Here is a 193781-nt window from a genome sequence, read left to right as displayed (position 1 = left end):
CGAAGAGCTCGACGGCCCGCCTCCTGGACTCCAGGTCGTGCTTCACCCTGAGGTCTATACTCATGGAAAACCTCCCATTTCCCGATGTCCAAGAAATGGGAGGCAGTTCACTGTCCCCTTTGTGGTGGTTTGGGGACGCGCTACTGACCGAGCATCTCTTGGAGCTTGGCTGCCACGGCGTGGCCCAGGCTCTCGTGGCTTTCGGGCATCATGTGCAGATAATCGATATCGCCCAGGTCGCGCTGGGCCACGCCGCACCAGCGCACATCGTGCGCATAGCGTACCGCGGTGCCATCGCGCATGCCCGCCGGATCGTAGCCATAGGTATTGCTGTCACCAAAGCACAGGACGTTTTTCATCGCAAACCCCTCCTTCAGCAAAAAGCCGACGGGAGCAGCCCCTCCCGCCGGCTCGACCTATCTGTCAGCGCGCACCGATTACAGATACTTGCGCCAGTCGTCATCATCCTCGTCGTCCTCGGCAGCGGCATGAGCCTGCTCGGCGGCACGGGCGGCCGCGGCACGGGCGGCAACCTGGGCATAGGACTCCTCGTTGCGCTCGGGGAAGCTTGCCAGCACGTGCTCGAACTTGGCAAAATCCTCGTCCCAGCGCGTAGAGGGCACGGCAAAGAAGACCTGCTTGACCTTAAAGTCGCCCGATGCGAGCTCCTTGCGGAAGAGCTCGGCCACGGCCTCGGCGTCAAAGCCGTTGTTGTCACAGCCCCAGGCGCCCAGCACGAGCTTCTCGCGACCAAGCTCGTCGCAGATGGCCAGCACAAAGCGGATACGATCGCGCAGGGCGTCCAGCAGGGCATCGTCACCCACGCGATACTCCTGGCGAGCGCGCTTGGCGTTGGGCGCAGCGGCAACGATCACGTCGGCGTACGCATGCACGTGGTTGCGGTCGAAGCGCACCGCAGGCACCACCAGCGCACGGTTGCGGTACAGCTCACAGTTGATGTTGCGGCGACGGTTCTCGCCGTACCATTTGCGCTGCTTATCGAGCACATTGTACAGATACGAATCGGCACAGAGCGTGGCCTCCTGACCCAGATAGCCCTGGATGTAGCCACCGCCCGGGTTGGTGAACGAGGCAAAGGCGAGCACGGCCATGTCGCAGAACTGCGCGTAGCCTCGGCCGTTATCCAGAATGGCCTGCGTGGCAGAGGCGTCGAGCACGGTGACCTCGGGCAGGACCGGAGCGGGCTCCTCGGCAGCAGGCGCGGGCTCGGTCTCCGTGGCTTCCTCTGCGGGCACAGGCTCGGCCACGACCTCGGTCTCGGCAGGCGCAACCTCGGCGGCCTCAGACTCATCGGCAACCTGCTCTTCGGCAGCAGCCACCTGGGCCTTAGCCTTCATCGCCGCGACAAATCCGGCAGGCATGCCCTCGAACTCGCGCACGCCGGCAAGCGAGCGCTCGATATCCTTTGCGCACGCTTCGGACACAGTCGCCACGTGACGCTCGGCGGCCTTGGCACGGGCCTCGCGCTTGGGATTGGGCTGTCCCGCGCGGTTGGGCCTACGGTTACGGTTCCTGTTGTCGACGTCTGCCATAAGTGGTCACCTTTCTCGGTCGCTGCCGCTATCGGCTTTTCCCATCCATGATACCCCGCCGCGTACAAAAAAGGCGGCCCCGAAGGACCGCCTTTCGCATCGATTTGCGCGCGGCAAGCACCGCTGCAATCTGGCACTAGTCGCGACGACCAAGGATGTTCAGGATGCGCAGGAACACGTTGATAATGTCCACGAACAGGTTGGACGCCATGAGCACGGCGTTGGGCAGCGTGGGCGGCACCGTCGTGGCCACATAGGTGTCGTAGCCAATAAAGCCGGCGAACACCACAATCACGATCAGGTCGGTGATGGTCTGCGAGACGCCCATGAACATCAGCACGATCTCGACCAGAATCGTGGCAAGCAGAATGCCAAAACCAATGCCGTACACACGCTGGAAGAATTTGGGGAAGGTCACGCCCAGTGCGCCAAAGACAAAGGTGATGGCGGCAGTGGCGATAAAGGCGGTGTTGATGGTGGGCAGGTCGTAGTTGGCAAGGCCAAACGACGCGGTCAGACCAAAGGTGCTCGCAAAGATCGCGTAACCCGCGAGCGACAGGCCCACGGACTGCTTGCTGGCGGCGGCCGACATCATGACGATGCCGACAATGGTCAGGATAAACGAGCCAAAGACCAGCGGCAGGGCGGCGCCACTCATCATCATGCGCGCAAACGACATGGTGCCCGTAAAGTAGGCACCAGCGCCCATAGCGCAAAAACCCAAAAAGATCAGGGCAGACATGGCAAGGTTGTACGCGCGCGGCGACATCTCCTTGGCACGGCTTGCGCCGGTCTCGATGGGGCCGTTCTGATAGCCCTGGATATCGTTCATAATTTCGTCCTTTCAAAAAGCGCCGCGACAGCGCCGTAGGCGACAAGATTCCCGCCATTGTACCCGAATGGCGCGCGCTCTTACCCGCGGCGCTCACTCTCGAGTGTGCGGTCGAACGCCCACACCCACCACCGCATCAGATGAGCCTGCGAGCCATCCGGTCGCTCACGCGCCTGGTCTTCCAGATACAGCTCGGTCGTATGTCCGCCAAAACGAACCTTATAGGTTGCCGTACGAATGCCGTGAACCGTCAGGCCAAAACCGGTAGACGAGACAATCTCGTCAATCGTAAAGCAGCGACCGTCGACCCAGCAGACGGTAACCGGCACAACTTGTCCGCCCGCGAGGATGCGGGCCACGACGTCCACATACTGCTTGTGCACGCGCCGAGTTTTGCCATCTGTCTGTCGATATTCCATGCCCCTATTATCGAACGCATGTTTGCATATTGTAAAGCGAACAGACTGTGGTTTTGGGGTGTCGGAGCGAGCGCACGTGTCCTCACGGCGTGTTAGCAAAAAGAACACCCGCGGTCAACAGGGCTAATATTCAATTTTAGTGCCAAAAAATTCACTTCTCCCGTCAGAACTCGGTAAAGAAACCCGCAGGAGGTGATACGATTTATCATGTTTTTGTAACGTTTCTGCAAACTTCGAGAAAGCTCATATATGGACGTAACGTTCTCAGCCTTCCTCGGCCAACTTGTTTCGAACCCAGTCCTTGCCGTCACCGTGTTCCTCGCGCTCGGCGCCATCTTCGTCAACGGATGGACCGACGCGCCCAACGCCATCGCGACCTGTGTCACCACGCGTTGCATGCCCGCCCGCGCCGCCATTCTCATGAGTGCCGCGTTCAACTTTTTGGGCGTGCTCATCATGACGCACTTTAATGCCAGCGTTGCCAACACCATCTCCCATATCGTCGACTTTGGCGGAAACAGCACCATGGCGCTCGCGTGCCTCTGCGCGGCCCTGTTCTCCATCGTCGTCTACGGCGCCACGGCATCGCGTTTTGGCATCCCCACCTCGCAGAGCCACAGCCTCATCGCCGGCCTGACCGGCGCTGCCATCGCCCTCGGCGGCGCCAGCAGCGTCAATGTCCACGAGTGGATGAAGGTCATCTACGGCCTGGCGCTCTCCATCGGTCTGGGCTTTGTCATGGGCTGGGTCCTGTGCAAGCTCGTCTCGATTCTTTTCGCTGCCGCCAACAGGCGACGTGCCAACGTCTTCTTTAAATATGCTCAGATCGCGAGCGCCGCGGCCATGAGCTTTATGCACGGCGCGCAGGATGGACAAAAGTTCATCGGCGTGCTCTTTTTAGGTGTCGCCTTTGCCAACGGACAGACCGGCGTCGGCGACGCCGGCATCCCCATCTGGATCATGCTGCTGTGCTCGGCCACCATGGGCATCGGCACCAGCGTGGGCGGTGAGCGTATCATCAAGTCCGTCGGCCAGAGCATGGTTAAGCTCGAGAAGTATCAGGGCTTCTCTGCCGACCTGGCAGGAGCCGCAAACCTGCTGCTTGCCACGCTCACCGGTATCCCCGTGTCCTCCACGCACATCAAGACCTGCGCCATCATGGGCGTTGGCGCCGTCAAGCGCCTCTCGGCCATCAACTTCGGCGTGGTCAAGGACATGATGTTCACGTGGTTCTTCACCTTCCCCGCCTGTGGACTCATCAGCTTTGTCATGGCCAGGCTGTTCATGATGTTCCTCTAGTCAAACCGAACGTCCATCCGGACCGCATTACCTCGCCCACCCGTCTTCGCCCCGAAAGGATCACTCATGGCAAAGAAACCCGATTCGTTCTACTTTGACAACTACGTCGCCTGCGCCGACTTCGCCGTTCAGGCAGCCGAGCTGCTCACCAAGATTTTTGAGAACTTTGACCCCGCGCAGATCCACGACATGCTCGAGAAGATGCATGCGATTGAGCATGCAGCAGACAAGAAGCACCATGAGCTCGAAGACGCCCTGCTCACGGCCTTTATCACCCCGCTTGAGCGCGAGGACCTTAACCTCATGAGCTGCTCGCTCGATACCGTGCTCGACCGTATTGAGGGCGTCGTGCAGCGCCTCTACTTCACCAACATCCAGAGCATCCACCCCGATGCCATCGTGATCGCCCACAAGGTGACCGACGCCTGCCGCGCCATGAAGGACCTGATGGTCGAGTTGCCCAACTACCGCAAGTCCAAAACGCTGCGCGAGCTCGTCATCCAGATCAACACCATCGAGTCCGAGGCCGACGAACTCTACATCAACGCCATGCGTAACCTGCACGTCAACGGCAAGGACCCGCTCGAGGTCATCGCCTGGCGTGACGTGTACGCCTTCTTGGAGTACTGCGCCGACTGCTGCGAGAATGTGGCCGATGTCGTGGATTCGATTGTCATGAAGAACAGTTAATTGGGGGTACGTATCCCACCGGCGAAGGGCCGGCACCTGTTTGCTTTCTCACTCCGGCTGCGTAGCAGAGTCGTTCGAAAGTAAACAGGTGCCGGCCCTTCGCCTTACGTATCACCATTGGAACTTTGGCTGATAGTTTTAGCGCAATGGGGGTTTGGCTGAAGGGACCTTTGGTACCCGCTCGGACACTTTGGCCCTTGGTGAGCGTTTGACTGATTGCTGCTTTGGGTACTCTTTAGGTTACTTTGGGTTTGTTTGATTTTTAATTGTTGGAGGGCTTGTATGTCGTATATGGATCTGGCTCGGTCTCGGTATTCTTGTCGTTTGTTTGAGGATCGTTCTGTTGAGCAGGCTGTGGTGGATACCATTGTTGAGGCTGGGCGCATTGCTCCTTCTGCTTGCAATAATCATCCAACCCGTGTGATGGTGTTGGATACGCCTGAGCTTCTGGAAAAGGCAGCTGCTTGTCAGCCTCGGTTTGCTCGTGATGGGTCCATCTTTGGCGCTCCGCTCATCTTCCTCGTTTGCAGCGTTACCAACGATGCTTGGGTGCGTCCCTATGACCAGATGAACTCCAGCGCTATCGACACCTCGATTGTTTGCGATCAGATGATGATGGAGGCCGAGGAACAGGGCCTGGGAACGTGCTGGGTATGCCATTTTAAGCCCGAGCTAGCCCGCGAGCAGTTCAACCTGCCCGAGGGCGTTTATCCCTACCACATGCTCGTCTGCGGCTATCCCGCCGACCATATCGCCGACCCCGAGCATCGCGAGGCCCGCACCATTCCCCTATCCAATTTCCTCCTCAAGTAGTTTTTGGCCCATGCCCTAAAATCTACCTTTTACCGCTCAAACGTTCGCCGAGTTCTGCCCTATCGCACGCAGAGCTCGGCGTTTTGTTTCCCAACCCGTATACAGCTACAAAAAAGGAGCTCGCAAGCGCGAGCTCCTTTTAAGGGGCTAGATTGTAGTTTTAGCGCTAGTCCAGGTCGTCCGCGGCAAAGTTGTCAATCGGGGCGAAGGGGTCGGCCACGGGGACAACCGGATCAGCGACAGGCAGCGGCTCGGCGGCAGGCATGGTCACGGCAGGAGAAGCCGCGGAACCGACCGGCGTAGAAGCCAGCAGATCGGCCGGGAAGGAATTCTGAGCATCGTCCATAAAGTGCTGAATGAGCTTGAGATACTCGGCCTTGAACTCCTCGCGGGAAGCCTTCAGACGGTCAATCTCCTCGAGCTCGGCCTGCTTCTCGGTCAGGGCCTGACGGATGACCTCGCGGGCCTTGGCGTCGGCCTCGTTGCGGATGCGGTCAGCATTCTCGTTAGCGTCGTTGACAATCGCCTCGGCGGTCTGCTGAGCCGCAATGAGAGCGGCGGAAATCTGACGCTCCTGAGCGGAGAAATCGGGAGCGGGAGTGGCGACAGGGGCAGCCTGAGCGGCAGAATCCTGGGCCTGCGCAAGCTGAGCCTGCGTATCGGCAAGCTGCTGCTCGGTGGCGGTCAGGCGACCCTTAAGATCAACGATCTTGGCAAGCATAGCGTCGACCTCGGAGGACAGGGTCTCCAGGAAGACGTCGACCTCGGCGGGATCGTAGCCGCGCTTGGCCTCAGAGAAGGTCTGAGCCTGGATGTCAGCAGGGGTAATAGCCATAACAAGTTCTCCTTTATCATCGCCTTGGCGCTAAGCGCCCGACATAGGTTACTGAGCCAGTCCTATACGAGTATACCTATAAGTAGCTGCAGAATGAGCTTCTGCACCAACTGCAACGCAATAATCGCAACGACCGGTGAAAAATCGATACCGCCCATCGGCGGCATAAACCGGCGAAACAGGTTGAGCCAAGGGCCGCAAACGCTGTCGAGCACCGCCGCGATATCCTGTAGCAAACCACCCTGCTTCATGGGAATCCACGTCATAAAGCAGTAGACCACAATCAACGTGGAATAAAAATTAAACAGCGTGTTGACAAGCTGAACGATGGTGTAGATGTTGATGGGAATCTCCTCGCCTTGTCTTTACTTGAGATAGCCGTCGGCGCGAAGCTTCTTAAGATCCGAATCCTTGACCTCGCAGCCGGCGGGCAGCACCATAAACACGCGATCGCCCACTTCTTTGACCGAAGCGCCCAGGCCGCAGGCAAAGCCATAGCTAAAGTCCAGGACGCGTTTGGCGACCTCGGTGCGAACGCCCACAAAGATCAGCGCGACAGGCTGCTTGGTACGCACGCGGCGCACGACCGTCTCCACGTCGTCATAACTCTCCGGACGAAGAACGTAGGCCGGCAACTGAGGCGTGGCGTTGATGATATTGCTCGCATAGGCAGAGGCATCGCTCGGCGTTGAAGCAGGAGCGGGCACAGCGGCAGCGCGGACCCGAGCGTTCTCGGCGTAGCTTGACGGCGTGTCATAGGCGCCGGGACGATAACCGCCCGCAGCGGCATCCTGAGAGCGCGAAGGCGGATTGTACGTCGTAGCGTGACGGGAGTCGTCGCCGATCAGTTGACCGGAACGCGTGTACACAGCAACCGACTCAGCCTCTCCGCGGCGTGTCTGCCCCAGCAGTCCATTGCTCGGTTCATCTTGCGTGTAGAAGCCCTCGCCCGAAGCACCGCTGTAGCCGTTGTTCTGATAGCCGTCGTCATAGCCGTCATCGTAACCGTAGTCATCATCCTGGCCATAACCCTGGTCATAACCCTGCTGGCCGCCTAGGTGCATTTTATTTTTAATTTCGTCAAGGAAACCCATGGTTGTGTCCTCTCACGGTCTAATGCAGGCGCTCTGACAATCAGCGCGCACTTCAGGCTCTTATTTTACTTCAAACTCCGGGCTGAATACTACCCTGCCCAGGCGAACAAGCGTCGAGCCTTCCTCAAGGGCAGGCTCAAAGTCCTCGCTCATGCCGCAAGAAAGCTCAGGCAGACACAGATCGGGGTGTGCCGTCTCCAGCTCATCCCTCAACTCACGCAGCCCGGCAAAGGTGCGGCGCGCCACATCCTTATTCCCCCGGGGTGCCATGGTCATAAGCCCCTGCACACAAATTCCCTCAAGTTCCGCAAGCTCGCCAGCCGCGGCACGAACCTCATCGGGCGAAAAGCCGCCCTTGGACTCCTCCCCGCTTACATTAACCTCTATCAGCACCCGCTGGGGAGCAGAAAGCTCGCCCGCCTCAATCTTGCGGACGGCACGGCTCGAGATAGCCTGCGCCAAATGAAGCGACCCCACCGAATGAATCAGCTCGGCCGCACCCAGCACCGCATTGATCTTGTTGGTCTGAAGATTACCGATCATATCGAAGCGCACCTCGGGCAGCTCCGGATGCTCCGCCAGCCCCGCAAGCTTGCGAACAAGCTCCTGCGGACGGTTCTCGGCAAAATGACGATACCCTGCCTGGATGGCGGCAACGGTCTCATCGACGCCAACGGTCTTGGAGACGGCAATCAGACGTGCGGCATCGTGAGAACGGCCCGCGCGATCGAGTGCGGCATAAAAGCGTTCGAGAATCTGCTCGCGGCGAGCGCGCATCACGTTCAAATAATTATCCATTGCCAATCGCCTCCGCAGACAGACGTACAAGTAGTCCCATGCTAACGCAAGAGCGCGGCCCTGCATGTGCAAGGCCGCGCCCACTTAGGTATTTACAATCTTTCGACGAACGGAGCTACCCTACTCCTCGTCATCCTCGGTATCGTCCTCGTCCTCGAGGTGCTCGAGCAGGTAGCGAAGACCCTCGCTCACCTCGTTAGCGGGCACCTTGGCAACAAAGCGCGCATCGACAGCGGGCCTCATGATGACGCCCTCGCCCGAAGGCACGCGCATGCTCTCGAGCTCATCCTCGTCCGTACGGGCGATATCGCCGGCGTTCATGCGCTGGCCGGTCAAAAGGAAGGTCAGACGGCAGGCGGCATCGATGGAAATCGAGGCGATGCGATCGAGGTAGCGCGAAACCATGATGGCGCGGCGCAGATCGTCATAGTTGCTGTCGTCGTCCATAAACTCGCCCGCGTCCATGCGGTTGAAGGTACGGAAGAACTTCTCATAGGCCGCATGCACCGGCTCGTCCTCGACGGCCAGGTTGCAGATGATGGACATATCGTTGGTGACGAGCGCGGAAAGCGACGAGCCCAGCACCTGGTATACGGCTTCGGCCTCGGCCTCAACCGTACCGACGAGCTCCTGGGGCAGCGAGATATCGGCCTTGACCATATGACGCGTGGCGCGGCAGATCTGGCGAACCTTATCGGTCATGCGCTGCAGGTTAAAGTCGACGTAGATGATTGTCTGCAGCAAGCGGAAGTCGGAGGCGACCGGCGACTGCGTAGCGATCAGGTTGTAGCACACGGCCTCCAGGTTGGCGCAGCGCGCGTCAATCGAAAGCGTGCGCTTCTTGGTCTTGGTGGCGAGCTTGCGGTCGTCGGTCACATAGGCCTTCACGGCGTCGTGAAGAGCCAGGTCTACAGCCTCGTAGATGCTCAACATCTCGTGACGAGCCTCGACGAGCTGACGGGAAAACAGTTTGCGCATGGTTCACTCCAATCAGTTGGGTGCGGTCATGCCGCCCGCACAGTGAATACGCACCGGACCAGGTCCGATCGGCTCGGGACTAGTCGCACCGATCAGCCAAAGCGGCCGGTGATATAGTCTTCCGTCCGCGAATCCACCGGGCTGGTGAAGATCGCGTCGGTTTGACCATACTCGATGAGCGTGGCGGGCTCGCCGGCAACCTCCTGCAAGAAGAAGGCGGTGTAGTCGCTAATGCGAGCTGCCTGCTGCATTGAATGTGTGACGATGATGATCGTCATCTCGGGCGCCAGCTCGGCCATCAGATCCTCGACCTTGGAGACGGACGTGGGGTCGATGGCGGAGCAGGGCTCGTCCATCAGAAGGACATCGGGCTGCACCGCGAGCACACGCGCGATGCACAGACGCTGCTGCTGACCGCCCGAAAGCGCCAAACCATCCTTGTTGAGCTGATTGGATACCTCTTTCCAGAGGTTGGCGCGCTTGAGCGATTCTTCCACGATGTCATCGAGGTCGCTTTTGCTAGTCACGCCCTGCAGACGAGGGCCAAAAGCAACATTCTCGTAGATGGATTTAGGGAACGGGTTGGGCTGCTGAAAAATCATGCCCACGCGGCGGCGAAGGTCGACCGGGTCGACGCCCTCGGCATAGATATCGTTGCCGTCGAGCGTCATGGTGCCCTCGACGCGCGTGCCCTCGATAAGGTCGTTCATACGGTTGATACAGCGCAAAAACGTCGATTTGCCGCAGCCCGAAGGGCCGATAAACGAGGTAATGGCGTTTTTGGCGATGTTGAGGTCGAGCCCCGTCAGCGCATGAAAGTCACCGTACCAAAAGTTGAAATCCTTGGCCGTGATGGCCGCTTGCTCCAGCGTGGGAGCGGACTGATAGACGGACATGGGACTCCTTAACTAGCGGCGTTTGCGCGACAGATAACGCGCAAACAGGTTGAAGGCCAGAATAATCGCCATCAGCAAAAGCGCGGTGCCGTAGGCTGCGTTCATGTTGATGCCGTCATTGGCAAGCAGATAAAGGTGAACGGTCATGGGACGGCCGGAATCGAGCGGCGAAATAGGCAGGTTGATGGCCTGGCCCATGGTGTAGAGCACCACGGCGGTCTCGCCGATGGCGCGGCCGATGGCAAGTACGATGCCGGTGGCGATGCGACCAAAAGCCGAAGGAAGCACGATCTTGGAGACGACCTGCCACTTGGTGGCACCCAGGCCATATGCGCCCCAACGGATATAGCGCGGAACGGCGCGGATTGCCTCCTCGGTGGTACGCATGACAATGGGCAGCATCAGAAGTGCGAGCGCCAGGGCGGCCGAAACCATCGAAAGACCCAGGCCCATGGCCTCGACAAACAAGGCGTAGCCAAAAAGGCCCATAACAATGGAGGGCACCGAGGCCAGGGCATCGGCAGCATAGCGAATGATGTCGACAACCTTGCCCTGCTTGGCATACTCGGCCAGATAGACCGCAGCCAAGACGGCAACCGGCGTGCAGATGAGCATGGCGAGCGCCGTCACGTAGACGGTCGAGACGATAGTGGGCCAAATGCCGCCCTCGGCGTTTACGCCCTGCGGCCAGCCAAAGATAAAGTCGAGCGAGATGTGCGGCAGACCGTTGATAACTACGTAGGCGATGATGGCGACCAGCACCAGCGTGGTGATATAGGCCGCGGCGCGAAACACGCCGAGCATAATCTTGTTGGACAGATCCTTGTTGATGCGGCCCTTCTTACCATGGGAAAGGGCACGCTTGATGCGTTCGCGCGACGAGGTCGTATCGACCGTCGTGTCAACGGAATCGGACATAGCCTACCCCCTCTTCTTCTTGGAAATCAGACGGACGATGCCCACCAATGCGGCGGAAATGATAAACAGGACCACGCCCATGCCAAACAGAGCCGAGCGGTGCAGGCCCGAGGAATAGCTCATGTCGAGCGCGATCTGGCTCGTGAGCGTCGAGATGGGGCTCGAGATGCTGTCCGGGATGACCGGAGCGTTGCCAACGACCATGAGCACGGCCATGGTCTCACCGATGGCACGACCCATGCCCAAGACAATCGCATCGACGATGCCCAACTTGGCTGCAGGCAGCACGACCTTGTAGATGGTCTGCCACTTGGTGGCACCCATGGCATAGGATGCCTCGCGAATGCCCATGGGAATGGAATTGAGGGCATCGATGGTGAGCGTGGTGATGGTGGGAACGATCATGATGGCGAGCACGAGCCACGCTGTCAGCGCACCAAAGCCAAGACCACCGGTCAGCTGCGCGATAAACGGACGGATGATGACCATGCCAAAGAAACCGTAGATGATGGAGGGGATACCCGCCAGCAGGTCGACGGCGGGGCTGATGAGACTGCGCACGCGCTTGCCGGCGATCTCGACCAGATACACGGCCGTGCCCACACCCAGGGGCACACCCATGGCGAGCGCACCGACCGTCACCAGACCAGAGCCCGCCAGCAGCGACATGATGCCGTAATGGCCCTCGGAGGGCGCCCACGTAAAGCTAAAGAAGTCCGCCAGACCGATGTCGGTAAAGACGGGCAACGCCGAGTACGTGGTAAAGACAAAAATCAGGATGACGGTGACGACCGCCAAGAACGCGCAAGCAAAGAAGATCCACTGCAGCGCCTTCTCTTTGAGATAGGTGCTGCGCGACACCAACGCCAACTCACGCTTTTTGGGCGCCTGAGCCTCTCGCTCAATCTGGGGGGTTTCCTGTGCTTCCATGCTACTCACTCCCCTTTCCGTCGTTGGTGACGGGAATAAAGCCCGCCTCGCGAATCTGCTTGTCCATCTTCTCGGACGTCACATAGTCAATGTAGTCCTGTGCACGCTGCGAAGGCGTACCCTTCACAAAGAAGTAAAGGTCGCGCGAGATGGGGTAGCCGCCACTTGCGACCGTCTTCTCGGATGCCTCGACATGGTTGACCGAAACAGCCTTAACCGAAGTCTTAGCGTTGAGGCTCTCGACAAAACCCAGCGAGATGTAGCCAATGGCACCACGCGAACGGGACACGACATCGCGTACCTGGCCCGTGCCCGAAAGAACGGCAGAGCGACGATCGAACGGCGTGCCGTCCATCACGATGGTACGGAAGGCCTCGCGCGTACCGGACGCCTCATCGCGGTTAATAACCTGAATCTTCAGGTCCTCTCCGCCGACTTCCTTCCAGTTGGTAATCTTACCGGCGTATATGTCGCGAAGCTGCTCGGTCGAGAGGTTGTCGACCGGATTACCGTCGTTCACGATGACTGCGATGCCGTCGTGCGCGATTACAATCGGGGTCAGGCCCAGATTCTGCTCGTCGGCATTGAGGCCACGAGACGAGCTGGCGATGTCAGCCGTGCCGTTGCTGACGGCCTCGATACCGGCAGAAGAGCCAAGGCCAGAGACGAGCACGTCGGTGCCGGTCTCCTCCTTAAAGCCCTCGGCCGCAATCTCGGCAATGGGAAGGCAGGTGGTCGAGCCGGCCACGGTGATAGAAGACGTGGAAGATCCCGAGGAGCAGGCACACAGCGTAAGCGTGAGCACTGCCGCGCTTAGGACCGATGCGATCTTTCTCATAGCATCACGCCGATCGCAGCATGGCGCCCACAGGTGCCGCCCTCGTTGCGGTAGGAATAAAAGCGGTCGTTCTGACGAACGGTGGAGAGCTTGGTGTCCACAATGCCGTTCGCTTCGACGCCGGCGTCCATCAGCGCCTCGCGAATGGCGGCGGAAAGATCGAGCATACGAGAAGCGGCAGCATCGATGCACGCGAACTCGGAGGCAAAGCGGTCCATAAGTTCTTGGGACACCTCGTACTCGTCACCCAGGATATGGGGCCCAATATAGGCAGAGATGTCGTCTGGCTTGCAGCCAGCCGCCTCGCAGAGCGCTTGGCACGCCTTGGCGGAAATGCGCGCAATCGTGCCCTTCCAGCCAGAATGCACCACGGCAAAGCCGCCGGGAGCCACCAGCACAACGGGAACACAATCGGCAAAGCAAAGCATCACGGGCACCTCATGCGCCGTGCAGACGAGGGCATCGCAGCCCTCGGCAATCTGCTCGCGAATGTTCTCGAGATCATCGGCGCCGTTCGAGGTCACCGTCACGACATTGTCACCGTGTACCTGATTGGGGACAAGCAGGTTGTGCTCGCACTCGGCAATACCCATGGCCTCGAGTACGCGGCGACGATTTTCTTGAACGGCAAAGGGGTCATCGCCAACATGCGAGCCCAGATTGAGTGAGGAGTACGCATCTTCGGAAACACCGCCAGTGCGTTCGGTGAAGGCAAAGCGGACATCGTGCGTCGCGCCCTCTACCAACGTAACTCCATCATGGTCGACACGCGAAACGTTGTCCGCACGTGCTGCCATACTAAAGCCTCCTAATAACACAAGTATCGCGGCCAAGCCGCAGCAGTCCGTGCCATACGGCTGCCATACTTCTACAAAAGGATACCCGCAGCGGTAGGGACCAAACGTAAGGGGAACGTAAAGAGATTGGAGGCTTTCGTTTACAAACGAGAAACAAAACGGGGTGCATCCAAATGGATACACCCCGTGCAGGTCGTTGAGAAAAACGAACTAGAAGCTACCACGCTTAAGGAAGTCGGGAAGCTCGAACTGGTCGTTACCAAAATTGGGAAGTTCCGTACCGCCGACGTTGCGGGTCGGGGCAGACTGAGCAGAGTTTGCAGCGGGAGCGGTACGCTGAGGCTCGGCAACGGAAGCCTTGCTCTGGGACTGCTGGGCAGCGAAGAGCTCATCCTGACGGTTGACATTAGAGTCGGAGAAGCCCGTAGCGATAACGGTGATGCGCACCTGATCGCCCAGGGACTCGTCGACAACGGTACCGAAGATGATGTTGGCCTCGGGATCGACGGCGTTGGCGACAACGTCGGCAGCGTCGCTGATCTCTTGGATGCCCAGATCCTTGGAGCCGGCGATGGAGAGCAGGACGCGCGTAGCACCATCGATAGAGCTCTCGAGCAGCGGGCTGGAAATAGCCTGCTGGGCGGCGTCGACGGCACGGGTGTCCCCAGAAGAAGTACCGATACCCATCATGGCGGTGCCGGCCTGCTTCATGATGGTCTTAACATCAGCGAAGTCCAGGTTGATGATGCCCGGGACGGTGATGAGGTCGGTGATGCCCTGGGTGCCCTGGGAAAGGACGCCATCGGCAATCGCGAAGGCCTCGAGCATGGTGGTCTTCTTCTCGGCGATGTCGAGCAGCTTGTCGTTAGGGATAACGATCATGGTGTCGACGCAATCGGAAAGGGTCTTAATGCCCTCTTCGGCGCTCTTCTTACGCTTGCGGCCCTCGAAGGTGAAGGGCTTGGTCACGACGGCGACGGTCAGCGCACCGACCTCGTTCATCGCGATATCGGCAACGATGGGAGCGGCGCCGGTGCCGGTGCCACCGCCCTCACCGCAGGTGATGAACACCATGTCGGCGCCAGCGAGTGCCTCGGCGATGTCATCGCGGGACTCATCGGCAGCCTTGCGACCAACCTCGGGGTTGGCGCCAGCGCCCAGGCCGCGGGTAAGGTCGGTGCCGATGTGGACCTTGATATCGGCATCAGAGATCGCGAGCGCCTGAGCATCGGTGTTGATGGCAACAAACTCGACGCCACGAATGCCCTCTTCGATCATTCGATTGACCGCGTTGGTACCGCCGCCGCCGACGCCGACCACCTTAATGACGGCAAGGTAGTTGTTGATCTCTGTCTCGTGCATGTCGGTCCTCCGAACAAAGGTTATAGCCATAGCATGGGTTGACCCCTGCGCACATTAACCTTCAGGTTGAAAGTAAATGCAAAGGTAAACCGTATTATGTTTGCACATTATGAACGTATCAGTCAAATAATTGACCGTGAAAACCAAACAAACCAGATAAACGGCGTGGTATGGCCCCTCAACAAAGCCACGCACCGACGCTAAGCGGTCGGTGCGTTTCTAAACGTATAGTTGCCGGGAGACCGAACGTTAATGTAGGTTACGCCCTCTACCTGCGACAGAAGCTTGGTCACGACGCGTTCCTTCTTGGCGATATCATCAGAATCGCCCAGCGAGACCTCAACGCCATTATCAAGATTCGCCGAGATGGCCTCGACCGAAGGTATAGAAATATCCTTGATCTGCGCCAAGAATTCGCCGGAAAAACCACGCACGTAATCCAGGCCCGCTTTAACGGCCTTGGAAGAAACAGCCCGCCCCGAGACCGGCTCGACATCAGCCGAGACATCGGTAAGCAGCACGGCCCCGTAGTGCTTGGCCAGCGCCAACGCAGCATCGATACCGCTCAACGTGTTGGCGCCCTCACCCGAAGTGACGACATTTCCCTGGTCGTCCACCTCCACAGAGGTCGAAAGCGGTGCGATCCAGGTGTCATCGTCGCCGATGGCCCAGGCAAGATCGTCGGAACTTATATAAGCGATCGCGGTGACCTTGCGCTCCGTCGGCGTAATGACGAGCGTGTGGGGAAACTGCCGTTGAACGTCCACGCCCGAAACCCACGGGTTCTGCTTGAGATCTTCGGTAATCTGGTCGGGATTTACGTTGAAGAGCGATGTGTTCTCGGGCAGACTGATCAGCTGCATGGCATCGTGCTTGGTCACATGCTCGCTGCCCTCGATCTGAATATCGGTAGCGGCAAACAGGCCGGAATTGATAACGACGATGGCAACGACGGCAAGCACGGCCACAGCCGCCAAGATTCCGCCCACGATTTTGCCCTTGCCCTTAACGGCAGAGGCGGCCTCGGACGTCTTACTCGCCATGGCGCCAAGCGACGACAGCGGATTGATACCCTTATTGGTCGCAGGTGCCTTAGTGGCGGGCACCGACGTCAACGAGCGCGGCTTGGCAGCGCCCAACGTACGACCGGGATGCGTCGCTTTAGCCCCCAGCGAGGGCTTGGGCGTCACTATGGGGCGAGAGGGCTTGGCACCCATCGCCGACTTAGACGTCACCGAGGGGCGCGGAGCCGGGTGAACCGTCTTTTTTGCGGCAGGGCGTCCACCAAGTTGCGAGCCGACGACCGGACGTTTGGCGGACCGTACGGATTCAGCGGGCTTGGAGGACACAGGGGGCTTGCGTTGAGGCTGGACGGGTGCGCCGGAACGCCCTCCGGCGCGGCGGAAGGTAGGTTTCGATGCTCTAGAAGCCGAGGAATTTGACTTCCGGTCTGAGCTCGATGCCATACGCCTCCCTCACCTTTCCGTGCACATGCCTGATAACCGCGGCCACGTCATCGGCCGAGGCGGTACCGTTATTAACGATAAAATTAGCGTGTACGGGCGAAACTTCCGCACCGCCAACCGAAAAACCCTTTAATCCACAATCCTCAATCAGCTTGCCAACGCTCGCGTCGGGTGGATTGCGAAAGACCGACCCGCAAGAAGCGCGACCCATGGGCTGCGTGCGTTTGCGCCTCGTCAGGTACCGCTCCATACGCTCGCGAATGTCGGCCTTAGGCGCAGGCTTGAGCTTAAGCACGCACTCGAGAATAATCTCGTTACGCGGCAGGCTGCACTCACGGTAGCCCCAGGCAATCTCGGACCCCGCATAATGCTTAATGCCGGATGCCGGGTCAAACGTGACCACATCCTCGACAAGCGAACCTATCCACTCGGTACGCGTACCGGCGTTCATAGATACGGCGCCGCCGACCGAGCCGGGGATGCCAACCGCAAACTCAAGGCCCGAAAGCCCGCGCGACAGGGCATCGTTGACCAAACGTGCGAACATAACGCCCGCGCCAACGGTCAGCGTGCAACCGTCCTCGGCAACAACGGTGCGCTGAAACTCACGCCCCAGCGAAATGACGGCGCCGCGATAGCCCGCATCGGCAACGAGCAGATTAGATCCCTTGCCGATAATGACCCACGGCACCTGCTCACGGTCGAGTACTGCCACGGCACGACGAAGGGCATGATAGCTATGGCACGTCACGAAGAGGTCGGCCTTGCCGCCGATACGATAACTCGTATGACGCGCAAGGCGTTCATCCTCGACTACATCCGTGTCAATCATGCCCGAAAGCGCCATGACGGCGTTAAACAGACCCATAGGGGCTAAGCGTCTTTCTTGGCAGTCAGATACTCGATGAACTCAGGGCCAACGGTCGTAACGTCGCCGGCGCCCATAGTAAGCAGCAGATCGCCCTTACCTACCATCTTCTCGAGCTCACGATTGAGTTCGAGACGGCTGGAGCAGTACACGACCTCCTTGCCAGGGTGCTTGGCGCGCACAGTATCAGCGAGCATCTTGGAGGTTACGCCCGGAATCGGCATCTCGCCGGCAGAGAACACATCGATGAGCAGCAGCTTATCGGCATTGGCGAAGGCATCGGCAAAGTCATCGCACAGCGCCTGCAAACGCGAATAGCGGTGCGGCTGGAACACGACGTCAACATGCTTATAGCCCAGCGACGAGGCGGCGGCAAGCGTCGCCTTGATCTCGGTGGGGTGATGGCCGTAGTCATCGACCACGGTGATGCCGTCAATATCGCCCACATGGGTAAAGCGGCGGCGGACGCCCTCAAAGCTCGAAAGCGCCTCGGCTGCGGCATCGACGTCGAGACCCAGGACATGGGCAACGGTTAGCACTGCCGTGGCGTTGAGCATGTTGTGGCGACCGGGGTTGCTCTTGATCTCGACAGCATGCTCGGTCCCATCCTCAAAGCGAACGATAAAGTCGCTCTGAATGCCCTTGACATCCGGATGCACGCAGACGACGTCGTTGGTTTCGGCAAAGCCATAGGAAAGCACGTGGCGACCCGTCGACTTGGCAAGTTCGACCAGATGCGGGTCCTCACCGCAAACGATGACGGTACCGCTCTCTCCAACCAGGCCCATAAACTTGGCAAAGGTGGCCTCGATCTCCTCGATGCCCGAGTAGTGGTCGAGATGGTCGGCCTCGACGTTGGTCACGATGACCACGTTGGGGTTCAGGAACAGGAACGAGCTGTCGGACTCATCGGCCTCGGCGACAAAGTAGTCACCCGAGCCGTTCTTTCCGTTGGTATCGTAACCCTCGACGATACCGCCGATCAAAAAGCTGGGATCCAGACCCATGCGGTCGAGCATGGTGGCACACATCGAGGACGTCGTGGTCTTGCCGTGTGTGCCGGCAACAGCGATGGTGGTGTAGCCGTGGCCCAGAGCCGAGAGCATCTTGGCGCGGGGCCACACAGGAATACCGAGCTCGCGAGCACGCACAAGCTCGGGGTTGGACTCGGGAATAGCGGTAGAGACCACGACCACGTCGGGCTTGACCTCATCGATCGTGGCGGCCTCGTGGCCCACATGAACCTTCACGCCAGCACGGGTAAGCTGACGAATGTAGCGCGAGGTCTTAAGGTCGGAACCGGTAACGGCATAGCCACGCTCGTGCAAAACGAGAGCGATACCGCTCATGCCGGCGCCACCGATACCGATAAAGTGGGCGCTCTTGAACTCGGGCGCGGAGGTTGCAGTCTGGGAATCAGCCATGTGCTCGTGTACTCCTTGCGTAAACACTGCCTGTAACCCGTTAACTGTACCGCACCTACCGCATCCGCGCGAGCGCAAGCTCGATATCCCGTCTAACTAACGCAAACCCTCTACCGCATCGGCCAAAAGTGCGGCGGCGCGGTCCTGAGCCAACCCGCGCGCCGCCTGACGCATGGCATCGCGCGCTGCGGCGTCATCGACCAGATGCAGCAGCTCCTCGGCAAACGCCGGAGCATCGATATCGGCATCGGCACAAAGCACGCCGGCACCGGCATCGACCAGATAACGCGCATTGGTCGTCTGGTGGTCGGCCGTGGCATGCGGATACGGCACGAGCACCGAAGGCACGGCGAGGGCGGCAATCTCGGCCACGCTCGAGGCGCCGGAGCGCGAGAGCACCAGGTCAGCTGCAGCTAGCATGTCGCCCATGTTGTCAATGTAGGGCTGGACGCGATAGCGCTTCGTCTCATCGGACGTCAGCGCCAAAGCACGCTCGGTGTCCTCAAAGCCGTCGGCTCCCGTCGAATGCAAAATGTAGAGATTCTCGCGGGTCAGCAGCTCACTCTTGAGCGAGGCTACGCGCTCGTTGAGATGCTGGGCACCGAGCGAACCGCCAAAGACGAGCAGAAGCGTCGCATCCTCGGGCACGCCAAGTGCCTCGCGGCCGCGGGCGCGATCGCCCTCAATGACCGAGCGGCGCACCGGATTACCGGTCATGAGCACATGCTCGGGGTCGCCCTCGCGCTCAAAGACAGAGCGCGCAGCCGGCACCGAGATACACACGCGGGCGGCATGGGAACTCATCATCTTATTGGCCAGGCCCGGAACAGAGTTCTGCTCGTGCAGCAGATACGGAACGCCCGCATCCTTGCACCAGCCCAGCAGCGGGACCTCGACGTAGGCACCAAAACCGATGGCAGCATCGGGCTTGCCAACCTTTGAGAAATGGCTGGCGAGCGAGCGCTTGGCCTTATTGACGCGCCACAGCGAGCTCAACGCGGTCCAAGGACGGGAACGGTCGAAGCCCGTGACCGTGATAGGTACAAAATCGAACCCGGCCTCGGGAACCAAACGACCCTCGAGCTTGTGCGACTGGCCCACGAACACAACATGATGTCCGCGGTCGCGCAACTCCTCAGCCAAGGCAAGCGCAGGGTTGATATGTCCCGCCGTGCCGCCGGCTGCGATAGCAACGGTCATCTTATCGGTCATGAAAATCCCTTCGTACGCGCGGTCCCTGATCGTCGGTGCGCAGACGCGCCGACGGGTCCGAATTCAAATTGATTCGATTATATCCGCCGCCCGAGCTTCGGGGGTTCGGGCGTTGGGGACGCCCCTGCGGAGCCGTTCGCGGGCGCGGACGAGCCGCCGGCTCGGACGCAGAGCCATCCAAGACGGTAAAACCGTTGCGCGAAGGGCGATCGCCGCGCACATGGGGCACGCCGGCGGTGCTCTCGTCCATAACGGCAAAGCTCTCGCGGCGACGGTCGTACTCATCACGACGGGCGCTCTCGTGCGAGACGCGCAAGATCAGCCCCGCAAGCATAAGCGATACGATAATCGACGAACCGCCGTAGCTGATAAATGGCAGCGGCTTACCCGTCATGGGAAACACGTTGAGGATGCCCAGCGCATTGATCAAAAACTGTACCGCGAGAATGACTGCGGAACCCGATGCCATGAGCGCTCCGCGACGGTCCGCAGCCTGTTCGGCAATGCGAAACGCTGAGTAAATCAGCATCGCAAAGACCAGGAAGAGCAGCGCGGTCCCGAAAAAACCGACCTCCTCGCCGATAATGGCCAGAATATAGTCGTTGTGTGCCTCGGGCAGATACGAATACTTCATGGTGGAGTTACCGATGCCGCGGCCGAACAAGCCGCCCGAAGCAAACGCCATGATGGCAAGCGTTGCCTGATAGCCATCGCCATACTCGTCGGCCCAAGGGTTCAGGGCAACCTGAACACGCACCATGCGGTACGGCTCTGCAACAAGCGCAAACACACTCATGACAATGACGAGAATGATCACGCCGATGATAAACTTGGGGTCTAGGCCCGCAAATAACGCCATACACATGAGGGTCAGCGAGATGATCAAGACGGTGCCATAATCGGGCTGGATAAAGATCAAAAAGAGCGAAATGCCCAAGTAGACGACCATCTTACGAAGGAACTCGTTGATGTTGCCACCGGGCGAAAAGAAACGGTCGAGTATGATGGCCGAATACGCGATGGCAAACGGCTTTAAAAACTCAGACGGCTGGAACTGAATACCGGCGATGTTGAGCCAGCGCGTGGCGCCACGGCTGCCACTGCCGACAAGAAATACCGCAAACAGCAAGAGAATCATGCCGATAAGGAAGATCCTAAGTACATTTTCCCCAAACCAGCTGTCCGGCAAGACGCGAACGATCGCAACCATGGCAAGCACGCCAACCCCGGCAAAGGTAGCCTGTCGAACCAGGAAAAACGTCGCCGAGCCGTTCTCGTGCAATGCCTCGACCGATGACGCCGAGTACACCATCAGCAGACCAAAGCACACTAAAGTAAACAGGCACGCCATGAATATCAAACGAGGGCGCATGATGCGGGCGGGGACGCCGGCAATATAGCGTTCGCTGAGCGTCTGCCCGCCGCGACCGGAACGCGGCGTACTGCGCTGCGAGGAAGCACGGTCCGAGTCGGGCCTCCTCATACCTTGTCGGGGGCTCTCCTCTCTCACCGGCGGCCCCTATTCCATTTGCGATTTCGCTGCGGCGGCAAGCTGGGCCACGTAGTCCTTAAACACGCGGCCGCGCTCCTCGTAGCCCGAGAACTCATCGAACGAAGAACAGGCGGGAGAAAGCAGGATCACGTCGCCTCGGCTCGACAGCGAACGGGCAACGTCGACGGCGTCGCGCAGGTCGTCAGCCTGAGCGATATCAACGTCACCATCGACATCGGCCTCGTCCATAGCGGCGGTAAAGCGCTCGCGCGCATCGCCAAAGCAGACGACCGATCGCACGTTGTCCATGACAACGCGGGCGAAGGACTCGAGTGGCGTGCCCTTATCGTGACCACCGAGCAGCAAGATCACGTCGTCGTCGGGAAACGCCGTCAGGGCCTTTTCGACCGCATCGGTGTTCGTTGCCTTGGAATCGTTGACGTAGCGCACGCCATCGATCTCGCCACAGGGCTCAACGCGGTGCTCCAGCGGCTGGAATGAGGCCAGGCCGCGACACACACCGTCGACATCGGCACCGACGGCCAGGGCAGCCGTGGCAGCGCACAGGGCATTGATGACATTGTGATGTCCGGAGATTTTGAGCTCGGACGTGGCGATGAGCGGGGTCTCGACGCCCTTCAGGCGAATGACCATCTTGCCATCGCGCACAAATGCGGCGTCCTCGCCCGCAGGCTCGTCAAAGGCGACCTTGCAGATGCGACGACCCGGCGTGTAGACATACTCATCGAATTCATGGATACCGGCATCCTCGACGTCGATAACCACAAGGTCATCATCGACCATATTCTCGAAGAGCTTAATCTTGGCGAGCGCATAGTTCTTATGGCTCTTGTGCCAGCCCAGATGGTCGGGGGTGATGTTGAGCAGCACCGCCACACGGGGGTGAAGCTCGGTCGTCGTTGCGATCTGATAACTCGAAAGCTCAGCTACAAACCACTCGTTATGCGCGCGGTCGTCGATTTCGTTCACCGGAGGCTCACCGATATTACCGACAGCAACGCTCGCCTCGCCCGCTGCCTTAAGCAGGTAGTCGGTCAGCGACGTGGTGGTCGTCTTGCCATTGGTGCCCGTAATGGCGATCCAATTTTGGGGAGACAGGCGGTAGGCAAACTCGGGCTCACCCATGATCTGGACAGCGTGATCGCGGCCAGCCTTAAAGAATGACGAGAACTCCGAGATGCCCGGACACGTCACACATACATCAAACGCGCCCTCGACCTGCTCGGTTCCATAGACAAACGATACCCCGCGCGCCTCGAGCGAGCGCGTGGCATCATTGGGCTCGGACGTGCCGCCACCGTACACGGTAACGGTACTCACGCGCTCGGGGTGCGCAAGCGCCCAGCGAGCGACATCAAGACCGGACTTACCCTGGCCCAAGACGAGCAGGCTAAAGGAATCTGCAAGAGGCATGAAAAACCACTATCCCAACTGGAAAAACAGGGCAAGGCCCAGAGCGCCAAAAGCGGCAGCGACAATCCAAAAACGGATGACGACCTTAGTCTCGGCCCATCCCTTCTTCTCGAAATGATGATGAATGGGCGCCATAAGGAAGACGCGCTTATGCGTAAAGTGGAAGTAGACGACCTGAATCATGACCGACAGGGTCTCGACGATAAACAGGCCGCCGATGATGAGCGAGACGACCTCGGTGTTGGTCATAATGGACGTGCAGGCAAAGGCCGCACCCAAGGCAAGAGAGCCGGTATCACCCATAAAGATGCTCGCCGGATAGCAGTTGAACCAAAGGAAGCCCAGGCAAGCACCAGCACATGCGGTACAGAAGATAGACAGGTTTACGTCACCGTGCAAAAACGCCATGGCAGCCATGGCAAGCATGGCAATCATGGAGGTGCCACCGGCAAGGCCGTCCAGGCCATCGGTCAGGTTCACGGCATTAGAAAGACCGGCGATCATCAGCCAGCAAAAGACGATGTAGAGCCACGGAAAGGTAAGGCCACCAATGGTGGTCGAGAAGATACCGAGGTCAATCGTCAGACCGCCGGGAAAACGAATCTCGGGGGCAACGCCGCACCAGCTGACGGCAAGCACGGTAAACGTGACGCAGATGATGGTGAGACCGATCATCTTGGCGTGGGGCGTCAGGCCGAGCGAACGACCGTGCGTGACAGAGGTCAAATCATCGATAAGGCCCAGAACGCCGGTTGCAAGCGTGGCAAGCAGCACGAGCACAAGCTCGGTGGTGAGCTTGCCCATCAAAAGGCACGTCAGCGAAACGGCTACGAGAATGACAACGCCGCCCATGGTGGGCGTGCCCTGCTTAATCAGGTGGCGTTTGGGTCCATCGGCGCGGACCTGCTGGCCGATACCCTCGACCTTAAGAAGCTTGATCCACCACGGCATGAGCAGCAGCGCAATGGCGGCGGCGATGCCAAGTCCCAAAAAGGCCTGGTATGTAGGATACGCGGGGTTCCCGAACATGGGCTAGCACACACCTTCCACAAAGCGGTCGAGCTCGACAAAGCGAGAGCCCTTGACCAGCACAACGTCATGTTTCTCAAGTGCACCGGCCATACGGTCGAGCAACTGCTGATAATCGGAGAACACCTGGATGCGGTCCTCGTCCATGCCCATCATGCGCGCGGCTTCGGCCATACGAGCGGCCAGCTCACCGCCCACGCACGCCAGTATATCGAGCTTTTTAGCCGCGGCATAGGCGCCAACCAGCTCATGCATGCGGGGGGCCTCGTCGCCCATTTCGCCCATCTCGCCCAGAATCGCCATTCGAGAGCCAGAACACGAAAGCGAGCACAGCAGGTCAAGGCCAGCAGCCATGGATTCGGCGCTGGCGTTATACGAGTCGTCGATAATGCGGGCACCGCTCTTGGCGTGTTTGATCTCCTGACGATGACCGGTAATCGCGATACCCCTAAAGGCAGCATCGATCTGCTCGGGGGTCACACCCAAACGATAGGCAACTGCGGCGGCCTTAACGGCATTGGGAACGGACTGGACGCCGGGAATGGCGAGCATGGTGTCAACGGACTCACCCATACCAAAGTCAAGCGTAAAGACCGGGCGGCCCTCATCATCAATGTGAATGCCGCGGGCGCAAACCTCATCAACATCCGAAACACCCGCCAGCATCACGTCGATACCCGCGGGCTCGGCAAACGTCTCACGAATGAACAGGGTGAAGTCGTCTTCGCCGCCCAAAACCAGCAACGGGAGAAGGTCGTCGGCGGCACACATGCCCCCAACAATCTCGGACTTAGCGCGGGCGATATTCTCGCGACTTCCCAGGATTCCAATATGAGAGGTGCCGATCTTGGTCACGATGGCAAGGTTGGGATTGGCGGACCGAGAAAGGCGCTCGATCTCGTGAAAATGGTTCATACCCATCTCGAGAACCAGCACCTCGGTGTCGGCAGGAGCGGCCAAAACCGTGAGCGGCATACCGATCAGATTGTTGAAATTACCCTTGGTGGCCCAAACGCGATAGCGCTTGGCAAGCACTGCCGCAAGGACATCCTTGGTCGTCGTCTTACCGATAGAGCCGGTAATGCCAACCACGAGGCAGCCAAGCTGCGTGCGATAGGCATGTGCCAGGCGCAGCAAAAATTCCTCGGGATCATCGGTGTGTAGGATGGCGCAGCCCTTACGCTGAGCCAGCGATACAAGCTCGGCATTGGGCTCGCGCGTCATCACAACAGCGCCGGCGCCCGATTCGATGGCGCGGGAAGCAAAATCGTTGCCGTCGACTTTTTCACCCGGAAAGGCAACAAAAATCGTGCCTTCCTCAACCTGGCGCGAGTCGATAACGCACCCACGGCATACCCGATCGGCTTCTCCCGTCACGGTCCGGGCCCCTGTTGCGGCCGCGAGATTGTTGACGGCGATCTCTATCATTGCAGCTCCCCTGTAAACCTAATAATGCTATCGGCGTATTGTATCCCAGCGCCGCGCATGCGTGGTGCAGGGCATGTGAACACCCTCCAGATTAATCGACAGCCCTTTTCAGGATTGTAACCCCCTACTTGGTGCGTGGGATACCCAACACATCGAGCGCGTTAGCCATAATGATCTGGAACGGCACGGCGGCGGCATCCGAACCGCTCGGCGTTCCGTCGAGCGTGATATAACACAAAACCTTGGGTGCTTGCGCCGGGGCAAACCCCATAAAGGACGACATATAGCTCGCTTTGAGGTAGCCGCCTTTTTCATCGGCGCGCTCGGCCGTACCGGTCTTACCCGCCACGTCGTAACCGTCGACGGCGCCCCCGACACCCGTGCCCTCGGAAACGACCGTCTGCATGCACGATATCACCTGGGCGGCGGCGTCCTCAGAAATCGCCTGCTCGCCCTCGCCCCAGTCCTTCTCCTCGCCTTTGCTGGATTTATAAAAGTGCGGCGTCATCATCACGCCGTCGTTGGCAATGCCACCCACGGCGCGCGCAATCTCAATCGGCGAGACAGACAGCGCTTGGCCAAAACTCATCGAGCCCAACGTGGCGCCGTCATACTGGTCACGCTCCTTGACAATGCCAAGGCTCTCGCCGGGAAAATCGATGCCCGAACTGTGTCCAACGCCCCATTTGTCCACGTACGCGGCAAAATCGTCCGCGCCGATCTTATGCCCGACCAATACAAAGCCAACATTGGATGAGCGGCGCATCATCTCGCGCACATCCATGGTCATGGCGTAGTCACGCTTATCGACATCGGTAACGGTATCGTCGCCGACCTTAATGCTCGCCGGTACCTCAAACGACGTACTCGAGCGCACGACGCCCAAGTCGAAACCCGCACCTGCAACGAGCGTCTTAAAGACCGAACCGGGTTCATACGCATCGGTGACCAAGCGCAAGTTCATATCCTCGGTCTTGGCGTTCTCCAGATTGGTCGGGTCGTAGGTCGGATACGAACAGGCGGCCAGAATCTCGCCGGTAGTAGGGTCTGTCACCAAAGCCGAACCGTTCTTGGCTTTGGTCTTCTCGACCGCCTCCGCCAGAGCGTCCTCTGCTGCACGCTGGATATTGACATCCAGCGTCGTCACGATGTCAACGCCATCGATGGCGGCAACCTTTTTATAGGCGCCACCCGCAATATAGCTATCGTCCCTCGCGCGCTCTCGTACCAGCGTACCGTTTGTTCCGGTCAGCAATTTGTCATATTGCTTTTCAAGGCCCGTTAGGCCCACGTTGTCAACGTTCACCACGCCTAGAACCTGCGAAGCCAGATTGCCGTATGGATACACCCGCTTCATCGCCTGCTCAAAGAGCACGCCGGGCAGATTTTTCTTCTTCAATGCCGCGGCATCGTCCTCGTCCACCTGGCGCTTGATATACACCCAAGTGCCATCGGACTGAACCAGCTTGCGGCAAGTCTTCTTATCGATTCCAGTCGCCTTAACCAAGGCCGATACCGTTTTATCGACATCCTCGATCAGCTGTGGATTCACGGCGACATTGCTGCACTCGACCGATGACGTCAGCACGTTGCCGTTTCGGTCGTAGATCGTGCCGCGTTTGGCGTAAAGCGTCTCCGCAAGCAGGCGTCGAGCATCGGCGCGCCCGCGTAACTCATCGGCATTTACGATCTGGTAGTCGGTAAGGCGGATGGCGCCCGCAGCCAGGCCCAAACCGATACAACCCATGACGACATTACGGCGAGGCAATGGCGTCCCCGTAAGCCATTCGGTCGAAGATCGTCTATTCGATCTGCTATTGCGTACTTGAGGGTCATCCGAGCCGCGAAGGCGCGACGTTGGATCGTTGCCACGATTCGACCCCAAGTTGTAAGATGACCGACCCGATCCTTGATAACCAGAACGTCCCCGCGAAGAGGGACGTCCCTGCCCGCGACTCCCGTCTGGACCGCGGCGATAATCATTTGTCATACTCAGCTACCGTCTTATTACTGGACAGCCGCAGCCGAGCTAGCGCCCGCGGCTGCATCCTGCGAAAAATCAAGTGTAACGCTCTCGCTGGGCTCCACCATGCCATAAGCGCCCGCAAGATCGCGAATGCGCGTATCGGCACCATAAACAGAGTGCATGACCTCAAGGTCAGAGCTCTCATCGGTCGCCTTCTCGAGCGTGTTGGTAAGCTCGGCGTTGCTGTTGAGCACCTGGGCCGTAACGCTTGCAAGCGCCACGCGGGCGACGCCAATCGTCATGAAGATAGCCGCAATGATGCAAAACGTTTTAAGAACGCTCATGAAAACCGGGCTTACCGCCTGGTTTGCCTGACGGCCCGCGCCCGTGTAGACATCAAAGCGCGGTGTGCGCTGCTCACGGGGAGCAGCGGGCGCCTGCGGTGCCTCGCGGTAGGCGGGCATGGCGTTCATATCATAGGCGAGTGCTGCGTTTGAGGTGTTGTAGCCCATGATATGCCGCCTCCCATCCCGAGTACGTTGGTAGTGTGTTTAAGCTTCGTTTATGGTGCGAGCGGGAGGTCCAATATCGCGCGCGTAACGCTACAAGCGCTCCGCCACGCGGATTTTGGCTGATCTCGCCCGAGGGTTGCGCGCAACCTCATCGGGTTGGGCAACCAAGGGTTTGCGGGTGATGACCTTGAGTATCGGCACGTTGCCGCACACGCACACCGGAATCTCCGGCGGACACGTGCACCCCTGGCTCATCTCCTTAAAGTGGTTCTTTACGATACGGTCCTCGAGCGAGTGATACGAGATGACGCAGATGCGTCCGCCCGGGTTGAGCCACCTGGCGGCGGCGTCAAGTCCTCTCTCGAGCACATCGAGTTCATGATTGACCTCGATGCGAATGGCCTGGAAACTTTTCTTGGCCGGGTGTCCGCCATGCCGACGAGCGGCAGCCGGAATGCCAGCCTTGATGATCTCGACAAACTGACCGGTGGTTTCAATCGGTTCGGACTCGCGGCGACGCACGATCTCGCGTGCGATCTGCGAGGCGAACTTCTCTTCGCCATAGACGCGTAGAATCCGGGCGAGGTCGTGTTCGTTATAGGTGTTGATGACCTCAGCTGCGTTTAGGGTGTTGTTACCCGGATCCATCCGCATGTCCAATGGGGCATCTTCGTTATACGAAAAGCCCCTGCCAGGGATATCGAGTTGCGGTGACGAAACGCCTAAGTCGAACAGGAAGCCATCGACCCCGGGCACCTCGGCCGAGCAAAGCAGCTCGTCCAAGTCGCCAAAGTTGCCCTTCAGCAGCTGATGCGGGACGCCGGGGACCTCGCGATCCAGACGGGCACCAGCGGCCTCGAGGGCCATGTCGTCCTGATCGACGCCGAGCAAAAGACCCGTCTCCCCCACCTGCGCGGCCATCTTTACCGAATGACCGGCACCGCCGAGGGTGCAATCGCAGACGACAGATCCGCTCTTTAGCTGCAGCGACTCAAGCACTTCGCCGAGCATGACAGGTTCATGCCGATATTCTTGTGTCAAGATCCCACGCTCCATCCGTTACTCATGCCTTGCCCTTACGAGAAGAAGAGGTCCAGCAGAGCCTCATCGTCATCGTCCTCATCGGCCGTAGCACGGTCCCAAACCTCGAGGTGGTCGTAGTTGCCCACAACCGTGACCTCGCGGTCGAGGTTCGCCTGCTTGCGGAGAGACTCAGAAAGACCGATACGACCGGCGCTGTCCACATCCATCGAGGTGGTGCGCTTGTTGATCGCCCTCATGAGTTTCTGGTCGTTGATGTCACGCGGGTTAAAACCCTCGTGGCCCTCACGACCCGCGAAGAGTCCTTCGACCCACTTATCGAAGGCCTCGGCAGAGAACACGTACAGAGCATCGACATCCAGGGCTTTGAACACGCGAACATGCTCTCCAAGCTCCTCGCGAAGGGGTGCAGGCAGGGACAGACGACCTTTTGCATCGAGATTGCGCTCGTATGCACCCGTCATTCCCATGTGCGCCCTCCCCTCGGTTACTCAGATGGCACGTACGCGGGGAACCACCCCGCCTGTCGACGTCATTAATAATATGGGGAACTGCCCCATTTTTCAACATCTTTCCCCACACCTTCCCCCCCAACACCCCACCACTCCACCCTTTATGTGCTGTAAAACACCCTCGTTCATATGTTCGAAAACACAACATGTTGTGTTTACAGCAAAGCCGGGATGCCATCTGTAGCAGCCCGGCTTTCAACCTCAACCTTCAAGTTGACCTTGAGGCGAATTTTGTGTCCCTTTACGCGCCGTTCACATCGCCCCCCAAACTTCCCCACCAACGTCACGCGCGACCCACCGGCGCATCGGCGCAAGACAAAAGATGGGGCGGACCCCAGATTGCCGATACGCGCACAAAACCGCGTCACGACAACCTGGGGTCCGTCCCCCATTAGTTGTAAATATGCAGGTCAAAGAGTCGCTAGCGATGCGCCAACGGATGAGCCGCCAGGTAGACCTCGGTCAGCTGCGTGCGGTCGACATGCGTGTAGACCTGTGTGGTCGAAATGTCGGCATGTCCCAAAATCTCCTGTAGCACGCGCAGGTCGGCACCGCCCGCAAGCATATGGGTCGCAAAGGAGTGACGCAAGGTATGAGGATGAAGCCCCACCAGTCCCACCTGACGCCCGTATCGCTCGCATATGACGTGAACACTCTGACGCGACAGGCGACCACCGTTCTTATTTAAAAAGACTGCCGGCGTCTTTGACCCGCGGGCATGAGCGGCCAGGCGCCGACGCCCATCAGCAATATATTGAGCCATAGCCCGTGCGGCACTTCCCACGAGTGGGGCAAGCCGCTCCTTCGAGCCCTTGCCGCGCACCAGCACAAAGCCGTCGTCAAAATGGACGTCGCCCACATCGAGCCCCACCAACTCGCTCACGCGCAGGCCACATCCATAGAGCACTTCCAAAATGGCATGGTCCCGCAAACCCATCTCCCCTTCCGGGAAATCTTGGTCGAGGAGCGCCGAGACATCCCCTACCGAGAGACACTCCGGAAGGCGCTCCGCCTTTTTGGGCAGGCGCAGTGCAGCCGTCGGGTTTTGGGCGACGATTCCATCGCGAACCAAAAAGGCATGCAAACCTTTCACGGCCGCAACTGCACGCTCCACCGAGGCATCGGAGTAGCCCCCGTCGCGCCGATCACCGACAAAACCCTCTATTATCTGACGGTTCACGCCTTCAAAGGACTCAACACCGGCCCGCTCCAGGTAGGAACAGTAAGTCGTCAAGTCACGACGATATGCCGCGATCGTATTGCGCGCCAGGCCTCGCTCGACCGCAAGGTAATCAAGATACTCCCCCGTCACCGTATCGAGCAACGAGGGAGTATCTTCGGTATGTCTTTCGTTCGCTGGCACCCTTAGTCCGTCGCGAGGTTCATGGGCGTCACCTGCAGGCGATCGACACCCTCGTGCTGGCCAATCGAGGCGCGCACGAACTCGCGGAACAGAGGCTGCGGCTTGGTCGGACGGCTCTTAAACTCGGGGTGGGCCTGGGTGGCCACATACCACGGATGCACGTCACGCGGCAGCTCGACCATCTCGACCAGACGCTCGTCAGGCGAAAGACCCGAGATAACCAAACCCGCGTCCTCGAGCTGGTCGCGGAAGGCATTGTTGAACTCAAAGCGATGACGGTGGCGCTCATAGACAAGCTCCTCGCCATAGGCCTCGCGCGCAAGGGTATCGGCGGCGAGCTTGCACGGATAGGCGCCTAGGCGCATGGTGCCGCCCTTCTCGGTCACGTCCTCCTGCGAGCTCATCAGGTCAATTACGCTAAACGGACCGTCCGGATCGAACTCGGAGGAGCTAGCGCCGGCAAGGCCGACCACGTTGCGGGCAAACTCGCACACGGCGACCTGCATGCCCAGACAAATGCCCAGATACGGAATCTTATGCTCGCGAGCAAACTCGGCAGCAAGAATCTTGCCCTCCAAGGCACGCTTGCCAAAGCCGCCGGGCACCAAAATGCCCGATGCGTCGCCCAGCACCTCGGAGACGTTCTGCTCGTCGAGGCTCTCGCCGTCGACCAGCTGCACGTCCACATGACGATCATAGAAAACGCCTGCATGATGCAGGGCCTCGATAACCGACAGGTAGGCATCGGGGAGCTGGGTGTACTTGCCCACAACGGCGATCTTGACCTTGTCGGCATGGTGGTTGGCATGATTCTGTTTGCGCAGGAACTCGTTCCACTCGCTCATGTCGCGCTCGCGCGGGTCCAAGCCCAGGCGCTCGCAAATGCGCAGGTCAAAGTCCTGCTCGGCGAGCAGCTGCGGCACGTCGTAAATACTCGCGCAATCTTCATTGGTAAAGACGCAGTCGGTATCGACGTCGCAGAAGCTTGCGATCTTGCCACGGATGGCATCGTCGATGTGGTGATCAGAACGCAGCACAATGATGTCGGGCTGAATGCCAAAGCTGCGAAGCTCCTTGACCGAATGCTGCGTGGGCTTGGTCTTGACCTCATGCGCGGCGGCGATATAGGGGACGAGCGACACGTGGATGTAGCAGACGTTCTCGGGACCGGCCTCTTTACGGTACTGGCGGATGGCCTCCACGAACGGCTGCGACTCGATATCGCCAATCGTGCCGCCCAGCTCGGTGATGACCACGTCGGAACCGGTCTGCTCCTCGATGCGGCGGAACTTATCCTTAATGGCGTTGGTGACGTGCGGAATCACCTGAACGGTGCCGCCTAAAAAGTCACCGCGACGCTCACGGGCAATCAGGCTCTTGTAGATAGCGCCGGTCGTAAAGTTGGAATCACGGGTAAGATTCTCGTCAATAAAGCGCTCATAATGGCCCAGGTCCAGGTCGGACTCGTAGCCATCCTCGGTCACGAAGACCTCACCATGCTGAAACGGGCTCATGGTGCCGGGGTCGACGTTCAGATACGGGTCGGCCTTCTGCATCGTCACCTTGTAGCCGCGTGACTTGAGCAGACGGCCCAACGAGGCCGCGGTGATGCCCTTACCCAAGGACGAAACTACGCCGCCGGTTACAAACACATGCTTGGTCATATTGAATTACCTGCGCTTCCCGTAGAAGTTTTCCATTCACATCTTACGGGTCTTCATTGTAATACTCGAAAAGCAAGCCGCTCGCTATTTTTCACCCGCATGCCCGCATTTCTCCATCTCGAAACAAAACACCGCCCAAGTAGCTTTGGGCGGTGCAGGCTCGTCGAAGCTGCCGTGTTGTTACCGATCGGCAGTCTCATCCTTCAACATATCTTGAACAAGCATGCCGGCACGAACACCCTTAAGGTACCACTCGCCTCGCCCGGTCAGGCATATGCCGTTTGCAAGCTGGCCGCCATCATCGTTATAACGAGAAACGACCTCGATAAGGCCATCAGAATCCAAACGGTCGATTGCAGCGCGGGCACGATACGGCGAAACCCCTACGCACTCGGAGAGTGTCTTGCGCGAGAAACCGTACGGCACACCGTTTCCCTTAGATTGCCGAGCGATCTCCATCAGCACCAGCACCTCGACACGCTTCATATCGTTGACACTCGCACGACCCTTGCCCGCCATGGCAGCCTCCTCAAACCGAGCACGAGCATCAAAAGCACCGCGCATGACCGGCGCATCCCTCGATGGCCGGCAACATCCATCATGGGTAGCCCCGCAAAGGATGTATCCACTGAGGTAATTGTATACCGCGCAAATCGCTTTTGGGCAGGTAAACGGCCTAAATTTCGGCAAATATAGCCCTAAAACCCCCTAAGCGCCGCATCGGGTGCGTACTCCGATACGGCGTCTCATCTCAATCTTAGCGATGGAAGAAGCCGCGGCGCTCAAACTTGGGCTCACAGCACACGTTAATGCCCAGCTTGCGCAGCACCGTCTCGTCCGTAGGCGAGATAATCACGCTAAAGAAGGCGTCGCAGCCGCGCAGCTGCTCAAGACCCGAAAGAACACGAGTAGCCGTCTCGCTCGTGGCCGAGGTGATAGAGAGCGCCATGAGCGTCTCGTCGGTGTGGAGACGCGGGTTTTTGCTGCCAAGGAAATGCGTCTTGAGCTTGCTGATAGGCTCAATCGCCTCATCGCTGATGACCTCGAGCTCAAGATCGACGCCCGAAACATGCTTAAGCGCGTTCATGATGAGCGAGCTCGCGGCACCCAGACGCGTTGAGGTCTTTCCGGTCACTACCGAACCGTCCGGCATCACCATGGCACCCACGGGACCGCCCGTCAGTTGCTCCCTGGTGAGAGCAGCCGAGCGTGCCGGCGAATAGTTCTTGTCGATGCCGGCTTTTTTCATAATGAGTTTGAGACGGTCGACCTGCTCATCGCCCACGCCAGTACGGCGCACGCTTTCAACCGCGGCAAAATAGCGGCGCACGATCTCCATCTTGGAGGCATCTCGGCATGCATCGTCATCGGTAATGGCAAAACCGACCATATTGACGCCCATGTCCGTAGGGCTCTGATAGGGGCTCTCGCCCAAGATCTTTTCCATCAGGGCGCGAACAACCGGGAACGCCTCAACGTCTCGGTTGTAGTTGACCGTGGTCTTGTTATATGCCTCAAGGTGGAACGAGTCGATGATGTTGGCGTCATCGAGGTCTGCCGTGGCAGCCTCATAGGCAATGTTCACCGGATGCGTGAGGGGGAGATTCCAGACCGGGAAGGTCTCGAACTTGGCATAGCCGGCAGCGGTGCCATGCTTGTGCTCGTGATACAGCTGCGACAGGCAGGTGGCGAGCTTACCCGAGCCAGGGCCGGGCGCCGTCACGACAACGAGCGGACGCGTGGTCTCGACAAACTCGTTCTTGCCGTAGCCTTCATCAGAAACGATCAGGTCGACATCGTGCGGATAGCCCTCGATGGGATGGTGCAGCTTGGCGGGAATGCCGAGCGCGTTTAGACGATTGCGGAAGACGTCGGCAGCGGGCTGACCGGCATACTGCGTGATGACCACGGCGGCAACGGCAAATCCGTTCCCGCGGAACAGATCGACCAGACGCAGGACGTCCTCGTCATAGGTAATGCCCAAGTCGCCACGGGCCTTGTTCTTCTCGATATGGTTCGCATTGATTGCGATGATGACCTCGACGTCGTCGGCAATGCTCTTGAGCATGCGGAACTTGCTGTCCGGTTCAAAACCCGGCAGCACGCGGCTCGCATGATAGTCATCGAACAGCTTGCCGCCAAACTCCAAATACAGCTTGCCGCCAAACTGCGAGATGCGCTCCTTAATGTGAGCAGCCTGCAGCTCGATATACTTCGCGTTGTCGAAACCCTGGCGCATGTATGGCTCCCGTCCCGTTTCCATTTAATGTCCTAGGCGATTATAGCGGAGCAGACCCTCCCCCACCGACGAGGCCGGGGCAGCTAATTTGGGACGGGGCTTTTTTGACTACCCTTTATGTGGGGGTAGTCAAAAAAGCCCCGTCCCAAATTAGCTGCCCCAAACGCACTTCCCCTGCACCAACAATGGCAACATCGCAGGTTGAGCATAAGTCAGCGAGCGCCGTCCAGAACGTACGAGTTGGCATGAAAAAGGCAAGGCATAGACCTTTTGGTCATGCCTTGCCTTTTGAATGACAAATTGTCGTTCTGGGCGGCGCGCAACATAAGAGCGCCCCCTCCCGCGCACGGAACGGGAGGGGGCTAAAGGTAGGAGTCTACCGGTGGGTTGACCCCACCGGACAGACGATGACCAAGTGATCCTCTACAGGATCGTCAAGGTTTCCGTGGGGCACCCGTTGGGTACTTAGATCAACACGCAGGCGACGGTCAGGATGATGGCGCAGACGACGGAGAGAACGACGATGAGCTTAAGGGCAAACTTGAGCCAGGTCGTCCACTCGATCTTGGCCAGGGCGAGACCGCCCATGATGGCACCGGAGGTCGGGGTGAACAGGTTCACGACACCGATGGCGGCGGAGAAGATCATGACCATGACCTCGGGCGAGAAGCCGAGCTTAACAGCCAGCGGTCCCATGATGGGCATGGAGACGGTAGCCATACCAGAGGTCGAGGGGATCAGGAAGGACAGGCCGAAGTAGACCAGGAAGCTCATGGGAGCGAAGATCACGCCGGACAGACCAGCCAGGGCACTGGCGGCAGCGTCGAGGACGTAGACGTCGAGACCGGTGTTGGCCATGAGGACGGAGATGCCACGGGCGAGGGCGATGACGAGAACAACGGACATCATGTCGGCAGCGCCGGTGATGAAGGTGTTAACGATCTGCTTCTCGGACAGGCCACCGATGATACCGATCAGGATAGCCATGAGGAAGAACCAGGTGGAAGCCTCGTCGAAGTACCACTGGCCAATGGGCAGGCCGGTGATCAGGGCAGACCAGCCCTGGACGACGGTGTTACCGTCGGCATCGTAGACAGCGCCAGCGTCAAAGAAGTTGGCAACGCCCTCGTTGAGGTCGGCCAGCGGAATGAAGCCGACGATCATGACGACGAAGGTGAAGGCAAAGGCGATCAGAACGCCCTTCTGACGACCGGTGAGCTTGACCTCCTTGTTAACCTCGGAAGCAGCCTTGCCGTGAGCCTCTTCGGCGTCCTTGAGCTCCTGCATCGACAGGATGGTGGAACCCTTGTCAGCCTTGACCTTCTTGGCATAGCCCATGACGAAGAAGATGGAAATGGCCGTGGTAACAATCCACAGGACGGCACCGAGGCCGATGATGATGGACTGGTTGACCTCAATGCCAACGCCGGTCAGAGCGTCGACGGCAGCGCCGACGGCGAACGGGTTAACCGTGGAGCCCAGGCAGCCGCAGCCAGCGCCGAGCAGGACGGTAGCGGCGCCGACCATGGGGTCGAAGCCGGCAGCCATCATGGTAGCGGCGAGCAGGGCGTAGAAGGGAACGGTCTCCTCGCACATACCATAGGTGGTACCACCGAGGGAGAAGATGAGCATAAGGACAGGAACGAGCATGATCTCGTTGCCCTTAAGCTTCTGCACCAGAACGGCGATGCCGTTGTCCAGGGCGCCGGTCTCGGTCATCATACCGAGGAAGCCGCCCAGGATCATAACGAAGAGGCAGACGGGCAGAGCGTCAGCGAAGCCCAGGATCGGGGCGGTGCAGAAATCGCTCAGACGGGCTGCAGTAACAGCGCCGCCGGACGTGCCGGAGACGATAACGGTAATCACTGCAACAATTGCCAGCAGAGCTAGAAGAATGGTGAACGATGAAGGCATACCGCGCTTTTTCTTAGCGGTCTCAGTCATAGTTCTCATCCCCCCTTCATAAATCATTTAACTTTCTCGCGCGAAGCGGATCTTCCGTGCCGTGCCCACCGCCCGACGCAAGATATTTACCAGACAAACCGCTCGGGGTGTGCAGCAATACACCCCGAGCGAAATGCTTAAAGGCTCTTACCTGAGCGTTGCGTACATGACAGCCTTGATGGTGTGCATGCGGTTCTCGGCCTCGTCGAAAACCTTGGAAGCGGGGCTCTCGAAGACCTCGTCGGTGACCTCCTGCTCGGTAATGCCGAACTGCTCGCACTTCTCGGCGCCAATCGTGGTGTTGGTGTCGTGGAAGCTGGGCAGGCAGTGCAGGAAGATGGCACCCGGGTTGGCCATAGCCATGACCTCGGAGGTGACACGATACGGGGTGAGCTGAGCGATGCGCTCGGCCCAGACCTCGTCAGGCTCGCCCATGGAGACCCACACGTCGGTGTAGATAACGTCGGCACCGGTGACGCCGTCCTTGACGTCGGTGGTCAGCTTGATGGTGCAGTCGTTAGCCTCGGCGATGGGCTTGCAGGCCTCGATGACGTCGTCAGCGGGCATGCACTCCTCGGGGCCACAGGCCACGAAATTCATGCCGAGCTTGGAGCAGACAACCATGAGGGAGCGAGCAACGTTGTTCTTGCAGTCGCCCATGAAGACGAGGGTCTTGCCCTTGATGTCGTAGTTGAAGTTCTCCTGGACGGTCAGGATGTCGGCGAGCATCTGGGTGGGATGCCACTCAGTGGTCAGGCCGTTCCACACGGGCACGCCGGACTTAGCGGCGAGCTCCTCGACGTCGTCCTGGGCAAAACCACGGAACTCGATGCCGTCATACATGCGGCCGAGAACGCGGGCGGTGTCCTCGATGGACTCCTTCTTGCCCATCTGCGACGAACCCGGATCGAGGTAGGTGACGCCCATGCCCAGATCCATGCCGCCGACCTCGAAGGCGCAGCGGGTACGAGTGGAGGTCTTCTGGAAGAGCAGAACGATGTTCTTGCCCTCGAGATAGCGATGCGGAACGCCAGCGCGCTTCATATCCTTGAAGTTCTTGGAGAGCTTGAGCAGGTACTCGATCTCCTCGGTGGTGAGGTCGAGGAGCTTGAGGAAGCTACGGCCGGAGAGGTTAACACCCATGGTTCGTTTCCTTTCGAAAAATGAATTACGCAAGTATTCGTGTTGCCCGTTTGACGGGCAAAACCGGTGCGGTTGTAGGGGGACCGCACCGGAAACGGAAAGACTTAGAGGTCCTCGCGCCAGAAGGGCATGCTCATGCAGCGCGGGCCGCCACGGCCGCGGGAGAGCTCGGCGGAGGGCACGACGAGAAGGTCCAGGCCCTCCTTGTACAGCACGTCGTTGGTGACGGTGTTGCGGGCGTAGACGCAGATCTTGCCGGGCTCGACGCACAGGGTGTTGGAGCCGTCGTTCCACTGCTCGCGGGAGGCCGCGATCGGGTCGCCGCCGCCGCAGGGGATCAGCTTGACCTGGTCGACGCCGGTGGCGTCCTCCAGGACGTGCTCGAGGGTGTCCTCGATCAGGCGGATGTTCACGTCGCCCGGGTTCTTGCCGGCGGTCAGCTCGTAGACGCGCAGGGTGCCCATGATGGCGGGGTGGATCGTGAACTTATCGACGTCGATCTGGGTGAAGACCGTGTCGAGGTGCATGAAGGCGCGCGAGACCGGGATGTCGAAGGCCAGGATGCGCTCGACCTTGGAGTCGGAGTTCCAGAAGATGTTCTGGGCCATGACGTCGATAGCGGCGGCCTGGGTGCGCTGGGAGATGCCGACGGCGAGGGTCTTCTCGTTGATGTTCAGCACGTCGCCGCCCTCGGTGTGGAACTGGCAGTCGCGGCGGAAGTACAGGGAGACGTCCTTGTAGTCGGGGTGGTACTTGAAGACGTACTTGCCGTACAGGGTCTCGCGGTTGCGGGTGACCGAGTACATGCGGTTGAGGTTGACGCCCTCGCCGACGACCGCGAACGGGTCGCGGGTGAAGTAGAGGTTGGGCATCGGGTCGATGATCAGGTCGGACTCGGACTCGGAGTTGACCAGGGAGTCGAGGGTCGTGGAGGCCGTGAGGGGCATCTCGATCTCGGCCTTGGTCATGCCGGCCATGGTCTTCTTGACGAACTCGAGGTTGTCCTCGATGGAGTCCAGCTTCTCGCGGACGATCTGCGGCATGTGCTTCCCGCGGATGCCGGCCTCGGCGATGTACTGGTCGGTGAACTCGGCGCGGGCGCCGGGGACCTGGTCGAACACCTCGGCGACGAGGTTCTCGAGGTAGAGCACCTCGACGCCCTGGTCCCTCAGGATCTGGGCGAAGGTGTCGTGCTCCTGCTGCGCGACCTCCAGGAACGGGACGTCGTCGAACAGGAGCCGCTCGAGCTCGTCGGGCGGCAGGTTGAGGAGCTCGTCGCCGGGACGGTGCAGGCAGACCTTCCTGAGCTTGCCGATCTCGGAAGGCACGTGCAGACCTTTCGTCATGGCCTCCTACCTTTCTTTCGGGCCTTACTGGCCAAATGTATCAGCGCCCCTCCGTATGGAGCGCTGCTTGCTGACAGCTCTAGTTATATCCAATTTCCACCCGCAATTCCACCTTGCCCCCGAACGGTTTTTTATAGGGGGCGAACGGCATACACATATACTTCACGCATGGCACACTTTGATTTAATAAAGTTTATTTACGTGCTTAAACGCGTTTTCAATCCAAAAATCAAATGGAACTAAACTTTGTTAAACCACCCTCAGATTGCATATTTCGTGCAACGATATGAATAGAATTCGCAATTCTTGCTGTCTATCAACCATTTTCATTTTTATTCATAAAAAAGTTTGTCCTATTCATTTTTAGCAAACAGATTACCGTTTACCAGACGTTGGATACCGTTCACCGGAAACTTAGTATAAGGCCCGTCGAATACCCGATCGATCTTGCGTCTCCATTTGTAACAACTTGACTTTTCCGGCGGCAAAGACAAACAGACCCGCTCCCAAAAGGGGCGGGTCTGCATTCGGTACACCTAGGGCCAAGTAAGGTTTAGGCCTTCGCGGGCCTCAAGGGATTAGCGATCGAACTCGGCCAGTGCCTCGCCCAGAAGCCTCAAGCCCTCGCGAAGAACATTTTCGCTCGCGCAGTAGCCCAGGCGTGCGCCGCAGGGAAGCTCAAAACGGCTGCCGGGCACCAGCAGCACTCCCCTCTCGGACAACAGGCGCTTGCAGAACTCTTCGTCGTCCTCGGGAATATCAAGCTGGATAAACGAGGTAGACACACCCTGCGGGGCCGTCCAGGAAACGCGATGTTGCGTATCGATCCAAGCCTGCGCGATATCGCGATTGCCAGACACGATCTTGCGGTTGCGCTCGAGAATCTTGTCCTTGTGCTCAAGCACATAGGTCGCCAGGGCATCGTTGAACACGCCGCCGCAGATCATGGTGTAATCGCGATAGGTACGGATGCGATTGGACACCTCTTCGTCGGTCACGACCCAACCCACGCGGGCTGCAGGCGTCGAATAGGTCTTAGACACCGAGTTGGTGACAATGGCCTTCTCATACACGTCGACCATCGACATAAAGGACTCGGTGTTCTCGAGCGGCAGATATACCTCGTCACACAGAACGTAGGCGCCCACCGAACGGGCAATCTCGGCAATCTGACCGAGCGTATCGGCATCAAGCACCGTACCGATGGGGTTCGATGCGTTATTGATGCAGATGAGTTTCGTGTTGGGACGCACCAGGCGCTTGAGTTCCTCGATATCGGGTTTCCAGCCAAGCTCCTCGCGAAGCTCCCAATACTCGACCTCGGCGCCCAGTGTACGCGGGATCTCGTAGAGCGGCGCATAGGTAGGCCACTCGGCAATCACGTGGTCGCCGGGCTCGACAACGGCCATGATGGCGTTGAGGTTGGCACCCGTGCAGCCATTGGTCTGAAGAATGTGATCGGGATTGACCTCGCGACGATAGAGCTTGGCGACCTCGGCCTTAAAGTCGGGCGAGCCCTCGATCCAGCCGTAGTTCATCTTCTCGCGGTCCAGGCGCTCGTAGAAGGTAGCGCCGTCCTGCTCGTCGAGCGCGCGCAACTCGCCCATGGTAAGCGACGAGATCGTCGACTGGGCGATATCCCACGTAGCGCTCTTCTCCCAAACGTTGAGCCATTCCTCAACGCCGATTGTCTTGATATCCATGGCTAGGCTCCAATCGCTAGAACACGGGGATGATGCCGGCGAAGGTCATGGGAATGGAGATGATGCCCAAAAGGGCGATCACCACGGCACAGATAACCTGGCCGTTGCCCATGGACTGACCAGACTCGGTGAGTGCCTTGCGATAGAACAGGAAACCGGGAATGTAGCCCAGACAGGCAAGCAGCAAGAAACCCCAGCCGGTAAAGAGCACACCGACGACCTGGAACACCAGGGCGAGGATACCGATAAGAGCCTGGCCCGACTCGCCGCGCTCGCGAGAGAGCTTGACCTGATAGGCAGCAGCGTAGGCCCAGGTGGCAACGATGGTCACGGTGCACATGGAGATCGCGAAGGTATAAGCGTCGGCAGCGAACGTGGCGATGATGATGAACGCCTCCGTCAGGGCACCGACGATAATCAAGGCCATCTGCGGCGCGCCCTTGGCGTTGACCTCGCCCCAGGACTTGGGAAGCAGACCGTGGTCGGCCATCATCGAGGAGACCTCGGCGGGAAGCATGGTAAAGGAGAGCCAGGAGCCGCACACCGAGATGATGATGGCCCAAGAGATGAAGGCGCCGCCCCAGCCGGGAGCAAGCTGCTCGAACACGGAAATGGTGGCAGGCTTGGGAGCCGCAACCAGATCGGCATAGTCAACAACGCCGTACGGAATGACGGAAGCGCCGATGTAGAGGGTGAGCAGCACGATCAAGCCGATGATAGTGGCGGAGCCGACTTCACTCTTGCGCTTAGCGCGACCGGACATGACCGAAGCGCCCTCGACGCCGATGAAGACCCACATCATGATCAGAATGCACTGCGTGACCTGGTTGGCAACGCTTCCGAGTTCAACGCCATTGGCGGCGATGATCGTGGCATTGCGCGCGGCGGTGCCCCAGAAGTCGGCGGTAAACACACCGGCATTAAAGGCGAAGCAGGAAAACACGATGAACAGCAGGATGGAGGCAATCTTAATGACCATGACGATCGCGTTGAAGGCCGCAGCGCTCTCGACGCCGCGAATGACCAAGAACGTAATACCCCACAGGACCAGCGACACGACAACGACGCCGACGACAGCGGGGTTTCCGGTCACGGGATCCGAGAACACGCCCGGCATGATCGTGCCCAGGCAATAATCGGAACCCAGGACCTGGGCGATCATGGTGCCAAAGCCGACATTGCCGAGCCAGGCGGAAAGCCAATAGCCCCAGCCGGAGATAAATCCGTGGAAAGGACCGAAGCCCTCCTCCGCGTACGCGCAGGCGCCGTCAAGATCGGGGCGCTTGGAACCCACGTTGGCGAGCGAGAGCGCCAGCATCAAAAAGCCCAGGCCGCAAACGACCCAAGCGATGAGCGCAGCACCAGGAGAGGCGACGTTAGCGAGCTGACCGGTAAGGGCGAAGACGCCCGTGCCGATGCAGGAGGAAACGACCATGCCGACAAGGCCGAAAAAGCCGACACCGTTGGGGTTATCGACACGACTGTCTTTAGACATAATGGCCACCTTATCTGTTGTTGAATTAGCTTCATTAAACAAGAATGGGGCGGTGCGAAAGATCCGCACCGCCCCAATGGGAGACATCTAATGGCAGTTAGACGTTTGTTTTAAGACCTGTACGGGTCTTTGAAAACCTTAGAGGTCCTCGCGCCAGAAGGGCATGCTCATGCAGCGCGGGCCGCCACGGCCGCGGGAGAGCTCGGCGGAGGGCACGACGAGAAGGTCCAGGCCCTCCTTGTACAGCACGTCGTTGGTGACGGTGTTGCGGGCGTAGACGCAGATCTTGCCGGGCTCGACGCACAGGGTGTTGGAGCCGTCGTTCCACTGCTCGCGGGAGGCCGCGATCGGGTCGCCGCCGCCGCAGGGGATCAGCTTGACCTGGTCGACGCCGGTGGCGTCCTCCAGGACGTGCTCGAGGGTGTCCTCGATCAGGCGGATGTTCACGTCGCCCGGGTTCTTGCCGGCGGTCAGCTCGTAGACGCGCAGGGTGCCCATGATGGCGGGGTGGATCGTGAACTTATCGACGTCGATCTGGGTGAAGACCGTGTCGAGGTGCATGAAGGCGCGCGAGACCGGGATGTCGAAGGCCAGGATGCGCTCGACCTTGGAGTCGGAGTTCCAGAAGATGTTCTGGGCCATGACGTCGATAGCGGCGGCCTGGGTGCGCTGGGAGATGCCGACGGCGAGGGTCTTCTCGTTGATGTTCAGCACGTCGCCGCCCTCGGTGTGGAACTGGCAGTCGCGGCGGAAGTACAGGGAGACGTCCTTGTAGTCGGGGTGGTACTTGAAGACGTACTTGCCGTACAGGGTCTCGCGGTTGCGGGTGACCGAGTACATGCGGTTGAGGTTGACGCCCTCGCCGACGACCGCGAACGGGTCGCGGGTGAAGTAGAGGTTGGGCATCGGGTCGATGATCAGGTCGGACTCGGACTCGGAGTTGACCAGGGAGTCGAGGGTCGTGGAGGCCGTGAGGGGCATCTCGATCTCGGCCTTGGTCATGCCGGCCATGGTCTTCTTGACGAACTCGAGGTTGTCCTCGATGGAGTCCAGCTTCTCGCGGACGATCTGCGGCATGTGCTTCCCGCGGATGCCGGCCTCGGCGATGTACTGGTCGGTGAACTCGGCGCGGGCGCCGGGGACCTGGTCGAACACCTCGGCGACGAGGTTCTCGAGGTAGAGCACCTCGACGCCCTGGTCCCTCAGGATCTGGGCGAAGGTGTCGTGCTCCTGCTGCGCGACCTCCAGGAACGGGACGTCGTCGAACAGGAGCCGCTCGAGCTCGTCGGGCGGCAGGTTGAGGAGCTCGTCGCCGGGACGGTGCAGGCAGACCTTCCTGAGCTTGCCGATCTCGGAAGGCACGTGCAGACCTTTCGTCATGGCCTCCTACCTTTCTTTCGGGCCTTACTGGCCAAATGTATCAGCGCCCCTCCGTATGGAGCGCTGCTTGCTGACAGCTCTAGTTATATCCAATTTCCACCCGCAATTCCACCTCGCCCCCGAACGGTCAACAAAGTACGATGAACGGTATATCGCATATGATTTCCCATGATGCACTTCAGTTTCGTAAAGCAGATTTTCCTAGGTAAACGTTATTTTTCTAGGAAATCAAGATTGAACACTCAAAGTTATCCATGATTCAAAATTGCATAGCGAAAACGGTTTTCTGCATATAAATGACGCTTGTCCTCGATTCGACCTAAATTCGATTATATTCAGCTTGCTATCATTCTTATTCATACATTCTCAACTGTTGAGTGAGGATATAGATCGCTTGTTCAAAGCACCGGACGTTAGTTCTTCGGATCGTCAGCGTAATAAGTAGGTAAAGATACCGTTCGCGCGATACGTCCGCGCCATAGGTCGACTAAATTGAGACAATAAGAAATAGTGTTAGGCTACCGTCCCCTGTAGGGACTGAACGGACAGATGCATATGCCGAGCAAAATCGAAAAGAAGCAGAACGCCGCCAAGCTGCGCAAGAAACCGCGCGATTTCTCGTATACGCAAAATCGAGAGCTTAGCTGGCTGCGCTTTGATAACCGCGTACTCGACGAAGCCTTCGATGAGTCTGTGCCACTGTTCGAGCGCCTTAAGTTCGTCTCGATCTTCGAGTCAAACCTCGACGAGTTTCTCATGGTGCGCGTGGGCGGCTTGTCCGATCTGGCAGAGCTCAAAAAACAGCCCGTCGACAACAAGAGCAATATGACCGCCTCCGAACAGGTCGATGCTGTCATGGCAGAGCTGCCCGGGCTCCTTACCCGCTGGGAGTCGATCTTTAAGAGCATCGAGGACAAGCTCGACACTCTGGGCGTTCACCGCGCCCGCATCGATTCGCTTACGCCCGAGGAACATACCTTTGTAACCCGCTACTTCCAGGCCTACGTATCACCGGTCATCTCGCCGCTGGTCATCGATCCGCGCCATCCCTTCCCCAACCTGCGCAACGGCGCGCTCTATCTGGCTTGTGGCCTGGACGGCATCACCGACGAGGAGAGCCTGCTGGGCCTTATCGAGATTCCCGCCTCGATGAACCGCGTGGTCGAAATCCCCTCGCCCACCGGCACCTACTCCTACATTCTGCTCGAGGACGTCATCCTCGCCTGCCTGGACAGCTGCTTCGGCTCCTATAAGCCGCTCGACCGCGCGCTCATCCGCGTCACCCGCAACGCCGACATCGATCCGGACGGCGAGGGCGTCGAGGAGGAAGAGGATTACCGCCAGCACATGAAGCGCATCCTCAAGAAGCGCCTGCGTCTGCAGCCGGTGGTGCTCGCCGTATCGGGCTCGCTCGAAAAGCCAACGCTCAAGACCATCCGCAAAGCGCTCGAGCTTTCGCGCCGCTCGGTTTTTACCTGCGATATCCCGCTCAACCTGGGCTATGTCTTTGGCATTGAGGGCAAAATACCCGAGCATCTACGAAACGAGTTGCTCTTTACGCCGTTTAGGCCGCAGCCCAACCCCACCATCGATATGACCCGCTCCATCCGCGATCAGGTGCTGCAGCACGACAAGCTGCTCTTTTACCCTTACGAGACCATGAATCCGTTCTTGGACCTGGTGCACGAAGCAGCCTACGACCCCGAGTGCATCTCGCTTCGCATCACGCTCTACCGCGTGGCCAAACAAAGCCGCCTGTGCGAGTCGCTCATCGATGCTGCCGAAAACGGCAAAGAGGTTACAGTGCTCATGGAGCTCCGCGCCCGCTTTGACGAGCAAAACAACATCGAATGGGCCGAGCGGCTGGAAGAGGCCGGCTGCACCGTTATCTACGGCTCCGAGGGCTTTAAATGCCATTCCAAGATCTGCCAGCTCACCTATCGCGAGGGCATGGCGCTTACCCGTCTGACGCTTTTGGGTACCGGCAACTTTAACGAGAAGACGGCCAAGCTCTACAGCGACTTTATGCTCATGACCGCGCATCCCGGCATCGGCGAGGACGCTAACCTGTTCTTCCGCAACCTGTCGCTGGGCAACCTGCGCGGCGACTACCGCTTCCTGGGCGTGGCGCCCGTGGGCCTCAAGCCGCTCATCATGCGCGGCCTGGACCGCGAGATTCAGCGTGCCCTTGTCGGCGAGCCCGCCCGCGTGTTCTTTAAGCTCAACTCGCTTACCGACCGCGAGGTCATCGACAAGATCGCCGAGGCATCGTGTGCCGGTGTGCGCGTGGACATGATCATCCGCGGTATCTCGTGCCTCAAGCCCGGTGTTCCGGGCAAGACCGAGAACGTGCACGTGCGCTCCATCGTCGGACGCTTTTTGGAGCATGCGCGCGTCTATGCCTTTGGCGTGGACTCGGATATGATCTACCTGAGCTCGGCAGACATGATGACGCGCAACACCGAGCACCGCGTGGAGATCGCCTTCCCCGTGCTCGACCCCACCTGCCGCGCCCAGGTGCACGAGTACATGGGCATGCAGCTGCGCGACAACGTGAAAGCACGCAGTCTGACGAGTGACGGCACCTGGATTCCCGTGGAGCGCAAAGAAGGCGAGAAGCCCTTCAACTCGCAGGAAGCTCTGCTGGAGCGTGCCTATCGCAACGCCGAGGCCGTCGCCAAGGCAGAACCTACGCTCGCATCCAAGCCTGAGCTCGAACCGCAGCCGGCCGCACCCGAGGTCCAGAAGGTTCAGGCAACCGTCATAGAGCCTGAGTCCGAGCCTGCTCCTCGGCCCCAACCGCAGACGGCCAACCCCGCGTCCGAGAAGGGCGCCCGCCGCGAGAAGCCCGCTGGCAAGACCAAGACCATCGAGCGCCATCGCCCCGGTCGCGTGCGCATGGGACTGGGCCTGATCGGCCTAGGCCTTAAGACGCTCATTACCGGCAAGACGAAATAGACGTTTGTAGAAGCGCCCCGTATTTGAGGAATACCCCAAATACGGGGCGCTTTTCACTGCTACCATGGTTGCGAACAATACCGCGAATGACAGGCAGGAACATGAAGCTCACCATAGAATCGATGACCTACGGCGCCGACGGACTGGCGCACGCCGACAACGGCAAGGCCGTCTTTGTGCAGGGCGCCGTGGCAGGCGACACCGTCGAGGCCGAGATCGTGCAGGACGGCAAGTCGTTTATGCGCGCCCGCACGACCGAGATTCTGGAGCCGGGCCCCGATCGCATTCAGCCCCCCTGCCCCTTCGTGGGCGTCTGCGGCGGATGTTCATGGGGCAATCTCTCGCGCACCGCGCAGCTTGCCGCCAAAGAGCAAAACCTGCGCTCCGCGCTCGAGCGCATTGGCAAGTTCGCCCCCGAGCAGGTCAACGATCTTGTCCAGCCCATCCGCCACACCAAGGACGACTGGGGCTACCGCAACAAGATTGAGCTGGAGCCCACCCTCGTTAACGGCCGCGTTCGCCTTGGCATGCACGGCGTCGATCCCAGCAAGATCGTCACCGTAGATTCGTGCCCGCTGTTCGATAAGCGTTTTCCCAAGGCGCTCAAATCGGTCGTCGGCGCGCTCAACTATCTGAGCGGCAGTCACGATCTGGGTCTGGAGCGCGTGGGCATTCGCGCTTCGCGTCGCACCAAGGCGCTCGAGGTCGCACTTTGGACGCCCACGGGCTCCTTCCCGCGCTCGCAGGTCTCGCGCGTGTTGGCAGACGCCGCTCGCCCCACGAGCGTAGTGCGCGTCATGAGCAAGGGCGAGAAGAAGGCCCGCCGCGTCTCCAAGGTGGAGATGCTCGCCGGCGAGGGCTCCTGGACCGAGAACATCGCCGACGGCCAGATGCGCCTTTCTGCCCCATCGTTTTTCCAGGTCAACACCAAGGGCGCCGAGATTTTGATCGAGCTTGTCATGGAGGCGCTCGACCCGCAAGAAGACGAGCTTGCCATGGACCTGTACTGCGGCGCCGGCACCTTTACCCTGCCGCTCGCCCGCCGCTGTGATTTTGTTGCCGCCGTCGAGGCCTACGGCCCGGCCGTGCGCGACCTGCGCCGCAACCTCGAGATCAACAAGCTCGATAACGTCGATGTCATCGGCGGCGATGCCGTGCGCGAGTTCCCCGACCAGGATGCCGATGTCCTGGTGGTCGACCCGCCGCGTGCAGGTCTGGCACCCGAGGCAATCGACCTCATCGCCAGCACGAGCGCCCGCGACGTGGCCTACGTGAGCTGTGATCCGGCGACTTTGGCACGCGATCTTAAGCGCTTTGTCGAGGAAGGCACCTTCTCCCCCGTCAAGATCACGCCGGTCGACCTGTTCCCGCAAACCTTCCACTGCGAAACCGTCGCCCATCTCAAGCGCAACTAGACTGCTTGCCCAAGACCACACCCGATGATTTTTCTGGGACGGGGATAAAAATAAATTTGTTCCGAATGATTATTTATCCCCGTCCCGAAATAAAACCGCCCCCCCATTTCTTGGACATTGAACTGCCGCCCGAGAAAGCTAAACGCCTTCTGGCAGGTTGTCCCGGGCCGAGGGCGGCCGCCTCGACCGCCCTCGGCCCTCACCCACCTCAACTGCCCTCAACTACATAGAGCTGGTCGAGAAGGGCCCAAGCTAGCAGGCGCCTTCCTCGTCGTCGTTGGGCCGGTAGGTGATGAACTCGATAACAAAGGCCAGGACGGCAGAGACGAGCGAGGCGATGATCGCGAAGATCATGTGGGAGATCCCGGCGCCACCAGGGGTCCCGTCGATGAAGTTGAGCAGGTTGAAGACACCGAGGCCACCCGAGATGTACATGAGGGCGCCCGTCATTCCCACGATGGCGCCGCCCACGGCGGAGCTCAGGCATGCCACGACGAACGCGCGCTTGTTGGGGAGGGCGATGCCGTAGATGCCCGGCTCGGTGACGCCGAAGAAGAAGGCGGAGATCATCGCGGGAAGGGCGATGCCGCGGAAGCGCTCGTCCTTGTTTCTGAGATACATGGCAAAGATGACCGCTCCGAGCGCGAACCCGTGGCCGATGGTGGCGGCGAGCACGCTGTCGTGGCCGAGGGTGTTCAGGTTCATGATGGAGATGGGGATGAGGCTCCAGTGGAAGCCAAAGATGGCGAGGCACATCCACAGTCCGCCGACTAGGGCGCTGCCCAAGACGGAACCAACCACGGGAAGCTGGAAGATGAACGAGAACGCCGCGCTCAGCAGGTTGGTGATGAGGGTGGCCACCGGGCCGATGACGAGGTAGCCCAAGACGATGGAGACCGTCATCGTGGCGAGCGGGACGAGGAACATCTTGAGCGCAGCCGGCATCCAGCTCTTGAGCCAGCGCTCAATGATAGAGCCGAACCACACCATGAGAAGGACGGGGATAACCGAGCTCACGTAGCCGGACACGGGCATGATGATGGGGACCCCGAGGGCGGTGGCGTACCACGAGAACGTGCCGGCCACGCCGAGGTCGATGCTGCCGAGCGCCTCGCCCGAGGTCAGGGCGACCATCGTCGGGTAGAGGAGCGCCACGCCGATTGCCACGCCGGTGAACTCGTTCATGCGGAACTTGCGCGCGGCACTGAACGCCAGGGCGACGGGAAGGAAGTAGAAGAAGCCGTCAGCCACGGTGTAGAGCAGCGTGTAGAGGCCGTCGTTTGCAAAGGCCGGGACGAAGCAGGTGATGAGGGCAAGCAGTCCCTTCATGATGCCTGCGGCGGCAAGCGGTCCCAGGATGGGCTGGAAGATGCCAGAGATGAGGTCGATGATGACGGAGGCAACGGTCTTATCGCCCTGGGGCTCGTCGTCGGCGCTTGCGCCGCCCGAGAAGTTACCGGCCTCCAGGACCGCGTCGTAGACGTCCTCGACGATGTTACCCACGACCACCTGGTACTGGCCGTTGGCCTGGATGACCTGGATGACGCCCTTGAGGGCCTCGATCTTGGCCGTGTTGGCGCGGGACTCGTCCTTGAGCTTGAAGCGCACGCGCGTGATGCAGTGCGCGACGCTGGCGACGTTCTCGGCGCCGCCTACGTTCTCGAGTATGGATCTGGCCAGATCGTCGTATTTTTCAGCCATTATTTTCTCCTTAGTGATATTGCCCGGGCGGCTAGCCCAGGTCGCCTCCGTTGGTGGCGATGGCCTGTTGGTACCAGTAGAAGCTCTTCTTGCGCCTGCGCTCGAGCGTGCCGTTGCCCAGGTTGTCGCGGTCCACGTAGATGAAGCCGTAGCGCTTCTCCATCTCGCCGGAGCCCGCGCTCACGAGGTCGATTGGCCCCCAGGTGGTGTAGCCGAGCATCTCGACGCCGTCCTGCTCGATGGCGTCGCGCATGGCCTCGATGTGCTCGCGCAGGTAGGCGATACGGTAATCGTCCTCGATCGTGCCGTCGGGAAGCACCTCGTCATAGGCGCCGAGGCCGTTCTCCACCACAAAGAGCGGCTTTTGGTAGCGGTCCCAGAGGTCGTTGATCGTGATGCGGAATCCCAGCGGGTCGATGACCCAGCCCCAGTCGCTCGTGCGCACGTAGGGGTTCTCCACGCCGGCGAAGGCGTTGCCCTCGGCGACGCCGCCCACGGAATCGGGGTCGCCCGCGGTGCAGCGCGAGGAGTAGTAGCTAAACGAGATGAAGTCGACGGTGTTCTCCGCAAGGATGCGCTCGTCCTCGGCGGTCATGCCCACGTCGATGCCCTCGCGCTCGAGCATCTTGAGCGCGTAGCCGGGGTAGTGCCCGCGCGCCTGCACGTCCACGAAGAAGAGGTCCTCCTGGTTCTTGACCTGCGCCGCGCGGACGTCCTCGGGGCGGCAGGAGTAGGGGTAGTAGCTTCCCGCGGCGAGCATGCAGCCCACCTTGTTCTCCGGGTCGACCTCGTGGGCGATCTTGGTGGCCCAGGCGCTGGCCACGAGCTCGTTGTGCGCGGCGCGGTACTCGGCCTCGCGGGCATTCTCCCCGGGCTCGAGGACGATGCCGGCACCCATGAAGGGACGGTGCAAGATCATGTTCATCTCGTTGAACGTGATCCACCAGCGCACGAGGCCGCGGTAGCGGTTGAAGAGCACCGTCACGAGCCGTTTGTAGAGCTCAATAAGGGTGCGGTTTCGCCAGGCGCCGTGCTTCTTGACGAGGTGGATGGGGCAGTCGAAGTGCGTGATGGTCACGAGGGGCTCGATCCCGTGCTCGCGGCAGCAGCGGAACACGTCCTCGTAGAAGGCGAGCCCGGCCTCGTTGGGCTCCTCCTCGTCGCCGTTGGGAAAGATGCGGCTCCAGGCGATGGAGAGGCGAAAGACCTTGAAGCCCATCTCCGCGAAGAGGGCTATGTCCTCGCGGTAGCGGTGGTAGAAGTCGATGCCCGTCTGGGCCGGGTAGTAGTACCCGGGCTCGAAGTCGAGCATGCGCCTCAGGCCGCGACTCACGTCGTTGCGCTCCGGCCCGTGTGGGATGACGTCGACATTGGCAAGGCCGCGGCCGCCCTCGTCATAACCTCCCTCGCATTGGTTGGCGGCGGTGGCTCCTCCCCAAAGGAACCCTTTTGGAAATGGCATGGTGCCTCCTTCTCTCTGGCGTCCCCACCTCTGCGGGGGACGCTTTAATAACGTCCTTGCGACCTCACGCGCCGGGCCCGTGGCCCTTTCCCTGATGCGCGCGGGCCGCCTGTGAAGGGATGACTAGCTGACGGCTTGTCCTGCGGCGGCGCGACGTGCCTCCCGGCCTCCAAGCAGGGAGGGGACCTGCGCCAGGCACACGCCGGCGAGGATGATGGCGACGCCCAGCCACTCGACGACCCCGAGCGGCTCGCCGAGGACGATCATGGCGATGAGCAGGCCGGCGGGGAGTTCCGCGGCGGCCATGACAGTGGAGAGGCCCGCGGGCAGGTGCGGAGAGCCCATGCCGAAGAGCAGGACCGGGCAGAGCATGCCAAAGAAGCCGGCGATGACGGCAAAGGGCAGGATGCCCTGGGCGAGGACGCCCGAGACGACGTAGTCTGGGCACACCGTGAGCGACATGACCACGGAGCCCGCGCATACGATGACGCCACGCTGCTCGGACGAGCAGGGGGCCTCGACCTTGCCGGAGAGGGTGACAAAGAGGGAGCAGGACACGGCCGCCCCCAGCGCGCAGAGCAGGGCCACGGGGTCGTACCCGGTGATGCCGGTCTTGTAAACGCCGCTGGCGAACACCGTTCCGAAGACGATGACCAAGGCGGAGACCACTTGGAGGGCCCTCGGCGGTCGGCGCGTCATAACGGTCTGCCACAGGAGCCCCAGCCACGTGAACTGGAAGAGGAGCGTGAGCGCCACCGGGGCGGGCAGCACGCTCATGGCGTAGCAGTAGAGGATTGAGGTGAGGCAGGTGAGGGCTCCCAGGCCCATGAGCTTAAGGGCGAGCTTCCAGCCCACGCGCTGCCATCGGTGCCCGAGTGCGTTGCCCGCGAGTGTGGCGAGGGCGAAGAAGAGGCAGCCGAACCACGCCTGGCTCGCCACCACCTGCGCCGAGGTGAAGCCCGCGGCGTAGGCGAGCTTGTAGGTCGTGGCCATCGCGCCGTAGCAGGCGCCGCCCGCAAAGACCTGGAGCACCGCCTTGGCCTGTCCCGCGCCCGTGGCTACTGCCCCGGCGGCCTGTTGCTTGATTGTGTTTGTTCCTGCCATTAGGCTCCCTTCCGTCTGCTGTCTTGCAGATGCACGTCTCGTGCGTCTGTTCCCTGCAGTCGGAAGGTGGGCTCGTGCGGTCTTCTGGCGGTGCATGTGGCACCTGCTGCCAAGACGAAAAAAGCCACGCAACCGACTGCTCGGTTGCGTGGCAAAAAGGTGGCTAGCGCCCAGAAAAGTCCACGCGTTTTTAGACTGAGACAAAGTACTACAACAGGTGAGATTCCGTCAAGAAAAACCGAGAAAAAAGTGAGTCTCTGCCCGCCGTACCTGTGGCGGTCGTTCCCCGAACGGGGCGGTGCGTTGGGGACTGTCTCGATCTGTAACAGTAAGACCCGGTTTTGGTCAGTAGATGTTACAGATTTAGAGGTTTTGTCGGGGCGGTTTCCGTTTGTCTTGATCTGTAACAGTTAGGGGTCAAAAGTGGGTCTAGATGTTACAGATTGAGATTGTTGAGGATGGGTGAGGGTAGCTAAAATAGCCCCGTCCCTTTTTAAACATTGGGAAATCGAGCGTGGCAAGCATAGGTCTTCGGGGTATAAGACGGCTAATTGTATGCCGCCTTACGAAAGGAACTCTCATGCCCAGCGTTGCCGTTCTCGCCGCCGATGGTTTTGAAACTATTGAATGCCTGACCATGGTCGACGTCATGCGTCGCGGCGGCGTGCGTGCCACGCTCGTCTCGATCATGCCCACACGCGAGGTCGTGAGCTCGCTGCAGATTCCCGTGACCTGCGATGCGCTCTTTGATGAGATCAACTTTGAGGAGTACGACTGCATCGTGCTGCCCGGCGGCCTGCCCGGAGCCACCAACTTGCGCGCCGACCAGCGTGTCTGCGATGTAGTCTGCGAGTTCGCCGCAACCAAGCACGTTGCCGCCATCTGCGCCGCCCCGTTTATCCTGGGCGAGCTTGGTCTGCTCGAGGGACGCCGAGCCACGTGCTTCCCCGGCTTTGAGAAGAGCTTCCCCGAGGGTGCTTATACCGGCGAGAAGGTCACGCAAGACGGCAACATCATCACTGCCAGCGGCATGGCACAGTCACTTCCCTTTGCCTTGGAGCTGCTGCGCACACTCGCCGGCGACAAGGCCGTCGAGAAGGTTGCCGAGGGCATCCAGCTATGATTTTGGCTTCGCAATCGCCGCGCCGCATAGAGCTGATGCGCGAGGCGGGCTATGACGTTCGCGTAATTCCCGCAGATATCGACGAAACACCTTTTGATGGCGAAGCTCCGCTTACGCTTGTCGAACGCTTGGCACGCGCCAAAGCCGCTGCCGTTGCCTCCGAGCACGCCGAACCCAACGAACTGACTGTCGCAGCCGATACCATTGTCACCTTTGACGGGCAAATTTTGGGCAAGCCGGCAGACGAAGACGAGGCATGCACTATGCTCCGCGAGCTTTCGGGCCGCACGCACCAGGTGGCAACCGGCGTCTGCATCGTTAAAGCCGGCGACGCTGCAGCTCCGCATGCCGCCGAAAGTCTGTCGTTTGTCGATGTGACCGACGTGACGTTCTATGAGCTTACCGAGGAGCAGATCGGGCACTATGTTGCCTCCGGCGAACCCATGGACAAGGCCGGAGCCTACGGTATCCAGGGCACAGGCGGCCGCATGCTCGTGCATGACATTTCGGGCGACTTCTACAACGTGGTGGGCTTACCCATCGCTCGCGTCGCACGCGCGATTCAAAAACTCTCGTAATTGCATCTGGCGCTGGGTATCCCCCGGCGCCTACAATTTTGCCGTACCGCACGGATCCCGACCGAGCATAAGGCCCGGCGGAAAACCGATAGGAGAAAACATGGACACACTGCTCGAAGCCATTGACGTTTGCGATGTCGATGGCTTTTGCTTTGGCAACTATACAGACGAGGAGGCCGGCACCGGCTGCACCGTAATCGTGGCGCCCGAGGGTGCCACCGGCGGCGTTGACGTACGTGGTGGCGCTCCCGCTTCGCGCGAGACCGATCTGCTGCGTCCCGAGAACACCGTCGATAAGGTCCACGCCGTCTGCCTTTCGGGTGGTTCGGCCTTTGGTCTCGAAGCGGCAAGCGGCGTGGCCCGCGAACTCGAGAGCCGCGGCATCGGCCTGCCCGTCGGCCCCACGCAGGTGCCCATCGTGTGCTCCAGCTGCATCTTCGATCTCGCCTTTGGCGATCCCACCGTGCGTCCCGACATTGAAGCCGGTATCGCCGCCGTGCGCGAGGCGCTCGACCATACCCCCACCACACTCGATCAGGGCAATGTAGGTGCCGGCACCGGCGCCACCGTAGGCAAGCTCATGGGGCCCGCCACCTGCATGAAGGCTGGCCTGGGAGCTGCTGCCGTGGCACTCGGCACCGTCAAGGTGGGCGCCGTGGTCTCGGTCAACGCCTGTGGCAACGTGGTCGACCCGACCACCGGCGAGTGGGTGGCCGGCATGCGCGCCGCAGCCGATAGCGACCAGATCGTCGACATGGAGCTCGCCGCCCTTGCCACCGCCGGCTCTATGAAAATGCCACTCGACCGCACCAACACCACCATCAGCTGCATCGTCACCAACGTGGAGCTCACTAAGGCCCAGGCCACCAAGGTCTCCCAGATGGCCGCAGACGCCTATGCACACGCCATCCGCCCCACACACACCACCAACGACGGTGACACCATCTACACCCTTGCCAGCGGCAAGCTGGGCAGCCAGGCAAGCGCCGCCGTTCCCCTAGACCTGCTGGGCATGCTCGCCGTAAGGGCCCTGGAAACCGCCATCGTAAACGGAGCCAAAACCGCCACAACATCCCACGGCATCCCCGGCGTTGCGAAGTAAACTAGCTCGTCCGGTTGCCCGGTTGGCCTTGGTTATGTTTGCTGCTCTACAGTCCTGGCTCGCACGAAGAGCACATTAAGTGCTCTTCGGCTCGTGCGGAACTCGCGACAAACATAACCAAGGCCAACCGGGTAACCTACTCAACAAGATCTCTTTCAGCCCAGGCCCCTGTGTACCGCGCGTCCAAGATCTTCAAATTCAGACAGCCTGACAATCGATTCTTATAGCAAAGGCCCCTTGGCCTTTAGTTTGATACAAGTTCCGCACGAGCCGGAAAGCACTTAATGTGCTTTCCGTGCGAGCAGGACTGTTCGCAGTAGCAAACTAAAGGCCAAGGGGCCCAGTCAACCTATCAGCAGCGATTACTCAACAGCTAGTTGAATTTGAAGATCTTTGAGGCAAGACGGTATAGGCCGAGTGTGGTTTTGTCTCCAGCCCGCCCGTGCAGGTTGGTAAAGAAGCCGACCACACCGTAGCGTGCACGACGATACATACGCTCGTCGTAGGCCTTCAAATCACTCCACAATGTCGTCAGGCGCTCGTCGGCGCAATCCTCATCGGAAAGCTTGGTTAGCACCGAACAAATTGCCATCATCATGGTGAAATAGCCCATCATGTACGCGCGCAGACGCGACGACTCGACATCGCTGTACAGATGGAACGACTCCATCATAATGCGCGTCACGCGAAACTGCTGGTCCAGACGTTTGACCATCGTGGCCTCGTTGACGCTCTGGCCCTCGCGACCGATAAAATAACGATAGAGGTCGATGTCGGCGTAGTACATGGTCTTGCAGCGCGGCAGCGGCACATAGGCGTAGATATTGTCTACATAGAACGTGTGCGGCGGCATAGGCAGATTGGACGCGCGCAGCACATCCGTGCGATAACACAGGCTGTGCATGAGCAAATTCTGGTCCAGACGGAAATGGCCAATCTGGTCCCAGGTAAAGATCTTTTTGCGCGGCAGGGCGAACTTGTAACCAATAGCGGTATGCGTACCCTCGTAAACCTTCTCGTACACATAGTTCGAGATAAACAAATCGACGCGCTGGTCGCGCTCCTCAAAGCCACGCAGAATCGAAAGCATGGTCGAAAGCGCCGCACCGTCGAGCCAGTCGTCCGAGTCGACGACCTTGTAGTAGGTGCCCTGCGCCTCGCGCAGGCCCGAGAGGACGGCCATGCCGTGGCCGCCGTTCTCCTGATGCACCGCGCGGATGATACCGGGGTAACGCGCCTCCCACTCATCGGCCTTAGCTGCCGTCTCGTCCTTGGAACCGTCATCGACGATGATGATCTCGATATCGGTGGCGTAATTGCTCCCCTCCAGAATGGAGGTGATGCAATGGTCCATGTCCTTGGCGGCGTTATACGAGGGAATACCGAATGATATGACTTTATGCATGGCAGGCGATAATCTCATCCGAAAGATCGAGGGCAGAGTTGGTCACGGCATCCATATCGTAGTAACGATACTCGGCCAGGCGACCCACCGGGTGGAAGTTCGTCAGGTTCTGGACGCGCTCAAGATAGCGCTCATAGAGCTCGCGGTTCTTGGGCTCCAGAATGGCGTAATAGGGCGTCTCACCCGAGCCGGGCGTATAGGCCTTGGAATACTCCTTCATGATGGTGGTCTTGCCGGGCAGGACCTGACCAGTCATGTTCTTGAACTCGGTGATACGCGTGTAATCCTCGCTCGTGGTGTAATTGACGGTGCCCACGGGCTGGAACTGGTCCATATCGAGCGTCTCGAACTTCATGTCGAGCGTACGGTACGGCAGAGCGCCCAAGTCGAGGTTGAACAGCTCGTCGAGCGGACCGGTGTAGACGATCTCGCCGCCATAGACCTTGCCGTCGATCTTAACGGTGGTCTCGTCGATCTCAAAGAGGTCGCGGGCGTCCACGTCGCAGAACACATCAATCAGATCGTGGTCGAGCATATGCTCGAACAACGCGGTATAGCCGTCCTGCGGCATGCCCTGGAAGGGAGCCTGCGGGAAATAGCGGTCATCGTCGCCCACAAAGACGGGAACGCGGCCGGTGATCGAGGGATCGATCTGGTCGGGCGTCTGGCCCCACTGCTTCATGGTGTAATGCAAAAAGACGTTCTCGTAGACGTAATCGGCGACCTCGGCAAGATCCGGGTCGTTCTTCTTGCGCAGCTCCATGATGGGCACCTTGACGTCCTTGCCAAAGGTCTCCACGAGCTTCTGATACAGCTCCTCGCCGCGCTCATCGCCAAAGGCGAGCTTGAGGCTCGCGTGGTTAAAGGGCACGGGCATAAGGGTGCCGTTGATATTGGCAAGCACCTTGTGCTGGTAGTCCGTCCACTTGGTAAAGCGCGACAGAAAATTGTGGACGCGCTCGTTAAAGGTATGGTAAATGTGCGGACCATACTCGTGGACCAGGATCCCGGCCTCATCAAAGCAGTCGTAAGCATTGCCCGCAATGTGGCCACGGCGCTCCAAAACGGCAACGCGATAGCCGATGGTCTCGGCAAGACGGCGGGCACAAACGGCACCGGCATACCCGGCACCGACGACAATCATGTCGTATGCGCCGGCGTTAAAGCCTTCAGGCAGGCCTGAGGTAATCTGCATCGATACTCCTTGTCAAAAGCCACGGGCTCGTTAGCTGGGCTTTTCTCGAACATTCTTCGAGACATATTTATCAGAGCGATTATAGCGCTAATGCGTCCTATAATGAGCTTGCCACACAAGGAAAGCTCAAGCACCCCGGCGTACATATTTGAAAGGTAAACCCGCTAGCAGCGGGTTTATTCGTGGACAGCCGGGTGCCTGGAGCTTAGCGAAACGCTTGTAAGGAGTAACATGAGCGATTTCCTAAACCGTATGAAGTCTGCCGCCAAGGCCGACCTTAAGACGATCGTCCTGCCCGAGGGCGAAGATCCGCGCACCATCATCGCAGCTACCAAGATCATCGAGGAGGGCTTGGCAAAGATCGTCATCTTGGGCAACCCCGATGAGATCAACGTTCCCGGCGCTACCGTCATCGACCCGCGCAATGCCGAGAAGCACGAGGAGTACGCGCAGAAGTTTGCCGAGCTCCGCGCCAAGAAGGGTGTCACCATCGAGCAGGCTCGCGCCCAGGTGATGGACGCCACCTACTTTGGCACCATGATGGTCAAGATGGGCGATGCCGATGGCCTGGTCTCCGGCGCCTGCCACTCCACCGCCGACACCCTGCGCCCCGCGCTGCAGATCCTCAAGACCGCCCCGGGCACCAAGCTGGTCTCGGCCTTCTTTGTGATGTGCACCGACACCCCGCAGTTCGGCACCGACGGCACGCTGATCTTCGCCGACTGCGGCCTCAACATCAACCCGTCCTCCGATGAGCTCTCCGAGATCGCCATCGCCTCCGCTCACTCTTGGTCCACCTTCATGGGCAACGTTGAGCCGCACGTGGCCATGCTCTCCTACTCCACCATGGGTTCCGCCGGCGGCGAGGTCGCCAAGAAGGTCCAGGAGGCCGTGAAGTTCTGCAAGGAGAAGGCTCCCGAGCTCGCCATCGATGGCGACCTGCAGCTCGACGCCGCCATCGTCCCCAACGTCGCCCAGCTCAAGGCTCCCGGCTCCTCCGTTGCCGGCAAGGCCAACGTGCTCGTGTTTCCCGACCTCGAGGCCGGCAACATCGGCTACAAGCTGGTCCAGCGCTTCGCCGGCGCCGACGCCTACGGCCCCATCCTGCAGGGCATCGCCAAGCCGGTTAACGACCTTTCGCGCGGCTGCTCTGCCGACGACATCGTGGGTGTCGTGGCCATCACCGCCGTCCAGGCTCAGATGGCTGATTAGCGGACGTATCCCCTCGGGACCCTACAGGGTAAAGCTCTGAAAACGTCCTCGGACATGCATGAAACCCCCGCTGCGCACTTCGTGCGGCGGGGGTTTCATGCGTCCTGCGGAATGTTTTCAGAGCTTTACCCTGTAGGGTCCCTGCCGCCACGTGGTGCTCAAGGGATCTGGAGTGGACGGCGGCTTGGCTACGAGTTGGGGCTGAGAATCCTGAACGGATGGGTGTCGTTGCTGGGGGGCAAACGATGCGGATATGGTCGCTTTGGATTTGAAAGGCTGATAGGGCCTCGGCGGTTGTTGTGCCGGAAAGCGTGTCCCGGTTTGGGGGCGGATTGTGGGATGCAGCTTCCGCTTGGGGCTTGTTTGGGAAACTGTGGGACGGAATTTTGCTTTGTTGTGGGTCGCATTTTCCGCAACGTGCCTCAACCGGAAAGCGTGTCCCAGAATTTGTGCTCGAAACGGGATGGAGTTTCCGCTGTCCTTCTGCTAGTAAAAAAGGCCTCCGGAGCTGTTGCTTCGGAGGCCTTTCGTTTACATGCAATCGGCACGCTAGTTGTTCGCGGTCAGACGCTCGACGTCGTGGGCGATCATGTATTCCTCGTCGGTGGGGATGACCATGACGGTGACGGCGGAACCGGCGGCGCTGATGACCTGCGGGCCGTTGCCCACGGCCTCGCGGTTCTTGTTGTTGTCGATGCGTACGCCCAGCCACTCAAAGCAGTCGCAGATGGCCTTGCGGATCGACCAGTCGTTCTCGCCGATACCGGCGGTAAAGGTGATGGTGTCCACGCCCGCCATGGATGCGATCATGGAACCGGCCTGCTGCATGGCCTTGTAGGCGAACATGTCGAAGGCGAGCAGGCAGCGCTCATCGCCCTCGGAGGCGCGCGTGCGGATGTCGCGGGCGTCGTTGGAGATACCCGAGATGGCAAGCAGACCAGACTGCTTGTTCATCATGTCATCGACTTCCTGATAGCTGTAGCCGCCCTCGCGCTGGAGGTAGCACACGGTGGCCGGGTCAATGGAACCACAACGGGTGCCCATCATCAGGCCATCGAGCGGCGTGAGGCCCATCGTGGTGTCGCGGCACACGCCGTCCTCGATGGCGGCGAGCGAAGCACCGTTGCCCAGATGGCACGAAAGCAGACGGTGGCAGCGCGAGCCCAGGATCTCCTTGGCCATCATCCACTCGTAGCGGTGGCTCGTACCGTGTGCGCCGTACTTGCGCACGTGGTACTTGTCGCACACGTCCTTGGGCAGCGCGTAGGTGTAGGCGACCTCGGGCATGGTCATGTGGAACGAGGTGTCGAAGACGGCCACGTTGGGCAGCTCCGGATACTTCTCGCGGCAATATTCGATTGCCGCGGCCTCGCCGTAGTTGTGCAGCGGAGCAAGCGGTGCCACCTCAAGAATCTTGGCCATAACCTCGTCGTCAACGACTGCGGAATCATCGAAGTGCCAGCCGCCCTGAACGATACGATGCCCAATGCCATCAATCGTAAAGTCGGTCTTCTCGAGCTCCTCGAGCACACGAGCGATAGCAGAGCGATGATCGGGGAAAGGGACCTCCTCGGTCTGCTTGGCGCCACCGTTCTCGGAGTGGCCAAAGACGCCCATGTCCGATCCGATACGCTCGCAGTTGCCCTTGGCGAAAACCTTGCGGGTATCGGTATCCAAAAGCTGATATTTAAGGCTTGAGCTGCCGGCGTTGACAACAAGTACGTTCATGAGACTCCTTTGCAGTGCAATACGGTCGACGCAGACCCCTTAAGGCGGCCGCATGTTAATAAGAAGTTATCATATCTTGATAAATAGCTATCAGCATATCGCCCAACGAGCGCAAAAGAGGGGCCGAACGGCGCTCGGTCGTCCAGCCCCTCCCCTCTTGCAATTACTTGCCGTTGACGATGCGCTCGACGTCGGAAGCGATCATGAACTCCTCGTCCGTGGGGATGACGAAGATCTTGACCTTGGAATCCTTGGCGGACAGGCACCAGGCGCCGTCGCCACGCAGGGCGTTGCGGGCATGATCCATCTTAACGCCCATAAAGGCCAGACGGTCGGCCACGCCAGCGCGGACAGCCGGAGCGTGCTCGCCGATGCCGGCGGTAAAGACCAGGGTGTCCATACCGCACATGGAAGTGGCCATCTCGGCAGCCTTGGCGGCAATCTTGTAGACGAACATATCGAAGGCGAGCTGAGCCTCGGGGTCACCAGCAGCGGCGAGCTCCTCGACGTTGCGGCAGTCGTTGGTCTTGCCGCCGGTCACAGCCAAAAGGCCGGACTTCTTGTTCATCATCTCGTCGACCTCGTCGAAGGTGTAGCCGCCCTCGCGCTGCAGGTAGCACACGGTAGCCGGGTCAATGGAGCCGCAGCGGGTGCCCATCATGACACCGTCGAGCGGCGTCAAGCCCATGGTGGTGTCCATGCACTTACCGTCCTCGATAGCGCACAGGGAAGCGCCGGAACCGATGTGGCACACGACGACCTTGCGAGCCTCGCCGTTGGTCATCTCGGCAACCTTCTTGGAGATGTAGCGGTAGCTGGTGCCGTGGGCGCCGTACTTACGGATGTGCAGCTTGTCGCAGACGTCCTTGGGCAGGGCGTAGGTCTTGGCGACCTCGGGCATATTGAAGTGGAAAGCAGTGTCGTAGACCGTGACGTTGGGCAGGTCGGGATACTGCTCGAGGCAGTACTCGATAACGTTGGCCTCGGGGTTGTTGTGCAGCGGGGCGAGCGGAGCGACCTCGCGGATCTTGGCGAGGACGTCCTCGTCGACGAGGGAGGAATCGCCGAAGTACCAACCGCCCTGAACGATACGGTGGCCGATACCCTCGATCTTGACGCCGTTGGCCTCGAGGTCCTTCAGGACGACCTCGATGGCGACCTTGTGGTCGGGGAACTCGATGTTCTCGGTCACCTTCTTGGAACCGTTGGCAGCGTGGGTGAAGGTACCGCCGGTAAAGCAGACGCGCTCGCAGGAGCCCTTTGCGGAAACCTTGTGGGACTTGGTATCGATGACCTGATACTTAAGCGTCGAAGATCCTGCGTTGACGACCAGAACGTTCATGTGTCTCCCTACTAACAGGCGGTGTGGCGCCGCCAGGTTACATACGCTTCAATAATAAACCCAAACGCCCTCGCGCTCGGGTTTATTGCGTTGATATATAAGTTATCGGTGCCTAAGCTTTCGCCTCATCCCACGGAAGAAGCGTCCTCAGATGAGGTTCTCGCCCAGGTTTTTGCCGCCGAGGACGTGCATGTGGAAGTGCATGACGGTCTGGCCGGCATTGACGCCCTTGTTGGAGATGACGCGGAAGCCGTCCTCCAGGCCCTTGGCCTTAGCGACCTCCTGGATGGCGTGAGCCATGGCGCCCATGGTCTCGGCCGGTACGTTGTCGGCGATGTCGCTGTAGTGCTTCTTGGGGATTACGAGCGTGTGGACCGGCGCCTGGGGATTGAGGTCGTCGAACGCGATGACCTGATCGTCCTCGTAAACGACGGTTGAGGGGATCTCGTGGTTGGCAATTTTGCAGAAGATGCAATCACACATGGTTGGTTCCTTTCTCACAGACCAAGGTAGTCTTTTTGGGACGGGGCTTTTTTGACTACTTTTTCGCAAGCGCAGGCACCTGGCGAGCCGTCGCGCAAGGGTAGTCAAAAAAGCCCCGTCCCAAAAAGACTACCCCAAAGTAGGCTGCGAGGTGGTTAGAACGAAAGGTTGTCGTCGGTGTTGGCGGCTTCGCCGTCGGCGAGCACGTCGTTGCCGTCGACGTCCTTAAGGAGCACCGAGACCTTCTGCTCGGCATCGGACAAGCGGGTACGCAGGCTCTTGAGGAGCTCGACGCCGCGGGTATAACTCTCGAGCGACTCCTCGAGCTCCATATCGCCCGACTCCAGGCTGCGGATGATGAGCTCCAGCTCCTGCGAGGCCTGCTTGTACGTAAGCTGCTCGACCGGGGTCTTCTCTGCCATATCTGTTTCCTTTCCTAAGGGTCTATCACTATGAAACGCGGTCTACTCGACCGCGTTGACGGTTGCTGCCACGTTGCCGTCCGCCATGCGCACGCGAATAGCGTCGCCCGGCTTAAAGTTCTTGGCGCTCGTAGCCACACCGTCATCGCTGTACGCGATGGAGTAACCGCGGGCAAGCACCTTGAGCGGCGACAAGGCATCGAGCGACGCAGCAGCTCGGCCCAGGTCGGACGCGGGCTTGCTGAGCATCGTGCGCCCCTGATGCTCCAGACGGGAGCTCGCAAGCGTGAGCGCATGGAGTTTGCCATCGAGCCCCGAGGTGCTTGCGATCAAGCGCTCGGGCAGGCGCTCAAAGTCGGAGCGGAAGGCCCCAACCGAACGCGTTATGGCGCCGGACAGACGATCGGCCGTCAGGGCAAGCTCGGACTCGCGACGCTCGACCATAAATGTGGGGTCGTTGAGGCACGGACGGCGTGCGGCGGCATCGAGCGCGTCGCCCAGACGAGCCGTATAGGTGTCCCAAGCGCGGCGACCACGCTGATCGAGCATTTCCAGATCGACCTGATTCGACCCGATCATCGAAGCCATCGCGGCGCCCAGACGCTGATGGCGCGTCTCAAGCACGTCGGCCAACTCCGTCATAGCCGGCGCCACCGATTCGGCCGCCGCCGTTGGCGTGGAGGCGCGACGGTCGCTCACCATGTCGCAGATCGAGGTATCGGGCTCATGCCCAATGCCGGTCACCACGGGCACAGGACAAGCCGCCACCGCGCGGGCAAGCTCCTCGTCATTGAAGGTCATGAGGTCCTCGAAGGAGCCGCCGCCGCGCACCAGCAAAATGCAATCGGGCGCCGGCGTAATGGAAGCGGCGCGACGCAAACCCTCAATGAGCTCTGCCGGCGCACCCTCGCCTTGAACCTTGGCACCCACGCAAACGAGCTCGACGAGTGGGTTGCGACGACGCAATGTGCGCTTGACGTCATCGATTACGGCACCCGAAAGCGAGGTGACGACCGCCACGCGCGAGCAGAACACCGGGATGCGGCGCTTGCGCGCTTCGTCCATCAGGCCCTCGCGGCTCAGCTTTTCGGCCAGTTGCGCCACTTGTTGACGCAGCAGACCCTCCCCCGCCAGCGAAAACGAGCGGGCGACAAAACTCATGCGGCCCGTGGGCTTATAGAGATTGAAGCTACCCTTAAAGCTCACCTGCATGCCGTCGCGCAGATCGAACGTGCGCTTGAGATAGGCACCCTTCCAAATGATGCAGTCAACGGCGGCCGAATCGTCCTTAATCTGGAAGTAGCAGTGGCCGCTTCGGGCATTGGGGCCACGGAAACCCGTGACCTCGCCCAAAACACTCAGCTGCGGAATAGCATCGAGTGCACCGGCGGCGATCTCCACCGCCTGGCTCACGCTGAGTTCCTTGCGCTCCTGATCGTCCGAGCCGTCAAACTCAGCGGAAACAGCATTGCCGGTTAGATTCCAGCCTGCCACGCAGCCTCCTTTCGTTATCGTGCACAAAGGCTCCAGCCCTGCGCAAATTCAAGTCCAACACATAGTACAGCGCCGCGGGGACACAAATCCCCGCGGCGCCTGTCAAGCCAATTTGTTATCGGTTGGAGTTTCTGTTGTAGCGAGCCATCAGATAGAGCAGCTGAATGATCGAGGTGAGCGCTGCGGCAACATAGGTAAGCGCGGCTGCCGTCAGGACCTTCTTGGCACCGTTGACCTGCTTGGAACTCATGCCCGACTGCTCGATGTACGCCACGGCGCGGCGGCTGGCATCAATCTCGACCGGCAGCGTAACCAGCTGGAACAACACACTAAACGAGAAGAAGATCAGCGCGAGGGTCGTGAGCCCGGCAATGTTCATAAACAGGCCCAAGAGCAACACGATGGTCCAGGTGTTCTGGGTAAAGTTGACGACCGGGACCAGGGCAGTGCGCACCTTCATCATGGCATAGCCGCTTTGGCGCTGGGCGGCGTGGCCCGCCTCGTGGCAGGCGACGGCAACGCTTGCGACCGATCCGCCCGAACGGTTGGCATCCGAGAGATACAGGTTGTTATCCTGCGGGTTGTAATGGTCGGTGAGCTCACCGGCAACGCTCTTGATACCCACGGCATTGCAACCGCTGGCGTCGAGCATGCGGCGCGCAACCGCAGCGCCCGTGTCGCCGTCCGAGCGAACCTTGGACCAGGTTTTATACGTCGAGTTGATATAGCTCTGCGCGGCAAGACCGAGCACCGTACAAACAAGGACGACCAGCAGGTACAGCGGGTCGATGCCAAAGCCATAACCATAGTAATAGGGCATGCGAATTCCTCCGAATCGAGTTACACGTTGGAGGCATTCTACCCACTCGCCCAGCCAACGAGACAGCATCGATGTTTTGGCAATGTCAGCGAAAACGGCCGAGAGCGAGCAAGGTGACGTGAAAGAGAAGCGACGCGTACTTTGGTACGCGAGCGACGATTGAACGTCAGATTGCCGCTCTCGGCCGTTTGCAGCGTCGAGCTGTTACGCGGTTTGGTAAAACCGCGTAACCATATACCTACAGGAGCTCGATTTTGCCGTCCTTCACCGTCAACCCCATGTTGCCCGAGAGCAGATCGTCCAGGCGCGAGCCCACGAGCTCAAAGCGCCAACCTTCGCGCAAAGGGCTCTGCTCGGGATGCTCAATATAGTCGGCCAGGTCATCGCGCGAGGCAATGACCGAGGTCGCCACGCCCGAACGCTCGGCAACCAGGCGAATGAGCGCGTACATGAGATCCGTCACGCTCTCCAGCTCCGGAGAGATCTGGCGATGTCCGCGCACCATGAGCGGCAGGCGATCGTGCGGGCAGCTCGCGCCGCGTTTGATGGCCATGAGCGCGCCGTCCACATCGCGCTCCCCCAGTTGATCGGTGCCGCGGATGCTGCGGAACTCCTCAACGCGCACGGGATTGCGCTTGACGAGCGCCAGCAGCGTATCGTCGGACATGACCCACTTGCGCGGGATGTTGCGGCGCTCGGCGCGGTCCTCGCGCCAGGCGGCAAGCTCGCGCGCAATGCCCAGCTGATGGCGGCTACACGAGTTGATGCGCTTGACCTTGCGGAATGCCTCATGGCGGTCGGCGCGGTAGTGCGACTCGTCGGCCAGCGGGCGCAACTCGTCGAGCACCCAATCCACGCGGCCAAGCTCGCGCAGGCGGCTCATCATCTCGGTATAGGCGACGATCAGATACTTGACGTCATCGATCGCGTACTCAATCTGCTTATCGCTCAGCGGGCGGCGCGACCAATCGGTCAGCGACTCGGTCTTGGGCAGCGATACGCCGCAGAACGTCTGAACGAGCGCGCCGTAGGAAATCTGCTGGCGCTCACCCAAAAAGGCGGCGGCGACCTGCGTGTCAAAAATCGGTCGCGGCAGCGCGCCCACGGTGTGGAGCATAACCTCCATATCCTGCGAGCAGGCGTGGAAGACCTTGACCACGCTCTCGTCGGCCATAAGCTCGGCCAGCGGCGATAAGTCGTCGATCACCAAAGGATCGACCGCGACGCTCTCGGCAGGGGTGGCAATCTGAACCAGGCACAGGCGCGGATGAAACGTGCGCTCGCGCAAAAACTCGGTATCGACGGCAATCGCGTCGAACTCACGAGCGCGCTGACAAAAGTCGAGTAGAGCCTGATGTGTGGAAATGTACATATCAACCCATCGAATAAGGTTAAGCCCGAAAAACACGGGTAGGATATCGGCATTGCCCTACAACTATACTCGGTTAGTCACAGAACGGGAACGTAAGTATGCGCTGCCTTATCATCCACAACCCGGCATCGGGTCCCAGCTCCGATGAAATCTACGCATTCACGCACGCTCTTGCACAGGGCGGCGACGAGGTCGTAATGCGCTTTATCGGCGATGGCATGGAGCCCGAGGACGCGGTAGCGGACGTTCGTGAGTTCGACCGCGTAGTCGTTTCGGGCGGCGACGGCACCGTCTCCAACGTGCTCGACCAGATGCGCGGGTGCGGTGTCCCTACGCTCATCTTCCCCTCCGGCACGGCCTGCCTGTTCTTTAACAACATCGGTAATGCCCCCGAGGCGGCGGCGCTTGCCAAGGCTTGCCGCGCCGGCCGCACGGTCAAGGTGGACATGGGTGAGCTCTTTTGGATCGACGAGAACGGTAACGAGAAGCGCCACGGCTTTATCATCATCGCCGGCTCGGGCTTCGACGCCGAGATCATGATGAAGGCCGCCCCCACCAAAAACGACATTGGCGAGATCGCCTACTTCCTCTCCGCGCTCGCCACGCCCAACCCCACGGTGGCGCACTTTACCATTGAACACGACGGCATGGTCGAGGAGCTCGACGGCATCTGCTGCATGGCGGGCAATACCTCAGTCATCCAAAACGACATCAACCTGTTCCCCAACTGCCGCATGAACGACGGCATGGTCGACATCGTCGTTATTGAACCCGTGCGCACGGTGCAGCTGCTCCCCACGGTGATCACCGCCGCGCTCGACCCCGCCGGCAAGGTGCTCGGCCGCCCGCAGTTTAAGATTATCCAGACCAAGGAAGCCAAGATTACCTGCACGCCGTCGCTGGGCATGCAGTTCGATGGCGAGATCATCTCCAGCAACTCCGGTGTCTTTGGCGCCCGCGCGCTTCCGCAATGCCTCGACCTCATCGTCGACGAATTCTCACCACTCGGAAAATAGGAGAGCCCCGTGAACGACAACCCTATCCTTGGCTTTATCGTCATCGTTCTGGCCCTGCTCGTGGGCTACGCCATCAACCTGATTCACCGCCGAAAGAAGTAAATCCACATTGGTATGATATTCATCCAATCACCGAGGAGAAGTCCAAGGGCAACAACATGGCCGCCATGGGTGTTGGCGCCATCATCATCGGTGTCTGTGGCTTCGTGATCTATCGTCGCAAGAAGGCCTAAGAACCCCACACCTTAAGGCGCGGGCGGGATGGCCAAGGTCGCCCCCCGCTCAGCCCGCCCCTTCGACCGGCGGGAAACGTCGCTGAAATCTTTCAAAAAAGATTCCCCGCAAACACTTTGCTGTGCTATAGTGCAACGCAACAGAAACAAGGTGCGACTGCGCCATGGCATCACGAAAGGAGCCACCAAGATGAAGAACGCGATGAAGTCCCTCAACAACTGGTGGTGGCGTGATGCGAATACGATCGGTCGACAGTGAGTCCCTCACGCCTGTTTTTGCGCTCTAGGTGATTGAAAGGCCTCCGGTTTCGACCGGGGGCCTTTTTCTATCTCGAGCCCGATCGCATTCGCATCACGCGCCTCCGCTTTTCCCTTGCACTCCCCTTCCGAAAGGATTTTCAACATGTCTCAGAACACCACCGCCCAGCCCCGCACCGTCCAGACCACTGACCGCGGCAAACTCGACCTCAAGGCACTCACTCTCTATGCCATCCTCCTCGCCGCCGGTTTCGTCCTCAACATGACCGTCTCCAAGTTCTTTAGCGGCCTCACCGGAGGCTTCCTCTCGCCCGAGTTCATCATCGCGGCTTTCTGCCTCGAGATTCTCATCGTCAAGCCCAACATCGGCCAATCCGCGATTATCGGCCTCCTCGCCGGCGTTGTAATCCAAATCACCGCCTCCGTCAAGGGCCCCGACCTGATCGCCGAGCCCGTCGCCGCCATGGTCATGGCTCTGCTCGTCTCCGTGCTCGCCGACTCCAAGGTCAAGGGCCTGCTCCCGCTCGTCAGCACCTTTGTTGTCACCTTCATCTCCGGCATGATCTACGCGGCGATCTTCTCCTTTGGCGTCATGAACAACCCGGCTTTCATGGGCGTCATGGCTCCTGTCGTCGTCGCCACCGGTGTTGCCAACGCCATCATCGTGACCGCCCTCTACATCCCCATCAAGAAGGCCCTCAAGCTCAACGACTAAGTAGCCGACAAGCCACACGCAGGCACCGCCGTCTTCAACGCCATCCTGGTCCAGGCCCTCAGCATTCCGCTCAAGAAGGTCTTCTCCAAGTAGTAATACTTGCTACCATGTAGACCGCCGGTCGTTTTGCGGCCGGTGCTCTTTTACGATAGAAAGGCCCCCATGAGCTCCAGCAATACCATCATCAAGCTCGATGACGTCTCATTTTCCTATGGGCACGAGGCGCAGAATGCCCTCGATCACGTCTCACTCGCCATCGAAAAGGGTGAGTTTGTGGGCGTCATCGGCCCCTCAGGCGCCGGCAAATCGACGCTTGCCGCCGTTATGAGCGGAGCCATCCCCCACCATTACACCGGCCAGCTCTTTGGAGCCACGCTCGTCGATGACCGCGACACCTGCGAGATCACCCTCACGGATATCTCGCGCGTGGTGGGAAGCGTGCTGCAGGACATCGATGCCCAGATGGTTGCGCCCATCGTTGAAGACGAGATGCTCTTTGGCCTCGAGAACTTTGGCATACCGCACGATCAAATCGAGGAGCGCATCAGCCAGACGCTGACGACCGTCGGCATTAGCGACCTGCGCCACCGCGAGATTGCCACGCTTTCGGGCGGGCAGAAGCAGAAAGTCGCAATCGCCGCGATCATCGCCATGGCGCCCAACGTGCTCGTGCTCGACGAGCCCACGGCAGCGCTCGACCCGGCAAGCTCCACGCTCGTTTTTGACACGCTGCGCCAGATCAACCGCGAACACGGCATCACCGTGGTTGTTATCGAGCAGAAGGTCGCGCTGTTGTCGAAATACTGCAGCCGCGTCCTCGTCATGGCAGACGGCAAGCTCGCGTTTGACGGCGAACCCCACCAGGTCTTTGCCCACGCAAGCGAGCTGCGCCAGATGGGCGTCGACAGTCCCCGCGTCGCGCGCATCGCAAACAGCCTGGCAGAAGTGGGTCTGTTGCCGAGCGATCAGGCGCCCTGCCTCAATGTTTCCGAAGCGCACCAGCTTATCTCGTCCTTACTTGCGGATGCAACGAGCAAGGACGCGCCCGCCGATGTGCCCGAGACCTCTCCCCATATCCCGACGGTCCCCCGCGGCGTCAATCAGGAGCCAGTAGTCGAACTCACCGATGTGACCTTTGCCTACCCCCATGGCGGTGCCTCGGTCAGCAACCTCAACATGTGCGTCTATCCCGGCGAGCTCGTAGGCATCATCGGCCAGAACGGTGCTGGCAAGACCACGCTCACCAAGCTGTTGAACGGCCTTCTGCATCCTGCGTCGGGAACCGTGCGTATGGCGGGGATGAACACCGCCGACGTCCCCACCAGCGCGATCGCTGCAAAATGCGCGACGCTGTTCCAGAACCCCGACCGCCAGCTCTGCCGCGACACCGTACTCGACGAAGTTGCCTTTGGTCTTGAACTGCACGGTGTCGGCACCGACGAGGCCCGCCAGCGTGCACGGGTGGCGGCGGAGCGCTTTGGGCTCCCCTTGGACGAATCGCCGTTCTCGCTTTCGCGCGGACAGCGACAGATGGTCGCCCTAGCGTCCGTGGTTGTGCTCGACCCACAGGTGGTTCTGCTCGATGAGCCCACGAGCGGCCTCGATTACCGCGAGTGCATGACCGTGATGGAGACGGTGAGCGAGATGGCCGAGCGCGGCTGCGCCGTGATCATGGTGTGCCACGACATGGAGGTCGTCTCGGACTTTGCCCAGCGCCTGGTAGTCATGGCAGACGGACGCATCCTCGAGCGCGGCGACGCGAACCGGATCTTCGCCGACGATGCCCTCATGCGCGCCGCCTACGTGGAGCCACCGCAGGTTGTGGCCCTGTCCAAAGAACTCGCGCGCGACGTTTCGCCCCGATTCGCCGGAATCAGTCAGGTCTCCGATCTGGTCGACCTGGTAAAGGAGATGCTCAAGCATGACTAACGTGATCGACTACGTGCCCGGAGACTCACTGCTGCACCGGCTGAACCCCGTGACCAAGCTAGCCCTGGCCGCGGCTATTATCTTGGCGACCTTCCTCGGCGACACTTATGTGCTCCTGATCGCCCTGCTTGTGCTGACTTTTATCTTGGGCATCTACGCCAAATCGACCGCAGGCCTCGTCTCGCTCGTCAAGCTCATGGTGCCGCTCTCACTAATCATGCTGGTCCTGCAGACCGCCTTTATCCGCACCGGAGCCCCCATCTTTGCCTGGATTACCACAGATGGTCTTATCACCGGCACCAAGGCGGCGCTTCGCCTGCTCGGCGTGGCGCTGCCGCTCATCCTCATGCTCACCATCACGCAGCTCGGCGATCTCGCTAACGCTTGCGTGGAGGTGCTGCACGTGCCGTACCGCTATGCGTTCACGTTTACCACGGCACTGCGCTTTGTACCGGTCTTTAGCCAGGAGATGAACGCCATCATGGAGGCGCAGACCGCGCGCGGCGTTGAATACGACACCAAGAACCCCCTCAAGAAGATCCAGCTCATGCTACCGCTCTGCGTGCCGCTGCTGGTGAGCTCCGTGGGCAAGACCGATGCCACTGCCCTGGCGGCCGAGCAACGTGGCTTTTATCTGCGTACGCGCGCGAGCTCGTACAAGCGCTATCCCATTAAGGGCATGGACATTGCCATACTTATTGCCAGCATTGCCCTCATCGTCCTCGGATTCTTGTTCTAACCTGCCAAAAAGGGACAGGTTTATTTTGGTCGGTTTTATATGGGCAAATGTCAGTCTCGTCCTTTAAGCTCCAGCAACAAGCAGCAACCGCAAAATGCAAAAGGCCCCGGCTCGCATTAAACGAGCCGGGGCCTCACTGTTTCCCCAGATAAAACCTACCAAAATAAACCTGTCCCTTTTTGGCAGGTCGAGAGCTACAGGCGGTAGGGGGCGCCGCTGCGGATGATGGACTCGCGTACCAAAACGTCCATGGCGTCGAGGGTGATCTCGGGCATCTCGCGATACTTTTGCAGCACCGAAAGCTCCGTGCAGGCCAGAATGACGCGGTCGCAGCCGCTGCGGGCAAACTCCCACATCACTCGGTCAAACTTATCCATATCGGGCTCGCGTCCTGCCTTCACATCGTCGTAAATAAGCGACATCACATCGGCCTGGCGCTTCTCGCTGGGATAAACGACTTCGACGCCCGCCGCCTCGCACTCGCGACCGTAGACGCCGGCACCCACGGTGCCATCGGTACCCATGATGCCGATCTTGCGCACCGGCTCGGCCGGCATGCTCAAGTTGGGGTCGAACTCACACTCCCCCATCACCACGCCGGCAAGCGCATAGCGCACCGACTCGCGCGGCATATGGATGATGGGGACCGAGGTAAACGACTGAATCTGATCGTAGAAGTAGTGCGACGTGTTGCAGGGAATGGCAATGTGCGCGCAGCCCAGCGTCTCGAGCGCCTGCGCGCATTCCTTCATGGTCGCCAGCAGCTCGGTATGGTCGCCGGTCTTAATGGCCAGCGTGCGGTCGGGCATGGTCGACTTAGAGAGCACCACCATGTCGATATGTTCCTGATCGCGGGCGGCTGCCGTGTGACGCACCACCTGGTCGTAGTAATACGACGTGGCCTCGGCGCCCATACCGCCGATAACTCCCAGCTTTTCCATCGCCGCCTCCTTGGTGACGCTCGCAGCATTGCGCGTATCATACCCGCGCCCGTCCGATACAAACCGGGCGGGCGCGACGTTCATCCTATTTGTAATACGTCTTAAACAGCTTAAAGTGACGCAGCTTGGTGTGCCACATGCGCAGCCAGCGGTTAAAGACAAAGTCGCCCTTCATAAACGAGGGGTCGGCGGCCTTACCCTCCTTGACCAGGCGATGCGCCTTAGCGCGCAGCTCGGGATCCTTGACGTATTTATCGACCACGCCCATGGGGACAACCATCCACAGCGCCTCGTTCTGCGCCGTCACAAACTCAGGCTCAAACGGGCGGTTGTACACATACTCGTCCACTACGTACTTGGCAACGTTAAAGCCACTGTTGGTGACGTAGTAGTTACTGCGGCCCTGGCGAGTGTTGAAGTCGAAGAACTTGAAGGAACCGTCGCGCTTGTCGTATTTGACGTCAAAGTTGGAGAAGCCCGTAAACTTGAGGTCCTCGAGCAACTTGCGCACGCCGCCCATGAGCTCGTCATTGGGCTCGGTGATGATGCAGGCGTGGTTGCCAACGCCGTGAGGCTGGTGCTCCTCGAGCAGCACGTGGCCCAGGCACATCATGCGCACCTTGCCGTTACGGTCGGAATAGCTGGTAAGCACGCGCATGTACTCGTCGTTGCCGGGCACGCGATCCTGCAGGATCAGATCATCGGTGTAGCCACTCGCATATACATCGCGAATGACCTGCTCCAGCTCGGCGCGATCGGCGATCTCGTAGGCCTTCTTCTGGCCCTCGAACTCGTGCTCCCACCACATGATGCCGTCGGAAGGCTTCAGGATCATCGGGAAGGGAAAATCGATCTGGTCGAGCACCTCGGCAGGAGCCTCGCCCTGGGCGTTGAGCATGGCCATGGTAAAGGTAAACGTATGCGGATAGGGAACACCGTGCTTCTCGCACAGCTCGTAGAAGATTTCCTTCTTCTGGCACTGTTCGAGCATGCTGTAGGGCGCATAGGGCGCGATGACGTTTGAGGCAAGCTCGCCGGCATCCTGAGCCTGTGCGGCAAGCGCGACATAGTTGTCGCCGCAGCCCATGAGAATAATCTTCTTATCGGGATTGGCCTGCGCGACACCGTTAATGGTCTCGATCATGACCGGCATGGTGTCGATATCAACATTGGGCGTGTAGTCGATAATCTGGCTGCGGTACGCAGGACCGGTCTGGTACTTGCCAAAGACCAGGCTCTTGACCTGATACTCCTCGTAAAAGGCGCGCGCCACCGAATAGGCGTTGATGTCGCCGCCGAGCAGCACGGGGATAAACTCGCGCTCTGTAAACTGCAATGCCATGGAAACTTCCTATCTAGAACTGCCCACAACGGGCGGTCTTTATGCAACCCGTTTATTTTAGCGTGCCGGACCGTTTCCTCCTAAAGCTCCACTGTATCTATGACAATCAACGCAATTATCCAGCATGAAGGCCGCGCTCACCGCCGTATGACAAACGGTAATGAACCCACCGTTGTTGTAGGGTTCAGCATATTGATACCCCCGAGTGAAAGGCGCACGCGTGCTCCAGGAACTTCCAACCGATAACCCCATCCTCGATGCCGCAAAATGCGAGTTGGCGCAGCGCGCGCAAGCGACTGATCCTCTGCGCACCGCAAACGACGCTTACGACGGTGCCGCCTACATCACCTCCATCGATACATCGGCGCACAAAGGCACGCGCAAGACGCCCGTCGCCGGCGGACACGATACCGCCATCGAGCAGTTTGGCCTCGTCTCCGATGCCCACGCCGGGGACAACATCAGGGTAATCAAACTCGGCGACGGCACCTGTTCGTTCACCCCCGCCCAGGCGCTCAACGAAGTAGGGCAAGCTCGCCGCAATGGGACCTTATAGCCACAAACCCCAACGTTGAGATAGCTTTCACAGTCCAAAGCCCGTCCCAAACAGGCCCCCGTAACGTTAAAGTTGAACTCTATGGTTTCTCAACAATTCGATATAACTGCAGGTCAAAGCCAAAGTCTCAAGTTCAACTTGACCCTTTAAAACCTTTAAGGTTCAAGTTGAGGTCGAAAGCAGTAGTAGAATACCTGAGGAACAATAACCTACGATTGATTGCAGAGGGACTGGATGCAGCATTCGAATCATCGCACCGCAGCGCTCATCGCGTCGAAGCCGGCTCGTATCATCACGAGCGCCGCGCTCGCCGTTGCGTTGACGGCCACGCCGATGCTCTCCCCCGTCGCGGCGTATGCCGCCTCGCAGGCAACGCAGGATCAGCTTGCCGCCGCCCAGCAGAAGATCGAAGCCGCCACGAGCGCCTACAACGATGCCCGTACCAAGCTCGGCGATCTGCAGAAGCAGATTGACGCCAACGAGGCAAGTATCGAAAAGATCGAGGCGAAGCTTCCCGATCAGCAGGAAAAGGCATGCGCCGCCATGCGCGATCTGTACAAGTACCAGAAGGGCACCAACCCCATCGTGAGCTTCCTGGTCAACGCACAGAGCCTGGGTGAGTTCATCACGACCTGCAAATACACCAACCAGATCACAAGCTCGAGCGTCGACGAGATCGAAGAGCTCAATAACATGCAAACCGAACTCGAGCAGAACAAGGCCGAGCTCCAGCAGGCCAAGTCTCAGCTTGAGGCAGAGCAGAAAAACGCCGAGGATGCGCTGGCGCAGGCCCAGCAGCTCCGCAGCGAGGCACAGGCAAAAGCCGAGCAGGAAAATGCCGCCGAGCTTGCCAAGCTTGAGGCCGATAAGGCCGCTGCCGCCGAGAAGCTCTCGGGCGAGGGCGTGAGCGGCAGCAATTCCAGCAGCCAAGCCACCAACGCCAACACCACCATCGACACCACGGTGAACAACGCCAACACCGGTAGTTCCGATTACGATTCGTTCATTAATGAGTGGACGAGCCGCATCGACAATTACCTCGCCGGCTCCCCTATGGCAGGCCAGGGCTATAACTTTGCCGTCGCCGCTTGGAATACCGGTGTCGACCCCCGTTGGTCCCCCGCCATCGCCTGCATCGAGAGCACCAAGGGTGCTTATTGCGCCAATTCTTACAACGCCTGGGGCTGGAGTGCACGTGGCGGCGGTTGGCGCAGCTTTGGCAGCTGGAGCGAGGGCATCTTCGCTCACGTTGCCTATCTGGGCGCCAACTACGGCTCCACCCTTACCCCGGCTGCGGCCAAAAAGTACTGCCCACCCACGTGGCAGGACTGGTACAACAAAGTCGCCGCTCAGATGAACCGCATCTAAGTGCAACTGCAAAGGGCCCCAATGGGGCCCTTTTCTTTTAGGTAGCGGAGGTATCGACGACGCCGGTCGCATTGGCAACCGCGACTATGACGATCATGCATAGGAGCAGCACACCCAATGCCTTGAGCCAGAGTTTCGCGAGTTTCTTGCCGCGATAGCTGTCGAGCAGTGCGAATCGCCGACGTAGACGGCGCTTATCGAGCACCGCAAAATGCGTAAGCGCCATAAGGCCATCGACAAAGAAAAAATACTCGATTATGAGAAGCCACGTCGGGTAGCTTTGGTTTGCTCCCGTGGGTTGAAAGACGGCAAAGTGACTTCCGGCAAAGAACACAAGCAGCGAGAAGCAGACGAGCGTATTCCAAATGCGCCCCAGGGACTCCGGAACGCGAGAGAGCAGACCGCATGCAGCGGAGGTGGCAGGCCTAGGAAGCCTTGCGGGGTTCTGGAGCCCTTGGGGCGTCAACAACGTCTCCGAGGCCGGAGTACGGACAGGCGCAGGCGCAAGAGGCCGCACGGGGCGACTCAGATCGTATGCCGCGCGCGTCGCCTGTCCCAACGCTTCCGCACTTGCAAAGCGCTTGGCCGGATCGAGCGCCATCGCCATGCAAACGACATCGGCAAGTGGAGTGGGAATGCCGCGCACCTCGCATTGCTCGCGCATGTCGAGCCCTGGTTTAGGGTCGACTCCCGTCAAACAAAAGAACAGCAGGGCACCGAGCGCGTAGACGTCGCTTCGCACGCTCGTCTGCCCAAACCCATACTGCTCGGGAGGCGCATAGGGCCGTGTCCCAAACTTGACAGTATCGGCATCGGCGTCATCGCGCCACACGCGCGCGATCCCCAAGTCGATAATCACCAGCGATGAAAACGTCAGGCCGTCATCAGGCGTATAGTTGGCACCTGCCACGATGATATTCGACGGCTTGAGGTCGCGATGGATCACCGGCGCCGAAGCCTCTCCCGCCATTGCAAAACCGGCATGGAGCTCGCCAACGGCGTCGCAAAGGACAGGATACAATTCACGCGCATAATCGGGAGCGGATCCCAGACGGTCCACCAGTGCCCCGAGTGTCTCCCCTTCTATATATTCCATAACCACGTTGAGCTCGTCGCCCGCACGACGACAATCGACGATTCTGGGCAGGTGCTCAAAACGCCTGCCTGCCCGCTGAGCGGCAAACAGACGCTCGTATGCCCCGCCGATTTGAGCCGAAGCATCGATGCGTTTACGGACAAAGGGACCGAGCGAACCACCGCCGGTTCCTTCAAAGTACACGAGCTCGGTTGTTTCAACGGACGAGCGCTTAAGTACACGCTCCACGCGATAGCTGTCGTCGCGATCGAGCGACGCCAGGTGCTCGGCAAGCGCTGCGGTCAGCTCGTCATTGGAATATGTTGGGGTCTGAGTATCCATAGCCTCCATCATAGCGCAGGGCGCAGACACCCCATGGCATCCGCGCCCCGTTCGTTTGCATCGTTGTTCGACAGCTCCGCCGGCTCAGATATCAGCGGCTAATTCACCGTCTCCTCGCCAAAGCGATACAGCTCCTCGTTGACCTTTTGGAGGCTGCACCCGCGATCGATGCAAAAGATGATAATCGCATCGCGGCGGTCCTTGCAGTTAAGGACGCTTACCCCGGCAGCCGTCAGCGCACGGTTGGTCTCTTTGAGCGTCAGTGCCATCGCAAAGGCAATCTGCAGCACCTTATTGCGACTCGGATGACGCGCACCGGTAAAGATCTGATAGCCAAAGGTCTCATTGAGATCGGCCATACGAACCACGCGCGAGCGCTCCAAGCCCTTTTCCTGCAGTAGCTGCTTCAGGTAATCCGAAAGCGACGGGGCGGCAAAGTCGTGCTCCCTGATATAGCCATCGATGTTCGGCGCATCGAGAAGCTCATTGAGCAACTCCTCGGTCAGCTTTTTATCGGGCATACGACTTCACCTCCCATCCGGCGCAACGGTAGCGACATGCTAGGCCAGCACCCAGCTTGCAGTGGCAGACTTATCAAACATGTTGGCAAAATACAGTGCCTTCTTGATATCGCCATCAAAGTAGATATTGCCCGCCACGGAGCCACCGGCGGAAAGGGTACCAGACTGCAGCTCATCGGAGCCCTCGCTGTAGTAACCCTGATTCTGTTGGGCGCCGTTGGCGTCCTCGCCCTTCCAGTCGTAGATATTGTAATCTGCGCCCTCATCGCCATTGTTGACGTACGTGACGTGAATGCCCGTCATGGTCGAACCGTCATAATTTGTAAGGCCGGGCTGGACGGAATCGACAACGACGGAAAGACCGGCAGCTGTGGTCACCGTCGTGCCAACCGCCAGGTCAGTCGTAGGCTGCTCTTCCTTCTTCGCCTCTTCCTTCTTGTCGCCATCGCCAGCGTCCTCGGTGACGGTCGCCTTATCGCTACCACAACCGGCAAGAAGACCGGCAGTCCCCAAGGCGACGGTGGCGAATGCGCCAAGTGCAGCGCGACGGCTCAGCAGCACTTCGTTTTCGAGCTTTTTCATTATGCATCCTTCCTACGATCCGGCTACCGCGCCGGTACACAGCACATCGTAGGAAGGATTAAACTTGAATTCATTAGCTGAGAGCTAAGGCTGCCATATAGAAGAGCATGAAGCGCGTGTCCATCGCCGATGACACCTCGAGGCTTGCCAACATCGATTTGAACTACTGGTTCTACGCCTGCAGCGCCTTGCCTCGATTTCCGACATGGCGAACCTGCACGGCGTGGTCCATACGGACGACGACGCTCTCGAGTATGCCCTGCACGCTCGATGCTCGCACGAGCTCGACAGAATCCTGGTAGATGCGGGCTGAGAACCGCCCAAGGGTCGCATGGGCCCGACCACATTCAACAACCACAAGGCCATCGTGGGCGGCAATGACACGGCCTGCGGCTCAAAGCAGACGATGGGCGCGATACGCCGCGACGACGGCGAGGGGCAGGCGGGTTAGCTGACGGCTGGATGAGGCTTGGAACTGAACCAAATAGCACCCCTGACGGCTGCGCAGACGTCTTTCCTGCGCTGCTGCCAGGAATGAGTGCGCCGCCCCAGCGTTGCAGGCTAGGCGTTGGGCGTAATGGCGCGTAGCAAGAACCGGCCTACCCCTCATTGAGATATTGCCTTCGGTCGGCCATGTGCTTTCCGGCGAGGGAACTTCCATGACGCAGTCCGTCCGAAATCGTCTCTCGGAAATAGTCGTCTTTCTCATCGCAGAGATTCTCGAGCTCCACCACTCGCGATGCCAAACGGTCTGAGACCTCGCGCTCTATTACGAGATCGTCTGACAGCTGAGCGTTTTCTTCCGTCAGCCGAGTATTCTTTTCCAGCAGCTGATCTTTCTCATGCGAGTTGTTGGCAACGTAGGCGACAGCCCCAATGGCAGCCGCCCAGGCAATCCCCTTCTTATGTTCTTTGACGAATTGGACGGCTTTCGCTGCGCCCTCCTTAACGATATCGGGAATGGCTTCCACCTTTTCTCGGGTGGCCTGCATGAGAGGCTTCTTTTCCGCATCGTCAAGCTCAAGGTCGGTTTCCGTCAGCGTTGTCTTCACGCTCTCTTCCTGCTGCTCGTCCTTGAACTCGAACTCTTCCATTTCAGCCTCCATTCCTTCCTCTTTGGCGTATTTTACCCCGTGCTTTAGGCCGATTACTCAGTTGCCAGCTGATTTGTGACCACAGCGGATAATGCACTCGCAAGTTGACCTATGTCCTGCCAGGAGATCCAGTGGAGTCTATTGCAGTGACGCTCATCGGCGTCACTGCAACACCGATCGGAGTGGTCGAGTCCAACTCGCGCAGCCGCGCGGTTATGGAGCTCAAGATCGACGAGCTCACATCGAGCGAGCCTACAAACTCGAGCAGGAAATGGCCGTGGTCAGGCTCGACGTTGACGCGCTTTTGCGATGGGCTGGCATGGGGGCTGGCGATTGCGGCCTGCATCCCCGTGTTGCTGGCGGCGGTGCTCTCGCGCCAAACGCTTGCGCATTCGGATTGCTACACAACGAATGAAACTTGTTGATGCGGGGCGCGGTTCATTCAGGGTCCGCCCCCTCGCTTCATCCTCAAGAAGCTCGTCGAAGCCTACCCCACCGTTACGGATTCCCCGGTAAAGGCACTGATCATCAACAGGACAAAGAACACCAGGCAGCTGACACTCAGCGGGTACGCAATAATCAGGAAGACGACCCCCGCCGACATTGGTTTTACCGTCGGCACGGCGTTGCTCACGATTGCGGCAGAGCCAAATCGTCACGCCAATAGCCACGATCAACAGCAAACTGCCGCTGCCGCCAACCCGGCAAGCGCAAACATAACGCCAATGCTCACAGCAATAACCGGAAGCAACAACAAGCCGCATCCACACCCACCGGGACTATAAACGGCAGACTGTCGGCGTCGCCCCATCGTCACTCCAACCTCAACATCTTTGAACACTACAATGCGATAGCCTGCTGAACAGGAACGATCTTATCCAGTTCCGGCTCGATGCGCCTCTTTTCCGCCTCGAGGTCAAACGCTATCTGGGCGCGCAGCCAATAACCATCCGTTAGGCCAAAGTAGCGGCAAAGGCGAAGATCGGTGTCAGCCGTAACACGACGCCTCCCCAAAATAATCTGCCCAATACGCTGTGCCGGAATCCCGGTCTCCTTAGCAAGACGATATTGAGAAATGCCCATAGGAACAAGAAATTCCTCTTTGAGAAGTTCACCAGGAGTCACCGGTGACAGCAAATCGGGCGCGGTCTCATCACTTGTGATAATCGACGATTTCGACATTCCAAGCCATCCCCTGTCTCCACTCAAAGCAGACCCGATAGCGCTCATTAACACGGATACTATATTGGCCGGCGCGATCGCCCTTCAACGCTTCAAGACGATTGCCCGGAGGAACGCGAAGGTCATCAAGTGAAGCACAAACCTGCAGTTGACGAATCTTCCTCAATGCGACCCGCTCAAAGGGCACGAACCTCCTGACCCGCACACCCATTGCAAAACGTTCGGTATCCTCATCTTTGTACGATGCAATCATAGTATCGCCTTACGTTAATAACGTCAAACGTTTCTACAGACATACATCTCTATTATACCGTACATTTGTTCGTATTTTCTAGAACATGCGCCCGCGCCGATTAACCAAGCAAAAGCAATCGTTTGTAGACATCGAGGCCCTTGAGTAGGATTTCCTCGTCAAAGAGCATGGTATCGGTGTGAAGGGCGCTCGTGGCATAGGCAGGACAGCCATCCGAATCGCTCGGGTTTTCTTGACCCTCTGGCACACCCGTGCCCAGCAAGAAGAACACGCCCGGCAGATGGCGCTGATAGAACGCAAAGTCCTCGGCAATTAACAGCGGCTCCTCCACAAGCTGCAGGCCGGGCAAGGCAGGCGCGACGCTGGCAAACAACTCGGGGTCGTTGTCGACCGGCGGATAGCCCTCGGCAAAGTCGAGATCGTACGTGCAGCCCGTTGCGGCACAGGCATCGTCCAGCACGCGGCGCACGCCTTCGCGCGCCCGGTCGAACATGCCGTCCGTAAACACACGCAGGCTTCCGGCCACATGGGCCTCCCCCGCCACCGCGTTGCAAACCGTACCGGCCTGCAGCAGACCAAACTTGCCGATACAGGGCTCGTCGGTGCCCAGTTCGTCCATCAGCTCGCGCTCGGCAACCAAAAACTTCGCTGCCGCCAACGCGGCATCGTGCGACTCCTCGACCGGCACGCCATAGGTCTTAGCAATATGGATGCTCGTACCGTGAATATAGATATGCGTCTCGCTCGAACGCGCCAACAGCGGACCGGAACAGCTCGCCAACGTGCCGGCAGGCAGATCGGGCCACACATGGAAGCCAAAAATGCGGTCGGCCCCATAGCGCTCGAACACGCCGCTCTCGCATACCGTCTTGGCACCACCGGTCGTTTCCTCGGCCGGCTGGAACACAAAGAGCACGTTGCGCCTCATGGCGCCCGGCTGCTCGCGAATCGTACGGTCGACATACGTCGCGGCGGCAAGTGCCATGGCCATGTGACCGTCATGTCCGCAAGCGTGCATCTTGCCGGGATGGGTCGAGGCAAAGGCCGCCCCTGTCGCCTCCTCAATGGGCAGCGCATCCATATCGGCGCGAATCGCCGTGGCATGCGCGGCATCAACGCCGGCGTCGAAGAAAGCGCAGACGCAGCTGGGGCACGGATGGGTCACTTCGCAGGTGAGCGGTGCCAGCACGCCCTCGATATAGGCAATGGTTTGCGGAAGATCGAAATCGAGCTCCGGAATGCGATGGAGATCGCGCCGATAGCGACGGAGTTCTTGGAGCTCGGTCATAGAGGATCCCTTCGTGAGGCACATCTGTTGCAACTTATTGTGATACAGGATTGTGGCGCACATGTTTCCAGCATATCCCTGCATTTTTTAAACGTTATATACGAATACTCTTGTTTGGTAAAGTGCAACGTGATAGGGTCTTTACCACTTGATAGAGGCGCGGGCACGAAGAGCCGCGGGCGAGCCGGCAGGCTTTGACCCCGCGGGGAGGCGAAACCCGCCGAACTGGGTTTTTCGGGCACGAACAACCTGGTGGGCCTGTGGGAAACACCCACAGGACTGTCTGCAGCAATGCGGGAGCGCTATCCGGACATTGGGTCCACGCTATGCGGATTCGATGCGCAGATGGCGCCGTCTGGATAGCGAGGTTTACGGGACATGGCATTGACCCCCAACGAGGCATATGCGGCCAAGCAGCCGTTTGTGGACAAGGAGACGCTCGAGCATATCGTCGAGCAGTTCCCCACGCCATTTCATCTATACGACGAGGCGGGCATCCGCCGCAACATGCAAGAGGTGCGCGACGCCTTTGCGTGGAACCCGGGCTTTAAGGAATACTTTGCCGTCAAGGCCAACCCCAACCCGGCACTCATCTCCATTCTCAACGAATACGGCTGCGGCTGCGATTGCTCGAGCTATACCGAGCTCATGATCGCCCGCTCGCTGGGTATCACGGGACACGACATCATGTTCTCGTCCAACGACACGCCGGCTGCGGACTTTGAGCTCGCCGACAAGCTGGGTGCCATCGTCAACTTTGACGACATCAGCCACATCGAGTTCTTTGAGCGTGTTGCGGGGCCCATCCCCAAGACGGTCAGCTGCCGCTTTAATCCGGGCGGCCTGTTCCAGCTCTCCAACGGCATCATGGACAACCCTGGCGACTCCAAATACGGCATGACCACCGAGCAACTCTTCGAGGCCTTCCGTATGCTCAAGACCAAGGGTGCCGAGGACTTTGGCATCCACGCATTCCTTGCCAGCAACACCGTCACCAACGACTACTACCCCAAGCTCGCGCGCATCCTCTTTGAGCTTGCCGTGCGCCTGGAGCGCGAGACCGGCGCACACGTCGCCTTCATCAATCTATCCGGCGGCGTCGGCATCCCCTACCTGCCCGAGCAGCAGGCCAACGACATTCACGCCATCGGCGAGGGAGTGCACGCGGCATACGACGAGATCCTGGTCCCCGCAGGCATGGGCGATGTGGCAATCTACACCGAGATGGGCCGCTTTATGATGGGCCCCTACGGCTGCCTGGTCACCAAGGCCATCCACGAGAAGCAGATCTACAAGGACTATATCGGTGTCGATGCAAGCGCCGTCGATTTGATCCGCCCCGCCATGTATGGTGCCTACCACCACATTACGGTGATGGGTCAGCCGGGTGGCGCCGACAAGGGCACAGCGCCCGTCACGAACACCTATGACATCACGGGCAATCTGTGCGAGAACAACGACAAGTTCGCCATCGATCGCGAGCTACCGCATATCGACATGGGCGACCTGCTTGTAATCCACGATACCGGTGCGCATGGCTACTCCATGGGCTACAACTACAACGGACGGCTGCGCTCCGCCGAGGTCCTGCTGCGCCCCGATGGCGCGGCCGACCTCATCCGCCGCGCCGAGCGCCCGGGCGATTACTTTGCCACGCTCGACGTGCTGCCGTGCGGCCGAGAACTGTTGGCCAAGTCGCGCGCCGAAAGTGCCCGCCGCCGCGCCCAAGACGAGCGCCTGGCAGTCGCCGCCCAATGGAACAAGCGCATCCAGATCGCCGAAGCGAAGGAGAAGAACATGGACATCCGCAATCTCGAGGGCTCAATCGTCGCCCTGGTTACGCCGTTTAAAAAGGACGGCAGTGTCGACTTTGATGCGCTCGAGCGCCTTATCGATTTCCACCTGCAAAATGGCACCGACGCCATCCTCGCCCTGGGCACCACCGGCGAGAGCGCCACGATGACCGACGACGAGGACAACTCCGTTGTCGCCGCGGTGGTCAAGCAAGTTGCAGGACGCGTCCCCGTCATCGCCGGCTCGGGCTCCAACTCCACGCAGACCATGCTCACCAAGTCGCTCACTTACCAGGGCTTGGGAGCCGACGGTCTACTGCTCATTACCCCCTACTACAACAAATCCAACGAAGAGGGTATCTACCAGCACTTTAAGACCGTCGCCGATGCCGTAGACATCCCCTGCATCCTGTACAACATCCCCGGCCGCTGTGGCTGCGGCATCAGCGAGCGCAACGTGGAGCGCTTGGCCGCGCACCCCAACATCATGGGTATTAAGGAAGCCTCGGGCAACGTCGCCTACGCTGCCAAGATCGCCCACCTGCTGTCCGACGACTTCCGCATGTACTCGGGCGAGGACGCGCTCACCGTGCCGCTCATGAGTCTGGGTGCTTCGGGCACCATCAGCGTGTGGGCCGACGTGCAGCCGCAGCTCGTACATGACATGTGCCGCGCCTATCTGGACGGTGACGTGGCACGTGCCCGCGATATCCAGATTGCCGGCCAGCCGCTCATCAATGCCCTCTTTAGCGAGGTCAACCCCATCCCCGTCAAGGAAGCGCTCGCCCAGATGGGTATGATCGAGGCAAACTACCGCATGCCGCTGTGCCCCATGGCAGACGACACGCGCGCTACACTTACCGATGCTCTGAAGGGAGCTGGTCTGCTTGATTAAGACCGTCATTATGGGAACGGGCCGCATGGGCTCGCTCATCCGCACTACCGCCGAGGGTATTGTCGACGCTGCCGGAGAGCCCGTTTTTGACATCGTCGCCCAGATCGGCTTCGACTTGTCAGAGCTCGAGAACGCTCCGGCAGCCGACGTCATCATCGACTTCTCGAACGTTGCGACCTTCGACGCCGTCGTCGCCTATGTCGAGCGCACGGGCGCGGCGTTGGTCTCGGGCACCACAGGCTATACGCCCGAGCAGATGGATCGCCTGCACGAGCTGGGTCAGAGCACCCGCGTCATGCACTCCGGCAATTACTCCATCGGTATCGCAGCCCTGCGTCATCTGGTGGCACAGGCCACGCGAGAGCTGCCCGGCTTTGACTGCGAAATCGTCGAGACGCACCACAACCAAAAGGTCGACGCCCCCAGCGGCACTGCCAAGTTGCTGCTCGACGCCGTCGTCGAAGCCGAGCCCGAGGCAGGCTACCACCCCGTCTATGGCCGCGAGGGCATGTGCGGAGCGCGCGACCCCAAGGAGATCGGCGTGCACTCGCTGCGCGGTGGCACTGTCGCCGGCGTGCACGAAGTGAGTTTCTTTGGCCAGGACGAGGAGGTCACGCTCACGCATCGCGCCACGAGTCGTCAGATCTTTGTCAACGGTGCCTTGGCAGCCGCGCAGAAACTCGTCACCCGCGAGCACGGCTTCTATACGTTCGACCAGGTCATGTTTGCCTAACCAGGTATCAACCGGATCCACCCAAAGGAGAGACCGCAAATGAGCAACGCAGCCGAAATGGATGCACAGGAGATTATCAACTATATCGCCACCGCGCCCAAAAAGACGCCCGTCAAGCTGTACGTGCGCGAAAAGCCGGGCATGAAGGTCCAGTGGGGCAATGCGCATGTCTATGGCGGCCGCCGTGGCAAGACCGTCTTTGGCGACTGGGATGAGCTCAAGGCAATTCTCGACGCCAACGTCGATTCCATCGACTACTACGATGTGGAGAACGACTGCCGCAACTCCGCCGTGCCCATGCTCGACCTCAAGGGCATCAACGCCCGCATCGAGCCGGGTGCAATCATCCGCGACCGCGTCGAGATCGGCGACCGTGCCGTCATCATGATGGGCGCCATCATCAACATCGGATCCGTCATTGGCGAAGGCTCCATGATCGATATGGGCGCCGTGCTGGGCGGTCGCGCCACCGTGGGCAAGAACTGCCACATTGGCGCCGGCACCGTGCTGGCAGGCGTCGTGGAGCCCGCCAGCGCCACGCCCGTCATCATCGAGGACGACGTTATGATCGGCGCCAATGCTGTGGTCCTGGAAGGCGTGCGCGTGGGCAAGGGTGCTGTCGTTGCCGCCGGCGCCGTGTGCGTCGAGGACGTCCCCGCCGGCGCCGTCGTGGCCGGTGTCCCTGCCCGCGTTATCAAGATGCGCGACGAGAAGACCGACAGCAAGACCGGTCTCGAGGAAGGCCTGCGCCAGCTCTAATAGTTACGCGGTTTTACCAAACCGCGTAACGGCTCGACGCTCCAAACGACCCAGAGCGGCAATCTGACGTTCAATCGTCGGGCATGACCAGAAGGTCAATGCCCTCCTCTTTCACGTCACCTTGCTCGCTCTGGGTCGTTTTCGCTGACGTGTGCTCAACCTGCGGGGTAATGTCAGCAACCAAGCCGAAAACAACAAAGGCCGAAGCACCATCGGAGCTTCGGCCTTCATCATCTCAGGGCTCCGTCGTATTCAACCATGGCGGGTTGCTTTGACAGGCACCCTACGGCCGTCTTATAGACCTCGGAACGATCGCGCCGCCCTATTGCTACAATCTCGGCAATCTCAACCATTCCGTCCTCTCGGATTCGGAAAACCATTTTGAGTCCCGCATTCCGCCATTTAATCTTTTTGCAGCCGGCGAGCTCGCCGTGAAGCGGCGTTCCGATTTCATCAGCGCGCGTCTTTAATTTTGCGACGGCAATACGGACGAGCCTGCGCTGGGATCCATCTAGTTTTTGATATTCCTTCTCGACGTCTCGATTCAAAAAGCCGACAACAAAATGCCCGCTCATTCGAAAAGGTCCTCGTCGGGAATCGCGTCCGGATCCATCGACTCAAGCTCCGCGAGCTCCTCGGCAGTTAAGGCGTCCTCAAACGGAACAAACTCATGCGGACCATGCTTGGCTCGATCCGCAGCGATGCGATTTATCTCAAGTTCACGCAGATACTGCAGCGCGCCGTACATTTCCTCATAGGCAGCATAGTCGATAATCACGGTATCGATATCATTATGATCAGCAATGAACTGAGGCGCGCGTTTTGCGCGTTTACGAATGGTGGATAAGGACTTGCTTGCTTCGGTAGCAGAAACAACCTGGTCTTTTGTAAACACCGGTTTTTCCAGAACAAGTGGGGACATTTTGACCTCCAAAAAATAATCTGGATTATATTTCAAAGTATACTTCAAAATATAATCCAGACTTTTATTCAAAAGTTAAAAGCCTTATCGATTCTCGATGCTACCGATGTTTTTGAGCTCGATGGAGATGAGGCCGTTGGGCTCGTTGACAAACTCGATGTACTCGGAGTTTGAACCCATCTCGGCCGGGAAGCTGATCTCGATACCCGTGTCGGTACGAATCTTGTGATTGCGTACGGCCGCGCGCTCGACTTGCTTGCGCTCCACGGGCACGCGCTCGGGCACCTTCTCCTCGGTCAGCGCCGCACGCACGCTCTCCTTGATGACCGGCTCGTCCTCAAAGACCTCATCGACGATATCCCAAGGCGGCAGCTCCTCGTCGTCTTCAACCTTCTCGGCAACGGCGGCTTTGACCTTGGCGAGCGCTACGGCCGTGTTGGCGCCGTGCTCCTCGGCGACCTCCTCGACCACGCGCGTCACCGTGTCGATGACCTCCTTACCCGAAACCCCCGTGTCGCACTGCAGCAGGCCGTCGGGAATGAGCATACGGTCCTCGCCGGCAATCTTGCGCTTCTTATCCACGTAGCCGATCTCCATGGTGCTTGCACGCACGATGGCATAGCTCGGCACCTTTTGCGAGGGGTTTGGCAAAATGGCGTAGTGGCGCGCGATGTCGTTACGAACCTCGCCCTCTTCGCGACCCACCTCGTGCATGAATGCCTGCTTGGAGCCCAGCAGCATCACGGCAAACCAGCGGGCATCTTCATCATCGTCAAAGTCCGCCACAAGCACGTCAGTGGACTCGGCTTTCTCGGCCTTGGTGAGTTCGGAAGAGATGAACTCCGCAATCTGCTGAGACAAGTCCACGAACTCACGCTCACCAAAGAAATAGCTCTTGAGCTCGCCGCCAAACGCAGAGTTCTCCGCAAACGTGGCGCGCTTATTGTCGGCCGAGGTACGTGCGCGGCGCAGATGCGTGGTCACAAAGCTGCGCACGGTACGGCTTTCGATATCCAGCTCGCGCTGGCTCATGACGTTGACGGCAGAGTCAAAGTCCAGGATATGCAGAATCGCGTGATTGATTTTCATATACGGCATTCCGTTCTAGATCGCTTTTGGCACGAACCAGTATAGCGGTCGAGTCCACCCCAGGCGCATCGAAGATTGATGCAAAGCAACCTGTTCCCAATGCATCAAAAAAGGCGCCCGGGTCACATGGGCCCGGACGCCTTCGTTGTAGCTTTTCGCTCTAGCGAGCTTGATTTAGCAGGAAAAGTCGACGCTGTCGATAATATCCTTGAGGGCCTTGGCGGAGGCGATGAGCTCATGCTGCTCGTCATCGTTCAGCGGCACGGGAACGCGGCAGACGACACCGTCGCGACCAACGACCGTCGGCATGGAGATGGCCAGATCGGACAGGCCGTACTCGCCCACCATGAGCGAGGAGACGGGCAGAACGGTCTGCTCGTCACGCATGACGGCAGTGCAGATGCGCTTTACTGCCATAGCGACACCGTAGTAGGTGGCGTGCTTCTTCTCGATGATAGTGTAGGCGGAGTTCTTGACGTCCTCGGCAATGCGCTTCTCGGCAGCCTCATGCTCCAGGTGGCCGTGAAGCTCGCAGAAGGTGTTCAGCGGCACGCCGGCAACCTGAGCGCTGGACCAGGCGACAAACTCGGAGTCACCATGCTCGCCCATGACGTAGGCCTGGACATCGCGCGGGTCAACCTCGACGTGAGCGCCGAGCATTTGCTGCAGACGGCCGGTGTCGAGCACGGTGCCGGAGCCGATGACATGGCCCTCGGGCAGACCGGACATCTTGATGGCGGCGTAGGTCAGAACGTCGACCGGGTTGGAGACGATGAGCAGAATGCCGTCGAAGCCAGACTTCTTAATCTCGGGAATAATGGACTTAAAGATGCTGACGTTCTTGTTGACCAGGTCCAGGCGGGTCTCACCGGGCTTCTGAGCAGCGCCAGCGGTGACGACGATCATGGCGGCGTCGGCGACATCAGAATAATCGCCGGCGTAGATCTTCATCGGCTCGGCAAACGTCATGCCGTGCGCAATATCCAGGGCCTCGCCCTCGGCGCGGTTCTTGTCCACGTCGATGAGAACCATCTCGGAGAACAGACCACTCTGCATCAGCGCGAACGCCGAAGACGAACCGACGAAACCGCAGCCGACAATAGCGACCTTCTTCTCGTTAACCATTAGAAACTCCCATCTCTCTCCACAAACAAGCCGCCCGGGAACGACCCGAGCGGCTTGCCGTAATCCCAATACATCCAATCGGGACTTTGATTATGCTCCTATACGCAGCCAAAAATCGACCGTTTACCGAAATTGTTTGCAGGATTCGTAAAATAACTGCACGAAATCGGTTTCGAGCTATTGACGAGCCCAAATAGTCTTCTAATACAGGCCCGCCTCGCGGATGGCCTCGACAGCCAAAGCGATCTGATCGGGCGGCAGGACCAGCGCCATGCGCACGTGCCCCTCGCCCGAAGGGCCAAAGCTCGCGCCCGGCGTCACCACAACGCCGGCCTTCTCCATAAGCTCCTCGCAAAACGCCATGGAATCGGTGCGGCCACCGGGAAGCTTGGCCCACACAAACATAGAGCCATGCGCGTTGGGACGCTCCCAGCCCAGGTCCTCAAGACCGTCGCACAGGGCATCGCGGCGCTCCTGGTACTTCAGACGTTGCGCCTCGACCTCATCGCGCGGACCATTGAGGCAGGCGATGGCGGCCTTCTGAATCGGGAAGAACATGCCAAAGTCGATCTGGCTGCGCAGCTTGGCAAAGGCAGAGACCACATCCTCACGGCCGACCAAAAAGCCGATGCGCGCACCGGTGACGTTAAACGACTTGGAAAGCGAGAAGAATTCCACGCCCACCTCGAGCGCGCCGGGATACTGCAAGAAGCTGCCGCCGGGCTCGCCGTCAAACACGATGTCGGAGTACGCGTTGTCATGGACGATCAGCAGGTCGTGCTCGCGGGCGAAGGCGATAATCTCCTCGTAGACCTCGGGCGTGCCCACCGAGCCCACCGGGTTGGCGGGCAACGACACGATCATGTACTTGGCACGATCGGCCACCTCGGGATCGATGCCCGCCACATAGGGCAGGTAATTGTGCTCCGCCACCAGCGGATAGTACTCGAGCTTGGCATCGGCGATCTTCGCGCCCGCCTCAAAGACCGGATAGCACGGATCGGGAACCAGAATGGTGTCACCCGGATCGAGCAGGGCCAGGCCCAAATGACCCACGCCCTCCTGCGTGCCGTTGCACGACTGCACCATGGACGGCGTAATGCCCGAAACGCCAAAGCGACGCTCATAGTAATCGCACACGGCCTGCTTAAGCTCGGGCAGGTCGCGCAGGGAATACTTCCACATCTCGGGATTTTGGGCGGCCTGCGTGAGCGCCTCGACCACGTGGTCGTACGGCTTAAAGTCGGGCGTGCCCACGCTCATGTTGTAAATGGTCTTGCCCTGAGCCTTCAGCGCAAGAAGTTTGTTGTTGAGCGAGGCGAAGACCTCCGCGCCAAAGCGGTCGAGACGCTGCGATGCCTGCATGGTGCCACCTTTCGATATAAAAAATACGGCGCTCCGACAAGAGCGCCGCGCGATACGGGCCATCAGATTGCAAAAGTGTAACGCTTGCAACCCCCGTATTGGTTCAATTTAGCCAACCTTAGTCAATTGGATTGAGCGCGTCGATCCGCGCAAGCCACAGACGCGAGCTGGCGTCACTCGGCATACGCCAATCGCCGCGCGGGCTGAGCGTCACCGAGCCCACCTTGGGACCATCGGGCAGACAGCTGCGCTTAAACTGCTGGGCAAAGAAGCGACGATAGAACGTACGCAACCACGTGTGGACGGTCTTGGCGTCATAGACACCCTCAAAGCTCTTGAGCGCCATACGGTAGATCTTGCCCGGCTCAAAGCCAAAACGCAGCAGGTAATAGAGGAAGTAATCGTGCAGCTCGTACGGGCCCACCAAATCCTCGGTCTTCTGAGCAATCTCACCGTCGCCCGTCGGCGGAAGAAGCTCGGGGGACACCGGCGTATCGAGGATATCGAGCAAGACCTCGGCAATACGCCCGCCAAAGACATCAGCGGCATAACGTACCAGATGGCGCACAAGCGTCTTGGGCACGCTCGCGTTGACGGCGTACATGCTCATGTGGTCGCCGTTATAGGTAGCCCAGCCAAGCGCCAGCTCCGACAGGTCGCCCGTGCCGATGACAAAACCGCCAGCCTGGTTAGCCAGATCCATCAGAATCTGCGTACGCTCGCGGGCCTGGCTGTTCTCGTAGGTCACGTCCTGAACTGCCGGGTCGTGCTCAATGTCCTTGAAGTGCTGCTCCACGGCCGTGTGGATCGAAACCTCGCGGAAGCTCACACCCAGGTCGCGAGCGAGCGACTCGGCATTCGACTTGGTGCGATGTGTCGTGCCAAAGCCGGGCATGGAAACCGCCGTGATACCCGTGCGCGGCAGCCCCAATGCATCGAAGGCACGCACGGTCACAAGCAGTGCCAGCGTAGAGTCCAGGCCGCCCGAAAGACCGATGACTGCAGCCTTGGTACCCGTATGGGCAAGGCGAGTCTTGAGGCCGGCAGTCTGCAGATTGAGTATCGTCTCGCAGCGCCCGGACAGGTCACCATGGTCGGCCGGCACAAAGGGCGCGCGGGGGAAAACACGGTCGATGTCGAGCGCATCACGCAGGACAGGTTCTTCGGCCAGCACGCCCTCAAACGAAAACTCAACAATCGTGGCCTCCGGCGCATCATCCGCGCGCGTCCACGTGGTCGAGCGACGGCGCTCGGCAACCAAGCGGTCGAGGTCAACGTCGGCCACCGCCATATCGCAGGTGAGGAGCTTCGTGGCGGCGAGCTTCGAGCCGTTTTCGTAGACGAGGTTCTCCCCTGCAAAGACCATGTCGGTCGTGGACTCGCCCTCGCTCGCGTCTGCATAGGCATAGGCGCAGTACAGGCGCGCGCTTTGGTTAGAGATAAGGCTGCGGCGATAGTCTGCTTTACCGATAATCTCGTCCGAGGCCGACGGATTGAGGATCACCGTCGCACCGGCAAGCGCCATCTCGGTCGAAGGGGGCGCCGGCACCCACAGATCCTCGCAGACCTCAATACCGAGTACCAAATCCTCGGCGCCCTCATCACAGCAGCGGTAGACAAGCCCCGAACCCAGCGGAACCGGACCCTGACCGGCAAACTCAACCCACACGGGATCGGCGGGCGCCGGAGCAAACCAACGGCGCTCATAGAACTCGCCATAGTTGGGCAGATACTTCTTGGCCGTGAGGCCCAAAAGCTCGCCCGCGCAGCACACGGCGGCACAGTTGTAGATATTCTCGGCCACCTCAACGGGAAGACCGATGGTAAAGACAATCGGCAGCTCGCGGGTTTCATCGAGAATATGTGCCAGTGCAGTCTCGCAGGTATGCAGTAATGTGCGGTTATGGAACAGATCAGCCGCGGTATAGCCGCACAGATTAAGCTCGGGCAGCACCAGAGCACGGACACCGCGCTCGACCGCCTCGCGAACAGCCGCCAGCGCAACCTCGGCATTGCCCTCGACATCGGCCACGCGAATCCGCGGCGAGGCCGCCGCCACACGCAAAAAGCCATCAGACTGAGAAAGGTGAAGATTCATAAGAATGCTCCCGTGCGTAGACGCCATTCACAACAATTAGCAAGCCCTATTGTAGTTCAACCGCCGGGTGTAACCGCATCCCACCAATTTGGTGAGCTATTGATGAGTTGATGGTATCTGTTAAATGTCACGTACGATTCACATCTGGTGGGTACCCTGATGGCTACACGAAACGAAGCAGATTTACACCGGGAGGGCCCCGTATGACAACCAAGTACACCGACGCGCCGCGCACGCGCGTCATGACACCGGCCGCGCTCAACAACGGCGTTCACGAAAACCATTCCATCGGACAGACCATGGCCATCGCGCCCAAAAAGGGCCTGTTCGACGACATTTCCATTCCCCAAATCATCGCCGGCGCCGCAGCTGCCGCCACGAGCGTCGCACTTGCTTCCAAGATCGGCATCGCCGGATCGGTGATCGGTGCCGCCGTGAGCTCGGTCATCACCGTTGTGTCCTCGCAGGTCTACCGCCACTTTATCTCTGCCAGCGCCGAAGCCCTCAAAGGTACGCACGCCGCCGTCGACTACCCTGCCGGCGCCTATGAGCCCGTTGACCTTAATGCCGAGGAGCACCTAGGCGGCGCCGCGATTACACAGGAGATGCGCCAGGTTGCGGGGCGCGCGACCACGGCGCGCGTCGCCCCCAACAGTCTGCGTGCCAAGGCGGCGGCAGAGCGCAGCCAGACGCAAAAGAAGGTCATCGTCTTCTCGATCGCCATCGCCATCGTCGCGGTCATCGCCTGCGCTGGCGCCATCCTTATCACCACCGCCGGTGAGGGTCTGGGCGAGCGCCCCGAGCCAATCCTATCGTCGCGCACGACCGAGCACGACACGGATAGCACTGGTCAATCGCAAAGCCAGCAGGACGACTCGCAGGGCGACTCCGCATCCACCGATTCGTCCTCGAACGCCCCCGATCAGTCGCAGGGCGCCGATTCCTCTGTAAACAACAGCGGCACGCAATCCGGCACGACTGACTCAAGCCAAACGACCGACGGCTCTCAACCGAGCACGAGCGACCAGGCAAACGGCAATACATCGGGCACAAGCTCCACCGACAACAGCAACACCAATAGCTCGAACAGTTCGAACAGTTCGAGCGGATCCGCGTCCGGCACCCCATCTGACAGCTCGAGCCAAGGCACGGCATCGGGCAACTAAGCACGTTTGCCTCTCATAGATAACCGACCTGCATAACGGGCGCGAACCGGCAACGGTCGCGCCCGTTTGCCTTGGGCGACGAGATGGCAAGCCCCATGCGATGGTAAGATGCTTTGGTGTGTATAGAGGAGATTTGCCATGAGCAAGACAATAGTTAAGCCCGCACTATCGCTGGGCAACCACATCTATCTGTATCGCCTGCTGCGCGACGCGATTGGGTGCGGCAAGCAAACGTTTATGACGCAGGTCGAGGAGGCGCTCGCCGCTGGTGACATGGCCGCTTATGACCTGGGCTTCGAGTCCACGCGCGAGCTGCTCGAGGAGCTCGACGACTGCATTAAGCTGACCGTCTTTAAGGGCGGCCGTCTGTATGCCACCGTCATCGCCAACGAAGCCTGGGATGCCGCCCTTGCCAAGGGCGAGGACAAGCCCAAGGCTGCCAAGGGAGCCAAGCAGTCCTACAAGAAGAAAAAGCGCGGCGAGAAGGACCTGAAGGCCGTGCGCCCCAAGCACGTTAAACGTCCCGAGCCCGAAGCCATGGTTGAAGCCGTGCCGGAACCCGAGCCCGAGGCGGAGATCGAAGTCGCTATTGAGGTAACAGCAGGAGCCGAAACCGAAATCGCCGCCACGACCGATCCCGAGGTCATATCAGAGCAGGAAGCCACTGCGGAGCTCGACGAGGCTCCCAAGTCGACAACCGAAGAAGCCGCCAACCAACCCGAGACGCCTGCGTTCCAAAACAGCGATGTCTTTGGCGACGAGCCCGAGGACGATCAGTCCGACGAGCCCGACGATCAAGACGCTACCGAGTCGACGCCAGAGCCCGAGACGCCGCAGCCCGCCATCTCGCTCACGGTCGTCTATGACCCCGAGAACGCAAACGCCGGCATCACCACCATGGCCTCCACGCCAGCCGAGGCAAAGTCGAGCGTCGAGAACGAGAACTCGACGCAGGTTGAGGTTGAAACCGCAGCCGCAGACGCGCCTGTCACCGTGGAGCCCGCAGATTCTACGATCAAGCCGGAAGCGACGCCAAAGCCCGCACACGTCATCGAGTCCGTGCCCGCCGCTGCTTGCGACCAAATTCCCGCACCGGCACCGGCTTCGGTACCCGCGGTGGCCCCAACCCCCGCGCCCGCAGCACCGACCATCCCCGAGGACTTCCCTATCGATTTCGCAACCGAGGTCTTCTGCCCCGGCCCATTGCTACACCAGCTGTCGACCTATCTCCCCTATGGCGCCGACACGCTCGGCATCGTCGGCGAGTACTACTGGATCGCCCGCGAGTGCGGTACCATTGAGGTCTCGCGAAACCGCGCAAGCTTCCCCCTGCGCTACACGCAGGCCGGCGAGCGCCACGAAGTCACCGTGCGCATCCGCCGCAACACCACCGGCGGCCTCGGCGCCACCTGGACTATCGATAAAGTCGAGCCTTCTACCAAGTAAAAAAGGGACGATAACCCTCAAGGTTATCGTCCCTTTCTCGTTAGGTCACCTGAGCTCGACTAATCACGCGTCAGCTTGCGGTGAATACGATGCGGCTGGGCTGCGTCCTCGCCCAGGCGCTCGATACGGTTGGCCTGATAGGCCTCGAAGTTGCCCTCGAACCAATACCAGTTGCCCGGATTCTCGTCGGTGCCCTCCCACGCCAGAATGTGCGTGGCGACGCGGTCCAGGAACATACGGTCGTGGCTAATGACCACCGAGCAGCCCGGGAACTCGAGCAGCGCCGCCTCGAGCGAGGACAGCGTCTCGACGTCGAGATCGTTCGTGGGCTCGTCGAGGAGCAGCAGGTTGCCGCCCTGCTTGAGCGTAAGCGCCAAGTTCAGACGGTTGCGCTCGCCACCGGAAAGTACGCCAGCGCGCTTCTGCTGGTCCTGGCCCTTAAAGCCAAAGCTCGCCACGTACGCGCGGCTGGGAACCTCGGTCTCGCCGACCATCATGTGGTCCAGGCCGTCCGAGACGACCTCCCACAGGTTCTTATCGGGGTCGATGCCGGAGCGGTTCTGATCGACATAGGAGATCTTGACGGTCTCGCCCACCTCGAGCTCGCCCGAAGTCAGCGGCTCCAGGTCCACGATGGTCTTGAACAGCGTGGTCTTGCCCACACCGTTGGGGCCGATGACGCCCACGATGCCGTTGCGCGGCAGGGTGAACGATAGGTCGTCGATGAGCACGCGACCGTCGAACTCCTTGTGCAGGTGATGGGCCTCGAGCACCTTGTTGCCCAAACGCGGGCCCACAGGGATGCGGATGTCGGTCCAGTCGAGCTTCTGGCTTGCGCGGGCCTCGGCCTCCATCTCCTCATAGCGAGCCAGACGGGCCTTGTTCTTGGCCTGACGGGCCTTGGGGCTGGAGCGTACCCACTCGAGCTCGGCCTCCATGCGCTTAGCGAGCTTGGCGTCGCGGTTACCCTGAGCCTCGATACGGGCGGCCTTGGTCTCCAGATACGTGGAGTAGTTGCCCTTGTAGGGATAGAGGTGACCGCGGTCGACCTCGCAGATCCACTCGGCAACGTTATCCAGGAAGTAGCGATCGTGTGTGACGGCAAGCACCGCGCCCTGGTAGTTGTGCAGGAAGTGCTCGAGCCACAGAATCGACTCGGCGTCCAGGTGGTTGGTGGGCTCATCGAGCAGCAGCAGGTCGGGAGCTTCGAGCAGCAGCTTGCACAGGGCCACGCGACGGCGCTCGCCGCCGGAAAGCACGTTGACCGGCATGTCGGAATCGGGCAGCTGCAGGGCATCCATAGCCTGGCCGAGTTTGGAATCGATATCCCAGCCATCGGCGGCATCGATTTCGTCCTGGAGCTTGCCCATCTCGGCCATGAGGGCATCCATGTCACAGTCCGGGTCGCACATCTCCTCGCCGATCTTATTGAAGCGATCGACCTTGGCGATCATGTCGCCAAATGCCATGCGCACGTTCTCGATGACGGTCTTGTCGTCGTCGAGCGGCGGCTCCTGCTGCAGGATACCCACGGTGTAGCCGGGGGTAAGTCTGGCATCGCCGTTGGAGACTTCCTCGATGCCGGCCATGATCTTGAGCAGGGTCGACTTACCCATACCGTTAGGGCCCACGACGCCGATCTTGGCACCGGGATAGAAGCTCAGGGTCACGTCGTCAAGGATCACCTTGTCGCCATGAGCCTTGCGAGCCTGATACATCTGGTAGATAAACTCTGCCATTTGCCTGTTTTATCCTTTCTACCTGCTGTTTCCCTATTCTTGTTTCGCTTTAGTGGAAACGAGATGAGAAAACCAGCTCTAAAACGTAACGAAAAAGGGGCACGGTTACCCATACCCCCTAATACTACCTGGGAAAAGTCCCCCGGAACATACTATGAACTGCGTACGCTAGTTTTCCGCAACCTTAACGAGCGGCTCGCTGCGATTTGCGCCACAGCAGATACGAGTAGACGTAGACGACTCCGACCGAACCAAACGCCAGAACCGCAATCATCGCGGCGACAACTTCACTCGAAAGCACGCTACCCGCAACGCCCATCACAATCAGACCAACACCCAGCACCATAAAGCAGGCACCGCCAAAACGCTGCGTACGGCGCCAGTTCTCGGGATCGGCAAGCGCCCAGGGCGTCTTGATACCGAGCGTATAGTTCTGCTTCACACGCGGCAAGTAGTTGCCTACGCCAATGAACAGCAAACCGACAGCACCGGAAATCAGCGCGTTGACCGAACCGACCGCCGGCACCACGCCCCAGACCGTAAGCTCTCCCAGCCAGCTTATGGCGCACATGAACAAGGTGAAGGTGATTACGAAGCCCTGATAGAACTTGCCCGAGGTTCGATATGCCTCGCCTTTGGGATCGATGCGCGGCACCACGCAGAACATTGCGAGAAGCACCAGGGGCAGCACGCCGTGCGCGGAGGCCATCCAGCTGGGACCCCAACCGTCAACGCCGTTCGCGCCCCAGTGCGTGGGAATCTGCGCAGGCAAGCTCGGCATCACCATAAGGTGCGCTACGATATTGGCGACGCACAGGGCGACCAGCGCGATCCACACGCGTGGCGATACCCCCGTGGCGTGAATGCCCTTGTTTTCGTTATTCATCCTTATCACCTTCAGTGTTTGTAAAGCCCATAAACCAACCGATCAAGTCCTGCATGACGGTGGTGTTTAAGCTGTAAACGATGTTTTGGCCATGACGTTCATCGGTCACCAACCCGGCGTTTTTGAGCGTCGCCAAATGATGGCTCAACGACGGCTTGCTGATATCGAAATGCTCGGCAAGCTCCCCAGCCGTGCGGTCGCCCTCGCGTAGTAGTTCCAAAATACGCCGCCGCGTAGGATCGGCCAGCGCTTTAAAACCCTCTCCCGGCATAGGACCTCCTCTCAGTATTTCGTTCGACGCGCACACTATACTCGATATTTAGATGTTTGTCTAACTATCTAATCTTGTACTCAAAAAAAATAGCCGCCCCGCGTAATGCGAAGACGGCCACTTCTCACGCCATAAACGTGTTTCGGAGTTGGCTAACCCGCGGCAACGGTCGCCATCTGCTTCAATCTTATGCGAATCCCGATCCCATCTCAACAAGCTCCAAGGGCTCAAATGGAATCGCAATAATACCTATAATGGCGATAGCTAAAACACGACCGAATCCCCATCGGAGGATATCTATGACCGAAACCGTTGCCGCAGCCGCCATCGAGACACGCGACACCAAGCTCGAGATTATCATGGGCCGCGAGGCACTCGATAAGCTCGCCGATGCTACGGTGCTGGTGCTCGGCTGCGGAGGTGTGGGCTCCAATTGCTGCGAGGCACTCGCCCGCGGCGGCATCGGTCATTTCGTCATTCTGGACAAGGACGTCATCGCGCCCAGCAATATCAACCGTCAGGCCATCGCCTTTCACAGCACCATCGGCAAGCGCAAGGTGGACGTGATGGAAGCCATGATTCGCGATATCAATCCCGCCGCCACCGTTATCAAGCGCACCGAATACCTGTTGAGCGACAACATCGACGAGTTCTTTGCGAGCGTTTTTGAGCAGACGGGCGGCAAGCTCGACTACGTCGTCGACGCCATCGACACCATCTCGGCCAAGCTCACTATTGCCAAATATGCTCAGGACCACGACATTCGTTTGGTTAGCTCCATGGGCGGGGCCAACAAGCTCCATCCCGAGTGCCTCCGCTTTGCCGACATCTTCGATACGGTACGTGACCCCATGAGCCGCATTATGCGCAAAGAATGTAAGAAGCGCGGAATCAAGAGCCTACATGTATTGTTTAGCTGCGAGGAATCGGTTAAGACACAGCCCCGCGACCCTTCCAACATCCACGAGCGTACCGAGCTCGGAACCGCCAGCTTTATGCCGCCCATCATGGGTCAGATGATTGCCGGCGAGGTTATCCGCCAGATCAGTGGGCGCGGCACCGAGCGCGTGCGCGCCGATGGCCAGCGCCTGAACTAGCGGAGTGCGCCGAGATGGAGCCCCGGTTATTTGATGCACACTGCCATCTTGATTTGATGGCTTACCCGAATGCTGTTGCCGACGAAACTGCGGCTATAGGACTGGGGGTCTTTGATTGCGGGGTCGACCCGCGCGACTTCGCGGCAGCAAAAAAGCGGGCCAGCCGTTACCCAAACATTATCGCGGGCGTTGGCCTCCATCCCTGGTGGCTCGCCGACGGCCGCTGCGGTCCTGCCGAAATCAATCTGCTTTGCAAAGTTGCTGCCCAAGAGCGCTATATCGGCGAAGTCGGACTCGACTTTTCCGCGCGCTTTGCCGGAAGCGAACCGCTTCAAATGCAGGCACTTGACCGGCTCTGCGATGCGCTCGTGCAGTGTCCTCTTGCCGGGCGCGTAATATCGATTCACGCCGTTCGTTCGGCAGGAACCGTACTGGACGTCCTCGAATCGCATGGTCTACTCATCCCAAACCCCGACTCCCCCGCTATCATCTTCCACTGGTTTAGCGGTACTTCGGACGAACTCACCCGCGCGCGTAATGTGGGCTGCTATTTTTCTGTCAACGAACGCATGCTCGCGTCTAAACGAGGACGCGAATACGCACGACAGATTCCACTCGATCGTTTACTACTCGAGACCGATGCACCAGCGGAGGCAAACACAGAAACAAGCGCGCAGTCGCTCATCAAATCGCTCACAAGGACCTCGATGCGCATCGCCTCGCTCAAAAATTGTGACGCAAAGCGTATCGAATCGGCAGTTTTAACAAATGCACACTCTATTTTTGGCCTTCGCTAACCCCTCTGGGCAAAAAGACGACAACGATACCATTATGACGGTAGACGTGCCGTCCAAGTCCTACGCAAGCTCCAGCAGCTCCGGCAGCTGGTCGATAATCTTGTCCGCGGCATCTTGGCTAAAGCCGAAGCGTTCCTCGCGCTTGGCAATGACCGTCAGGCCGGCTCGCTTGCCGGCAGTGATACCAGGCACCGAATCCTCAACGCAGCAGCAGCGATTCGCGGGAAGTCCCAGCAGGTCCAGCGCATGCAGGTAGATGTCGGGCTCGGGCTTGCTCTCCTTAAACTGCTCGCCGCTCACCACATACTCAAAGGCATCCGACAGCCCGCACGCATTGAGCACTTCCTCGATGCTATCCATGGGAGACGAGCTGGCAAGCGCCACGCGAACGCCGCGGCGCGGCAGCTCTCGAATCGTATCCACGGCGCCTGGGTTAATCAAAGCCTGATAGTCGCGCGGACGCTTATGCGCCCACTCGTCCCAACGGGCCAACGCTTCCTCGCCAGTGAAATGCCCCTTACCGGCGCGCTCAAACCAATCGACCAGCATATGCAGGAAGAACTGATGTGAGGTACCGATCTGCCCGTTCAACTCCTCTTGAGTCAGGTTAAGCCCAAGCTCCTTGGCAAACGCGGCAGTCTCGCTCAGGTAGTAATACTCGGTATCGACAATGACGCCGTCCATGTCAAAGATAACGGCGTCGAACGGAAATGCGGACACGGCACCCTCCCTAACAAAAGGGCGCCTGTAAGCAGGCGCCCGAACCATGCATTAATCGGCGATTCTAACCCAGCAGCTTATCCAGCGCCACCGCAATGCCGTCTTCGTTGTTATTGGCAGTCACCATCTGGGCCACGGCCTTAACCTCGTCAACCGCGTTGCCCATGGCAACACCGGTGCCGGCCCACTCAATCATGGACTTGTCGTTCTGGCCGTCGCCAAACGAGACGACCTCGCTGGCATCGATGCCGAGCTTGGGCAGGGCACCCTCGAGCGCGCGGGCCTTGTCGATACCGGGAGCCGTAAACTCAAAGTACCAGTCGGCCGTAAACATACCCGAAAGCTTCTGAGTAAAGGGCGCATACATCTCCTCGTGATGCGCTTGCAGATAGGCCGGGTCGCCCGCAGTGAGCAGCTTGTCCACGGGATAAGTGTCCACGACCTCATGCAGGCTCTCCACCTCGCGAATCTTAAGATCGCACGCGTCGCGCTCATACTTGACGATATTCTTCTGCGAGCCATCCGGCAGCGTAATCATGCAGCGGTACGAGTCCTCGACGTGCAGATCGCGACCAAGCGAAATCATAGGGATCACGTCAAAATTACGCAGATGATCAATCAGGCGATGCAATTCATCGGCAGGCATAGCCTGATCGAACAGCACCTCGTCGGTCTGGGCATCGACGACGTGAGCGCCATTAAAGGCCACCAGCAGACCGTCATGGTTATGAAGGTCGAGCTCCTGAGCCAAGGCGTGCAGCCCCCATGCGGGACGGCCCGAAGCCAAAATGAGCTTAATGCCCGACTCCTGCGCCGCGAGCAGCTTCTCGCGCGTACGCGGGCTGATGACCTTTTGGTCGTTGGTGAGCGTACCGTCGATATCCATTGCGATGGCTTTGATTGCCATATAAGCCTCCCTGTCATTGAACAACCTTGCCAGAGTCATCATACAGAACACCTACTGCGGCTCTGTCTGCAACGGGTAAAAAGTCATATTGTCCCGAACATGAACAGCGTGTAGCCGTGGGGCGCAATCGCTCCGTCCCATACACCGAGCATCTTTTATCGACAACTAAATAGCGGTCCAAGGCGCTCGGAGCATTCATGTGCATCGGTTATTCCGCCTGAACACCCGAATTCATCCACCGCACAATAAACGACCTTCGAGTATATCGGCCCTATAGCACCCAACCCAGCACATCGAGCACAGCAAGCACATCGTCAACGACATCCAGCACATCACCAACAGGCAAGCACATCACAGATTGGAAACGCTATGAACGCTACCCGTCCCCAGACCGCAGACACCGTCCTCAAGGCACGCATCGGCCACGCTCCCCAACAGGTCGAACGCTTTGGGCTCGAGGACCACCCGCTCTACGCAGAGCTCCCCGAAGCCCAAAGCGTCCAGGTCGAATTCGACCGCTAGCGACGTTGCGCAGCCCGTCATTTCTGGTCGCAAACAGTAAAGGGGCCCGCATCCCAACAGATACGGGCCCCTTCGGCCATGACCTATCTCAGCAACAAAGACTACTTGCGGTGAGCGCGGTAGAACTCGATGAGTGCCTGGGTCGAAGCGTCCTGCTCGGCCTTGGCGGCGTCGTCGTGGAAGGCCGGGGTAATCTGCTTGGCAAGCTGCTTGCCCAGCTCGACGCCCCACTGGTCGTAGGAGTCGATGCCCCAGACCGTGCCCTCGACAAACGTGATGTGCTCGTACAGGGCGATGAGCTCGCCGAGTGAGAACGGGGTCAACGTATCGCCGAAGATCGAGGTCGTCGGACGGTTGCCCTCAAAGCAGCGGGCCGGGACGATCTGCTCGGGCGTGCCCTCGGCGCGCACCTCATCGGCCGTCTTGCCAAAGGCGAGCGCCTTGGTCTGGGCCAGGAAGTTGCCCAGGAACAGCTCGTGAACATCCTGGCCGCTGTCGGTTGCGGGGTTGGCAGTGTTGGCGAAGGCGATGAAATCGGCCGGGACCACCACGGTGCCCTGGTGCAGCAGCTGGTAGAAGGCGTGCTGACCGTTGGTGCCGGGCTCGCCCCAGAAGATCTCACCGGTGTCGGAGGTCACGGCGCTGCCGTCCCAGCGGACGTGCTTGCCGTTGGACTCCATGGTGAGCTGCTGCAGATAGGCCGGGAAGCGGTGCAGGTACTGGCAGTACGGCAGCACGGCGTGGCTCTTGGAACCGAAGAAGTTGACGTACCAGACGTTGAGCAGGCCCATCAGCGCGACGGCGTTGTTCTCGAGCGGGGTATTGCAGAAGTACTCGTCGATGGCGTGGAAACCCTCGAGGAACTGCTGGAAGCGCTCGGGACCGAGCACGACGATCAGCGACAGACCCACGGCGGAGTCGACGGAATAGCGGCCGCCGACCCAGTTCCAGAAACCGAAGGCGTTAGCGGGGTCGATGCCGAAGGCCTCGACCTTGTCGAGTGCGGTGGAAACGGCAACGAAGTGCTTGGCCACGGCCTCGGCGTTCTGCTCATCGGAGCCGTCGATGGCACCCTGAGCCTTGAGCTGCTCGAGCATCCAGGTCTTGACCTCGCGAGCGTTGGTGAGGGTCTCGAGCGTGGTAAAGGTCTTGGAGACGATAATCACGAGCGTGGTCTCGGGATCCAGGCCCTTGAGCTTCTCGGCCTGGTCGTTGGGGTCGATGTTGGAGATATAGCGGCAGTCGATACCGGCGTCGGCATAGGGGCGCAGAGCCTCGTAAGCCATGACCGGGCCCAGGTCGGAGCCGCCGATGCCGATGGACACCAGATGCTCGATCTTCTTGCCGGTAACGCCCTTCCACTCACCGGAGCGCACGCGCTCGGCAAAGGCGTACATGCGGTCGAGGACCTCGTGCACGTCGGCGACGACGTCCTGGCCGTCGACGATGAGCTGGCCCTTCTCGGTTGCCGGGCGGCGCAGCGCGGTGTGCAGGACGGCACGGTCCTCGGTGGTGTTGATGTGCTCGCCGGAGAACATGGCGTCGCGGCGCTCCTCGAGCTTCACCTCGCGGGCAAGATCGCACAGCAGCTTGACGGTCTCATCGGTCACCAGGTTCTTGGACAGGTCGAAGTGCAGGTCACCGGCGTCAAAGCTCAGCTTGTTCACGCGCTCTGCATCGGCAGCGAACCAGGCCTTGAGGTCGATACCTTCGGCCTCGAGCTTCTCCTGATGAGCCTCGAGCGCCTTCCAAGCGGCGGTCGACGTAGCGTCGATAGGTGCGGCAACAGTTGCCATAAAGTCCTCCTCAACATACGGGCGCAAACCTCCATGCGCCCGGATAATCAGATGCCCCTATTCTAGCGCAGGTCAAGACCGTAATCAGCGAGCGTTGCCAATCCGCCCCCAAACGGCGACCGACCAAAAAGGGACAGGTTTATTTTGGCAGGTCAAACGCTTTACCTACCAAAATAAACCTGTCCCTTCCTGGCAGGTATTAGGCGAGCATCATGCTGAAGATACGGGCGACGGCATGCTCATCGAGCGGGAGATAGCCTCCCACGGTACCGGCGCGACCGCCGGCAAAGCACGTCTCGTGAGCCAGCAAGGGGATATCCTCGAGCTTGCCGCCCACCTCCTCGAGCGTCGTCGGCATACCGAGCAAGGCAAAGAATGAACGCTGGGCTTCGACACCGGCACGGGCAGCAGCCATATCGTCCGCCTCGTCAACACCCCAAACGCGACGTGCCAGTTGAGCCAAGCGCGGCACCGCGGCCACCTCGACATCCAGGTAATACGTGAGCACCGCTGGGATCACCACGGCAAGCCCCGCGCCGTGCGCCACGCCATAGCGCGACGACAGGGCATACTCGATATCGTGGCTCGCCCAGTCATGCCGACGGTCAACGCCGGCAATACCGCAGTGCGCCATCGTGGCGGCCCACATAAGGTTGGCACGCGCATCGTAGTCCCTCGGGTCATCCACAACAGGCTCCGCTTCGTCAATGATCGCGAGCATCAGACCCTCGATCATGCGGTCGGACACGCCAACATCACTGCTCCTGCTCACATAGCGCTCCAACAGATGCGAGTACATATCGGTAATGCCGCACGCCGTCTGATACGCCGGCAGAGTCTCGGTCAACTCGGGATTCAGGATGCTAAACGTCGGCAGCAGCACCGACGAGGACGTCTCGCGCTTGAGCATCGAGCCATCCTGCGTGATCACCGAATCGGGCGAGGCCTCGGAGCCAGAGGCTGCAATCGTGAGCACGCAGCCCACCGGCAATGCCCGATCGGGCGTGCGGTCGCCGCCGTAGAAGTCCCACACGTCACCCGAATAGCGCGCGCCGGCGGCAATGGCCTTCGCGGTATCGATAACGCTGCCGCCGCCAAGCGCGAGAATAAAGTCCACGCGCTCATCACGTACAAGCGATATACCCTCGTAGACCGTACTCAGCAACGGGTTGGGCTTGACGCCCTTGAGCTCCACATGATCGAGCAGCGCTCGGTCGAGCGAATCAAGCACACGCGACAGCAGGCCAGATCGCTCCACCGAGCCGCCTCCGAACAGCACGAGCGCCTTGGTGCCGCCGTAGTGCGCCACGAGCCGTCCTGCCTCCCGCTCGCAACCGCGCCCAAACACAAAGTGCGTGGGCAGGCGATACGAAAAATCTTCCATCACAACCACGCCTTAAAGCGGTCGTAGCGAAAGGCCGAGACGTCGAGCGTCGTGGGCTCATCACACACTAGCTCGGAAAGCAGCAGACCCACGATGGGCGAGATGCCAAATCCGTGTCCGGTAAAGGCGCAGGCGATGGTCAGGCCCGGAACCTCATCGATCTTCGAGATCACCGGCACGCCATCGGCGCTCTCGTCCTCCCAGCCGGCCCACGTACGCACAATCTTGGCTTCGGCCAGGCGCGGAATGTAGCCCATGATGGCGCGGCACTCAGCCGACGCCGTAATGCTCGAGGTGGGACGGCCGCCAAACGCGCCGTTCGACTCCTCAAGACCCGAGCTGCCACCAAAGACAAACGACCCGTGCGCCGTCTGGTGGCCATAAAAGTCACCCGTGGCAACGCCGAGCATCTGCGGGAACATCGTAGGCTCAGCCTCGGTAACCAAGCACTCGATGAGCGATCCCGTCATGGGGATATCGATGCCCACGCTCTCGGCGATACCGCGGCTGCCTAGACCCGCTGCCAGCAGCACGTCGTTAGCCGTAAAGGTGCCGATGTTGCACTCGACGCTGGAGATGCGACCACGCACCTTGCGCAGGCGCTTGACCTCGACACCCGTCACAAAACGCACGCCGAGCGCCTTTGCCGCGCGATAATACGCGAGCGTGGTGCGCATGGGATTAGCATGTCCGTCCGTAGGGCACCACGAGGCGCCAATCACCTGATCGGACAGGTACGGGTTGATCTCACGGACTTCGTCCGGACCGATCATCTTCATGTCGAGCCCCAGGCCCTGCGACATACTCGCCAGTTTACGGAGCGTCTGCAGGTGTTCCTCGGTCTTGCCCAGGCGCAGATTACCGCGCTTGACGTACTCGACATCGGCGCCCAACTCGTCGGACAGCGTGGGCCAGATGTTCTCGACGGCATACATGGCCAGCGGCAGCTCGCGCGCATCTCGGCCGCTCTGGCGAACGCCACCGCCGTTGCGCGAGCTTGCGCCTTCGCCCACATTGGGCTCACGGTCAAGCACCGTGACGCTACGGCCCTTCTTGGCCAGGTTGTACGCCGCCGCGCATCCAATCACGCCGGCACCGATAATGACGACGTCGCAGGCGGCATCGGTGATATCTGCATAAGTTCGCGCCATGGCTACGCCCTCCCCTCTTCGCCGTTGCCGAGCACGCTCATCTCGATCGGGCGCATGGGCGCTCGCGAGGTTTCGGGTTCCAGCAGCGCCACGGCCGGCGTGCCGGCAAGCTCCGTGGCCATAATGCGACGCACGAGCTTGGTGCAGCTCTGCCCCTGGCACAGCCCCATGCCCTGACGCAGGTAGCGACGAATCTCGGTCATGGTGTACATGCCGTCATGAATGGCACGACGGATATCGCCCTTCGTCACCTCTTCGCAACGGCAGACGAGCACGCCGTCATCGGGCGCAGGCACATACGGGCCCAGGTCAATCGCCGCACGGTCGAGCGGCTCGCCCGGCTCCTTGTAAAAGTTCACGGCCTCACTCATGGCAGGCCACCTCCTCGGTATCCTCGACGGGCTTGAACATGCGCGCTGTCATGGCAAACTCCTTGGGCACGCTCATGGTCACGAGCGCCGTCTTGTCGAACGCCTTGACGCTGCGCACGCGCACCACTTGGGCATCGCACACCGGCTCGCCCGAGCGACTCAAAGCGCGGCCGCAATCGCCCACCTGAGGCAACGGATAGAACTCGTAGGGCAAGGTGACCGTCGCGGTACCGTCGCCGCAATCCTCGTTGACCAAAAAGATCGACTGACCAGGGCAGCTCGCCACGCACATGCCGCAGTCAATGCAATGGGAATCCTCGATCACGATTGGCAGCGACGTAATGTGCTCGCCAATGGAGATGCAGCCCTTTTTGCAGGCATCTTGGCATGGGTTGCAGGGAATGTTCTGCGTGCACTCGATCACGGGGTGAACGCCCGCGTCGTGGGTCACACCGGGGTAGTTATCGAGCTCGTCGTCGGAAAGATAGCCATGGCGCAGCAGATGCTGCGAGACCGGGCACCCTTCCTCGGTAACCTCGATCTTTTTGCCGCGGTTCTTGGGCGCAAACATGCCCTGACGCAAGGTGTCGAGCGAGGCCTCGAGCTTATCCTCGGACTCGTCCGCATCCGCCGCATCGGTGTAACCCAGGTATTCGGCAATCGCCACACCCGAGATACGGCCCTCGATCATGGCGGAGCTTGCCTCCTCGATGCCCGCGACATCACCCGACACGTACACGCCGGGCACGCTCGTCGCGCCCCTCTCGTCACACACCGGCACATAGCCGCCGCGCTTGGGATCATCGACCATGTCACAGCCCGCCATCGAGAGCAGCTGGCTCATGGGAGAAAGACCGACGGCAACGCAGATTGTGTCCACATCAAAATGTTTCTCGGTTCCGGGCACAACTTGCCAATGCGCATCGACCTCGCCAATCGTGACGCCGGTCACGCGATCTTCGCCCTCGGCGGCCACCACGGTGTGCGACAGATAAAACGGTACGCCGCAGCGGGCGACCTTGGCCGCATGCACGCCGTATCCGCCCACTCGCGGTGCCGCATCAACCAGCGCGACCACGTCGCAGCCCGCCTGCAGCAGCTGGAACGAGACGACCAGGCCAACGTTGCCCGAGCCGACCATAAGCACACGGTCGCCCGGCTTCACGCCATGCAGGTTCATCATAGTCTGCGCGGCGCCGGCACCAATCACGCCGGGCAGCGTCCAGCCGGGAAAGTTGAGCGTGTTTTCGGCCGCACCCGTTGCGACCAGGACAGCGTCGCCCTTCACATGGCGCACGACATCCCCAACACGCACCACGACCTCGCGGCCCTCGTACAGGCCGATCACCGTTGCATCGAGCACCACGGTGACGCCCGCCGTATCCGCCTCGGCAAGCAGCTCATCGCCAATGCGAAAACCGCGAACCTTGGCGCGATGCTCCTTGGAACCAAAGAACTTGTGAATCTGCTTGAACAGCTGACCGCCAGGGCGAGCGTTCTCGTCAAACACGACGACGTCGAGCCCGCGCTTGGCAGCCTCGATGGCAGCGGAAAGACCGCTGGGGCCGGCGCCGACCACAACCAGATCATGGCGTTCCATACTACTCATCCTCCCTTACGGCAGCAGGGCTTGCGGCCGCCTCGGCAACCAAGGCCTCGGCGCGCGGGCCATCCAAATCGAGCGGGGCCACGCCATCTTGCGTACGCACGTCCATACCAGCGGCAAGCGGCGTCATGCATGTGCGCACGTTGGGCTTACCGTCCACGACCATGACGCAGTCGGTACAACGTCCGATCGCGCAAAAGATGCCTCGCGGCTCGTGACGCTTGGCGGTAAAGCGATGGACCTCGACGCCTGCGGCCTTGAGCGCCATGGCAATCGGTTCGCCCTCGTATCCCTCCATCTCAACGCCGTCGTAGGTGAAAACGACTCGACTCCCCTTGCTGGGAGCGCCCAAAATGGGATGTTCGACAATCCTGGACATGGCACCACCAAACCCCTCTCGTTCATCGGTTACCAACAGCGCCTATCCTACGATTTGCCCTGTTAACGAGCAGTTTCCGGTCGATTACCATTCAAACCGAAACAAAGGGAGCTGCAATAAAAAAGGCAAGGGGGACAATCCCTTTGCCTCTTCGACGACGCCATCGTGGCGCATATATCGCATGGCAATTTACGCCAGCGCCGGCGTATCCCAAAGCTTGAGCTCCTGGCCCAACCCCATCTCGACGGCCTTGCGGTAGATCGTAGTGCCCCAGCTCACGTCCTCGGTGTTAATGCCGCCGATGCTAAAGAAGTAGATGTCGTCCTCGCTCGTGCGACCGGGGTCGACGCCGCGCACGATGTCGCCCAGGTCCACTACGCGCTCGCGCGGTAGCATACCGTAGTCGACCATATCGACCCACTCGTTGCCGAGTGTACCGCACACATCAAAGCGACCAATCTCGTCGCGCCAGTCCTCGTACATGGGATACAGGTCGGTCACGCACTTCCATTCGCCCTCGATAAACGGTTCACGGTCGGCATACAGGTCGCTCGGGGCACAGATGAGCGCGCCGGGCTTGACCCACTCACGCTTCACGCGCGGGTATGTCTCGATTCCACCGTTCTCGTTGGTAGCGACACTCACCAGGTCGCTGTCGCGGATGGCTTCCTCCTCGGTTTCGACGATCTGCACGTTTTTAATGCTCGGGAAGTTCTGATGCACGTAGTCCACGTAAGACTCCAGCGAACGGCGCCCACGGCCCTTAACCTTGACCGTCTCGATATCGGGACGCTCCATCAAAAAAGAGCGCAGCGTGGTCTTGTTCATCACGCCCGGGCCGATAATGCCCACCGTGCGCACGTCCTTACGTGCAAGATAGCGCGCACCTACGGCAGGCACGGCGGCCGTACGATAGCTGCTGATAAGGTTTGCGCTCATCAGGGCCAGCGGCGCACCCGTATCGGGATCGTTGAGCATAAGCGTCAGAATCGAGCGCGGCAGGCCCTTCTCGCGATTGTCGACATTGGAGCCATACCACTTAAGGCCGCACATGTTGTAGCTGCCGCCCAGGTAGGAGCACATGGCCATAAAGCGGCGGTCGGGTCCGGCGACGGGCATGTTGGGAAACGGCGAGTACTCTGGGAAGTCCATAAACGCACCGTGGCTGTTCTTGTTCTTGCCGCTCATGCGGTAATCGCCCAGACTCAGCAGCTTAAACTGGTCTTCCATCACATCGATGCAGTGCGCCATATCGGTCGCGCCCGCCTTGATGATATCGGGCTCCGAAAGAAATCTAAAATCGATTTCGGTCGAGTTACTCATATCGATCTATCCTTTCAGATTCGTCCAGATCTTGTCGTATTTACGCAGCACCTTGGGCGGTAGCGCCTCGGTGCGGCGACCATGCTTAAACACGTCGGAAGGCACGTTCTCGACCGGATTGTTTTGGAAATCCTCGTCGAGCAGCTTGATGGCCTCGGTGTTGGGCTGCACATAGGGGTAATCCTCCGAGACCACCTTGGCCACCTCGGGGCGCAGCATGTAGTTGATAAAAGCCAACGCGTTGTCGTAGTGCTTGGCTCCCTTGGGGATACACCAGTTATCGGTACCGATGCCGCAACCCTCGCTGGGAAACGCCACCTGAATCGCCGGGTTATCGCGCTGCGCCAGGGCAATCTCTGCCGTCCAGATAATGCCGGCGATGCAGTCGCCCGACACCAGCGCATTGCGGGGGCTGTCGGAGTCGTACAGTTTAAAGTTCGGTTTGAACTTAGCCGCTTGCTCGGCAATCTTGGCGATACTCTCGTCGTCTTCCTCGTTACCAGTAAGTCCCACCGTCATGCCGGCAACGGCGAGCACCTCACGAAAGTCGTTGAGCGTCACGATATTGCTGCGGAATTTCTCATCGAGCATATCGTTAAAGCTCTCTGGCTTATCGACCTCGTCCTCGTTGTACGCAATTGCGGTGCAGCTGCCCATAAAGGGAATCGAATACTTATTGCCGGGGTCGAATTCCTGGTCCATATATTGCTTGCCGATATTGCCCTTGTTGGTGAGCACCGAAAGATCGAGCGGTTCCAGCAGCTCTTGAGCAATGAGGCTTTTGACCATGTAGTCCGTGGGCTGCAGGATATCGTAGGTGCCCTCGTTTTCGGTCCTCACCTTGGCCAGCATATCCTCGTTGGACGAGTACAGATATTGGTTGATATGGATGCCCGTCTCCTTCTCAAAACCCTCGAGCACCGAATCGGGCACATACTCGGTCCAAATGAAAATGTTGAGCTCGTTGGGGCTGTCGGATTTACCGCATCCCGTCAGGCCACCCGCAGCGCCGGCCGCAAGTCCAGCGGCAGCCAGGCCCAGCGCGCCGCGCAAAAACTGACGGCGCGAGATTTGCTGCCTATGGAAAGCCTCCATCACATCGAAGTCACTCATGTCCTAGCGCCCCCTTTCCTGGCTCAGCTTGGCTGCGGTACGACGCTCACGCCACTTGTCGATCAGCCCGCTTTGAGTTATCACGACGACAAGCACCGTTCCCAACAAGATCAGCGTGGACAGCGCGTTCACATCGGGCACCACGCCGCCCTTGATGGATTGCATCACCTTGAGCGGGAAGGTCAGGTCCTGGCCGTAGACAAAGTAGGACACCACGACGTCGTCGATCGAGAGCGTAAAGGAGAGCAGCGCGCCGCCAGCAATACCCGGAGCCAGCATGGGAAGCGTCACCTTAAAGAACGTGACCAGGCGGTTGGCGCCCAAGTCCATGGACGCTTCCTCGAGCGATGGGTCGTAACCATCCAGACGGGCGCGGACGTTAAAGATCACAAAGCTCACGCAGAATGTGACGTGCGCGATGATCAGGCCCACCATGCCGCGGGGCACGCCAACCTTTACGTAGACCAGCAGCAACGAGATGCCCATGACGATCTCGGGGATAACGACCGGAATGTACAGCAAGCTGTCGATCAGGTTGCGACCGGGAAACTTATAGCGGTACAGGCCCACGGCGCCCAACGTGCCCAGCGCCGTCGCCAGCACCGTCGTGGTGATAGCGAGCAGCATGGTGTTGCCAAAGCTTGTCAGCAGCGGACCGTTCTGGAACAGATGCACGTACCAGCGCAGGCTAAAGCCACCCCAGCTCAGATAGGGCTTCTCGGTATTGCCGTTAAACGAGTTGGCAACCACAATCACAATGGGCAAAAACAGGATTGCATAGATCAGGGCGCAAAAGACGATGCCCGTCCCACGGCTCAACTTATGCTTGGTTTGACGCTTGATTGCCATGGTCTACACCCCCAGGCTTTCCATATCGCCGCCGGCCTTTTGGTAGATCTTGACCAGCAGCAGCGTAATAGCGATGAGCAGAATCGAGAGCGCGGCTCCTAAAGGCCAGTCGTTGGCGCTTTGGAACTGGCGTTGAATCAGGTTGCCGATAACATCGGCGTTGCCGCCGCCCAGGATGTCCGAGATATAAAACGCGCCCAGGCTGGGGATGAACACCATGATGCAGCCCGAGAAGATGCCGCTCATAGTCTGCGGAATCACGACCTTAAAGATCGTGGTCAGCATGTTGGCACCCAGATCAAAACTCGCCTCGATCTGCGACTCGTCGAGCTTTTCGATGGCGGCATAGAGCGGCAGCACCATAAACGGGAACATGTCGTATGCCATGCCAAAGACCGTGCAGGCCTGGTTGTACAGAAACTGAATGGGCTCGCTCGTCGCACCGATTGCCATCAAGAACGTATTGAGCTGGCCGGTCGCCGAAAGAAACGTTCGCCAGCCGTAGATGCGCACCAACGAGTTCGTCCAAAACGGGATGATGATCATCATGTACAGCAACGTCTTTTGAGACTTAAACGTACGGCTGATCAGATAGCTAAACGGATAAGCCAAAACCAGGCAGATGGCAGTGGAGATGGCCGCGATCAGGATGGACTGTCCATAGATCTTGAGATACTCGGGGTCCAGCATGGCTTGGAAGTTATCGAGCGTAAAGCTATAGACCACGTTGTAGTACTGGTCGGTAGAGCAAAAGCCCATGATCAGGATGTAGAGCAGCGGCACCGCGATAAACGCGAGCAGCCACAAGGTGACGGGGCCCACGGTTACCAGCGCCGGCAGCGTGTTGGAGCGAAAACGACGATGGCGCTCGATACGGGCGGCCTCGACGTCGTGCTCGGTGGCGGCAACGGTCGCCGCCATAGTTGCGGTATCGGACATAGCTGTCGCCCCCTAACGCATCTCGGCATTCTCGAGTGCCGAGAAAAAGACCTGGTCAAGCGTCTTGATGGTGCGAGCATCCGCCGGATCCCAGTACAGATAGACCGGACCGTTCTCGGGCAGCTCATCACCGGCCAGGCGCTCCAGGCGCACCTCTTGGCCATCGGGCAGCACCACAATCGCCTTGACCATGGAACCCACGTACACCTGCTCGCGCACCGTGCCCATAAGCGAGAATCCGTCGCGCGGCTCGAGAGCAAACTGCATGCGCTCCGGACGCACCGACACGGCCACGAGCTCGCCAAAGTGAAAGCCCTTGGCATCGGAGCGAATCGTACCGGACTCGAGCGAAATTTCGAGCCCATCGGGCGTATCGGCCGAGACCATACCCTCAAACAGGTTGGTCTCGCCAATGAACGTAGCAACGAACTTGCTGGCAGGTGCCTCGTAAATCTCCTTGGGCGTACCGATTTGCTCCAGCACGCCATCGTGCATGATCGCGATACGGTCGCTCATGGTGAGCGCCTCTTCCTGGTCGTGCGTCACGTAAAGGAACGTGATGTTAAGCTTGCGCTGGAGGCGCTTGAGCTCGAGCTGCATCTGCTTGCGCAGCTTGAGATCGAGCGCACCCAGCGGCTCGTCGAGCAGCAAGATCTTGGGTCGGTTGACCAGGGCACGGGCGATAGCGACGCGCTGCTTTTGGCCACCCGACAGCTGGTCGGGTTTGCGGCCCTCAAAGCCGCCGAGCTGCACCAGATCGAGCATCTCCATTACACGTTCGCGGATTTCGTCCTTGGAGACCCTCTTCATCTTGAGGCCGTAGGCAACGTTGTCAAAGATGGTCATGTGCGGAAACAGTGCGTAGCTCTGGAACACGGTATTCACGTCGCGCTCGAAAGGTTCCTTATCGGCCACGTTGGTGCCGGCGAGCAAAATCTCGCCCGTAGTGGGCTGCTCAAAGCCGGCGACCATGCGCAGCGTCGTCGACTTGCCCGAGCCGGACGAGCCCAGAATCGTCAGGAACTCGCCCTCCTGCACATCGATGGACAGGTCTTTGACCACGTGGTTCTCGCCGTAGAACTTGTTGATGTTCTTAATCTGGACGAGCGGTTGGGTACCGGGCATGGCAATCGCCTTCTCTCGATCCGTTTACCTACAGAGCGGCGTTGCCACGCTCGCCGGTACGGATACGCACGGCATCGGCAATATCGCGGATAAAGATCTTGCCGTCACCCACGCGGCCGTCGGCCATACGCTCGCGAACGGCCGAGATGATGGTCTCGACATCCTGGTCGCGCACGACCACGCTCGCCTGAATCTTGGGCAGCAGGTTGATGTTAATCTTGAAGCCGCGGATCTCGTTGACGCCATCGGTCGAGGCGCCCTTCTGCGTGCCGCAGCCCATAACGGATGAAACGGTCATACCGCCGCAGTGCACCTCGTCAAGAATGGCCTTCAGGCTCTCGAGCATCTCCGGGCGAATGATGAGTACCAGTTCCTTCATGGTTTTCTCCCCTCTTCGGTGGCGGTGAGCGCGCCGGTGCGCGTTCGTTGTTGGGGATTATGCGTGCCAAAACCGCCTGTTTTATTAACGGAGTGTTTTGAAACATGGGCGACGCCGAGCGTTTACGCACGCGCAACATAGGTTGCAAGCTGGCAATATGTTCGTAATACAAAAGAAACGCCGGTCACGCGGAAGTCCATCCGCACGACCGGCGTTCTTTAATTGCTGTAGAGAAGGCGCTGCCCGGCGAGCTACGACGCGCTCGCGAGGTTCACGATCACCACGCCCGCAACACACAAGGCAAGCCCCAAAAGCATCATCGGATTCAGATGGTCGCCAAAGACGAGCGCTGAGATGACCGAGGTGGCGATGATACCCGCAGCGCACCACGTGGCATAGGCGCTCGCAAGATCGAGCACGTTGAGAACGAGAGAAAATAGATAGAAGCTCAGGCCGTACAGCGCGATTGTCGCCACGCTGGGCGCCAGCACGGTAAAGCCGTGCGTGGCCTTGAGCGCCGACGATGCACCGATTTCGCAAGCTATAGCAACAGCAAGCTGAACATACGGCATAACGCCCTCCTACGCCGCGGCGCACACGCTGCCGAGCAACTCACGCAGAGGAGACCCAATGCCCTCAAGCAGTTCGGGCGCGATGATGGCAAAAACGGGAACCTCACCGGCCCCCACGACGGCAGGCACTTTGCCCTCCGAGACAATGCATCCATAAGGGACAAAACCGTCTTCGCCGGCATCGAGCGCCGCCATGCGACGCGCGAGTTCGCGCGCAAAGCCGGCAGTATCGGCATCGCCGATCGCCAGGACAAAGTCCACGCCTTCGTCGGTCGCCAGGGCCACAGCTTCGTCGATCAGCTCGTCTCCCCCGTCGCCCTCAACCGAGCCGCAACGAAAAAGCACGCGCTCGAGCAGAGCTCGGTCAAGCGAGCCGAGCGCCGCCGAGACAAGCTCATCGCGCGTATGTTTGTCGCCACCCAGCACCACCAGCGCCTTGGTGCCGCCGTAGTGAGCGACCAATCGTCCACACCAGCGAGCCACGTCTCCATCCGCAACAAGGCGCGTCGGCATACCAAACCCATAGTTGACCATTATCCCCACAACCCTTCCGTGCTTTATGGTGGTATCGATCGCTAGGCTCATGCTACGAAGCGAGGTTTTCCGAGCTGTTTCGCGCTCTTTAGAGCTGCGTTAAAACCCGATGCAACCGCCCGACCATACCTGCCAAAAAGGGACAGGTTTGTTTTGGTCGGTCAAGCGTTTTACCTACCAAAATAAACCTGTCCCTTTTTGGCAGGTTTTGACGATGTCCGGACGAGCGGGTATTATCGAACATGTATTCGATAAGAACATGTGTTTGATGGGAGGACGCGTGGGGCACGGGCGTCACACCTATATCTGCATCGACCTCAAGACGTTTTACGCCAGCGTCGAGTGCGTTGACCGCGGGCTCGATCCGCTCACCACCCACCTGGTCGTTGCCGACGAATCACGCGGGCGTACGACCATCTGCCTCGCCATTACCCAGGCCATGAAGGACCTCGGGATACACAACCGCTGCCGCCTGTTCGAGATTCCCGACGGAATCGACTACATCAAGGCCGCACCGCGCATGCAGCACTACATGGAGGTGTCGGCGCAGATCTACGGTATCTACCTGGAATACGTCAGTCCGCAAGACGTTCACGTCTACTCAATTGACGAGTGCTTTATCGACGTGACACCCTATCTAGAGCTCTACCATACCAATGCCAAAAGCTTTGCCTGCATGCTGCGCGATGAGGTCCTCGCGCGCACCGGCATCACGGCGACAGTCGGCATCGGCCCCAACCTATTCCAGGCCAAGGTGGCGCTCGACATTACCGCTAAGCACGTACCCAGCCGCATCGGTATACTCGACGACGAAACCTTTCGCAAGGAGATCTGGCCCCATCGCCCCATCACCGATATCTGGGGTATCGGCCCCGGCGTGGCAGCCCGCCTCGAAAAGTACGGGGTATACGATCTGATGGGTGTCGCCGCGCTCGACGAAAATCTGCTTTACGACGAACTCGGCGTCAATGCCGAGTATCTCATCGACCACGCCTTTGGGCGCGAGCCGACAACTATCGCCGATATTCAGGCCTATCGCCCACAGGCAACTTCAACCACCACAGGACAAGTGCTCTCGAAGGGTTATGCCTACGAGCAGGCCTACACCATCTTGCGCGAGATGGTCGATGCCGCCGTACTGGACTTGGTCGATAAGCACGCGGTCTGCGACAGCATCTCGCTCTTTGTGGGTTACGCGAGCGAGCGCGCCGACATACGCCGCCTCGACGCCAGCGGCACAGCGCAATATGTAGACGGATGCGGACATTTGCGTTCGAGCACGTCGAGCATCGAACCCGCCGCAACCGCCGGCCCCGAGCTCACACCCCGTGCACCCAAGCCCGTCCAGCGCGATGACGAACGGCGCCGTCTGGTGCGCGAGGCACAGGCAATCGACGGCATCTTTGTGGGAGAGCATGGCGGCAAACCGCGTGGCGGCTATGCCGCGCTCTTTGCGCACTCTAACGCTTCGCGCAAGCTGCCCGAGCGCACCAATTCGTTTAAGAAGATCATGGGCCATTTCGATGAGCTCTGGGCGCAGACCGTCGATCCCAAACGACCGGTCAAGCGCATCAATTTGGGCTTTGGCAACCTCATGCCCGAGGAATTTGCCACCATCGATCTGTTTAGCGATGTTAAGGCCGATGAACGCGAGCGTGACCTGGCCCGCGCCGTTCTGGCCGTGAAGGGCAAGTACGGCAAGAACGCCCTGGTCAAGGGATTAAGCTTTACCGCCGGCGCCACCGCACGCGAACGCAACGATCAGATAGGAGGACATCGTGCCTAAGGCCCAACAACAGCCGATGCGGCCACCGACACCTTTTGAACGCCTGGCGGACCCCGATGGAAGGCGTCGCGCCGCCGACCCCAGGCTCACCGCCAACGGTGCCGTTCGCGCCAACCGTGCCGCGCAGTTTATGCCCTTTGCCGCCCTCACGGGATACTATGAGCTCGTGCGCAAACAAGAGATCTCTGTTGAGCCCAAATGCGAACTCACGGAAGAAAAAGCCCTCGAACTTTCAAAAAAGCTCGAGGGCCTCAAACGCGGCGACTTGGTGCGCGTCACTTATTACGATACATACGGCTATCGTAGCCGCACCGGCATTCTCGACGAAGTGCTCCCCGCGTTCAAGCTGCTCAAACTCCGAGACATCGCCATCGGCTTCGACGATATCCAAGACATCGAGCTGCGCGGCCGAGCCTAGCAGCGAGAGCGCTTGCGCAGGACGAGGGCGACGCCAAGCACTGCGGCAGCCGCAACCAGCAGCCCCAAGACCAGCGTGAAGGTCGAGTCGCCGGCATGGGGCAGCGAGCCGTCCTTCGGAGCCTTCTTGGTGGTCGTCGCGACGGTGGTCGTGGTGCTGCTCGACTGGCCGTTGCCGCCCGTCTGGCTGCCGCCAGGCTGATCGCCGCCGCCCGGCTGCGAGGGATCCGTGGGCTCCGTCGGGTCCGGGGTACCGGGCTCAACCGGACTCTCCGAATTCTCCTTGCGCTGAATCCAGACCTGGCAACCATAGAACGGGTTGGCGGTACCAAGACACAGACCCTGGTTGGTCACCGCAAAGGTGCGCAGGCCATGGTTATACGGATCGTTAAAGCCGTTGGTCGTCAACGTCGTAAAGTTCACGCCGTCCTCGGTCACATACATATCAAAGCCGCGCTCGGCATTGCGCAGGTAGTACATGCACGTAAGGACACTCTGCAGCTTCTTGAGGTTCTCCTTGCTCAGCAGCTTGTCGAGCGCATCCTGAATATCGCCCGGCAGCTCGGTGCCATAGGCATCCTCGTACTGCTGCTTCAGGCTCTCATAGCTATCGAGCATGTCCTGATACTGGTCGGCAAAGGACTTGAAGTACGCGATCTCGCTATCGATCTTCTGAACATAAGCGGCGTCGTCCTCAAAGTCCTGGGACATCGTCGCGGCCTGATTGCAAAGGTCGCCCGCGGCCCCATCCAACGCATCGCTCAGATCGCCAAAGCCCTTAGCAACCTCAGTCTTCTCGTCATCGACATCGGCAGCTTCCTTCGAATCATCAACATCGGCGGCTTCGTTCGAATCATCGTCCGTAAGCGTGTCCACAGGAACGATGGGGGCATCGGACGATTTCTTGTCGAGCAGGTGATCGAGCAGGTCCCTAAGGCGCTGAACCTGAGAGTCCCACTCCTCGGGCGTCATATCGATAATGTCGCCGTTGGAGAACTGGCCGATCGGCTCAAGCAGACTCGCGGTATCAAAGGTACCGATATACAGCTTGCCGTCGAACTTCTGCATGCGCCAAATGTACTGGTTCTCGTTTCGGCCAAAGCCCGAAGCCAGGCCGGAGATACCGCCCTCGGGGAACATGTCGGTGGGATCGCCAACGACGAGCTCCATGTTCTCGTCCTTGTCCATGCGATAGATGCTGACCGACTGCTCAAGATTGGCATTCACAAACGAGCAGTCAACACCGCCCATGCTGCTCTTGCCGCCCTCTTCGGCGTTGGATTTGTTGAACAGGATGCGCTCGAGAGCAATCTCCTCGTCGTTATATTCACCGATATAGAGGTAATCGTTGTAGACGATGAGGTTGGCGGCACCAGAACGGGTGCGGGCAGGATCGATGCCAAAGCAGTACCTCGCATCGTCCGTCTCCTGGTCGCCGACAATCGGAGTCCACGTATAGCTGCCGTCGGCGTTCTTGTCGCCACGAACCATGGCAAACGACCGCATGGAATTATCATCGGGAGCATTCTCGGGCGTGCCGGTGCAGATGGTCGCATAGAGATGGCCATTGTACGAGACCATATCCCAAATGGCGCCGCCGTAGATGCTGTCCTGATAGCGAATCGCCGGATAGCCAAACAGCGTGTTCGAGTTGGCGATCTCGGTGAAGCTGCCCTGGCCCTTCGAGGGGTCAGACGACGTCAGGATTGTCGACACAAACTTACCGGCCGCGTCTTTACCCACATTGCTGATGACGAGCTGGCCATCATGGACGCACATGCCGCGGATACCGGTAGAAATGCCCTGCTTGTAGGCGGCACCGTAATCCTGCATGCTCGAAAGGCCCTGATAGACAACTTTGTACTCATCCGTCTTGGGATCGATCTCGTATACAGCAGGCAGGCCGCCCTTGCCGCCCTTGGTCACGACGCTGCCGCAGAAATAGAGCTTGCCCTTATAGCTCACGGCGTTGCGGAACAAAGGAGCGACGCCGTTGAGCGATTCAGAGAGTAGCAGCTTGGTCTCACCGGTCTTGGTGTTGATCTTGACCAAGATGCCGCGACTGTCCTTGTCGGCCGTGCCGTCCTCCTTCTGCTGTCCATAGAAGAAGGTGCCGTTAAACATGGCCTCCAGCGTCAGGCGCATGGTCTCGGCATCAAAGGAATCGCCCAGCGAGCTGTTCATGAGCGTAAGCGTGTTGCCCATCGCCGCATAGCAGGTGCCCACATAAAGCCAGTCACCATAGCTCGCAGCCGCCCAAGCGTAGCTCTGGCCGCGATCGCCTTCGTTATTGGCCGTGTTACCGTCGGTACCCGGGACGGCAACGACACCGTCACCCTGGTAGTCGACGATGCCATCCGGCTGCGACGTTCCTACCGTAGGATGCGAGAGTTTCTCAAAGGAGTACCCATTTCCCGCATTGTAGGTAACGGCACCCGAAGCGTCTTCGGCATGCGCCGGCAACGGCGATACCAAGATAGCGGCAAGCGCTGCCACCAAGCCAAGTGCTCCCACTCGTCTCATAAGGCTATAGCCTCCCCTGTCCTAAAGCCCAGCTTTAGCATTCTTCATTTCTGTCCACGGTTAATTGCAATCTGAGCACAGTAATAATTAGTGGTAAAATTATACATCGTAATTTTTGGACGGGTTAATGGATGCTCAATTGGTAGTGTATTCCGCGCAAATCTTCACCGAACTCCACTTTTGCCGCATCTAAAGGTTATTTTTTGCGAAACTTTTTGGTTGCCGATAGTCATAATGGGCAGGAGGCCGGTATCCACCGGAGTGGGCAACGCCTACATTTTCATAACGTAATAGCCCGCGCCCCTCACTGCCGTCTCGAGTGTGTCGCGATCGACCGGGCGCTTAGAGCGTACGCGTGTCGCGTGGTCTGTATACGTCACTGTGGCCCAAATGCCATCGAGAGCGTTGAGGGCGTTCGTCACATTTTGCGCGCAGCCGCCGCAGCTCATACCGCCAATAAGCAGCTCATCGCTATAGGGGTAGTGAGACACATCGGTGTCCGCGACCGCGACCCTCTTGACCTTCTTTCTGCCCGCCCCATCGCCGCAACAGCATTTGCCATGCGTCGATGCGACAATACGCCGGAATCCAAAAAATAAGCCGGCGGCTATGACGCCCTCGCTTTCGGCTGCCCCGCCATGGGCTCCGAGGAGCTCGAGTACGATGAGTTCCAGCCGATGTGGGACGAAGTCAAGGAGACCCTCGGCGACAAGAAGGTCGTCCTCTTTGGCTCCTATTCTTGGGCCGAGGGCGAATGGATGGACAACTGGAAGGCGGACGCCGACGAGGCCGGCGTCCACGTCGTCGATTCCGTCATCTGTTATGACGCCCCCGACGATGAGGCAGAGGCCGCCTGTCGCGCCCTTGGAGCCGAGCTCGCCTAACGGCGATAAGCTCCGCCCATACGCGGCTCTGCACCAAAACACATGCGCATCCCAACAAAAACGGGGCTGGATCCAAATCCAGCCCCGTTATCTGCTATGTCAGCCACATAAAGCAGCTACGAGATGTTGCCCAAAAACGCCTTGGTGCGCTCGCTCTTGGGATGGTCGAAGACCTCGCTCGGCGTGCCCTCCTCCACGATAACGCCGCCGTCCATAAAGACGACGCGGTCGGCGACGTCGCGGGCAAAGCCCATCTCGTGCGTCACCACGATCATCGTCATGCCGTCACGCGCAAGATCGCGCATGACACCCAGAACGTCGCGGACAAGCTCGGGGTCGAGCGCCGACGTGGCCTCATCAAAGAGCATCACGTGCGGGTTCATCGACAGGGCGCGGGCGATGGCCACGCGCTGCTGTTGACCGCCCGAAAGCTGGCTCGGCATAAAATCGATGCGCTCGGCCAGACCGACCTTGGTCAGCTCCTCGACGGCAATCTTCTCGGCCTCTTCCTTGCTGCGCTTGAGCACCTTTTGTTGCGCAAGCATGACGTTCTTTTTGACCGACAGGTGCGGGAACAGATTGAACTGCTGAAACACCATGCCCAAGTGCGTACGCACCTTATTGAGGTCGACGCCCTTGGCGCACACATCCACGCCCTCAACGACAATCGAGCCGCTCGTGGGCTCCTCAAGACGGTTAATGCAGCGAAGCATCGTCGACTTGCCCGAGCCCGAGGGGCCCAGGACCACGACGACCTCACCCTTGTGCACATCCAGATCGATGTCGCGCAGGACCACGTTATCGCCAAAGGCCTTCTGGAGATTCTTGATGCTGACGACGACCTCGTTCGAGTTATTGGTTTCGCTCATAATAGAACCTCCTTACAGACCTGCAATATGATCGGCGGGTGTCGCGACAACCTGTCCGGCGCTCTTGGTGGGACGCTTCTTTTTGGTTTCGGCCGTCCCCAGAAGTCTCGCCTCAAGACCGCTCACCAAGCGCGCAAGCGGCAGGGTAATGACCAGATAGAACAGGGCGGCAACCACATACGGCGTGATGGAGCCCGTCGTCGCCACGATGGTGCGGGCGTTCATGACGATCTCGACCACGCCCACGGCGGCGAGCAGCGACGTATCCTTGTAAAGCAGGATAAACTCGCTGGTCAGCGTAGGCAGGACATTGCGGAACGTCTGCGGAATCATAACGTAGAGCAACGTCTGGAAGGCATTCATGCCCAGCGAGCGGGCAGCCTCGTTTTGGCCCTTGGGAATCGACTGAATACCGGCACGGAAGATCTCGCACAGGTACGCAGACGAGTTCATGGCCATGACGATAACGCCCAAGACGTAGTCGTCCACCTTGACGCCGGCAAGTGGCAGGCCAAAGAACGCGATATAGATCTGCAGGAACGCCGGCGTACCACGGATGATATTCACGTAGATGCCGGCAAGACAGCGCAGGATGCGCGACTTGGAGATGCGCATGAGCGACAAGGCAAAGCCAAAGGGGATTGCCAGCGGAAACGCCACAAGCACGATCGAGAGCGACATAAGGAAGCCCTTAAATACGACCGGCAGGCTCTGGACCAAAATGACCGGGTTCAAGAACAGGCGCAGGAACATATTGGAATTCCAAGCCTCGACCCACGGCTGTTCCTTAAGATCGGCCTGGAAGTTATCGAAGGCCGTCACGCCCTTAATCTCGACGGAAGGAATCTTGGAAATCTTCTTGGTCGAACCGTCGGCGAGCGTATAGGTGCCGCTAAAGGCCTCGTCGCCGCCTTCGACGGGGAAGGTCACGCCGTACACCTCGACACGGAAAAAGCCGCCGGCAGGCGCCGTCTCGCCAAAGTCGATCTTGAGCGTCTGGCCATCAGCCGTGCACGTGGGCTTCATGGGTGTGCGATCCATGAGGTCCTCGCCCGAGAGCATCGTCAATCGCGTGTCATCGGTACCAAACGTCGTGCCGTCGACAAACGTCAGCGAAAGACCGCTCAGCTCCTCGTCGGCGTCGGCCTGAACTTCCCAAGTAATACGTGTCTCGGTGCCGCCGACCACATCGCTGCCCGAACCGGTGTTGGGTCGGGCGGTAATCTTTGCGGTCTCAAGCGCTTGGGCAGTCGAGGGTGCAGATGCCCCCACGCACACCAGCGCGAGCGCCACGGCCATGACGCAGGCTAGCTTTTGGAGCAAGGCGGGTAGTGAAGAACGCTGCCCAGCGGCCCCTTTGTTCAGTCGAGACAAGGTGGCTCCTATCGTAGAAGTTGCCGGCAAATAGAGACGGAAACACTCTCCGTCGAGAGAAGCGCAAAGGCCCTCTCCGCTAAACGGAAAGGGCCCACACGCAATCAAGTATCTGTTTACTTGATGTTGTACTTAGCCATGAGGGCGTCAACGGTACCGTCGTCGGTCAGGTCCTTGATGGCCTGGTTGATGTCGTCCTTGAGCTTGGTGTTGCCCTGGTTGATGGCAATGGCGTACTCCTCGCCGGTGCTGATCTGTTTAACCGTGTGGCAGGTGTTGAACTGCTCGGCGGTCAGCTGGCTGGCAACGGAGCGGTTGGTGACTACGGCATCGCCCTTATCGGACTGCAGGGCGCTGAAGCACTCGGTAGCGTCCTTGTAGGGGACGATCTTGGCCTTGGGGAAGTTCTCCTGGGCAAAGGCCTCGGCGGTCGAGCCAGACTGGACGATGATGGTAGCGTCGGCGTTGTTGAGCTTCTCGCTGTAATTGTCGGCCGTGATGTCGGTGTTGTCGACCTTGGTCACGATAGCCTGATCGTCCATGTAGTAGGAATCGGAGAAAGCGACTTCCTTCTCACGCTCGGGCGTGTCGGTGATAGCCGCAATGGAGACGTCATACTTGGTGCCCGAAGCGACGCCGGGGACGAGCGTGTCGAAGTCGTTGTTGACGTACTCGACATCCAGGCCCAGCTTGTCGCCGATAGCCTTGATGAGCTCAAGGTCAAAGCCCTGATAATCGCCGTTGTCATCCTTGTACTCAAACGGAGCGTACTCGGCAGAGGTGCCGACGGTCAGCGTACCGTCCTTGACGAGCGCGTACTCCTTGGAGCCGTCGACCTTCTCGACCTTAGCGTCGTCAGAGCTGCTGGAACCGGCATCAGAACCAGAGGTGGCGTTGGACGAGCCGCAGCCCGTCAGTGCGAGGGCAAGCGCCATGGCGCCCGTGGCGGCAAATGCGCCAAGCTTCTTCAGCTTCATAATCAGTCTCCTTCCAATGGCCCCATGTGATTCAGGGGCCTGCAAAAACTGAGGGCTATTATGCACCCGCGTGAGAGAATCTGCAATTAGAAAACTGATTGAAACAAACCCATAACGTGAATGGAACACTCCACTTTATGACAGTCATTACTGCTGCAATGACCTTAATAGTTTAATTTCAGCCGCATAACCTGCAAGTTCGTTCGGCGTTTCCAAAATGAATGGCAGTGATCGCAGGCAGCTATTCGATACAATATTCTGCATAACTTGCATTCCACCGCCAAGTTCCTCGCTGCCGAGGTAACCCTTGCCGATGCACTCATGCCGGTCCTTATGGGCACCGCGGGGATTCTTGGAATCATTGATATGCACAGCGCGCAGGCGCTCGATACCCACCACACGATCGAACTCGTCGAGCACACCGTCAAGATCTTGGACGATATCATAGCCGGCGTCATTTACATGGCAGGTGTCCAGGCAAACGCCCAGCTTGGCCGACAGCTCGGGGCGCCTGTCAGCAACGCCCTCGATGATGATCGCCAGTTCCTCAAAGCTGCGGCCCACCTCGGTGCCCTTGCCAGCCATGGTCTCGAGCAGCACCGTCGTCTGCTGGCCCTCAAACATCACCTGGCACAGGGTGTCGACGATCATCTGAATGCCGGCGTCGGAGCCCTGTCCCACATGCGCACCGGGATGGAAATTGTAGTAGTTACCGGGCAGCGCTTCCAGACGCTGCAGATCCTCAGCCATGGCCTCCAGGGCAAACTCGCGCGCCCGCTCTTTGGCCGAGCAGGGGTTATAGGTATACGGAGCATGGGCCACGAGGGGACCAAAATCGTTTTGTTCCATAAGCTCGCGCAGGGCCGCCACGTCATCAATGTCAAGGTCTTTCGCCTTGCCGCCGCGCGGGTTGCGCGTAAAGAATGCAAAGGTATTGGCGCCAATGGATAGCGCCGTCTCCCCCATCGCCCGATAGCCCTTCGTCGTGGATAGGTGACACCCAATCGTCAGCATCCCCAGCTCCCCCTCATCAGTTACGGTGGAATAGTTCCTGTTGATGCCTTATTCTGCCGCAAACAGGAACTATTCCACCGCAAGTTATAAAAGGGTCATGAGGAGCGCGTTTTGCCGAAGGCCTTAAGCGCCGCCGTCACGGGGCCAGGCTGGAAACGTCGGCGCACATCGTCGAGACGCTCGGGAATATCGATGTGCTGCGGGCAGTGGCGTGCGCATTTGCCGCACTTGACGCAATTGCTCACCAACTTGGGCTCGCTTGTCCGCACCGCACTCGCCGTAAAGTACTGCGATAGACCCGTAAACCAGCTGTGCGCATAGCTTGCGTTGTAGGCGGCAAAACACCCAGGAATATTGATGCCTTTAGGACACGGCATGCAATAGCCGCATCCCGTGCAGGGCACGCGATTCGATTTTTCAAACTCCGTCAGCACGTGCGCGATGGCATCGAGCTGAGTAGCTGTCATCGAATCCGGCAGGGCCCGATCGGCCAACGCCGCGTTCTCATCCACCTGCGCGGTATCGGTCATACCCGAAAGCAGCATCGTCACCTGAGGATGATTCCACACCCACGAAAGCCCCCAAGCGGCAGGAGTGCACAAATGCGGGTCACGGGCGCTATCGAGCACAGCGCGGGCCCGCGGCGGCAGCTTGCCCGCCAGGCGTCCGCCCAAAAGCGGCTCCATCACAAACACCGCGAGGCCTCGCTCGGCGGCGGCCATGAGCCCCGCCGTTCCCGCTTGGTAACGCTCGCCGGCATAGTTGTACTGTATCTGGCAAAAATCCCAGTCATATGCGTCAAGCATCGTCAGGAAATCCGCCGCGCTGCCGTGATACGAAAAACCAATCTGGCGAATGCGCCCCGCCGCCTTTTGACGCGCGATCCAGTCCTCGATGCCCAACGCCACCACACGTTCCCACTGGGCGGGCGAGGTGATGTTGTGTATAAGGTAGTAGTCGATATGGTCAGTCCGCAAACGGTGCAGTTGCTCGTCGAAGATGCGGTCGAAATCATCCGCGCACTTGCACGAAGCGTGCGGCAACTTCGTCGCCAGCAACACCCGGTCACGCAGCCCCAAGCGCTCAAGCGAGGCGCCCACGCACGCCTCGTTACCGGGATAGAGATACGCGGTATCCAGATAATTAATCCCCTGCTCCACCGCACGGGAAATGATAGTATCGGCTGTCTTCGCATCCGGACGTCCCGGCGCACCAGGAAATCTCATGCAGCCCAGACCCAGAGCGGATATTCGGTTACCACTTTTGGGGTCAACGCGGTATTGCACGGCCCCTCCCTTCGCCATCAGCGCCCCGGCAAGGCGAAACACAATGGTCACGCGGCCGAAACATCGTGGAATCGCAATCGAGAACGTATCGTAACCCAACAGAAATCGAGTCGTCATGGCAGCGCTTTAACATCAGCAAAAAGTCCGATGAAAGGAGCCAGCCATGCCCACGCTCGACCTTTGGAACCTCGCCACCCAGCTCAAAAGCACCGATTACCGCTGGATCGACCTCACCCACACGCTCTCGTGCGACACCCCGCACTGGTTTGGCTTTAAGCCATTTGAGTCCACCAAGCTCTTCGACTACCTGCCCGGCACGCCCGAAGATATGCTCGCGCCCATGCGTTGCTTCCAGTATTCGGTCGCCTCGCAGTACGGCACCCACGTCGATGCGCCGCGCCACTTTCATGTTGACGGCCGCTCCCTCGGCGAGATCGAGCCCGTCGAGTTTATGCATCCGCTCTGCGTGATCGATAAGCACGAGGAGTGCGCCGCAAACCCCGACTTTATCCTGACTATCGATGACCTCAAAGCTTGGGAGGGCGAGCACGGTCGCATTCCCGAGGACGCTTTCGTCGCCTTCCGCTCCGACTGGTCCAAGCTCGCCGACCTCGAAAACAAGGACGAGGACGGCCAGCCCCACTACCCCGGCTGGGACCTCGACGCCATCAAATGGCTTGTAGAAGAGCGCAACATCGGCGCTATCGGCCACGAGCCGGCAGACACCGACCCCGCATCCGTGACCACACGCGAGGACGCCTACCCCTACCCCGGCGAGCAGTACATCCTCTCGGTCGACCGTTACCAGATCGAGGTCATGGACCATCTGGACGAGCTTCCTGCCACAGGCGCCGTCATCTTCTGCACCTTCCCCAAGGTGCGCGATGGCGTTGGATATCCCGCGCGCGTTTTTGCCATCTGCCCCGCGGCATAAGTTCCCATGCATTTGTTCTTCTAAATTCAGCCTCCGGTGTACGCCACATGCCCCAGCGGCATACAATCCATCAGGCGCCCCATATGCGGGCGCCTTTTATATGGGGAGATGATTCACATGCAGATCAACAAGGTCGCCTTTATCGGCAAGGGCGGCGTCGGCCTGCTCTACGGCAGCATGATTGCCAAGACCCTCGGCAACGATGCCGTCGAATACGTCATGGATGACGCGCGTTTCGAGCGCCACGTGGGCGATGCGCTCACCGTCAACGGAAAGCCCTGCGCGCTCAAGTCCGTCCGCGCCAGTGAGGCAACGCCCGCCGATCTGGTCATTCTCACGGTCAAGACGACGGGGCTCAACCAAGCACTCAAGACTATGGAGCGCGTCGTGGGACCCAACACGCTCATCGCCTCGCTGTGCAACGGCATTACGAGCGAGCAAAAAATAGCCGAGCGCTTTGGCTGGAAGCACACCGTCCTGGGCATCTGCCAGGGCATGGACGCCGTATTCCTTAACGGCGCGCTCACCTTTACCAATGCGGGCGAGATTCGCTTTGGCGCGGCAGCAGGCACCGAGCCCGCAACCGTCACCGCCATCGATGAGCTCTACACGCGCTGCGGCATCGCCCATACCGTCGAGAGCGACATTGCGCACCGCATGTGGGCCAAACTCATGCTCAACGATGGCATCAACCAGACCTGCATGGCCTACGGCGGCACGTACGGGAGCGCCACGGAACAGGACTCCGAGCAGCGTCGCTGCTTTGTTTCCGCCATGCGCGAGACACTTGCGGTCGCCAACGCCGAGGGCGTTGAGCTTACCGAGGCAGACCTGACGCAGATGGTGCACCTCATCGAGGGAATCGACCCCGCCGGCATGCCCTCGATGGCGCAGGACCGTATCGCACAACGTAAAACCGAAGTCGAGGAGTTCGCGGGCACCATTTGTCGCCTGGCCGCCAAACACGATATCCAAGTGCCGCAAAACGATTGGCTCTACCAGAGGATTCGCGAAATAGAAAGCAGCTGGTAGCCTCGCCCGCACGGCGACGCGCGCAATGTAAGCAGACAGGCCTTCGCGAGGATCCCATCGCTCGCGAAGGCCTGTCGCATTTAGGCCGAGGCTAAAACTGAGGCTCGTTTTGCGACTCCGGGACCTCGTCCTCGTCATCGCGGCAAAGCACCACGCCGGCGCTTCCCAACAGCGCCGCTGCAATCAAGGCGCTCACAACCACAGGAGCAGCACCCGTAGTGGACTGCAAGCCGGCAACTAACGCCGCCGTCGGACCAAGACATCCGATCAAAAGGGCAACGACGGCAATAGCGACATCTCGAGCGTTCATGGAATCACTTCCTCCACGAGAAAGACCTTGTTTCTCATGACTTAGTGTGCCCCGCGCCCATATGCCCAACGTAGTGCCACGGTAAGGGCTCTGTTAACCCAAATGCATATAAAAACGGGCGACTTTACATTGCCCGAAAGCTCAGTAAAGACGCCCGTCCATCATGTGCAATCGATGCCGACAGATTACCAACCGGTGTAGTAATCGGTAGTTCCGGCTGCGCAACCCGAATCGTAGACCTTGCACTCGCCCTTAGAGCCCGTAAAGGTCGAGCCCTGGGACTTATCGCTCGCAGCCACCACGTAGTAGCCGTCGGAATCACGCCAAAAGCCCTCGGAATCCAGCGTCCACTCACCCGTGCGGTGGTGATACAGCACGTTGCTGCTGTAATAGGTCTCGCGACGACCGTTGTAGTTATTGACGCCGCTCGAGCGCGTCAGGCCCGAGCCGTTCGCGTAATACGCAGCAGACGCGTAAGACGAGCCGGAGCCGGCGTTGTAATACGAAGCCTGAACGGCCTCGGCAGCTTCTGCCTCGACGGCCGCAGCCTCGAGCGCCTCGCGCTTAGCATCCTCGAGCGTGGAGCGAAGCTCGTCGAGCTCGGCCGACTTCGCGTCGACCTCCTCCATCGTCAAAAGACTGCCCGCACCGTCGATACAACCCTGCAGTACAGCGCGCTCGTCATCGGTGGCATAGTCACCGTACATGTTCATGATGATCTGCGCGCGGACCTCTAGGGAATCGCGCTTGGCCCCCATCGAGGCGTTCCACTCCTGCATGGAGCCAAAGCCGTCGCCACGATAGTCGACGGGCTGCACCAGGGTCGCCTCGGACGGCGTTGATCCGACCGCGTCGGACAGTGTTGCCGCGTGGGCATCGGTTACGCCGGCACCCACTAAAAGCGCCACGGCAAGCGTGGCAGAAAGGGCGGCGGCCTTCGGTTTTCGTGAATCGATCCTCATGTAGCTGGAAACCTCCGTAGTGAGTTTTTGCTGCGTTTAAGCTGCGTGTGATTCGATCGCGCTGCATAGTACCCCGAGTAAATCGCGACCTGCGGTTTTTCTCAAAAGGTGCACGTCATTTGCGTAAAACTCACATCCTCTCAACAGGAGTTTTCCACAACTCGCATGCATAAAGCATGCCAAAAACCCTGTAATAGCGCCCTTCCTATGCAAAAAAGGCGCCTGCGCAACCATTGTTCGCGCAGGCGCCTTGAGCAGGCATTTTATGCAGTTATACCTATCGAGTCGCAAGGGGCCCTTGCACAAGTCGCCTTACTCGTCCAGCGCGGCAAAGGCCTGCTTCAGATCCCAAATGATGTCCTCGGCGTTCTCGGTACCAATGGAAAGACGGATTGTAGAGGGCGTAATGTTCTGCTCGGCAAGCTCCTCGGAAGAGAGTTGGGAGTGCGTGGTGGTAGCCGGGTGCACGACGAGCGACTTGACGTCGGCTACGTTGGCGAGCAGCGAGAACACCTGCAGGTGGTCGATGAACTTCCAAGCAGCCTCCTGGCCGCCCTTGATCTCGAAGGTGAAGATCGAGGCGCCGCCACGGGGGAAATACTTCTGGTACAGCTCATGGTCGGGGTGCTCGGGCAGGCTCGGGTGGTTCACCTTGGCGACGTGGCCGTCACCGATCAGGAACTCAACGACCTTCTTGGTGTTCTCGACATGGCGGTCAACGCGCAGCGACAGGGTCTCGGTGCCCTGGAGCAGGACCCAGGCGTTAAACGGGCTAATGCAGGCGCCCTCGTCACGCAGCAAGATAGCACGGACATAGGTCGCGAAGGCAGCGGGGCCGGCGGCCTCGGTAAACGAGACGCCATGGTAGGAGGGATTGGGCTCGGCGATCTGCGCATACTTGCCGCTCGCCTTCCAGTCAAAGTTGCCGCCATCGATAATCACGCCGCCCAACGAGGTGCCGTGGCCGCCAATAAACTTAGTTGCAGAGTGAACGACGATGTTGGCGCCGTGCTCCAGCGGACGGAACAGATACGGGGTGCCGAAGGTGTTATCGACAACAACCGGAAGACCATGCTTCTTAGCGACCTCGGAGATAGCGTCGATGTTGGGGATATCGGAGTTGGGGTTGCCGAGCGTCTCGAGGTAAATGACCGTGGTGTTGTCCCTGATGGCGCCCTCGACCTCGTCCAGGTTGTGGGCATCGACGAAGGTGGTCTCGACACCAAACTGGGAGAGCGTGTGCTCCAGCAGGTTGTAGGAACCACCGTAGATGGTCTTTTGGGCCACCACATGGTCGCCGGCCTGAGCGAGGGCCTGCAGGGTATAGGTGATGGCGGCGGCGCCAGAGGCGACGGCGAGGCCGGCAACGCCGCCCTCGAGCGCGGCAATGCGGTCCTCAAAGACGCCCTGGGTGGAGTTGGTCAGACGACCGTAGATATTACCGGCGTCGGCAAGGACAAAGCGGTCAGCGGCGTGCTGGGAGTTGCGGAACACATAGCTCGTGGTCTGGTAGATAGGCACGGCGCGGGAATCGGATGCGGGGTCGGCACTCTCCTGGCCAACGTGCAGCTGCAGGGTGTCGAAACCAAAGGTGTGCTCGGGGTTGTTGATAAACTGGCTCATGATGATCTCCTTGATCGAACAAAAGTAATATGAGTAAGAGAAGTAAGTCGCCGTCTCCTGATCACGCCGACGGGCGCAAGCAGGAGCCCGGCATTCGTCTTAGTAAGCAGTTCATATGCGGTCCTCCTTTTGACATCCCGTTCTCGTGGTCGGCTTAATTACCTACCGCATTTGTGTGTTTTGAATAGTACGAGCATTGTTTCGCGCGGTCAATCACTTAAAAGCGCTAACCTGTTATCGGTTTTTTAGATAGCTATCGAAAGGACGGGTGCCGATGACCCTCCAGCAGCTTCGTTTTCTTATCGCCGTGGCAGAATCCGGCTCAATTAACGCCGCAGCTCAGCGCCTCTATACCGCGCAATCCAATATCTCCAACGCCGTCAAAAGCCTAGAGCAGGAGCTCCGTCTGGAAATCTTTACGCGCTCCAGCCGCGGCGTCACACTCACCAACGACGGCACCGAGCTTTTAGGCTATGCGCGCCAGGTCGTAGAGCAGGCCGATATGCTCGAGGCCCGCTACGAGGACGGCGGCACACCCCAGGCACGCCTTGCCGTCTCGGCCCAGCACTACGCTTTTTCGGTCGAAGCCTTTGTCAACGTCGCCGAGCGCTGCCGCGACAGTAAGTTCGAGTTCATCATGCGCGAGACCACCACGTCGCAGATCATCGACGACGTCCGCGCATTTCGCAGCGATATCGGCATTCTGTATCTGGATGACTTTAACGCCCGCGTCCTGCAGAAGGCCTTCGCCGACGCCCGCGCAAGCTTCCATCCCCTCTTCGATGCAACGGTCCACGTCTTCGTTAGCGAGCGCCATCCGCTCGCACGCCGCCCCCAGCTATCGCTTGCCGACCTTACGCCCTATACGCGCTACAGCTTTGAGCAGGGGACCTCGAACTCCTTCTATTACGCCGAGGAGCCGTTTAGCTATATCCCCTGCGACCGCAACATCCGCGTTTCCGACCGTGGCACGCTCACCAATCTGCTCATCACGTCGAACGGTTACACTTTGTCGACCGGTGTCCTCTCCAATGAAATGCAATGGGGCATGGCATCGATCCCGTTGGCAGACGCCCCAACGATGCGCGTGGGCTACATCATGCACGATGAGCGCAAGCCCTCTCCCCTGCTGCGGCAATACCTCGACGAACTCGATCGCATCATCCACGAAAACCAACCATTTGGGGACGGGATAGAAATGGCAGATTTAAAAGCCCTCTAGCTCTTGACAATTCAGGTCGCCCATCTTTCTTGGCGACAACGTCTCCACCATCCTTGTGGAGCGGCGCGCCTCGCATAAAACAGGATGGACCGGCGATACAATAGACAGCCGCAAGAGAGGAACTCGACGAAAGGAAGTCTGTGAAGGTCATCATCTATACCGACGGCTCGGCTCGATCCAATCCGGGACGCGGTGGCTACGGCGCCGTGCTCAAATACACCAACCCCGCCGGCAAGACCTTCACCTCCGAGCTTTCGCGTGGCTACGCCAAGACCACCAACAACCGCATGGAGCTCATGGCGGTCATCGTGGCGCTCGAGGCACTCAACCGTCCCTGCGAGGTCGAGGTCCACTCCGACTCGCAGTACGTCGTCAACGCCTTTAACAGGCACTGGATCGACGGTTGGAAAAAGCGCGGGTGGAAAACTGCCAACAAGCAGCCCGTTAAGAACCGCGACCTGTGGGAGCGCCTGCTTGCCGCAAAGAGCAAGCATAAGGTGGAGTTCATCTGGGTTAAGGGGCATGCCGGCCACGAGCTCAACGAGCGCTGCGACGAGCTCGCCACCACTGCGGCCGATGGAGTCAACCTCGATATCGACACCGGCTTTAACGAGAGCGACCTGTAATAGCGTTTTCGCGCAGCTTTATATCCCCACGCGCTACACTCATCCTGTAGACCAAAACAACGCAAGGGGGACGTATGCTGCGCATCGCAACCATCGGCACATCCATGATCACCGACGACTTTATCCAGGTCGTCAATGCCAACGACCAGGCTGTATTCGTAGGCACGCTCTCGCGCAACGCCGAGCGCGGCGCCGCCTTTACTGCCGAGCACGGCGGCGAACGAAACTTTACTTCACTTGATGAGCTTGCAGCAGCCGCCGACGTCGACGCCGTCTATATCGGCAGCCCAAACGCACTTCACTACGAGCAGGCCCTTGCCTGCATCGCCAGCGGCAAGCACGTCATCGTCGAGAAGCCCTTCTGCGCCACCGAGGCACAGGCGCTGGAAGTCTTCCGCGCCGCCGAGGCGGCGGGCGTCGTAGCCCTCGAGGCCATGCGCCCGCTCCATGACCCCGCTTTCCACGCCATCGAGGACGCCCTGGGCGAGATTGCGCCCATTCGTCGCGCCTCACTGCGCTTTGGCAAGTATTCTTCACGCTACAACGAGGTTCTCGCGGGACGCGCCACCAATATCTTCGACTGCAATATGGCATCGGGTTCCCTCATGGATATTGGCGTCTACACCGTCGAGCCCATGGTCGAGATCTTCGGCATGCCCTCCGGCCTTACGAGCATGGCTACTCTGCTCGACCCCACCACGCAAGAGCTCACCCATGGCCCCATCGATGGCTGCGGTTCCATCCTCGCCAGCTACGGCGGTGGCCGTATCTCCGTCGAGCTCGCGCACTCCAAAATTACGAATGACCTACTGCCCTCGCAGATCGAAGGCGAGCGTGGCACTATCCAGATTGACCATCTGTCCACGCCCCGCAACGTCCGCATCGACTATCGCGGCGATGTCGTACGCGGCTCGGCGACCGAGGCACCGCGCGAACAGAGCGACAACGGCCGCGTGCTCGACCTGCCCAAATCGAGCAACACCATGGAATACGAACTCGCAGACTTTATCACCGCCATCGGCGGCATCGATAGCGTCAAGGAAGAGATTTGGGAGACCCCGGCGGGACGTCACGAGCTTGGCCACTATCGCGATGTCACGCTTGTCTCGCTGCGCATCATGGATGCCGTGCGCCAACAGACCGGCATTACCTTCCCCGCCGATTCTGTCAAGCAGGCCTAGCGATGGGTATTTTCGACAAGCTTTTCTCGGGCGTCGCCGGCGGCAGCCGCGAGCCCCAAAAGCCCTCTGGCGTCGAGCTCGAGCTGCGCCGCAGGCTTACTGTGCTCGCAAGCGACGAGGCCACTCAAGACACTCCCCTGCGCTATTTCCTGCGCTGGGAGGGACAGGTCCAAGGCGTTGGTTTTCGCTTTACCAATACCAACCTCGCGCAGGCACGCGCACTCACCGGCTGGGTGCGTAACATGGAAGACGGCTCAGTCGAGATGGAGATACAGGGAGCTCCGGCAAACATCCTATCTCATCTCGAGGCGCTTCATGCCTCCTACGAGCGCATGGGAACGCGTTTTCGCCTCGTAGACGCCCAGGTTCGAGCCCCACTTGCCAATGAAGACGGTTTCACTCCTCATTATTAGTATTGTGTGCTAAATACGGTATCATTTACCTACGACCGTTAATAGAAAAGAGGCGAGGCGCATGGCGGTGCAAAGAAGGAATACCAGGCAGCGAAAGCTAGTTCTTGATGCCGTGCGCCAAAGCTACAACCATCCCACCGCCGATGAGATCTACACCGCTGTGCGCGCGCAGGATGACAAAATCAGCCGCGGTACGGTCTACCGCAACCTCAATCTCTTGGCCGATGCCGGGGAGATTCTCTCGATTAAAACGCCGGGCGGCAGCCGCTTCGATCGTGCCATCGAACCGCATGCGCATATCATCTGCACCTCGTGTGGCCGCGTCATCGATGTGCCGCTCCCCTTCAATACCCAGCTCGACGCCAGGGCATCCGAACAAATCGGATGGAGCGTCAGCTCGCACTACACCATCTTCGAGGGCCTCTGCCCCAACTGTAGGTAGATTTTGGGGCATGCCTTAAAATCAACTTTTCACCGATTGCGGCAAAAGGAAGATTTCCAGGCATGTCCCAAATGTCTACTCAGCAAGCAGGCGACGCAGCTCTTCTTCGACCGTGCGTACGTAACGGACGCGGTCGTTGATACCGCGCATGCTGGGATTGCAGCTCTCCATCAGATAGGGATGGCCCACCACGTTGAGCATGTCGCGGTCGTTTTCATTATCGCCAAACGCCATCATTTCGTTAGGTGAGATCCCCAGCGCACGACCATAATCGGCAAGCGCGGACCCCTTGCCCGAATCAAAGCCGATAAAGTCGGTCCATTCGGTTCCCGACGTCATCACATCGACCCGGTCGCCAAAGCGACGGACGAAATACTCCAGCGCCGCCGGCTGCTCTGTCTCGGGCGTTTGAAACGCGATCTTAATGACGTCCTCGTCGATGTCCTCGGGACGGTCGACCACCGCCACATCGCAATGGACCTCGTAGCGCAAATGGTCGACGAATGCATCGTTGCCGCTCATGGTGTAGAGGTGCCCCTCGCAGGAAAGGGTCACGTCGGCATGGGGATACGCAACCACGGCATTCGCGATATCCATAGCAAGGTTACGCTCCATGGAACGCTTGACAACGGCACGCCCCTCGCTCATCACGAGGGCTCCGTTTTCGCATACATAGGCGAGCTCATCGGCCACCGGGGCAAACAGATAGCGCAAGCTCGCATATTGACGGCCGCTCGCCGGCATAAACACGATGCCACGACGATGCAGCTCATCGATGAGCTCAAAGGCCTCGGAACGCGGCTCGCACTCCCCCGGATGCAGCAACGTGCCGTCCAAATCGCATGCAATCAGCTTGATTCCCTCAAGACCCATATGCTTTCCCCCACAGCACCTCATCAACAGCAAGACGGACTTTGAATAGCTGCCTCTCAAATTCCGTCTTGCTCATACGCACGTTAACCGCGCGCCTTTTTTACGATCGTAAAGTCGGGAGCCATGCTCACAACGGCATACGCCGCACTCGACGCAAAACGCCGGTCCGTATCGAGTTCACGGCTAACCACCGAGAGCATAACGCCCTCGACACCCCGGAGCATGCGGCCCAAAACAGGCTGCACCGGCGTATACATGCGCACGGTATGCTCGTCCGAATCGCCTCGGAAAAGCGGCGCATGCATGTTGCCGATCTCCCAGCACGCATGCGCGAGCGCAATCGGATCCATGCGGTCGACTTCGACCAAATAGACCTCGGCGCTGCGCAGGCGCACGACAACCGCCACGGGCACCATGCCCGAACGGTCGATGGCGAGCACGTCGCCGTCGGCAAGACGACTGCCGTCGGCAGCATCTAGCCGAACATCGACCGTGCGCCCCAGCTCCGTCACGCCCGCAAACGCGCATACGTCAGCCTGGTCCCAATCGAGCAGCAGCTCGTCAACTTCAAAGATGCCACCCAGCTCCCGACGAAGCAGGAGTTCATAGGACGGATCGTTGAGATTTCCCAAGCATGTCGTCGAAACCAAGCGTTCAGGCATACTCTAATCCTCGACCTCGACGAGCTCGATATCAAAGTTGAGATCCTTGCCGGCCAGCTCGTGGTTAGCATCGAGCGTCACGGCCTCGGGCGTCACATCGATGACAACGGCAGGGACAGGCATGCCGCTCGGCGTGGACAGGAAGAGCTTCATGCCCTTCTCGATCTGCTCGATGTTGGGAACCTGCTCGGCCGGGAAGGTGATAACCATCTCGGGATTGTGCTCGCCGTAGGCATCGGCAGCAGGAATGTGCACGGTCTTCTTCTCGCCCACCTGCATGTCGACAACGGCGGCATCGAAGCCCTTGATCATCTGACCGGCACCGCAGGTGAACTCCAGCGGCTCGCCGCGATCGTAGGAGCTATCGAACTGCGTGCCGTCGTCGAGCGTGCCGCGATAATGAGTCTTGACCTTCTTGCCCTGGTTGGACATGGAAACCTCCGTGATAAGGGCGGCACACAACGCGGGCCGCCATGAACGTATGGCGCTAACTATACCCTAGTCATACAATTCGAAGACAGTTTGCAAAGAAACGCTGCAACCGGAGGAACCATGGCATATCCCGTATTTGACTTGCACTGCGACACCGCCGACCGCATCGGCTGGGCCACGCTCGATCTCGACCTGCGCTTTACCGCCGGAACCGACGGTTATTTCCCCGGCGACGAGACGCATCCGCAAGATTTCGACCTCATCGAGGGCAACGCCTGCGCCATCTCGCTCACAAAGATCGGCAACACACCGTGGGCACAGTGCTTCGCCACGTTTGTCCCCGACGAGATTCCCTCCGCCCACGCCGCGCGCTTCCAGGCGCAGATCATGGCGCATATGAGCGGCCAGGCCATGCTCAACCACGATCGCATGGTCAACGTGCGCAGCGCCGCTGACATTCGCCCTGCGCTCAAGGACGGCAAGGTCGCCTGCATCCACACCATCGAAAACGCCACGTTCTTTGCCGAGGACCCCGCGCTGATCGAGGTGCTCAAGAGCTTGGGCGTACTCATGTCGTCACTCAGCTGGAACGCGCAGGGGCCGCTCGCGAGCGGACACGATACCCACGCCGGCCTCACCGCCGCCGGCATCGAGGCACTTACGCAGATGGAGCACGCCGGCATGGTGCTTGACGTCTCCCACCTCAACGATGAGTGCTTTGACGAGGTCGCCGCCCGCGCCACGCGTCCCTTCGTCGCCAGCCACTCCAACTCCCGTGCGGTTTGCGGCGCCAAACGCAACCTTACCGACGACCAGTTCCGCACCATTCGCGACATGGGTGGCATCGTCGGCCTCAACTACTGCAGCGAGTTCCTTTCCAACGACGCAACCGACAAGACCGCCGCAGACGTCACCTTCGATCAGCTAGCGGCACATATCGAGCACTGGCTCGACCTGGGCGGCGAGGACGTCATCGCGCTCGGCGGCGACTGGGACGGCGCCACGGTGCCCGCTTTCCTCTCCGATGCCAGCAAGATGCCCGAGTTCCAGAACATGCTCTCCAAGCATTTTGGCAAGACCGTGATGCAAAAGCTCTGCAGCGACAACGCGCTTGCCTTCTTTGAGCGTTATTAATTTCACATCCCTTGAGCGGGCCGGCATGCCGAACGGTCGACATGCCGGCCCGCTCCCAATCTGAAGGACCGCTTTTGACGCAGCAGTTTACGATTTCCGTATCCCGACCGGATGGGATGCCCATCCCCGTCGTCGTTACCAAAAAGCGTGTCAAGAACTTCAACCTACGCGTCACATCGAGCGGTGAGGTCCACGCAAGCGCACCGCTCGGTGCCACCCGCGAGCGTATCGAAGCATTTGTGAAGCGCAACAGCGCCTGGATTATCAGCCGACTTGCCCAGCGCGAGCAACGTCAGGCGACGGAGCGAGAGCCGCTCAGCCCCTCGTCCATCATTGCGCTTTGGGGCAAGCCCATCACGGTACAAGATGTGCTCGATCACAACTTTGCATCACCCGCACCGCGACCCAAACAGGCCACCTTCGCAAGTTTTATGGGTACCGACGAGCCAAGTGGGCGCGCGCAGGCAAAGCAGCGCACAGCCCTCGACGGCCTAACGCCCGATGAGCTCCAAGCCCGCATCGACCAGCTCTATACATCCGAGGTCACCACGGCGCTGCGCGATATGGCGCGCACATACGAAATCGCAATGGGTGTCGCCGCTTCCCGCGTTTCCGTGCGCAGCATGAAAACGCGCTGGGGCTCGTGTACGCCCAAAACCGGTGCCATTCGCATCGCACGCGAGCTTGCCGCCTACCCCGTCGAGTGCCTTGACATGGTTGTCGCCCACGAGCTCGTCCACTTGCTCGAGCCAAGCCACAATCAGCGGTTTCACGCCCTGCTCGACACGTACTGCCCCAACAATAGAGCTCTGTCGCAGCGGCTCAAGCAGCCACCCATAGAGACGTATTAGAACCGGTTAGCGCACGCGCTCGATCTCGACACCGCAGCTTGCCAGGGGAAGACCGACGGGCGCCCAAGGCTTATCGAGCTTAACACGCACGCCGAGCAGCAGGGGGTAACGACGTAGCAGCATCTGGGCCACGCCCTCGGCTGCGGCCTCGATGAGCTTAAACGTATGCTCGCGCAGATAGCCATCGACATCGTGGCACACCGAGCCGTAATCAATCGAGGCATCCAGGTTATCGTGCTCCCCTGCTGCACGCAGGTCGGCATAGAGCACCAAGGACACGATGAACTTCTGGCCCAGGGCGTTCTCCTCGGGATACACGCCGTGGTTGGCAAAGACCTCAAGACCTTCAACGGTGATGCGATCGGCATGGCACAGATCGTCATAGCCCACGTGGGGCACCGCCGTTGCGGTGGATATTTCGCCCCTTCCACGGCGTGCGAGCTCGGCGCCTTCAGTCTTGGTTGCATTCTCGGGCAGTTTCTTGTTACCCATCGCGATCGTCTCCTTCGTTTAGAACCCCGACCGCGCAAACCAACTACACGCGAATCGACAGGTTCTTTTTATCATCGCTCCAGTTGCAGGCATTGCGCGCGGGGCATGCAAAGCAGGCGCGCGACGCTTTGTCGGCTGCATAGAGCAGACGCTCAAGCGGTTGGCTGTTCACGCGCAGCTTTCTATGGCCTAAAATGGCCGTCTTAATGGCCGCGGCATCGGCCGGATCAAATGCCACGTCATCGGGCATGCCGCCAAGAATCGCATCAGCGACGCGCTCGCTTGCAACATCATGGGATATACCCGATTCATACTGTTCATCTTTGCCGATATCGTGAAGAAGTGCCGTGGCGTAGATGACCTCGCGGTCAAATTCGAGCTGTTCCTCAAGATTCTTAATCCACATAATGCGCGCGACATCCAGCAGATGGTCAATACCGTGGCGGCAAAAGATGCGCCCCGATTCCAACTGTGCAATGTTGCCCAGGTGCCGCCGGAACAGCCCGTTGGCACAAATGTAATCAATGCGAGGCATGGCGCCAAAGGGAGTCAGGCCCGAAGCCATAAAGCCGCGGCGCGGCGTCCCCTCATCGGTCTTCGATGTAAAGTCGTTGACGACTCTCATGGTTAGCGGCCCAGCATCCTAAAGAATCGCTCCTCGAGCGCGGGATCGGTCTCAAAGACACCGCGACGAGCAAGCGTTACGGTCTTGGTGCCGGGCTTTTGCACGCCGCGCATGGTCATGCACATATGCTCGGCTTCCATCAGCACGATCGCCCCTTGGGGAGCAAGATATTCCATGAGGGCATCGGCAACCTGCGCGCACAGCTGCTCCTGCAGCTGCAGACGACGGGCATAGACCTCAACCGTGCGAGCAAGCTTAGACAGACCCGCCACGCGACCGTTAGGGATATAGCCAATCGCAGCCTTGCCATAAAACGGCAGCAGATGGTGCTCGCACAGCGAGTAAAACGTAATATCGCGCTCGATAACCAAATCGTTCGAAGCGACGGCAAAGGTTTTGGACAGGTGCTCCTCGGCACTCCGGCCCATACCGCCGGCAATCTCGCCATACATACGGGCGACGCGTGCCGGGGTCTCCAGCAGGCCCTCACGAGTTGGGTCCTCGCCTATACCTTCAAGCAGCAGCTTAATAGCAGTCTCGACTTTTTCCTGATCGACCATCTGGGCCTCACTTTTTTCGATTTCGCGTTCGCGCTATGGTACCACGCTGGCACGCAACCTCTTCCAGCTACATAGTATGGGTCGAATAGACCGGATCGTCCCGCCAAAGCTCCACAGCGTCGCAAAGCGCAACGCCCTCGCGCGCAGCACGAGCGCGCGTGGCGTTCATGTCGATCACGCGCTGATTACTCGAGCCCCTAAAGCGCAACGAGATATCGTACAGATCTTGAACGAACGGACCGTCTACCAGCATGTCGAGGCAAGCAAGGATACGGTCCGTCACGTCGGTATGGTGACGGCCGCCCGGCATTAGTTCCTCGAGCACATCACCGGTAAAGCACCAAATGGTCTTCCCAGACTCCACAGGGTAGGTCGCACGCACGCGTTCGATAAAATCAACGAGCCCCGCCTGGTTCTCGGGTTCCATAGGCTCCCCGCCCAGAATCGTCAGGCCATCAATAAAGGGATGATCAAGACTCTCGATGATTTTGTCCTCGACGGCACGATCGAACGGTTCACCCGCGGCAAAGTCCCACGCGACGGAGTTAAAACAATTCTTGCACCCACGACGGCACCCACTCACAAACAGAGAAGTACGAACGCCTTCTCCATCAGCAATGTCGAAATACTTAATGTTCGCGTAGTTCATAGGTAACCTTCCTGGGGGTCTGGAGCATATCATCCCGTCCTCAAACATTCTCGGCCTTCGGCCTGCGAAACTGCGGACGGGACAATATGCTCCAGATCCCTCGCGAGCGACACTCGGTGAACAAAGCGAACATCGAGTATGGGGTTCGAGGTCCAATAAAAACTGGGTTGCGGCTCAACCGCCATCGCAAGTAAATCGCAGCTGCAGCTCGAATTATTTCCGCCAAGAACTTCGAGGAGTGGGCAGACCGCATGCTGCATCTCAGCTACATCAACTTGGCTGCCCCGTAGCGAGGCCCCGGACCTTTACTCGATATGAGTTCCGCACGAACAGGAGGCGCCAGTGGCGCCTCCGTCGTGAGCCAGGACTGTCCGAAATAGCGAGTAAAGGTCCGGGGCCTCGCTACGGGGCAGCCTGGGATGGTTATTAGAGATGCAGCACGCGGTCGCGGATCTCCTCGGTTCGACCCTGGTTCCAGAACTGGGTACCGATGTAGCCGCACGTGCGACGGGCGACATTCATCTTCTCCTGGTCACGATTGCCGCAATTGGGGCACTCCCACACCAGTTTGCCATCGTCCTCGACAATGCGAATCTCGCCGTCATAGCCGCACACCTGGCAGTAATCGCTCTTGGTGTTGAGCTCGGCGTACATGATGTTGTCGTAGATGTACTGCATTACGCGAATGACCGCCTTGAGGTTGTCCTGCATGTTGGGAACCTCAACGTAGGAGATAGCACCGCCCGGCGAAAGCTGCTGGAACATGCCCTCAAACTTAAGCTTGTCGAAGGCATCGATCTCCTCGGACACGTGGACGTGATAGCTGTTAGTAATGTAGCCCTTGTCCGTCACGCCCGGGATAATGCCGAAACGGCGCTGCAGGCACTTGGCGAACTTGTAGGTCGTCGACTCAAGCGGGGTGCCGTACAGCGAGAAGTCGATATCGCTTTCGGCCTTCCACTCGGCGCACTTGTCGTTCATGTGCTGCATGACGGCCATGGCAAACGGCGTGCCCTCCTTCTCGGTGTGGCTGTGGCCCGTCATGTACTTGACGCACTCATACAGACCGGCGTAACCCAGGCTAATGGTGGAATAGCCGCCCACGAGCAGCTTGTCGATCGTCTCGCCCTTCTTAAGGCGCGCCAAGGCACCGTACTGCCAAAGAATCGGCGCAGCATCCGAAAGCGTGCCCATCAGGCGCTCATGACGGCACAGCAGGGCGCGGTGGCACAGCTCAAGGCGCTCATCGAAGATCTTCCAGAACTTGTCCATGTCCTGATGCGAGCTCAGCGCAACATCGGGCAGGTTGATGGTCACAACACCCTGGTTAAAGCGACCATAGTACTTAGGCTTGGTCGGGTCATAGTTCAGAGCGTTGGCGACATTGTTAAAGCCGTTGCCCGAACGGTCGGGCGTCAGGAAACTGCGGCAACCCATGCAGGTATAGCAATCGCCGTTGCCGGCGGTCTCGCCCTTAGACAGCTTGAGCTCGCGCATCTTCTTCTCGGAGATGTAGTCGGGCACCATGCGCTTGGCGGTGCACTTGGCGGCGAGCTTGGTCAGATAGAAGTACGGCGAATCCTCGCGGATGTTATCGTCCTCGAGCACGTAGATGAGCTTGGGAAACGCCGGGGTGATCCACACGCCGGCTTCGTTCTTAACGCCCTCATAGCGTTGACGAAGCGTCTCCTCCACAATCATGGCAAGGTCGTGCTTCTCCTGGGGCGTACGGGCCTCATTGAGATACATAAAGACCGTCACGAACGGCGCCTGGCCATTCGTGGTCATAAGGGTCACGACCTGATACTGAATCGTCTGGACGCCGCGACGAATCTCATCGCGCAGGCGTTCCTCAACGACCTCGCGAACCTTCTCGGCAGATGCCGAAACACCGAGCTCCTCAAGCTCGCGAGCAACCTCGCCGCGAATCTTTTGACGGCTCACCTCAACGAACGGGGCGAGATGGGTCAGCGAAATAGACTGACCGCCGTACTGGGAGGAAGCAACCTGGGCGATAATCTGCGTCGCAATGTTGCAGGCGGTCGAGAAGCTGTGCGGCTTCTCGATCAGCGTGCCCGAGATAACGGTGCCGTTCTGGAGCATGTCCTCCAGGTTCACCAGATCGCAGTTGTGCATGTGCTGGGCAAAGTAATCCGAATCGTGGAAATGGATCAGACCCTCATTATGGGCATCCACGATCTCCTGGGGCAGCAGCACGCGTTGGGTCAGGTCCTTGGAAATCTCGCCGGCCATATAGTCGCGCTGAACGGAATTGACGGTCGGATTCTTATTGGAGTTCTCCTGCTTAACCTCTTCGTTATTGCACTCGATCAGCGACAGGATCTTGTCGTCGGTCGTGTTCTTTTGGCGCTTCAGGCTCTGAACATAACGATAGATGATGTAGCGGCGAGCGACCTCGTAGCAGTCGAGACGCATGATCTCGTCCTCGACCAGATCCTGGATCTCCTCGACCGATACGGTATGGCCGGCCTTCTCACATGCCTCGGCGACGTTTTGCGCCGCGTAGATCACCTGGCGGTCGGTAAGACGAGAGCCCTCCTCGACCTCCAAGTTGGCGGCGCGAATCGCATTGACGATCTTATCGATGTCAAAGGCAACCTCGGTGCCGCTGCGCTTGATGATCTTCATCCTCTTGCCTCTTTCGCGTCGTAATCCCATTGCGCTTCAGAGCCAAACGATGCCTGGCAGGGCTTGTCCCTGTCTTGCGGCGCCGTCGCGCAATCTGTGTTCTCGATAAACCATAGGTCCTCATGCGGACAATCCTCGCAGCCGATCAAGCGGCTCAAAGGCGTGTCCAAATGGGACGAACAAGGTCTTCGTTCTCTGTCCGCCATCTATCATACGACAAAGACGCCTCTATATCCTGTATTCTTTTTTTAGGTCAAACACAACATATAGTGTTTCAGCAGGTCAAAGCAATTGGCCATTTTACAGACACATTAATTATGAGGGTTTCTCGGCAAGTCGGTAAAACGTTACCAACGCGGCTACCTGCAAGGCAGTTATAAAACCCCCTAGTCAAGCCGCCGACAAATCCTACCAAAACCAAGCCGCTCACGCGAAAAGAATCCAAAAGATTATGCTTGACCAACATGTTGCGGTCGAATGCCGGCGGACGGAGCGTCGGGGCTGCAAACGCTCGGAAGACTACAGCCCCGGCACCCCGTCCGCCGGCATTCGATAGGCGAGGAGCTATTAGTTCTCTTCGCGAGCTATCATGCGGCCGAGAGCCGCTGTAAAGGGATCGAGCAGCACGCCGGCGATAACCACAAAAGCCCACCCCTTTGTGACAAGGCCCGCCCAGCGCGCGAAGAACGTACGGCCTTCAATCGTTCCGAATCCTCCCTGGAAGGCAATCTCGCCAAAACCGATCACCATAAAAGATTGCGCGGGGGTCAACCATGGAAACGCGGGCGACGTGCACGGTTATGATCAAAATAATCATCTCCCACGAGACCAAGAGGCCAATAACGACAAATTATGCTGGGCAGCAAATGCAACGTGAAAAAGCGACCGAGGTCGATAATTTGACGGCATATTATGTGTGTTTATAACAAAACAGTCCAGAAGCAAAGCCTCTGGACTGCGAACATTTGGTGGGCGTTACAAGATTTGAACTTGTGACCTCTTCCGTGTCAGGGAAGCGCTCTCCCCCTGAGCTAAACGCCCAAATGGAGCGGACAACGGGGCTCGAACCCGCGACCCCAACCTTGGCAAGGTTGTGCTCTACCAACTGAGCCATGTCCGCTTACGGGGATTAATCTTACGTGATGCCCGCATCCTATGCAAGAACTTTTTTTGAAAAGTTTTGCGACGCCCTCGCGAACCTCACGAAGACATCAGCCACCTCAAAAAGGCCGAGCTCCTCACCCTGATACACGTATGCCGAGCCCGGAAGCGCCAGCTCAAGCAAAAGGGCCGCCCGCGCGCGGCGCTCGCCGAGTTCACGGTCCTCGTCATAAGACGACCCGTCGCGCAAGAGCCAGTCGAGCGCAATCTGGTGGTAGCGCGTCGCCTTGATTTGCGGCAGGGCATAGCGCGTCGCCACGCGCGATAAATCTCGTGGACCTCGTTGCGGTCTCACAGCGGATGGGTGCCGTCGTCAACCATGTCATCGCCCTCGGCGAGATGCCACCGGTCAAGGTCATCGCGGTCGAGGTCCTTGGCGAGACCGTGCGCCACATCAATGCGAAAGCCATCAACGCCTCGATCGCTCCAAAACGTCAGGACGTCGCAAAAGAACGCATGAACCTCGGGGCATGACCAGACAAAGTCCGGCCGCTCGGGCGTAAACATATGCAGCTACCACTGACCGTCCGCAACACGCGTCCAGGCGGGGCCGCCAAAGTTGGCATTCCAATTGGTGGGAGGCAGCTCGCCATGTTCGCCGCGACCATCGCGGAAGATATAACGGGCGCGCTCGGGCGAGCCGAGACGTGGGTCGACATCGCAGTAGTCCGCCACATCATAGCCACCATCGACAAGAGGCGATGGGTAAAACGGGCTCAACCAGATGGCCTCGATGCCCAGCCGCTCAAGATAGTCCATCTGCTGGGTAATGCCCACGATGATACGCCCAAAGCTGATATTCGCGGCAAACAACGCCACAGCCACGCCCCAAGACGCTCGCTCCCTCTCGGGTTCGGGCCTCTGCAATGGGTACGAAAAATCCCGGCTACCGTGGTAGTCGGGCTGTTGTACTTGGAGCGGACAACGGGGCATCCGCGTATCCGCTTCGCGGATCCGCACCGGCTTCGGCCGCCTGCCGGCGACCTCGCCAGCTCGCTACAAACGCTCCGCGTTTGCTTAACGCTCGCTCCCTCTCGGGTTCGGGCCTCTGCAATGGGTACGAAAAGCCCGGCTACCGTGGTAGTCGGGCTGTTGTGCTTGGAGCGGACAACGGGGCTCGAACCCGCGACCCCAACCTTGGCAAGGTTGTGCTCTACCAACTGAGCCATGTCCGCATATGTAAAACAAAACGGGCGCCGGAGCGCCCGGATGTTGCCTGGAGGCGAAGCCCGGATTCGAACCGGGGGTAAAGGCTTTGCAGGCCTCTGCCTTACCACTTGGCCACTTCGCCGAAAAAGGACCGTTAAGAACGGTCCGGAAATGCAATGGAGCGGACAACGGGGCTCGAACCCGCGACCCCAACCTTGGCAAGGTTGTGCTCTACCAACTGAGCCATGTCCGCTTGCGGGTTATTAATTTACGCGAGTTATCCAAAAGACGCAAGTACTTTTTTCAAAAAAGTTGCCCAAAGCAAGTTCACGCAGGGAAATCATGTCGATCCAAGGCGCTAAGCGCACGATTCCAATGCCGAACTAAACAGCTTCACCATCCGAACGCGTGTGCCGGCACCATCCGTGCGACGGGCAACCTCCACATTATCGACGAGCATGCGCATAAGCTTGATACCGCGTCCGCGTTCCTCGGATGCCATCGGTTCGCTCGCCCCATCGATAGAATAGCCAGCGCCTCGATCAAGCACCTCAAGCACAACACGGTCCCCATAGGCCTGAATCGTCAGGATGCAGCCAACACCGCCCGCATGGTCATATGCGTTACCCAATGCCTCCCCCAACGCTAATGCGACGTCATAGCGCTCATCACGCCTCAGGGGAAGCGATTCGAGAATCTCGGCCACACGGTGCCGATAATACGGGAGATTCTCGATGCCTCGCTGCACCTTGACGCTCTTGCTCCATCGCGGCAACTCCCCCACCGGAATGGCGGGAATCGACTCCCGCACCGGACCCGCAACATGAAGGATGTCGACAAGTCGGGCAATCTCCAAAAAGCGAACGACCTCATCGGAGGCGTTAACAAGCGAAAGCAGCCCTTCTCGTCTCATAAGCTCTCTGGCACGCGTAAGCAAAAACGCCAAACCCGTCGAGTCGATAAAAGCCACGGTCTGGCAATTGATGACAACACGGCGCACGCCCCGGTCGATTAAATTATCCAACCGTCGGCGCAGCTCGGGCACCGAGGCGATATCGATATCGCCCGGTGGCGTCAAAACCGCTATGTCATTCCACTCATTCATGCGACCATGGTTCCCCAAAAGAGCTCGCTCGATGCAAACTTTTCTGCAACCGTTAGGATTCTGTATGCCCAACGTCGCGACCTACGATCGGCCCCGTAAAAACTCAAGGGACACCAATGCAATGTCATCGTCCAGCGCCGAGTCGGTAAAGCGGTCAAGCTCGCCCAAGACCTTACCGCAGATGCCCGATACGCCCTCACCCGAAACAGAGAGTAGAAGGTTGCGCAGGCGTTGCTCGCCAAAGAAAGCACCCGAGCGGTCGCGTGCTTCGATCGTTCCGTCGGTATACATAAACAGCATGTCACCAGCATCGAACGTAAACACGCCCGTCTCGTACACCATGCTCTCAAAGGCACCGATCACGCCCGATTGGCACCCAAGGAGCTCCACTTCTCCCCCGCAGGTCTCTCCTCCGCCATGCGCCGTCGACGACGGCCTAATGACCATAGTGGGAGGATGTCCCGCAGAGCAATAGGTAGCGCGGCCCGCTTTAAGATCAATCTTGGCGATAAACGCCGTCACAAACGTCTCGACCCTCGAAAAGCCCATGAGCATGCTATTGAGCGAGCGGGCCATGCGAGCGGGTCCCGCACCCTCCCAGGCATAAGCCGTCAACGCCGTCTTGACGAGCGCCGACATCGACGCCGCCTCAATTCCTTTGCCGGAGACATCGCCCAATATCATAACGGCGCAATCGTCGGGAAGACGGATAAGCGTATAGAAGTCACCACCGACCAACGCCGAATTCGTTGCCGACAGGTATACCGAATCGGTTGCGATGCCCGGAACGTCGCCTAGCGAATTTCTCATGCCAATCTGAAGCGTCTGAGCGATATGACGCTCTTCACGCTTTTGAGACTCGCCCTCATAGATCAGCTCAAAGTCGTGTGCCAAATGCACCATGTAGTCGTATTCAAGGTCGTCGATTGGCTCCTGGCTGCCATCACGGAGCAGCAAAACGCGCCTCGTCGGTCCCTTGGCGATATCAGCTGGCACGATTGCATCGTTGCTTCGAGTACCATCCGCCTCCGAGTGGCAGCGCCCCGCCTCGATACCGGAGTCGACATAAAGTCCCTGACACGGCAGGCCGTGGGCTCTCAACCATGCGCCCATAGTCGTGGATTCGTCCACGCGCGTAAGGCGCACGTGCTTGAGGTCGTCGGCGCTCGTCCCGCCCAGCACCGATGTCTCAAATCCATCGGAAATTGCCCCCAGGCGCGCCGCCGGCGTCGTGACAGAAAAGAAGAGTGACTCCGGATCGCCCGGCAATGCCACACGACTGCCACCTTCAAAATCGATGACATAGGTTTCGAGGCCCGCATCATACTCCACGGGGCAGAAATGGCAACTGAGCACAGCGCAGATTTCGGTCGACACCGCACGCGAGGCGGCAATAGGATCATCGAGATAGGCAAACAACTCATCGCGCAGCACGTTGAGAGAACGGCCAAGCTCTGCCGAGCGACGTGAACGCAGACTCGATGCCATGCCGACTAGTTGGATGGAGAGATAATCGCAAATGACCTCGAGCACGTTGACATCATAGGCAAGCGGCGCCTGCGGACGTTTCCAACCGACCTCCATCACACCGAGCACCTGAGTGCCATAAAACACGGGAAGACATATCTCGCTGCGGTATGGAGGCATATCTTGCACGCGTAGCAGGTGCTTAGAGCGATTGTCCAGGTCCATGAACATACCCGAGGCAACCCTATCGCCCTCGAGGTCCTGCTGAATCGACAGGCGGCAGGCACGAGACTCACGGAGCACATACGTCGGGATACCCGCACCATACGGCATAAACTCGGGCAGGTAGCTGTCATACAGCTCCTTGGAAACACCGCGAAGCTTAAAACCACCGCTCTCAGAAAAATAGATGGCAGCACCCGAGGCATCCAGGGTTCCTACAAGCTGGTTCAAAACGGTATCCAACAAACTAGGCAGCTCATCGGAGCCCACCGTGCTCATAATGACCGACAACGTGCCCGAGAGGCGCTTATTCGCCACTCTGAGCTCCGAAAGCGCACGCTTGAGCTGACGGTCATGCGAATACTGCTCTTCGATACTATGGAGCGCCACGAGAACACGCGGCTCACGGCGGCCAAAGATACGAGGCGGCGTAACCGAGCCGGCACAAACTAGGACGGGAATAAAGGAGCCGTCACTGAGCTTAAGCATCAACTCGCTCTCGGTACCATTGGTCTCAAAAGGAAGACGATGTTCTGTCGCGCGTTCAAATGCTGACGAGTACAAGAGATCTTTAACGTCCCCGTTGATCACATCGGAACGTTCCTCGCAGATCAAGTCGAGCAAGCGATTGTTTACATGCAAAATGGTTCCGTCGAGCTCGCAGATAATGACAGCATCGCTCGTAATATCGACCAATTGGGCAACGTCAACCCACTCATTGCGCTCAAGCGTTTCCATCGTGAACCTCACCGTCTATCGGTAACAAAAAAGCCTCCGAAGAGGCTTCTCAAATGCGATGGTGTCGGAGGCGGGACTTGAACCCGCATGACCAAAAAGCGGTCACTAGCACCTCAAGCTAGCGCGTCTGCCAATTCCGCCACTCCGACATGCTATATTGTTGATTCGCAGTTCGTTTTGTTGGACCCGCGCTTTCAACGAGGAAGATAATAACCTATGATTCGAGAACTGTGCAAGCACTTTTTTCAAAAAAGTTTACGAATTTGAAAATGCGCAGGTAGATCTATATGTCCGGGCCGGAATGGGGGCAACTTCCCAACGCGTCCTCGGGCATGCGGTACATTTTGATTCGCGCTTCGCGCTACAAAATGTACCGCCCCCTGCGGAATGCGTTGGGAAGTTGCCCCCATTCCGGCCCTACAGCCACATACTCCAAGTACGATTCTCAAACATATACTGGGGCTGATGCTAATTTGGTGGCTCGGCTTTGCCGAGCCCATATATAAGGAGGCCGGAGCTAAAGCTCCGGCCTCGCTCAATTTCTTATTAGATTAAGTGAGCGATCAAGGAATCGCCCCCCCTGCAGTGGTAACACAGGGCCCGTACTGGACTTAGTTTTCAGAACATTCCGCAGACCAGGAAACCCCCTTATCCGCAGCTCCGAAGGAGCAGGATAAGGGGGTTTCCATGGTCGAGGACGTTCTGAAAACTAAGTCCAGCACGGGCCCGAACGATAACAACCGACTACAGGTCGATGTGCGATTCCTTGATCGGGAACGGCTCGGCGAAGTGGCAGGCGCAGCAGTGGCCCGGTGCGACTTCCCTAAACTCGGGAAGCTTCTCGGAGCAGATGCCCTGCGCGATCGGGCAGCGCGTGTGGAAACGGCAGCCAGTCGGCGGATCCAGCGGTGACGGCGGATCGCCGGCGAGGATGATGCGCTTACGGGACTTTTGGATATCCGGATCGGGAACCGGCACGGCAGACAGCAGCGACTGCGTATACGGGTGGTGAGGCTCGCTATAGAGCGTCTTCCAGTCAGAAACCTCGACCACCTTACCCAGATACATAACGGCAACGCGATCGGAGATGTGCTGAACGACGGACAGGTCGTGGGCGATAAACAGATACGCCGTACCAAACTTGTCCTGGAGTTCCTTAAGCAGGTTCAGAACCTGGGCCTGAATGGACACATCCAGAGCGGATACCGGCTCGTCACAGATAATCAGCTTGGGCTTCAGCGCAAAAGCGCGGGCAATGCCGACACGCTGACGCTGGCCACCCGAGAACTCATGAGGATAGCGGTTGATGTGCTCGGGGTTCAGTCCGACAACGTCGAGAAGCTCGCGGACGCGCTCAATGCGCTCCTCCTTGGTTCCCACGCCGTGAATGGTCATGGGTTCGGAGACGATCTCGCCGATGGTCATGCGAGGATTCAGCGAGGCATAAGGATCCTGGAAGATAAACTGCATCTCGCGACGCATATCCTTGATCTCATGCTTGCTCATTTCGGCAACATCTTTACCCTGGAAGAACACCTTACCGGCGGTCGGCTTGGTCAGGCGCATGATGGTGCGACCCGTAGTGGACTTACCGCAACCAGACTCACCAACCAGACCAAAGGTCTCACCAGGATAAATCTCAAAAGAGATGTCGTTTACAGCAGAGACGACGCGCTTGGAAAAACGCTTGGCGAACATGCCGGACTCTGCGGGGAACTCCTTAGAGAGGTGCTCGACCTTCAGTAGCGGAGTGCGCTCGTTATTGTCTGCCATTTACGCCTCGCCTCCCTTCTTGGAATCCTTACGCGTGCGGGACGTCTCAGGGGCGTTCTTGAGGAACTCGGGGTCACCGGAATAATGGCACGCAGAATAGTGGCCGGACTCGGTGACAAAACGCTCGGGGCGCTGCTTGCGGCACTTATCGGTCGCATAGGGGCAACGAGGCGAGAACACGCAACCCTCGGGCAGGTTCATGAGCGAAGGCGGGTTGCCGTGAATCGGCGTAAGCGGCTTCTTCTCATCGATGGCCTGCTCCGGGATGGAGCGAATCAGGCCCCAGGTATAGGGGTGACGGCTCTCGTAGAAGATTTCCTCAGCAGTACCGAACTCGACGGGACGGCCGGCGTACATAACCATGATCTTGTCGGCCATATCGGCGACAACACCCAGGTCATGGGTAATCATGATGATGGCGTTGCCGTTCTTCTCCTGCATTTCCTGCATAAGCTCAATAATCTGAGCCTGAATGGTAACGTCCAGGGCAGTCGTGGGCTCGTCGGCAATCAGAATATCGGGATCGCAGGCAAGGGCCATGGCAATCATGACGCGCTGACGCATACCACCAGAAAACTGGTGCGGATACTCATTGACGCGTTTCTCGGGCTCGGGAATGCCAACGAGGTCCAAAAGCTCGGTGGCGCGCTTGAGCGCCTCCTGCTTGGAGTAGCCACGGTGCAGACGAAGGCCCTCACCCACCTGCTTGCCGATCTTATAGACCGGGTTCAAGGAAGTCATAGGATCCTGGAAGATCATCGCGATATCGTTGCCACGAATGTGCTGCATCTCTTCCTCGGTCATCTCGAGGATAGAACGACCGCGATAGCGAACGTCACCGCCCTCAATCTTTCCCGGAGGCATCGAGATAAGACCCATGATGGTCATGGCGGTCACGGACTTACCGGAGCCGGACTCACCGACGACACCCAGGGTCTCGCCACGATCGAGCGTGTAGGACACACCATCGACAGCGCGAACGACGCCATCCTCGGTGTGGAAATACATCTTAAGGTCATCAACCTCGAGCAGATGCTGGCCCTCGGGAACCGGCTGGTCCTTCAGGTCCACATAGTTCTTGTTCTTCTTCATCCTTATGCGTCCTTCATCTTGACGTCGAGGGCGTCGCGCAGACCGTCACCCAGCAGGGTGAAGGCGAGCACCGTCGAGAGAATTGCCAGACCGGGCATGATCATCATCCAGGGAGCAGTCAGAAGATACTGCTGGCCGTCCTGAATCATGGAGCCCCACGAAGGCGTAGGCGGAATAACGCCCATGCCGAGGAAGGACAGAGCGGACTCGGTCAGAATGGCGCCACCAATGTTCATAGTCGCGTAGACCACGATGGAGGCAACGGAGTTCGGGAAGATGTGACGCACGACGATACGAGCATCAGATGCACCCATCGCGCGCGCAGCGTCAACATAGTCGTTTTCCTTGACCGTCAAGATCGCGGATCGGAAGACGCGCGCAATCGAAGGCCAGCCAAGAATACCGATGGCGATAAAGACGTTCTGAAGACCACGGCCGATAACGGCGATCATGGCGACAACGAACAGCACGTACGGGAACGCAAGGAAGATGTCCGCACAGCGCATGATGATCGTATCCCAGATGCCGCCGTAGAAACCGGCCAGAGCGCCCATGACCAGACCAATCACCGTGGAGATCGCAGTGGCCATAATGCCGACGGACAGCGAAACGCGTGCACCGTAGATAACGCGGACGAGAATGTCACGGCCAAGGGAGTCGGTGCCAAACGGGTGCTCTGCACACGGAGCCAGCAGCGACGTCTCGGCCATGGTGGTCGAATCGGAAGCCGTCGGCGAACCGAGCCAGGGCTTAGCCCACAGATCTGCGGTCAAGGCAACCACAACGACGATAATGATCCAGCAGACACCGATAACGGCGAGCTTGTTCTTACGAAGACGCTTAAAAGCGTCGCCCCACAGCGTGCGAGACTTGGCGGGAGCAGATGCGGCCATGGTGGCGGTAGCCTGCTCCTGAGACTGAGAATCAGTTTCCTGCATGAGACGTACCTCCCTTAGGCCTTATCCGACGGACCGCCAAGGCGGATGCGCGGGTCGAGGAATGCATAGCTAATGTCGACGAGCAGGTTGATCACCATGACGACGACGACGATGAGCGTAACGCCGCCCATAACGATGGGCCAGTCACGCATGCTAATGGCGCGATAGACCTCATAGCCGATACCGGGCCAGTTAAAAACCGTCTCGGTCAGGATGGCGCCCGAAAGCATGGCACCAAAGTCGACACCAATATAGGTAACGACGGGGATGAGTGCATTCTTAAGCGCATGCTTGATGATGATCGCGCGATTGGAGAGACCCTTGGCCTTTGCCGTACGGATGTAATCCTGGCTCATGACGTCAAGCAGCTGCGAGCGCATAATGCGGGCGGCATAAGCGGTCGAAACCGAAGCCAGCGTAATGGTCGGAAGCACATAGTGCATCCAATCCTGATACTGAGAACTGGAACCACCGGCACCCGAGATCGGCATGGAGAATGCACCGCCCGTGGCGTCCTTGAGAATGACGCCAAAGAACAGCTGCAGCAACATACCGAGCCAGAAGGCCGGGACGGCAACGAGGATCGACGTGGTGAGCGTTACCAAAATATCCCAGAAGGAATAACGCTTTACCGCCGAAATGATACCCGCACCGATACCCATGATTGCCTCGAGTACGATGGCGCACGCGGCAAGTTTGACCGTATACGGATACTTCTGGGCAAAGATTTCCGTAACCGGCAGCTTGCGCTGATAGGAATTACCCAGATCGCCATGAAGCAGGCCGTTCATGTAATACAAGTAACGGTCCACGAGCGACGTTTGAACGGGGTCGCCGTTCTCGTCAAGGATCGCGTTGCCGTCCTCGTCCGATTGGACCAGGTGATAGCGGACGCGAAGCTGAAGCTCCACCTCGGGGGACAGAGCCTTGTCTCCACCGATCAGCTTGATCGGGTCTCCCGGCACGATATTCTGGAGGGCGAACAGAATCAGCGTAACGCCCAAAAATACCGGGATGAACTGAAGCACACGTTTAACGATGTACTTACCCATACCACTCCCCTATCTAGGGATTAACCTAAATGGGATGCCGATCGCCAGACCGGCATCCCAAAATTACCATCAGCCAGTTTACCCCAGGTTAGGGGGAACTGTATGTTTCCCATGAGGTCTACGTAAAAACTTGACCCTCACCAAAGCTGCAAATCTTATGCGAGCTCAGCGGTACCCAGATCAGCATGCTTCTGCGGATCAACATAGAGGTGCTTGATGCGGTCGGAACCAGCGAGGGTGTGCGTGTAGAACATCAGCGGGATGACCGGGCAGTCAGCAGCGACGATTGCGTCGGCCTCCTGCATCTTAGCGACGCGCTCTTCGTCGTCAATCGTGGTACGGGCCTCGTCGACCTTGGCGTCGAACTCGGGGTTGTTGTAACCAGAACGGTTGTCGCCACCGAGGGAGTCGGAGTGGAACAGCGGATACAGGAAGTTGTCCATGATCGGGTAGTCGGCAATCCAGCCCAGACGACCGAACTGATAGTTGAGGTTCTGATACTGTTCGAGCAGGGCAGACCACTCGGGGGTATCGGAGACGGCGTTGACGCCCACCTTGGCGAGGTCGCCGATGATGGACTCCATGATCTCCTTGTGGCCACCGTCCTGGTTGTAGGACAGAGTCACGTTAATGCCACGGTCACCGTTGGCGTCGGCAGGAGCAACCTTGTCGAGGTACTCGTTAGCCTTGTCGACGTCATAGGCGCAGAACTCCCATGCGCCCTCCTTGTAGCCATCGATGCCCGGAGGAACAATGCCGTCAGCGGGGGTGCGGGTACCCTTGAAGATGGTCTTGCAGATGGCCTCACGGTTGATGGCCAGGGAGATACCCTTACGCAGATCGGCGTTGTTGAACGGCTCGGCCGTGGTGTTGCAGGTCAGGTAGTAGGTGGAAGGCTCGGCACCGAGCAGCATGCGCTCGCCGTCGCCCATGGTGTAGCCGTCCTTGGACTCGCCGCGATCCTTCTTGGCGGCGTCGATCTGAGCAACGGGAACGTCGCAGATGTCAAGGTTACCGGCCTGGAACTCCTTGTAAGCGGTCTCCACGTCCTTGATGACCTGGAAGTGGATGCCATCGATTTTGGCCTTGTCGCCATAGTAATCGTCGAACTTCTTGAGGTTGATCTCCTGACCATCCTCCCACTTGCCGTCCATCATGAACGGGCCGTTACCGATCGGGGCAAGGTAGAAGCTCTTGACATCGGACTCGGCGCACTCGGGAACCGGGGACAGAGCCGGATGAGAGGCGACGAAGGGGAAGTCGGCGTAAGCGGAAGTCAGCTTGACGACGAGGGTCTCATCGTCAGGGCAGGTAACACCGCTGAGCTCAGTAGTGTTACCGGCAAGCAGATCGTCATAGCCCTCGACCATGGAAAGGTGATAGGAGACCTCGGAAGGACCATACTCTTGAGCGACAGCGGACTTGGTGCTGACCAGACGCTCCCAACCGAGCTTGAAGGACTTGGAGGTAACGTCATCACCGTTGTGGAACTTGGCCTTCTTGATCTTGAAGGTAAACTCGGTGGCGTCGTCGTTGGCCTCGAAGGACTCGCAAGCCAGCGGAACGATCTCGCCCTTCTCGGCGTCATAAGAGGTCAGAGCGTCAAAGAGCTGGTACTCGACCTGAGTGCCCTGGTCCTCCTGGACATTGTAGGGGTCGATGCAGACCGGGTTATTGATGTAGAAGTTCAGCGTCGAACCGGACTCAGAACCGGAAGCGTCGCCGCCCTTCTTGCCGCATGCGGCAAGAAAAGCCATGGAGCTCGCAGCAAGGGTACCGCCGACAAAGGCTCGACGACCCATAACGGGCTGGTGGAACATAAAATCAGCCATGCCATCCTCCTTATGAGATAGGACAAAGAAACGTTCAGTCGGACATATGTCGAGACAATCCGATCCGAACTATCGAAACGCCGCCCGTTGCTATGGCTGGTTATGCACAACAGGCCAACGTTTTCAATACAGTAGCGCATTTTATGCACGGTTTGGGGCTAATTCCGGTTAACGGTCGAGAATTTCTTTAGTTGGGCGCAGTATGTGGTGATATTCTGGCTCTGTTACAAGTCTGTAAACAAAAAGGGCCCCGCACCTGCGGAACCCTTTTCAATTATTTTATGCGGCTCGTGCTTAGTAGCCCACGATGCCCTGCGGGAAGAAAAACATGCAGAGCACGACGCACACGGCAAACACGACAGCCATGATGACGGTCAGGCGGTCAAGGTTCTGCTCCATAACGCCCGTGGCAGAGCTGGAGTTATACAGCGAGCTGGCAATCATATCCGAAACGCCGGTGCCCTTACCGGAATGCATCAGGACGAGAATCGTCAGCGCCACGGCAGAGACAGCCCAAACTACAAACAGCAGAATCTGAAACGGACCCATAGAGAAGCTCCTTAATAGAACAATTCAAACTCTAGTACTGTACCACAACCCCCGACACTCCCCACCTGCCATTTGGGGACGAGGTAGAAATGGCAGAAATACCAAAAAAAGGGGGGTTGCCCGAATATGGTCAACCCCCTTGCAAAGAAACGCTTGGCGTTTTCTCTTAGGCCTCGGTCGCGAGCACGCGGCCCGTCATCTCGGCGGAAGGCTCCAGACCAGCCATGGTGAGCATAGTCGGGGCGATATCGGAAAGTCGACCGTCCTCGATACCGGTGAGCTGTGCCTTCTCATCAACGATGATGAACGGCACGCGGTTGGTGGTGTGAGCCGTAAACGGATGCTTGGAACCGTCGGAAGCAACGTCAAACATGTGATCGGCGTTGCCGTGGTCGGCGGTAATCAGCGCAAAGCCGCCCTTAGCGAGAATCGCCGGGACAACCTTGGACAGGGCATCGTCAACAGCCTCGACGGCCTTAACGGCCGCGTCGAAGACACCGGTGTGACCAACCATGTCGCAGTTCGCGAAGTTCACGATGTAGAAATCAGCGCGGTCCTCGTTGATGGCAGCGACGAGCTTCTCGGTAACCTCGGGAGCGCTCATCTCGGGCTGCAAATCGTAGGTAGCAACCTTGGGGGAAGCGACGAGCACGCGCTCCTCGCCCTCCTTGGGCTCCTCGATGCCGCCGTTAAGGAAGAACGTCACGTGGGCGTACTTCTCGGTCTCGGCGGTGTGCAGCTGCTTCAGGCCATTGGCTGCGATTACGTCGGCCAGAACGTTCTCGGGGAACGTCTTGGGGAAGGCGACCTCGACGTCAAACGTCGGATCGTATTCGGTCATCGTCACAAAGTGCGAGAGCTTGATCTGCTCGCGCTCAAAGCCGTCGAACTCCTTGTCCGTGAACACGCGGGTCATCTGACGAGCGCGGTCGGGACGGAAGTTGAAGAAGATGGCCGCGTCGCCCTCGTGGATGCCCTCGTTGTGGGCAGCGAACGGCTCAACGAACTCATCGCCGCGCGGATCCTTCTCGTAGTAGGCCTTGATACCGGCAACGGGGTCGGTATCGGCATCGGACGCATTGACCATGACGTCGTAGGCGCGCTCGATGCGCTCCCAACGGTTGTCGCGGTCCATGGCCCAATAACGGCCCGAGACGGTAGCAACGCGAGCGTCGCAACCAGTCTCCTCGGAGATCTTGGCCAGGAAGGCGCAGAACTCGCTCATGTAGCCGGCACCGGACTGCGGATCGACGTCGCGGCCATCCATAAAGGCGTGAACGCGAACGGTCTTAATGCCATACTGGGCAGCCATCTTGACCAGGGCCTCGACATGGTTCATGTGAGAATGAACACCGCCGGGGCTCATGAGGCCCATGAGGTGCAGGGTCTTGCCCTCGGTCTTGACGTCATCCATAGCCTTGACGAAAACCTCGTTCTTGGCGATGGAGCCGTCCTTGATGGCGTTGTTGATGCGCGAAAGCTCCTGAAACACGATGCGGCCGGCACCGATGTTGAGGTGACCCACCTCGGAGTTGCCCATCTGGCCGTCGGGAAGGCCCACGTCCTCGCCCGAAGCACCGAGCGTGGTGTGAGGATACTTCTCGTACAGGCTATCGAGGAAGGGCGTCTTGGCGGCAGCGACGGCGTTCTCGCCGTCGGCCGGAGCCAAGCCGCAGCCATCCATGATGATTAGGAGTGCAGGAAGATGACGCTGTGCCATATGCCCTACTCGCCTGCCTTGACGACCATAGAGGCGAAGTCGGCAGCCTTGAGCGAAGCGCCGCCCACGAGGGCGCCGTCAACGTCGGGCTTGGCAACAAGCTCGGCGATGTTGGCGGGCTTGGCGGAGCCACCATAAAGAACGCGGATGCCGTTGGCGAGCTCCTCGCCGAACATCTCCTTGAGGGTCTCACGGATAGCGCCGCAGACCTCCTGAGCGTCCTCGGCGGTAGCGGTCTTGCCGGTGCCGATGGCCCAGATGGGCTCGTAGGCGACGACGACCTGCTTGGGGCAGGTGATCTCAAGACCCTCGAGACCAGCCTTGACCTGGTTCACGACATGCTCGACATAGGTGCCGGCCTCGCGAACCTCAAGGGACTCACCGCAGCAGAAGACGGGCACAAGACCGGCGGCAACGAGAGCCTTAGCCTTCTTGTTCTGGTCCTCATCGGTCTCGTGGAAGTAGTCACGACGCTCGGAGTGGCCGATGATGCAGTAGGTGCAGCCAGCGGACTTGAGCATGTCGCAAGAGGACTCACCGGTGAAGGCACCCTTGGCCTCCCAGTACACGTTCTGTGCACCGAGGGCGATGGGGGCAGCCTGAATGCGGTCATGAACCGTAGTAATGTCGATGGTCGGAGGGCAGACGAGCACCTCGACGCCAGCCGGCACCTCGGGCAGAGCCTGGGCCAGCTCGTCGGCGAGCTTGGCAGCCTCGGCGACGTCGTTGTTCATCTTCCAGTTACCAGCGATAAGAAGGGTGCGATTAGGCATCGAGAAGCGCCTCCACTCCGGGCAGGGCCTTACCCTCGACGAGCTCCATGGAAGCGCCACCGCCGGTGGAGATCCAGCTCATCTTGTCGGCCAGGTTAAACTTGTTGACGGCTGCGACGGAATCGCCACCGCCGATGATCGAGGTGCAATCAGCCTCGGCGACAGCCTCGGCGATAGCCTGGGTGCCGTGAGCGAAGTTGTCGAACTCAAAGACGCCCATGGGGCCATTCCAGAATACGGTCTTGGCGCCCTTGACGGCCTCGGCGTAGAGCTCCTCGGTCTTGGGGCCGATGTCCATGCCCTCACGGTCGTCGGGGATAGCGTCGGAAGCGACAACCTCGGGGACAGCGTCCTCGCCAAAGTGGTCGGCAACACGGTTGTCGATGGGGAGCAGGATCTTGACGCCCTTCTCCTCGGCCTTCTTGAGCATCTCGCCAGCGCGCTCGACCCAGTCCTCTTCCTTGAGGGACTGACCGACGGTCATGCCCTGAGCCAGGAAGAAGGTATAGGCCATGCCGCCACCGATAATCAGGGTGTCGGCGGAGTCGATAAGGTGATCGAGAACGCCGATCTTGGAGGAAACCTTGGAACCGCCGACGATGGCGACGAAGGGACGCTCGGGCTCGGCGAAGATACCGGTCAGCGTGTCGACCTCCTTCTCCAGAAGGAAGCCAGCGACTGCGGGCAGGTAAGCGGCGGGACCCACGACGGAACCCTGGGCGCGGTGAGCGGTACCGAAGGCGTCGAGGACGAAGACGTCGCCATAGGAAGCGAGGGTCTTGGCGATCTCGGGATCGTTCTTCTTCTCACGCTTGTCAAAACGGACGTTCTCGAGAACGAGGACCTTGCCCGGCTCGACGGCGGCGACGGCCGCGGCGGCCTTCTCGCCATAAGTGTCGGCGACAAAAGCAACATCGAGACCAGAGAGCTCGGCGAGCTTCTTGGCGACGGGCTCGAGGGAAAGCTCAGGCTGGAAGCCGGTGCCCTCGGGACGGCCGAGGTGGCTCATGAGGATAACGCGAGCATTGTGCTCAACGAGATAGTTGATGGTGGGCAGGGCAGCCTTGATACGGGTGGTGTCGCCAACGACGCCATCCTTGATAGGCACGTTGAAGTCAACGCGGACGAGAACGCGCTTGCCGTCGACATCGATGTCGCGGACGGTCTTCTTGGTAAAGGCCATGTTTGCTTCTACCTTTCGTACGTGTCTGCCTCCCATTACGGCAGACGATTTCTTATAAAAAGGGCGCGACCTTAGGGTGTAAGCCCTATAAGGCCGCGCCCTTTTTTAGACGCTCAACGAGCTATTCGCTAAAAGCTAAATTAAGCAACGAACTTCTCGAAGTACTTGATGGTGCGGACCATCTGAGAGGTGTAGGAGTTCTCGTTGTCGTACCAAGAGGTAACCTGAACGAGGGTCTGGCCGTTGCCGAGGTCAGAGCACATGGTCTGAGTGGCGTCGAAGATGGAGCCATGGGTCTCGCCGATGATATCGGTGGAGACGATGTCGTCCTCGTTGTAAGCGAAGGTCTCGGAGATGGTGGCAGCGTAGGCCTTCATAGCGGCGTTGACCTCGTCGGCGGTAACCTTCTTGTCAACGACAGCGTAGAGGTTGGTGAGGGAGCCGGTCGGCGTCGGGACGCGCTGGGCGGCACCGATGAGCTTACCGTTGAGCTCGGGGAGAACCAGGCCGATAGCCTTGGCAGCACCGGTGGTGTTGGGGACGATGTTGACGGCGCAGGCGCGGCTACGACGCTTGTTGCCCTTGCGCTGCGGGCCGTCGAGCGGCATCTGGTCGCCAGTCCAGGCGTGAATGGTGGTCATGATGCCGGACACGATGGGAGCGAAGTCGTTCAGACCCTTGGCCATCGGGGCGAGGCAGTTGGTGGTGCAGGAAGCAGCGGAGATGATGTTGTCCTCAGCGGTCAGCGTCTCATGGTTGACGTTGTACACGATGGTGGGCAGATCGCTGCCGGCCGGAGCGGAGATGACGACCTTCTTGGCACCAGCGTTGATGTGGGCCTGAGCCTTAGCCTTGCTGGTGTAGAAGCCAGTGCACTCGAGAACGACGTCGACGTCGAGGTCGCCCCAAGGCAGGTTGTTGGCGTCGGCCTCCTTGTAGATCTTGATCTCCTTGCCGTCAACGGAGATGGAATCCTCGCCAGCGACGACCTCGTGATCGCGAGCATAGTTGCCCTGCGTGGAGTCGTACTTCAGCAGGTAAGCGAGCATATCGGGAGAGGTGAGGTCGTTGATAGCGACGATCTCGGAGCCCTCATGACCGAACATCTGACGGAAGGCCAGACGACCGATGCGACCGAAGCCGTTAATAGCAACCTTTACTGCCATTGTGTCTCCTTTCGTAAGGCCCCCGCAAGCTACAGCGCCCGCCGTTGAGGCCCACAAACTAACCACTCGCCTAATATACCTTTTTTTTGACTTGAATTTCACGAGAATGCTCGAAATTGAAAATCAAATTTGCTTTAAAACGTTTTAAAGCATAAAACAGCAGTTCAAGTACTATATAAACTGCCGCTTTAAACTACCTGTTCGCTTCAATGAGCTTTTCAAGACGCAAAACACGGTGATATAGGGCCGACTTTGACAAAGGAGGGTCGGCCATCTCCCCCAAATCTCGCAGTGAGAGATCGGGATAGCGCTCACGTAAGTCACAAAAGGCCGCCAAGGCATCCGGGAGCACATCGCGCATGCCGCGTCGCTCAAGCTCCTCGATAAGCGCGAGCTGATGTTGGGCAGCGCCGGCGCTTCTCGTCTGGTTGGCCAGCTCAGCATTCACGCGACGATTTACGTCGTTTTTCACCAACTTGACCGCACGGGCTTCCTCGATTTCGGCAACGCTGCGCTTGGCACCAATCAATTTGAGCAAATGCTCAATCTCCTCGGCGCTCTTGATGTACACGGCATATGATCCTCGCCGGGCGTTGACGCGTGCATGAACCCCGACCTGCCCCAACAGGTCGCAAAGCCCCTTGGCGTATTGTTCGCCCTGCACCGCAATCTCCAGGTGAAAATCGCCACGCGGGTCTGCCACAAAGCCGCCGGCAATCAAAGCGCCGCGAATGTAGGCGAGCCTGCAGCAGGGCCGGGCGACGATATGGCGCGGCACACCGGCGACGAGCCCTCCCCTGCGGTCGAGAATGCCCAGCAGAACCAAAGCCTTATCGAGGTCGGGCTGGTCGGGCAAGGTGATGAGATAGTTTCGCACCTTATGCAAGACCGACTTGCGAACGGTAAACTCCGTTTTGAGCTTGAGGATGCGGTGCGTCAGCGTAATCATCGTGCGTGCAACGGCACCCGTCTCGGTCGCAACCGTCAAACGGTACCGACCAGAGCCCGCCAGCGAAAGCGTGCCACTCACACGTGTAAGAGCGGCAAGTGTCGACAGATCGCAATATTCACATTCGGGTTCGCAGCGCGCAAGCTCGTCACGCACCTCGGCGGTAAACGACATTCAAACCTATGCTTTCGTGTTGGCACGCGACAAGTCGCGGTGAGAAATGCTCACGTGATACTGAGCACCTTCCAGGTATCGGGCCGTAGCCTCTGCAATGGCAACGCTGCGGTGCTGGCCGCCCGTACAGCCGATGGCAATGGAAAGCTGCGGCTTGCCCTCCGCGATATAACCCGGCATGACCGTATCGAGCAACTGCGTCCAAACCTTCCAGAACTCCTGCGTCTTGGGATGGTCCAGGACAAAGTCGGAGACCTTCTTATCGAGGCCGGTCAACGTGCGCATCTCGGGGTCGTAGAATGGATTAGGCAGGAAGCGAACATCGATCATGATGTCTGCCTCGACGGGCATACCATGCTTAAAGCCAAATGAGAAGACGTGGACGTCCATGAGCTGCTGGTCGGACAGCTCTGAAAAAGCCGCACGCAGCTTATTGCGTAAAGCAGAGGTACGAAGGCGGCTCGTATCGATGATCATATCGGCTCGGTCGCGCACGCCCTGGAGTTGTAAACGCTCGCGCTGGATGGCGTCGGCCGTTGTCTCCCCCGGCTTCGCAATGGGATGGCGGCGGCGGTTTTCGCTGTAGCGGCGAATCAGCACCTCATCAGATGCATCGAGAAACACAATGTCACAGCTCATCTCGCGCTCTTCCAAGGCGGCAACGGCGTCAAGCAGCTCATCAAACAGGCCTTGGCTGCGAAGGTCACAGGTAACAGCAAGATGTCTACCCACACCCGTATTGATGCCAACAAGCTCTGCGAGCTGCGCAATCAGGCGCGGAGGCAGGTTGTCGATACAAAAATAGCCCATGTCCTCAAACACATGCATGGCTTGCGTTCGGCCCGATCCGGACATTCCGGTGATGATGACGATATCGGGAATGCGCTCCGTGCGCTCCGCCGCATCCATGGCATCTCCCTTTTGCATGTGCTGCCTCCTAAAATAAGCGCAGGACCCGGCCAGCGGATCCCGCGCGATCAATTGCCTTAGTTGAGTATACCGCCCCAAGCGGATACGAGGCCCGTCTTACGCCTCAAGCGCAGCCTTGAACCAACTCGTAATACTTGTGGGGTGCGTAATGGCAGTGCCAACGACAACGGCCCAGGCGCCGGCGTCAATCGCGGCGCGAGCCTCCTCGGGCGTATGCACACGACCCTCGCAAATAATGGGAAGACCGGGGAACTCCTCGGTTGCCTGGCGCAAAAGCGGCAGGTCGGGGCCGTCTGCCATGGTGCAATCGATGGCGGCGACGCCATGCGAAAGCGTAGTGGAAACCAAATCGAAGCCCATGTCGACCGCGCGGCGGATATCCTCGATCGTGGCGCAGTCCGCCATCAGAAGCACGCCCTCCTCGTGCAGCGGACGAAAAGTGTCCTCGAGCGACTTGCCATCGGGGCGCGGACGATCGGTGGCGTCAATCGCCACGATGTCAGCACCGGCAGCAACGCAGGCGCGGGCGTGACGCAGCGTCGGCGTGATGTAAACGCCCTCGTGTCCATCCTTCCACAGGCCGATAACAGGAACCTCACAACGACCCTTAATGGCAGCAATGTCGGCAAGGCCCTGGCAACGAATGGCGGCGGCGCCACCGAGTTCGCAAGCGCGAGACATTTGAGCCATGGTCTCGGGCGTACGAAGCGGCTCGCCCATATACGCCTGAACGCTCACGATGAGCTTACCCTTCAGGGATTGAATTAAAGGATCGACGGTCATAAGGCTATAACCTTTCTCAGAACAGCCTCCCGAGGCGTGTCGTCTCGGGAGGCTCCTACAGCAGATACATTTACTTTAACGAGGCAAGAAGATGCTCGGCGGCACCGATAAGCGGTGCGTCGCCCTCCAGAGAACCGATGAGGATCGGCGTGTCCTGAAGTGGATCGAGCGCTTGGCTGGCATAGCCCTCGTGTACCGAATCCTTCCACGTCTGCGAACGCCAATCGGGTCCCTGGTGAATTACGCCACCCGAAAGCACGATGACCTCTGGATCCAGAATGTTGGCGAGCGAGCCCAAGCTAGCGCCCAATGCAAAGCCGGCATCGTGGATGACCTCGGTCGCCTTTGCGTCACCCGCGCGGCACAGGTCGTTCACGTCGCGGCCAACCGAGGGACGGCTGGGGTCAACACGACCGAAGCGCTCGTCGTACATGCGCCCAATCGACGTACCCGAAGCCACCGACTCCAGATGGCCGGAACGCCCGCAGGCGCAGGGAATGCCGGCGGCAGCCGAGCACTCGATGTGGCCCATATGGCCGGCAGCACCATGGAAGCCCTGCATCACGCGGCCGTTCTCGACATATGCGCCTCCGATACCCGTACCAATGCCCAGACACAAGACGGAGAACTTGCCCTTGCCGACGCCCCAATGGGCCTCACCCAGAGCATGAGCCTGCACGTCGCCTACAACGGCAACGGGAAGACCGAGGTCCTCGCGCAGACGCGGCCCCAACTGAACGCCGGACCAGCCGGGCATGATCTCGTTGGCATACGCGATGGCGCCCGTCTTGGGATCGACGACGCCAGCGGCACCGATACCGACGCCAAGGACCTCGACATCGGGATTCGCCTCGAGAGCGGCCTTGATGGACGCCTCGATACGCTGGAAGACGGCCTCACCGCCCTCTTGGGCCTCGGTGGGAACCTCAGCCTCAAATACGGGATGGGGCACGCCGCCATCAGCCGGATATTCCATAATGGCGGTCGCAATCTTGGTGCCACCGATATCAACGGAGCAGATGTACTTGTTCTCCATGTCGCTCTCCTTAGGAGATAAAAACAACTACAGGAAATAAAGGCGGTGTTATCGCCGCAGCTTGCTAAAGGCTTCCCGAGTGCCCGGGGTTGGGGTGAAAGCGGTCGGGCATTGACCTAATGGGTCACGCTCGATCGCTTGAACCCCAAGATCGGGTGCCCGGGAAAGCTTTACAGGAGACCGTTGTCCTGGAGGACCTTCCTAATCGCCTCGACGTTCTCGCCGGTCATGGCCTTCACCGGGCGCGGCATGGTCGGGCTGTCGAAAATGCCCATGAGGTTCATAGCGGTCTTGAAGGCGCCAACGCCACCGGCATAGCCCTGGACGCCCGAGGTGACGTCCCAGATGTGCGAAATCTCATTGAGGCGATCCTGCTCGGCTTTGACGGTAGCCCAGTCACCAGCCTGGGCGGCCTTCCACTGACGCACGTAGCCCTCGGGCTCAACGTTGGCGAGACCCGGGACAGAGCCGTCGGCGCCACCAAGGTAGGCACCGTCGACGACGACCTCATGGCCGGTGAGGATGCTCATCGGATGGCCGTTCTTCTCGTTCTCCTGAACGAGGTAGCGGAACGAGACGTCGTCACCCGAGGAATCCTTGACGCCAGCAAGGACGCCCTCGGCGCCGAGCTTTGCAAGGAGCTTCCAGGGGAGCTTGGTGTGAACGCACACGGGAATGTCATAGGCAAAGATGGGCAGGTCGAGCTCCTCGTGCAGGATGCGGAAATGCTCCTCGACCTCGGTCATGCCCTGCAGGGCATAGAACGGGCAGGTGGCGACGAGCGCATCGGCGCCCAGCTCCTGAGCAACCTTACCGTGCTCAATCATGCGCTCGGTCTCGGTATCGATGATGCCGACCAGAACAGGAACGCGGTGGTCGACGATTCGAACGGCCTCGGCGATGATCTGTCGACGACGCTCGTCGGTGGAGAAAACGACCTCACCCGAAGAGCCCAGGAAGAACAGGCCATCGACGCCGGCGTCGATCATGCGGTTGATGCTGCGCTCAAAGGAGGCAACGTCGAGCTGGTGATCTTCGGTATCGGGAACAACGACGGGAGGAATAACGCCGGTGAATTTCTGAGTTGCCACAAGAATCTCCTTAGTTGTCTGGCGGGTGGCCCTATGCCGCCCACTCTTGTTGGCAGTGTCCAGGCCGTCTAGGCCAAAGAACACAGATAGAACGCTTGGTTAAAGAAGTCGACGACTTCGTTTTCGAACGCATTGATGCGTTCGTGAGCATATTTGGCATAGATAATATGCCTCCGGTCACACTCAAGACCGTTGAATACGGCAAACTGGCCCTTGGGATCGCTCACGGCATCCATGAGCGATGTACCCATGAGTACCGATCCGCGCACCCGAGACGACAGCGCTTCGAGGCCGCCGGGAAGCGGATTGGCAACCGCCGTGCAGGCAAGGCCCCGCTCGTCTAGAGCAGAAACCGCCAGCGCGACTCCACCGCCAAGGCCCTCGCCCCATGCAAAGATGCGGTCGGGGTCCATGCCATCAAGATTGCGCGCGACCTTTGCCATTGCACAGCCCCAGCGGACGCGTTCAACAAAAACGGGCGAGGTAACCCCCTGCTGCAGCTCGCTGAGCCCAATCACATCGTCGTCCAGCGCAAGCACGGCATATCCCATGGCGGCAAACCTCGTCATGTGATGCCATCCACGTACGGGTCGGTCGATGTCATGAAACATCAGGCATAGCGGCACAAGCTCGGATGCCCGGGCACAACCTGAGGGCTCAATCAAACGGCCGTGTACGACTTCCCCGGCAAGTTCAAAGGAAACCTCGGAGTAGCGCGCGCACGGATTGGCGAAATCAATCGCCGTGACAGTCAGTCCGCAAACCTCAAGGTCCGAAGCGGCTGCCTCCAACTCGGAAACATCCGCCAAGGCATCGCCGCGCCAATCACGGAAATCGGAGAGCCTTGACGAAACCGTCCCAGAGATCCCCGCAAGCTCGGGGTCAATCAGCTCATTGACATTGCTCTCGCACTTAGACATGAGCCTCCCCTTCCTTGCAGAAAAACGGAATGATCAGATCGTCAAAATCCTGAATCTCCTCGTGGCCAAAGCCCTCAAAGAACTCATGGCGCTTCTCACAGGTCAGGTTATTGTAGACCGCAAACTGCGTCGCCGGTGGACAGACGATATCAGCCGTTCCCGTGCCAAACAGCACGGGGCATTTGACCATGGGGGCAAAGTTCTTGGAATCGAAATACGCCAGCTTGGCATAGGCCTCGTCAATACGAGTCGAGTCCTCGTCAAACCAGCGAGACCAATAGCGCAGGCCCTCGTAGGCAATGTCGTCGGCATCCAAATCCCAGACCAGGCGGAAATCCGACAGGAAAGGATAGAGGATGGCGGCACGATTGATAAGCTCGCTGTTAAGCGCGCAGGTCGCAATGCCCAAGCCACCGCCCTGCGACGCACCGTTCACAAAAACACGGGCAAGATCGATGCCCTCGAGCTCGCGAACAATGCGACACAGAATGCGGATATCCTGATGCAAGCGTACGTAGTAGAGATTGGCCGGGTCGCCGTCGATACCGGCAACGATATGCCCGGCAACCGTTGTGCCTTCAAATCCACCAATATCCTCGGAGGGGCCACCCTGACCGGGGCAGTCGAGGGCGACAAGTGCCATGCCCATACCCGCAAACGACGCCTGCTCGAACCAGCTGCGACTTGCGCCCGGATAGCCGTGGAACTGTAGCACCAGCGGCACGGACTCGTCCGAAACCGGCTTGAGATACTTGGCATGCAGGCGGGCGCCACACATGCCGGTATACCAGAGGTCAAAAAACTGGCAGGTCGCAGCATCGGCAATCGATGCCGCCTCGACCGAATAGTCGATCTCGACGGCGTCAGCCTCGGCCATGCGGTCGTTCCAAAAGAGATCGAAATCTGATGGACGAGGCATGGCGCCCCGATAACCACCAAATTGCTGTTGTAGCTCCTGAGCGCTTGGCATGGCTCGTGAACCCAACCTTTCGAAATCGCAACGAGGGTGCGCCCGGCAAGGGAGCCGGGCGCACAGGAGGGAAAGCGAACCTACTCGCCAAGCTTGGGGTGCAGCAGCGACGGCGCAGCACCGAGCAGCATCTTGGTGTAGGGGTCCTGCGGGTTCTGGAAGACCTGCTTGGCCTCGCCCTGCTCGACGATCTTGCCGCCGTTCATGACGATGATGTCGTCAGAGATGTAGCGGACCGTCTGGATGTCATGGCTAATGAACACCATGGCCAGGCCGAGCTCCTTCTTAAGATCGGTCAGCAGGTTGAGGATCTGCGCGCGGACCGAAACGTCCAGAGCCGAGGTGGGCTCGTCGGCGATGATGGCGTCAGGGTTCAACGACAGGGCACGGGCAATTGCCACGCGCTGGCGCTGACCGCCCGAAAGCTGGCCGGGAAGAACCTCGGCGGCAGAGCTGGGCAGACCGGTGAGCTCCAGGAGTTCCTTAACGCGTTTCTCCTGCTCGGCCTCGGTACCCAGGTTGTGGACGCGCATGGGATCGAGCAGCTGCTCACGAACGACCATGCGAGGGTTGAGTGCCGTCGCGGGGTTCTGGAACACGACCGAGATGACGCGGCCCATGTGACGACGATCCTCGGCAGTACGCTTGGTGACGTCCTTGCCCTTAAAGTAGACCTTGCCACTCGTGGGGGCCTGCAGGCCGCACATGACATTAGCAGTGGTGGACTTGCCGCAACCGGACTCGCCGACGATGCCGATCGTCTGACCGGGCATGAGCTTAATGGTCACGCCTTGGACGGCATGAACCAGATTGGGGTGCAGGATCGAACCGGTACGGGTCCTAAAGGTGACGTGGACATCGTCAAGGAAGATAATCGGCTCGACGCCGTTGACCGCAGTCTCGCTCATCTACATCACCTCCGCATGAGGGGTCAAACCATTTGCCTTGAGCACCTCATCGGGGAGCTCGGAATAGAAGTGCTCGGTGCCGGGCACGCGCTTGAAGACCGGACGGGTGTCCAGGCCGATGTGCGGATGGCTTGAGCGGGGCGCGAAGCGATCACCCTTGGGGAAATCGCGCGGGCTGGGGACGGCGCCGGGCACCTGGTGCAGGCGGCCCGAACCGCTCTCGATGGACAGAACGGAACCCAGAAGACCGCGGGTGTACTCGTGAATCGGGTTGGTGAGCAGCTCCTTGGTGGGCGCCTGCTCGATAACCTGACCGGCGTACATAACCGTGATGTTATGGGCGACCTCGGCGACCAACGCCAGGTCATGCGAAACGAAGATCATGGCAAAGCCGAGCTTGGCCTGAAGATCGTTGAGCAGCTTAATGACCTGCTTTTGGACGGTAACGTCCAGAGCGGTCGTGGGCTCGTCGCAGATGACCAGCTTGGGGTCGCGGGTAAGGGCCATAGCGATCAGAACGCGTTGACGCTGTCCACCGGAAAGCTCGTGCGGATAGCTCTCGAGCGTGCGCTTGGGATCGAGGCCGACGAGCTCCAGGAGCTCCTCGGCGCTGCGGGTGCCGCCGCGCTTGGTGAGCTGCTTCATCTGGGCGGAGATGAGCATAGAGGGGTTGAGCGAGGACAGGGCGTCCTGATAGACCATGGCGATATCGGTACCGCGCAGGCCGAACCACTCCTTCTTGCTCATCTTGAGCAGGTCACGACCCTCCCAGAGGACCTCGCCGGAAAGATGCTCGTCCTCATCGGTCAGGCCCATGATGGCCAGCGTGGTGATGGACTTACCGCAGCCGGACTCGCCTACCAGGCCCATGGTCTGGCCGGGACGAACGTCAAAGTTGACATGGTCAACCACGTTGATATCACCGTGGTGCTCAAACTGGATGCAGAAATCGCGGACCGAAAGAATCGGCTCAACGGACTCATCGGGCACATGGCGGTCGTTACGCTTGAGCTCGACATCGCGCAGGGCGCCAAGACGGGCGGACAGGGACTGGGCCTGCTCCTTGTAGGCGCGAACGGGGTCGGAGACCAGCAGGTCGGCCTCGCGGCGCTTGGAGGAATCGGTCGGATCCAGGGCGGCGGAAGGAGCAGCGGCCATAGCGTCGGTAATGCCCTCGGAGAGGATGTTGAGCGCCAGGCAGGTGATCATGATGGCCAGACCCGGGAACAGCGCCTGCCACCAACGACCGGCGAGCACGCCACCGCGGGCGTCGGCGAGGATGTTGCCCCACGTAGCAGTGGGCTCCTGGATGCCAGCGCCGATAAAGGTCAGCGAAGCCTCGAAGATGATGGCGTCGGCGACCAGGGTAACGGTGAAGACCATGATCGGGGCAATGCAGTTACGAAGAACGTGCTTGATCAGAATCCACGGAGCCTTGGCGCCGGAGACGATGACCGCGCGGACATAGTCCTCACCGTACTCGGATACGATGTTGGCACGCACGATACGGGCGATCTGCGGGGTGTACATAAAGCCGATCGCAAAGATAATCGACGGCACGGAGTTGCCCAGGATGGAAACGAAGACGGCTGCGAGGGCGATACCCGGGACAGACATGATGATGTCCAGGATGCGCATAATCGTCTCGGAGACGGCCTTGCGCGAAACCGCAGCAAGAGCACCGACAACGGAGCCACAGACCAGAGCCATAGCGGTAGCACCAAAGCCGATGATCAGCGAGTAACGGCCACCGTAGAGCATACGCGAAAGGATGTCACGGCCCTTGTCGTCGGTTCCGAAGATAAACCCGTTGCCGGGAGCCTGGCGAGCCGTAAAGATCTCGACCGGGCTATAGGGGGCAAGCAGGGGGGCAAGAATCGCAGTCAGGGCGACCAGCACCAGCACGATGGCGGCAATCTTAGAAGACAGCGTCATCTTCTTCCAGCCACCGAGCTTGAGCCCCTTGGAGGCAGCCTTCTCGAGCTGCTCGGTTTGCTTCTCTCGAATCTTTACCATAATCTACACCGTCCTGATGCGCGGGTTGATGAGCAGGTAGAGCATGTCAACCACGATGTTGATGATGATGAAGGCAAGAGCAACGACGATGACGACGCCCTGAACCAGGTTCGCCTCGTTGCCCTGAACGCCCTGCAGGATCGCAGTGCCCATGCCGGGGAGGTTGAAGATGACCTCGATGACGACGGCGCCGCCCATGAGATAGCCAATCTTAAGACCGAGGGTGGTGACCGGGGTGATCAGCGCGTTGCGAAGAACGTTGATGCCGACGACGACCTTCTCGGGAACGCCGGCGCCGCGAGCCATACGGACATAGTCCTTGTCGAGCTCCTCGACCATGGCGGTACGCACGATACGAGTCATCTGACCCGTCAGCGGAAATGCCAAGGCGATGGCGGGCATGATCATGCGTCCCAGATAGCCAGCCGGATTCGTGGTGAAGTGCGGCAGGGCACCCGATGCCGGGAGTACCTTAAGGTAGGAGGAGAACAGCAGGATCAACAGAACGGCAAGCCAGAACGACGGGGTTGCCAAGCCGGCGATGGAAAAGACGCGGATCACTTGGTCCGGCCATTTATCGCGATACAGTGCCGCGATGACGCCGAGCAAAAACGATACGACCGCACCGATGGCAAGACCGATGAAGGTCAGCTGCATCGTGACGGGTAGGGCCGTGGAGATGCGCTTGGCAACGGAGTTGCGAGCAGCACCATAGGTGCCCATGTCGCCATGGATCAAATTGCCCATATAGCGCACGTAGCGCACGGGCCAGGGGTCGTCCAGACCATACTTCTCATGGTACTCGGCAACCGCCTCGGGCGAGGCACCGTCACCCAACGCCGTGTAGGCGGGGTCGGTCTTGGAGAACGACATAAGGAAGAACACCAGGACGGTGACGCCCAATGCCATGATCGGCAGCGCCACGAGACGCCTTCCAATCAAACGTAGAAAGTTGTTCACGTTCTCTCCCCTTTCTTTTGTCGGTAGGACCAACTGGTATATGAGTACGGACACTCATTACAAGACCCGAGCGACATCGTTGCCGCCCGGGTCTTTGTTTCAACTATGAGGATACGGTCCCAACGGCCGACATCCTGCATATAGACTCAAGCGAGTCTTACGCCTTGACGGTCGCGACGCCCTTAAAGGACATGCTCGTCGTGCCGATGCCCTTGAAGCCATCGAGGGCCTCGCCGTTGGGCGCAGTGGACGGGTCGTTCCAGGAAGCGGAGACGGTCTTAACGTGGACAACGGGGTACAGAACGGCGTTGTCGGCGATGATGTCGAAGCACTCGTTCCACTTCTTCTGCTGCTCGTCGCCCTCGGCGGCAAGAGCCTCGTCCATAAGGCCGTGGAGCTTCTGCCACTCAGCGGACTCCTTCCACGGGCAACGGGTCTGCATCCAGACGTTGTCGCCGTACCACCAGTTGAGCAGCAGGTCGGGGTCTGCGCCGAAGCAGGAAGGATCGCCAGGGGCAAGGAGGATATCGTAGGCCTCGCCGCCGTCGATGGCAGCATAGGTGGCCGGCGAAGTATCGGTCTGGATGGTCACATCGAAGCCGAGAGCGTCGAGGTCGTTCTTGACCTGGGCAGCCATACCCTTGATCTGCTCGTTATCGGTGGTGCGCAGGGTAATGGCGCCCGGGGTGATACCGGACTCCTCGATAAGCTTCTTGGCCTTCTTGGCGTCGGTCTTGTACACCGTGGAGGCCTCATGATAGTTGGTGAAGCTCTTGGGCAGGTAGCAGCTGGCAGCGGTAGCAAGGCCGGCGAAGGTGTTGCTGATCATCTTCTCGGTGTCGAGCGCATACATGACAGCCTGACGGACCTTGACGTCGTTCCAAGGCTCCTTGGCGACGTTGAACATGATGAAGCGGGTGCCGAAGCCCTGGACGTTGTCGATCTTGCAGCCGGCGCCCTCGAGCTGGTCGACGGCATCAGCGGTAACGAGCTCCATGACGAGCGTGGAGCCTTCCTGCTGAGCGGTGACGCGAGCGGTGGGGTCGGTCAGGATGCTGTACTGGATCTTCTTATCCTCGGCAGCATACTCACCGTTGTACTCGGGGTTGGGAACCAGGGTGATCTCGGTATCGGAGATAGAATCGTACATCCAGGGGCCGGAGCCGATCGGCTGCTTGGCGCGATCCTCCTCGCTCTGAGCGGCAGGAGTAACGCGAATGATGGCCAGACGATCCTTGAGCAGGGAGAAGTTGGGGACCTTGGTCTTGACCGTCACGGTGCTGGCGTCCTTGGCCTCGATGGACTCGAAAGGCTGGAAGAACGGAGCGTAGGTGGCAGAAGCGGCGCAAGCGGTGTAGGAGGCGACGACGTCGTCAGCGGTAACCTCGGTGCCATCGGAGAATTTGGCGCCCTTGCGGATGGTGACCTCGAAGGTGGTGTCGTCCACGGACTTGGGATCATCGGTGGCGAGCTCGTTGAAAGTGCTGTAGTCGTGGTAATCGATGCCGTAGAGGCCCTCGACGACGTGCCAGTTAGCGCCCAGGCCCACGGCGGAGCCGGTGCTGGCGGGGTCGAAGCTGGACGGAGCGTAAGCGGAACCGGCGGTGATCACGCCGCCGCCACGGTTGGCGGAATCGGCGGGAGCGGAACCCTCGTAGCTAGAGCTGCCACCGCAGCCAGTGAGACCAAAGCCGGCGACAGCAGCGACGCTGCCGGTGAGGCCAAGGAACGAACGCCTGGACATACCCTTATTGATGATGGCCATGTCTTCTCCTATCAATAGAGAATCTTACCCGGGGGCACCTAAACTTGCCCCCGCGCAACTTGCGGACGATATATACCTTACCTACCGACAAACCCAACTGAGGTGCCGCGCTCGGCGACCGATACATACATACGCTTGAACGGTATTTACTACCGTTCACCGAATTCGTTGACAAACGATACAGCAGACAGTATGTATCGGCGAGGTGAGATATCAGTCTTCGTCAACCCGCAGGATAGCAGGGTTTTCGCTTGGGTTAGTCAAACGTTTTAGCGTTAATAAAACCCGAAACCAGCAGGCAATCATGGCGAAATAAATGGTTGAAAATCGCGCAATCATGTATATCAGTTGTTTAGGCTCGTGTTTAGCTATCGGAGTGGCCAGCCGCGGCCTCGGCGCGCTCGGCATTCCATGCAACGAGCGCCTCGTGGACCGCCTTGGCAACATCGGCAGGTATGCCGCGAACTTCCGCGATCTCTTGCACACTCGCCGCGCGCAACCGCTTCATCGAGCCAAAATGGCGCATAATTGCACGTTTTCTAGTGGGTCCCACGCCTGGAACGTCATCGAGTACCGAAACCGTCATGGCTTTATCGCGCAATTCGCGATGGAACGTGATGGCAAAACGGTGCGATTCGTCGCGCACCTGCTTGATGAGATAGAGCGACGCAGACCCGGTCGGAAGTACGACAGGAGTCTCGTCCCAAGGCACGAAAACCTCCTCATCGGCCTTTGCCAAACCACAAACTGGTATATCGAGCCCAAGGGCCTCAAGTTGCTTAATTGCAGCCGTCAATTGCGGCTTGCCGCCGTCGACAACGAGCAAATCGGGGCGCGAGCCAAAACGTTCGTCGGTCATCCGCTCGGGAGCATAGCGACGCCCCAAAACCTCGGACATCGAAACGAAGTCGTTCGCCTCGTCCAATTCGGCCTGGATTTTAAAGCGGCGGTACTGGCTCTTGTCGGCGTGGCCGTTGGTAAACACCACCATCGAGGCGACCGTAAAGGTGCCATGAAGCGTAGAGATATCGAAGCACTCGATTCGCATTGGCGGCGCAGGTAGCGCCAAGGCGCTCTCAAGCTCCAGGAGCGCTCGATTGGTGCGATCGTCGGCGTATCCCGTGCGCATCATATAACGCATGAGGGCATGACGCGCATTTTTAGATGCCATATCGAGCAACCGGTGTTTTTCGCCGCGCTGAGGCCTATGGAAATGACAGGAACGCTTGCGCTTGTCCGAAAGCCACTCCCCTAGCGCCTCCGCATCCTCAAGCTCGACGGAAAGGTTCACCTCGGCTGGAATATCAGCCGTCTCGTCGTAATAGCGCTTGAGAAAGCCCGACTGAAGCTCCTCTTCATCGACATCCAGGCCCTTATCGAGAATGAACTCACAGGTTCGAACCGTTCGCCCCTCGCGCACAACAAACACGCAGGCGGCCGAAATGGTCTCTTCTCGATAGAAACCAATCACATCGAGATCGACACTCGACGGAAAAACGACCTGCTGTCGGTCGTCCAGGCCCCTAATAACTTCCAAGCGACGCTTGACGCGCGCCGCCCGCTCAAAATCGAGCGCTTCGGCGGCGTCCGTCATCTCGGATGTAAGCTCATCAACGACATCTTTACGATGGCCCGACAAAAATCGCTCGACGCGTTTAACGTTTTTAGCATAGTCGGCTGGAGAGATCGCACCGACGCATGCCCCCGGGCCGCGGCCAACATGGAAGTCAAAGCAGGGACGCCCGTTTTGAGCGCAAATCATATTGACGATATCTTCTTCGCCCTTGTGGGACTCGACGATACGGCGGCATCGACGCCATTCCGCACAAGAAGCCGAGCAGATCGGGATTACCTTGCGCAGCGTATCAATGGTCTCGCGCGCCGCGCGGCTGTCGGTGTAGGGACCAAAATAACGCGTTCCCGGCTTATGACGCTCACGAGTATATTTAATAGCTGGGAACAGATCGCTCTTGGTGATAGCGATAAAGGGATAGCTCTTATCGTCCTTAAGGTCGACATTAAAGTACGGATGGTATTGACCGATCAGGTTGCGCTCGAGCACCAGCGCCTCGTGCTCGTTCTCGACAACGATATAGTCAAAGCTCGCAACCAGCTGCATCATCAGTGGAATCTTTTGGCGCTCGTCCTGCAGCGTCACATATTGACGCATGCGCGAGCGCAGATTTTTAGCCTTGCCAACGTAAATGACATCGCCCTTGGCATCTTTCCAAAGGTAGCAGCCAGGCTGCATGGGCACACGCGAAACCTGTTCGGCAAGCGTTGGAATGTTGTCATGACCTGCCACGACTGCCTACCTGCGGCGAAGAAGCGCGGAGACCTCAGGCATCTTTAGAAGGACGGCAAGGCCAAAAGTCACGGCAAGTGAAACCATGCCCGCGATGCAAACATAGCCCAAGGTAATAAGAATCGATCCGCCAAGCGCTCCGACAAAACTCTCGAGCGCCCACAAAACGCCGGCACCCGCTGCGGCACCCAGGCCGCCGAGCAAAAGGCCATAGAAGCAGCCGTGCAGAATAGATTTAACCTGAAGACCCTGCAGACGACGACGCAGCCACCACAGCGAACAGCCGACCAGAATCACATAGTCGACAACATACGACATCGCAATCGCAGGCATGCCATAGCCCAGCACCACACCAAACAGCAGAACCGAACCAGCCTGACCGATAGCAGAGTATAGGCAATAGCGACTATAGGGCTTCATGTCGAGCAACGCCGAGAAGCTCTTCTGCATCAACACGACCACGCCGTAGAACGGCAGGGAGAGCGCCAGATAAACCAGAAACTCGGACACAAGCGCCACACCCGACTCGTCGAACTTGCCGGCGCAATAAATCATGTTGAGCGGACGGGCAAACACAATGAGATATAGCGCGAAAGGAATCAGGAAGAAGAGCATCTGGGCCACGCCGCGCGAGATACCAACGCGCACGCTGTCATAATCCTTTTCCTGGGCATCGTGCGAAAGCTCGGTATAAAGCGCCGTCGAGAGCGAGGCGGCTATCAAGGCATAAGGCAGTGTGTACCAAAGGCGCGCATAGGCAATTACAGAAGGACCGGTCTCGGGCTGCACCACCAGCGCGGCTGCGTTGGTAATGGAAGTCGACACGAACATGCATACCGTAGCGAGCAACGTCGGGACGCCGAGCGCGAGCGTCTGTCGCAGTGCAGGATCCTTAAAGTCGATATGAATATGAGGCCGGACACCATGCTTACCGAGTGCGGGAATCTGGCACGCCATCTGGACAAAAACGCCAAGCGTCGTGCCGAGCGAAATCAAAACGACGCCCGCCTGCTCACCAAAGCAGGCAGATACGGGAGCGAAGCCCATAAAACTCGCAATGACAATCACATTGTTGAGTACCGGGGCGAACGTCGACCAAAAGTAGTCACGATGCGCGTTAAGAACGCCCGAGAACACCGAGCCCAAGCCGTAGAACAAAATCTGAATGGCAAAGAAACGGAACATGAATGCAGCGGTATCCATGCTTCCGCCATCGCCCGAAAGGAACGACTGCGTCCAGATAAAGCCCGGAGCAAACACGGTGCCCAACACCGAAATGCCGCCCAGCAGCAAAAGCAGGATGCCGAGCAGATTACCTACGTATTCGTTTGAGGCGTCGCGACCCTGCTCACGACGCACGCCCATGTACACCGGCAAAAAGGCGGTAACCAACATACCGCCCATCACGAGCTCATAGAGCATATTGGGCAGGTTGTTGGCGACCTGATAGGAAGACGAGAGCAGCGACATGCCGATGGCGGCAGCCATAGCCCAAGTACGGATAAACCCGGTGACGCGCGACACGATGGTCAGTGCAGTCATGAGGCCGGCAGAACGGCCAACCGTAGAGTAGTCCGACGAGCCCATATCATCTACGTCGTCCGGTGATTGGGGGCTGACTTCAGTGTGTTGTCGAGAATCGACCTCGATATCAGGGTCATCGATTATCGCGAAGGGGTCGTCGACCAAAACGGCATCATCGGCAGAAAAAGCTCCGTCAACAGGCGTGACATCGCTGTCAAACGAAGCGTCATCGTTAGCTACGGCATTATTACCAAACACCGTGTCAACTTCCCTGGCGGCAGCGGTTCGACCAGAAAACGACAATAGATCCCAATCATCGTCCTCAACAGCAACGCCCTCGACCGGATCGGTCGAGCCGAACGGTGACCACTCGTCATCCAAAAGCAACTGCTCGCCATCACCGTCGGTTGCAGGCCTCGCGGGACGATCGGCTGGGACACCCTGCAGTGCGCCCTTTCCCTGAGCCGCCATCAAAAACACCGCCGTCTCATCGGGACGCGGCGCACGAGACGCCCCGGCGTCAGGCATCCGTCCGGCACGGGATTGAGCCGCGGCCAAAAACACCGCCGTCTCATCGGGACGAGCCGAAGAGAGAATCGTGCGGGGAGGCACCGTACCGGCACCGGCGGCACGCAAATACACAGCCGTCTCCCCTGGATCTGCAGCAACGGACCAAGCGTTTCGAATCTGGTCATCGACCGAAGAAGCCTCAGGCGCGGGCGTCTGAGAAGCCGAACCCTTTGCAAAGTGAGCTCCGCGCTTCGATTCTTCCTGCGGCATCGCTCAGTCCTCTCTCGTGATCGGGGCAACCGTCGCCCCGCAAAATGCAACTAAGTCGTCGGGGGCAAGCTCAAGTTGATAGCCACGCTTACCGCCTGAGATAAAAATGGTATCCCAAAGGACGCATGTCTCATCGATCAGCGTCCGAAAGCGTTTTTTCATGCCGACTGGACTGCAGCCGCCCCGGACATACCCCGTCGCGGCAAGCAAGTCCTTGACATGCATCATGGTCAGCGACTTTTCACCAGCGGCGCGCGCGGCGGCCTTTAGGTCAAGCTCGTCGGCAACGGGAATACAGCACACAACGTGTTCGTTGGACGGTGTCACGCAAACCAAGGTCTTAAACCCCTGGCCAGGCTCCTCGCCAAGTTGTTCCAAAATTGCAACGCCTAAACCCACCGACTCATCGCCATCGTCTTCATACGTATGGAGAATATAGGAGATGCCGGCGTTTTCCAGCTCGCGCATCGCATTGGTTTTCGGCGTCTTTGCAGCCTTTGCCATGGCATGTCCCTTCCCTCGCATTCGAACGTAACGCCTAAGTATATGTCCAATTTAGCCGCATACGTCATCTCGACACACAGAAGCGCCACCGAATCGAAAGGAATCGGTGGCGCTTCTCGTACGACGGCGTCTCTTTACTGGGCGTCGAGTTGTGCCTGACGCTCGCGGTCGCGCTTGAGCAGCGGTGCCAAGAACTTGCCCGTGTAACTCTGCGAACATGCCGCGACCTGCTCCGGCGTACCCGAGACCACGACGGTTCCGCCGCCATTGCCGCCCTCGGGACCCATATCGATCAGGCGGTCGGCAACCTTGATGACATCAAGGTTGTGTTCAATCACCAGCACCGTGTTGCCCGCATCGACCAAGCGCTGCAGCACATCGAGCAGCTGGCGGACGTCCTCAAAATGAAGGCCGGTCGTCGGCTCGTCCAAAATATAGAACGTCTTGCCCGTCTGGCGTCGATGAAGCTCCTTGGCGAGTTTCACACGCTGCGCCTCGCCGCCCGAAAGCGTCGTGGCAGGCTGCCCCAAACTCACATAGCCCAAGCCAACGTCATACAAAGTCTGAAGCTTGCGCTTAATCTGCGGGATATTCCCAAAGAAAGCCAGCGCCTCGGTGACGCTCATGTCGAGCACGTCCGAGATGGTCTTGCCACGGTAGGTGACCTCGAGTGTCTCGCGGTTGTAGCGTTTACCGCCGCAAACTTCGCAGGGAACGTAGATATCGGGAAGAAAGTGCATCTCGATCTTGATCTGTCCGTCGCCCTTGCACGCCTCACAGCGCCCGCCACTCACATTAAAGGAGAAACGACCCGGCGAGTAGCCGCGCGCCTTCGACTCCGGCGTACTCGCAAACAGCGCGCGAAGATCATCCCACAGGCCAATATAGGTAGCGGGGTTGGAACGCGGTGTGCGGCCAATCGGCGACTGGTCGATATCGATAACCTTATCGATACACTCGATGCCCTCGATTTTTTTATACGGACCCACAGGGCGCGTCGAACGGTGAATAGCATTCGTAAGGGCAGGCGCAATGGTGTCGGTAACCAGGGAGCTCTTGCCCGATCCCGACACGCCGGTAACAACCGTAAGCGTACCAAACTCGATCTTGGCAGTAACGTTTTTGAGGTTGTTAGCTCGAGCGCCCGTAATTTTAAGGCAGCCGCGACCGGGCTTGCGCCGTTCATCAGGCACCCGGATCATTCGTTTGCCGGTCAGATAAGCGCCCGTCATCGACTCAGGACACGCCATGATATCGGCAGGCGTTCCCGCCGCGACTACGTGTCCGCCGTTGACGCCGGCGCCGGGCCCCATGTCGATCACGTAGTCGGCGGCACGGATCGTGTCCTCGTCGTGTTCGACGACGATGACGGTATTGCCGATATCGCGCAGGCGCTCAAGGGTCTTGATCAGGCGCTCGTTGTCACGCTGATGAAGGCCGATCGATGGCTCGTCCAAAATGTACAGGACACCCATGAGGCCGGCGCCGATCTGCGTTGCCAGGCGAATACGCTGCGCCTCGCCACCAGAAAGCGTCGCCGAGGCACGATCGAGCGTCAGATAGTCGAGTCCAACATCGACCAGAAAACGCAAGCGCTCCAGGATTTCCTTGACGATGCGCCCGCCGATAAACTGTTGGCGCTCGGTGAGCTCCAGGCCCTCAAAAAACTCGAGCGACTCACGGCACGACAGGCAACAAACCTCGTAAATGGACTTGCCGCCCACGGTGACGGCGAGCATCTCAGGGCGCAAACGAGCGCCGTGGCAGCTCGAGCACGGTTCCTCGCGAATGTACTTCTCCAAGCGCGCCTTGGTGTTCTCGTTCGTCGTCTCGGTATAGCGTTCGTACAGGATGTTGCGAACGCCCGAAAACTTGGTATCCCACTGGCTACGACGTCCGTCGAGCTTTTGGTAGTCAACCGAGATCTTCGTATCGCCCAGGCCATCCAAGAATGCACGACGCACGCGAGGGGGCAAGTCCTCCCACGGCGTATCAGCGCTTACCTTAAAGTGTTTACAGACCGCAGCAAAAATCTGCGGGTAGTAGTTCGAATTGCCAAACAGGCTACCAAAGACTCCGTCGGCAATGGACTTCGAGGGGTCCTCGATCAGCGCCTCGGCATCAACGGTTTTCTTAAAGCCCAGGCCGTCGCACTCAGGACATGCGCCATAGGGAGCGTTAAACGAAAAATCACGCGGCTGAAGATCGTCGATGGAGTGTCCATGCTCCGGGCACGCCAAGGCCAACGAATACTCCAGCAGCTCGCCCTCGGTCCCCTCGGGAGCATCACGATCGGGCAGCATGTACACATTTACATTGCCGTGAGCCAGCGCGGTCGCCTGCTCAACAGACTCGGCGATACGGCCCAGAGAGTTCTCACGGATCACGATGCGATCGACCACGACCTCGATATCGTGCTTGAACTTCTTGTCCAGATCGATTGGATCGTCGAGCGAGCGCACTTCACCGTCAACACGCACGCGGCTAAAGCCCTCGGCGCGAAGGTCCTCAAACAGTTTGGTGTACTCGCCTTTTCGCCCGCGCACCACCGGTGCCAGCACAAACGCGCGGCGACCCTCCCCCGCCGCCAAGACCTTGTCGGCAACCTGGTCGGTCGTCTGGCGCTCAATGACGCGGCCGCATTCGGGACAGTGCGGGGTGCCCACACGGGCGAACAGCAGGCGCAGATAGTCATAAATCTCGGTTACGGTGCCAACCGTCGAGCGAGGGTTTTTAGACGTCGTCTTTTGGTCGATCGACACCGCCGGCGAAAGGCCGTCGATTGAATCCAAGTCGGGTTTGTCCATCTGGCCCAAGAACTGGCGCGCATAGCTCGAAAGGCTCTCGACGTATCGACGCTGGCCCTCGGCATAGATAGTGTCAAATGCCAGCGAGCTCTTGCCCGAGCCAGAAAGACCGGTAATGACCACGAGTTGGTCACGCGGAATGGAAACATCGATATCACGGAGGTTGTGCTCACGAGCGCCGCGAATAACGATAGAAGAATCAGACATGGAAGCTCCTTGCCTCCTATTGCATCGAATCATACTGCCGATGAGTTTAGCGCACTCGACGCGCACAGATGTTCGTAATACAAGATTCGCAGACCTTTAGCTTTGCGTATCGGGCGCTTTGTTTCTCGAAATGCCGTGGAAAGGTTACAGTAATCAAATACTGAACTTAATTTGCTGTAACAGAGGAACGTCCATGACCGAAGATATCCCCCTTGAAATCACTTCGAGCGACATGGCCAATCTGCCCATATTCATCGCCGTCCTTATCGTGGCCACCGTCGTCGTGCGCGTGTATTTTTCAATCAAACACAATGAAAAGCCGCCCATTGCCCGCGTCTTTTGGTGCGCGACGCTCCTCATCCCGCTCGGCATGGTAGCTGCATGGATTACGAATCAATTGCTCGTAAATGAGGGCAGTTCCCTATGGGTCCTTTCTTATTCGGCGCTCGGTGCTGCCGCCGTCATACTTCTTGTCGAGCCTTTGGTTTCGGGACTTATCGACCAAACCGATCTTGCGACGGGAACGGTTGCCTGTATTTGCCGTGACATCCTTGTCATCGCCGCTGTTTCAGCGCTCTCGTTCGTTTCACTCGAAATTTCCTGCAACGAAACGTTCTATCGCATTCCCGCCAACTCATTCGGGTTTTCCGTCGGGCTGCTCGCGACGGTTCTGCTCTCCCTTTATTTGCTGGGACAGCGTCATGGAGACGTCATGGTCCTCGTGCCCGTCGTCTGTTGCATCCTTGGCATTGCCGAGCACTTCGTCATAACGTTTAAAGGCGAGGCCATCCTGCCAAGCGATATCTTGGCCCTTGGCACCGCAATGGAAGTGAGCGAGGGATACGAGTTTACCTTTACCGCCGGAATCGTAACCTCTCTAGCCCTGCTAGAGATTTCCCTGGGGCTTCTTTCGCTTATTCGACCGAGAAAGCTCCGTACGCCCACCCATGTCTTCCCCGCAATCGCCGCTAACCTCTGCGCTTTTCTGCTAGTGACCGTTGTGGGGCTCTCGGGCTTTTCCAGCATCGACTTGGAGCAGGCGCTGAATTTTGGATTTGACCGTTGGCAGCCCATCACCACGTATGCGTCTCAGGGTTTTATCACTTCGTTCACCGAAATGGTCAACGAGTTGCCCATTGAGAAGCCCGAAGACTATACGCCCGATGAGGCGCAGAGCATCGAGCAAGAGCTCGCCGCCACCTACGACAGCACGTATGGCTCGAGCGAGCAGCGCGCGGCGGCCGTTGCCCAGTTCAATGAAATCAAGCCGACGATTGTTGCCGTCATGAACGAGAGTTTTAGCGACCTTTCGTGCTTTGAGCAGCTCCAGGCGGCCGGGTACACCGGCCCCGCATTCTACAACTCGCTTCCCGACACACTTGTTCGCGGCACCATGCTCGCTTCGGTCGCCGGTGGCGGAACGGCGAACTCCGAATTCGAATTTTTGACCGGAGCGACAACGGCCTTTGTCGGATTAGGCAAAATCCCCTATCAGCTATATCAGATGAATGGCGTCAACAGCCTGGCAAAGGACCTTAAGGAGCTTGGGTATACCGCTACCGCTATGCACCCGCAAAACCCCGTCAACTACCATCGAGATAAAATCTATCAGCAGCTGGGCTTTGGAGACTTTCTTTCAATCGGCGATTTCGAAGGTGCGCCCTGTTACCATGCCGGCGTATGCGACTACGCCACCTACGACAAGATACTCGACCTGCTTAGAACCGACGAAGCCCCGCAGTTCATCTTTGACGTCACGATGCAAAATCACGGCGGCTACGACTATGGCACCGTTCCCGCCGAAGAGCTGACAAACTATTGGGTCGAGGGAGCCAGCGAGGGCGCCAATAGCGCGCTCAACACCTATCTTACCTGCATCAACGCATCCGACCGGGACCTCGAGTACTTTATCAACGAGCTCCGCAATATCGGAAGACCGGTTGTCCTTGTCTTTTTTGGCGACCATCAGCCGAGCGCCGCAACGACTCTCAACGACGAGCTGTACCCTCAGGAAGATACGGCAAGCCACGCTTTCCGTATCTATCAGTCGACCTATTTCGTCTGGGCTAACTATGAAATCGCCGGCAATACCGAGCTCAACGTCTACGACACCGTCGGGGCAAACGAGATTGCAGCCATTACCCTTAATAAGATCGGCGCCCCGCTCACCGACTATCAAAAGGCTCTGCTTGCAACAAGGTCAGATGTGCCCACCATCAATGTCGCCGGCTATCTTGGTGCCGACGGGCTGCGCTACGATTTGGAATCTGAAGACAGCCCATACGCCTCGACGATCGACAAGCTGCAGCGCATGCAATACCTCGAGTTCGCCAGCAAAGTTCAGTAAGCCCGCTCATTCGCTTGGGCCCATCGTATTGCAAGCACACTCGGCCCAAATGCATCACAAATGACTCCCGCTCGCAAACGAGGGTACAATGACGCTCGTGTCACATCACGGGGCTCCGGCCCCAACATATACAAAGGAGTCATACATGGGTTGCGAGCACGCACAGGCCGCCGGCGGACAAACGTCGCCGTCGCAATTTGAGGAGAACACGCTGTCCGAGGTCAAACGCGTCATCGCCGTGCTTTCCGGCAAGGGCGGTGTCGGCAAGTCGTTTGTCACCGGTGCCATCGCCACCGAGCTTGCCCGTCACGGCCACAAGGTCGGCGTCCTCGATGCCGACATCACCGGTCCCTCTATCCCCAAGATGTTCGGTATGAGCGGACGCCACGTCCATGCCCTTGGCAACCTTATGCTGCCCGAAATCTCCGAGCACGGCGTCAAGGTCATGAGCTCCAACCTGCTGCTCCAAAACGAGACCGACCCCGTCCTTTGGCGCGGTCCTGTCATCGCAGGCGCCATTAGGCAGTTCTGGAGCGAGACCTCGTGGGGCCCCATCGACTATCTGCTGGTCGACATGCCTCCGGGAACAGGCGACGTCGCGCTCACCGTCTTCCAGTCGCTGCCCGTCGACGGCATCGTCATCGTCACGAGCCCGCAGGATCTGGTCTCGATGATCGTCGCCAAGGCGGTTAACATGGCCGAGAAGATGAACGTCCCCATTCTGGGCATTGTCGAGAACATGAGCTATATTGAGTGCCCCGACTGCGGCAAGAAGATCGAGGTCTTTGGCAAGAGCAAGCTCCCCGAGGTCGCAGAGCGCTATAACCTCGACATCTTGGGCCAGCTTCCCATTAATCCGGCACTCGCCGAGGCCTGCGATAAGGGCGAGGTCGAGACCGCGCTGCCCGATGGCATGTTGCCCCAGGCCGTCTCTGCCGTCGAGGCCATTGCCCCGCACGAGACCGACGAGGCCTAAGTGAACACGAGCGCCTTCTATGACGTCCTGGTAATCGGCGGCGGGGCTTCAGGCCTCGCCGCCGCCATTACGGCCGCACGCGCTGGCAAAAGCGTCTGCATCGTTGAGCGCGATGTCGCCTGCGGCCTTAAGCTCCTTGCGACCGGCAACGGTCGCTGCAACCTCTCCAACGAATCGATTGATCCACAGCGGTATAACCACCCCGCATTCGTCGAATCCGTCATGGGCCCCCAGCCCGAACAAGAGCTTATGGGTTTCTTCTCCTCGCTGGGCATCATGACAACCTCCGAGGAAGGCCGGCTGTACCCGCGCTCCCTTCGCGCCGAATCGGTACGCGACGCGCTTCTCAACGTTTGCGACCGCCTAGGTATCACCTTAGTCTGCGGGGCCAACGTTGCCTCGGCGCACAAAGCTTCCGAAGGCTGGGCACTCCAAATAAACCGTCCAGCGCGGGCGCTCAAGGCAAAAAAGCACGACGACCGAAAATCGGAGCTCCGCTCGCTTCGGAAAGCACTCGCCGATGTCCCTCGCAAGAACGAGGCCCTGGAGGCACATGCCGTAATTATCGCCACGGGTGGCAACCCCACCGGTATCGCCGATACGTTTAGCCTCCCCCTCACTTCGCTGCGCCCCATCCTCTGCCCCGTATCGGCAACGGTCGTCGGCGATCGGGCGGCACTCAAGACGTTGGATGGTCTGCGCGTCCGCGCCCGCTTGACGCTCACCCGTAACCATAGTGAGCTCTGGCACGAAGACGGTGAAGTACTGTTTCGAACCTTCGGTATCTCGGGCGTCGCTGTCTTCAACCTCTCCCGTCGTATCCAGCGCGGCGATACGATCTTGCTCGACGTTTTCCCCGACCTCTCTAAAGACGAGTTGCTCGATATGCTTAACCGGCGCGTTGAGCTGCTCGGCGGCTTTTCGCCCCGCGATCCCCGTTGGCTCGACGGCATGCTCGCCCCGCAACTCTCCCGCGTCGTCTGCACAGCGTTCGAGCAGTGCCATCCAGGCTCCAACGATGTCGTCCACCTGGTCTCGTTCCTCAAGCACTTTAAGTTGCTCGTCGAGGGAACAGCCGAGGAGCGCTCGGCGCAGGTCACGCGTGGTGGCGTATCTGTCGAGAGCATCTCAACACCCAGTCTACACGCGTGCAGCGTTGTCGACGCCCCGCTTTACGTCTGCGGCGAAGCGCTCGACATCGACGCCGATTGCGGAGGCTTTAACCTTGCGTGGGCCTGGATCTCGGGCATTCGCGCTGCAAGCAGCCTGTAGCCGCACAGTCTATAATCAAAAACGCATTCGGGCCGTCTGGGATACCGGACGGCCTCTTTCTTGCCTCTAAGGAGTCCTCGATGATCGAACTCACCCAAGTCAACGCGTCACTCGATGAAGCCGGCGATGAAAATGCCTGCCTCATTGTTGGCAAGCGATTCGCCAAGCGCGTCCTGCGTTGCAAGGACTCCGAGATCAAGTCCATCGAGCTCCACCGCAAGTCAATCGACGCTCGCAAAAAACGAGACGTCCATTTTATCCTGAGCTTTCGTGTTGAGCTGACTAGTCCCCACCTCGAGCGAGAAGCGGTCGACAGCGTTGCCGAGCGTGACCGCTCGCGCGTACGCGCGATAGAAGACGATGAGCCTTCATTCCCCTCCCCCGTTTCTAGCGCACCCAAAGAGCGCCCCGTCGTCGTCGGTGCCGGATGTGCCGGCCTTTTCGCCGCACTCACCCTTGCCGAAGCGGGTCTGAAGCCCTTGCTCATCGAGCGCGGCGACCCGGCATTTCGCCGCTCGCATGCGATCGACCTCTTTCTAAAGGAGCGTATCCTCGACCCCGAGAGCAATATCCAGTTTGGCCTGGGCGGCGCGGGGACCTTCTCGGACGGCAAGCTCAATACAGGAACCAAAAATCCCGCCCATCGCCTCATCCTCGAAACCTTCGTCGAGGCGGGTGCGCCCCGCGATATTCTGTGGGATGCCAAGCCGCACATTGGCTCCGACATCCTTCCCACGGTTATCACCGCTATATCCCAGCGCATCGAGCAGCTCGGAGGTGTCGTCCGTTATCGAACAAAACTCGTCGACATTCGCATCGACGCGTCTGGCGCCATCACCGGTATTGATGTCCAATCGTCCCAAGACGCCGCTTACGAGCCAATTGAGACAAAGCACCTCATCCTCGCCTGCGGGCATTCTGCTCGCGATATTTTTGAACTCCTTAAGGACCACAACGTGGCCCTCGCACAAAAGACCTTTGCCATGGGCGTTCGCATCGAGCATCCGCAGCGCGACATCGACCGAGCCCAATATGGAGCCTCGGCGGGACATCCTGCCCTCGGAGCAGCCCCCTACAAACTCGTCGCCCATCTTCCCAACGGCCGCAGCGTGTTCTCGTTTTGCATGTGCCCCGGCGGGCAGGTTGTCGCCGCCTCTTCCGAGCAGGGCCACCTGTGCGTCAACGGCGCCAGCCTCAATGCCCGCGACGGCCGTAACGCAAATGCCGCCCTGCTCGTTAACGTCACGCCTGAGGACCTTCCCGACGATGACCCGCTCGCCGGCATCGAGCTCCAGCGCGCCTGCGAGGCGGCCGCCTATCGCCTGGGCGGTTCCAACTGGAACGCACCGGCACAACTCGTCGGAGATTTCCTCGCAGGACGCGCCAGCAAGGCGCCCGGAAAGGTAAAGCCCACCTATCCGCTCGGTGTGACTTGGACGGCAATTGACGAAGCCCTGCCGCAGCATATCGTCGAGTCGCTCCGCCTGGGACTTCCCCTACTCGGAAAAAAGCTACGGGGCTACGACCGCCCCGATGCCGTTCTTACCGGCGTGGAGACTCGTTCGAGCTCACCGGTCACTGTCACCCGAGACCGAACGTGCCATGCCGTATCGACCCCGGGCCTCTACCCTTGTGGTGAGGGAGCTGGATATGCCGGAGGCATCATGAGCGCGGCCACCGACGGTATCCGTTGTGCCGAAGCCCTGATCGCAGACCTCTAGCGAACGAATTCCAGCGCGCAAAAGACACAGGCCCCGAGCTCCACAGGGAACTCGGGGCCTGTTCGCTATTTCTTAAACCGTACACCCTGGCGTTTTCTACCCGATGCGAACGTGGAACCCTTGCGGGCCTGCGAACGTAAGCGCTCGATCGTCTCGTCCTCAGACGCACCCTCGAGCATCGCCCGAATCTGAACGACAGCATCACGCAGGCGCGCCGCCTCCTCAAAGTCCATGGCGGCAGAAGCGTTACGCATATCCTCTTCCATGGTTTCGACGATCCGCACAAGCTCGTCATGCGGTAGTTCTTCCAACTGTTCCGCAAGTGTCTGCTCGGGCGCCACCGTTTCCGGCACACCGCCCTCGCCCGACTCATCGGGCGTATAGAATGCGCCATGGCCAAGAGAGTCGCCCTTCGAGCGTCCCTTGGAGCCCACAGTTTTTTCGGCCTCGGCAATAAAACTTGAGATGTCGTTGATGGCCTTGCGCACTGTCTTGGGCACAATGCCATGTTCTTCGTTATATGCCATCTGAATCTCGCGACGGCGCTGCGTCTCCTCGATGGCCGCTTTCATCGAATCGGTCACAACGTCTGCATACATGATGACTTCGCCATCGGCGTTACGGGCCGCACGGCCAATCGTCTGAATCAGCGAACGGCGGTTGCGCAAGAAGCCTTCCTTATCGGCATCGAGAATTGCCACCAGTGAGACCTCGGGAAGATCCAAACCCTCGCGAAGCAGGTTGATGCCAACGAGAACATCGATCTTGCCCTCGCGCAGCGTTCGCAGGATCTCGACACGGTCCATTGTCGCCGTATCAGAGTGCATGTAATTGACCTTAATGCCCGCATCAAGTAGATGGTCGGTCAGGTCCTCGGCCATGCGCTTGGTCAACGTGGTCACCAGCACGCGCTCCTTGCGGGCAACGCGCTCGCGAATCTCGTCCTCAAGATCGTCAATCTGACCGCGAACGGGACGCACGTCGATCTTGGGGTCGAGCAGGCCGGTCGGACGAATAATCTGCTCCACGTCGTTTTGGCTCACCCGCAGCTCGTAGTCGCCCGGCGTTGCCGAAACATAGATGAACTGGGGGATTCTCGCCTCAAACTCATCGAAACGAAGCGGGCGATTGTCGAGCGCCGAGGGCAGGCGAAAACCATGTTCAACAAGCGTAACTTTGCGCGATCGGTCGCCTTCGTGCATGCCGCGAATCTGTGGCACCGTCACGTGGCTCTCGTCTATGATGCAGAGCATGTCCTTGGGGAAGTAGTCAATCAAGGTAAACGGCGGTTCGCCCGGCTTACGCCCGTCCAGATGACGCGAGTAGTTCTCGATGCCGTTGCAAAAGCCCATCGTCTCGAGCATCTCGAGGTCATAATCGGTCCGTTGCTGTAGACGTTGCGCCTCGAGCAACTTATTGGTTGCCTTGAGCTCCGCGACGCGCTTCTCGCACTCTTCACTGATTGACTTCAAGGCCGCCTTGACCTTGGGCTTCTCGGTCACATAGTGCGATGCCGGCCACACGGGAATAGCCTCATACTCACGAAGCATCTCACCGGTAACCTCATCGATTTCGGCGATAAGCTCGACCTCATCGCCAAAGAACTCAAATCGCAACGGATGCTCGGCATAGGGCGGATACACATCGACAACATCACCGCGCACGCGGAAGGTGCCACGCGCCAAGTCATAGTCGTTCCGGTCGTACTGAATGTCGATGAGCGCATGGATAAAGTCATCGCGCTCGAGCGGTACTTTCTTGTCGACATTCGGCGCCAGCCCCGCATAGTCCTCAGGAGAGCCGATGCCATAGATGCAGGACACCGAAGCAACGACAATCACATCGCGTCGGGAAAGCAACGAGGCGGTCGCCTGATGTCGAAGCATCTCGACTTCTTCGTTAATCGAAGCATCCTTCTCGATATACGTATCGCTTTGCGGCACATATGCCTCGGGCTGATAGTAGTCGTAGTACGAGACGAAGTAGACCACGGCGTTGTTGGGAAAGAATTCTTTGAGCTCGCTCGCAAGCTGGGCGGCGAGGGTTTTGTTGGGGGCCATGACCAGCGTTGGCTTACCGAGAGCTTCGATGGTCTTGGCCATGGTAAAGGTCTTGCCCGAGCCGGTCACGCCAAGCAAAACCTGATAGCGGTCTCCGTCCCTCACACCCTGCACAAGCGACTCAATGGCCTTAGGCTGTGAACCTGCAGGCTCATAGGGAGACACGACCTCAAACGGTACCTCAGAGCCCTCAACGCCAAAACGTTTGAGCTCTCCGCCAACACGCTCAACTTCAAAATCCGCCATGGATACTCCTAACTCATACATCTGCAGTATACGCAGGCGGCAGGCATAGTCCTATACGAACCGGTCGGGATAGAGGGTCTTATAGCGAACCCAGGCATAATTGACACGAATCAAATAGGCTTGCGTCTCGGGAAAGGCAATCGCGTTATGGAGCGATGTGTTTTGCTGCGCCCACCCATCGACATTGCCCATTCCGGCATTGTAAGCAGCAATAGCGCTATCCGTCGACCCATTGAAATACGTCAACAGGTATGAGAGGTACGCGCACCCAAATTCGATATTCGAAGCGGGGTCATTCAGGTCATCGGCTGAATACTCGTCCCCGTCGACAAGGCCCTTAGCGATCATATCCTGAGCGGTTTCGGGCATAAGTTGCATGAGACCTTGGGCGCCCTGGTTTGATTCCGCCTCGGGATCCCAGTTTGATTCCGACTTGATGACGGCACACACCAGATACGGATCGAGATTATGCGAAATACTGGACTGCTTTACATACGCCTCATAGTCAATCGGATAGAACGGTTTAAAGAAAGCGGCGGGAGCACACGAGTAAACGAGCGAGATAAGGCCAAAGACGAAAACGACAACCAGCGGCACAAGGCGATACCACGTAAAGAAACGCGTCTTAGGCATCTGTCGTCTCCTTATCCATAGCATCCATAAGGCCATGGCGAGCAAGCCACGCGTCCAGTTGTTCAAAGAGCGAGCTGTCGCCCGCTGCGTTATCAATCACGGTCGTGGCGAGACTGCAAAGCGAAGACTCATCGGGTTGGCAAGCACAGCGAGCATCAAAATCGGATGGCTCCATACCACGGTGAATAGCACGTTCGCGACGGACCGCTAAAGGAGCGCTAACAACCATAATTTCATCCGCAAGGCCAAAGGCGTCCTCAAAGCCAGTCGGAGCAGATACTTCGACCGCCGCAAAGGGATAGCGGGGAGACGAAACCGTACAGCAAACAGGATCGAGAATCCTCAGCGAAAGCTGCTCAATGAGAGCGGGGTGCACAATACTATTGAGCCTTGCAACCGTATCGGGAGAAACAAAAGCTCGAGAAGCGAGAACGTTACGTCGAACACCGCCATCCTCGTCCAAAATATCCCAGCCAAACTCTTCAGCAAGAGCATTGACGATATCCGACCCCGGCACGTACAGCGATTTGGCAAGAACGTCTAAATCGATAAGCAGGGCTCCGCGAGATTCCAGAAAGCGGCAGGCAGTCGATTTACCCGAAGCAATATTGCCCAAAACGAAAACGGTAAACATCAAGCCCTCCCTAACGTCAATGCGAGTAATTATCGCGCAAATACAAAGCGACGGTTCAAAAAACAGCCAAACAGTAAGAGAGTCAAAGGAAGAGTCCGCTCACAAGGCACAGCTTGTATATAGATATAGCGCAAAAAAGGGGGAGGCCGCGAGGCCTCCCCCTTCTCAGTCCAATCGCACGGCTCGGTGCCGTCCACCGGTCAGCGGCGCCCTGGCCTCCCACGGGCTGGCCCCGCAGTACTCTCGGCGCGATGGGGCTTAGCTTCCGGGTTCGGAACGGGACCGGGCGTGCCCCCCATGCTCTGGCCGCTGACCGGTGGGCGGCGCCCACCGTATCTTCGGTGCCCGGGTGTCTCATACACGTGCCCTGGGGGCCGCATGGCGCATAGGGGAGATCCGACTCGGGGGCATCCTCGTGCCCGGACCGCGCTTAAGAGCGCTCAGTCCCGCGGGCCGCGAGGTGCGGTTCCGGAAGAGCTCGGGCGATTAGTGCGGCTCGGCTGAGGACGTCGCCGCCCTTGCACCTGCCGTCTATCGACCAGGTAGTCTACCTGGGCCCTTACCGGAAGGAGAACTAATCCCTGGAACGGCTTCCCGCTTAGATGCCTTCAGCGGTTATCCGCGCCG

177 protein-coding genes, 6 tRNA genes, 2 rRNA genes and 1 riboswitch are annotated in these 193781 nt (G+C 59.2%); of the genes, 42 read left to right on the top strand and 143 right to left on the bottom strand.

Annotated elements, in window-relative coordinates:
- Positions 1–140: 140 nt before the first annotated feature.
- From ACTQXM_RS00925 to ACTQXM_RS00910, 4 genes are all read right to left on the bottom strand, one after another.
- Positions 141–359 carry a hypothetical protein gene (locus ACTQXM_RS00925; RefSeq protein ID WP_441041699.1) on the bottom strand — a complete coding sequence of 73 codons (219 nt, stop codon included), beginning with the start codon at positions 357–359 and terminating at the stop codon, positions 141–143.
- A 78-nt stretch (positions 360–437) separates the two neighbouring features.
- Positions 438–1553 (bottom strand): TIGR02452 family protein, encoded by a 1116-nt coding sequence (locus ACTQXM_RS00920; RefSeq protein WP_441536850.1) that lies wholly within the window; start codon positions 1551–1553, stop codon positions 438–440.
- A gap of 136 nt (positions 1554–1689) precedes the next feature.
- Positions 1690–2385 carry a Bax inhibitor-1 family protein gene (locus ACTQXM_RS00915; RefSeq protein ID WP_154515280.1) on the bottom strand — a complete coding sequence of 232 codons (696 nt, stop codon included), beginning with the start codon at positions 2383–2385 and terminating at the stop codon, positions 1690–1692.
- A gap of 80 nt (positions 2386–2465) precedes the next feature.
- Entirely contained in the window at positions 2466–2768 is a 303-nt protein-coding gene (locus tag ACTQXM_RS00910) for a hypothetical protein (RefSeq protein WP_195838523.1), read from the bottom strand.
- A 285-nt stretch (positions 2769–3053) separates the two neighbouring features.
- Here ACTQXM_RS00910 and ACTQXM_RS00905 point away from each other — a divergent pair, with 285 nt between their 5' ends.
- From ACTQXM_RS00905 to ACTQXM_RS00895, 3 genes are all read left to right on the top strand, one after another.
- Positions 3054–4103 (top strand): inorganic phosphate transporter, encoded by a 1050-nt coding sequence (locus ACTQXM_RS00905; RefSeq protein ID WP_427719222.1) that lies wholly within the window; start codon positions 3054–3056, stop codon positions 4101–4103.
- 66 nt (positions 4104–4169) lie between these two features.
- Complete coding sequence (locus tag ACTQXM_RS00900; protein WP_427719219.1) at positions 4170–4793, top strand: DUF47 domain-containing protein; 624 nt, start codon at positions 4170–4172, stop codon at positions 4791–4793.
- 282 nt (positions 4794–5075) lie between these two features.
- On the top strand, positions 5076–5606 hold the full coding sequence (locus ACTQXM_RS00895; protein ID WP_154515272.1) for a nitroreductase family protein: 531 nt from the start codon (positions 5076–5078) through the stop codon (positions 5604–5606).
- Positions 5607–5772: 166 nt separating this feature from the next.
- Here ACTQXM_RS00895 and ACTQXM_RS00890 read toward each other — a convergent pair whose 3' ends face one another.
- The 33 genes from ACTQXM_RS00890 to arcA (ACTQXM_RS00730) form a co-directional block, all read right to left on the bottom strand.
- Positions 5773–6441, bottom strand: coding sequence for a DivIVA domain-containing protein (locus ACTQXM_RS00890; protein ID WP_154515270.1), 669 nt, complete (start codon positions 6439–6441; stop codon positions 5773–5775).
- A 62-nt stretch (positions 6442–6503) separates the two neighbouring features.
- The gene (locus ACTQXM_RS00885) at positions 6504–6749 is read right to left on the bottom strand and encodes a YggT family protein (RefSeq protein WP_154515268.1); all 246 of its coding nucleotides are present in this window, start codon (positions 6747–6749) and stop codon (positions 6504–6506) included.
- A gap of 57 nt (positions 6750–6806) precedes the next feature.
- On the bottom strand, positions 6807–7535 hold the full coding sequence (gene sepF / locus ACTQXM_RS00880) for a cell division protein SepF (protein ID WP_154515266.1): 729 nt from the start codon (positions 7533–7535) through the stop codon (positions 6807–6809).
- Positions 7536–7595: 60 nt separating this feature from the next.
- Positions 7596–8333, bottom strand: a complete 738-nt coding sequence (locus tag ACTQXM_RS00875; RefSeq protein ID WP_441536849.1) for a YggS family pyridoxal phosphate-dependent enzyme — start codon at positions 8331–8333, stop codon at positions 7596–7598.
- A gap of 120 nt (positions 8334–8453) precedes the next feature.
- Positions 8454–9311 carry a phosphate signaling complex PhoU family protein gene (locus ACTQXM_RS00870; protein ID WP_427719211.1) on the bottom strand — a complete coding sequence of 286 codons (858 nt, stop codon included), beginning with the start codon at positions 9309–9311 and terminating at the stop codon, positions 8454–8456.
- 92 nt (positions 9312–9403) lie between these two features.
- The gene (gene pstB / locus ACTQXM_RS00865) at positions 9404–10207 is read right to left on the bottom strand and encodes a phosphate ABC transporter ATP-binding protein PstB (RefSeq protein ID WP_089571588.1); all 804 of its coding nucleotides are present in this window, start codon (positions 10205–10207) and stop codon (positions 9404–9406) included.
- Positions 10208–10219: 12 nt separating this feature from the next.
- Entirely contained in the window at positions 10220–11125 is a 906-nt protein-coding gene (gene pstA, locus ACTQXM_RS00860; RefSeq protein ID WP_427727613.1) for a phosphate ABC transporter permease PstA, read from the bottom strand.
- 3 nt (positions 11126–11128) lie between these two features.
- Positions 11129–12055 (bottom strand): phosphate ABC transporter permease subunit PstC, encoded by a 927-nt coding sequence (gene pstC / locus ACTQXM_RS00855; protein ID WP_441033191.1) that lies wholly within the window; start codon positions 12053–12055, stop codon positions 11129–11131.
- Between the two features lies 1 nt (position 12056).
- Positions 12057–12893, bottom strand: coding sequence for a phosphate ABC transporter substrate-binding protein (locus tag ACTQXM_RS00850; RefSeq protein WP_441536848.1), 837 nt, complete (start codon positions 12891–12893; stop codon positions 12057–12059).
- On the bottom strand, positions 12890–13690 hold the full coding sequence (locus ACTQXM_RS00845; protein ID WP_154515254.1) for a polyphenol oxidase family protein: 801 nt from the start codon (positions 13688–13690) through the stop codon (positions 12890–12892). The genes ACTQXM_RS00850 and ACTQXM_RS00845 overlap by 4 nt, the downstream gene beginning before the upstream one ends.
- A gap of 210 nt (positions 13691–13900) precedes the next feature.
- Positions 13901–15052, bottom strand: coding sequence for a cell division protein FtsZ (gene ftsZ, locus ACTQXM_RS00840; RefSeq protein WP_441016690.1), 1152 nt, complete (start codon positions 15050–15052; stop codon positions 13901–13903).
- Positions 15053–15252: 200 nt separating this feature from the next.
- Positions 15253–16287: a cell division protein FtsQ/DivIB gene (locus ACTQXM_RS00835; protein WP_441016687.1), complete on the bottom strand. Its 1035-nt coding sequence runs from the start codon at positions 16285–16287 to the stop codon at positions 15253–15255.
- 187 nt (positions 16288–16474) lie between these two features.
- Positions 16475–17386 (bottom strand): UDP-N-acetylmuramate dehydrogenase, encoded by a 912-nt coding sequence (gene murB, locus ACTQXM_RS00830; protein ID WP_154515248.1) that lies wholly within the window; start codon positions 17384–17386, stop codon positions 16475–16477.
- A 5-nt stretch (positions 17387–17391) separates the two neighbouring features.
- Positions 17392–18810, bottom strand: a complete 1419-nt coding sequence (murC, locus tag ACTQXM_RS00825; protein ID WP_441536847.1) for a UDP-N-acetylmuramate--L-alanine ligase — start codon at positions 18808–18810, stop codon at positions 17392–17394.
- Between the two features lie 96 nt (positions 18811–18906).
- On the bottom strand, positions 18907–20022 hold the full coding sequence (gene murG / locus ACTQXM_RS00820) for an undecaprenyldiphospho-muramoylpentapeptide beta-N-acetylglucosaminyltransferase (RefSeq protein ID WP_427719191.1): 1116 nt from the start codon (positions 20020–20022) through the stop codon (positions 18907–18909).
- Positions 20012–21505 (bottom strand): putative lipid II flippase FtsW, encoded by a 1494-nt coding sequence (gene ftsW / locus ACTQXM_RS00815; protein ID WP_441547583.1) that lies wholly within the window; start codon positions 21503–21505, stop codon positions 20012–20014. Before ftsW ends, murG begins: the two co-directional genes overlap by 11 nt.
- 36 nt (positions 21506–21541) lie before the next feature.
- The gene (gene murD, locus ACTQXM_RS00810) at positions 21542–22948 is read right to left on the bottom strand and encodes a UDP-N-acetylmuramoyl-L-alanine--D-glutamate ligase (RefSeq protein WP_441536845.1); all 1407 of its coding nucleotides are present in this window, start codon (positions 22946–22948) and stop codon (positions 21542–21544) included.
- 9 nt (positions 22949–22957) lie between these two features.
- Positions 22958–23977: a phospho-N-acetylmuramoyl-pentapeptide-transferase gene (mraY, locus tag ACTQXM_RS00805; protein WP_154515238.1), complete on the bottom strand. Its 1020-nt coding sequence runs from the start codon at positions 23975–23977 to the stop codon at positions 22958–22960.
- Between the two features lie 3 nt (positions 23978–23980).
- Positions 23981–25405 carry a UDP-N-acetylmuramoyl-tripeptide--D-alanyl-D-alanine ligase gene (locus ACTQXM_RS00800; RefSeq protein ID WP_441536844.1) on the bottom strand — a complete coding sequence of 475 codons (1425 nt, stop codon included), beginning with the start codon at positions 25403–25405 and terminating at the stop codon, positions 23981–23983.
- Positions 25406–25529: 124 nt separating this feature from the next.
- Complete coding sequence (locus ACTQXM_RS00795) at positions 25530–27152, bottom strand: peptidoglycan D,D-transpeptidase FtsI family protein (protein ID WP_441547582.1); 1623 nt, start codon at positions 27150–27152, stop codon at positions 25530–25532.
- 260 nt (positions 27153–27412) lie between these two features.
- Positions 27413–27883 carry a hypothetical protein gene (locus ACTQXM_RS00790; RefSeq protein ID WP_427719178.1) on the bottom strand — a complete coding sequence of 157 codons (471 nt, stop codon included), beginning with the start codon at positions 27881–27883 and terminating at the stop codon, positions 27413–27415.
- Between the two features lie 90 nt (positions 27884–27973).
- On the bottom strand, positions 27974–28939 hold the full coding sequence (gene rsmH / locus ACTQXM_RS00785; protein WP_441536842.1) for a 16S rRNA (cytosine(1402)-N(4))-methyltransferase RsmH: 966 nt from the start codon (positions 28937–28939) through the stop codon (positions 27974–27976).
- Positions 28940–28959: 20 nt separating this feature from the next.
- Positions 28960–29394, bottom strand: a complete 435-nt coding sequence (locus ACTQXM_RS00780; protein WP_035137949.1) for a division/cell wall cluster transcriptional repressor MraZ — start codon at positions 29392–29394, stop codon at positions 28960–28962.
- A gap of 463 nt (positions 29395–29857) precedes the next feature.
- Positions 29858–30760, bottom strand: coding sequence for a site-specific tyrosine recombinase XerD (xerD, locus tag ACTQXM_RS00775; RefSeq protein WP_441033218.1), 903 nt, complete (start codon positions 30758–30760; stop codon positions 29858–29860).
- A 41-nt stretch (positions 30761–30801) separates the two neighbouring features.
- The gene (locus tag ACTQXM_RS00770; protein ID WP_154515231.1) at positions 30802–32463 is read right to left on the bottom strand and encodes a CTP synthase; all 1662 of its coding nucleotides are present in this window, start codon (positions 32461–32463) and stop codon (positions 30802–30804) included.
- A gap of 180 nt (positions 32464–32643) precedes the next feature.
- The gene (locus ACTQXM_RS00765; protein ID WP_154515229.1) at positions 32644–33027 is read right to left on the bottom strand and encodes a hypothetical protein; all 384 of its coding nucleotides are present in this window, start codon (positions 33025–33027) and stop codon (positions 32644–32646) included.
- A 193-nt stretch (positions 33028–33220) separates the two neighbouring features.
- Positions 33221–34702 carry a DUF1846 domain-containing protein gene (locus ACTQXM_RS00760; RefSeq protein WP_441536841.1) on the bottom strand — a complete coding sequence of 494 codons (1482 nt, stop codon included), beginning with the start codon at positions 34700–34702 and terminating at the stop codon, positions 33221–33223.
- 465 nt (positions 34703–35167) lie between these two features.
- The gene (locus ACTQXM_RS00755) at positions 35168–36655 is read right to left on the bottom strand and encodes a YfcC family protein (RefSeq protein ID WP_370450555.1); all 1488 of its coding nucleotides are present in this window, start codon (positions 36653–36655) and stop codon (positions 35168–35170) included.
- Between the two features lie 138 nt (positions 36656–36793).
- Positions 36794–37789, bottom strand: a complete 996-nt coding sequence (argF, locus tag ACTQXM_RS00750; protein ID WP_441547581.1) for an ornithine carbamoyltransferase — start codon at positions 37787–37789, stop codon at positions 36794–36796.
- Positions 37790–37893: 104 nt separating this feature from the next.
- Positions 37894–39135 (bottom strand): arginine deiminase, encoded by a 1242-nt coding sequence (gene arcA, locus ACTQXM_RS00745; protein WP_427719159.1) that lies wholly within the window; start codon positions 39133–39135, stop codon positions 37894–37896.
- A 578-nt stretch (positions 39136–39713) separates the two neighbouring features.
- Positions 39714–40838 carry an aminotransferase gene (locus ACTQXM_RS00740; protein ID WP_441536840.1) on the bottom strand — a complete coding sequence of 375 codons (1125 nt, stop codon included), beginning with the start codon at positions 40836–40838 and terminating at the stop codon, positions 39714–39716.
- 16 nt (positions 40839–40854) lie between these two features.
- Positions 40855–42333, bottom strand: coding sequence for an amino acid permease (locus tag ACTQXM_RS00735; protein WP_441536839.1), 1479 nt, complete (start codon positions 42331–42333; stop codon positions 40855–40857).
- A gap of 138 nt (positions 42334–42471) precedes the next feature.
- Complete coding sequence (gene arcA, locus ACTQXM_RS00730) at positions 42472–43713, bottom strand: arginine deiminase (protein WP_427719159.1); 1242 nt, start codon at positions 43711–43713, stop codon at positions 42472–42474.
- Between the two features lie 549 nt (positions 43714–44262).
- Here arcA (ACTQXM_RS00730) and ppk1 point away from each other — a divergent pair.
- Together ppk1 and rlmD are read left to right on the top strand one after the other, a co-directional pair.
- A complete protein-coding gene (gene ppk1, locus ACTQXM_RS00725; RefSeq protein ID WP_441536838.1) occupies positions 44263–46671 on the top strand; it encodes a polyphosphate kinase 1 in 2409 nt (802 codons plus the stop codon).
- A gap of 86 nt (positions 46672–46757) precedes the next feature.
- Positions 46758–48086 carry a 23S rRNA (uracil(1939)-C(5))-methyltransferase RlmD gene (rlmD, locus tag ACTQXM_RS00720; protein WP_441536837.1) on the top strand — a complete coding sequence of 443 codons (1329 nt, stop codon included), beginning with the start codon at positions 46758–46760 and terminating at the stop codon, positions 48084–48086.
- A gap of 252 nt (positions 48087–48338) precedes the next feature.
- On the opposite strand, the gene ACTQXM_RS00715 is transcribed toward rlmD, so the two are convergent.
- From ACTQXM_RS00715 to ACTQXM_RS00705, 3 genes are all read right to left on the bottom strand, one after another.
- Entirely contained in the window at positions 48339–49787 is a 1449-nt protein-coding gene (locus ACTQXM_RS00715; RefSeq protein ID WP_441536836.1) for a PTS transporter subunit EIIC, read from the bottom strand.
- Between the two features lie 31 nt (positions 49788–49818).
- Positions 49819–51249 (bottom strand): 6-phospho-beta-glucosidase, encoded by a 1431-nt coding sequence (locus ACTQXM_RS00710; RefSeq protein WP_441536835.1) that lies wholly within the window; start codon positions 51247–51249, stop codon positions 49819–49821.
- Positions 51250–51372: 123 nt separating this feature from the next.
- A complete protein-coding gene (locus ACTQXM_RS00705) occupies positions 51373–52104 on the bottom strand; it encodes an EamA family transporter (protein ID WP_441057040.1) in 732 nt (243 codons plus the stop codon).
- A 12-nt stretch (positions 52105–52116) separates the two neighbouring features.
- On the opposite strand from ACTQXM_RS00705, the gene ACTQXM_RS00700 reads away from it, so the two are divergent.
- The 4 genes from ACTQXM_RS00700 to ACTQXM_RS00685 all read left to right on the top strand — a co-directional run bounded on the left by ACTQXM_RS00700 (position 52117) and on the right by ACTQXM_RS00685 (position 55156).
- The gene (locus ACTQXM_RS00700; protein ID WP_441536834.1) at positions 52117–52356 is read left to right on the top strand and encodes a hypothetical protein; all 240 of its coding nucleotides are present in this window, start codon (positions 52117–52119) and stop codon (positions 52354–52356) included.
- Positions 52357–52933: 577 nt separating this feature from the next.
- On the top strand, positions 52934–53476 hold the full coding sequence (locus tag ACTQXM_RS00695) for a DJ-1 family glyoxalase III (protein ID WP_427718432.1): 543 nt from the start codon (positions 52934–52936) through the stop codon (positions 53474–53476).
- Entirely contained in the window at positions 53473–54054 is a 582-nt protein-coding gene (locus ACTQXM_RS00690; protein WP_441536833.1) for a Maf family protein, read from the top strand. Before ACTQXM_RS00695 ends, ACTQXM_RS00690 begins: the two co-directional genes overlap by 4 nt.
- 100 nt (positions 54055–54154) lie before the next feature.
- Positions 54155–55156: a P1 family peptidase gene (locus tag ACTQXM_RS00685; protein WP_441536832.1), complete on the top strand. Its 1002-nt coding sequence runs from the start codon at positions 54155–54157 to the stop codon at positions 55154–55156.
- 373 nt (positions 55157–55529) lie between these two features.
- Here ACTQXM_RS00685 and ACTQXM_RS00680 read toward each other — a convergent pair whose 3' ends face one another.
- Together ACTQXM_RS00680 and glf are read right to left on the bottom strand one after the other, a co-directional pair.
- A complete protein-coding gene (locus ACTQXM_RS00680) occupies positions 55530–56561 on the bottom strand; it encodes a glycosyltransferase family 2 protein (protein ID WP_441536831.1) in 1032 nt (343 codons plus the stop codon).
- Positions 56554–57756 carry a UDP-galactopyranose mutase gene (gene glf / locus ACTQXM_RS00675; RefSeq protein ID WP_427794872.1) on the bottom strand — a complete coding sequence of 401 codons (1203 nt, stop codon included), beginning with the start codon at positions 57754–57756 and terminating at the stop codon, positions 56554–56556. The genes ACTQXM_RS00680 and glf overlap by 8 nt, the downstream gene beginning before the upstream one ends.
- 231 nt (positions 57757–57987) lie before the next feature.
- Between glf and pta the strand changes: the two genes are divergently transcribed.
- Positions 57988–58968 carry a phosphate acetyltransferase gene (pta, locus tag ACTQXM_RS00670; RefSeq protein ID WP_441536830.1) on the top strand — a complete coding sequence of 327 codons (981 nt, stop codon included), beginning with the start codon at positions 57988–57990 and terminating at the stop codon, positions 58966–58968.
- A 549-nt stretch (positions 58969–59517) separates the two neighbouring features.
- Here the strand turns inward: pta and ACTQXM_RS00665 are convergent.
- From ACTQXM_RS00665 to rnd, 7 genes are all read right to left on the bottom strand, one after another.
- A complete protein-coding gene (locus ACTQXM_RS00665; RefSeq protein ID WP_441536829.1) occupies positions 59518–60696 on the bottom strand; it encodes an acetate/propionate family kinase in 1179 nt (392 codons plus the stop codon).
- 163 nt (positions 60697–60859) lie between these two features.
- A complete protein-coding gene (locus ACTQXM_RS00660; RefSeq protein ID WP_006234305.1) occupies positions 60860–62038 on the bottom strand; it encodes an acetate/propionate family kinase in 1179 nt (392 codons plus the stop codon).
- A 147-nt stretch (positions 62039–62185) separates the two neighbouring features.
- Entirely contained in the window at positions 62186–62521 is a 336-nt protein-coding gene (locus ACTQXM_RS00655; protein ID WP_035137921.1) for a histidine triad nucleotide-binding protein, read from the bottom strand.
- Positions 62522–62676: 155 nt separating this feature from the next.
- Positions 62677–62943, bottom strand: a complete 267-nt coding sequence (gene xseB, locus ACTQXM_RS00650; RefSeq protein ID WP_006234311.1) for an exodeoxyribonuclease VII small subunit — start codon at positions 62941–62943, stop codon at positions 62677–62679.
- A 42-nt stretch (positions 62944–62985) separates the two neighbouring features.
- Positions 62986–64437, bottom strand: coding sequence for an exodeoxyribonuclease VII large subunit (gene xseA, locus ACTQXM_RS00645; protein ID WP_441536828.1), 1452 nt, complete (start codon positions 64435–64437; stop codon positions 62986–62988).
- Between the two features lie 115 nt (positions 64438–64552).
- A complete protein-coding gene (locus ACTQXM_RS00640) occupies positions 64553–65257 on the bottom strand; it encodes a zinc metallopeptidase (RefSeq protein WP_441536827.1) in 705 nt (234 codons plus the stop codon).
- Positions 65258–65495: 238 nt separating this feature from the next.
- Complete coding sequence (gene rnd, locus ACTQXM_RS00635) at positions 65496–66629, bottom strand: ribonuclease D (protein ID WP_154517283.1); 1134 nt, start codon at positions 66627–66629, stop codon at positions 65496–65498.
- A 98-nt stretch (positions 66630–66727) separates the two neighbouring features.
- Between rnd and ACTQXM_RS00630 the strand changes: the two genes are divergently transcribed.
- The 5 genes from ACTQXM_RS00630 (at position 66728) to ACTQXM_RS00610 (ending at position 71519) form a co-directional block, all read left to right on the top strand.
- A complete protein-coding gene (locus ACTQXM_RS00630) occupies positions 66728–67645 on the top strand; it encodes a diacylglycerol/lipid kinase family protein (RefSeq protein ID WP_427727874.1) in 918 nt (305 codons plus the stop codon).
- 261 nt (positions 67646–67906) lie between these two features.
- Positions 67907–68137: a hypothetical protein gene (locus ACTQXM_RS00625; RefSeq protein ID WP_441015732.1), complete on the top strand. Its 231-nt coding sequence runs from the start codon at positions 67907–67909 to the stop codon at positions 68135–68137.
- 144 nt (positions 68138–68281) lie between these two features.
- The gene (locus ACTQXM_RS00620) at positions 68282–68851 is read left to right on the top strand and encodes a tryptophan transporter (protein ID WP_427794869.1); all 570 of its coding nucleotides are present in this window, start codon (positions 68282–68284) and stop codon (positions 68849–68851) included.
- Between the two features lie 162 nt (positions 68852–69013).
- On the top strand, positions 69014–70780 hold the full coding sequence (locus ACTQXM_RS00615) for an ABC transporter ATP-binding protein (protein ID WP_441536826.1): 1767 nt from the start codon (positions 69014–69016) through the stop codon (positions 70778–70780).
- Positions 70773–71519, top strand: a complete 747-nt coding sequence (locus ACTQXM_RS00610) for an energy-coupling factor transporter transmembrane component T family protein (protein WP_427727867.1) — start codon at positions 70773–70775, stop codon at positions 71517–71519. Before ACTQXM_RS00615 ends, ACTQXM_RS00610 begins: the two co-directional genes overlap by 8 nt.
- Before the next feature lie 194 nt (positions 71520–71713).
- On the opposite strand, the gene ACTQXM_RS00605 is transcribed toward ACTQXM_RS00610, so the two are convergent.
- On the bottom strand, positions 71714–72460 hold the full coding sequence (locus ACTQXM_RS00605; RefSeq protein WP_229770678.1) for an aspartate/glutamate racemase family protein: 747 nt from the start codon (positions 72458–72460) through the stop codon (positions 71714–71716).
- An 85-nt stretch (positions 72461–72545) separates the two neighbouring features.
- Complete coding sequence (locus ACTQXM_RS00600; RefSeq protein ID WP_427727863.1) at positions 72546–73802, bottom strand: ATP-grasp domain-containing protein; 1257 nt, start codon at positions 73800–73802, stop codon at positions 72546–72548.
- A 220-nt stretch (positions 73803–74022) separates the two neighbouring features.
- Here ACTQXM_RS00600 and ACTQXM_RS00595 point away from each other — a divergent pair, with 220 nt between their 5' ends.
- Together ACTQXM_RS00595 and ACTQXM_RS00590 are read left to right on the top strand one after the other, a co-directional pair.
- Positions 74023–74358: a hypothetical protein gene (locus ACTQXM_RS00595; RefSeq protein ID WP_441536825.1), complete on the top strand. Its 336-nt coding sequence runs from the start codon at positions 74023–74025 to the stop codon at positions 74356–74358.
- 234 nt (positions 74359–74592) lie between these two features.
- On the top strand, positions 74593–75726 hold the full coding sequence (locus ACTQXM_RS00590) for a coiled-coil domain-containing protein (RefSeq protein WP_427748224.1): 1134 nt from the start codon (positions 74593–74595) through the stop codon (positions 75724–75726).
- Between the two features lie 37 nt (positions 75727–75763).
- Here ACTQXM_RS00590 and ACTQXM_RS00585 read toward each other — a convergent pair whose 3' ends face one another.
- The 4 genes from ACTQXM_RS00585 to ACTQXM_RS00570 form a co-directional block, all read right to left on the bottom strand.
- On the bottom strand, positions 75764–77143 hold the full coding sequence (locus ACTQXM_RS00585; RefSeq protein ID WP_441536824.1) for a serine/threonine protein kinase: 1380 nt from the start codon (positions 77141–77143) through the stop codon (positions 75764–75766).
- Between the two features lie 98 nt (positions 77144–77241).
- Complete coding sequence (locus tag ACTQXM_RS00580; RefSeq protein WP_154517313.1) at positions 77242–77664, bottom strand: XRE family transcriptional regulator; 423 nt, start codon at positions 77662–77664, stop codon at positions 77242–77244.
- A 39-nt stretch (positions 77665–77703) separates the two neighbouring features.
- The gene (locus ACTQXM_RS00575; RefSeq protein WP_154517316.1) at positions 77704–78246 is read right to left on the bottom strand and encodes a DUF4352 domain-containing protein; all 543 of its coding nucleotides are present in this window, start codon (positions 78244–78246) and stop codon (positions 77704–77706) included.
- A gap of 599 nt (positions 78247–78845) precedes the next feature.
- Positions 78846–79340 carry a hypothetical protein gene (locus ACTQXM_RS00570; RefSeq protein WP_427794864.1) on the bottom strand — a complete coding sequence of 165 codons (495 nt, stop codon included), beginning with the start codon at positions 79338–79340 and terminating at the stop codon, positions 78846–78848.
- Between the two features lie 131 nt (positions 79341–79471).
- Here ACTQXM_RS00570 and ACTQXM_RS00565 point away from each other — a divergent pair, with 131 nt between their 5' ends.
- On the top strand, positions 79472–79765 hold the full coding sequence (locus ACTQXM_RS00565) for a hypothetical protein (RefSeq protein WP_427794863.1): 294 nt from the start codon (positions 79472–79474) through the stop codon (positions 79763–79765).
- A 415-nt stretch (positions 79766–80180) separates the two neighbouring features.
- Here the strand turns inward: ACTQXM_RS00565 and ACTQXM_RS00560 are convergent, their stop codons facing one another.
- The 3 genes from ACTQXM_RS00560 to ACTQXM_RS00550 form a co-directional block, all read right to left on the bottom strand.
- Complete coding sequence (locus ACTQXM_RS00560) at positions 80181–80522, bottom strand: HigA family addiction module antitoxin (RefSeq protein WP_427727846.1); 342 nt, start codon at positions 80520–80522, stop codon at positions 80181–80183.
- Positions 80494–80775, bottom strand: a complete 282-nt coding sequence (locus tag ACTQXM_RS00555) for a type II toxin-antitoxin system RelE/ParE family toxin (protein WP_427747940.1) — start codon at positions 80773–80775, stop codon at positions 80494–80496. The genes ACTQXM_RS00560 and ACTQXM_RS00555 overlap by 29 nt, the downstream gene beginning before the upstream one ends.
- A 100-nt stretch (positions 80776–80875) precedes the next feature.
- Positions 80876–82063, bottom strand: a complete 1188-nt coding sequence (locus ACTQXM_RS00550; RefSeq protein ID WP_441536823.1) for an N-acetyldiaminopimelate deacetylase — start codon at positions 82061–82063, stop codon at positions 80876–80878.
- 144 nt (positions 82064–82207) lie between these two features.
- A riboswitch (Lysine riboswitch) is annotated at positions 82208–82376 on the top strand.
- Positions 82377–82441: 65 nt separating this feature from the next.
- On the opposite strand from ACTQXM_RS00550, the gene dapA reads away from it, so the two are divergent.
- Genes dapA through dapD form a run of 3 tightly spaced genes read left to right on the top strand, consistent with a single transcriptional unit; the run spans position 82442 to position 86243 of the window.
- Positions 82442–84751, top strand: coding sequence for a 4-hydroxy-tetrahydrodipicolinate synthase (gene dapA / locus ACTQXM_RS00545; RefSeq protein ID WP_441054426.1), 2310 nt, complete (start codon positions 82442–82444; stop codon positions 84749–84751).
- On the top strand, positions 84744–85484 hold the full coding sequence (gene dapB / locus ACTQXM_RS00540; RefSeq protein WP_441536822.1) for a 4-hydroxy-tetrahydrodipicolinate reductase: 741 nt from the start codon (positions 84744–84746) through the stop codon (positions 85482–85484). The genes dapA and dapB overlap by 8 nt, the downstream gene beginning before the upstream one ends.
- A gap of 39 nt (positions 85485–85523) precedes the next feature.
- Complete coding sequence (gene dapD, locus ACTQXM_RS00535) at positions 85524–86243, top strand: 2,3,4,5-tetrahydropyridine-2,6-dicarboxylate N-acetyltransferase (RefSeq protein WP_154517324.1); 720 nt, start codon at positions 85524–85526, stop codon at positions 86241–86243.
- Between the two features lie 230 nt (positions 86244–86473).
- On the opposite strand, the gene ACTQXM_RS00530 is transcribed toward dapD, so the two are convergent.
- The 6 genes from ACTQXM_RS00530 to ACTQXM_RS00505 form a co-directional block, all read right to left on the bottom strand.
- A complete protein-coding gene (locus tag ACTQXM_RS00530; RefSeq protein WP_441536821.1) occupies positions 86474–86818 on the bottom strand; it encodes a type II toxin-antitoxin system RelE family toxin in 345 nt (114 codons plus the stop codon).
- Positions 86815–87237, bottom strand: coding sequence for a hypothetical protein (locus ACTQXM_RS00525; RefSeq protein ID WP_441536820.1), 423 nt, complete (start codon positions 87235–87237; stop codon positions 86815–86817). The genes ACTQXM_RS00530 and ACTQXM_RS00525 overlap by 4 nt, the downstream gene beginning before the upstream one ends.
- A 12-nt stretch (positions 87238–87249) precedes the next feature.
- Complete coding sequence (locus ACTQXM_RS00520; RefSeq protein WP_441536819.1) at positions 87250–88254, bottom strand: nucleoid-associated protein; 1005 nt, start codon at positions 88252–88254, stop codon at positions 87250–87252.
- Positions 88255–88428: 174 nt separating this feature from the next.
- Positions 88429–89379: an L-lactate dehydrogenase gene (locus tag ACTQXM_RS00515; RefSeq protein ID WP_441536817.1), complete on the bottom strand. Its 951-nt coding sequence runs from the start codon at positions 89377–89379 to the stop codon at positions 88429–88431.
- Between the two features lie 201 nt (positions 89380–89580).
- Complete coding sequence (locus ACTQXM_RS00510) at positions 89581–90744, bottom strand: pyridoxal phosphate-dependent aminotransferase (RefSeq protein ID WP_154517336.1); 1164 nt, start codon at positions 90742–90744, stop codon at positions 89581–89583.
- A 118-nt stretch (positions 90745–90862) separates the two neighbouring features.
- Positions 90863–92842 carry an NAD(+) synthase gene (locus tag ACTQXM_RS00505; protein WP_441536815.1) on the bottom strand — a complete coding sequence of 660 codons (1980 nt, stop codon included), beginning with the start codon at positions 92840–92842 and terminating at the stop codon, positions 90863–90865.
- A 203-nt stretch (positions 92843–93045) separates the two neighbouring features.
- Between ACTQXM_RS00505 and ACTQXM_RS00500 the strand changes: the two genes are divergently transcribed.
- On the top strand, positions 93046–94008 hold the full coding sequence (locus ACTQXM_RS00500) for a hypothetical protein (RefSeq protein WP_441536813.1): 963 nt from the start codon (positions 93046–93048) through the stop codon (positions 94006–94008).
- 138 nt (positions 94009–94146) lie between these two features.
- Complete coding sequence (locus ACTQXM_RS00495; RefSeq protein ID WP_441536811.1) at positions 94147–95454, top strand: hypothetical protein; 1308 nt, start codon at positions 94147–94149, stop codon at positions 95452–95454.
- 59 nt (positions 95455–95513) lie between these two features.
- Here the strand turns inward: ACTQXM_RS00495 and ettA are convergent, their stop codons facing one another.
- From ettA to ACTQXM_RS00480, 3 genes are all read right to left on the bottom strand, one after another.
- Positions 95514–97193, bottom strand: a complete 1680-nt coding sequence (gene ettA / locus ACTQXM_RS00490) for an energy-dependent translational throttle protein EttA (RefSeq protein WP_441536809.1) — start codon at positions 97191–97193, stop codon at positions 95514–95516.
- Between the two features lie 184 nt (positions 97194–97377).
- Positions 97378–98079, bottom strand: a complete 702-nt coding sequence (locus tag ACTQXM_RS00485; protein WP_441536807.1) for an SdpI family protein — start codon at positions 98077–98079, stop codon at positions 97378–97380.
- Positions 98072–98350 carry an autorepressor SdpR family transcription factor gene (locus tag ACTQXM_RS00480; protein WP_154517353.1) on the bottom strand — a complete coding sequence of 93 codons (279 nt, stop codon included), beginning with the start codon at positions 98348–98350 and terminating at the stop codon, positions 98072–98074. Before ACTQXM_RS00480 ends, ACTQXM_RS00485 begins: the two co-directional genes overlap by 8 nt.
- Positions 98351–98649: 299 nt before the next feature.
- On the opposite strand from ACTQXM_RS00480, the gene ACTQXM_RS00475 reads away from it, so the two are divergent.
- Together ACTQXM_RS00475 and ACTQXM_RS00470 are read left to right on the top strand one after the other, a co-directional pair.
- Positions 98650–99447 carry a tRNA threonylcarbamoyladenosine dehydratase gene (locus ACTQXM_RS00475; RefSeq protein ID WP_441536805.1) on the top strand — a complete coding sequence of 266 codons (798 nt, stop codon included), beginning with the start codon at positions 98650–98652 and terminating at the stop codon, positions 99445–99447.
- 14 nt (positions 99448–99461) lie between these two features.
- Positions 99462–100244 (top strand): TatD family hydrolase, encoded by a 783-nt coding sequence (locus ACTQXM_RS00470; RefSeq protein WP_441536803.1) that lies wholly within the window; start codon positions 99462–99464, stop codon positions 100242–100244.
- 60 nt (positions 100245–100304) lie between these two features.
- Here the strand turns inward: ACTQXM_RS00470 and ACTQXM_RS00465 are convergent, their stop codons facing one another.
- Both ACTQXM_RS00465 and ACTQXM_RS00460 read right to left on the bottom strand, forming a co-directional pair.
- On the bottom strand, positions 100305–100964 hold the full coding sequence (locus ACTQXM_RS00465) for an HAD family hydrolase (protein WP_370450635.1): 660 nt from the start codon (positions 100962–100964) through the stop codon (positions 100305–100307).
- Positions 100965–101028: 64 nt separating this feature from the next.
- Entirely contained in the window at positions 101029–101871 is an 843-nt protein-coding gene (locus tag ACTQXM_RS00460) for a Cof-type HAD-IIB family hydrolase (protein ID WP_441536801.1), read from the bottom strand.
- A gap of 369 nt (positions 101872–102240) precedes the next feature.
- Between ACTQXM_RS00460 and ACTQXM_RS00455 the strand changes: the two genes are divergently transcribed.
- Positions 102241–102393, top strand: a complete 153-nt coding sequence (locus ACTQXM_RS00455; protein ID WP_441536799.1) for a hypothetical protein — start codon at positions 102241–102243, stop codon at positions 102391–102393.
- 101 nt (positions 102394–102494) lie between these two features.
- Here the strand turns inward: ACTQXM_RS00455 and pgi are convergent, their stop codons facing one another.
- The 14 genes from pgi to ACTQXM_RS00385 all read right to left on the bottom strand — a co-directional run bounded on the left by pgi (position 102495) and on the right by ACTQXM_RS00385 (position 115893).
- Positions 102495–104189, bottom strand: a complete 1695-nt coding sequence (gene pgi / locus ACTQXM_RS00450) for a glucose-6-phosphate isomerase (protein WP_441536797.1) — start codon at positions 104187–104189, stop codon at positions 102495–102497.
- 199 nt (positions 104190–104388) lie between these two features.
- Entirely contained in the window at positions 104389–105573 is a 1185-nt protein-coding gene (locus ACTQXM_RS00445; RefSeq protein ID WP_441536795.1) for an iron-containing alcohol dehydrogenase, read from the bottom strand.
- Entirely contained in the window at positions 105573–106724 is a 1152-nt protein-coding gene (locus tag ACTQXM_RS00440) for an NAD(P)/FAD-dependent oxidoreductase (protein WP_441536793.1), read from the bottom strand. Before ACTQXM_RS00440 ends, ACTQXM_RS00445 begins: the two co-directional genes overlap by 1 nt.
- A 2-nt stretch (positions 106725–106726) precedes the next feature.
- Positions 106727–107095, bottom strand: coding sequence for a (2Fe-2S)-binding protein (locus ACTQXM_RS00435; protein ID WP_441536791.1), 369 nt, complete (start codon positions 107093–107095; stop codon positions 106727–106729).
- Positions 107088–108695 carry an FAD-dependent oxidoreductase gene (locus tag ACTQXM_RS00430; RefSeq protein WP_441536789.1) on the bottom strand — a complete coding sequence of 536 codons (1608 nt, stop codon included), beginning with the start codon at positions 108693–108695 and terminating at the stop codon, positions 107088–107090. Before ACTQXM_RS00430 ends, ACTQXM_RS00435 begins: the two co-directional genes overlap by 8 nt.
- A gap of 1 nt (position 108696) precedes the next feature.
- Positions 108697–109080 (bottom strand): (2Fe-2S)-binding protein, encoded by a 384-nt coding sequence (locus tag ACTQXM_RS00425; RefSeq protein ID WP_441536787.1) that lies wholly within the window; start codon positions 109078–109080, stop codon positions 108697–108699.
- A gap of 189 nt (positions 109081–109269) precedes the next feature.
- Entirely contained in the window at positions 109270–110403 is a 1134-nt protein-coding gene (locus ACTQXM_RS00420) for a tyramine oxidase subunit B (RefSeq protein ID WP_441536785.1), read from the bottom strand.
- Between the two features lie 6 nt (positions 110404–110409).
- Complete coding sequence (locus tag ACTQXM_RS00415; RefSeq protein WP_441536783.1) at positions 110410–111516, bottom strand: polyamine ABC transporter substrate-binding protein; 1107 nt, start codon at positions 111514–111516, stop codon at positions 110410–110412.
- 3 nt (positions 111517–111519) lie between these two features.
- Entirely contained in the window at positions 111520–112365 is an 846-nt protein-coding gene (locus tag ACTQXM_RS00410; protein WP_441536781.1) for an ABC transporter permease, read from the bottom strand.
- A 3-nt stretch (positions 112366–112368) separates the two neighbouring features.
- Positions 112369–113304, bottom strand: a complete 936-nt coding sequence (locus ACTQXM_RS00405) for an ABC transporter permease (protein ID WP_441536779.1) — start codon at positions 113302–113304, stop codon at positions 112369–112371.
- Between the two features lie 12 nt (positions 113305–113316).
- Complete coding sequence (locus ACTQXM_RS00400; RefSeq protein WP_441536777.1) at positions 113317–114429, bottom strand: ABC transporter ATP-binding protein; 1113 nt, start codon at positions 114427–114429, stop codon at positions 113317–113319.
- Between the two features lie 28 nt (positions 114430–114457).
- Positions 114458–114808 carry a P-II family nitrogen regulator gene (locus ACTQXM_RS00395; protein ID WP_441536775.1) on the bottom strand — a complete coding sequence of 117 codons (351 nt, stop codon included), beginning with the start codon at positions 114806–114808 and terminating at the stop codon, positions 114458–114460.
- Positions 114809–115059: 251 nt separating this feature from the next.
- On the bottom strand, positions 115060–115380 hold the full coding sequence (locus ACTQXM_RS00390) for a DMT family transporter (protein WP_441536773.1): 321 nt from the start codon (positions 115378–115380) through the stop codon (positions 115060–115062).
- Between the two features lie 9 nt (positions 115381–115389).
- Positions 115390–115893: an iron-containing alcohol dehydrogenase gene (locus ACTQXM_RS00385; RefSeq protein ID WP_427718555.1), complete on the bottom strand. Its 504-nt coding sequence runs from the start codon at positions 115891–115893 to the stop codon at positions 115390–115392.
- Between the two features lie 289 nt (positions 115894–116182).
- Here ACTQXM_RS00385 and ACTQXM_RS00380 point away from each other — a divergent pair, with 289 nt between their 5' ends.
- On the top strand, positions 116183–117700 hold the full coding sequence (locus ACTQXM_RS00380) for a Y-family DNA polymerase (protein ID WP_441547580.1): 1518 nt from the start codon (positions 116183–116185) through the stop codon (positions 117698–117700).
- Positions 117693–118118 (top strand): hypothetical protein, encoded by a 426-nt coding sequence (locus ACTQXM_RS00375; RefSeq protein WP_441048588.1) that lies wholly within the window; start codon positions 117693–117695, stop codon positions 118116–118118. The genes ACTQXM_RS00380 and ACTQXM_RS00375 overlap by 8 nt, the downstream gene beginning before the upstream one ends.
- Here the strand turns inward: ACTQXM_RS00375 and ACTQXM_RS00370 are convergent.
- Positions 118115–120640 carry a hypothetical protein gene (locus ACTQXM_RS00370; protein ID WP_441536769.1) on the bottom strand — a complete coding sequence of 842 codons (2526 nt, stop codon included), beginning with the start codon at positions 120638–120640 and terminating at the stop codon, positions 118115–118117. The two genes, ACTQXM_RS00375 and ACTQXM_RS00370, sit on opposite strands and share 4 nt — an antisense overlap.
- A 272-nt stretch (positions 120641–120912) precedes the next feature.
- Positions 120913–121131 carry a heavy-metal-associated domain-containing protein gene (locus ACTQXM_RS00365; RefSeq protein WP_441536767.1) on the bottom strand — a complete coding sequence of 73 codons (219 nt, stop codon included), beginning with the start codon at positions 121129–121131 and terminating at the stop codon, positions 120913–120915.
- 147 nt (positions 121132–121278) lie between these two features.
- Between ACTQXM_RS00365 and ACTQXM_RS00360 the strand changes: the two genes are divergently transcribed.
- Entirely contained in the window at positions 121279–121524 is a 246-nt protein-coding gene (locus tag ACTQXM_RS00360) for a hypothetical protein (protein WP_441041003.1), read from the top strand.
- A gap of 116 nt (positions 121525–121640) precedes the next feature.
- Here ACTQXM_RS00360 and ACTQXM_RS00355 read toward each other — a convergent pair whose 3' ends face one another.
- The 5 genes from ACTQXM_RS00355 to ACTQXM_RS00335 all read right to left on the bottom strand — a co-directional run bounded on the left by ACTQXM_RS00355 (position 121641) and on the right by ACTQXM_RS00335 (position 127161).
- Positions 121641–122393 carry an amino acid ABC transporter ATP-binding protein gene (locus tag ACTQXM_RS00355; protein ID WP_022094423.1) on the bottom strand — a complete coding sequence of 251 codons (753 nt, stop codon included), beginning with the start codon at positions 122391–122393 and terminating at the stop codon, positions 121641–121643.
- A 12-nt stretch (positions 122394–122405) separates the two neighbouring features.
- Positions 122406–123716 carry an ABC transporter permease subunit gene (locus tag ACTQXM_RS00350; protein WP_117763786.1) on the bottom strand — a complete coding sequence of 437 codons (1311 nt, stop codon included), beginning with the start codon at positions 123714–123716 and terminating at the stop codon, positions 122406–122408.
- Between the two features lie 167 nt (positions 123717–123883).
- A complete protein-coding gene (locus tag ACTQXM_RS00345; RefSeq protein ID WP_118345556.1) occupies positions 123884–124744 on the bottom strand; it encodes an ABC transporter substrate-binding protein in 861 nt (286 codons plus the stop codon).
- 147 nt (positions 124745–124891) lie between these two features.
- Positions 124892–125758: a deoxyribonuclease IV gene (locus ACTQXM_RS00340; protein WP_427747963.1), complete on the bottom strand. Its 867-nt coding sequence runs from the start codon at positions 125756–125758 to the stop codon at positions 124892–124894.
- A gap of 95 nt (positions 125759–125853) precedes the next feature.
- Positions 125854–127161, bottom strand: coding sequence for an aldo/keto reductase (locus tag ACTQXM_RS00335; RefSeq protein ID WP_441536764.1), 1308 nt, complete (start codon positions 127159–127161; stop codon positions 125854–125856).
- A gap of 46 nt (positions 127162–127207) precedes the next feature.
- On the opposite strand from ACTQXM_RS00335, the gene ACTQXM_RS00330 reads away from it, so the two are divergent.
- Together ACTQXM_RS00330 and ACTQXM_RS00325 are read left to right on the top strand one after the other, a co-directional pair.
- A complete protein-coding gene (locus tag ACTQXM_RS00330) occupies positions 127208–127978 on the top strand; it encodes a cyclase family protein (protein WP_441048582.1) in 771 nt (256 codons plus the stop codon).
- A 117-nt stretch (positions 127979–128095) separates the two neighbouring features.
- Positions 128096–129010 carry a ketopantoate reductase family protein gene (locus ACTQXM_RS00325; protein ID WP_427727783.1) on the top strand — a complete coding sequence of 305 codons (915 nt, stop codon included), beginning with the start codon at positions 128096–128098 and terminating at the stop codon, positions 129008–129010.
- A gap of 91 nt (positions 129011–129101) precedes the next feature.
- On the opposite strand, the gene ACTQXM_RS00320 is transcribed toward ACTQXM_RS00325, so the two are convergent.
- The 3 genes from ACTQXM_RS00320 to ACTQXM_RS00310 all read right to left on the bottom strand — a co-directional run bounded on the left by ACTQXM_RS00320 (position 129102) and on the right by ACTQXM_RS00310 (position 131905).
- Entirely contained in the window at positions 129102–129320 is a 219-nt protein-coding gene (locus ACTQXM_RS00320) for a hypothetical protein (protein ID WP_154517389.1), read from the bottom strand.
- A 185-nt stretch (positions 129321–129505) separates the two neighbouring features.
- Positions 129506–130282: a hypothetical protein gene (locus ACTQXM_RS00315; RefSeq protein ID WP_441536761.1), complete on the bottom strand. Its 777-nt coding sequence runs from the start codon at positions 130280–130282 to the stop codon at positions 129506–129508.
- Between the two features lie 312 nt (positions 130283–130594).
- On the bottom strand, positions 130595–131905 hold the full coding sequence (locus ACTQXM_RS00310) for an O-acetylhomoserine aminocarboxypropyltransferase/cysteine synthase family protein (RefSeq protein WP_441536759.1): 1311 nt from the start codon (positions 131903–131905) through the stop codon (positions 130595–130597).
- Positions 131906–132179: 274 nt separating this feature from the next.
- Between ACTQXM_RS00310 and ACTQXM_RS00305 the strand changes: the two genes are divergently transcribed.
- The 5 genes from ACTQXM_RS00305 to ACTQXM_RS00285 all read left to right on the top strand — a co-directional run bounded on the left by ACTQXM_RS00305 (position 132180) and on the right by ACTQXM_RS00285 (position 135789).
- On the top strand, positions 132180–133127 hold the full coding sequence (locus tag ACTQXM_RS00305) for a LysR family transcriptional regulator (protein ID WP_441536757.1): 948 nt from the start codon (positions 132180–132182) through the stop codon (positions 133125–133127).
- A gap of 140 nt (positions 133128–133267) precedes the next feature.
- A complete protein-coding gene (gene rnhA / locus ACTQXM_RS00300; protein WP_370450639.1) occupies positions 133268–133753 on the top strand; it encodes a ribonuclease HI in 486 nt (161 codons plus the stop codon).
- Between the two features lie 74 nt (positions 133754–133827).
- A complete protein-coding gene (locus ACTQXM_RS00295) occupies positions 133828–134934 on the top strand; it encodes a Gfo/Idh/MocA family protein (RefSeq protein WP_441536754.1) in 1107 nt (368 codons plus the stop codon).
- Positions 134935–134936: 2 nt separating this feature from the next.
- Positions 134937–135347, top strand: a complete 411-nt coding sequence (locus ACTQXM_RS00290) for an acylphosphatase (protein WP_427795950.1) — start codon at positions 134937–134939, stop codon at positions 135345–135347.
- A gap of 61 nt (positions 135348–135408) precedes the next feature.
- Positions 135409–135789: a Fur family transcriptional regulator gene (locus ACTQXM_RS00285; RefSeq protein ID WP_441536751.1), complete on the top strand. Its 381-nt coding sequence runs from the start codon at positions 135409–135411 to the stop codon at positions 135787–135789.
- A 75-nt stretch (positions 135790–135864) separates the two neighbouring features.
- Here the strand turns inward: ACTQXM_RS00285 and ACTQXM_RS00280 are convergent, their stop codons facing one another.
- The 3 genes from ACTQXM_RS00280 to ACTQXM_RS00270 all read right to left on the bottom strand — a co-directional run bounded on the left by ACTQXM_RS00280 (position 135865) and on the right by ACTQXM_RS00270 (position 137756).
- Entirely contained in the window at positions 135865–136662 is a 798-nt protein-coding gene (locus tag ACTQXM_RS00280; protein ID WP_427747975.1) for an HAD-IIB family hydrolase, read from the bottom strand.
- An 83-nt stretch (positions 136663–136745) separates the two neighbouring features.
- Complete coding sequence (locus tag ACTQXM_RS00275) at positions 136746–137324, bottom strand: urease accessory protein UreE (RefSeq protein ID WP_441048578.1); 579 nt, start codon at positions 137322–137324, stop codon at positions 136746–136748.
- Positions 137325–137327: 3 nt separating this feature from the next.
- Positions 137328–137756 (bottom strand): FKBP-type peptidyl-prolyl cis-trans isomerase, encoded by a 429-nt coding sequence (locus tag ACTQXM_RS00270; protein WP_117640821.1) that lies wholly within the window; start codon positions 137754–137756, stop codon positions 137328–137330.
- A gap of 120 nt (positions 137757–137876) precedes the next feature.
- Between ACTQXM_RS00270 and ACTQXM_RS00265 the strand changes: the two genes are divergently transcribed.
- Both ACTQXM_RS00265 and ACTQXM_RS00260 read left to right on the top strand, forming a co-directional pair.
- A complete protein-coding gene (locus tag ACTQXM_RS00265; RefSeq protein ID WP_427794840.1) occupies positions 137877–138890 on the top strand; it encodes a dipeptidase in 1014 nt (337 codons plus the stop codon).
- Between the two features lie 74 nt (positions 138891–138964).
- Positions 138965–139741, top strand: a complete 777-nt coding sequence (locus ACTQXM_RS00260; protein WP_441536748.1) for a M48 family metallopeptidase — start codon at positions 138965–138967, stop codon at positions 139739–139741.
- 6 nt (positions 139742–139747) lie between these two features.
- Here ACTQXM_RS00260 and folB read toward each other — a convergent pair whose 3' ends face one another.
- The 42 genes from folB to uvrA all read right to left on the bottom strand — a co-directional run bounded on the left by folB (position 139748) and on the right by uvrA (position 183265).
- The gene (gene folB, locus ACTQXM_RS00255; RefSeq protein ID WP_441536746.1) at positions 139748–140233 is read right to left on the bottom strand and encodes a dihydroneopterin aldolase; all 486 of its coding nucleotides are present in this window, start codon (positions 140231–140233) and stop codon (positions 139748–139750) included.
- A 43-nt stretch (positions 140234–140276) separates the two neighbouring features.
- Positions 140277–140858, bottom strand: coding sequence for an HD domain-containing protein (locus tag ACTQXM_RS00250; RefSeq protein WP_195838586.1), 582 nt, complete (start codon positions 140856–140858; stop codon positions 140277–140279).
- A gap of 2 nt (positions 140859–140860) precedes the next feature.
- Positions 140861–141418 carry a GTP cyclohydrolase I FolE gene (gene folE / locus ACTQXM_RS00245; protein WP_427718613.1) on the bottom strand — a complete coding sequence of 186 codons (558 nt, stop codon included), beginning with the start codon at positions 141416–141418 and terminating at the stop codon, positions 140861–140863.
- A 67-nt stretch (positions 141419–141485) separates the two neighbouring features.
- Positions 141486–142067, bottom strand: a complete 582-nt coding sequence (gene nrdG / locus ACTQXM_RS00240) for an anaerobic ribonucleoside-triphosphate reductase activating protein (RefSeq protein ID WP_427727760.1) — start codon at positions 142065–142067, stop codon at positions 141486–141488.
- Positions 142068–142493: 426 nt separating this feature from the next.
- Complete coding sequence (nrdD, locus tag ACTQXM_RS00235) at positions 142494–144716, bottom strand: anaerobic ribonucleoside-triphosphate reductase (protein ID WP_427718616.1); 2223 nt, start codon at positions 144714–144716, stop codon at positions 142494–142496.
- A 567-nt stretch (positions 144717–145283) separates the two neighbouring features.
- Entirely contained in the window at positions 145284–145466 is a 183-nt protein-coding gene (locus tag ACTQXM_RS00230; RefSeq protein ID WP_154517425.1) for a hypothetical protein, read from the bottom strand.
- A 216-nt stretch (positions 145467–145682) separates the two neighbouring features.
- Positions 145683–145757 (bottom strand) — tRNA-Val (locus ACTQXM_RS00225).
- Positions 145758–145760: 3 nt separating this feature from the next.
- Positions 145761–145836, bottom strand: a tRNA-Gly gene (locus ACTQXM_RS00220).
- 33 nt (positions 145837–145869) lie between these two features.
- Entirely contained in the window at positions 145870–146136 is a 267-nt protein-coding gene (locus tag ACTQXM_RS00215; RefSeq protein WP_427727887.1) for a hypothetical protein, read from the bottom strand.
- Between the two features lie 32 nt (positions 146137–146168).
- Entirely contained in the window at positions 146169–146384 is a 216-nt protein-coding gene (locus ACTQXM_RS00210; protein WP_441536743.1) for an alpha-amylase family glycosyl hydrolase, read from the bottom strand.
- A gap of 6 nt (positions 146385–146390) precedes the next feature.
- Positions 146391–146696, bottom strand: a complete 306-nt coding sequence (locus tag ACTQXM_RS00205; RefSeq protein WP_441536741.1) for an alpha-amylase family glycosyl hydrolase — start codon at positions 146694–146696, stop codon at positions 146391–146393.
- Between the two features lie 280 nt (positions 146697–146976).
- Positions 146977–147052: transfer RNA gene (locus ACTQXM_RS00200), tRNA-Gly, on the bottom strand.
- Between the two features lie 42 nt (positions 147053–147094).
- Positions 147095–147168 (bottom strand) — tRNA-Cys (locus ACTQXM_RS00195).
- A gap of 35 nt (positions 147169–147203) precedes the next feature.
- Positions 147204–147279 (bottom strand) — tRNA-Gly (locus ACTQXM_RS00190).
- A 105-nt stretch (positions 147280–147384) separates the two neighbouring features.
- Positions 147385–148131 (bottom strand): anti-sigma factor antagonist, encoded by a 747-nt coding sequence (locus ACTQXM_RS00185; RefSeq protein WP_441055276.1) that lies wholly within the window; start codon positions 148129–148131, stop codon positions 147385–147387.
- An 81-nt stretch (positions 148132–148212) separates the two neighbouring features.
- Positions 148213–150558 carry a SpoIIE family protein phosphatase gene (locus ACTQXM_RS00180; protein WP_441536738.1) on the bottom strand — a complete coding sequence of 782 codons (2346 nt, stop codon included), beginning with the start codon at positions 150556–150558 and terminating at the stop codon, positions 148213–148215.
- Between the two features lie 59 nt (positions 150559–150617).
- Positions 150618–150707: transfer RNA gene (locus ACTQXM_RS00175), tRNA-Leu, on the bottom strand.
- Between the two features lie 595 nt (positions 150708–151302).
- Positions 151303–152331, bottom strand: a complete 1029-nt coding sequence (locus ACTQXM_RS00170) for an ABC transporter ATP-binding protein (protein WP_154517434.1) — start codon at positions 152329–152331, stop codon at positions 151303–151305.
- A complete protein-coding gene (locus ACTQXM_RS00165) occupies positions 152332–153423 on the bottom strand; it encodes an ABC transporter ATP-binding protein (RefSeq protein ID WP_154517437.1) in 1092 nt (363 codons plus the stop codon).
- 2 nt (positions 153424–153425) lie between these two features.
- A complete protein-coding gene (locus ACTQXM_RS00160) occupies positions 153426–154316 on the bottom strand; it encodes an ABC transporter permease (RefSeq protein ID WP_370450642.1) in 891 nt (296 codons plus the stop codon).
- A gap of 59 nt (positions 154317–154375) precedes the next feature.
- Positions 154376–155413 carry an ABC transporter permease gene (locus ACTQXM_RS00155; protein ID WP_304212150.1) on the bottom strand — a complete coding sequence of 346 codons (1038 nt, stop codon included), beginning with the start codon at positions 155411–155413 and terminating at the stop codon, positions 154376–154378.
- A gap of 155 nt (positions 155414–155568) precedes the next feature.
- Positions 155569–157245, bottom strand: a complete 1677-nt coding sequence (locus ACTQXM_RS00150) for a peptide ABC transporter substrate-binding protein (RefSeq protein ID WP_441536736.1) — start codon at positions 157243–157245, stop codon at positions 155569–155571.
- A gap of 294 nt (positions 157246–157539) precedes the next feature.
- Positions 157540–157794, bottom strand: a complete 255-nt coding sequence (secG, locus tag ACTQXM_RS00145) for a preprotein translocase subunit SecG (RefSeq protein WP_006236144.1) — start codon at positions 157792–157794, stop codon at positions 157540–157542.
- A gap of 166 nt (positions 157795–157960) precedes the next feature.
- On the bottom strand, positions 157961–159514 hold the full coding sequence (gene gpmI / locus ACTQXM_RS00140; protein ID WP_441083173.1) for a 2,3-bisphosphoglycerate-independent phosphoglycerate mutase: 1554 nt from the start codon (positions 159512–159514) through the stop codon (positions 157961–157963).
- Positions 159515–159519: 5 nt separating this feature from the next.
- On the bottom strand, positions 159520–160287 hold the full coding sequence (tpiA, locus tag ACTQXM_RS00135; protein ID WP_154517452.1) for a triose-phosphate isomerase: 768 nt from the start codon (positions 160285–160287) through the stop codon (positions 159520–159522).
- Positions 160280–161470 carry a phosphoglycerate kinase gene (locus ACTQXM_RS00130; RefSeq protein WP_441536734.1) on the bottom strand — a complete coding sequence of 397 codons (1191 nt, stop codon included), beginning with the start codon at positions 161468–161470 and terminating at the stop codon, positions 160280–160282. Before ACTQXM_RS00130 ends, tpiA begins: the two co-directional genes overlap by 8 nt.
- Positions 161471–161610: 140 nt before the next feature.
- On the bottom strand, positions 161611–162636 hold the full coding sequence (gene gap / locus ACTQXM_RS00125) for a type I glyceraldehyde-3-phosphate dehydrogenase (protein ID WP_441536732.1): 1026 nt from the start codon (positions 162634–162636) through the stop codon (positions 161611–161613).
- Between the two features lie 193 nt (positions 162637–162829).
- Positions 162830–163759, bottom strand: a complete 930-nt coding sequence (gene whiA, locus ACTQXM_RS00120; protein ID WP_441048567.1) for a DNA-binding protein WhiA — start codon at positions 163757–163759, stop codon at positions 162830–162832.
- Between the two features lie 6 nt (positions 163760–163765).
- Positions 163766–164686, bottom strand: a complete 921-nt coding sequence (rapZ, locus tag ACTQXM_RS00115; RefSeq protein ID WP_427718645.1) for an RNase adapter RapZ — start codon at positions 164684–164686, stop codon at positions 163766–163768.
- A 99-nt stretch (positions 164687–164785) separates the two neighbouring features.
- Positions 164786–165472: an N-acetylmannosamine-6-phosphate 2-epimerase gene (locus ACTQXM_RS00110; RefSeq protein WP_154517496.1), complete on the bottom strand. Its 687-nt coding sequence runs from the start codon at positions 165470–165472 to the stop codon at positions 164786–164788.
- A gap of 70 nt (positions 165473–165542) precedes the next feature.
- Entirely contained in the window at positions 165543–166508 is a 966-nt protein-coding gene (locus tag ACTQXM_RS00105) for an ROK family protein (protein WP_427728775.1), read from the bottom strand.
- 170 nt (positions 166509–166678) lie between these two features.
- The gene (locus tag ACTQXM_RS00100) at positions 166679–167599 is read right to left on the bottom strand and encodes a dihydrodipicolinate synthase family protein (protein WP_427718650.1); all 921 of its coding nucleotides are present in this window, start codon (positions 167597–167599) and stop codon (positions 166679–166681) included.
- A 68-nt stretch (positions 167600–167667) separates the two neighbouring features.
- Entirely contained in the window at positions 167668–168519 is an 852-nt protein-coding gene (locus tag ACTQXM_RS00095) for an acetylxylan esterase (RefSeq protein WP_427795962.1), read from the bottom strand.
- Positions 168512–169489: an acetylxylan esterase gene (locus ACTQXM_RS00090; protein ID WP_427728772.1), complete on the bottom strand. Its 978-nt coding sequence runs from the start codon at positions 169487–169489 to the stop codon at positions 168512–168514. The genes ACTQXM_RS00095 and ACTQXM_RS00090 overlap by 8 nt, the downstream gene beginning before the upstream one ends.
- Before the next feature lie 80 nt (positions 169490–169569).
- Positions 169570–170397: an ABC transporter ATP-binding protein gene (locus tag ACTQXM_RS00085; protein ID WP_154517508.1), complete on the bottom strand. Its 828-nt coding sequence runs from the start codon at positions 170395–170397 to the stop codon at positions 169570–169572.
- Positions 170398–172413: a dipeptide/oligopeptide/nickel ABC transporter permease/ATP-binding protein gene (locus tag ACTQXM_RS00080; protein ID WP_154517511.1), complete on the bottom strand. Its 2016-nt coding sequence runs from the start codon at positions 172411–172413 to the stop codon at positions 170398–170400.
- A gap of 3 nt (positions 172414–172416) precedes the next feature.
- Entirely contained in the window at positions 172417–173373 is a 957-nt protein-coding gene (locus ACTQXM_RS00075) for an ABC transporter permease (protein ID WP_370450641.1), read from the bottom strand.
- Between the two features lie 157 nt (positions 173374–173530).
- Positions 173531–175138, bottom strand: a complete 1608-nt coding sequence (locus ACTQXM_RS00070; protein WP_441536728.1) for an ABC transporter substrate-binding protein — start codon at positions 175136–175138, stop codon at positions 173531–173533.
- Positions 175139–175502: 364 nt separating this feature from the next.
- Positions 175503–177389 carry an excinuclease ABC subunit UvrC gene (gene uvrC / locus ACTQXM_RS00065; protein ID WP_441536851.1) on the bottom strand — a complete coding sequence of 629 codons (1887 nt, stop codon included), beginning with the start codon at positions 177387–177389 and terminating at the stop codon, positions 175503–175505.
- Between the two features lie 60 nt (positions 177390–177449).
- Complete coding sequence (gene murJ, locus ACTQXM_RS00060; protein ID WP_441536726.1) at positions 177450–179747, bottom strand: murein biosynthesis integral membrane protein MurJ; 2298 nt, start codon at positions 179745–179747, stop codon at positions 177450–177452.
- A 3-nt stretch (positions 179748–179750) separates the two neighbouring features.
- Positions 179751–180251, bottom strand: a complete 501-nt coding sequence (gene ybaK / locus ACTQXM_RS00055) for a Cys-tRNA(Pro) deacylase (protein ID WP_427718664.1) — start codon at positions 180249–180251, stop codon at positions 179751–179753.
- A gap of 134 nt (positions 180252–180385) precedes the next feature.
- Positions 180386–183265, bottom strand: coding sequence for an excinuclease ABC subunit UvrA (gene uvrA / locus ACTQXM_RS00050; protein ID WP_427728763.1), 2880 nt, complete (start codon positions 183263–183265; stop codon positions 180386–180388).
- Positions 183266–183458: 193 nt separating this feature from the next.
- Here uvrA and ACTQXM_RS00045 point away from each other — a divergent pair, with 193 nt between their 5' ends.
- The 4 genes from ACTQXM_RS00045 to ACTQXM_RS00030 all read left to right on the top strand — a co-directional run bounded on the left by ACTQXM_RS00045 (position 183459) and on the right by ACTQXM_RS00030 (position 189581).
- Positions 183459–185612: an LTA synthase family protein gene (locus ACTQXM_RS00045; RefSeq protein ID WP_441536724.1), complete on the top strand. Its 2154-nt coding sequence runs from the start codon at positions 183459–183461 to the stop codon at positions 185610–185612.
- A gap of 145 nt (positions 185613–185757) precedes the next feature.
- Positions 185758–186588 carry an Mrp/NBP35 family ATP-binding protein gene (locus tag ACTQXM_RS00040; protein ID WP_427718672.1) on the top strand — a complete coding sequence of 277 codons (831 nt, stop codon included), beginning with the start codon at positions 185758–185760 and terminating at the stop codon, positions 186586–186588.
- Positions 186589–187860: an NAD(P)/FAD-dependent oxidoreductase gene (locus ACTQXM_RS00035; RefSeq protein WP_441064048.1), complete on the top strand. Its 1272-nt coding sequence runs from the start codon at positions 186589–186591 to the stop codon at positions 187858–187860.
- Positions 187861–187940: 80 nt separating this feature from the next.
- Complete coding sequence (locus ACTQXM_RS00030) at positions 187941–189581, top strand: NAD(P)/FAD-dependent oxidoreductase (RefSeq protein ID WP_441536721.1); 1641 nt, start codon at positions 187941–187943, stop codon at positions 189579–189581.
- A 65-nt stretch (positions 189582–189646) separates the two neighbouring features.
- On the opposite strand, the gene uvrB is transcribed toward ACTQXM_RS00030, so the two are convergent.
- From uvrB to ACTQXM_RS00005, 5 genes are all read right to left on the bottom strand, one after another.
- Entirely contained in the window at positions 189647–191887 is a 2241-nt protein-coding gene (gene uvrB, locus ACTQXM_RS00025; RefSeq protein WP_441536719.1) for an excinuclease ABC subunit UvrB, read from the bottom strand.
- Between the two features lie 51 nt (positions 191888–191938).
- Positions 191939–192520, bottom strand: coding sequence for a lytic transglycosylase domain-containing protein (locus ACTQXM_RS00020; protein ID WP_441536717.1), 582 nt, complete (start codon positions 192518–192520; stop codon positions 191939–191941).
- A complete protein-coding gene (gene coaE / locus ACTQXM_RS00015) occupies positions 192513–193154 on the bottom strand; it encodes a dephospho-CoA kinase (protein WP_441068931.1) in 642 nt (213 codons plus the stop codon). Before coaE ends, ACTQXM_RS00020 begins: the two co-directional genes overlap by 8 nt.
- Positions 193155–193352: 198 nt before the next feature.
- A 5S ribosomal RNA gene (gene rrf, locus ACTQXM_RS00010) occupies positions 193353–193468 on the bottom strand.
- A 151-nt stretch (positions 193469–193619) separates the two neighbouring features.
- Positions 193620–193781, bottom strand: a 23S ribosomal RNA gene (locus ACTQXM_RS00005); the annotation flags it as partial.

It is taken from the genome of Collinsella sp. LCP19S3_D3, assembly GCF_052121455.1.
GTDB lineage: Bacteria > Actinomycetota > Coriobacteriia > Coriobacteriales > Coriobacteriaceae > Collinsella.
This window is presented reverse-complemented; position numbering and strand designations above follow the sequence as displayed.

Excerpts from the sequence above, each read along its gene's own strand:
- ACTQXM_RS00615 (WP_441536826.1), top strand. The coding sequence starts at position 69,014 with ATGAGCTCCAGCAATACCATCATCAAGCTCGATGACGTCTCATTTTCC.
- ACTQXM_RS00165 (WP_154517437.1), bottom strand. The coding sequence starts at position 153,423 with ATGAAGAAGAACAAGAACTATGTGGACCTGAAGGACCAGCCGGTTCCC.
- murG (WP_427719191.1), bottom strand. The coding sequence starts at position 20,022 with ATGACCGATAAGATGACCGTTGCTATCGCAGCCGGCGGCACGGCGGGA.
- ACTQXM_RS00605 (WP_229770678.1), bottom strand. The coding sequence starts at position 72,460 with ATGGAAAAGCTGGGAGTTATCGGCGGTATGGGCGCCGAGGCCACGTCG.
- ACTQXM_RS00045 (WP_441536724.1), top strand. The coding sequence starts at position 183,459 with ATGACCGAAGATATCCCCCTTGAAATCACTTCGAGCGACATGGCCAAT.
- ACTQXM_RS00390 (WP_441536773.1), bottom strand. The coding sequence starts at position 115,380 with ATGCCGTATGTTCAGCTTGCTGTTGCTATAGCTTGCGAAATCGGTGCA.
- ACTQXM_RS00515 (WP_441536817.1), bottom strand. The coding sequence starts at position 89,379 with ATGGTTAACGAGAAGAAGGTCGCTATTGTCGGCTGCGGTTTCGTCGGT.
- ACTQXM_RS00520 (WP_441536819.1), bottom strand. The coding sequence starts at position 88,254 with ATGAAAATCAATCACGCGATTCTGCATATCCTGGACTTTGACTCTGCC.
- ACTQXM_RS00290 (WP_427795950.1), top strand. The coding sequence starts at position 134,937 with ATGGGTATTTTCGACAAGCTTTTCTCGGGCGTCGCCGGCGGCAGCCGC.
- ACTQXM_RS00385 (WP_427718555.1), bottom strand. The coding sequence starts at position 115,893 with ATGCCGACGCGCCTTGTTGCGGATGGAGACGTGGCTCGCTGGTGTGGA.
- ftsW (WP_441547583.1), bottom strand. The coding sequence starts at position 21,505 with ATGAGGAGGCCCGACTCGGACCGTGCTTCCTCGCAGCGCAGTACGCCG.
- ACTQXM_RS00755 (WP_370450555.1), bottom strand. The coding sequence starts at position 36,655 with ATGAGAACTATGACTGAGACCGCTAAGAAAAAGCGCGGTATGCCTTCA.
- ACTQXM_RS00735 (WP_441536839.1), bottom strand. The coding sequence starts at position 42,333 with ATGTCTAAAGACAGTCGTGTCGATAACCCCAACGGTGTCGGCTTTTTC.
- ACTQXM_RS00250 (WP_195838586.1), bottom strand. The coding sequence starts at position 140,858 with ATGAGAGTCGTCAACGACTTTACATCGAAGACCGATGAGGGGACGCCG.
- ACTQXM_RS00710 (WP_441536835.1), bottom strand. The coding sequence starts at position 51,249 with ATGCCATTTCCAAAAGGGTTCCTTTGGGGAGGAGCCACCGCCGCCAAC.
- ACTQXM_RS00655 (WP_035137921.1), bottom strand. The coding sequence starts at position 62,521 with ATGTGTGATTGCATCTTCTGCAAAATTGCCAACCACGAGATCCCCTCA.
- pta (WP_441536830.1), top strand. The coding sequence starts at position 57,988 with ATGAGCGATTTCCTAAACCGTATGAAGTCTGCCGCCAAGGCCGACCTT.
- ACTQXM_RS00580 (WP_154517313.1), bottom strand. The coding sequence starts at position 77,664 with ATGCCCGATAAAAAGCTGACCGAGGAGTTGCTCAATGAGCTTCTCGAT.
- ACTQXM_RS00305 (WP_441536757.1), top strand. The coding sequence starts at position 132,180 with ATGACCCTCCAGCAGCTTCGTTTTCTTATCGCCGTGGCAGAATCCGGC.
- nrdG (WP_427727760.1), bottom strand. The coding sequence starts at position 142,067 with ATGAACTACGCGAACATTAAGTATTTCGACATTGCTGATGGAGAAGGC.
- ACTQXM_RS00105 (WP_427728775.1), bottom strand. The coding sequence starts at position 166,508 with ATGGAGAACAAGTACATCTGCTCCGTTGATATCGGTGGCACCAAGATT.
- ACTQXM_RS00715 (WP_441536836.1), bottom strand. The coding sequence starts at position 49,787 with ATGGCTGAAAAATACGACGATCTGGCCAGATCCATACTCGAGAACGTA.
- ACTQXM_RS00610 (WP_427727867.1), top strand. The coding sequence starts at position 70,773 with ATGACTAACGTGATCGACTACGTGCCCGGAGACTCACTGCTGCACCGG.
- ACTQXM_RS00320 (WP_154517389.1), bottom strand. The coding sequence starts at position 129,320 with ATGAACGCTCGAGATGTCGCTATTGCCGTCGTTGCCCTTTTGATCGGA.
- nrdD (WP_427718616.1), bottom strand. The coding sequence starts at position 144,716 with ATGAAGATCATCAAGCGCAGCGGCACCGAGGTTGCCTTTGACATCGAT.
- ACTQXM_RS00765 (WP_154515229.1), bottom strand. The coding sequence starts at position 33,027 with ATGCGCGGTGCTTTTGATGCTCGTGCTCGGTTTGAGGAGGCTGCCATG.
- ACTQXM_RS00530 (WP_441536821.1), bottom strand. The coding sequence starts at position 86,818 with ATGAGCGGGCATTTTGTTGTCGGCTTTTTGAATCGAGACGTCGAGAAG.
- ACTQXM_RS00230 (WP_154517425.1), bottom strand. The coding sequence starts at position 145,466 with ATGGTGATCGGTTTTGGCGAGATTGCCTTCCAGGGAGGATTCGGAACG.
- ACTQXM_RS00270 (WP_117640821.1), bottom strand. The coding sequence starts at position 137,756 with ATGTCCAACCAGGGCAAGAAGGTCAAGACTCATTATCGCGGCACGCTC.
- ACTQXM_RS00415 (WP_441536783.1), bottom strand. The coding sequence starts at position 111,516 with ATGAGTGACTTCGATGTGATGGAGGCTTTCCATAGGCAGCAAATCTCG.
- dapA (WP_441054426.1), top strand. The coding sequence starts at position 82,442 with ATGGCATTGACCCCCAACGAGGCATATGCGGCCAAGCAGCCGTTTGTG.
- ACTQXM_RS00695 (WP_427718432.1), top strand. The coding sequence starts at position 52,934 with ATGCCCAGCGTTGCCGTTCTCGCCGCCGATGGTTTTGAAACTATTGAA.
- ACTQXM_RS00185 (WP_441055276.1), bottom strand. The coding sequence starts at position 148,131 with ATGAATGAGTGGAATGACATAGCGGTTTTGACGCCACCGGGCGATATC.
- ACTQXM_RS00585 (WP_441536824.1), bottom strand. The coding sequence starts at position 77,143 with ATGGATACTCAGACCCCAACATATTCCAATGACGAGCTGACCGCAGCG.
- ACTQXM_RS00905 (WP_427719222.1), top strand. The coding sequence starts at position 3,054 with ATGGACGTAACGTTCTCAGCCTTCCTCGGCCAACTTGTTTCGAACCCA.
- murC (WP_441536847.1), bottom strand. The coding sequence starts at position 18,810 with ATGGCTGATTCCCAGACTGCAACCTCCGCGCCCGAGTTCAAGAGCGCC.
- ACTQXM_RS00495 (WP_441536811.1), top strand. The coding sequence starts at position 94,147 with ATGAGCAAGACAATAGTTAAGCCCGCACTATCGCTGGGCAACCACATC.
- ACTQXM_RS00150 (WP_441536736.1), bottom strand. The coding sequence starts at position 157,245 with ATGGCTGATTTTATGTTCCACCAGCCCGTTATGGGTCGTCGAGCCTTT.
- whiA (WP_441048567.1), bottom strand. The coding sequence starts at position 163,759 with ATGTCGTTTACCGCCGAGGTGCGTGACGAGCTTGCGCGCTGCGAACCC.
- xseB (WP_006234311.1), bottom strand. The coding sequence starts at position 62,943 with ATGGCAGAGAAGACCCCGGTCGAGCAGCTTACGTACAAGCAGGCCTCG.
- ACTQXM_RS00640 (WP_441536827.1), bottom strand. The coding sequence starts at position 65,257 with ATGCCCTATTACTATGGTTATGGCTTTGGCATCGACCCGCTGTACCTG.
- ACTQXM_RS00405 (WP_441536779.1), bottom strand. The coding sequence starts at position 113,304 with ATGTCCGATACCGCAACTATGGCGGCGACCGTTGCCGCCACCGAGCAC.
- arcA (WP_427719159.1), bottom strand. The coding sequence starts at position 39,135 with ATGACGAAAGGTCTGCACGTGCCTTCCGAGATCGGCAAGCTCAGGAAG.
- ACTQXM_RS00360 (WP_441041003.1), top strand. The coding sequence starts at position 121,279 with ATGGGCTCCGAGGAGCTCGAGTACGATGAGTTCCAGCCGATGTGGGAC.
- ACTQXM_RS00915 (WP_154515280.1), bottom strand. The coding sequence starts at position 2,385 with ATGAACGATATCCAGGGCTATCAGAACGGCCCCATCGAGACCGGCGCA.
- ACTQXM_RS00325 (WP_427727783.1), top strand. The coding sequence starts at position 128,096 with ATGCAGATCAACAAGGTCGCCTTTATCGGCAAGGGCGGCGTCGGCCTG.
- ACTQXM_RS00210 (WP_441536743.1), bottom strand. The coding sequence starts at position 146,384 with ATGTTTACGCCCGAGCGGCCGGACTTTGTCTGGTCATGCCCCGAGGTT.
- ACTQXM_RS00095 (WP_427795962.1), bottom strand. The coding sequence starts at position 168,519 with ATGTCTAAGTGCGAGAGCAATGTCAATGAGCTGATTGACCCCGAGCTT.
- gap (WP_441536732.1), bottom strand. The coding sequence starts at position 162,636 with ATGGCAGTAAAGGTTGCTATTAACGGCTTCGGTCGCATCGGTCGTCTG.
- ACTQXM_RS00370 (WP_441536769.1), bottom strand. The coding sequence starts at position 120,640 with ATGAGACGAGTGGGAGCACTTGGCTTGGTGGCAGCGCTTGCCGCTATC.
- ACTQXM_RS00570 (WP_427794864.1), bottom strand. The coding sequence starts at position 79,340 with ATGGAAGAGTTCGAGTTCAAGGACGAGCAGCAGGAAGAGAGCGTGAAG.
- ACTQXM_RS00665 (WP_441536829.1), bottom strand. The coding sequence starts at position 60,696 with ATGAACGTACTTGTTGTCAACGCCGGCAGCTCAAGCCTTAAATATCAG.
- ACTQXM_RS00685 (WP_441536832.1), top strand. The coding sequence starts at position 54,155 with ATGGACACACTGCTCGAAGCCATTGACGTTTGCGATGTCGATGGCTTT.
- mraY (WP_154515238.1), bottom strand. The coding sequence starts at position 23,977 with ATGTTCGGGAACCCCGCGTATCCTACATACCAGGCCTTTTTGGGACTT.
- pgi (WP_441536797.1), bottom strand. The coding sequence starts at position 104,189 with ATGGCAACTGTTGCCGCACCTATCGACGCTACGTCGACCGCCGCTTGG.
- ACTQXM_RS00845 (WP_154515254.1), bottom strand. The coding sequence starts at position 13,690 with ATGGCAGCACGTGCGGACAACGTTTCGCGTGTCGACCATGATGGAGTT.
- ACTQXM_RS00070 (WP_441536728.1), bottom strand. The coding sequence starts at position 175,138 with ATGGCCATCATCAATAAGGGTATGTCCAGGCGTTCGTTCCTTGGCCTC.
- ACTQXM_RS00400 (WP_441536777.1), bottom strand. The coding sequence starts at position 114,429 with ATGCCCGGTACCCAACCGCTCGTCCAGATTAAGAACATCAACAAGTTC.
- ACTQXM_RS00510 (WP_154517336.1), bottom strand. The coding sequence starts at position 90,744 with ATGCAGGCATCGCAGCGTCTCGACCGCTTTGGCGCGGAGGTCTTCGCC.
- ACTQXM_RS00085 (WP_154517508.1), bottom strand. The coding sequence starts at position 170,397 with ATGAGCGAGACTGCGGTCAACGGCGTCGAGCCGATTATCTTCCTTGAC.
- sepF (WP_154515266.1), bottom strand. The coding sequence starts at position 7,535 with ATGGGTTTCCTTGACGAAATTAAAAATAAAATGCACCTAGGCGGCCAG.
- ACTQXM_RS00295 (WP_441536754.1), top strand. The coding sequence starts at position 133,828 with ATGCTGCGCATCGCAACCATCGGCACATCCATGATCACCGACGACTTT.
- ACTQXM_RS00660 (WP_006234305.1), bottom strand. The coding sequence starts at position 62,038 with ATGAACGTTCTGGTCGTCAACGCAGGATCTTCGACGCTTAAGTATCAG.
- murB (WP_154515248.1), bottom strand. The coding sequence starts at position 17,386 with ATGGGTCTGTTTAACGCCGTCATGGCGCTTTCGGGCATGATTGACACG.
- ACTQXM_RS00420 (WP_441536785.1), bottom strand. The coding sequence starts at position 110,403 with ATGAGTAACTCGACCGAAATCGATTTTAGATTTCTTTCGGAGCCCGAT.
- folE (WP_427718613.1), bottom strand. The coding sequence starts at position 141,418 with ATGGTCGATCAGGAAAAAGTCGAGACTGCTATTAAGCTGCTGCTTGAA.
- ACTQXM_RS00275 (WP_441048578.1), bottom strand. The coding sequence starts at position 137,324 with ATGCCTGAACGCTTGGTTTCGACGACATGCTTGGGAAATCTCAACGAT.
- rsmH (WP_441536842.1), bottom strand. The coding sequence starts at position 28,939 with ATGGAGCGTGGGATCTTGACACAAGAATATCGGCATGAACCTGTCATG.
- ACTQXM_RS00335 (WP_441536764.1), bottom strand. The coding sequence starts at position 127,161 with ATGACGACTCGATTTCTGTTGGGTTACGATACGTTCTCGATTGCGATT.
- rapZ (WP_427718645.1), bottom strand. The coding sequence starts at position 164,686 with ATGCAAAAGGGAGATGCCATGGATGCGGCGGAGCGCACGGAGCGCATT.
- ACTQXM_RS00690 (WP_441536833.1), top strand. The coding sequence starts at position 53,473 with ATGATTTTGGCTTCGCAATCGCCGCGCCGCATAGAGCTGATGCGCGAG.
- ACTQXM_RS00800 (WP_441536844.1), bottom strand. The coding sequence starts at position 25,405 with ATGATAGAGATCGCCGTCAACAATCTCGCGGCCGCAACAGGGGCCCGG.
- ACTQXM_RS00770 (WP_154515231.1), bottom strand. The coding sequence starts at position 32,463 with ATGACCAAGCATGTGTTTGTAACCGGCGGCGTAGTTTCGTCCTTGGGT.
- ACTQXM_RS00445 (WP_441536795.1), bottom strand. The coding sequence starts at position 105,573 with ATGGAAGATTTTTCGTATCGCCTGCCCACGCACTTTGTGTTTGGGCGC.
- ybaK (WP_427718664.1), bottom strand. The coding sequence starts at position 180,251 with ATGGCAAAGGCTGCAAAGACGCCGAAAACCAATGCGATGCGCGAGCTG.
- rnd (WP_154517283.1), bottom strand. The coding sequence starts at position 66,629 with ATGTACATTTCCACACATCAGGCTCTACTCGACTTTTGTCAGCGCGCT.
- ACTQXM_RS00780 (WP_035137949.1), bottom strand. The coding sequence starts at position 29,394 with ATGGGAATGACGGGTGCATACGAGCGCAATCTCGATGCAAAAGGTCGT.
- ACTQXM_RS00460 (WP_441536801.1), bottom strand. The coding sequence starts at position 101,871 with ATGGCAATCAAAGCCATCGCAATGGATATCGACGGTACGCTCACCAAC.
- ACTQXM_RS00435 (WP_441536791.1), bottom strand. The coding sequence starts at position 107,095 with ATGAGTGAGGCCGTGAACTTTTACAAGGAGCCGGGCGAGCCGCTCGAC.
- ACTQXM_RS00620 (WP_427794869.1), top strand. The coding sequence starts at position 68,282 with ATGTCTCAGAACACCACCGCCCAGCCCCGCACCGTCCAGACCACTGAC.
- ACTQXM_RS00410 (WP_441536781.1), bottom strand. The coding sequence starts at position 112,365 with ATGGCAATCAAGCGTCAAACCAAGCATAAGTTGAGCCGTGGGACGGGC.
- ACTQXM_RS00110 (WP_154517496.1), bottom strand. The coding sequence starts at position 165,472 with ATGACCGTCGATCCTTTAATTCAATCCCTGAAGGGTAAGCTCATCGTG.
- ACTQXM_RS00470 (WP_441536803.1), top strand. The coding sequence starts at position 99,462 with ATGGAGCCCCGGTTATTTGATGCACACTGCCATCTTGATTTGATGGCT.
- ACTQXM_RS00090 (WP_427728772.1), bottom strand. The coding sequence starts at position 169,489 with ATGCCAAGCGCTCAGGAGCTACAACAGCAATTTGGTGGTTATCGGGGC.
- ACTQXM_RS00870 (WP_427719211.1), bottom strand. The coding sequence starts at position 9,311 with ATGCGCAAACTGTTTTCCCGTCAGCTCGTCGAGGCTCGTCACGAGATG.
- ACTQXM_RS00130 (WP_441536734.1), bottom strand. The coding sequence starts at position 161,470 with ATGGCCTTTACCAAGAAGACCGTCCGCGACATCGATGTCGACGGCAAG.
- uvrB (WP_441536719.1), bottom strand. The coding sequence starts at position 191,887 with ATGGCGGATTTTGAAGTTGAGCGTGTTGGCGGAGAGCTCAAACGTTTT.
- ACTQXM_RS00485 (WP_441536807.1), bottom strand. The coding sequence starts at position 98,079 with ATGAATAACGAAAACAAGGGCATTCACGCCACGGGGGTATCGCCACGC.
- ACTQXM_RS00340 (WP_427747963.1), bottom strand. The coding sequence starts at position 125,758 with ATGCTGACGATTGGGTGTCACCTATCCACGACGAAGGGCTATCGGGCG.
- argF (WP_441547581.1), bottom strand. The coding sequence starts at position 37,789 with ATGGGTGTTAACCTCTCCGGCCGTAGCTTCCTCAAGCTCCTCGACCTC.
- ftsZ (WP_441016690.1), bottom strand. The coding sequence starts at position 15,052 with ATGCACGAGACAGAGATCAACAACTACCTTGCCGTCATTAAGGTGGTC.
- ACTQXM_RS00280 (WP_427747975.1), bottom strand. The coding sequence starts at position 136,662 with ATGGGTCTTGAGGGAATCAAGCTGATTGCATGCGATTTGGACGGCACG.
- pstC (WP_441033191.1), bottom strand. The coding sequence starts at position 12,055 with ATGGAAGCACAGGAAACCCCCCAGATTGAGCGAGAGGCTCAGGCGCCC.
- ACTQXM_RS00355 (WP_022094423.1), bottom strand. The coding sequence starts at position 122,393 with ATGAGCGAAACCAATAACTCGAACGAGGTCGTCGTCAGCATCAAGAAT.
- murD (WP_441536845.1), bottom strand. The coding sequence starts at position 22,948 with ATGCCTCTTGCAGATTCCTTTAGCCTGCTCGTCTTGGGCCAGGGTAAG.
- secG (WP_006236144.1), bottom strand. The coding sequence starts at position 157,794 with ATGGGTCCGTTTCAGATTCTGCTGTTTGTAGTTTGGGCTGTCTCTGCC.
- rlmD (WP_441536837.1), top strand. The coding sequence starts at position 46,758 with ATGACAGGCAGGAACATGAAGCTCACCATAGAATCGATGACCTACGGC.
- ACTQXM_RS00180 (WP_441536738.1), bottom strand. The coding sequence starts at position 150,558 with ATGGAAACGCTTGAGCGCAATGAGTGGGTTGACGTTGCCCAATTGGTC.
- ACTQXM_RS00380 (WP_441547580.1), top strand. The coding sequence starts at position 116,183 with ATGGGAGGACGCGTGGGGCACGGGCGTCACACCTATATCTGCATCGAC.
- ACTQXM_RS00310 (WP_441536759.1), bottom strand. The coding sequence starts at position 131,905 with ATGAGCCAGTTTATCAACAACCCCGAGCACACCTTTGGTTTCGACACC.
- ACTQXM_RS00430 (WP_441536789.1), bottom strand. The coding sequence starts at position 108,695 with ATGGAACGCCATGATCTGGTTGTGGTCGGCGCCGGCCCCAGCGGTCTT.
- murJ (WP_441536726.1), bottom strand. The coding sequence starts at position 179,747 with ATGCCGCAGGAAGAATCGAAGCGCGGAGCTCACTTTGCAAAGGGTTCG.
- ACTQXM_RS00920 (WP_441536850.1), bottom strand. The coding sequence starts at position 1,553 with ATGGCAGACGTCGACAACAGGAACCGTAACCGTAGGCCCAACCGCGCG.
- ACTQXM_RS00425 (WP_441536787.1), bottom strand. The coding sequence starts at position 109,080 with ATGTCCAGGATTGTCGAACATCCCATTTTGGGCGCTCCCAGCAAGGGG.
- ACTQXM_RS00020 (WP_441536717.1), bottom strand. The coding sequence starts at position 192,520 with ATGCCTAAGACGCGTTTCTTTACGTGGTATCGCCTTGTGCCGCTGGTT.
- ACTQXM_RS00555 (WP_427747940.1), bottom strand. The coding sequence starts at position 80,775 with ATGATTGCATCGTACAAAGATGAGGATACCGAACGTTTTGCAATGGGT.
- ACTQXM_RS00590 (WP_427748224.1), top strand. The coding sequence starts at position 74,593 with ATGCAGCATTCGAATCATCGCACCGCAGCGCTCATCGCGTCGAAGCCG.
- glf (WP_427794872.1), bottom strand. The coding sequence starts at position 57,756 with ATGCAGATTACCTCAGGCCTGCCTGAAGGCTTTAACGCCGGCGCATAC.
- ACTQXM_RS00790 (WP_427719178.1), bottom strand. The coding sequence starts at position 27,883 with ATGGGCTACAACACCTCAAACGCAGCACTCGCCTATGATATGAACGCC.
- ACTQXM_RS00395 (WP_441536775.1), bottom strand. The coding sequence starts at position 114,808 with ATGAAGGAACTGGTACTCATCATTCGCCCGGAGATGCTCGAGAGCCTG.
- ACTQXM_RS00550 (WP_441536823.1), bottom strand. The coding sequence starts at position 82,063 with ATGACCGAGCTCCAAGAACTCCGTCGCTATCGGCGCGATCTCCATCGC.
- ACTQXM_RS00455 (WP_441536799.1), top strand. The coding sequence starts at position 102,241 with ATGAACGCTACCCGTCCCCAGACCGCAGACACCGTCCTCAAGGCACGC.
- ACTQXM_RS00440 (WP_441536793.1), bottom strand. The coding sequence starts at position 106,724 with ATGGCGCGAACTTATGCAGATATCACCGATGCCGCCTGCGACGTCGTC.
- folB (WP_441536746.1), bottom strand. The coding sequence starts at position 140,233 with ATGGGTAACAAGAAACTGCCCGAGAATGCAACCAAGACTGAAGGCGCC.
- ACTQXM_RS00560 (WP_427727846.1), bottom strand. The coding sequence starts at position 80,522 with ATGTCGAAATCGTCGATTATCACAAGTGATGAGACCGCGCCCGATTTG.
- arcA (WP_427719159.1), bottom strand. The coding sequence starts at position 43,713 with ATGACGAAAGGTCTGCACGTGCCTTCCGAGATCGGCAAGCTCAGGAAG.
- ACTQXM_RS00925 (WP_441041699.1), bottom strand. The coding sequence starts at position 359 with ATGAAAAACGTCCTGTGCTTTGGTGACAGCAATACCTATGGCTACGAT.
- ACTQXM_RS00285 (WP_441536751.1), top strand. The coding sequence starts at position 135,409 with ATGGCGGTGCAAAGAAGGAATACCAGGCAGCGAAAGCTAGTTCTTGAT.
- ACTQXM_RS00600 (WP_427727863.1), bottom strand. The coding sequence starts at position 73,802 with ATGGCATTGCAGTTTACAGAGCGCGAGTTTATCCCCGTGCTGCTCGGC.
- uvrA (WP_427728763.1), bottom strand. The coding sequence starts at position 183,265 with ATGTCTGATTCTTCTATCGTTATTCGCGGCGCTCGTGAGCACAACCTC.
- ACTQXM_RS00265 (WP_427794840.1), top strand. The coding sequence starts at position 137,877 with ATGGCATATCCCGTATTTGACTTGCACTGCGACACCGCCGACCGCATC.
- ACTQXM_RS00740 (WP_441536840.1), bottom strand. The coding sequence starts at position 40,838 with ATGGATATCAAGACAATCGGCGTTGAGGAATGGCTCAACGTTTGGGAG.
- ACTQXM_RS00160 (WP_370450642.1), bottom strand. The coding sequence starts at position 154,316 with ATGGCCGCATCTGCTCCCGCCAAGTCTCGCACGCTGTGGGGCGACGCT.
- dapD (WP_154517324.1), top strand. The coding sequence starts at position 85,524 with ATGAGCAACGCAGCCGAAATGGATGCACAGGAGATTATCAACTATATC.
- ACTQXM_RS00795 (WP_441547582.1), bottom strand. The coding sequence starts at position 27,152 with ATGGGTTGTATCGGTTTGGGCCTGGCTGCGGGCGCCATCCGCCTTACC.
- ACTQXM_RS00625 (WP_441015732.1), top strand. The coding sequence starts at position 67,907 with ATGGCCAAGGTCGCCCCCCGCTCAGCCCGCCCCTTCGACCGGCGGGAA.
- pstB (WP_089571588.1), bottom strand. The coding sequence starts at position 10,207 with ATGTCCGTCTATCAGTCCGCTCCCACGCTGGAGCAAGCGGCCATCACG.
- ACTQXM_RS00680 (WP_441536831.1), bottom strand. The coding sequence starts at position 56,561 with ATGCATAAAGTCATATCATTCGGTATTCCCTCGTATAACGCCGCCAAG.
- ACTQXM_RS00480 (WP_154517353.1), bottom strand. The coding sequence starts at position 98,350 with ATGCCGGGAGAGGGTTTTAAAGCGCTGGCCGATCCTACGCGGCGGCGT.
- ACTQXM_RS00345 (WP_118345556.1), bottom strand. The coding sequence starts at position 124,744 with ATGAAGCTGAAGAAGCTTGGCGCATTTGCCGCCACGGGCGCCATGGCG.
- ACTQXM_RS00505 (WP_441536815.1), bottom strand. The coding sequence starts at position 92,842 with ATGAATCTTCACCTTTCTCAGTCTGATGGCTTTTTGCGTGTGGCGGCG.
- ACTQXM_RS00575 (WP_154517316.1), bottom strand. The coding sequence starts at position 78,246 with ATGAAAAAGCTCGAAAACGAAGTGCTGCTGAGCCGTCGCGCTGCACTT.
- ACTQXM_RS00080 (WP_154517511.1), bottom strand. The coding sequence starts at position 172,413 with ATGGTAAAGATTCGAGAGAAGCAAACCGAGCAGCTCGAGAAGGCTGCC.
- ACTQXM_RS00330 (WP_441048582.1), top strand. The coding sequence starts at position 127,208 with ATGCCCACGCTCGACCTTTGGAACCTCGCCACCCAGCTCAAAAGCACC.
- ACTQXM_RS00500 (WP_441536813.1), top strand. The coding sequence starts at position 93,046 with ATGACAACCAAGTACACCGACGCGCCGCGCACGCGCGTCATGACACCG.
- ACTQXM_RS00895 (WP_154515272.1), top strand. The coding sequence starts at position 5,076 with ATGTCGTATATGGATCTGGCTCGGTCTCGGTATTCTTGTCGTTTGTTT.
- ACTQXM_RS00040 (WP_427718672.1), top strand. The coding sequence starts at position 185,758 with ATGGGTTGCGAGCACGCACAGGCCGCCGGCGGACAAACGTCGCCGTCG.
- ettA (WP_441536809.1), bottom strand. The coding sequence starts at position 97,193 with ATGGCAGAGTTTATCTACCAGATGTATCAGGCTCGCAAGGCTCATGGC.
- ppk1 (WP_441536838.1), top strand. The coding sequence starts at position 44,263 with ATGCATATGCCGAGCAAAATCGAAAAGAAGCAGAACGCCGCCAAGCTG.
- ACTQXM_RS00315 (WP_441536761.1), bottom strand. The coding sequence starts at position 130,282 with ATGAGGATCGATTCACGAAAACCGAAGGCCGCCGCCCTTTCTGCCACG.
- ACTQXM_RS00875 (WP_441536849.1), bottom strand. The coding sequence starts at position 8,333 with ATGGATAATTATTTGAACGTGATGCGCGCTCGCCGCGAGCAGATTCTC.
- ACTQXM_RS00900 (WP_427719219.1), top strand. The coding sequence starts at position 4,170 with ATGGCAAAGAAACCCGATTCGTTCTACTTTGACAACTACGTCGCCTGC.
- ACTQXM_RS00850 (WP_441536848.1), bottom strand. The coding sequence starts at position 12,893 with ATGAGAAAGATCGCATCGGTCCTAAGCGCGGCAGTGCTCACGCTTACG.
- gpmI (WP_441083173.1), bottom strand. The coding sequence starts at position 159,514 with ATGGCACAGCGTCATCTTCCTGCACTCCTAATCATCATGGATGGCTGC.
- ACTQXM_RS00030 (WP_441536721.1), top strand. The coding sequence starts at position 187,941 with ATGATCGAACTCACCCAAGTCAACGCGTCACTCGATGAAGCCGGCGAT.
- tpiA (WP_154517452.1), bottom strand. The coding sequence starts at position 160,287 with ATGCCTAATCGCACCCTTCTTATCGCTGGTAACTGGAAGATGAACAAC.
- pstA (WP_427727613.1), bottom strand. The coding sequence starts at position 11,125 with ATGTCCGATTCCGTTGACACGACGGTCGATACGACCTCGTCGCGCGAA.
- ACTQXM_RS00155 (WP_304212150.1), bottom strand. The coding sequence starts at position 155,413 with ATGGGTAAGTACATCGTTAAACGTGTGCTTCAGTTCATCCCGGTATTT.
- ACTQXM_RS00890 (WP_154515270.1), bottom strand. The coding sequence starts at position 6,441 with ATGGCTATTACCCCTGCTGACATCCAGGCTCAGACCTTCTCTGAGGCC.
- ACTQXM_RS00630 (WP_427727874.1), top strand. The coding sequence starts at position 66,728 with ATGCGCTGCCTTATCATCCACAACCCGGCATCGGGTCCCAGCTCCGAT.
- uvrC (WP_441536851.1), bottom strand. The coding sequence starts at position 177,389 with ATGCAGCCTGGCTGCTACCTTTGGAAAGATGCCAAGGGCGATGTCATT.
- ACTQXM_RS00170 (WP_154517434.1), bottom strand. The coding sequence starts at position 152,331 with ATGGCAGACAATAACGAGCGCACTCCGCTACTGAAGGTCGAGCACCTC.
- ACTQXM_RS00475 (WP_441536805.1), top strand. The coding sequence starts at position 98,650 with ATGACCGAAACCGTTGCCGCAGCCGCCATCGAGACACGCGACACCAAG.
- ACTQXM_RS00760 (WP_441536841.1), bottom strand. The coding sequence starts at position 34,702 with ATGCGCCAGGGTTTCGACAACGCGAAGTATATCGAGCTGCAGGCTGCT.
- coaE (WP_441068931.1), bottom strand. The coding sequence starts at position 193,154 with ATGTTTACCGTTTTCGTTTTGGGCAATATTGCTTCGGGTAAATCGACT.